Source organism: Mediterraneibacter agrestimuris, assembly GCF_943193195.1.
Classification (GTDB): Bacteria; Bacillota; Clostridia; order Lachnospirales; family Lachnospiraceae; genus Schaedlerella; species Schaedlerella agrestimuris.
Genome location: NZ_CALPDG010000004.1, coordinates 1 through 199,748, shown reverse-complemented (window position 1 = coordinate 199,748; position 199,748 = coordinate 1). Strand labels below are relative to the sequence as shown.

At 42.6% G+C, this 199,748-nt stretch carries 186 protein-coding genes, 10 tRNA genes, 5 pseudogenes, 1 riboswitch and 2 other annotated features; of the genes and pseudogenes, 162 read left to right on the top strand and 39 right to left on the bottom strand.

Going from position 1 to position 199,748, the window contains the following annotated elements:
• A partial coding sequence (locus NFS18_RS19915; protein WP_251388245.1) for a flagellin occupies positions 1 to 72 on the top strand: 72 nt, incomplete at its 5' end.
• A gap of 178 nt (positions 73 to 250) precedes the next feature.
• A complete protein-coding gene (locus NFS18_RS04145; protein ID WP_251388231.1) occupies positions 251 to 436 on the top strand; it encodes a YjfB family protein in 186 nt (61 codons plus the stop codon).
• Between the two features lie 235 nt (positions 437 to 671).
• Here NFS18_RS04145 and NFS18_RS04140 read toward each other — a convergent pair whose 3' ends face one another.
• The 11 genes from NFS18_RS04140 to NFS18_RS04090 form a co-directional block, all read right to left on the bottom strand.
• Complete coding sequence (locus NFS18_RS04140; RefSeq protein ID WP_251388230.1) at positions 672 to 893, bottom strand: carbon storage regulator; 222 nt, start codon at positions 891 to 893, stop codon at positions 672 to 674.
• A 6-nt stretch (positions 894 to 899) separates the two neighbouring features.
• Positions 900 to 1,340, bottom strand: coding sequence for a flagellar assembly protein FliW (gene fliW / locus NFS18_RS04135; protein ID WP_251388229.1), 441 nt, complete (start codon positions 1,338 to 1,340; stop codon positions 900 to 902).
• A gap of 36 nt (positions 1,341 to 1,376) precedes the next feature.
• Positions 1,377 to 1,982 carry a DUF6470 family protein gene (locus NFS18_RS04130; protein ID WP_251388228.1) on the bottom strand — a complete coding sequence of 202 codons (606 nt, stop codon included), beginning with the start codon at positions 1,980 to 1,982 and terminating at the stop codon, positions 1,377 to 1,379.
• A 42-nt stretch (positions 1,983 to 2,024) separates the two neighbouring features.
• The gene (locus tag NFS18_RS04125) at positions 2,025 to 3,038 is read right to left on the bottom strand and encodes a flagellin N-terminal helical domain-containing protein (protein WP_251388227.1); all 1,014 of its coding nucleotides are present in this window, start codon (positions 3,036 to 3,038) and stop codon (positions 2,025 to 2,027) included.
• A gap of 21 nt (positions 3,039 to 3,059) precedes the next feature.
• A complete protein-coding gene (flgK, locus tag NFS18_RS04120) occupies positions 3,060 to 4,649 on the bottom strand; it encodes a flagellar hook-associated protein FlgK (RefSeq protein ID WP_251388226.1) in 1,590 nt (529 codons plus the stop codon).
• Positions 4,650 to 4,670: 21 nt separating this feature from the next.
• On the bottom strand, positions 4,671 to 5,138 hold the full coding sequence (locus NFS18_RS04115; RefSeq protein ID WP_251388225.1) for a flagellar protein FlgN: 468 nt from the start codon (positions 5,136 to 5,138) through the stop codon (positions 4,671 to 4,673).
• Positions 5,138 to 5,452 (bottom strand): flagellar biosynthesis anti-sigma factor FlgM, encoded by a 315-nt coding sequence (locus tag NFS18_RS04110; RefSeq protein ID WP_251388223.1) that lies wholly within the window; start codon positions 5,450 to 5,452, stop codon positions 5,138 to 5,140. Before NFS18_RS04110 ends, NFS18_RS04115 begins: the two co-directional genes overlap by 1 nt.
• Positions 5,453 to 5,545: 93 nt before the next feature.
• Positions 5,546 to 6,625 (bottom strand): protein-glutamate methylesterase/protein-glutamine glutaminase, encoded by a 1,080-nt coding sequence (locus NFS18_RS04105; protein ID WP_331477490.1) that lies wholly within the window; start codon positions 6,623 to 6,625, stop codon positions 5,546 to 5,548.
• Between the two features lie 96 nt (positions 6,626 to 6,721).
• Positions 6,722 to 7,534 carry a CheR family methyltransferase gene (locus NFS18_RS04100; RefSeq protein ID WP_251388221.1) on the bottom strand — a complete coding sequence of 271 codons (813 nt, stop codon included), beginning with the start codon at positions 7,532 to 7,534 and terminating at the stop codon, positions 6,722 to 6,724.
• Between the two features lie 39 nt (positions 7,535 to 7,573).
• A complete protein-coding gene (locus NFS18_RS04095; protein WP_251388219.1) occupies positions 7,574 to 8,041 on the bottom strand; it encodes a chemotaxis protein CheW in 468 nt (155 codons plus the stop codon).
• A 25-nt stretch (positions 8,042 to 8,066) separates the two neighbouring features.
• Positions 8,067 to 10,148, bottom strand: a complete 2,082-nt coding sequence (locus NFS18_RS04090) for a chemotaxis protein CheA (protein ID WP_251388217.1) — start codon at positions 10,146 to 10,148, stop codon at positions 8,067 to 8,069.
• Positions 10,149 to 10,241: 93 nt separating this feature from the next.
• Between NFS18_RS04090 and NFS18_RS04085 the strand changes: the two genes are divergently transcribed.
• Positions 10,242 to 11,657 carry a hypothetical protein gene (locus NFS18_RS04085; RefSeq protein WP_251388215.1) on the top strand — a complete coding sequence of 472 codons (1,416 nt, stop codon included), beginning with the start codon at positions 10,242 to 10,244 and terminating at the stop codon, positions 11,655 to 11,657.
• Positions 11,644 to 11,967, top strand: coding sequence for an EscU/YscU/HrcU family type III secretion system export apparatus switch protein (locus tag NFS18_RS04080; protein WP_251388212.1), 324 nt, complete (start codon positions 11,644 to 11,646; stop codon positions 11,965 to 11,967). The genes NFS18_RS04085 and NFS18_RS04080 overlap by 14 nt, the downstream gene beginning before the upstream one ends.
• A gap of 146 nt (positions 11,968 to 12,113) precedes the next feature.
• Here NFS18_RS04080 and NFS18_RS04075 read toward each other — a convergent pair whose 3' ends face one another.
• Positions 12,114 to 12,734, bottom strand: a complete 621-nt coding sequence (locus tag NFS18_RS04075; RefSeq protein WP_251388210.1) for a PilZ domain-containing protein — start codon at positions 12,732 to 12,734, stop codon at positions 12,114 to 12,116.
• Between the two features lie 391 nt (positions 12,735 to 13,125).
• Between NFS18_RS04075 and NFS18_RS04070 the strand changes: the two genes are divergently transcribed.
• The 32 genes from NFS18_RS04070 to NFS18_RS03915 all read left to right on the top strand — a co-directional run bounded on the left by NFS18_RS04070 (position 13,126) and on the right by NFS18_RS03915 (position 39,481).
• Positions 13,126 to 13,818 (top strand): lytic transglycosylase domain-containing protein, encoded by a 693-nt coding sequence (locus tag NFS18_RS04070; protein ID WP_251388209.1) that lies wholly within the window; start codon positions 13,126 to 13,128, stop codon positions 13,816 to 13,818.
• 30 nt (positions 13,819 to 13,848) lie between these two features.
• Positions 13,849 to 14,223, top strand: a complete 375-nt coding sequence (flgB, locus tag NFS18_RS04065) for a flagellar basal body rod protein FlgB (RefSeq protein WP_251388207.1) — start codon at positions 13,849 to 13,851, stop codon at positions 14,221 to 14,223.
• A gap of 12 nt (positions 14,224 to 14,235) precedes the next feature.
• A complete protein-coding gene (locus NFS18_RS04060; protein WP_251388205.1) occupies positions 14,236 to 14,556 on the top strand; it encodes a flagellar hook-basal body complex protein FliE in 321 nt (106 codons plus the stop codon).
• An 80-nt stretch (positions 14,557 to 14,636) separates the two neighbouring features.
• Entirely contained in the window at positions 14,637 to 16,247 is a 1,611-nt protein-coding gene (gene fliF, locus NFS18_RS04055) for a flagellar basal-body MS-ring/collar protein FliF (protein ID WP_251388203.1), read from the top strand.
• On the top strand, positions 16,234 to 17,241 hold the full coding sequence (gene fliG, locus NFS18_RS04050) for a flagellar motor switch protein FliG (protein WP_251388201.1): 1,008 nt from the start codon (positions 16,234 to 16,236) through the stop codon (positions 17,239 to 17,241). The genes fliF and fliG overlap by 14 nt, the downstream gene beginning before the upstream one ends.
• Positions 17,234 to 17,989: a FliH/SctL family protein gene (locus NFS18_RS04045; RefSeq protein ID WP_251388199.1), complete on the top strand. Its 756-nt coding sequence runs from the start codon at positions 17,234 to 17,236 to the stop codon at positions 17,987 to 17,989. The genes fliG and NFS18_RS04045 overlap by 8 nt, the downstream gene beginning before the upstream one ends.
• Before the next feature lie 10 nt (positions 17,990 to 17,999).
• Positions 18,000 to 19,301: a flagellar protein export ATPase FliI gene (gene fliI / locus NFS18_RS04040; RefSeq protein WP_251388197.1), complete on the top strand. Its 1,302-nt coding sequence runs from the start codon at positions 18,000 to 18,002 to the stop codon at positions 19,299 to 19,301.
• A 15-nt stretch (positions 19,302 to 19,316) separates the two neighbouring features.
• Positions 19,317 to 19,769: a flagellar export protein FliJ gene (locus tag NFS18_RS04035; RefSeq protein ID WP_251388195.1), complete on the top strand. Its 453-nt coding sequence runs from the start codon at positions 19,317 to 19,319 to the stop codon at positions 19,767 to 19,769.
• A gap of 63 nt (positions 19,770 to 19,832) precedes the next feature.
• Positions 19,833 to 20,993, top strand: a complete 1,161-nt coding sequence (locus NFS18_RS04030) for a flagellar hook-length control protein FliK (protein WP_251388193.1) — start codon at positions 19,833 to 19,835, stop codon at positions 20,991 to 20,993.
• A 15-nt stretch (positions 20,994 to 21,008) separates the two neighbouring features.
• A complete protein-coding gene (locus NFS18_RS04025) occupies positions 21,009 to 21,536 on the top strand; it encodes a flagellar hook capping FlgD N-terminal domain-containing protein (RefSeq protein WP_251388191.1) in 528 nt (175 codons plus the stop codon).
• A gap of 43 nt (positions 21,537 to 21,579) precedes the next feature.
• A complete protein-coding gene (locus NFS18_RS04020; RefSeq protein WP_251388189.1) occupies positions 21,580 to 21,957 on the top strand; it encodes a TIGR02530 family flagellar biosynthesis protein in 378 nt (125 codons plus the stop codon).
• A gap of 80 nt (positions 21,958 to 22,037) precedes the next feature.
• A complete protein-coding gene (locus NFS18_RS04015) occupies positions 22,038 to 23,330 on the top strand; it encodes a flagellar hook-basal body complex protein (protein ID WP_251388187.1) in 1,293 nt (430 codons plus the stop codon).
• A gap of 167 nt (positions 23,331 to 23,497) precedes the next feature.
• On the top strand, positions 23,498 to 23,692 hold the full coding sequence (locus NFS18_RS04010; protein ID WP_251388185.1) for a flagellar FlbD family protein: 195 nt from the start codon (positions 23,498 to 23,500) through the stop codon (positions 23,690 to 23,692).
• 46 nt (positions 23,693 to 23,738) lie between these two features.
• On the top strand, positions 23,739 to 24,569 hold the full coding sequence (locus tag NFS18_RS04005; RefSeq protein ID WP_251388183.1) for a motility protein A: 831 nt from the start codon (positions 23,739 to 23,741) through the stop codon (positions 24,567 to 24,569).
• A gap of 14 nt (positions 24,570 to 24,583) precedes the next feature.
• On the top strand, positions 24,584 to 25,336 hold the full coding sequence (locus tag NFS18_RS04000) for an OmpA/MotB family protein (protein ID WP_251388182.1): 753 nt from the start codon (positions 24,584 to 24,586) through the stop codon (positions 25,334 to 25,336).
• 30 nt (positions 25,337 to 25,366) lie between these two features.
• A complete protein-coding gene (locus NFS18_RS03995; protein WP_251388180.1) occupies positions 25,367 to 26,389 on the top strand; it encodes a flagellar motor switch protein FliM in 1,023 nt (340 codons plus the stop codon).
• Positions 26,390 to 26,454: 65 nt separating this feature from the next.
• Positions 26,455 to 26,814, top strand: a complete 360-nt coding sequence (locus tag NFS18_RS03990) for a response regulator (RefSeq protein ID WP_251388177.1) — start codon at positions 26,455 to 26,457, stop codon at positions 26,812 to 26,814.
• A 21-nt stretch (positions 26,815 to 26,835) separates the two neighbouring features.
• Entirely contained in the window at positions 26,836 to 27,279 is a 444-nt protein-coding gene (gene flgC, locus NFS18_RS03985; RefSeq protein WP_251388175.1) for a flagellar basal body rod protein FlgC, read from the top strand.
• 34 nt (positions 27,280 to 27,313) lie between these two features.
• Positions 27,314 to 28,609 carry a flagellar motor switch protein FliN gene (fliN, locus tag NFS18_RS03980; protein ID WP_251388174.1) on the top strand — a complete coding sequence of 432 codons (1,296 nt, stop codon included), beginning with the start codon at positions 27,314 to 27,316 and terminating at the stop codon, positions 28,607 to 28,609.
• A 12-nt stretch (positions 28,610 to 28,621) separates the two neighbouring features.
• Complete coding sequence (gene fliO / locus NFS18_RS03975) at positions 28,622 to 28,978, top strand: flagellar biosynthetic protein FliO (protein ID WP_251388172.1); 357 nt, start codon at positions 28,622 to 28,624, stop codon at positions 28,976 to 28,978.
• A complete protein-coding gene (fliP, locus tag NFS18_RS03970; protein ID WP_251388241.1) occupies positions 28,971 to 29,633 on the top strand; it encodes a flagellar type III secretion system pore protein FliP in 663 nt (220 codons plus the stop codon). Before fliO ends, fliP begins: the two co-directional genes overlap by 8 nt.
• A gap of 17 nt (positions 29,634 to 29,650) precedes the next feature.
• Positions 29,651 to 29,914, top strand: coding sequence for a flagellar biosynthetic protein FliQ (locus tag NFS18_RS03965; protein WP_251388170.1), 264 nt, complete (start codon positions 29,651 to 29,653; stop codon positions 29,912 to 29,914).
• A gap of 18 nt (positions 29,915 to 29,932) precedes the next feature.
• Positions 29,933 to 30,700: a flagellar biosynthetic protein FliR gene (gene fliR / locus NFS18_RS03960; RefSeq protein ID WP_251388168.1), complete on the top strand. Its 768-nt coding sequence runs from the start codon at positions 29,933 to 29,935 to the stop codon at positions 30,698 to 30,700.
• 49 nt (positions 30,701 to 30,749) lie between these two features.
• Positions 30,750 to 31,814 (top strand): flagellar biosynthesis protein FlhB, encoded by a 1,065-nt coding sequence (gene flhB / locus NFS18_RS03955; RefSeq protein WP_251388166.1) that lies wholly within the window; start codon positions 30,750 to 30,752, stop codon positions 31,812 to 31,814.
• A gap of 3 nt (positions 31,815 to 31,817) precedes the next feature.
• Positions 31,818 to 33,887: a flagellar biosynthesis protein FlhA gene (gene flhA / locus NFS18_RS03950; RefSeq protein ID WP_251388164.1), complete on the top strand. Its 2,070-nt coding sequence runs from the start codon at positions 31,818 to 31,820 to the stop codon at positions 33,885 to 33,887.
• 18 nt (positions 33,888 to 33,905) lie between these two features.
• Positions 33,906 to 34,715 (top strand): sigma-70 family RNA polymerase sigma factor, encoded by an 810-nt coding sequence (locus NFS18_RS03945; protein WP_251388162.1) that lies wholly within the window; start codon positions 33,906 to 33,908, stop codon positions 34,713 to 34,715.
• The gene (locus NFS18_RS03940; protein WP_251388160.1) at positions 34,696 to 35,436 is read left to right on the top strand and encodes a flagellar hook-basal body protein; all 741 of its coding nucleotides are present in this window, start codon (positions 34,696 to 34,698) and stop codon (positions 35,434 to 35,436) included. Before NFS18_RS03945 ends, NFS18_RS03940 begins: the two co-directional genes overlap by 20 nt.
• A 50-nt stretch (positions 35,437 to 35,486) precedes the next feature.
• Entirely contained in the window at positions 35,487 to 36,197 is a 711-nt protein-coding gene (locus NFS18_RS03935; protein WP_251388158.1) for a flagellar hook-basal body protein, read from the top strand.
• Between the two features lie 16 nt (positions 36,198 to 36,213).
• A complete protein-coding gene (locus NFS18_RS03930) occupies positions 36,214 to 36,834 on the top strand; it encodes a chemotaxis protein CheC (RefSeq protein ID WP_251388156.1) in 621 nt (206 codons plus the stop codon).
• A 3-nt stretch (positions 36,835 to 36,837) separates the two neighbouring features.
• Positions 36,838 to 37,320 (top strand): chemotaxis protein CheD, encoded by a 483-nt coding sequence (locus NFS18_RS03925; RefSeq protein WP_251388153.1) that lies wholly within the window; start codon positions 36,838 to 36,840, stop codon positions 37,318 to 37,320.
• Positions 37,321 to 37,335: 15 nt separating this feature from the next.
• Positions 37,336 to 38,247 (top strand): chemotaxis protein, encoded by a 912-nt coding sequence (locus NFS18_RS03920; protein ID WP_251388151.1) that lies wholly within the window; start codon positions 37,336 to 37,338, stop codon positions 38,245 to 38,247.
• Between the two features lies 1 nt (position 38,248).
• Positions 38,249 to 39,481 (top strand): EAL and HDOD domain-containing protein, encoded by a 1,233-nt coding sequence (locus NFS18_RS03915; protein ID WP_251388149.1) that lies wholly within the window; start codon positions 38,249 to 38,251, stop codon positions 39,479 to 39,481.
• Positions 39,482 to 39,539: 58 nt separating this feature from the next.
• On the opposite strand, the gene NFS18_RS03910 is transcribed toward NFS18_RS03915, so the two are convergent.
• Both NFS18_RS03910 and NFS18_RS03905 read right to left on the bottom strand, forming a co-directional pair.
• Entirely contained in the window at positions 39,540 to 40,271 is a 732-nt protein-coding gene (locus NFS18_RS03910; protein ID WP_251388146.1) for a late competence development ComFB family protein, read from the bottom strand.
• Positions 40,271 to 41,059, bottom strand: coding sequence for a ParA family protein (locus tag NFS18_RS03905; protein ID WP_251388144.1), 789 nt, complete (start codon positions 41,057 to 41,059; stop codon positions 40,271 to 40,273). Before NFS18_RS03905 ends, NFS18_RS03910 begins: the two co-directional genes overlap by 1 nt.
• Before the next feature lie 308 nt (positions 41,060 to 41,367).
• Here NFS18_RS03905 and fliD point away from each other — a divergent pair, with 308 nt between their 5' ends.
• The 19 genes from fliD to NFS18_RS03810 all read left to right on the top strand — a co-directional run bounded on the left by fliD (position 41,368) and on the right by NFS18_RS03810 (position 70,106).
• Positions 41,368 to 43,782, top strand: coding sequence for a flagellar filament capping protein FliD (gene fliD / locus NFS18_RS03900; RefSeq protein ID WP_251388142.1), 2,415 nt, complete (start codon positions 41,368 to 41,370; stop codon positions 43,780 to 43,782).
• Positions 43,783 to 43,803: 21 nt separating this feature from the next.
• A complete protein-coding gene (gene fliS, locus NFS18_RS03895; protein ID WP_251388140.1) occupies positions 43,804 to 44,178 on the top strand; it encodes a flagellar export chaperone FliS in 375 nt (124 codons plus the stop codon).
• A 10-nt stretch (positions 44,179 to 44,188) separates the two neighbouring features.
• Positions 44,189 to 44,599, top strand: coding sequence for a hypothetical protein (locus tag NFS18_RS03890; protein ID WP_251388138.1), 411 nt, complete (start codon positions 44,189 to 44,191; stop codon positions 44,597 to 44,599).
• Positions 44,600 to 44,968: 369 nt separating this feature from the next.
• Positions 44,969 to 45,715, top strand: coding sequence for a cell division ATP-binding protein FtsE (locus tag NFS18_RS03885; RefSeq protein WP_251388136.1), 747 nt, complete (start codon positions 44,969 to 44,971; stop codon positions 45,713 to 45,715).
• Positions 45,716 to 45,763: 48 nt separating this feature from the next.
• On the top strand, positions 45,764 to 47,002 hold the full coding sequence (locus NFS18_RS03880) for a nucleotidyltransferase family protein (protein ID WP_251388135.1): 1,239 nt from the start codon (positions 45,764 to 45,766) through the stop codon (positions 47,000 to 47,002).
• Positions 46,989 to 48,749 carry a methyl-accepting chemotaxis protein gene (locus tag NFS18_RS03875; protein ID WP_251388133.1) on the top strand — a complete coding sequence of 587 codons (1,761 nt, stop codon included), beginning with the start codon at positions 46,989 to 46,991 and terminating at the stop codon, positions 48,747 to 48,749. The genes NFS18_RS03880 and NFS18_RS03875 overlap by 14 nt, the downstream gene beginning before the upstream one ends.
• A 19-nt stretch (positions 48,750 to 48,768) precedes the next feature.
• Positions 48,769 to 50,559, top strand: a complete 1,791-nt coding sequence (locus NFS18_RS03870) for a methyl-accepting chemotaxis protein (RefSeq protein ID WP_251388131.1) — start codon at positions 48,769 to 48,771, stop codon at positions 50,557 to 50,559.
• A gap of 371 nt (positions 50,560 to 50,930) precedes the next feature.
• Entirely contained in the window at positions 50,931 to 51,545 is a 615-nt protein-coding gene (locus tag NFS18_RS03865; RefSeq protein ID WP_251388129.1) for a cache domain-containing protein, read from the top strand.
• A 17-nt stretch (positions 51,546 to 51,562) separates the two neighbouring features.
• On the top strand, positions 51,563 to 52,912 hold the full coding sequence (locus NFS18_RS03860; protein WP_251388127.1) for a methyl-accepting chemotaxis protein: 1,350 nt from the start codon (positions 51,563 to 51,565) through the stop codon (positions 52,910 to 52,912).
• Between the two features lie 172 nt (positions 52,913 to 53,084).
• Positions 53,085 to 56,318, top strand: coding sequence for an ABC transporter ATP-binding protein/permease (locus NFS18_RS03855; protein WP_251388125.1), 3,234 nt, complete (start codon positions 53,085 to 53,087; stop codon positions 56,316 to 56,318).
• 145 nt (positions 56,319 to 56,463) lie between these two features.
• Positions 56,464 to 58,791 (top strand): ferrous iron transport protein B, encoded by a 2,328-nt coding sequence (feoB, locus tag NFS18_RS03850; RefSeq protein ID WP_251388123.1) that lies wholly within the window; start codon positions 56,464 to 56,466, stop codon positions 58,789 to 58,791.
• Between the two features lie 330 nt (positions 58,792 to 59,121).
• Positions 59,122 to 62,280, top strand: a complete 3,159-nt coding sequence (locus tag NFS18_RS03845; RefSeq protein WP_251388120.1) for a type 1 glutamine amidotransferase family protein — start codon at positions 59,122 to 59,124, stop codon at positions 62,278 to 62,280.
• A 39-nt stretch (positions 62,281 to 62,319) separates the two neighbouring features.
• Positions 62,320 to 63,279, top strand: coding sequence for a tripartite tricarboxylate transporter substrate binding protein (locus NFS18_RS03840; protein WP_251388118.1), 960 nt, complete (start codon positions 62,320 to 62,322; stop codon positions 63,277 to 63,279).
• Between the two features lie 128 nt (positions 63,280 to 63,407).
• Positions 63,408 to 63,938: a tripartite tricarboxylate transporter TctB family protein gene (locus NFS18_RS03835; protein ID WP_251388116.1), complete on the top strand. Its 531-nt coding sequence runs from the start codon at positions 63,408 to 63,410 to the stop codon at positions 63,936 to 63,938.
• A gap of 34 nt (positions 63,939 to 63,972) precedes the next feature.
• A complete protein-coding gene (locus NFS18_RS03830) occupies positions 63,973 to 65,457 on the top strand; it encodes a tripartite tricarboxylate transporter permease (protein WP_251388114.1) in 1,485 nt (494 codons plus the stop codon).
• A gap of 31 nt (positions 65,458 to 65,488) precedes the next feature.
• Positions 65,489 to 66,742, top strand: coding sequence for an enolase C-terminal domain-like protein (locus tag NFS18_RS03825; protein ID WP_251388112.1), 1,254 nt, complete (start codon positions 65,489 to 65,491; stop codon positions 66,740 to 66,742).
• A gap of 16 nt (positions 66,743 to 66,758) precedes the next feature.
• Positions 66,759 to 67,649, top strand: a complete 891-nt coding sequence (gene garR / locus NFS18_RS03820) for a 2-hydroxy-3-oxopropionate reductase (protein ID WP_251388110.1) — start codon at positions 66,759 to 66,761, stop codon at positions 67,647 to 67,649.
• Between the two features lie 25 nt (positions 67,650 to 67,674).
• Positions 67,675 to 68,574: a dihydrodipicolinate synthase family protein gene (locus NFS18_RS03815; RefSeq protein WP_251388108.1), complete on the top strand. Its 900-nt coding sequence runs from the start codon at positions 67,675 to 67,677 to the stop codon at positions 68,572 to 68,574.
• Positions 68,575 to 68,588: 14 nt separating this feature from the next.
• Positions 68,589 to 70,106 (top strand): UxaA family hydrolase, encoded by a 1,518-nt coding sequence (locus NFS18_RS03810; RefSeq protein WP_251388106.1) that lies wholly within the window; start codon positions 68,589 to 68,591, stop codon positions 70,104 to 70,106.
• A 64-nt stretch (positions 70,107 to 70,170) separates the two neighbouring features.
• Here NFS18_RS03810 and NFS18_RS03805 read toward each other — a convergent pair whose 3' ends face one another.
• Positions 70,171 to 72,033, bottom strand: coding sequence for a sigma-54-dependent Fis family transcriptional regulator (locus tag NFS18_RS03805; protein ID WP_251388104.1), 1,863 nt, complete (start codon positions 72,031 to 72,033; stop codon positions 70,171 to 70,173).
• Positions 72,034 to 72,350: 317 nt separating this feature from the next.
• Between NFS18_RS03805 and uraA the strand changes: the two genes are divergently transcribed.
• A complete protein-coding gene (gene uraA, locus NFS18_RS03800) occupies positions 72,351 to 73,604 on the top strand; it encodes a uracil permease (protein WP_251388102.1) in 1,254 nt (417 codons plus the stop codon).
• Positions 73,605 to 73,681: 77 nt separating this feature from the next.
• Here uraA and glgD (NFS18_RS03795) read toward each other — a convergent pair whose 3' ends face one another.
• The 3 genes from glgD (NFS18_RS03795) to NFS18_RS03785 form a co-directional block, all read right to left on the bottom strand.
• Entirely contained in the window at positions 73,682 to 74,794 is a 1,113-nt protein-coding gene (gene glgD, locus NFS18_RS03795) for a glucose-1-phosphate adenylyltransferase subunit GlgD (RefSeq protein WP_251388100.1), read from the bottom strand.
• Position 74,795: 1 nt separating this feature from the next.
• Entirely contained in the window at positions 74,796 to 75,935 is a 1,140-nt protein-coding gene (locus NFS18_RS03790; RefSeq protein ID WP_251388098.1) for a glucose-1-phosphate adenylyltransferase, read from the bottom strand.
• A gap of 169 nt (positions 75,936 to 76,104) precedes the next feature.
• Entirely contained in the window at positions 76,105 to 76,851 is a 747-nt protein-coding gene (locus NFS18_RS03785; protein WP_251388096.1) for a Crp/Fnr family transcriptional regulator, read from the bottom strand.
• Between the two features lie 229 nt (positions 76,852 to 77,080).
• Between NFS18_RS03785 and NFS18_RS03780 the strand changes: the two genes are divergently transcribed.
• The 15 genes from NFS18_RS03780 (at position 77,081) to NFS18_RS03710 (ending at position 95,831) form a co-directional block, all read left to right on the top strand.
• Positions 77,081 to 77,941, top strand: coding sequence for a DUF3100 domain-containing protein (locus tag NFS18_RS03780; protein ID WP_251388093.1), 861 nt, complete (start codon positions 77,081 to 77,083; stop codon positions 77,939 to 77,941).
• A 5-nt stretch (positions 77,942 to 77,946) separates the two neighbouring features.
• Positions 77,947 to 78,393: a hypothetical protein gene (locus tag NFS18_RS03775; protein ID WP_251388091.1), complete on the top strand. Its 447-nt coding sequence runs from the start codon at positions 77,947 to 77,949 to the stop codon at positions 78,391 to 78,393.
• Positions 78,394 to 78,428: 35 nt separating this feature from the next.
• A complete protein-coding gene (locus NFS18_RS03770; RefSeq protein WP_251388089.1) occupies positions 78,429 to 79,742 on the top strand; it encodes an amidohydrolase family protein in 1,314 nt (437 codons plus the stop codon).
• On the top strand, positions 79,742 to 80,500 hold the full coding sequence (locus NFS18_RS03765; RefSeq protein WP_251388087.1) for a sulfite exporter TauE/SafE family protein: 759 nt from the start codon (positions 79,742 to 79,744) through the stop codon (positions 80,498 to 80,500). Before NFS18_RS03770 ends, NFS18_RS03765 begins: the two co-directional genes overlap by 1 nt.
• 74 nt (positions 80,501 to 80,574) lie before the next feature.
• On the top strand, positions 80,575 to 81,726 hold the full coding sequence (locus tag NFS18_RS03760) for an AI-2E family transporter (RefSeq protein WP_251388085.1): 1,152 nt from the start codon (positions 80,575 to 80,577) through the stop codon (positions 81,724 to 81,726).
• A gap of 145 nt (positions 81,727 to 81,871) precedes the next feature.
• Positions 81,872 to 82,021 (top strand): 50S ribosomal protein L33, encoded by a 150-nt coding sequence (gene rpmG / locus NFS18_RS03755; protein WP_251388083.1) that lies wholly within the window; start codon positions 81,872 to 81,874, stop codon positions 82,019 to 82,021.
• Between the two features lie 21 nt (positions 82,022 to 82,042).
• Positions 82,043 to 82,243 carry a preprotein translocase subunit SecE gene (gene secE / locus NFS18_RS03750; protein ID WP_251388081.1) on the top strand — a complete coding sequence of 67 codons (201 nt, stop codon included), beginning with the start codon at positions 82,043 to 82,045 and terminating at the stop codon, positions 82,241 to 82,243.
• Between the two features lie 25 nt (positions 82,244 to 82,268).
• Positions 82,269 to 82,787, top strand: coding sequence for a transcription termination/antitermination protein NusG (nusG, locus tag NFS18_RS03745; protein WP_251388079.1), 519 nt, complete (start codon positions 82,269 to 82,271; stop codon positions 82,785 to 82,787).
• Positions 82,788 to 82,837: 50 nt separating this feature from the next.
• On the top strand, positions 82,838 to 83,266 hold the full coding sequence (gene rplK, locus NFS18_RS03740) for a 50S ribosomal protein L11 (protein ID WP_251388077.1): 429 nt from the start codon (positions 82,838 to 82,840) through the stop codon (positions 83,264 to 83,266).
• 217 nt (positions 83,267 to 83,483) lie between these two features.
• Positions 83,484 to 84,176, top strand: a complete 693-nt coding sequence (rplA, locus tag NFS18_RS03735; protein WP_251388075.1) for a 50S ribosomal protein L1 — start codon at positions 83,484 to 83,486, stop codon at positions 84,174 to 84,176.
• Positions 84,177 to 84,228: 52 nt separating this feature from the next.
• Positions 84,229 to 84,370, top strand: a sequence feature (ribosomal protein L10 leader region).
• Positions 84,371 to 84,430: 60 nt separating this feature from the next.
• Positions 84,431 to 84,964, top strand: a complete 534-nt coding sequence (gene rplJ / locus NFS18_RS03730) for a 50S ribosomal protein L10 (RefSeq protein WP_251388073.1) — start codon at positions 84,431 to 84,433, stop codon at positions 84,962 to 84,964.
• Between the two features lie 93 nt (positions 84,965 to 85,057).
• Positions 85,058 to 85,432, top strand: coding sequence for a 50S ribosomal protein L7/L12 (rplL, locus tag NFS18_RS03725; RefSeq protein ID WP_251388071.1), 375 nt, complete (start codon positions 85,058 to 85,060; stop codon positions 85,430 to 85,432).
• Between the two features lie 358 nt (positions 85,433 to 85,790).
• On the top strand, positions 85,791 to 89,648 hold the full coding sequence (gene rpoB, locus NFS18_RS03720) for a DNA-directed RNA polymerase subunit beta (RefSeq protein WP_251388069.1): 3,858 nt from the start codon (positions 85,791 to 85,793) through the stop codon (positions 89,646 to 89,648).
• A 14-nt stretch (positions 89,649 to 89,662) separates the two neighbouring features.
• Positions 89,663 to 93,370: a DNA-directed RNA polymerase subunit beta' gene (rpoC, locus tag NFS18_RS03715; RefSeq protein ID WP_251388068.1), complete on the top strand. Its 3,708-nt coding sequence runs from the start codon at positions 89,663 to 89,665 to the stop codon at positions 93,368 to 93,370.
• 478 nt (positions 93,371 to 93,848) lie between these two features.
• A complete protein-coding gene (locus tag NFS18_RS03710) occupies positions 93,849 to 95,831 on the top strand; it encodes a sodium-translocating pyrophosphatase (protein ID WP_251388066.1) in 1,983 nt (660 codons plus the stop codon).
• Between the two features lie 85 nt (positions 95,832 to 95,916).
• Here the strand turns inward: NFS18_RS03710 and NFS18_RS03705 are convergent, their stop codons facing one another.
• The 4 genes from NFS18_RS03705 to murC all read right to left on the bottom strand — a co-directional run bounded on the left by NFS18_RS03705 (position 95,917) and on the right by murC (position 100,778).
• Positions 95,917 to 97,101, bottom strand: a complete 1,185-nt coding sequence (locus NFS18_RS03705) for a ribose-phosphate pyrophosphokinase (protein ID WP_251388064.1) — start codon at positions 97,099 to 97,101, stop codon at positions 95,917 to 95,919.
• A complete protein-coding gene (locus tag NFS18_RS03700; RefSeq protein WP_251388062.1) occupies positions 97,101 to 98,102 on the bottom strand; it encodes an ATP-binding protein in 1,002 nt (333 codons plus the stop codon). The genes NFS18_RS03705 and NFS18_RS03700 overlap by 1 nt, the downstream gene beginning before the upstream one ends.
• A 29-nt stretch (positions 98,103 to 98,131) precedes the next feature.
• On the bottom strand, positions 98,132 to 99,244 hold the full coding sequence (locus tag NFS18_RS03695) for a DnaD domain protein (protein ID WP_251388060.1): 1,113 nt from the start codon (positions 99,242 to 99,244) through the stop codon (positions 98,132 to 98,134).
• Between the two features lie 157 nt (positions 99,245 to 99,401).
• Complete coding sequence (gene murC, locus NFS18_RS03690) at positions 99,402 to 100,778, bottom strand: UDP-N-acetylmuramate--L-alanine ligase (protein WP_251388058.1); 1,377 nt, start codon at positions 100,776 to 100,778, stop codon at positions 99,402 to 99,404.
• Between the two features lie 233 nt (positions 100,779 to 101,011).
• On the opposite strand from murC, the gene NFS18_RS03685 reads away from it, so the two are divergent.
• The 3 genes from NFS18_RS03685 to spoVG are packed head-to-tail and all read left to right on the top strand — an operon-like array spanning position 101,012 to position 103,722.
• A complete protein-coding gene (locus NFS18_RS03685) occupies positions 101,012 to 102,286 on the top strand; it encodes a glucose-1-phosphate adenylyltransferase (RefSeq protein WP_251388056.1) in 1,275 nt (424 codons plus the stop codon).
• The gene (gene glgD, locus NFS18_RS03680; protein ID WP_251388054.1) at positions 102,283 to 103,401 is read left to right on the top strand and encodes a glucose-1-phosphate adenylyltransferase subunit GlgD; all 1,119 of its coding nucleotides are present in this window, start codon (positions 102,283 to 102,285) and stop codon (positions 103,399 to 103,401) included. The genes NFS18_RS03685 and glgD (NFS18_RS03680) overlap by 4 nt, the downstream gene beginning before the upstream one ends.
• A gap of 42 nt (positions 103,402 to 103,443) precedes the next feature.
• A complete protein-coding gene (gene spoVG / locus NFS18_RS03675) occupies positions 103,444 to 103,722 on the top strand; it encodes a septation regulator SpoVG (protein ID WP_251388052.1) in 279 nt (92 codons plus the stop codon).
• Positions 103,723 to 103,856: 134 nt separating this feature from the next.
• Here spoVG and NFS18_RS03670 read toward each other — a convergent pair whose 3' ends face one another.
• Entirely contained in the window at positions 103,857 to 104,498 is a 642-nt protein-coding gene (locus NFS18_RS03670; RefSeq protein ID WP_251388051.1) for an RluA family pseudouridine synthase, read from the bottom strand.
• Between the two features lie 101 nt (positions 104,499 to 104,599).
• Between NFS18_RS03670 and NFS18_RS03665 the strand changes: the two genes are divergently transcribed.
• Complete coding sequence (locus tag NFS18_RS03665) at positions 104,600 to 105,943, top strand: 5-bromo-4-chloroindolyl phosphate hydrolysis family protein (RefSeq protein ID WP_251388048.1); 1,344 nt, start codon at positions 104,600 to 104,602, stop codon at positions 105,941 to 105,943.
• Between the two features lie 28 nt (positions 105,944 to 105,971).
• The gene (locus tag NFS18_RS03660; protein ID WP_251388046.1) at positions 105,972 to 107,102 is read left to right on the top strand and encodes a toxic anion resistance protein; all 1,131 of its coding nucleotides are present in this window, start codon (positions 105,972 to 105,974) and stop codon (positions 107,100 to 107,102) included.
• 69 nt (positions 107,103 to 107,171) lie between these two features.
• On the opposite strand, the gene NFS18_RS03655 is transcribed toward NFS18_RS03660, so the two are convergent.
• From NFS18_RS03655 to NFS18_RS03640, 4 genes are all read right to left on the bottom strand, one after another.
• Positions 107,172 to 107,432: a DUF4321 domain-containing protein gene (locus tag NFS18_RS03655; protein ID WP_251388045.1), complete on the bottom strand. Its 261-nt coding sequence runs from the start codon at positions 107,430 to 107,432 to the stop codon at positions 107,172 to 107,174.
• Positions 107,433 to 107,464: 32 nt separating this feature from the next.
• A complete protein-coding gene (locus NFS18_RS03650) occupies positions 107,465 to 108,307 on the bottom strand; it encodes a YitT family protein (protein WP_251388043.1) in 843 nt (280 codons plus the stop codon).
• A 274-nt stretch (positions 108,308 to 108,581) separates the two neighbouring features.
• Positions 108,582 to 110,159, bottom strand: a complete 1,578-nt coding sequence (locus tag NFS18_RS03645; RefSeq protein ID WP_251388041.1) for a response regulator transcription factor — start codon at positions 110,157 to 110,159, stop codon at positions 108,582 to 108,584.
• A gap of 34 nt (positions 110,160 to 110,193) precedes the next feature.
• Positions 110,194 to 111,984: a cache domain-containing sensor histidine kinase gene (locus tag NFS18_RS03640; RefSeq protein WP_251388039.1), complete on the bottom strand. Its 1,791-nt coding sequence runs from the start codon at positions 111,982 to 111,984 to the stop codon at positions 110,194 to 110,196.
• Between the two features lie 117 nt (positions 111,985 to 112,101).
• On the opposite strand from NFS18_RS03640, the gene NFS18_RS03635 reads away from it, so the two are divergent.
• From NFS18_RS03635 to NFS18_RS03620, 4 genes are all read left to right on the top strand, one after another.
• Positions 112,102 to 113,508, top strand: coding sequence for an ABC transporter substrate-binding protein (locus NFS18_RS03635; protein WP_251388038.1), 1,407 nt, complete (start codon positions 112,102 to 112,104; stop codon positions 113,506 to 113,508).
• Between the two features lie 93 nt (positions 113,509 to 113,601).
• Positions 113,602 to 114,519 carry a carbohydrate ABC transporter permease gene (locus tag NFS18_RS03630; protein WP_251388036.1) on the top strand — a complete coding sequence of 306 codons (918 nt, stop codon included), beginning with the start codon at positions 113,602 to 113,604 and terminating at the stop codon, positions 114,517 to 114,519.
• A gap of 5 nt (positions 114,520 to 114,524) precedes the next feature.
• Positions 114,525 to 115,370 carry a carbohydrate ABC transporter permease gene (locus NFS18_RS03625; RefSeq protein ID WP_251388034.1) on the top strand — a complete coding sequence of 282 codons (846 nt, stop codon included), beginning with the start codon at positions 114,525 to 114,527 and terminating at the stop codon, positions 115,368 to 115,370.
• 10 nt (positions 115,371 to 115,380) lie between these two features.
• On the top strand, positions 115,381 to 117,555 hold the full coding sequence (locus NFS18_RS03620) for a glycosyl hydrolase family 95 catalytic domain-containing protein (protein WP_251388032.1): 2,175 nt from the start codon (positions 115,381 to 115,383) through the stop codon (positions 117,553 to 117,555).
• A 15-nt stretch (positions 117,556 to 117,570) separates the two neighbouring features.
• On the opposite strand, the gene NFS18_RS03615 is transcribed toward NFS18_RS03620, so the two are convergent.
• Positions 117,571 to 117,939, bottom strand: coding sequence for a VOC family protein (locus tag NFS18_RS03615; RefSeq protein ID WP_251388030.1), 369 nt, complete (start codon positions 117,937 to 117,939; stop codon positions 117,571 to 117,573).
• A 249-nt stretch (positions 117,940 to 118,188) separates the two neighbouring features.
• Positions 118,189 to 118,392 (top strand) — a binding site (T-box leader).
• Between the two features lie 114 nt (positions 118,393 to 118,506).
• Between NFS18_RS03615 and proS the strand changes: the two genes are divergently transcribed.
• The 31 genes and pseudogenes from proS (at position 118,507) to NFS18_RS03460 (ending at position 151,042) form a co-directional block, all read left to right on the top strand.
• Positions 118,507 to 119,949, top strand: a complete 1,443-nt coding sequence (gene proS / locus NFS18_RS03610) for a proline--tRNA ligase (protein ID WP_251388239.1) — start codon at positions 118,507 to 118,509, stop codon at positions 119,947 to 119,949.
• A 210-nt stretch (positions 119,950 to 120,159) separates the two neighbouring features.
• The gene (rpsL, locus tag NFS18_RS03605; RefSeq protein WP_004847546.1) at positions 120,160 to 120,579 is read left to right on the top strand and encodes a 30S ribosomal protein S12; all 420 of its coding nucleotides are present in this window, start codon (positions 120,160 to 120,162) and stop codon (positions 120,577 to 120,579) included.
• Between the two features lie 327 nt (positions 120,580 to 120,906).
• Positions 120,907 to 121,377 (top strand): 30S ribosomal protein S7, encoded by a 471-nt coding sequence (rpsG, locus tag NFS18_RS03600; protein WP_251388028.1) that lies wholly within the window; start codon positions 120,907 to 120,909, stop codon positions 121,375 to 121,377.
• A 12-nt stretch (positions 121,378 to 121,389) separates the two neighbouring features.
• Positions 121,390 to 123,507, top strand: coding sequence for an elongation factor G (fusA, locus tag NFS18_RS03595; protein ID WP_251388026.1), 2,118 nt, complete (start codon positions 121,390 to 121,392; stop codon positions 123,505 to 123,507).
• Between the two features lie 209 nt (positions 123,508 to 123,716).
• Positions 123,717 to 124,904: an elongation factor Tu gene (gene tuf / locus NFS18_RS03590; RefSeq protein ID WP_251388024.1), complete on the top strand. Its 1,188-nt coding sequence runs from the start codon at positions 123,717 to 123,719 to the stop codon at positions 124,902 to 124,904.
• Positions 124,905 to 125,053: 149 nt separating this feature from the next.
• The gene (locus NFS18_RS03585; RefSeq protein ID WP_251388022.1) at positions 125,054 to 125,905 is read left to right on the top strand and encodes an RNA polymerase sigma factor; all 852 of its coding nucleotides are present in this window, start codon (positions 125,054 to 125,056) and stop codon (positions 125,903 to 125,905) included.
• Between the two features lie 15 nt (positions 125,906 to 125,920).
• Positions 125,921 to 126,604 (top strand): DUF2461 domain-containing protein, encoded by a 684-nt coding sequence (locus NFS18_RS03580; RefSeq protein WP_251388020.1) that lies wholly within the window; start codon positions 125,921 to 125,923, stop codon positions 126,602 to 126,604.
• A 164-nt stretch (positions 126,605 to 126,768) separates the two neighbouring features.
• The gene (locus tag NFS18_RS03575) at positions 126,769 to 127,707 is read left to right on the top strand and encodes a hypothetical protein (protein WP_251388019.1); all 939 of its coding nucleotides are present in this window, start codon (positions 126,769 to 126,771) and stop codon (positions 127,705 to 127,707) included.
• A gap of 54 nt (positions 127,708 to 127,761) precedes the next feature.
• Positions 127,762 to 129,006: an iron-containing alcohol dehydrogenase gene (locus NFS18_RS03570; RefSeq protein ID WP_251388017.1), complete on the top strand. Its 1,245-nt coding sequence runs from the start codon at positions 127,762 to 127,764 to the stop codon at positions 129,004 to 129,006.
• A gap of 71 nt (positions 129,007 to 129,077) precedes the next feature.
• Positions 129,078 to 130,004 carry a DUF7916 family protein gene (locus tag NFS18_RS03565; RefSeq protein ID WP_251388016.1) on the top strand — a complete coding sequence of 309 codons (927 nt, stop codon included), beginning with the start codon at positions 129,078 to 129,080 and terminating at the stop codon, positions 130,002 to 130,004.
• A gap of 334 nt (positions 130,005 to 130,338) precedes the next feature.
• Positions 130,339 to 133,770, top strand: coding sequence for a VaFE repeat-containing surface-anchored protein (locus NFS18_RS03560; RefSeq protein WP_251388013.1), 3,432 nt, complete (start codon positions 130,339 to 130,341; stop codon positions 133,768 to 133,770).
• A gap of 246 nt (positions 133,771 to 134,016) precedes the next feature.
• Entirely contained in the window at positions 134,017 to 134,331 is a 315-nt protein-coding gene (locus NFS18_RS03555; protein ID WP_251388012.1) for a YdcP family protein, read from the top strand.
• Between the two features lie 15 nt (positions 134,332 to 134,346).
• Positions 134,347 to 134,733, top strand: coding sequence for a YdcP family protein (locus tag NFS18_RS03550; RefSeq protein WP_251388010.1), 387 nt, complete (start codon positions 134,347 to 134,349; stop codon positions 134,731 to 134,733).
• 16 nt (positions 134,734 to 134,749) lie between these two features.
• Positions 134,750 to 136,153, top strand: coding sequence for a helicase HerA domain-containing protein (locus NFS18_RS03545; RefSeq protein ID WP_251388008.1), 1,404 nt, complete (start codon positions 134,750 to 134,752; stop codon positions 136,151 to 136,153).
• Between the two features lie 136 nt (positions 136,154 to 136,289).
• Positions 136,290 to 137,540 carry a MobT family relaxase gene (gene mobT / locus NFS18_RS03540; RefSeq protein ID WP_251388006.1) on the top strand — a complete coding sequence of 417 codons (1,251 nt, stop codon included), beginning with the start codon at positions 136,290 to 136,292 and terminating at the stop codon, positions 137,538 to 137,540.
• Between the two features lie 4 nt (positions 137,541 to 137,544).
• A complete protein-coding gene (locus NFS18_RS03535; protein ID WP_251388004.1) occupies positions 137,545 to 137,676 on the top strand; it encodes a DUF3789 domain-containing protein in 132 nt (43 codons plus the stop codon).
• Positions 137,676 to 137,897, top strand: a complete 222-nt coding sequence (locus tag NFS18_RS03530; protein WP_251388002.1) for a hypothetical protein — start codon at positions 137,676 to 137,678, stop codon at positions 137,895 to 137,897. The genes NFS18_RS03535 and NFS18_RS03530 overlap by 1 nt, the downstream gene beginning before the upstream one ends.
• A gap of 150 nt (positions 137,898 to 138,047) precedes the next feature.
• Positions 138,048 to 138,293, top strand: a complete 246-nt coding sequence (locus NFS18_RS03525) for a hypothetical protein (protein WP_251388000.1) — start codon at positions 138,048 to 138,050, stop codon at positions 138,291 to 138,293.
• Positions 138,275 to 138,769: an antirestriction protein ArdA gene (locus NFS18_RS03520; protein WP_251388237.1), complete on the top strand. Its 495-nt coding sequence runs from the start codon at positions 138,275 to 138,277 to the stop codon at positions 138,767 to 138,769. Before NFS18_RS03525 ends, NFS18_RS03520 begins: the two co-directional genes overlap by 19 nt.
• A 23-nt stretch (positions 138,770 to 138,792) precedes the next feature.
• The gene (locus NFS18_RS03515; protein ID WP_408631545.1) at positions 138,793 to 139,281 is read left to right on the top strand and encodes an antirestriction protein ArdA; all 489 of its coding nucleotides are present in this window, start codon (positions 138,793 to 138,795) and stop codon (positions 139,279 to 139,281) included.
• 110 nt (positions 139,282 to 139,391) lie between these two features.
• Entirely contained in the window at positions 139,392 to 139,781 is a 390-nt protein-coding gene (locus NFS18_RS03510) for a conjugal transfer protein (protein ID WP_251387998.1), read from the top strand.
• Positions 139,768 to 142,218 carry a conjugal transfer ATPase TcpF gene (gene tcpF, locus NFS18_RS03505; RefSeq protein WP_251387996.1) on the top strand — a complete coding sequence of 817 codons (2,451 nt, stop codon included), beginning with the start codon at positions 139,768 to 139,770 and terminating at the stop codon, positions 142,216 to 142,218. Before NFS18_RS03510 ends, tcpF begins: the two co-directional genes overlap by 14 nt.
• A gap of 5 nt (positions 142,219 to 142,223) precedes the next feature.
• A complete protein-coding gene (locus NFS18_RS03500) occupies positions 142,224 to 144,323 on the top strand; it encodes a CD3337/EF1877 family mobilome membrane protein (RefSeq protein WP_251387994.1) in 2,100 nt (699 codons plus the stop codon).
• Positions 144,320 to 145,207 (top strand): annotated as a pseudogene (locus NFS18_RS03495) (bifunctional lytic transglycosylase/C40 family peptidase); the annotation flags it as partial. The gene NFS18_RS03500 and the pseudogene NFS18_RS03495, both read left to right, overlap by 4 nt.
• 656 nt (positions 145,208 to 145,863) lie before the next feature.
• Entirely contained in the window at positions 145,864 to 147,660 is a 1,797-nt protein-coding gene (locus NFS18_RS03490) for a reverse transcriptase domain-containing protein (RefSeq protein ID WP_251387992.1), read from the top strand.
• A gap of 117 nt (positions 147,661 to 147,777) precedes the next feature.
• Positions 147,778 to 147,891 (top strand): annotated as a pseudogene (locus NFS18_RS03485) (peptidase P60); the annotation flags it as partial.
• Positions 147,892 to 147,908: 17 nt separating this feature from the next.
• On the top strand, positions 147,909 to 148,811 hold the full coding sequence (locus NFS18_RS03480) for a conjugal transfer protein (RefSeq protein WP_331477496.1): 903 nt from the start codon (positions 147,909 to 147,911) through the stop codon (positions 148,809 to 148,811).
• Between the two features lie 155 nt (positions 148,812 to 148,966).
• On the top strand, positions 148,967 to 149,242 hold the full coding sequence (locus tag NFS18_RS03475; protein WP_331477481.1) for a CD3324 family protein: 276 nt from the start codon (positions 148,967 to 148,969) through the stop codon (positions 149,240 to 149,242).
• A gap of 124 nt (positions 149,243 to 149,366) precedes the next feature.
• Complete coding sequence (locus NFS18_RS03470) at positions 149,367 to 150,125, top strand: alpha/beta fold hydrolase (protein WP_251387989.1); 759 nt, start codon at positions 149,367 to 149,369, stop codon at positions 150,123 to 150,125.
• Between the two features lie 278 nt (positions 150,126 to 150,403).
• Positions 150,404 to 150,838: an AraC family transcriptional regulator gene (locus tag NFS18_RS03465; protein WP_251387986.1), complete on the top strand. Its 435-nt coding sequence runs from the start codon at positions 150,404 to 150,406 to the stop codon at positions 150,836 to 150,838.
• 18 nt (positions 150,839 to 150,856) lie between these two features.
• Complete coding sequence (locus NFS18_RS03460) at positions 150,857 to 151,042, top strand: cysteine-rich KTR domain-containing protein (RefSeq protein WP_251387985.1); 186 nt, start codon at positions 150,857 to 150,859, stop codon at positions 151,040 to 151,042.
• A 67-nt stretch (positions 151,043 to 151,109) separates the two neighbouring features.
• Here NFS18_RS03460 and NFS18_RS03455 read toward each other — a convergent pair whose 3' ends face one another.
• Positions 151,110 to 151,301, bottom strand: coding sequence for a hypothetical protein (locus tag NFS18_RS03455; protein WP_331477480.1), 192 nt, complete (start codon positions 151,299 to 151,301; stop codon positions 151,110 to 151,112).
• On the opposite strand from NFS18_RS03455, the pseudogene NFS18_RS03450 reads away from it, so the two are divergent.
• From NFS18_RS03450 to NFS18_RS03425, 5 genes and pseudogenes are all read left to right on the top strand, one after another.
• Positions 151,301 to 151,477 (top strand): annotated as a pseudogene (locus NFS18_RS03450) (conjugal transfer protein); the annotation flags it as partial. The gene NFS18_RS03455 and the pseudogene NFS18_RS03450 overlap by 1 nt on opposite strands.
• A 225-nt stretch (positions 151,478 to 151,702) precedes the next feature.
• Positions 151,703 to 152,347, top strand: coding sequence for a TetR/AcrR family transcriptional regulator (locus NFS18_RS03445; protein WP_251387981.1), 645 nt, complete (start codon positions 151,703 to 151,705; stop codon positions 152,345 to 152,347).
• Entirely contained in the window at positions 152,347 to 152,535 is a 189-nt protein-coding gene (locus NFS18_RS03440) for a cysteine-rich KTR domain-containing protein (protein WP_251387979.1), read from the top strand. The genes NFS18_RS03445 and NFS18_RS03440 overlap by 1 nt, the downstream gene beginning before the upstream one ends.
• A 44-nt stretch (positions 152,536 to 152,579) precedes the next feature.
• Positions 152,580 to 153,053, top strand: a complete 474-nt coding sequence (locus NFS18_RS03435; protein ID WP_251387977.1) for a DUF6323 family protein — start codon at positions 152,580 to 152,582, stop codon at positions 153,051 to 153,053.
• Position 153,054: 1 nt separating this feature from the next.
• Positions 153,055 to 154,406: pseudogene (locus NFS18_RS03425) on the top strand (DUF6179 domain-containing protein).
• A 126-nt stretch (positions 154,407 to 154,532) separates the two neighbouring features.
• Here NFS18_RS03425 and NFS18_RS03420 read toward each other — a convergent pair.
• Entirely contained in the window at positions 154,533 to 154,889 is a 357-nt protein-coding gene (locus NFS18_RS03420) for a helix-turn-helix domain-containing protein (protein ID WP_251387971.1), read from the bottom strand.
• A 568-nt stretch (positions 154,890 to 155,457) separates the two neighbouring features.
• Here NFS18_RS03420 and NFS18_RS03415 point away from each other — a divergent pair.
• The 5 genes and pseudogenes from NFS18_RS03415 to NFS18_RS19690 form a co-directional block, all read left to right on the top strand.
• Complete coding sequence (locus NFS18_RS03415; RefSeq protein ID WP_251387969.1) at positions 155,458 to 155,874, top strand: RNA polymerase sigma factor; 417 nt, start codon at positions 155,458 to 155,460, stop codon at positions 155,872 to 155,874.
• A gap of 4 nt (positions 155,875 to 155,878) precedes the next feature.
• Positions 155,879 to 156,118, top strand: a complete 240-nt coding sequence (locus tag NFS18_RS03410; protein WP_251387967.1) for a helix-turn-helix domain-containing protein — start codon at positions 155,879 to 155,881, stop codon at positions 156,116 to 156,118.
• Positions 156,119 to 156,569: 451 nt separating this feature from the next.
• Positions 156,570 to 156,692, top strand: a complete 123-nt coding sequence (locus tag NFS18_RS19345) for a hypothetical protein (protein ID WP_277613526.1) — start codon at positions 156,570 to 156,572, stop codon at positions 156,690 to 156,692.
• Positions 156,693 to 156,774: 82 nt separating this feature from the next.
• Positions 156,775 to 158,403 carry a recombinase family protein gene (locus tag NFS18_RS03405; RefSeq protein ID WP_251387964.1) on the top strand — a complete coding sequence of 543 codons (1,629 nt, stop codon included), beginning with the start codon at positions 156,775 to 156,777 and terminating at the stop codon, positions 158,401 to 158,403.
• A 74-nt stretch (positions 158,404 to 158,477) separates the two neighbouring features.
• Positions 158,478 to 159,215, top strand: a pseudogene (locus NFS18_RS19690) (N-acetylmuramoyl-L-alanine amidase); the annotation flags it as partial.
• A 60-nt stretch (positions 159,216 to 159,275) separates the two neighbouring features.
• Here NFS18_RS19690 and NFS18_RS03395 read toward each other — a convergent pair.
• The gene (locus NFS18_RS03395; protein WP_251387962.1) at positions 159,276 to 159,731 is read right to left on the bottom strand and encodes a sporulation initiation factor Spo0A C-terminal domain-containing protein; all 456 of its coding nucleotides are present in this window, start codon (positions 159,729 to 159,731) and stop codon (positions 159,276 to 159,278) included.
• Between the two features lie 254 nt (positions 159,732 to 159,985).
• On the opposite strand from NFS18_RS03395, the gene NFS18_RS03390 reads away from it, so the two are divergent.
• The 18 genes from NFS18_RS03390 (at position 159,986) to NFS18_RS03305 (ending at position 178,875) form a co-directional block, all read left to right on the top strand.
• Positions 159,986 to 160,723 (top strand): helix-turn-helix domain-containing protein, encoded by a 738-nt coding sequence (locus NFS18_RS03390; protein ID WP_251387961.1) that lies wholly within the window; start codon positions 159,986 to 159,988, stop codon positions 160,721 to 160,723.
• A gap of 102 nt (positions 160,724 to 160,825) precedes the next feature.
• On the top strand, positions 160,826 to 161,692 hold the full coding sequence (fba, locus tag NFS18_RS03385; protein WP_251387959.1) for a class II fructose-1,6-bisphosphate aldolase: 867 nt from the start codon (positions 160,826 to 160,828) through the stop codon (positions 161,690 to 161,692).
• Between the two features lie 195 nt (positions 161,693 to 161,887).
• Positions 161,888 to 164,002, top strand: coding sequence for a glutamine synthetase III family protein (locus tag NFS18_RS03380; protein WP_251387957.1), 2,115 nt, complete (start codon positions 161,888 to 161,890; stop codon positions 164,000 to 164,002).
• Positions 164,003 to 164,191: 189 nt separating this feature from the next.
• A complete protein-coding gene (locus NFS18_RS03375; RefSeq protein ID WP_251387955.1) occupies positions 164,192 to 164,491 on the top strand; it encodes a nucleotidyltransferase family protein in 300 nt (99 codons plus the stop codon).
• Complete coding sequence (locus tag NFS18_RS03370) at positions 164,478 to 164,870, top strand: HI0074 family nucleotidyltransferase substrate-binding subunit (protein WP_251387953.1); 393 nt, start codon at positions 164,478 to 164,480, stop codon at positions 164,868 to 164,870. Before NFS18_RS03375 ends, NFS18_RS03370 begins: the two co-directional genes overlap by 14 nt.
• 34 nt (positions 164,871 to 164,904) lie before the next feature.
• A complete protein-coding gene (locus NFS18_RS03365) occupies positions 164,905 to 165,822 on the top strand; it encodes an ABC transporter ATP-binding protein (RefSeq protein WP_251387951.1) in 918 nt (305 codons plus the stop codon).
• The gene (locus tag NFS18_RS03360) at positions 165,797 to 167,803 is read left to right on the top strand and encodes a DUF6449 domain-containing protein (RefSeq protein ID WP_251387949.1); all 2,007 of its coding nucleotides are present in this window, start codon (positions 165,797 to 165,799) and stop codon (positions 167,801 to 167,803) included. The genes NFS18_RS03365 and NFS18_RS03360 overlap by 26 nt, the downstream gene beginning before the upstream one ends.
• A gap of 14 nt (positions 167,804 to 167,817) precedes the next feature.
• A complete protein-coding gene (locus tag NFS18_RS03355; protein ID WP_251387947.1) occupies positions 167,818 to 169,521 on the top strand; it encodes an ABC-ATPase domain-containing protein in 1,704 nt (567 codons plus the stop codon).
• A gap of 59 nt (positions 169,522 to 169,580) precedes the next feature.
• Positions 169,581 to 170,951, top strand: a complete 1,371-nt coding sequence (locus NFS18_RS03350) for a DUF2130 domain-containing protein (protein ID WP_251387945.1) — start codon at positions 169,581 to 169,583, stop codon at positions 170,949 to 170,951.
• Positions 170,952 to 171,273: 322 nt separating this feature from the next.
• On the top strand, positions 171,274 to 172,233 hold the full coding sequence (locus NFS18_RS03345; protein WP_251387943.1) for an ABC transporter ATP-binding protein: 960 nt from the start codon (positions 171,274 to 171,276) through the stop codon (positions 172,231 to 172,233).
• The gene (locus tag NFS18_RS03340) at positions 172,217 to 173,083 is read left to right on the top strand and encodes an ABC-2 transporter permease (protein WP_251387941.1); all 867 of its coding nucleotides are present in this window, start codon (positions 172,217 to 172,219) and stop codon (positions 173,081 to 173,083) included. The genes NFS18_RS03345 and NFS18_RS03340 overlap by 17 nt, the downstream gene beginning before the upstream one ends.
• Positions 173,084 to 173,106: 23 nt before the next feature.
• Complete coding sequence (locus tag NFS18_RS03335; RefSeq protein ID WP_251387939.1) at positions 173,107 to 174,591, top strand: Gldg family protein; 1,485 nt, start codon at positions 173,107 to 173,109, stop codon at positions 174,589 to 174,591.
• A gap of 5 nt (positions 174,592 to 174,596) precedes the next feature.
• Positions 174,597 to 175,505 (top strand): DUF4340 domain-containing protein, encoded by a 909-nt coding sequence (locus NFS18_RS03330; protein ID WP_251387937.1) that lies wholly within the window; start codon positions 174,597 to 174,599, stop codon positions 175,503 to 175,505.
• A gap of 229 nt (positions 175,506 to 175,734) precedes the next feature.
• Positions 175,735 to 176,169 carry a Panacea domain-containing protein gene (locus tag NFS18_RS03325; protein ID WP_251387936.1) on the top strand — a complete coding sequence of 145 codons (435 nt, stop codon included), beginning with the start codon at positions 175,735 to 175,737 and terminating at the stop codon, positions 176,167 to 176,169.
• Positions 176,169 to 177,155: a hypothetical protein gene (locus NFS18_RS03320; RefSeq protein WP_251387934.1), complete on the top strand. Its 987-nt coding sequence runs from the start codon at positions 176,169 to 176,171 to the stop codon at positions 177,153 to 177,155. Before NFS18_RS03325 ends, NFS18_RS03320 begins: the two co-directional genes overlap by 1 nt.
• 331 nt (positions 177,156 to 177,486) lie before the next feature.
• Positions 177,487 to 177,894 (top strand): zinc-ribbon domain-containing protein, encoded by a 408-nt coding sequence (locus NFS18_RS03315; RefSeq protein ID WP_251387932.1) that lies wholly within the window; start codon positions 177,487 to 177,489, stop codon positions 177,892 to 177,894.
• Positions 177,895 to 177,924: 30 nt separating this feature from the next.
• A complete protein-coding gene (udp, locus tag NFS18_RS03310) occupies positions 177,925 to 178,710 on the top strand; it encodes a uridine phosphorylase (RefSeq protein ID WP_251387930.1) in 786 nt (261 codons plus the stop codon).
• Between the two features lie 81 nt (positions 178,711 to 178,791).
• A tRNA-Leu gene (locus tag NFS18_RS03305) sits at positions 178,792 to 178,875 on the top strand.
• 223 nt (positions 178,876 to 179,098) lie between these two features.
• Here NFS18_RS03305 and NFS18_RS03300 read toward each other — a convergent pair.
• Positions 179,099 to 179,172, bottom strand: a tRNA-Arg gene (locus NFS18_RS03300).
• 217 nt (positions 179,173 to 179,389) lie between these two features.
• Complete coding sequence (locus tag NFS18_RS03295) at positions 179,390 to 180,622, bottom strand: 6-phosphofructokinase (RefSeq protein ID WP_251387928.1); 1,233 nt, start codon at positions 180,620 to 180,622, stop codon at positions 179,390 to 179,392.
• A 441-nt stretch (positions 180,623 to 181,063) separates the two neighbouring features.
• Between NFS18_RS03295 and NFS18_RS03290 the strand changes: the two genes are divergently transcribed.
• The 12 genes from NFS18_RS03290 to NFS18_RS03235 all read left to right on the top strand — a co-directional run bounded on the left by NFS18_RS03290 (position 181,064) and on the right by NFS18_RS03235 (position 186,961).
• On the top strand, positions 181,064 to 182,302 hold the full coding sequence (locus NFS18_RS03290; protein ID WP_251387926.1) for a hypothetical protein: 1,239 nt from the start codon (positions 181,064 to 181,066) through the stop codon (positions 182,300 to 182,302).
• Between the two features lie 538 nt (positions 182,303 to 182,840).
• Complete coding sequence (locus NFS18_RS03285) at positions 182,841 to 183,332, top strand: DUF1700 domain-containing protein (RefSeq protein WP_251387924.1); 492 nt, start codon at positions 182,841 to 182,843, stop codon at positions 183,330 to 183,332.
• A gap of 323 nt (positions 183,333 to 183,655) precedes the next feature.
• Complete coding sequence (locus NFS18_RS03280) at positions 183,656 to 183,835, top strand: hypothetical protein (RefSeq protein ID WP_251387922.1); 180 nt, start codon at positions 183,656 to 183,658, stop codon at positions 183,833 to 183,835.
• Between the two features lie 120 nt (positions 183,836 to 183,955).
• A complete protein-coding gene (locus NFS18_RS03275; protein WP_251387920.1) occupies positions 183,956 to 185,101 on the top strand; it encodes a THUMP domain-containing class I SAM-dependent RNA methyltransferase in 1,146 nt (381 codons plus the stop codon).
• Between the two features lie 34 nt (positions 185,102 to 185,135).
• Positions 185,136 to 185,765: an XTP/dITP diphosphatase gene (locus NFS18_RS03270; RefSeq protein WP_251387917.1), complete on the top strand. Its 630-nt coding sequence runs from the start codon at positions 185,136 to 185,138 to the stop codon at positions 185,763 to 185,765.
• Positions 185,762 to 186,241, top strand: coding sequence for a metallophosphoesterase family protein (locus tag NFS18_RS03265; protein WP_251387916.1), 480 nt, complete (start codon positions 185,762 to 185,764; stop codon positions 186,239 to 186,241). Before NFS18_RS03270 ends, NFS18_RS03265 begins: the two co-directional genes overlap by 4 nt.
• Positions 186,242 to 186,328: 87 nt before the next feature.
• Positions 186,329 to 186,403 (top strand) — tRNA-Pro (locus NFS18_RS03260).
• A 9-nt stretch (positions 186,404 to 186,412) separates the two neighbouring features.
• Positions 186,413 to 186,483, top strand: a tRNA-Gly gene (locus NFS18_RS03255).
• Between the two features lie 63 nt (positions 186,484 to 186,546).
• Positions 186,547 to 186,620: transfer RNA gene (locus NFS18_RS03250), tRNA-Arg, on the top strand.
• Positions 186,621 to 186,625: 5 nt separating this feature from the next.
• Positions 186,626 to 186,699 (top strand) — tRNA-His (locus NFS18_RS03245).
• Positions 186,700 to 186,781: 82 nt separating this feature from the next.
• A tRNA-Gln gene (locus NFS18_RS03240) sits at positions 186,782 to 186,853 on the top strand.
• A 35-nt stretch (positions 186,854 to 186,888) separates the two neighbouring features.
• Positions 186,889 to 186,961 (top strand) — tRNA-Lys (locus tag NFS18_RS03235).
• Positions 186,962 to 187,082: 121 nt separating this feature from the next.
• On the opposite strand, the gene NFS18_RS19340 is transcribed toward NFS18_RS03235, so the two are convergent.
• The 3 genes from NFS18_RS19340 to NFS18_RS03230 all read right to left on the bottom strand — a co-directional run bounded on the left by NFS18_RS19340 (position 187,083) and on the right by NFS18_RS03230 (position 188,845).
• Positions 187,083 to 187,217: a hypothetical protein gene (locus NFS18_RS19340; protein WP_277613525.1), complete on the bottom strand. Its 135-nt coding sequence runs from the start codon at positions 187,215 to 187,217 to the stop codon at positions 187,083 to 187,085.
• 793 nt (positions 187,218 to 188,010) lie between these two features.
• Positions 188,011 to 188,094 carry a putative holin-like toxin gene (locus tag NFS18_RS19910; protein WP_408631546.1) on the bottom strand — a complete coding sequence of 28 codons (84 nt, stop codon included), beginning with the start codon at positions 188,092 to 188,094 and terminating at the stop codon, positions 188,011 to 188,013.
• Between the two features lie 680 nt (positions 188,095 to 188,774).
• Positions 188,775 to 188,845, bottom strand: a tRNA-Gly gene (locus tag NFS18_RS03230).
• 149 nt (positions 188,846 to 188,994) lie between these two features.
• On the opposite strand from NFS18_RS03230, the gene NFS18_RS03225 reads away from it, so the two are divergent.
• The 8 genes from NFS18_RS03225 to NFS18_RS19905 all read left to right on the top strand — a co-directional run bounded on the left by NFS18_RS03225 (position 188,995) and on the right by NFS18_RS19905 (position 193,473).
• A complete protein-coding gene (locus NFS18_RS03225) occupies positions 188,995 to 189,165 on the top strand; it encodes a hypothetical protein (RefSeq protein ID WP_251387915.1) in 171 nt (56 codons plus the stop codon).
• A gap of 154 nt (positions 189,166 to 189,319) precedes the next feature.
• A complete protein-coding gene (locus tag NFS18_RS03220; protein WP_251387913.1) occupies positions 189,320 to 189,523 on the top strand; it encodes a hypothetical protein in 204 nt (67 codons plus the stop codon).
• Positions 189,524 to 189,646: 123 nt separating this feature from the next.
• Positions 189,647 to 189,775 carry a hypothetical protein gene (locus NFS18_RS19335; RefSeq protein WP_277613524.1) on the top strand — a complete coding sequence of 43 codons (129 nt, stop codon included), beginning with the start codon at positions 189,647 to 189,649 and terminating at the stop codon, positions 189,773 to 189,775.
• A 188-nt stretch (positions 189,776 to 189,963) separates the two neighbouring features.
• The gene (locus tag NFS18_RS03215; RefSeq protein WP_251387911.1) at positions 189,964 to 190,629 is read left to right on the top strand and encodes a response regulator transcription factor; all 666 of its coding nucleotides are present in this window, start codon (positions 189,964 to 189,966) and stop codon (positions 190,627 to 190,629) included.
• Between the two features lie 91 nt (positions 190,630 to 190,720).
• Positions 190,721 to 191,635, top strand: a complete 915-nt coding sequence (locus NFS18_RS03210; RefSeq protein WP_251387910.1) for an ATP-binding cassette domain-containing protein — start codon at positions 190,721 to 190,723, stop codon at positions 191,633 to 191,635.
• Entirely contained in the window at positions 191,628 to 192,458 is an 831-nt protein-coding gene (locus tag NFS18_RS03205; RefSeq protein ID WP_251387908.1) for an ABC transporter permease subunit, read from the top strand. The genes NFS18_RS03210 and NFS18_RS03205 overlap by 8 nt, the downstream gene beginning before the upstream one ends.
• Positions 192,459 to 192,465: 7 nt before the next feature.
• The gene (locus NFS18_RS03200) at positions 192,466 to 193,374 is read left to right on the top strand and encodes a sensor histidine kinase (RefSeq protein WP_251387906.1); all 909 of its coding nucleotides are present in this window, start codon (positions 192,466 to 192,468) and stop codon (positions 193,372 to 193,374) included.
• A 3-nt stretch (positions 193,375 to 193,377) separates the two neighbouring features.
• Positions 193,378 to 193,473 carry a cysteine-rich KTR domain-containing protein gene (locus NFS18_RS19905; protein WP_277613527.1) on the top strand — a complete coding sequence of 32 codons (96 nt, stop codon included), beginning with the start codon at positions 193,378 to 193,380 and terminating at the stop codon, positions 193,471 to 193,473.
• Between the two features lie 158 nt (positions 193,474 to 193,631).
• On the opposite strand, the gene NFS18_RS03190 is transcribed toward NFS18_RS19905, so the two are convergent.
• Positions 193,632 to 195,011: a uracil-xanthine permease family protein gene (locus tag NFS18_RS03190; protein WP_251387904.1), complete on the bottom strand. Its 1,380-nt coding sequence runs from the start codon at positions 195,009 to 195,011 to the stop codon at positions 193,632 to 193,634.
• An 86-nt stretch (positions 195,012 to 195,097) separates the two neighbouring features.
• Complete coding sequence (locus tag NFS18_RS03185) at positions 195,098 to 196,453, bottom strand: 8-oxoguanine deaminase (RefSeq protein ID WP_251387902.1); 1,356 nt, start codon at positions 196,451 to 196,453, stop codon at positions 195,098 to 195,100.
• Positions 196,454 to 196,649: 196 nt separating this feature from the next.
• A riboswitch (purine riboswitch) is annotated at positions 196,650 to 196,745 on the bottom strand.
• A 232-nt stretch (positions 196,746 to 196,977) separates the two neighbouring features.
• On the opposite strand from NFS18_RS03185, the gene NFS18_RS03180 reads away from it, so the two are divergent.
• A tRNA-Leu gene (locus tag NFS18_RS03180) sits at positions 196,978 to 197,057 on the top strand.
• A gap of 132 nt (positions 197,058 to 197,189) precedes the next feature.
• On the opposite strand, the gene NFS18_RS03175 is transcribed toward NFS18_RS03180, so the two are convergent.
• Positions 197,190 to 197,507, bottom strand: coding sequence for a helix-turn-helix domain-containing protein (locus NFS18_RS03175; RefSeq protein WP_251387900.1), 318 nt, complete (start codon positions 197,505 to 197,507; stop codon positions 197,190 to 197,192).
• 267 nt (positions 197,508 to 197,774) lie between these two features.
• Here NFS18_RS03175 and NFS18_RS03170 point away from each other — a divergent pair, with 267 nt between their 5' ends.
• Together NFS18_RS03170 and NFS18_RS03165 are read left to right on the top strand one after the other, a co-directional pair.
• Positions 197,775 to 198,377, top strand: a complete 603-nt coding sequence (locus tag NFS18_RS03170; RefSeq protein ID WP_251388233.1) for a TetR/AcrR family transcriptional regulator — start codon at positions 197,775 to 197,777, stop codon at positions 198,375 to 198,377.
• A gap of 287 nt (positions 198,378 to 198,664) precedes the next feature.
• Positions 198,665 to 199,582, top strand: a complete 918-nt coding sequence (locus NFS18_RS03165) for a diacylglycerol/lipid kinase family protein (protein WP_251388232.1) — start codon at positions 198,665 to 198,667, stop codon at positions 199,580 to 199,582.
• Positions 199,583 to 199,748 lie beyond the last annotated feature (166 nt).

Sequence of the window (199,748 nt, the reverse complement as noted above, 5' to 3'; positions counted from 1 at the left end):
GTTCAGGCTTCTCAGGCTATGCTTGCTCAGGCAAATCAGGTTCCGCAGGGTGTTCTTCAGTTGTTACAGTAATTATAATGCTTAAAGCAGATAGTTACCAAATATTATATAATAAAAAACAAGGACCGGGCTTTAAGCCCGGTTCTTGTTTTTGCTCACACCATAGGTGTAAACCAATAACGAAATGGTTGCATTTCTCATTATCTCATTTTATAATATAATAAAAGATGGTTGTCTGGAAGGAGGGATTATGATGGATATAGCAGCAGCAAGTATGAGTCTGGCAAGTTTGAAACTGGGAATGGAGGCCAGCACTTCTATAACAAAAAAAGCGATGGAGACGGCTGAAACGAACGCAGCGGCGCTTGTAGAAATGTTAGAAGCAGTAGACCAGATGACTGTTCCGAGTGACAATCTTATTGATGTTCGGGCTTAGAATAGAGATTTCATTTTAGGAAAAAAAATGAGTCTGAAGGTGCTGCAAGAGCCTGTGACACAGATATGAAGAAAAAACAGACAGGGGCAATCGGGAACGGAAGATTCTCGATTGCCCCTGTATTTGCCTGATAATAAGCATATTACAAGGATTAAACTGCCGTTTCAAAGTTACTATGCACAGCAGCAAGCTGTGCACAGTAATGCTTTAAAAATAATGTGACTTGATTTTACTGTTATTTTTCATTGAAAAGTTGGTTTAATAGCTGTAGTGAAGCTGTTTGTGCAGCAGCCTTATTTTCTTCAGCAGCTTCGACCAGTTCGGAGCGGAGAACTAATACGTCTTTGGGGGCGTCGATCGCCAGTCTTACCCAGTCCGGTCCGATTTCAGAAATTGTTAATGTTATATCATCACCAATGGTAAGGGACTGCCCTTTCTTTCGCTGTAATATTAGCATAGTATTTTATTCATCTCCTTTTCCGTCATTTCGCAGAGTATGTTTAAACTTGTATAATGGAGAGTCTAAAATAATCTGCTTTCCGATCCTGCTTTTTATATTTACCGCCAAAGGAGCTTTTAAATTGACGGTAGAGCTCTCCAATGATTCATTCAATACACAGATTACATAATAAGACAGATCGTCTTCAGAATGGATATCCAGGTCTTTTTTGTCTTTTTCAGATAAGGAAGGCTGATAATCCGGAAAGGATACAAACGGATTCATAAGGATGAAGGAAAGCGTCTCATCATCAATGTTTTGCAAAGAGAGAAAGGAATCATCTTCATGCAGGGATATTGGCAGGAAATTTTTATAATCTTCAAACCCAAAGAGTCCTTCGGGTAAATGAATCAATTCCTCTTTTTCATAGGATACAGATCCGAAATATTTTGCGTTTATATTCAATGAAATAACCTCCTTAGTAAAGAAAAGTAAGGGCGTTTACGCCCTTACATCTAATGGTTCATAGTTTGGAGAAGCACTTGGCGGAACATACATAGGTTCCCCAATATATTCGATTTGTACATCTGGATGCTGTGTGATCGACATTTCGATATCTCCAGGTACAAACTGATAATTGCCTTGTGCAACCTTCAAATCAAATTTAAGTTTATCCATCTCATAGTTGAGTGTCAGATCCGGCTCCTGATACGTAATACTTACGGGAGCAGACGGAATAAATCCGAGTTGAAATTCTCCTGTAGGCATTTGTGCCCGTTGTCTAAAAATTTGTCCGAGTAGTTCTCCTCCATCTCCAGGTTTCAGCAATTGTTGGCCCTCCTGCGCATATTGTGCAGATGTCTGCTGTGCTGTCTGCAGCCCCTTTGCAGCAATCTGTGAGATGCTGCGTCTCGTGGTTGGGACAACAGAATTTCTAGCTTCAAATGTATCCAAATTCAATTTGGCGGGACGGCTCTTCATAGAAAATCCGCCAGGAGTTCTGTGCATTTCTAATGATGCATCAGAGTTGGAGTATTCTAAACGGGCCTTCTGGATTTTTAACTGATATTCCAGAGGAATAGTCGTAATTTTTAGTAATTGTTCCATAAAGAACCTCCTTGATCTAAATGATAAGTGTTCGTGTAAAAATTATTTCATAAAATCAATAAAGGATGGTGATAAAATACTGGTTCCGACCTTCAAGGCTGCGTTATAAGCATATTGTGCCCAAGAATACTGGGTAATGGCATCTGCCATATCAATATTTACTACGCTGTCCAGCTGGGACGCAAGGTTTAATTCATCAGTTTCCAGACGATCCTTTGTTGTGGTCAGGAACTGAGATTTACTTCCAAGTGTTGTAACTTGTTCCAGAACATTGTTTCTGCCGTCATCAAAAACATCTAAGAGTTTTTTAAATTCATCCCGGTCAAATGGTTCCTTTTCGAGAGTATCAGCAATCTGACCGGCAAGCAGAACCATGTTTTTCGAGATTCCGTTAGCAGTCTGTCCAAAGCCTGCTACATTGATACCCGGAAGGCTGGTATTAAAAGCGCTGGATGGATCAATCTCCCCATTTTTGATAGAAAGACCGAAGCCCATATCCAGAAATACACTTTCCTTGGAAAGCTGATCCAGAATATCCGCATTGGCTGGATCGTTCACATCTACTCCACGGTAAGTCAGAGTCTGTGAGCCGTCAGCATTTTTCGTCAATGAAAACGGCGGGGTAGCGGCATCGGCGCCGCCGAATACATAACGTCCCTCATAGGAAGCGTTCAGGCTGAGAAGCATGCTTTCTTGTGCGCCTCTCCATGCATCCGCATAAGTCTGTCTTATTTCAAGAGAACCGTAGTTTGTTCCGTTCAGGGATTCTATTCCATACCTCTTGCTGAGCGTAAGAGCAATATCGCTGATCTGCATGGCAGCGCTTTCCTGAGAATCCAAGAAGCTCTGTGTATTTTCTACTGTTGACAGGTAATCCTGATTTTTTACGTATTTTCGTTCCAGCGTAGCGGCGCGGAGGGCGTTTCCAGGGTTCTCAGCAGAGGAAACAAACTGCCGTCCGGTCATAACCTTTTTTCTGACAGTATCCAGATTCGCAATAGATGTTCCAAGGTTAGAACGATAATCACGCAAGATTGCATTCGTTGTAATTCGCATAATTTTTCTTTATACCTCCTTTTATCTTCCGACAACGCCGGTTCTGTTGATCAAAGTGTCCATTGCCTCATCCAGAGTAGTCATAAATCTGGCAGCAGCGGTATAGGACTGGTTATAATGCATCAGATCCATACCTTCTTCGTCCAACTGTACACCGGATACTGCGTCTCGTGCATTAGCAGTCTGATTCAGGACAGAAATCTGATTCTCTAGAGTGGTGTTGGCGGATTTTAAATCAATGGCAAGTGTATTTTCTATTCCGGCAAAACAATCATAAAAACTTCCTGTGAAGAATGTCACGCCATTTGCGCCATTACCTTTAAATTGCTGCGGATCCTTTAATAAATTAATCATGTTCAGGATGTTGCTGGTGTCGGTAGAACCAATCTTACCATCAATAACTTTCGTAGAAATAGTAATTCCATATTTGCTGTTCATCCAGTCATCTGCAATCTTAATGTTGGAAGCAGAGAAGTCTGCATTTGGATCAATCTTTTCAAATAAGGGACGGTCTATCATAACCGGATCGCCGTTAGGATCAGTTACAACGTTTCCATCAGCATCAGTCTGTACTGCTTTATTTATATCGTTAAACAATGTTGCAAACGTATTGACAAGTGAATCCAGAGCCTGCTCATAATAACCAATGCCGTTTACACTGGCTGTGCCCCGGTCAAAAGCGCCCGACTGGTTCAATATATCCAAGGTACCCTTTAGTGTACCGGAAGGAATGGTATCGGTAATATCGGTCGGCGCCCCGCCTTCTACACCGATGACGCTGAGTGTGACTGGCTGCCCGGTAATGTCTGCCCGGAAAGAACCGCAGTCTGTATCAGAAACAAGTGTGAAAGTCATTCCGTCATTTCCGGTATAGTAGACATTCGGTACTTCAATTGTCTGTCCCGGAGCAATCTCCCGAACCTCATATTTTACACTGATCGGAAGGTAACTGGCGAGCTGATCCAGAAGGTCATTTCTCTGATCCTTAAGCTCCAGCGCCGGATTGCCGAGTATCTGACTGTTCTTGATGTTCTTATTTAATTCGGCAAGGTTTTCCAGCATCTGATTGACATCAGCGATATCATTGCTCTCAAACCCGGCTGTCATATCATTCCGTATATCCTGTAGTCTGCTCGCATTGTCATGAAAGAGATTCAGAAGAATCTGCATACTGGAACGAACCGTTGTGTCAATCTCTTTGGCATTCGGTTCCTCAGAATACTTCTGAAGAGCAGAAGAGATATCACGAAGAGCTGCCCTGACTCCATCAAGACTGGCTTCATCGAAAATATTGGTAAGCTGTTCGTATCCGCCGGCTAATGAATCTGTTGTTCCAAGCTTACTCATCTGATTGCGGTACTGGATATCCAGAAACGGATCACGTAACTGTGAAAGTCCTGTAACTTCAACTCCGTACCCCACTTTAGCGCCGTTGCGCGAGTTGTAAATGCTGCCGCCGGTATTGTTGATACTGTTGACATCCAGCCGTTGTCTGGTATAGCCGCGTGTATTGATATTAGCAATATTCTGACCGGTCACATCAAGCGCCCGCTGGCTGGCGGACATCGCTAACTGTGCAGTTGTGAAACCGGCAAAAGTAGAACGCATCATAAGAATTAATTCCTCCTTATATTATACAAAACGATTGGTAAAATGTGTTTCTTCTGATGTTGAGCCTGTGCCGGATGCGGAATAAACCTTACTTCCGGCAGCGGAAGGGTTCAGCATTGACTGAATATGGTGCAATTTCACATTAACCGCATCTTTGGCATTATCATTAATGGACTGAAATGTGCGAACCTTTTGAGACAACTCCTCAAACATCGGTGTAAGCGCTTCTGAGACATCCTCCGGAGCCTGCTCCAGAATCTCCCGGAATGTCAGGTCTTTCATATCCATCGAGACCTGTGTGGACTCTCTCTGGTGTTCCAGTCCCCTCAGGCGGAGTATAACTGCCTGTTCTTTTTTGATACTTTCTTCTACATTAGCGATGTCATTGGCAATGACTGCATCCAGTTTCTTTTGTTCTACATCAATGAGAGTATCAAAAAGTTCAATAAAATCTTTGATAAGAGCATTAAACTCTGAATACTTTTCCATTATTGAGCGACCTCCCCGATGAGAAGCATCCGGGATGCAATAAGAGAAGGGTCAATCTGGTAAGCAGATGAAGAAACCGTATCTTTTAAGTTCTGTAATCTGTTTTCAGAAACAGGAATGCGGATTTCATCGCTGATCTGTTTGGAAATAGTCGCTGCAAAGGTTTTTTCTGCAATTTCTCGTGGGTTTGACTGAATTGATATTGCATCAAAATTAAAATCTTTCTTCTTAGGATTGAATCCTGAGAGCCCTTTTGCACGAATATTCAGACTGGAATAGTCAGCCTGTAAACTAGTGGCATTTGCAATTTTCATATAGGACTCCTTTCTTTATAATTTCATTAAAAAAAATAGCTGATAATTATCTATATAAAAATTATCGGTTAAAAAAGAAAATTCGTAATGAAATCAGACTAATTTTTTTAAATGATTTAATAATACGGCAGATATTTTATCACAGGATGCCTGAATGGAGACTGCACCGATATTAAAGGCGACCATCGGCATACCATAAACAACGCAGGAAGCTTTGTCCTGTCCGATGGTAAAGGCGCCTTTCTTGTGCATCTCCAGCAGTCCCTCGGCTCCGTCCTTTCCCATGCCGGTCATAATGATTCCTATTTTGTTGCCGGTTACATTTTTTGCAACGGAGCGGAACAGTACATCAACAGAAGGTCTGTGCCCGCTGACCTTTTCACCCGGGAAACATCTGACGGCATAACCGCCGCTGGAAGGGATGACTTCCATTTGCAGGGCACCCGGCGCAATCAGTGCAAGTCCCGGACGGATCTGGTCCCCGTTTTTGGCTTCCCGGACTTCCATCTGGCACAATCTGTTTAAACGTTGTGCATACATGTCAGTAAAACCTTCCGGCATATGCTGTGTAATGACCATTCCCGGTATATTCGCGGGAAGCTGCCGCAGAACCTCCAGGGTAGCCTCTGTACCGCCGGTCGAAGCGCCGAGCGCAATTACCGTAGAGCGGTAAGAGAGCGGCAGTCCGGCCGGCATAGGAGCCGGAGTCTTCTGGACAGGAGTAACCGCCGCAGCCGGAGGCGCCGAAGGACGGCCAGCCGTTAGGGAACTCTGTCTGACGTGAGCCATAGAGGCAATATGGATTTTGGTATACAGCGCAGCAAAAAATATATCCTTTGAGTGTGCTGTCATGTCAGGTTTCCTTACAAAATCAACAGCGCCTGCGGAGAGTGCGTCAAAAACACTTAGGTTAAGAGAGGACACTAAAATAACAGGAATGGGGTGAACAGGGAGCAGTTCCTTTAAAAATTCAATCCCATTCATTCCCGGCATCTCCACGTCCAGAGTGATTACGTCTGGCTTTAAAAGCGGAATTTTATGCCGGGCATCATAAGCATTAACAGCATAGCCGACAACCTCGATGTCCGGGCAGGTAGAAAGATAATCAATGATCATTTTACGGAACAGTGGTGAATCGTCAACTGATAATACGGATATCTTTTTTTTCAACATGTGATAACTCCTTTTTAATATTGTGATTTTTAATAAGGAAGAGACTGCCACACAATAAATCTATGGCAGAAATATTGTGTGGCAGCCGATATATGATTATTCCCTGCGGTAAGTTGCAGGCTTAATGTAATGGTAAGGCGTGCTGTTTCTGTTAAGACTTTCTGAGTGACCGATTAACAGATAACCACCCGGATTCGTAGCATTGTAGAATCGGTTAACAAGAGCATCCTTTGTTTCCTGGTCAAAATATATCATTACATTCCTGCAAAAAATAACATCAAATTTTAGACGGAATTTAATAGGATTCATAAGATTAAAGGTTCGGAAAATCACATTCGATTTAATTGCCGGGGATACTGTATAAACCCCGGGAGTTCCGGCAGGACGGAAATATTTTTCTTTCCATCCCGGCGGCAGGTTTCTCAGTGAATCCTTATCATAAACTGCGTTATTGGCAGCTTTCAGTGCATTCTGTGAGATATCCGTTGCAAGAACACGAGTATCCCACATTGATGCCTGAGAACCAAGATATTCCTTCAAAATCATGGAGATCGTATAAGGTTCTTCACCCGAAGAACAGCCGGCGCTCCAAATGCTTAAGCTCCGGTTCTTCTTTGTCTCGATCAGGTAAGGAAGAATTACTTCGGTAAAAAATTCAAAGTGTGATTCTTCACGCATAAAATAAGTATAATTGGTTGTCAGCTTGTTCAGCATCAATTCCAAATCTTCGGGTGTATGATTCTTCAGAAGATGATCTACATATTCCTCGAATGATGAAAATCCCATAGATAAAATGCTGTTGGACAGCCGTCCGACAATAAGCTGCTTCTTTTTGGAAAGATCAATGCCATAGTTTTGCTTGACAAAGCGTACAAGACGCTGAAAATCAGTTTCCGTAATTGTTAACATAAAATAAACTCCTTTTTCTAACGATATCTTATTGTAAAATTAGAAAATAGTTTTGGCAAGTTGTTCGTGATCAAGAAAAAGGAGAACAGAATGCTCGCTCAAAGAAATCATTCCATTAATTAGTTCTTGATGGCTTTCCGTCGGTACAGCGGAAATCTGCGCTTTGTCTATATCGACAACCTGTTGTACGGAATCTACGATGATGCCAAGATTGGTATCATTAATATTCAGTACGATAATACAGGTTACATCAGTATAATCAATAGAAGCCTTTCCCATACGAAGACGGATGTCAATAATAGGAATAATCTGCCCTCTAAGATTGATGATTCCTTTTACATACCCAGGAACCAGCGGAATCATAGTAATCGCATGATTTGTGATAATCTCTGTAACATAATTCGTACTTATTCCAATCGTAAGACCATCAGACATAAATGTCAGAAATCTTTCTGTTGAAACAGGGAAATCTACAGTTGAATCAATCTCTGTGTTTGCAGTTGACATAGTTACTCCTCCGATTTCAGTAAGTTTAGTATTGATTTTGGGACACAAGGTAGAGATTCAGGATATCCAGAATAATACTGATATTACCGTCACCCAGAATCGTACAGCCGCTGATTCCCGAGTCTTTGATGTTGAAGTTGCTCAAATATGCCGGCAAAGGCTTTACAACAACCTGCTGTTCACCAAGAAGCTCATCTACAAACAGGCAGTAGGACTTGTCGCTTGATTCTACCCAGATTAAAATACCATCTTCAATATTTGTTATTTCAGTTTCAATGTTATATAAATTATGTATGCGGACAATTGGATAAAATTCATCCATACACTTAATGATCTCATTGCCGCTGGCATCCAGAATGATGGATTCCTTACTTGCCTTAAATGACTGACGGATATTGGCGATCGGAATTGTAAAAATAGAATCTCCAACGGAAATTTCCATACCGTCTACAATAGCAAGCGTCAGCGGAATCTTCAGCGTTGTGCAGCTTCCCTTACCTAGTTCGCTTGTAATGGAAATGACGCCGCCGACAGATTCGACATTTTTCTTGACAACATCCATACCAACACCGCGGCCGGAAAACTCAGTTACCTCTTCGTTTGTAGAGAATCCCGGAAGCATCAGAAGTGAAAGAATCTCCTTCTGTGAATATTCGGTTGATGGTTTTGTAAGAAGTCCGTTCCGTTCTGCCTTCTGAAGAATCTTGCTGGTATCCATACCACGTCCATCATCCTTTACGGAAATGATGACCTCGCTTCCGGTATGGGTAGCGGACAGGATAATCTCTGCCTGTGCAGGCTTTCCGGCTGCAATACGTTCTTCTGTTGTCGGCTCAATACCATGATCCATAGAATTACGGACAATATGCATGATCGGATCGCTGATGCTGTCTACAATACTCTTGTCCACTTCAGTATTCTCGCCTTCAATTGTCAGACGGACATCTTTGTTCAGTTTCTTTTTCATGTCGCGGACAATACGGTTCATCTTCTGGAACGTACCTGAAACAGGAACCATACGAAGTGACATGGCAATGTCCTGAAGGTCGTCTGTCAGCTTGCGGAGCTGGCGTGTGGACTTCAGGAAGCTGTCCAGCTTCAGATTCTGAATTTCCGGGGAAGACGTTACCATAGATTCTGTAATTACAATTTCTCCGACAATCGCCATCAGGCTGTCCAGCTTTGAAAGGCTGACGCTGATCAGACTTTGCTTAGCGGGAGCACTTGAAGCTGAAGCAGCAGGCGCAGGACTTCCCGCAGCAGGTGATGCCGATGCCTGTTTATGTACAGTCTCGGCTGATGCAGTCTGGGTGGCAGGAGCCTGTTCAGGAGCCTTTTGATGCTCAAAAACTTCAACAGTTTCTACATTGTTATTTTCCTTGATAATGGCAACAGCGGCATCAACAGCTTCGGCTGTTGCCGGACAGATATAAAATCCGTGCTCCTGTATAAAATCAATCGTATCAGAACTTGACTCCACATCTGCAGGATAGCAGACAAATGGGACGTCCATGTCATGGAGAGCCGTAACCAGCATAAAAGCACGGAGATTCTCCATACCGCAGCCATCTTCAAACATGACTTTGATATATTGCGGGTAGTCACCCTGCGGAAGAAAGTCAGGTCCGGAAGTACTGCCGGAGACAGTGTCAGAAGCTGTATCAGCAGAAGGCGCAGAAGCAGAACTGCCTGCGGCAGAAGCCCCTTTTCCGCTGATTTTTTCCAAAAAACTATTAATATCTGTAATGACACTGTCGATATTATTACTAAGAGGTTCGTTGTTTTCCAGTTTTTCAACTTCTTTACGGAGCATGTCGGTGGACTGGAACATCAGATTGAACAGATCACTTTTATGAGATTTGTCCATGGCATCCAGACCATTTTCACGAATATAGAAGAACAAGTCCTCTATATGATGCGCAATTTCCATTAAAGTTGAGAATTCCATCATAGCAGAAGAACCTTTGATGGTATGCATAATGCGAAAGATTTCATTAACATCATTTGTAGTAAAATCTTCATTCTTTTCTGCTTCTATCAAAAGTTCATCTAACTGCTCCAATAAAGTGTTCGTTTCATAAAGATACATCTCAAGCATGTTATCCATAATATAAGCACCGCCTTATGTTTAATACATTACATTTTTAATATCGTCAGGAAAATAAAAAAAGATAAGAAAAAATTTAGAGTAGGTGAAAAAATGTCAAATATACTAAAAATTTCCACTCCCGTATCGACAGGCGAGAACGCAATAAGAAAACAGGACCCGCAGCTGCAGGAAAAGCTGATTAAGAATCCGGTCAATCCGGATAAGGTAGTGCGGGCAGACAGCCGCGCAGAGTACGGGAATGAAAGAGGAGTCCGCCAGGAGATTTCATATGAGTCTAATTTCGGCAATTTCGTACAGACTTTGGGAAGTATGTCCAAAGTAGGAGATATTATGTCGAAAATGCTGTTTTCTGGTATGGCGAATCTGATAGAAGCCGGAATCAGCCAGGGAACGGCAGAAGAGATACAGACGCTGCTTCAATTACTGGAGGTAAATCCGGACCAGCTGAAAGTATTCCTGAAAAATCAGATGAATGGAGCGAATAAGCTGAAAGGGTCTTTGTTTGAGCTTCTGAGAGGTGTGATGAAGGAAGCCGGAAGTGTGGAACTAAAGTCCGGGATTCTGGAGTTTCTAAAAAAATATAACGATATGTCTTCTGGAAAGCATATTATGGAGAATATAAAGGGAGAGCTTCGGGAAATTGAAGAATACATGTTTCGGAATGACAGAGAACAGCTCCGTCAGCTTTCAATGAAGCTGCTTCCTCATAAGACAGGGAATACAGAAAGGAATACACAGATACTCAAACGGGAAATTATTCCGTTTCTTGGGAAATTTATTGCCGATACAAAGAATACAGGTAAAGTCAGAGATTTGGTTACTTTGATGGCTTTTAATACATCGCGTTATGAAAATGGAGAGCTGGACGGTGTGGTGCAGGCGTTTAAAAGGCTTTCGGATTTTCCTGCATTCCGGAAATATTTTACGGATATGAGCCGGGAAGAGATAAGAGACTTGTTTCGGAGTGTTGATTTTGACAGAGCAGCAGGGCGGGAAGAATGGTCTGACAAGTTCCTTGAGATGCTGCGTTTGGGAGCAGAGGGCAAGGCGGGGATTGAAAACAGAGAGGACTTTATGACGTTGATTCATGGAATGCTAATTAATGAAAGTGTTTATATGCCGGTGCTGCATGCAATGATTCCGTTTATTTTAGACGGGACGCCTGTTTTTTCGGAAGTCTGGCTGAATCCTGAGGACTCGTCAGGAGAAGACGGTGAATCAGGAAAGTCGGGTGTGAAGCTGCTTCTGAAATTTGATATGAAAGATGTAGGTTTTTTTGATATTTTCTGTTATTATGAAGAAGGAAAAGTGGATCTGCTTCTGCACTATCCGGAAAATCTGACAAAGCAGGAAAAGGAGATCAGGGAAGGTATCGCAGGGATTTTAAAGAAAAATGGGATGGAAGTCCGGTATCTGACGGTAGAGCAGGGAAAAGAATCAATTCCGGTATCCGCAGCTTTTCCGCAGATATATGAAAGGAGAAATTCAGTAAATGTCACAATTTGAGAAGACATTAGAGCAAAAGGCAGTTGCATTAAAATATGATGAAACACAGAACTCGGCACCGATAATCGTAGCCTCAGGAATGGGGTATGTTGCTGAGAAAATTGTGGAAATCGCGAATGAAAATGGTGTTCCGGTGTATGAAGATAATTCACTGGCGACCGTGCTGACGCAGATGAAGCTGGGGAAAGAGATCCCGCCGGAGCTGTATCAGACAATCGTTGATATATATGCTTATTTTCTAAGATATGTGCCAAAAAGCGCGAGAGAAGAAAATAAGGAAGAGACCAAAGAAGAAACTGAACAAAATTAAAGAAGAAAACCAAAAAGGAGAAGAAAGAGGGCCACATCCTCTTTCTTCTCCTTTTTGTAAAACCATATTTCGGTTGAACGGTAAATTTATGGTAACAGTTCAGCCGAAAGGCTGCACTGTTACAATCTATGTAAGGTGATTTCAAGTTATTTGTGCGTCCTTATCTGGAGCAGGTTTTCTTTAAAGACAAATCCCCGCAAAGCGGACTCTACCTGTGGATGAACATCCAAAAAACGGCATCCATAACAATATAGACCACTTTTTCTTGTAGGCCGTTTCTGCAGGATGAGCGCTGTGAGATAGATCGGTGCGTTCCCTTTGGAAAAAATAAAAGAAAATGTTTTTCCTGTTTCAAATTCCGTATCGGAAATGAATTTTAAGCCGCCCACACTGAAATCAACGACCGTGATGTTTTTCTCCAGATTGCTTCCTTCTGGCTTAATATTGAGAGAAAAAGAAACATCGACCCGGAACTCTGTCCGGTTTGACATTAAATCGCAGGCTTTTGTTTCTGTTAAATACCATGTGTGGTCTGTCTGCGGCACATGATACTGTGAGAAAAGATTCGTGGTCTCACAATAAAAAGAGGTATAATCATTCGGGTCTTCTCCGGGCATCAGATAGACCACATCTGGAAGATCATCCTTTGGCATAGAGTAAAAAATAAAAGTAAAAGAAGTGGGATTTTGGATGTACTTTATTTTTGCCAGAAATTCGGAATCTGCCGTATAGAGCATGCCAGTCTCTGCATTTACTAATGGATTCATATGCGTGCCTCCCTGAACTAAAATTTATATGGTCTATTATATCGAATATATATATAGAGGTCAATTGCTTTTCAGCGGAATTGTTCTTTGGGAGTAATAGTGGTTACTGTTCACACGGCGCCTTGCACTGCGCTGGATACTGTTACTGGAGCACCCATAGGGTGTGAACAGTAACTAACAGTGCAGCCGAAAGGCTGAAATGTTACCTTTAGGAAAAGTGTCCTCTGACAGAAAAATGGAAAATTTAGGGGAAATTTGTAAATTATTCACAAATAAAAGGATGGCGTGGGGTTGACAATATAATAGCAGAGGGGTAAAATAAATGCTAAAAAGGTAGAAATATGTCGAATAAGCAGCATGGGTACTGTATAGGGATGGGAGGAACGTCAGCATGGGGTGTACAATAAACCACAATCAGTACAAATGTGCGGAAGCAATATTACAACAGGTTAACCGGGAAATTCAGAAGGGCAGCATGACCTATGGTTCTATATCTGGCTTGGGTTTTAGTGAATTTATGAGACGGGCTCAAGTGACAGAAAGTGAAATCAATGCAGAAGGTCTGGATAACGCTTTTGAAGAATCTGCCCGGTTTTATAATGTTCCTGTGAATTTGCTGAAAGCGATCGGGAAAGCGGAATCTAATTTTGATCCATATGCACAGTCTGCAGCAGGGGCGCAAGGAGTCATGCAGCTAATGCCGGAGACTGCCCGAAGCCTTGGGGTGACAGACGTGTTTGACGCCCGCAGCAATATTATGGGAGGAGCTAAGTATATATCTGATTTGCTGAAGCAGTATAATGGAGATATAGATCTCGCTCTGGCAGCATATAATGCGGGGAGCGGCAATGTGGAAAAGTATGGCGGTGTGCCGCCGTTTCCAGAGACTGTGAACTACATCCGTAAGGTTAAGGAATATATGGGGACAACACTTCAGGCGGATGAGAACATACAGTCAGAGGGAAAGATACAGTGCAGTCTGGAAAATCAGGCGGGAGCGGCAGATATGGCTCTCTGGCTTTCTGAATTGTTCAGGCTTCAGATACAGAGCCGGATTCTTACACTGACACCTTTTGATGAATAACAGGAATGAATATGGAGAGGAGAGAATATTATGTTTGGGAACAGTATTGCGATGATGGACAAATCTATGGATTGTCTGTGGAAGAGACAGGAAATTATTGCAGATAATATAGCCAATATTGACACTCCGGGATATAAGAAAAAGAGGATTGAATTTGAGGAGACTTTCCGCAGTAAGCTGAAAGCGGCGGCAGAAGTCGGAAAAAGAGATGATGTAAAGCAGGCAATTCAATCGACCAGATACCACATGGTAGAGGAACCGCACATAACAAGAGCGGATGGAAATGGTGTGAATGCAGATGTGGAATATACAGATCTGACCAGAACTGCACTGCATTACCAGTACCTGACAAAAGCTGTGGGTGATGACATTACAAGATATCGTTCTGCGATTAAAGGACAGTAAGGAGGATAAGAGATGAAAGAATTATTTATAGAGCCAATGCGTCCGATGCTGACAGGGCTGGGGACAGAAAGAATTTCAGGTAATCAGCAGCAGATTGACGGTCAGATCGGCGGAGGGATGTTTCAGAGCGTTTTCAAAGAGGTGGTCGGCAATGTAACACAGACAGAAAATGATCTGGCCGATAAACAATATCTTCTGGCAACGGGTCAGATTGAAGACCCACATTCTGTAATGGTTGCGTCTTCCCAGGCACAGCTTGCAGTTGATATGCTTGTGTCACTGCGGAATAAAGCGCTGGAGTCTTATAATGAATTAATGCGTATCAGTCTGTAAATGTATGGCAGTCCGGCTGCCGGGGCATAAATTGACAATCAATTAAAATAAAAAGTGTATAAGGAACAGTTTTTAACATTATGAAAGAGAAAATTGAACAGTTAAAGGAATTTGCGGGTAAACTGGGCAGTAAAACAAAAAAGCTGATTATAGCTGGTGCAGTTTTGCTGGTTGCAGCCGCGGTGATTATTGCGCTTGTTTTGAATAACCGGCCCTATGAGGTTCTGTTTTCTGGACTGGGAAAAGAAGAAGCCCAGCAGATTGTGAGCAGGCTCCAGGAAGACGGAGTGGGATTTAAGCTTCAGGATGAATCTACAATTCTGGTAAGGAAAGATGTTGTAGATGTTACGAAGGCAAAGCTGGTGCAGGAGGGATATCCAAAAAGCGGATTTACATATGATACATTTATCGATAATGCAGGTCTGATGACAACAGATTCAGATAAGCGGACTTATAAACTGTATGAACTGCAGAACCGGATTGGTTCTACGATTCGTCTGTTTGAGAACGTAAAGGATGCAAAAGTAACTATTGCACTGGGAGAAGAGAGCAAATATGTGCTTGATGACAGTTCTCAGCAAGAGTCAAGCGCTACAGCGGTAGTAACGATGAATGACGGCGGGACACCGACAGAAGAACAGGCGGCGGCGATTCAGCGTCTGGTGGCAAAGAGTATTCCGGGAATGGAACTGACGCAGGTAGCTGTGTTTGACGGGAACGGAACTGACGTATCGGTCGCTGACGGAGAAACAATGCCGAATGGTTCCGATGCAGAAGAAATTGCGAGTGTGATAGAAGATCAGATAGAGAACAAAGTACATGACGTTCTGGGTCCTATATACGGCAATCCGAATGTCAGAGTTTCAGCCAGGGCAATCGTGGATATGCAGAACCTGATACGGGAGACGACAACATATAATACCCCGGAGAAGATTGATGAAAAGGATAAAACCGGAATCATCAGTCATGAAGAAGGTATAAATGAAAATTCAAGTAACGGAACCGGCGTTGCCGGCGGAGAAGTCGGAACAGAGAGTAATGCAGATACAACAGAATATGCGTCGGGGAATAACGCAGGCAGCAGTTCCCGAAGTGAAAGCGAGAGTTTTTCCAAGGATTATCTGGTTGACCAGATTAAGGAACAGGGGCAGGTAGCTCCTGGCGCACTGACAGACCTGACGGTTTCGGTTGCCATTAACGGCAGGAATTATGGGAATCTGACGGAAAAGCAGATCCGTGACCTTGTAGGAAATGCAGCAGGAATCGCAGCAGGTGACAGAGCTGATAAGATTTCTCTGGTAAGCGCTCCGTTCTATGAGCAGCCTGAGGAAGAGCAGAAGACAGCGGCTCCTGCGGAAGCCATCAGTAAAAATACATTGATTATCCTTATAGCCGCAGCGGCAGCTTTGCTTCTTGTACTGATCATCTTAATACTGATTATCAGAAGGAGAAATAAAAAGAAGGAAGAGGAAGAACTGCTGGCAGCGGAAGAAGAGATGATGTCATCTGAAGCATTGCTGAATGAAGAGATGGAGAAGGAAAGACTCAACAGAGAAATACAGGCAGTTCAGAATGACAGGGGTATGCAACTGAAGAAAAATATCCGGGATTTTGCAGAACAGAATCCAGAGATATCTGCACAGTTGTTGAAATCATGGCTTAACGGAGGAGAGAATAATGGAGAACAATAAGTTGACTCCTGAGCAGAAAGCCGCTGCAGTTATCGTATCTCTGGGAGCGGAGAAGGCCTCCAAGATATACAAGCATCTGAGTGAGAGTGAAATTGAAAAACTGACAATAGAAGTTGCAAAACTGGGACATGTGTCTCCGGAACAGACAGAGGATGTCCTGGATGAGTTTTATAAAACATGTCTAACACAGAAGGTTGTTACTGACGGCGGCATGGAGTATGCCAGAGCTGTACTGGAAAAAGCATTTGGAGAAAGTACAGCGCAGACTTTGCTGGAAAAACTGGCAAAGTCAATGAAAACGAGACCGTTTGAGTTTATCAGAAAGAGCAGTGCCAAGAATCTTCTGTCATTCTTACAGCATGAACGTCCGCAGATGATTGCACTGGTATTGTCTTATGCAGAAGCGGAGCAGGCGGCAACGGTTATCAGTGAACTGCCGAAAGAAAAGAGGATCAAGGTAGTCGAGAGTGTGGCTAAGATGGAAAGCGCATCTCCGGATGCAATAAAAATTGTAGAAACTACACTGAAAAAACGTTTTGAGAATATACTTACAACAGATTACACTACCATTGGCGGTATCGATTACATAGCAGATGTTATGAATCATATGGACAGAGGAAACGAGAAGTATATCTTCGACGAACTCGGAAAAGACAATATGGAACTGGCAGATACGATCCGCAAGAAGATGTTCGTATTCGAGGATATTGTTTCTATGGACAATCGTTCTATTCAGAGATTTATTCGTGAATGTGACATTAAGGATATCGTATACGCATTGAAAGGATCAGAGGAAAATATCAAAGAACTTATCTTTGCGAATGTATCCACCCGTATGGCTGAGAGCATTAGATCTGACCTTGAAATTACCGTTAATGTACGGCTTCGTGATGTAGAAGAAGCTCAGCAGAGAATTGTGGCTGTAATAAGAAGGCTGGAGGAAGCTGGAGAACTGATTATTGTCAAGGGCGGAAAGGATGAGATAATTGTCTAAGATCATGAAAGAACCGGAGAAAAGTCAGGTTCAGTCTTATGACTTTTTTGCAGGCTTTCTGTTAAAAGAAGAAGAAAAGAATCCTGCCGAGGGAACGGCATGGGAGGATGCGGAGCAAGAAGCAGAGGAATCTGAGACGGATGTCCGCTGCGCCCGCATACTGGAGGACGCAAAAAGGCAGGCACGGCAAATTGTGCTGGAAGCCAGGGAGCAGGCAGAGCTTCTTAGAAAGGAAGCATTTGAAGAAGGAAGAAGCAAGGGAGAGCAGGAGGGATTTAAAGCTGCTTATGAGCAGCACAGGTCGGATCTGGATAAGGAGATCCGCACCCTTCAGAGGAACTTTGCAGATGTTCTCCGCGATGTCAGTATCCAGAAGGACAGGATTCTGGAAAAGAACGTTGATGATTTAAAGAGAATCTCGATCGCGGTGGCAGAAAAGGTGATCCAGACCAGCATCCATTCAAGTGAAGAAATTATAAAGCGTATGATCACGGCGGCGACAGAGAAGCTCAAAAAGAGACAGTGGGCGAAAATCTATATCACCAAATGTGGTACAGAGGTGAATATGGAAGTGGATACAGAGTTTTTAGAGTCCCTGTCTCATCTGTCAGATAATTTAAAGATCATTACCATGAATAATGGTGAAGAGGGTACCTGTATTATCGAACTGCCGGATGAAGTAATTGATGCAAGTGTCGGAACGCAGTTAGAGAATATTAAAGATATATTGAATAATGTAAGGGTATAACGGGGCAGATATGTTTAGTAAATTTCCGGGATTAATTGAAAAGGCGGAGACGATCAGCTACATAGGAAAGATTGAAAATATCGTAGGGATGTGCATGGAATCATCTGGAAGCCGGGCAAGTATCGGTGACATTGCTATGATTTACAATGAAGAGACACACAAGCAGATTCCGGTTGAGGTAGTAGGCTTCAAAAATGATAAGATACAATTGATGGCATACGATAACATCAGCGGTGTTTCAGTAGGCAGCTTTGTGAGAAATACAAGACACCGTCTGAAAATTCCGGTAGGAGAGTTTCTAAGAGGACGGATCATAGACGCGACCGGAAAGCCGATGGATGGGCTGGGTGAATTTGAGACGTCCAGACATTATTATGTTGAGAACTCTTATATCAATCCGATGGAAAGACCGCCGATCACAGATACCTTGGAATTCGGTGTCAAGGCAATAGATGGGCTGAATACGGTAGGCAAGGGCCAGCGTATCGGAATCTTTGCCGGAAGCGGCGTCGGAAAGAGTACTTTGCTGGGAATGATCGCCAGGAATGTAAAGGCAGATATTAACGTCATTGCTCTGGTAGGAGAGCGTGGGCGAGAAGTCAGAGAGTTTGTGGAGAAAGATTTGGGACCGGAAGGATTAAAGCGAAGCGTACTGGTTGTGGCAACCTCTGACCAGCCGGCGATGCTCCGAATGAAGTGCCCTCTGGTGGCTACTACAATTGCAGAGTACTTCAAAAATCAGGGGAAAGATGTTCTTCTTATGATGGATTCACTGACCCGTTTCGCAATGGCACAAAGAGAGATTGGGCTGGCAATCGGAGAGCCGCCGGTTGCCAGAGGATATACACCATCTATTTACGCGGAGTTTCCAAAGCTTCTGGAGAGAAGCGGGAATTTTGAACAAGGATCCATTACAGGGGTTTATACCGTTCTTGTAGAAGGAGACGATACTAATGAGCCGGTGGCAGATACGGTGAGAGGTATTCTGGACGGACATATCGTGCTGAGCAGAAAGCTGGCGAACGAGAATCATTTTCCGGCAATTGATGTAAATGCCAGCATATCCCGTCTGATGTCTAATATTGTGGATGAAGAGCATAAGGCGACAGCATCTGCCCTGCGGAATATCTTGAGTATTTATTCAAAGAATGAAGACCTCATATCTATTGGAGCATATAAAGCAGGAACTAATCCAAAACTGGATTTTGCAATATCTAAGATCGATCAGGTAAATGAATTTCTGATGCAGGAGGTAGGCGAACAGTTTTCAGACGAGGAAATTTTCCAAATGATGAAAAAGATTCTGGCGTAAGGAGAGATATAAGAAATGAAAAAGTTTTTTTTCTCGCTAAATACGGTCTTAAGTTATAAGGAACAAGTTCTGGAAAGTCTCCGTCAGGAGCATGTACAGAGTCTTCTGAAGGTCAGGGCATGTGAAGATGAGATTGAGAAGCTGGAACAGCAGCACAGAGCATGCGTAGAGGAATTTGAAGCTAAGAAACGTGCCGGAATTCCGATCGTTAAAATGAAGGTTTATGAAAATCATCTGGAAGGACTGGGAGTCCGCATTTTGGAAAAGCAGATGCAGCTTGAGAAGCTTAAGGAAGAAGAACTGCGGAAGCGGAATAAGATGATAGAAGCGAAAAAAGAATCTACAACTATTCAGAAGCTCAAGGAAAAAAAGCAGCAGGAATATCAGAAACAGGAGCAGAAGGCTCAGGAGATACTGGTTGAGGAATTTGTTTCTGCCAAGAATGCAATGACAAAGTTAAACGGGTAATCCTGCAAATGCAGATTACTATAGAGTTAGTTTATAAATGAAAGAAAGGAGGCGAAAAGGAACATGGAGTCAGTTCAGTTTTTTAGTTTTGGAAAAGTAGAAGGAAACAGCCGTGACAATGGACAGAAGAGCCAGACAGGAGAGGATACATTCTCTGATATCATGGAGCAGTCTCTGGGACAGGTAAATAAAGAGAAAGAACCGGAGAAAGAGCAGGAGAAGGATGACAAACAGGAAGGAATCATTGTTCCGGCACAGATGTTGGTATTTCCGAATCAGATTCCAACAGAAGAAGAATTTGTAATGCCGAGTATAGAACCGATACAGGTTCTGACAGAAACAGAGGTGCAGACAAATCTGGAACAGCAAGTGGATATGGCAGGTCTGGAGCAGCCATTGGAATTGACAGGTCAGGAACAGTCAGTGAGTCCGGCAGAGTTGGAAAATCCGATGGATCTGGCAGCGCCGCAAACTGACGGAGAGCACATTCAGATGGCAGATGCAGCAGGACTGATAAAGACAGAGCCGTTTCAGTTGAAAAGCCCTGAGGCTTCACCGAGTGAACCGGAAACACAAAAAGCTTCGGAAGGTGTGGAAGCAGAGACAAAGGCTGAAATCAGGTCAGAAGAGCATGAACCGAAGGAAACGGTAAAAGAGGGCATAACCGTTCAAAGGAACCAGAAGGAAGAGAAGGATCAGACTTCCGGGACCGTAGAGGTAATGAACAGAGAAGGCATACAGAGTCCGGTAAGTACGCTGCATGATAAAAATGAGACTGTTTCCCATGAAACAGTACATGTACATGTATCCCAGCCGGAAGAACTTCCGCAGGAGCTGGCAAAAGAGCTGATTGTAAAGAATGCTGCGGGACAGAATGAATTTGAAATTCAGATCACACCGAAGCATTTAGGCGAGATTACCGTCAGAGTCATGCAGGAAGACGGAGTAAGCGTTGTTTCAATTGTCTGCTCTGAAAAGAAGACAATGGAACTGCTTGCACAGGGCGCCCGGGAAATCGGGACCGTGATGGAGCAGAATCTTGGAAAGCCTACGGAAATCTATGTAGAGAAACAGGAAAACGAGAATCCGTGGCAGGAACAGCGGGAAAATGACCATGCGGGCAGACAATCCGAACAGCACCGGCAGAAGGAACAGAATGAGAAGATGAAGGCAGCAAAAAATGCTCGTTTTTTGCAGGAATTAAGATTAGGACTTATGAAATAGGGAAAGGAGAAAAGAATGGCAGTTAACAATGTAAATGGACGCAGCCAGGCATTTAATGACTTGTATGCAACACAGGGAATGGCAGAATCCAATAACAACGAAATGTCACTGGATGATTTCTGGCAGCTCATGGCTGCACAGCTGCAGTATCAGGATATGACGAATCCTATGAGCAACAGTGAGATGATGAACCAGATGACGCAGATGGCTACCATGAATGCAATGACACAGGTATCAAATGCGATCGCCAATTTTGGTGTCGTTACAAACAACCTGTCACAGGTAACACTGACTTCTTATTCTATCGGAATGATCGGCAGAGAGGTAACAGTGGCTACTATGGATGAGAATGGCAAAGTCAATGGTGAGAAAAAGGGAATTGTGACCGGAGTCGACCTGACAGGAGGACAGTCTGTCTATATTGATGGTGAAAAGTATAGTCTGTCACAGATTATGAGTGCAGGAGAAGTTCCGAAGACAGAAAAGCCCGACACAGAACAACCCGATACAGAGAAACCTGACACAGGAGACGGTGAGAGCTGAAACCGGAGCGCATGAAACACAGCGCAGAGACGGGGGATGAAAGATGAGTAATCAGGTTAACAAGCTTACGAATGTCAATGCGTTGAAGCTTACCCACGCGGCAGTGCAGACCAGAAAAGCAGATGATCGTTTTTCTGTTATGCTGCAGGAAGAGTTAAACCGGGCGGAAGGGCTGCGGTTTTCTAAGCATGCGGCGCAGAGGGTACAGGAGAGAGGAATTGAGGTTTCCGACAGTCTGATGTCGGATTTGAATCAGGCGGTTGAGAAGGCGAAGGCGAAAGGCGCCAGAGATGTTGTTATTATCGGCAAAGACGGAGCCTTTATTGTAAATGTTCCTCATAATCTGGTAGTTACCACAATGAATGGTACAGAAATGAAAGATAATATATTTACAAATATTGACAGTGCTGTACTTTTATAGGCCGGACCATATTGGAAGCCTGATGTCTGTCCGAATGACAGACATAGGAACAGCACGGCAAAAAGAAGGAGAATGATACAATGGTCAGATCAATGATTGCAGGAGTTGCAGGACTCAAGACACATCAATCAAAAATGGACGTTATCGGTAACAATATTGCAAATGTAAATACATGGGGATTCAAATCCGCAAGCTTTAACTTTGCAGATTCTATGTATTCTACCTCTATGAACGGGGCAGCAGGTAATGACCTTGCCGGAGGAGCCGGCGGACGAAATGCTTCCCAGGTAGGTTACGGAGTTACAACCGGTTCGATTGCAACATCGTTCCAGCCGGGCGCTCCGGCGCCGTCCGCAAGCTCGCTGGACTGTATGATTGACGGAACCGGGTTTTTCCTTGTGGGAAATATGGTAAACGGAAGCTTTACGAATGTAGAGGATTCCGGTCTGAACCTTTCCAGAATTGGTTCTTTCACCGTAGACGGCAACGGATATCTGGTAGATTCTATGGGAAGCTATGTGTATGGATATGCATTGGAAGACGGAACCGGTATCCCGGAGAAACCGGCTACATCAGATAAGTGGACAATCAAGAATGCAACTGTAGATGTAACAGGGCCAAATGCTGGTAAGTATACAATTAGCATCGGCGGTTATGATGTTGAGACAGGAAAAACGGATTTTAAGAGTCAGGTTCAGGACTGGATCGCACAGGTGACAAAAAAAGGCGGGGATCTTGAGGGTTTCACCATTGGAATGGATAATTTCAATGCGGATGCACAGCCAATTCCAACGGTAAATCTGACAATTACATCAAATAATAAAGGCGCCTACAATGATCCTACTGGTACTCTGCCGGGGGATCCGGCTAAGATTGGTGATGAAAATCAGTGGGGATGCCAACAAGATGAGTTTAAAAGGGAAGACGGCGCAAACCGTGTACCGGGAATTGATCCGGAGTTTTCAGAAGAGCTGTCCACAATCCAGATTCCGACTGATCCGGATACCGGATTGGCATATGACATCCAGAGCTATACGATCAACGAAGATGGCTCCGTAGTCGGTGTGGATATACAGGGACGTACAATTGCGATGGGACAGCTGGCACTGATCACAGTAGAGAATCCGAACGGTCTGGAGAAGACAAGCGGATACTACTATACGATCGGACAAAATGCAGGAACAGTGAACCATATCAAAGCAAACGGCGGTTCAAGCGGAAAAATCAGAGGAAACTTTTTGGAAATGGCAAACGTAGACCTTGCAAACGAGTTCTCACAGATGATCACGACACAGAGAGGATATCAGGCTAACTCAAAGATCATTACAGTGACAGACCAGATGCTGGAAGAACTTGTTAATATGAAACGATAATAATTAACATAAAATCCGGAGGATGGGAGGGGTTCTCATCCTCCGGGAAATGAAAATGACCCGGGAGAAAAGCGGAGAATGTCTCTGAAACGGAAGTTTAGGGGATGGAAAAGAAATAAAATAAGCAGAAGTTTTCAAGAAATGTTGAAAAGTGGGAGAATTGTGGTATGATAATGCTGACAAAACTTAATGATGAAAAGATTATATTGAACAGTGCACAGATTGAAGCAATCGAATTTATACCGGAAGCAAAGATTATTATGATGAACGGAAAATTCTATATCGTAAGGGAAAAGGCAGAGGAGATTATAGAGAAAACAATTGAGTATAACGGAAGAGTCCGGAATTACGTTAATTCATAGAATACATTAGAAGAAAAATGAAAAAGGAGACATAGGAGGCAGTGAAATGGATTTAACCAGTATTATAGGTCTAGTAGTCGGAATGGTTCTGATTGTCTTTGTCGGAATCGGTCCGAAGGATTTGAATGCTTTTTGGGATCCTCAAAGTGTGGCAATCGTATTAGGAGGTACGCTGGCGGCTGTTATTGCCAGTTATCCGTTTGGCATGCTGAAGGAGACTGTTAAGCATACGAAAATATTGTTTCAGGGGAAACGGTACAATGTCCAGGCGCTGATAGAGACGTTGGAAGAGATGGCGCAGATTGCAAGAAAGAATGGTCTGCTCGCATTGGAAGAAAAGGCGAATGAAGTTGATGAACCATTTTTTAAGCAGGGAATTATGCTGATCGTAGATGCGACAGAGCCGGAAGAAGTGCGCAGTATGATGGAGAATGAACTTGATATTATGAGCCAGCGGCATGAGGAATCCTTAGGAATCTACGAAAAAGCAGCGGGGTATGCACCGGCGTTTGGTATGATCGGTACATTGGTCGGTCTGGTAATCATGCTTAACAACATGGATCCGGAGCAAGGCTCGTCAGATATTGGTCCTGCAATGGCAACAGCGTTGATTACAACATTCTATGGCTGTGTCCTTGCACATTTATTATTTTCACCAATTGCAAAGAAACTGCGTATCCGAAATGATGAAGAATTGTTGTATAAGCAGATTATGATAGAAGGAATCCTGGCAATCCAGGCGGGAGACAATCCGAAGTTCTTAAAAGAGAAGCTTCTTACATATATGAGCCAGAAAGAGCGGAGCAAGATGCAGGAAGGCGGAGAAGGCGGAGGAGAACAGAAGCCGGATAAAAAGGAGAAAAAAAAGAAGAAATAAGGTGAAATAGCATTATGAAGAAAAGGCGCAAAAAAAGCGAAGAGGGCGGTTCAAACTGGATGGACACCTACGGGGATATGGTGACGCTGTTATTATGCTTTTTTGTACTTCTGTATTCCATTTCTTCCGTGGACCAGTCTAAGTGGATTAAGCTGGTAGAGAGTTTTAACCCGGAAGCGAAAAAAGTAAGCCAGATTGTTACAGATACCGAAGTAGAAGCTGATGATGAAGTGCCCGGAGGAGTCAATGCAGACGAGCAGGCGGCTTTTGACGAACTCCATGACAGACTGAAACAGGCTGTACAGGATGCGGGTATCGAATCCGAGGTGGAACTTACCAAAGGCGACGGATATTCTTTTGTACGGTTTCGGGATACGATGTTCTTTGACGGGGACAGCTCTATCATCAGACCAGAGGGAAAGCAGATTCTTGATATCTTTGCGGCGGCGATCGCTCCGGCAGGGGACATCATTCAGGAAATACAGATACTCGGACATACGACACAGGCGCTTCCGGATGTACAGAATGATGTGGTAAGCGACAGAGTACTTTCCGCAGAGAGAGCGGCGAATGTAACAGGTTATATACAAAATAAGAATATACTTTCGCCGGATAAGCTGGTGTCGGTTGGATACGGACAGTTCCGCCCGGTCGCGCCATTTGATACAGAGGCAAACAGATCGAAAAACAGAAGAGTGGAGCTCATTATTACGAAGAATAATTCTGTACAAAGAAGTCTGGACGAATATTATGCAGCAATGGAATAAGAAAATAAACAGAGGGAGGTGTGCAGAACAATGGCAGACGTGCTTTCACAGAGTCAGATAGATGCATTGCTTAATTCAATGCAGAATACAGAAACAGAAGAAAGCAGTATTCAGAAACCCGAGCCACAGAAAAAGTATAGAAAGTATGATTTTTACAGCCCCAAAAAGTATACAAAAGATAAACTGAAAATGCTCCAAAGCATTTATGACAACTATTCCCGGATTGCGACATCCTTGATCAATGGATTGTTCCATGTCGCCAGCGAAGTAGAGGTTATAGGTGTAGAGGAACAGCGATTTTATGAATTTGGGAATGCATTGAATGAAACAGATATTATCGCGCTTGCGAAGGTAGGATTGCAAGATCATTCAAAAAACCCGCCGATGGTGTTTCATATTGCTCCGCTTCTTATGAGTTCTATGATAGACAGACTTTTAGGAGGTATGGGTATAGATACGCAGGTAGACGGTTCTTATACTTATACGGATATTGAAATTGCTTTATATGAGAACATAATCACTCATCTCATTAATATTACAAAGGATGTCTGGTCCAGTTATATTCATATGCAGGTAGGATTTGACAGGGTGGAAGAAAACCCGAGTATGTTTCAGGGGATCAGTGTAGATGAGACAGTTGTCATAGTTATGCTGAAGATTTCTCTTGGAGATCATATGGATGGAGCTATGAATATCTGTCTTCCGGGAACACTTTTGTTCAATATTTTTGATATTATTGAAAAAACGAAGCATTTGGCAGACAAAGACAGTGAGAATGCACACAGAGATAACAGAGAAGAAATTCTTGAGAGTATCAAGGAGTCAGAGATGGAGGTTATGGCACAATTGGGTGTTGCCAGACTTAATCTGGATGATGTCTTCAACCTTCACGTGGGCGATGTCATCGACTTGAATAAACCGCAGGATTCTCCGGTTTCTCTGCATATTGCCGGACAGCAGTGGTTTGAAGGAAAACTGGGTGTGCATAACAAGAACATAGCTGTAAAGATTGAAGAACGCACGGATATCAGGAAAAGTGATATAGCAGTGTAAACACCAGAGCAGAATGGAAACTGACTCTGTAGTGATAAATAATATTTTAAAGTGAGGTAAATAAAATGGCGAAAATCTTATTAGTAGACGATGCAGCATTTATGAGAATGATGTTAAAGACAACTTTGGAGCAGGCGGGGTATACCGAGATCGTGGAAGCGTCGGACGGAGCGCAGGCAGTTGAAATGTACAAAGCTGAAAAACCAGATCTGGTATTTATGGATATTACAATGCCGAACAAAGACGGACTGGAGGCACTTAAGGAAATCAAAGGAACAGACCCGGGCGCAACAATTGTAATGTGTTCCGCAATGGGGCAGGAGGCGATGGTAATGGATTCTATCAAGTCAGGCGCAAAGGACTTCATTGTAAAACCATTTAAGCCGGAACGTATTTTGTCAACAATCAAAAAAATCCTTGGTTAACCAGAATGAGAGGAAGAAAAGATGTCTTTTTTAAATTCGTTTGATATTAGTGTATCTGGTTTGACAGCACAGAGACAGAGGCTGGATGTGGTTGCAGAAAATATGGCAAATGCATATACGACCAGAACAGAAGACGGCGGTCCGTACCGCCGCAAGATTATATCGATGGAAGAGAAGCCAGCCAATACATTTCAGTCAGAATTTAACAGCCGGCTGAGACGGCTGCAGTCTCAAAAAGGCGGTGTGCGTGTCTCAGCGATCACAGAGGATCAGAGAGATCTGACACCGGTGTACAATCCAGAGCATCCAGATGCAAATGATGAAGGGTATGTAATGATGCCAAATGTAGATTTGGTAAAAGAAACAGTGGATGGAATGGCAGCCACAAGATCTTATGAAGCAAATATCACTGCTTTTAACGCAATAAAGCTTATGGCGCAGAAAGCATTGGAAATCGGAAAATAAGTAAAAGATTACGACTATAGGAGGGAAAGGCAGAATGGGGTCTAATCAGTTTAGTGCGTTGGAAATAGACGCTGTGGGCGAAATACTGAATATCAGTTTGGGAGCTTCCGCCACGGCTGTTTCTACAATGCTCAATACAAGAGTAGATATTACCACTCCTGTTGTAAAGGTTGTCCGTAAGGACGAGTTTGAGATGGATAGGGTGGAGCCGGCTGTAGGAGTTGAAATTACTTATATATCCGGTCTGGAAGGAAGTAACGTGATGCTGCTGAAGCGGCATGATGTGAAGGTGATCGTAGAGATGCTCATGGGTATTTCTGTGACAGATGAAGAGTTTGAACTGAATGAGCTGAATATCAGTGCAGTATGTGAAGTGATGAACCAGATGATGGGAGCATCATCCACTGCACTTTCAGAATTTTTGGGAAAAATGGTAAATATTTCAACTCCGGTTTCTTTTGAGGTTGCGAATGAACAGGAGTTTATTGATAAATATTTTGATAATGAAGAATATAAAGTAGTGGTAGGATTTTCATTGAAGATCGGCGATCAGATGGAGAGTGAATTCTTTAATGTAATGCCGATTTGTCTGGCAAAGAGCCTTGTGAAAGGTTTTCTTCCGGATGATGTAATTATTGGTGAAGGTGAAGAGCAGGAGAGTGGGGCTTCGCAGGCAGAACCGCCGAAAACAGTTCCGGATGCAGTGGTTTCTGAACCACAGCCGTCTGCAGCACAGACACCGGATATGTCCATGATGCAGCCACAGCCGGGAGCAGTACAGCCGCAGATGCCGGATATGTCCATGATGCAGCCGCAGCCGGGAGCAGTACAGCCGCAGATGCCGGATATGTCTATGATGCAGCCGCAGCCGGGAGCAGTACAGCCGCAAATGCCGGATATGTCCATGATGTCGATGCAGATGCAGATGATGCAGCAGATGATGCAGCAAATGCAGCAGATGCAGCAGCAGATGGGCGAGAAGCAGAAGCCGGCGGAACCGAAGCTTATTAATGTACAGCCGGTAGCACGCCAGAATCTGAAACAGGATGGCGGCGTGGTTCTTCAGGAGGAGCAGGAAGAAAATATGGAACTGATCATGGGAGTTCCGCTCGAGATTTCTGTAGAAATCGGAAGAACAAGGAAGCTTGTCAGAGATATTTTAGATTTTACAAAAGGATCCCTTGTTATTTTGGACAAACTGGCGGGAGAACAGGTTGATTTGTTCGTAAACGGGCAGTGTATTGCAAAAGGAGAGGTTGTAGTCGTAGAAGATAATTTCGGTATCCGGATTACAGAAATTACAAGGTTAAATCTGGCAGCATTGGAATAGGAAAGGATAATTATGTGGAGTGCAATTCTGACTTTTATAGCGGCTGTTTTTATCATTTATCTGAGCTATCTTGTCAGTAAATATGTGGGAAAAGGAATGAACAGGAATGGCAGATCACACTATATGAGAGTGCTAGATCAGCTTATGGTCGGTCAGGACAGATATGTTGCGGTGGTACAGGCGGGAGACAGATATCTGCTGCTTGGAGTTACCTCGCAGCAGATAAATCTTCTGCAGGAGCTGGAAGTAGAAGATCTGATTCAACTGAATGCCGACACCGGAAGGGAGACTGTGAAAGTACCAGAGTTTAAAGAGCTGTTATCAGGATTTGGAGGACGTACCAAAGGAAAGGGGAATGACGATGTATGATTCATTGATTAACGTCAACGGAGAACAAGTCCCCACACTGGAGATTCTTTTGCTGCTGACGATTGTGTCGCTGCTGCCTTCGCTGATGATTATGATGTCGTCGTTTACAAGGACGATTATTATTCTGTCGTTTCTGAGAAATGCCATGGGAGTCCAGCAGTCGCCGCCTAATATGGTTTTAGTCGGAATTTCGTTGTTTTTGACATTGTTTATTATGAATCCGGTGCTGCAGGATATTAATACAGAGGCATATCAGCCTTATAAGAATCAGGAAATTACACAAGAGGTTGCCCTGGAGCGTGCACAGGTTCCGCTGAAGAAGTTTATGCTGGAACATACGGAGAAGAATTCGCTGAACATGTATATGGATATGGCAGATGTGGAGCTTGCAGCAGATGAAACGGCGGAAGATCTTTCTATGACGGTGATTGTTCCTGCCTTTATGACAAGTGAACTGAAACAGGCGTTCATGGCAGGATTTTTATTGTTTATTCCGTTTTTGCTGATTGATATTATTGTATCCAGTACATTGATGTCTATGGGTATGATTATGCTTCCCCCGGCGATGATCTCGCTTCCGTTTAAACTGCTGTTGTTCATTACAGTAGATGGATGGAATCTTCTGTTTTCTACAATTGTAAAGAGCTTTCAATGAAAGGGAGATGTAGTTAAATGACAAACGGGGAAGTTTTGGACTTAATGTATGAGGTTTTTGTATTGGCAGTCCGACTCGGAGGTCCGGTGCTGCTTATCAGTATGCTGGTGGGTGTTCTGATCGCAGTTATTCAGGCAGCGACGCAGATTCATGAACAGACGATCACGTTTGTGCCGAAGCTGATCATAATCGGACTGATCCTTGTATTTACAGGAGGAAGTATGCTGAAGACTCTTCAGGACTTTACAATACGGATTTTTCAGATGATACAGGGATTATAAGGTGTTAAGGAGAGATACATGCTGTTCGATACTACTGCACAGATTACCCTGTTTTCACTGATTTTAATGAGGATGTCAGGGTTTATATTATTGAACCCGATTTTAGGAAGAAAAAATATACCTGTTCAGGTAAAGACAGGAATTATTTTTGTTTTAACACTTACTGTGTATTCCTTCTCTTCAGGGGAGGCATTTGATATTTCCAGTCCTCTGGAATATGGATTTTTATTATTGAAGGAGTTTGCGGCGGGATATGTTGTCGGCTTCGTAACAGAGTTATTTTTCTTTGTGATCACGTTTGCCGGATTTATTATGGATTTCCAGATGGGCTTGTCCATGTCTACAGTATATGATCCACAGAGCAATGCACAGCTTCCTGTATCAGGAAGCCTGCTGCAGACATTTTATTTGATGTTGTTCTTTGCAGTAGACGGGCATCTGGCTTTGCTGAAGATTCTGCTTAGTTCTGCAGAGATTATCCCCTATGGGGGCATTCTGCTGACACAAGATCTGGCGGCAAAGATGATAGACTTGTTTTCAGAATGTGTACTTATGGGAGTTAAATTCGCATTCCCAATTCTGGCTGCGGAGTTTCTGATGGAGATGGGAGTGGGAATCCTCAATAAGATTGTTCCGCAGATTAATGTTTTTGTAATCAATATTCAGTTAAAAATAACTGTGGGATTGACGCTTTTGGTATTTTTGATATCTCCGATCGGCGAATTTCTTTCCAATCTTGTTACAGTTATGATAAAATCAATACAGGAAATTCTTACATTTTTGTAAATTATGTAATTTTAATAGAACTTTAGTTAGGGAAGTGAAGTGAAAACAGATGGCAGACGATTCCAAAACTGAAAAAGCCACGCCTAAGAAGCGGCGCGATGAGCGGAAAGAGGGTCATGTCTTTTCGAGTAAAGATGTTATAGTAGTCGTGTCGCTTCTTGGTACATTTTATGGTTTAAAGCTGTTGTTCCCTATAATATATCAGGAAGTCCGTGAAACTATGGTATATTATCTGAGTAATTCATTGTCTGTTGAAGAACTGTCCATTGCACAGTTAAGGGCGGTAGCAATGGATGTTGTAAAGGTTCTGGCGATCGGGATTCTTCCGTTGGGGTTTATTTCCATTATATTGGCAGTTGTGGCGACAGGAGTCCAGACGAAGTTTCTTTTTGCGGCAAAATCAGCCGCATTTAAGCTGAGTAATCTGAGTATTATTAAGGGAGTCAAGAATCTGTTTTCATTAAAGAATCTGATTGAGCTTTTAAAAGGTATTTTGAAAATTACGATTCTCTGCGTTGTTTTATATCAGCTTTTAAAAGAGGATATGCGCAATATCATGAGAATGATGGATATGAATATACTGGCATCCGCTTCATATACACTGGAGATGGTGATGTCGATGGTCCTGAAGATCGGGCTGATCTTCACTGCAATTGCCGGATTTGATTATTTATACCAGAGATGGGATTATGAGAAAAAGATCCGAATGTCAAAGCAGGAAGTGAAAGAAGAGTTTAAACAAACAGAAGGAAATCCTGAGATCAAAGGAAAAATCAGAAGTCTTCAGAGAAGCCGTGCAAGAAACAGAATGATGCAGGCTGTTCCGGACGCGGATGTGATCATCCGTAACCCGACCCATTTTGCGGTTGCCCTGAAGTATGATATTCACAAACACAATGCCCCGATTCTGGTGGCGAAAGGGCAGGATTTTGTTGCCCTGAAAATAGTGGAAATAGGAGAGGCAAACGGTGTCACCATCATAGAAAATAAACCTCTGGCGAGAGGAATCTATGCTTCGACACCGCTGGACGGAGAGATTCCGGCAGAATATTATGGTGTCGTAGCAGAAATTCTGGTACAGGTTTTCCGAAAGAATAAGAAGAGTCTGGAGTAAAAGATGAAGAAGTTAGTGAATAATGCAGTAGCTATAATCGTTGTGATGATCGTACTGCTTTTAATCATTCCGTTAGATCCATTTTTACTGGATGTAATGATAATTTTAAATATATCCATATCGCTGATTATTCTGCTGATTAGTATGAATATTAAAGAACCGCTGGAATTTTCTATTTTTCCATCAATGCTTTTGATCACAACGTTGTTCCGTATCGGAATTAACATTTCGTCTACAAGAAATATCCTGGGCAATCAGGGAACCGCCGGTGCAGTTATCAAAGCGATGGGAGATTTCGTACTGCAGGGGAATGTAGTTGTAGGTTTTATTATCTTTATGATTATTGTACTGGTGCAGTTTATCGTTATTACGAAGGGTGCAGAACGAGTTGCAGAGGTTGCGGCACGTTTTACACTGGATGCGATGCCCGGTAAACAGATGGCGATCGACGCAGACTTAAGCACCGGTCTGATCGATGAGCAGGAGGCGAAGGAAAGACGCTACAAGATTCAGAAGGAAGCGGACTTTTACGGCGCCATGGACGGTGCTACCAAGATTGTAAAGGGTGACGCGATCATGTCTCTGATCATTACCGCAGTTAATTTTCTGGGCGGTATGATCATCGGTATGGTACAGGGCGGCATGGAAATTTCAGAGGTCCTTTCAGTGTATTCCATCGCTACGGTCGGAGATGGTCTGGTATCACAGATTCCGGCGCTTCTGATCTCTACTGCGACTGGTATGGTCGTAACGAGATCTGTTTCAGAAGGAAGTCTGAATGAGGATGCATCCAAACAATTTCTGGCACAGCCGAGAGCAATCATGATCACGGGTATCACGCTGGCAGTCATGCTCGTGATTCCGGGGATGCCGAAAGTACAGTTTGGTGTTGTATCACTTGTCCTGGTCCTGGCAGGGATCACTCTTTCAAGACGTATGGAGGAGGCGGCTTCTGTATCTGCGAAGGCAGCGGAGATGGAAGAGGCAATGCAGCAGCAGCACCAGAATGCTTCGGATGAAGAAGCATTTAAGGATATCAGCAACGTATATGAGCTGATTCAGGTAGAACCCATTGAGATGGAGTTTGGATATAGTCTGATTCCTATGGTGGATGAAAACAGCGGCGGAAAGATGATCAACAGAATTGTAATCTTCCGGAGACAGTATGCACAAGAGATGGGACTTGTGATTCCATCCATCCGGTTAAGAGACAGCTCCAGTCTGAATACAAATCAGTATGTGATTAAGATCCGGGGCGAGGAAGTGGCAAAGGGTGAGATTCTGGTTGATTATTATCTCGCACTGGAGCCGCCGAATCCAGAGAAGGAAATTGACGGAATTGATACAATAGAACCTGCTTATGGTATTCCAAGTAAATGGATTACTGTGGATAAGAAAGAGATGGCTGAGATATATGGTTACACGGTAATTGATCCGTTATCTGTTATGCTGACGCATTTATCTGAGACCATCAAGCTGCATTCCTATGAGCTTCTGAACCGTCAGGAAGTGGTGAAGCTTGTTGAAAATATGAAGAGTAAATCACCGGAGCTTGTAGAAGAGCTGATTCCGGGAACTATTTCTTATGGAAACTTCCAGAAGATTCTTACGAACCTGCTGAAGGAAGGAATTCCGGTGAAGGATATGGAAACAATTATGGAGACTATCATAGACGCGTCTATGATGGTGAAGGATCTTGATTCTGTAACAGAACATATCAGAGCGGCGCTGAAGCGTACTATCACAAGAAAATTCTGCGAGGGAGGCAGCATGAAGGTGATTACTCTGGACGCAGATTTGGAAAAGAATATCATTACAAGTCTGACTGCCGGAGAACAGGGCATGTATCTGGCGCTTAGTCCTGATATTATGCAGGCAATTATTACACAACTAGGAGAGGAGATAAAGAAATTCAGCAGCTTTTCACAGCCGCCTGTCATACTGACAAGTCAGGTTGTGAGGGTGCATGTTTATCATCTGGTCGAACAGTTCTATCCGAATGTTTATGTTCTTTCCTTTAATGAGATTAACAATAATATTCAAATTCAGGCAGTGGGAAATATTTCTGCCTGACAGGTGTGAGGCACGAGTATGAAGACACAGGCAGATTATACAGAAAAGTCAAATGAAGAACTTCTGCAGATGTACAGCCGTACCCATAGTCTGGAAATCAAACAGGAACTGGTGATGCGCTATGTTTATATTGTAAAGAGTGTTGCTCTGCAAATGCGGGATGTATACAGTAGTTTTTCGCAGATCGAGGATATTGTCAATGAGGGCGTCATTGTAATTATGAATGCCATTGAAAAGTTTGACATGGATAAAAATGTAAAATTTGAGACTTATATTTCCAAAAGAATTAAAGGAATGATCATCGATCTGGCAAGAAAACAGGACTGGGTGCCAAGAAGTGCAAGAAAAAACGCGAGAGATATTGATGAAGCGGTTACTGCATTATATAATAAGAATGGAATGTATCCGACGCCGGAGGAGGTGGCTGCTTATCTGGAGATTTCGATGGATAAGTATCAGGATATCCTTCGTAAAACATCTCTGTTTCACATTTTGTCGCTGGATATGGTTCTGGCGGAGGCACAGGAGAACAGTACAAGGGCACAGCTCCCGGACGTGGGAGAGGAAAAGCAGCCTGAGGCTTGTCTGCTGAAACGGGAACTGTCAGAGGTTCTTGCTGAGGGAATTAAGACACTCAAGGAAAAGGAGCAGATGGTAATTTCACTTTATTATGTGGAAGAACTGAATATGAGACAGATTGCGGAGGTGCTTCAGGTGAGCGAGCCGAGGGTGTCTCAGATTCACAGCAACGGTATAAAGAAATTAAAAAGACATATGCAGAAGTTTAATCAGGAAGGAGATAAAAAGAATGTTTCAGGGGTTTTATAATTTAGCATCAAATTTGATTGTTCAGAATAGAAATATGAATGTAATCAGTAATAATATGACTAATATATCTACACCTGGATTCAAAAACGACCAACTGTTGCAGGGGACGTTTCAGGAAGAAATTCTTTACCGGTTTGAAAGAGGAAGCAGAAGTCCGGTTGGTACTACAACCAGAATCAATATGGCAGACGAGGTTGTAACAGATTATACACCGGGCGGACTGAGGGAAACAGAAAGATCCCTTGATTTTGCGCTGAGCGGGAACGGATTTTTTTCCATACAGAGCGGAAATGGAACAGTTTATACAAGAAATGGTTCTTTTAATATTGACGATGAAGGATATCTTGTGCTTCAGGGTATGGGAAGAGTACTGGGAGAGAACGGTCCGATCAGAGTTAATACAGAAGAGATTTATGTGAACGGACAGGGATTCGTTCTCAGCGAGGATGGATATGAGGTCTACGGCAGGATCAGCGTGGTGGATTTTGAAAATTATGAGCAGCTTAGTAAGGCGCCGAATGGCGCGTTTCGTTCTAATGCACAGCCGCAGGCGGCGAATGGAACATCTGTAAAGCAGAAGTTTTTGGAAGATTCTAATGTTACTATGGCAGAAGAGATGACAAGTATGATGGCGGGACAGAGAGCGCTGCAGAGTTCTGCACAGCTTTTGAAGATGTACGACCAGCTGAGCGGAAAAGCAATTCAGCTTGGTTCCCAGTAAGACAGGATGAATCTACATAAATATTTTAAGCATAAATAAAGGAGGCACACATGTACGCATCATTTTATACAGCGGCCAGCGGGATGATCGCTCAGCAGCGTAAGCTGGACGTTACGGCAAATAATCTGGCTAATATCAACAACTATGGGTATAAAAGCAAAAATGCCTGTTTTGCAGATTTAATACAGTTTAATCTGAATAATAAGTACGGACAGGACACAGATATGAAAGCAGGAGTCGGCGTTAAGGTAGAGCACACGAACACGGACTTTACACCGAACGCATATGTGGAAACAGACGGCGCATATGATTATGCGATTGCGGGAAAGGGATTTTTCAGACTGGTGAATCCTACAAATGGAGAAGTTACATATACACGCAACGGACGTTTCAGCATGTCACAGAAAGGTACTCAGTTTTATCTGATCAATGATGCGGGCAACAGGGTGACTGACCGAAACGGTAATCCGATTACAGTGGTAAACGGTGAACTCAGCGGAGAAATCGGGGTATATAATTTTAATATTACAGACGGAATGGTAAGTGTCGGGGATAATGAATTTACTCCGATAGAAAAGAACGGCAATCCATTTCTGGTTGCTGACGCAAAGGTTGTGTCTCATGCGCTGGAGATGTCCGGTACAAATATGGCGGAAGAGATAACAAAGGTGATTGAAAGTCAGCGGGCATATTCATATGCTATGCGGATGGTCCAGACATCAGACGAGATAGTAAATACAGTGAATTCATTGAGACAGTAGAGGGGTGTTATAGAAGATGGCGATTCATAAATATGATGAGCTTGGTGAACAGCAGATGGATGTATTCAGAGAAATCGGAAGTATTGGCAATGGAAATGCAGTTACGGCATTGTCTGGGCTTCTCTCTGAAAAGATCAGTATGGAGATGCCAGAGGTGGATATTCTGGAGTTTAACCAGGCACAGAAAAAGATCGGAGATCCGGAAAAAATTGTTGGAGCAGTTCTGGTAGAACTTTCCGGTGAGCTTTCCGGAATTATGATGTTGATTCTAAAAGAAAGATTTATTAAACAGATTGTCGGCAAGGTATTGTCCGGTAAGATAGAAGATTTACTGGCAATGGGAGAGATGGAACAGTCGCTGCTTGTGGAAATCGGCAACATTATGCTTTCCGCATATGTAAATGCACTTTCCTCACTGACGAATATTCAGATTAATCTGTCTGTTCCTCAGATGGCAGTGAATATGCTCGGCGGAATTTTGAGTCTCCCGATGGCAATGATGGGAATTGAATCAGATAAACTTATGATGATTTCAGGAAGATTTTTTATGAACGGAGAAGAGATGGATAATGATATCTTGCTTTTGCCGGATATAAAATCTCTCAATACTCTATTAAAGAAATTAGGGGTGGAGTAAGACATGCAAAAAAAGATCTCTGTAGGAATTGCAGATATGAATCTTACAAGACAGGAAGGTGTCCTGATTACTTATGCACTCGGTTCATGCATTGGTATTTCTTTTTATGATCCTATGATAAAACTCGGAGCATTGCTTCACATCATGCTCCCTGAAAAAACGAATGCAATGGATTCTAATATTTTGAAATATGCGGATTCCGGCATCAAGGAGACGCTTCGGAAGGTTCTTGCTTACGGCGGCTCAAAGAACCGGATGGTCTGTAAAATAGCAGGCGGCGCGAAGATGTTTGAAATGGGAGGTGCAAGTGGACTGGGTAATATCGGAGAACGGAATATTATAAAGGTAAAACAGGTTCTAAAGGCAGAGGGACTTCGGATTACAGGTGAAGATACGGGTTCTAATTATGCCAGAACAATGCAGTTGGATGTATCGACGGGACAGGTGACGATCAGGACAGCTGGCCGACAGGAAAGAATTTTATAAAGGAGGAGCAGAAGTATGGCGGATACAGAAATTTTATTGGAATCCGGAACAAATGAAATCGAGATTATGCAGTTTACAATTAATGAAGAACTGTATGGGATTAATGTTGCAAAGGTACGGGAAATTATGATGGCGGACAAAGTAAAGCCGGTACCTCATTCTCATGAGGCAGTGGAGGGGATTTTTAAGCCGAGAGATATTCTGCTTACAGTTGTAGATCTGCCGAAGTATCTTACCAAGCAGGAATGCGAAAGACATGACAGAGATTTGTTTATTATTACAAACTTTAATAAGATGCATATTGCATTTCGGGTACATCGGGTAGTCGGGATCAGCAGAATCTCATGGGCGGATATTCAGAAACCAGATAAGACAATTACTCATGGGGAAGAAGGCGTTGCAACGGGAATCGCACAGTGCGGAGAAAATCTGATAACTATTCTTGATTTTGAAAAAATTGTGACAGAGATCGCGCCTGAGACAGGAATCCAGATGGATGAAATCGCGAAGATGGGAGAACGGAAAGAACGTTCTGAAAAGATTGTTCTGGCTGAGGATTCGATTCTTTTGACAAGAATGATCCAGGAGTCTCTTGCCAAGGCGGGCTATACCAATGTGGTGAATTTTAATAATGGAAAAGAAGCATGGGAATATCTGTTAACAGCAAAAAAAGATGGAAGTTTATGGATGAAAGCAGACTTGATCATTACAGATATTGAGATGCCGGAAATGGATGGACACCGTCTGACGAAGCTGGTGAAGTCAGATGAAGAGATGAAAAATCTTCCGCTTATTATCTTTTCCTCATTGATCAACAGAGAAATGTGGATAAAAGGAAAACAACTGGGGGCGGATGAGCAGCTTTCCAAGCCGGAAATCAGTCGTTTAGTACATGTTATGGACGAGCTGCTGGAAAGGAGACAGTAAAATGGATAAAATGATAGCCAGACAGCTGATTAAAAAAACAGATACTACTGAGATTATGGGATATGAATTGCTGATACAGAGCGATAAAGAGAGTCTCTATAATTCCAGTGAGGACAGTGTGGCAGCAAATGCGATGACGGCGTTTCTGACAGAAAATTCAAATAAAATATTCAGAGACCGCAAGACATTTATGACATTTACACCATCTCTTCTGTTCCGTAACACACCGAAGCTTTTTGATAAGGATATGGTTGTCATTCAGATTGAGGATAATGTTGTGATTCATCCTCTGGCAACGATTCTGATCGGCAAGTACCGTGAGGAAGGATATCATTTTGCGATCAATGATTTTCAGTTTACACCGAAGTATTTCAGTATGCTGGAATATGTAGATTATATTAAGGTAAATATTTCCGGAGAAGAGGATGAGAAGCAGCGAAGAGCTATTGAAAATGTTGTAGAGATGGCTCATGGATTCGGAAAAGAATTTATTGCGACAGGTGTGAATACAAAAGAAGCATTTGAACTGTCGAAAGATTTGCATGTAGACTATGTGGAAGGTGCATATATTTCTGACACAGCGGTGGAAAAGACCGGAAAAATGGAGTACCTGCAAGGTAACTTGTATCAGTTGATCCTGGAAGTGACAAAGGATGAGCCGGATATGGAGTTGATGGAGCAGATTATTTCCAGAGATGCGGCGCTGACCTACGCCCTTTTGAAAATGGCAAATTCGGCATACTTTTCAGCGACGCACAGAACCGCGTCTATACGCCAGGCAATTATGCGTATTGGTATTAATCAGTTAAAACAGTGGGTTTATCTTCTCAGTTTCAAAGAAGAAGAGACAGGAACGGAAGAGATTATGAAGACTTCCTTCATGCGTGCTAATTTTGCGTCAGCCTTGGTGAAGAAAGTGAATACGCTTAAATTATCTGCATCGGACGCTTATCTTATGGGAATTTTCTCAACACTGGACCGTATGATCGACGCACCGATGGAAGAGATTCTAAATGACATTCCGGTTGCAGATGAAGTAAAACAGGCGCTGACGACAGGCGAAGGTGAAGCAGGAAAGCTTTATCAGCTTGTGCTTTGTTATGAAAGAGCAGACTGGACAGAGATTAAAAAATTATCTGAGGAGCTTGAACTGCAGACCAATCTTATGGCACAGATTTATATGGAATGTGTACAGGAAGTAAATGAAATCTGGGAAAATGTAGTATCAAAGTAGTAAAAAATAGAAAAAGTACATAAATAAAAAATGGATTGCGCAAAGCGCAGTCCATTTTTTATTTATGCCGTGGATTTTCCTTTATGATCATACATGCCTTTGTGGCTTCTACTGTAACATCAGGAATAAACCGGTTTGTGTAGAGGCTGATCAAAGGATCTTTGGCAGCAGGATCTGTTACGATATACTTCGGCATAAGTCCGTTCAAAGTCAATGCGATTGCATCCGCAATGCACCTGTCACAGGTGCAGCAATCAAACTGCCGCATAAAGTAAATGATCTTGTCCCTTACGATTTCCTCCATGATATTGACATGTACAAATTCCGGTTCCGGTGCAGCTACTGTCTGCTGTGTTGCTTCCGGCTGCGGAACCTGCTGTACTTCTGGTATAGCAGCTGTCTGCTGTGTTGTTTCCGGTGCGGCTGCTGCCTGCTGTGTTGCTTCCGGCTGCGGAGCCTGCTGTACTTCTGGTGCGGCAGCTGTCTGCTGTGTTGCTTCCGGCTGCGGAGCCTGCTGTACTTCTGGTGTAGCTTCTGCCTGTTGTACTTCCGGTGTGGCTTCTATTTCTGATTCCGGTTTTGTCTCCGGTACTACTTCTGTTTCCTTTTCAAGTTCATGCAGCAGATTTTCTTGTATTTGTTCGGCTACTGGATCTTTCTCTGTTGTATCTATGATGGAAACAGCAGGAGTCTCGGCTGACTGCGGCTGTACAATTTCAGGTTCCTTCTTTGTGTCGTGTCCGGATAGGAGATTTAACACGTGTGTAGTTTTACTGCTTTTTTTTGCCATTATTGTATCCTCCCTGCAATAGAATGTCCGGTTTTATCTATAACTTCTTCTACGAAATCCTTATAATCAAGTGATGGGTTGGAGCGAGGAGCGTGGTCGTATACGCTGAGTCCGTGTGCCGGAGCCTCAGCAACAGATACGCTGGTGCGTATTTGGGTATCGAATACACAGGAACCAATCTGTGACGCAATGTTTTCTGCCATCTCCTTGACTTCACGTGCCAGAAGAGTACGTTTATTATACTTTGTCAAAATCAGTCCAAGTACATTCAGAGACGGATTTAACTTCTCACGAACAGAATCAATCGTTTCCTTGAGCTGTGTAAGTCCCAAAAGACTGAGAATCTCAGGAGCCATCGGAATAATCAGATGGTTGGCTACAGCATAGGCGTTTATCGTCAATATATTCAAAGCAGGCGGAGTATCTATAACAATAAAATCATAATTGTCTAAAACAGGAGTTAAAGCCCTTTTCAGACAAAACTCCCGCTCAGCAGAGGTGAATTCAAGTTCGGCACTGCTTAACAGGATATTGGAAGTGATGATATCACAGTAATCGGTTGTCTGAATTGCATCCTGAATAGAAACAGTTCCTTTCAGGACATCATATATTGTACTGGAATTTTCAATATCAAGCCCAAGGCTGAAACCAAGACTTCCCTGCGGATCTAGATCAATGGCAAGTACTTTCTGATCATAGAAAGTGGATAAACCGGCTGCCAGAGCACTGGAAGTAGTGGTCTTTCCGACTCCTCCCTTTTGATTGGTAAGAGCAATGATAGTAGTCAAAATAATTCCTCCATTCAAAATTAAATAATGAAATAACTATTATTTAAAGTATACTATATGTCGATAAATAAGTACAGACTAAATTTGTAGAATTAAGGCAGCACAGATAACAGGTTACTTTTCACACCCGGGGCGTGCACTACGCTGCACGGCCACGGACCAGTACAGTATCGGGGCTGGAATCCGGTCTCTTGCCGTAAGGCAACTTTAAATAGACCGGATTCGTTGCTTTGAGCACCGCAGGTGTGAAAAGTAACGGCAGTCTGTTATCAGTGTATGTTGATAAAAAGTAAAGGAGAGGATAAGCGATGGCAGAAATAGGCGGATTAAGCGGAACAACGAGCAGCAGTCTTTATGGATTAAGAGGATACGGCGGTCTTGCCAGCGGACTTGACAGAGACACTCTGATTGAAGGCATGACACAGGGAACAAACAATAAGATATATAAACAGCAGCAGAAAAAGACACTTTTAGAATGGGAGCAGACTGCGATCCGGGGAATTTCTGACAAGATGATTGATTTTGCGCAGAAGTATCTGAATACATTTTCTTCTACTACGAATCTGTTCAGTGACGCGCTCTGGGGAAGAAATGTGATCTCAGTGCTGGGAGCGAACAGTAAGTTTGTAAGTGTGGCAGGCACTGCTTCTACGGCAGATACACTTTCTATTCTGGGTGTAAAGCAGCTTGCGAAGAAGGCACAGATGACATCCAGTGCAGCAGCGTCAGACCGCACACTGAAGACAGGAGATATCGATCTGACTGAGATACAGAAATCAGAGAATCTTGCAGGCAAGACGATTACTATCGAATATGGAAACAGAACGTATGATGTTACACTGCCGACCGGTAAGGATGGGGATGGAAAAGAATACAAGTATGACACTGTAGAGAATATTGCAGATGCACTGAACCGCGCATTTGCAAATGAAGATGTACAAAACGGCAAAAAGCTTAGTGAAGTGATCAAAGTCGAGACAGACGGCAGCAAGATTACTTTCAAGAGTCTGGAAGATTATGGAAACACCCTTAATCTCGCCGGCGGCACTGCGCTTTCCTATCTTGGCTTTACAGATGCGCCGGACAGTGAATTTGAAAAGATTGATATTTCAACAGAAGGCATTTCATCTTCCAGAGATATTACAGATAAGGATATTTTCACTGAGAAAACATTTGAAGAGCGGATTGCGGGCAAAGAACTGACTTTCACATATAATGGAGTGTCCAAGTCTATCAAAATGCCGTCCAAGGAGGAACTGGAAAAAGGAGCGGCAAATGGTAAGGAAACTATGGAAGTGATACAAGAGTCCATGCAGAAACAGCTGGATGACGCGTTTGGCGCCGGAAGAGTGAAGGCAGAATTTAATAAAAATACAGTGGATGGCAAAGATTATTATAATCTGTCCTTTAAAATGACAGTTCCCGGCGGAAGTGAAGATAAGACTTCTACTCTTACTGTAACTTCAGGAGATTCGGAACTGTTAGGAGATAACGGTGCTTTGAAAATGAATTATGGTGAGTCAAACCGCGTGAATCTGGGCGCCAAGATTTCTGAATCAGGACTGAATGTAGCAGGGAATTTGACATTCCCGGCAAAGATTACAATTAACGGTACGGAAATCGAAGTAAAAGAGGATGACACAGTCATAGATTTGATGGAGAGGATCAATGAGTCAGATGCCGGTGTGGAGGTTAAGTATCAGAGTTCTTCTGATTCATTTGTCTTTACGGCAAAAGCGAACGGCGCCAGCGGTAAGATTGATGTAGATGCAGAGTTTGAAAAGATTTTCGGCACATTTAATAAGACTGACGGACAGGATGCAATTGTTGCAGTAAAATATGCGGGCTTTGACGAGCCTGTAGAGCTGATCCGGGATTCTAACAGCTTTAATATTGATGGAATGACGATTTCCGTAAACGGCGAGTTCGGATATACGAAGGACGCAGATGGAAAACCGATTGAACTTGATAAGACATCGGAGGCAGTTACATTTGACGCAAAGGCAGACGAGGACAAAATCGTTGAGACTGTCAAGAAGATGGTGGAAGAGTATAATGAAATCATTGAACTGGTTAATAAGGAGACAGGAACAAAGCCAAATCGTGACTATCAGCCATTGACAGCCGCACAGAAAAAGGAACTGAGCGAGGATGAGATCAAGGCATGGGAGGAAAAGGCGAAAGAAGGTCTTTTGTTTAATGACAATGATCTGAAGGGATTAAGTAATGGTCTGCGTTTTGTTCTTTCCCCGGCTAATCAGGCAGCTCTGCAGAAGATTGGTCTTTCAACGTCTACCTCAGCTTTAGATAATGGTAAGATTTCCTTTGATGAAAGTAAATTCCGTGCGGCTCTGAAAGCAGATCCGGAGGGTGTAAGGGAGATGTTCGCCAAGGATGCCGAAAAGGACGAGAACGGTAATCCAACCGGAATGGCGGGCATTGCAACAAATATGAAGGAGGTTTTTGACCAGTATGTAAGGACGATGGGAGAAACGAAGGGAATCCTGATCGAGAGAGCTGGATCTGTCAAAGCGCCGGCAAGCGTTTTAAAGAATTCTATTTACGAGCAGCTTCAGGAAATGGATAAACGGATTGCAAAGCTGCAAAGTACATTGAAGATGGAACAGGACCGGTATATCAAGCAATTTACATCACTGGAGTCTGTTATCGCACAGATGAACAGTCAGAGCAGCTGGCTGGCACAGATCGGCGGCGGGTATTAATTGTTAAGAAGGGATTAGGTTATGTATCAAGACGGATATCAGCAATATAAGATGCAGTCGGTCAACACGATGACCAGAGGTGAGATGTTATTACTGCTTTATGATGAACTTATTAAGCGTCTTACCAGGGCGGAACTTGCGTTGGAAAAGGAAGATTATGAACTGTTCGATGCTTCCGTCAGGCGCTCAGGAGAGATCGTACAGTACTTGCGGGATACGCTGAATACAGAATTTAGTATCAGCAGGGACTTGCAGAAAATGTATGGATTCTTCTTATATGAGTTAGGCAGACTGCAGGCGAGTCGAAAGAAGGCGGTAATTGAGGAATTGAGACCGTTAGTTATAGATCTGCGAGATGCATTTCGCGAAGCGGATAAAACCAGCGGGATATTATAAGGTGAGAATTATGGAAAATGTTCAAGAAATCTTGTCAGAGGTGATGAAACAGGTCTATAAAGAATATACGGGAATGGTGGAGATTGAAAAGCTTACCCGTGAACTGGAGGATGCATTAAACCGCAGTGACAGGAAAGCCGCAGAGCTTATTCTGGAGATGCGTCAGAAGGAAATGGACAGTATTTCACAGGTGAAACAGGCGATCGGGGAGTTTTTGAGAAGTATGGATGCAGATTTGCAGGAAGATGTGAAGTGTATGCTGCAAGGGGAACTCCCCAGAAGACAAACCGGACCTGAGGCTGAGAAAATCAGCAGTATCAGCAGACAGCGCAATAATATGCTGAAAAATATCTGTGCGAGAGACCGTATACTAAGCCGCAGAGTAGCAGGAGAAGATTCTTACTATAATTATAATGAGTAAAGGTACTGCCGCACTGCATATATTGTCGGGGAATTTTCATTTTCCGGCAGTATATGCAGTGCGGCAGTAACAGTTCAGCATAGGCTTTTGCATTTACTGGAAAATCCGTAAGGTAACTGTTCACACCCTACGGGTGCTCCAGTAACAGTATCCAGCCCATTTTAAGTTACCTTCGGCGAGGGGCTTTATATATCGCTGTCAGCACTTCATTGACCGGACACCTTGCAGCACAGTGCAATTCGCCGTGTGAACAGTAACACGGCGAATTCAGTAACAACTGTTTTACAAGGGCTTTATATTGACGGAAACCAGTAAAGACGGTATAGTGTAAGGGAGAGAGATTATATAGAATCAAGTGAGAGTGATAGAATGGCGGAAATTGTTTTTGAGCATGTCACAAAAGAGTTTAATGGACAGATAGTCCTGGATGACGTTTCCTTTCGGATAGAAAAAGGTGAATTTGTATTTATTATTGGAAAAAGCGGCGCAGGGAAAAGTACGCTGCTGAATATGATCACCAGGCAATTGACGCCGACGGAAGGGGAGGTTTTTGTGTTTGGCGCACCGCTGAATACAATGAAGGAGAAAGAGCTTCCTTATTACAGAAGACGGATCGGAGTTATGTCGCAGGACATGGGAATGCTGGAAGGTATGACAGTATATGAGAATATCGCACTGGCGCTTCAGGCAGTAGAGCGAGCCGGAAGAGGGATGAAACGACGCATTATGGAGACGATGGGGCTTGTAGGTATTGTGGAAAAGGCACATGCATATCCCAGAGAGCTTTCCGGCGGAGAGCAGGCGAGGATGCTTCTGGCGAGGGCGATGGCAGTGGACCCGGATATTCTGATAGCAGACGAGCCAACGGCAAATCTGGACCCGGATACTGCCTGGGATATGATGCTTCTGCTTAGTGAGATACACAGAAGCGGAAAAACGCTGATCATTTCTAGTCATGCGAGAGAACTGGTTACAGTTATGCGAAAACGAGTTATTACACTTGTGGCAGGCGCGTTGGTTGATGATGAGAAAAATGCCGTGTATAATCATAAAGCAGTAGATATTTTTGAAGAGCGGAGAGTTCTTGAGGAAAGGAATAAGAAATTACTTAAATAATATTAATTTTTATTAGAATTATCCGATAAATATACTGAGTCATGCTTTGTGGGAAACGGGGTGAGGGTCATTAGTTACGAGAACAGGTATTTGGTCATGCTGCTGTCTTCTGTAATCAATGAGAAAAAAGCAGTTGTTCCGCGCAGAAAGCTCAATTGGAGGGAGATCTTAAAGCTTGCAGAGTTTCATCGTATTGTGAGTCCTGTATATTATGGATCGCTGGGAATGGAAAAGGGACTCTCCAATGCTGAAACGGAGCAGTTTTATGACAAATACCATAGAGAAATCCTGTTGGGAGAAGAGTATAAGAACGCTTTGGAAGTCATTTTGTGGCAGATGCAAAGATATGGGATTCCGGGGGTACTGCTGCGGGGGATAGAGTTGCAATCTATGTATCCACAGTGGGAGCTTGGATATACATCTGCTTTGGAGATTCTTGTATCTGAAAGGAATCTGGAGGAAGTCCATGAAATTATGCTCAGTATGGATTATGAGCATGAAGCGAACAGAGTAGACGAGGGAAGAGTGTATTTCCGGACACCCGGAATCAGAGTTATATTTTATAATGATATCCGGGTTGGAAATGAGGTTTTGCACAAGTATCTCATGAATACTGCAAAGAAGTATTATTATATGCCCAAAAAGACAGGGGTTCTGCCATGGGATGTCTCGTTACGGTTCCTGTACCAGATCGGCCGGTATCTGGATGCATATATGACAGGCAATCTGCGGATACGGGATATTATGGATTATCACTATCTCACGCAGAGTCCCGGGTTGGAAACAGGACAGAAACAGTACGAAGAAATTTTGGGAAAGGCGGGATTGACTGAATTTGTAAGACAATTAAATGGTCTCACTTTTCTGTGGTTTGGAAAGGGGCAGGATGCAGAGCCTGCGGAGACATTCCAGCTGGAAGAGTATATTTTTTCTAAGGGAATGGAAAGTCAGAGATTAGACTCCAGAATTATACCATATGAAAAAATCAGAGTTGATTTTTATCAAAGAGACAGAGAAGAAGAGTGGGAGAAGAAACAGCAGGAGTGGATGTTTCCGCCGAGGGAGTATATGATACAGTTTTTTCCGATTCTGAGAAGGGTTCCATGTCTGTTGTGTGTTTGCTGGGGGATTCGGGTAATCCGCATCTTCAAGAAGTCTGTCGCTGCATTTATCCGAGAGAAGAGAGGGATGATAAAGGAGTGGATGGCAGAGCTAAAAGTTAAGATTATAAATAAATTAAAGAAAAAGGAAGGGATACCGGAAGATGAAGAACATGAAGATAGGTAAAAAATTGATTTTGGGTTTTGGGGTTACGATAGTGGCATCCATTATTCTGATGTCATTAGCGATTTTATCTGTACGAAAAGTAGGAAACCTTACACACGATATGTTTGAAGGACCATTTGTAGGAGCGACAGAAGCCATGGAATATTCCAGGAAGGTGTATGAGGTTGAGGCGCTTTTATACAACGGTATGCTAAATAAAAATCTGGATACGCAGAAAATTGCGTCTACGACAAAGGAAGCAGAGGATATTCTGGCAAAACTGGAGAGCCTTGAGGGAAGCCAGCCAGAGTCACTGGAAAGGATTAAACAGCTCCTTAGTGAAGTGGCTGCAATTTATGCAAAGATATCGTCTTCAGCAGAGAATGGAAACTGGAGTGAGGCAGAGCGTGTTTTGTTGAATGAACTTGCTCCGGTGATTACAGAGTGTGCGGCTGAATCACAAAATCTGTATCAGGAATTCAATACGAATGCAGTAGATTTCAATACATCTGCAGCCAAAATTGTCAATAGTAATATTTGGCTGATCATCGGTGTTTTTGTAGCCTTATTTGTAGTTGCGGTTTGGATCATATTCTATTTGATCCGTGGTATCACAAAGCCTATTTCAGAGCTGGAATTTGCATATGGAAAGATGTCAGAGGGAGAGCTGAATCAGAATATCGCATATGAATCTGGGGATGAGTTGGGGGTTCTTGCACAGAGTTTCCGGAATACCAGCCAGACACTTTATAAAGTTGTTTCAGACCTTACATATCTGATGGATGAGATGGCGAATGGAAACTTCAACATCAGGACAAAAGCAGAGGATGGGTATGTGGGAGATTTTAAACCAATCCTGAAATCTATCAGAAGAATGAATGCAAATCTGAGCAACACACTTTCCCAGATTAATGATGCGGCAGATCAGGTGGCAAGCGGTTCTGACCAGGTGTCTTCAGGAGCACAGGGACTGTCTCAGGGAGCAACAGAGCAGGCAAGCTCTGTGGAAGAACTGGCAGCTACTATCAATGAGATTTCTGAGCAGATAAGAATGACTGCTGATAATGCAAAGGAAGCAAAGAGTCAGGTAGAGGAAGCTGGGGAAGAACTTTCACGTTCTAATAAGAGCATGGAAGAGATGATGCAGGCAATGCAAGAGATCAGCACTAAATCCAGCGAGATTGGAAAAATTATTAAAACAATCGAGGATATTGCATTCCAGACAAATATTCTGGCGCTGAATGCAGCAGTTGAGGCTGCAAGAGCAGGAGAAGCAGGTAAAGGATTTGCGGTTGTTGCTGATGAAGTCCGTAATCTGGCATCCAAGAGTGCGGAAGCAGCAAAGAATACAACATTGTTGATCGAAGGTTCTATAGCAGCGGTTGAAGATGGAACCAGAATTGCAGAGCAGACAGCATCTGCTATTTATGCAACTGTAGAGAGTACCAAGAAGGCTGTGGGAACAGTTGAGAAGATTTCTGATGCGGCAGAGCAGCAGGCAGAGGCTGTTGCCGAAGTGACACAGGGAGTTGACCAGATTTCAAGTGTTGTTCAGACAAACTCTGCGACAGCAGAAGAAAGTGCGGCGGCAAGCGAAGAACTGTCAGGACAGTCACAGATACTGAAAGGTCTGGTAGGACGTTTCACACTCAGAGATGCGGGTATGGGAAAAACAGGAGCACATGCAGATACTACTGTAGAAACGACCTATTCTCAGGAGGATATATATAGAACAGATTCACCATACGATAATAATAGCAAATACTAAAGGAAGAAGGGGTATTATAATGTTTGAGAATTTAAATGTAAGGAAAAAGTTATTGCTTGGATTTGGGATCATACTGATTCTTACAGTTTTGATTGCTTCTTTTTCAATGCTTGAATTGAAGAAAGCGAACCGTAACTTAGAGAATTTTATGACTGGTTCTATAAAAGCGGATGATCTGATCAAAGAAAATCGGCTTGCAGCGAATATCACAGCCCGCTATCTCCGTGATATGTATATTGAAGAGGATAAGAGCGAGTATGCGGAAGTAGCACAGAAAATACAGGAAAATATTAATACAATTAATCAGAATTTTGAAGAGCTTCATAAGTTAAATGTATTAGATGGAAATGCATTGAATGAGTATCAGAAAGCCGTAGAAGAATGGCTGGGAATCGGAGAGAATATTCTCGCAATGCTGGAGAACGGTAATATGACGGGTGCTCAGAAGGCTATTGTGGAAGAATGTATACCGGCTTTGTCCAAGGTAGTAGAACTCGTGAAGCCGTTGAATGAAGAGACTAACACAATTCGTACAGCAACGGTAGAAGAAAGTATGCGGACAACAACCACAGCGATGATTGTTCTGCTTGCGATAAGTATTATTGCTATTGTACTGGGAATGGTGATCTGTGCGAAAGTGACGAGAGCGATTGTAAAACCGGTTACAGAAGTGGTAGATGCGATGAAAGGGCTTGCTGAGGGGCATATGTCGCACGAATTTACTCATGAGTCTAAGGATGAACTTGGAGCCTTGGTGCGTAATGTAAAACAGACATGTAGAACTTTGGAAGAGGTTATTGGAAACCTGAGTTACCTGATGAATGAGATGGCAAAGGGTAACTTCGACCTGAATGCAGATGCTGCTATTTACAAAGGTGATTTGGTACCGATTCTGGAGTCTATCATACAGATGAACCATAATCTGAGCCATACTTTATCACAGGTTCATCAGATTTCTGATCAGGTGGCAGAAGGTTCAGACCAGGTATCTGCCGGTGCACAGAATCTTTCAGAGGCATCTGCAGAACAGGCTAGTTCTGTGGAAGAACTGGCAGCTACAATTACAGAGATTTCTGAGAACATACAGAGAACTGCAGAAAATGCAAAAGAAGCCAGCAATAAGGTATACGGAGCGCAAGAGGCTCTTGGTCTGTCTAATGAACAGATGAGCAGCATGATTGAGGCAATGGCAGAAATCAGCCAGAAGTCAGAAAATATCGGAAAGATTATTAAAACAATTGAGGATATTGCATTCCAGACGAATATTCTGGCGCTGAATGCAGCGGTTGAGGCTGCAAGAGCGGGAGAAGCAGGAAGGGGATTTGCAGTTGTTGCAGACGAGGTGCGTAATCTGGCATCTAAGAGTGCAGAGGCAGCAAAAAATACGACAGATCTTATTGAGGGAACAATTGAAGCTGTTAACAACGGTACAGATATTGCGAATAAGACTGCTGAGGCTCTGATGGCAACTGTTGACAGTGCCAAGTTAGTAACAACTTATGTGAATGATATTTCTTCATCAGCAGCAGAACAGGCAGAAGCGATTTCACAGGTTCGTATGGGAGTAGACCAGATTGCAGGAGTTGTTCAGACCAACTCAGCAACGGCAGAAGAAAGTGCAGCCGCAAGTGAAGAGCTGTCGGCACAGTCACAGACATTAAAGAGTCTGGTAGATGTATTTAAGCTGAGAAAAGAAAATGGAGTTGGCGCAGCTCCGACATTTACAAAGAAGACATATAGTGCACCGGCTGAGTCTGATTATAGTTATGATTATCCGACATCCGGCGGCGATAAGTATGATGAACTGTAGGAATTTAAGATTAATACGAAAAGATATGTATGAAATTGCGTAAGTATTACGCTGGCAGAAGGGACCGGGAGACAATAAATCTCCAGGTCTCTTTTTACGAAAATAAAAACAAATTCATTCGTTTACGGATTCTATTCCAATCAATATAACGACCATGACGGTACAGCGGAAGTGATTGAGAGGTTTTTTGAGAATTATTGATATATATAGATTATACTTGAGAAACCGCCATATTATATGGTATAACCTGGAAGTATAAAGGGCTGGTTTTTATATTATGGAAACATGACAATACTGACTTCAGGCAGCATTTCATGTTGTGGAATTAGCCAGCACGTTATGATGAATCTACATGAGTGGAGGAGAAACAAATGAAAACAATCAAAGGGAAAATTCTGCTATCCATGATTTTGACAATCGTAGTTTCTTTATCCTTAGTTGGAGGAATTGCGTGCGCTCTGGGGTATATAGGCACCCGGTCTACGTTAGAGACTACTATGAAAAAGATGGCGGTTGTTACGGGAGAAAGAGTGTCTTATCAGCTCGGGGAATACATGGCAATTGCTGGTGAATCAGGCAGTGTTCCGAGTTTGTCTGATCCTGAGGTCAGCCTGGATGAGAAAATGAAGCTGCTGCAGCAGAAGGTCGATGCTTATGGATTCCAGCGCTTTAACCTGCTGGATACACATGGCATCAGTCTTATAGATGGATCGGATTACAGCAGCCGGGCGTATTTCCAGGAGGCAGTACAAGGAAATACTTTCGTTTCTGAGCCGCTGATTTCCAGTGTAACAGGCGAGGTCACGATTATTGTCTCTGCACCTGTCTGGAAAGATGGTGAAGCCGGCGGAGAGATTTATGGTGTGCTTTACTTTGTTCCCAAGGAAACATTTTTGAATGATATTGTAACTTCGCTTCAAGTTAGCAAGCATGGCTTTGCTTATATGCTGGATGCCGGGGGAACATTATTGCTCATGAGGATTTAGAAACTGTCCGTAATCAGGTGAATATAATTCAGCAGGCAGAGACAGACTCATCTTTGAAGGATCTGGCTGCAATTGAAACAGATATGATTGCAGGGGAGTCTGGATTTAGCCAGTATTCTTATGACCGTAAAAGTATGTTTAGTGCATATGCTCCTGTTCCCGAAACTAATGGATGGAGTATTGCCATCAGCGCGCCTGTTTCGGACTTTACCGGAGCGGCAACGTTTGGCATGATTATCACAATTGTATTGCTGGCTGCAGCCGTAGTCATTGCTTCTTTGGTTGCTTTACGGCTTGCTCTTGGAATCGGAACGCCTATTAAGGCCTGCGCAGAGCGTCTGCAGCTGCTTTCAAAAGGGGATCTGGATGCACCTGTGCCGGACTTTGAACGAAGTGATGAGGTTGGCGATCTGGTTTCATCAACAAAAATTATTGTAAATGCATTAAGTATGATATTGAAAGATATAGATTATATACTTAGTGAAATGGGAAATGGAAATTTTGTTGTAGATTCCAAAGCAGAAGAATTTTATATTGGAAATTTTGCCCACTTGCTTGTATCTATGCGTCAGATCAAAGACAAGCTAAGTGATGTACTTGCAGGTATTCATACAAGCGCCGACCAGATTGCGGCCGGTGCGTCCCAGGTATCTGACGGGGCGCAGGCATTGGCCCAGGGTACAACAGAACAGGCAAGCTCTGTACAGGAACTGGTAGCAACGGTTTATAATATTTCTAATAATGTGAAAGAAACGGCAGATGTTTCCATAGAATCACAGGAACGTGCAAAACAGGCAGGAGAACAGGTCGTTCGTAGTAATGGAATGATGGAACAAATGACAGTGGCAATGGAAGCAATTAATGGATCTTCCCATAAAATCAGCCGTATTATTGCGACAATTGAAGATATTGCTTTCCAAACGAACATATTGGCGCTCAATGCTGCCGTAGAGGCCGCACGGGCAGGAACAGCAGGTAAAGGTTTTGCTGTGGTGGCAGATGAGGTTCGTAATCTGGCTTCTAAGTCCGATCAGGCAGCCAAGGCTACAAAGGAGCTAATAGAAAGTTCTGTTAAATCAGTAGAAAGCGGTAATATCATTGTGCGTGATGTTACAGAGGCACTGCAGAGTACAACAAAACTTGCAGAGCTTGCTGTTGGGGATATGATAAAAGTTGCAGAAATGATCACATCTGTAGCAGATGCTGTTTCTCAGGTAACGGTGGGCTTAGACCAAATCTCAGCAGTTGTTCAGACGAACTCTGCCACGAGTGAGGAGTCTGCAGCAGCCAGTGAAGAGCTTTCCTCTCAGGCGCGGCTGTTAGATGACATGGTTGGTCAGTTTAAGCTTCCAGGCAGCGATTATTGATAACATGAGTAATTATAACGTGTCCACACAGGATATGAGTGATAAACGAATCACTTGTGTCTTGTGTGGACTTGTTTTTTAAGAATAATTAATGAAATAAATAGTACACTCCACGTCTGAAACGTGTTAAAATTTTTTGTGAAAACAGATATAAATATGAAAGGATTATAGAATGTTACAGATTAAAAATATATGCAAAGAGTACAGGACGGGCAGTCTGGTGCAGAAGGCGCTGGATGATGTGAGTTTAAACTTACGTGACAATGAATTTGTTGCAATTCTCGGACCAAGCGGTTCCGGTAAGACGACACTTCTTAATATTATAGGGGGATTAGACCGCTATGACAACGGTGATTTGATTATCAATGAGATTTCCACAAAGGATTATAAAGACAGGGACTGGGATTCCTACCGCAATCATACGATTGGCTTTGTGTTTCAAAGTTATAACCTGATTCCCCACCAGACGATTCTGGCAAATGTAGAACTGGCTTTGACTATCTCCGGTATTTCCAAGAGTGAACGGCGTGAGAAAGCAGCTCATGCGTTAGAAGAGGTGGGATTGGGCGAGCAGCTCCATAAGAAGCCGAATCAGTTGTCGGGAGGACAGATGCAGCGTGTAGCCATTGCAAGAGCGCTGGTCAACAATCCAGATATTCTGCTTGCAGATGAACCTACGGGTGCACTGGACAGCGATACCAGCGTACAGGTTATGGATTTGCTGAAGAATGTGGCAAAGGACAGACTGGTTGTTATGGTGACTCATAACCCGGAGCTGGCAGAGGAATATGCAACTCGTATCGTCAATCTGCGGGATGGGAAGATTCGTTCTGACAGCAATCCATATGAAGTGGATGAAGAGACTGCACAGACAGCGGAACATAAGAATATGGGTAAGACATCTATGTCTTTTTTGACGTCATTGTCTTTGAGTTTTAATAACTTAAAGACGAAAAAAGGACGGACGATCTTGACTGCATTTGCAGGTTCCATTGGTATCATCGGAATTGCATTGATCCTGTCTTTATCCAATGGTGTGAACAATTATATTCAGGATATTGAAGAAGAAACATTGTCTGAATATCCTATACAGATACAAAGCTCCGGTCTGGATATGACAGCGATGTTTGCGGAACCGTCAGAAAGAAAAGCGGAACCAGAAAAAGGTGATATGAAGGTCGGCAATATGCTGACAGGGATGTTTTCCACTGTGGGTTCTAACGATCTGGAATCTCTGAAGGCTTATCTGGATACGGGAGATTCTGGTGTGGAAGCTTATACAAATGCAGTGGAATATACATACAATGTATCGCCGCAGATTTACAGTGCGGATGCAGAAAATGTACGGCAGGTACACCCGGATCAGTCTTTTAAATCCATGGGGCTTGGTTCTGGTGAGAGTACCAACAGTATAATGTCTATGATGATGAGTACAGATGTATTCAGAAAAATGCCGGAGGATAAGACCCTTTATGAGGAACAGTATAACATCCGGGCAGGACACTGGCCGGAAAACAGGAATGAGTGTGTGCTTGTTCTGACCGCAGGCGGTAACATTGGAGATTTTATGCTGTACACGCTGAACCTTCGTGATCCGGAAGAATTGGATAAGATGGTTAGTCAGTTTACGAAAGAGGAAGAAGTTACAATTCCCGAAATCAACAATTCTTACAACTACGAAGATGTTCTGGGAATCAAGTTTAAGCTGGTGTCCGCTGCAGATTATTATTCCTATGATTCGGAGTATGATCTGTGGAAAGATAAACGGGATGACAGAGAATATATGAAAAATCTTGTTAAAAACGGCGAAGATTTGGAAATTGTGGGAATCGTCCAGCCCAAGGAAGATGCCAGTGCGGCGATGCTGTCTTTTGGGATTTATTACACTTCGGAATTGGTGGATCATGTTATTGAAAATGCTTCAAACAGTGAGATTGTGAAAGCCCAGCTTGCGGACCGGAATAAGAACATTTTTACGGGAAAGGGCTTTGATGAAAAGGAAAATTCGGAAAATGAGTTTGATATGGAATCCCTCTTTACAATAGACGAACAGAAAATTCAGTCTGCATTTCAGGTAGATGGAAGCAAATTGAATCTGGATCTGAGCGGTATTAACAATGCGATGAGCAGTTTGGAGCTGCCGCCTCTTGAGGTTGGAGATATCGTAGGTCAGCTGGAGCTTCAGGTGTCGGCAGAGCAGGTGCAGACGCTGGTGTCTGATCTGATGACCGGGTATCAGGATTATGCCGCCCAGAATCCTGAAACAGATATTGCACAGTTTCCTGTATATTTTCAACAGTATATGGATAACGGCGGTTCCGAAGCACTTGGAACGGCAATTCAGAATGCCATGATTGAAAACGGCGGACAGCAGCTGAGTGAAGAACAGATACAGATAATCCTGACCGGAGCGCTGGAAGGATATAATGTTTATGCACAGGAAAACAATCTGCCTGATATTGACAAATTTAATGACTACTTTGTGGGCTATATGGATTCAGAGCAGGCAAAGGCGGCTTTGAGCAAGAGCATGACGGATTTTGTACAGTCAAGCGGGATTGAAGAGAAGCTTCCGGCAATTATGGAAGAGTATATGCAGAGCGTTGCAGGTTCCATCAGCAGTACCTTAGAGCGAGAATTGTCGGTAAGTATGGCACAGCTTGGTATAGCTATGCAAAATGCATTTACATTTGATACAGATGTATTTGCCAGTGCGGTTACGATGAATATGACAGAGCAGGATCTGGCAGAGTTGATGGCGTCTATGATGTCGAAGGAAATTTTCACCTATGATTCCAATCTGGCGAAGCTGGGATATGCAGATAAGTCCAGTCCATCGCAGATTGCTCTTTATCCGAAGGATTTTGAGAGCAAAGAAGAGGTTGCGGCGATTTTGGATTCCTACAATGAGCGGATGGAAAGGGAGGACGAAGATAAGGTTATCAGCTATACAGATGTGGTGGGGAGCCTGATGTCTTCTGTGACAACGATCGTCAATCTTATCAGTTATGTTCTGATTGCATTTGTAGCGATTTCTCTTGTGGTTTCTTCTATTATGATTGGAGTGATCACTTACATCAGTGTACTGGAACGGAAAAAGGAAATCGGTATCTTGAGAGCCATCGGTGCTTCAAGAAAAAATGTGTCACAGGTATTTAACGCAGAAACATTTATCATCGGAGCGCTTGCGGGATTTATTGGGATTGGAATGACATTGTTTTTACTGATTCCAGCAAACCACATAATCCATACCCTTGCAGGAAATAACAATATGAATGCAGTTTTGCCGCCTGTGGGGGGAATCATTCTCATTGCCTTAAGTATTATTCTAACTCTGATAGGCGGGATTATTCCGTCTAAGAAAGCTGCCAAAGAAGATCCGGTAACGGCGCTCAGGACAGAATAAAGTTACTGTTCGCACCCAATGGGTGCGAACAGTAACCATATCTATGGTGTTCTCGGCAATGAATAAACTTTTGGTTGACATATAGGATAACTTGAGTTAGAATAGACTAATAAAAGTCAGAGTGATGAAAGGAGAGGGAATACGAATGAGACTAAGTGAGTTATCAATCGGAGATACAGCGACAATACAGGACATCGGCGGTTCCGGCGCTCTGCGTCAGCATTTTCTGGATATGGGGCTGATTCAGGGAACGGAAGTTACTGTTGTGAAATATGCGCCGATGGGAGATCCGATCGAACTGCGGATACACGGATATGAACTGACCATCCGTTTGGAGGATGCGGACAACATTAAAATCAGTGAACCTCACAGTCCAAGGACGGCAAAGGCGAAAGCGCAGAAGAGGGAGAAATATCATCCGGGATACGGAGAGGATGGTAAATTTCATGACAGAAAAGAAGAGAAGCCGCTGCCGGAGGGAGAAACGCTTACTTTTGCACTGGTGGGTAATCAGAATTGCGGTAAGACCACATTATTTAACCAGCTGACAGGTGCAAAACAGCATGTGGGAAACTTTCCAGGTGTGACGGTGGACAGGAAGGATGGTATGATCCGCGGACATGAGAATACACTGATTACGGATTTGCCCGGTATCTATTCCATGTCGCCTTACAGCAGTGAGGAAATTGTAACGCGTGAGTTTGTCATCCGCGAGAAGCCGAAGGGTATTATTAATATCGTGGATGCTACGAATATTGAGCGAAATCTTTATCTGACCATGCAGTTGTTAGAACTGGGATTTCCGATGGTCGTGGCATTGAATATGATGGATGAGCTGCGGGAGAACAGTGGTTCTGTAATGGTTAATGAGATGGAGGAGGCACTGGGAGTTCCTGTGATTCCAATCGCGGCTGCAAGGGGCGAGGGAATCGGGGAATTAGTCCGTCATGCCCTCCATGTCGCAAAATATCAGGAATGTCCGCAGGAGATGGATTTTTGTAAGAAAGATGAAGGAATCCACAGAGGAATCCATGCGGTAATGCATTTGATTGAAGACCATGCCAGGGAAGCAGAGATTCCGGTGCGTTTTGCGGCAAGCAAGGTGATGGAAGGTGATACAAAGATTCTGGAGCAGTTGAATCTGACAGAAAATGAGAAGAGGATGCTGGAAGATATTGCTTTGCAGACAGAGGAAGAAACAGGAATGGATCGTGCTGCAGCAGTGGCGCAGATGAGATTTAATTACATAGAAGAAGTATGCAGTGAGACGGTGATCAAGCCAAAGGAGAGTAAAGAGCGGGTCAGAAGCCGGAGGATGGATAAGTTTTTGACCGGAAAATACACGGGGATTCCGGCATTTATCGCAATTATGGGACTGGTGTTCTGGCTCACATTTAATGTGATCGGGGCATTCCTACAGGGGATTTTGGAAAGTGGTATTGCGATGCTGACAAATGCGGCGGACAGTGCGATGACTGCGGCAAATGTCAACAATGTTGTGCATTCGCTGGTGATCGATGGTATTTTCAGCGGTGTAGGAGGTGTACTTAGCTTTCTGCCAATTATTGTTACTTTGTTCTTCTTCCTGTCCCTGTTGGAAGACAGCGGATATATGGCGCGTGTTGCTTTTATTATGGATAAATTGCTCCGAAAGCTGGGGCTGTCGGGAAGAAGTATTGTCCCAATGCTGATTGGCTTCGGCTGTACCGTGCCGGGAGTGATGGCGAGCAGGACGCTGCCGTCTGAACGGGACCGTAAGATGACGATTCTTCTGACCCCATTTATGAGCTGCACGGCAAAATTGCCGATTTATGCATTTTTTACAGCAGCGTTTTTCCCGGGAAAGGGTGCGCTGGTAATGATCGGTTTATATCTGTTCGGTATTGTTATGGGAATTTTGATGGCGCTGATCTTAAAAAAGACGGCGTTTAAAGGCGAGGCGGTTCCGTTTGTTATGGAGCTTCCTAACTATCGGATGCCGGGAGCGAAGAATGTGTCACTGCTTTTGTGGGATAAGGCTAAGGACTTTTTGCAGAGAGCATTTACTGTTATTTTCCTTGCAACAATTGTTATCTGGTTCTTACAGAACTTTGATACAAGCTTGAATATGGCGGCAGATTCTCAGGATAGTATTCTGGCAATGGCAGCGGGAGTTCTGGCTCCGGTTTTTGCCCCGGCGGGATTTGGAGACTGGAGAATAGTGACGGCATTGATTTCCGGTTTCCTTGCTAAAGAAAGTGTAGTGTCCTCTCTGACAGTTTTGTTTGGGAGCGCCGCAGTTTTGCAGGAAACGCTGTCTGCCGCTGGTGCAGCATCATTGCTTGTGTTCTGCCTGCTTTATACGCCATGTGCGGCTGCAATCGCTTCTGTGAAGCGTGAACTGGGAGGAAAATGGGCGGCAATTATGGTTGCCGGACAATGTGCAATCGCGTGGATCGCGGCATTTGTGGTATATCAGATTTGGATATTTTAAAGCGGATGTGCCTTAAAAAATATAATATCAGTTAAATTGCGAAAAGGACCTTTGAGTGTAAATGAAAGGTTCTTTTTGTTTTGTTTTTTTGAGGGAATTTTTGGAAGAAGGATATTTTCTAAGTAAAAGAATATAAAATGAAATTCGTTTTGAAATAAAATGAAATAATACATTTCAGATAATGAACGAAAGTAATAATTATATGAAAAAACACGCATTTTTTGGTAAATTTGCGTATAGTATTTTTTTGAGTAGTGTTTTATTATGACAACATAAAATTTGGCTGAAAGATAATAAGAGTATTTTATAATGTGTGAGGAGCCGTATCATATGATGTATTCAAAGAAAAAAGATTTATATCCTATAGAAGAGTTCTATAATCCCGGCAAAGAATATCGCTCGGCGCCCTTTTGGGCATGGAATTGTGAATTGGAAAAGGGGGTTATGGAAGAACAAATTAAATGTTTTCATGAAATGGGGTTTGGAGGCTTTCACTGCCATGTCAGAACAGGGATGGATACGCCGTATCTTACTGACGAATTTATGGAATTTATTAAATTCGCCAGAGATAAGGGAAAAGAAAATGACTTGCTGATGTATTTATATGATGAAGACCGCTGGCCGTCCGGAACTGCAGGCGGCTCAATTACAAAAGAAATTCCCCAATATCGTTTGCAGTATTTGGTTTTTACAACTGAAAAGATGGAGAGGGGAAGGGACAGGGCTGGCGGCGTAGTAGGAACTGTATATTTTCGCCAAAAGGACGAAGCTAAGCTGACGGCAGCATTTGATATCCAGTTAGAAAAGGACGGAAGTTTGAAAAAATACCGAAAGTGGACAGAAGGAGAAACGGTTGAGGGGACACTTTGGTATGTCTATCAGATGGAAGGTGATTCGAGTGAATGGTTTAACAGGGGAACTTATTTGGACACGATGAATCAGGAGGCAGTTCAAGAATTTGTTAATAGAACTCATGAGAGATATAAAGAAGTTCTGGAAAATGATTTTGGAACAAGTATCAAATCTATTTTTACTGATGAGCCGCAAGTTTTAAATAAAGTGACACTTAGTTTTGCAGAAGAAAAGAAAGACTGCTGGCTGCCCTGGACTTGGGATTTTCCTGTAACATTTCAAAATGAAGCCGGCATCAATATTTTAGAATATCTGCCAGAACTGGTATGGGAGCTGCCGGATGGTAAAATTTCAAAGGTGAGGTATGAATATCACAACCATGTGGCAGAACGCTTTGTCCGCTCTTATGTAGATACAATAGGAAAGTGGTGTGAAGAAAATAATCTATTTATGACTGGACATATGCTGAAGGAGCCAACGCTCGAGAGTCAGACTCAGGCGATGGGTGATGTGATGAGGGGATACCGGAGTATGCATTTGCCGGGTATTGATATGCTGCATAATCTCTATGAATATAACACTGCAAAGCAATGTCAGTCTATGGTACGGCAGAAGGGCTGTGAAGGAATGACTTGTGAGATATACGGCGTCACAGGATGGGATTTCGATTTTCGCGGATTTAAATTACAGGGAAACTGGCTTGCCGCTTTGGGAGTCACTTTCCGTGTACCTCATCTGGCCTGGATGTCTATGAAGGGAGAGGCAAAACGTGATTACCCGCCAAGTATCAGCTATCAGTCGCCCTGGTATAAGAAGTTTCGGGTTATAGAAGAGCATTTTGCAAGATTAAATACAGTTCTTACAAGAGGAAAAGCAAAAGCGGATGTTGCGGTGATCCACCCGGTAGAAAGTTATTGGATTCACTACGGTCCCTCCAGCCAGACGAAAGCGGTCAGGGACAGGCTGGAGCGGCATTTCTCAGAATTGACAGAGATTTTGCTGTTCGGTTTAGTGGATTTTGATTTTATCAGCGAGTCCTGTCTTACAGAGCTGTATCAGGGGACTGGAACAGGTCTGAAAGTAGGTGAAATGTCTTATCGTACCGTGATTGTCCCAGATTGTGAAACAATCAGAAAAACAACGCTGGGCATATTAAAGGAGTTCCAGAGAGCTAAAGGAAGAGTGATATTTTTATCCGGATGTCCGAGGTATGTGGATGCAGTGGAATCCGATGAAGCGTATCAGCTTTTTGAAAAAGCTGAAAAGGTTTCCTTCGACAGTGCGTCAGTATTAGAAGCCTTGGAGGATGAGCGCTTTATAGACGTTAGAGATGAAAAGGGCGGAAGGGCAAACTTTTTGCTGTACCAGCTCCGGGAAGAAGAACATATAAAATGGTTGTTTCTTACCGGAGGGAAAGAGCCGGAAAGTAAGGACGTAGATCCGTGTCAAAGACTTACAATTACTATAAATGGAGAATATAAGACGCGGCTGTATGATACAGACACAGGAGAAATCAAAGATCTGCGTCCTGAACGATATGAACATGGAAAAACGGTGTTTGAGCGGACGTGGCATATGCATGATAGTTTGCTGCTGGAGTTAACAGAAGGAAAGGAAGAGGTTTGCACAGAAATAGAAAAAATACAAAAGCCAAAAAGCCGGATTTCCCGTATATTTAACAGAGTTCCGATAACACTTTCTGAGCCAAATGCCTGTCTTCTGGATTATGCGGAATATTCGATGGACGGCAGGGGATATCAGCCAATAGAGGAACTTCTGAAGATTGATAATTTATGCAGAAAAAAACTTGGCATTCCGCTTAGAAGGAAAAATGTTTGTCAACCCTATATGATGAAAAAAACAGAAACGGAAATTCTGAACCGGGTATATCTGCGTTTTAAGATTGAGAGTGAAATCAGGCTTGAACAAATCCATCTGGTCCTGGAATCTCCTGAGCTATTTGAGATTGTCTGGAATGGAGAGCAGATAGAGGCAGAAGCGGATGGATATTATGTGGACCGTAGCATTCAGACAATTCCGCTTCCAGGGCTTAGAAAGGGAGTGAATATCCTTGAAATCTGTGAACCGATTGCCGAATGGACAAACATGGAATGGTGTTATTTACTTGGAGATTTTGGCGTGTGCGTGGAGGGACTTCTGAAAACAATAACAGAGCCGGTTAAGGAAATGGCTTTCTGCGATTATTCAGCCCGGAAGCTTCCGTTCTACACTGGCAATATAACATGGCATACAGAGGTGGATATAAAAGAAAACGAGCGTCTTGCCATACGTGTCCCGGCTTACAGAGGGGCGCTGATCAGCGTTTTTGTTGACGGCAAAGAGACAGGAGATATTATTTATTCGCCGTATTTACTGGAATTGCCGGAGCTTCAAGCAGGAATGCATAAGGTTGATTTCAAATTATATGGAAACCGTGAAAATGGATTTGCACAGCTTCATCATGAAAAAACATTGAAATATAAAAAAGCTCCAAATTCATGGAGAAGCGAGGGGGATTTATGGGCAGACGAATATCAATTAACGCCCATGGGAATCTTAAGGTCACCGGAATTCATTTATATGAGTAAGACGGAGATGGAAGAAGCTCCCACAGATAATGAGATTACAAATTTTTAATTAATACCAAACAACCAATGACAAGAGGAGGATATGAAGATGAAATTGAAAAAGATTATGGCGGGCGCTTTGATAGGTGTGATGGCACTGGCAGCCGTTGGGTGCAGTCCAAAAGAAAAGGAGTGGCCGAGTGAGAATATTACGGTGTATGTACCGGCTTCTCCAGGTGGAACAACAGACAATACATGCCGTGTATTCGCGGAATATCTGGAAGAAGAGCTTGGAACATCTATTTCCGTGGTGAACCAGGAGGGCGCTTCAGGCGGAATTGCGGCTGATGAAATGATGGCGGCAGATCCAGATGGATATACATTGATGTATTATCATAATACAATGATGACCGGATATATTACCGGGGCAGTTGATTATAAGGCGACAGACAAGATGAAGGTGATAGATATTACATGCAGAGACTATCCGGGGGCAATTTGTGTGAAAGCAGATTCCAAGTATGAAACATTGCAGGATCTTGTTGACGATATCAAAGCAAATCCGGAAACGGTTCGTATCGGTGTTGAAACAGGAGGAGGAAGCTTCCTCCAGGCAAAAATGTTTGAAGATTCCATTGGTGGTAAACTAAAATATTTAGATTATGGCGCTGATGCCGAACGTGTGGCGGGTCTTCTTGGTGACAAACTGGATTTGATCTTTTTAAATGTAGGATCAGCAAAAGAGTACGAGGAGAGTGGGGATTTCCGTATGCTGGGTGTTTATGGCACCGAAAGAAATCCATTGGCCCCGGATCTTGAGACATGTCAGGAACAGGGAATCGATTTTGTATGGGGCGGCCAAATGATGGCATGGTTCGGCCAAAAAGATCTCCCAGAAGAAATTGTTGTAAAATTCAATACAGCTATGGAAAAAATACTTGCTGATCCGGAGGTTGGCGATAGATTAGAAACGCTTGGATTTTATCCGACCTATGAAGATTCCGAAACAGCTACTAAGTCAATGAATGATTGGCTGGACGCGCTTCTTCCATACAAAGATTTAATGTAATAAAAACAGTATAGTGGTGTTAATTAAAAAGACAGATTTTTGGATGAGGAGGGTGTTCTTTCTATGAATAAAAGCATAGTTTGAGGACACCCTCAAAATGTCAGATGATCAGTTAGGAGGAATCTAGGATGAGGTTGAGAAAGGCTATTAAGCAGAATGGCGGAGTGAAAGATTTTTTTGTCCCTGTTCTTTTTGGATGTTGGTTATTATACCAGTTTATTTCATCGTATATGTTTCAAAAAAGTGAGTTTGATTCACTGGGATCTGACGGATATGCCAGAATTGTATCAGGTGTCGGTTTATTGTTGATTATATTGTATTTGATCAGGAAGATGATTGACATTGTAAAAACTTACCGGAATTGTACAGATGAAGTAACAGAGGAAGCAAAGATAAAAGTAAAATCTGAGAAAACCAGTTTGATTGGAAAAATGAGAGAACACTATGAGATATCGATGTTATTTCTTTGTATCGTTTATGTGATTTTGATTGGACAGATTGGATTTATGATTTCCAGCGGATTGTACCTGCTGATATCTATGTTACTTTATTCTCAAAAAGAAAAAAGAAATTTGAAAGTGATTATTTTACTGGCTATTCTGTTTTCAGCAGGAATTTATTTTATATTTAGTTACGGTTTTAATATAATTCTTCCATAAATTGACTGGTAAATAGAGGAGGAGAAACAATTTTATGTTAGAGCAGATTATTACAAGTTATGTTGATGTTATTACGCCGCTTAATATCCTGCTGATTCTTATAGGAACAGGCTTTGGCATTATCTGCGGCGCGCTGCCCGGAATTTCAGGGACGATGGCTGTGGTAATTGGATTGACGGCTACATATGGCATGGAAAAATATACAGCGTTCGCTTTTTTGATGGCTTTATATATAGGCGGACAGTCTGGCGGGCTGGTATCGGCAATTTTGCTGGGGATACCGGGAACAGGCGCTTCAATTGCAACAACCTTTGACGGTTATCCGATGACAAAAAAAGGTCTTGGCGGAAAAGCTCTTGGGATGGCGATCGTTGTATCTTTTTTAGGAACAGTACTCAGTATTTTTGCATTGATGTTCATTGCGCCGGCAATTGCAAGTATTGCTGTTAAGTTTGGACCGGTAGAAATGTTCTCGGTGATCTTTTTTGCCCTTACTCTGGTTACGCTGCTTGCGGGAAAGGATTTGCTGAAAGGTCTGATCAGTATGTTTATCGGACTTTCCCTTGCAATGATCGGTACGACACCTGTTGACGGAATGGCAAGGTTTACATTTGGATTTCGTCAGCTGCAGACAGGGCTTGCGATTACCCCGATTGTAGTTGGTGTGTTCGCGCTTGCATCTGTTTTAAAAACAGGAGAAAAAACGGTCAGCTATTCCATACAGGATTTAAATTTAAAAGGGCTGGGTGTGTCTTGCAGGGAAATCATAGCCCAAGTGAAAAATATTGTTGTTGCAGGTCTGACTGGAATCGGAATTGGTATTTTGCCGGGGATCGGAGGCACAACATCGGGATTGATGGCATACGGTGCTGTCAAAGGAATTTCAAAGCATCCTGAAGAATTTGGGCAAGGATGTATCGATGGGGTTGTAGCAACAGAGGCTGCGAATAATGCGACAATCGGCGGGGCGATGGTACCGCTTCTGACATTGGGGATACCGGGGGATGGTGTTACGGCAATTTTGCTGGGGGCAATGATGATTCATGGTTTACAGCCAGGACCGCTTTTGTTTGAAAACAGCGGGGATGTGGTTTACTCCATGTTTGCGTCTATGACATTGTCATCCATTGCCATGCTGGTGATTATGTTTGTATGTCTGAAATATATCATCCGTCTTTTGAACCTGCCGCAATATATTTTGATGCCTATTGTAATGGTATTGTGTGTTGTCGGCGCATTTTCTAATAATTCCCGTGTTTTTGAGATTTATGTTTTCTTAATTGCAGGAATTGTAGGTAAATGTCTGGAATTGGTTGATTATCCGCAGGCGCCGGTACTTTTGGGGTTTTTGTTAGGAGGATACGCAGAAAAATATCTCCGCAGAGGATTGCAGATGACTGGCGGAAGTCTGACAGAATTTTTCTCATATCCAATCGCGGCAGTATTTATTGTATTATCCCTGATTTTCTTTGGGGTTAATATCATAAGATATGCAAGGCTGAAAAAGAAAAATATTTAAATTGAATATACAAAAGAAATTGGAGGTAAAAATGAAGATTACAGATGTTCGAGTGATTCGTTTTAAAAAGGATACCTGGCTGGGCAGTGACAAGGATGGTCATATGCATCCCTGCAAAAAACGTGATTCATCCGTTTCACTTGTGGAAATTGAGACTGATGAGGGGATCGTAGGACAGTATTTGTCAGCAGATATCTGGCAGACGCCGTCAAAGGTATTTGACGAGAGTGCGGTAGAGGATGATACCCTTGTAAATTATGAGCTTGCAGGAACGGGACATTTCCTTTCAGCGGCAATCAATAAATTGAAGCCTATCCTGATAGGAGAAGACCCGATGTGCAGGGAGAAGATTTTTACAAAAATCTTCCGGATGCAGCGGATTGGAGGCGCGATACCTATTGGAGATGAGGTTGTCAGAGTTGTTGATACTGCATTGTGGGATCTGTTTGGAAAGGCGGTGAAGCTTCCGATTTATAAAATATTAGGCGGACATCGTACCAGAATTCCGGCATATGGAAGTATCATGGTCGGCGACGACATTCCGTCAGGACTTGATACCCCGGAGGCTTATGGAAGCTATGCAAAAAAGCTTGTGAAAAGAGGATACAGAGGAATCAAGCTGCATACCTGGATGGATGAAAAATGGGCAGATAATAAAATCTCTGGTCTGCCGGATATTGAACGGGATCTGGACGCATGCAGGGCGGTCCGGGAGGCGGTTGGAGATGATGTGCCTCTTTTCCTTGATCCGTTCCACAATTATACGAGAGAACAAGCGTTATATATCGGAAGAGAGCTGGAGAAGCTGAACTTTGAATGGATGGAAGAGCCTATGGATGAGTATGATATCGAGGCGTACAGGTGGCTGACATCAAAGCTTCCTGGATTGTCAGTCTGCGGACCAGAAACAGCTCATGGAAAAGGGCAGACCCGGGCTGAGTGGATCCGGAGTAAGGCATGTGATATTGTACGGGCAGGTCTGACGGATGTTGGCGGAATCACTCCTTTTATGAAAATTGTTCATCTTTGTGAATTGAACGGAATGCCGCTGGAGGTGCATGCGGGGGGCGCTGATACGATTCAGGTGCTTGCGGCAATGGGAATACCAGGGAAGTATTATGAGCGCGGGCTGCTCCATCCATTTTTAGAATATGATACAATACCGCCATGGCTTCTTGAAGCGGCTGATTATATGGATGATGAAGGCTATATCCATGTGCCGGAACGACCAGGATGTGGTTATATGTTGAACTGGGATTACATCAATCAGAATATTATTAAGTAGAAAGAGGGTATGTGATATGAAAATAGGATTTATTGGTTTGGGGATTATGGGACGTCCGATGGCAAAGAACTTGTTGAAGGCGGGGTATGAGCTGGTTGTTTTTGATTTTAACAAGCAGGTTGTGGATGAACTGGTTTCCTGCGGGGCGGCAGCTGCCGGGAGCGGAAAGGAGCTGGCGGCTCAGGTTCCGGCAGTGATTACAATGGTTCCGAATTCACCTCATGTAAGGGCGGCTGTTCTGGGCAAAGATGGTGTAGCCGAAGGTGCGAAGCCAGGAACTGTTTTAATTGATATGAGTTCTATTGACCCAACGGAAAGTAAAGCAATCGGCGCAGAACTGGAGAAGCTTGGCATAGAAATGCTTGACGCGCCGGTCTCAGGCGGGGAGCCAAAGGCTATTGACGGCACATTATCTGTTATGGTGGGTGGAAAAAAGGAATTGTTTGACCAATATTACGATATGCTGATGGTGATGGCGGGTTCTGTTGTATATGTAGGAGAATTGGGAGCGGGAAATGTTGCAAAGCTTGCAAATCAAATTATTGTAGCTGTGAACATTGCGGCAGTATCGGAAGCATTGACTTTTGCAAAGAAGGCGGGAACGGATCCGGCTCTTGTTTATCAGGCGATCCGGGGCGGACTGGCTGGTTCTACAGTTATGGATGCGAAAGCGCCTATGATGCTGGAGCGGAATTTTGAGCCGGGCTTCCGTATTGAATTACATATCAAAGATCTGAATAATGCATTGAATGCCGCACATGTAATTAGTTCACCGGTGCCGCTGGCAAGTCAGCTGATGGAAATTATGCAGGGGCTTAAAGCGGATGGCTTTGAAAAGGAAGATCATTCCAGCATTGTGAAATATTACGAAAAGATAGCCAATACGATAGTGACGCCGGAAAAATAAAGTAACAGGAGAATGGAAGAGTGTTATGAATATAGATTTTATTAAAGGAGTTATTGTTCCGATTCTCACACCAGTTGATAAAGATGAATATATTGACGAGGATAAGCTCAGAAAACATGTGGATTATGTGATTGACGGAGGCGTACTGGGGATTCTGGCGTTTGGGAGCAATGGAGAATTTTATGCTCTTGAAGAAGATGAGATGGAGCGGGGGTTACGCATTATAATAGATCAGGCGGCGGGGAGAGTGCCGGTTTACTTTGGTATTGGTGCAATCAGTACAAAGAAATGCTGCCGTCTGGCGAAAATGGCGCAGGAGAAAGGCGCGTCCGGTATTTCTATCCTTCAGCCAATGTTTTTAAAACCGACTGAGAAGGAATTGCTGCTTCATTTTCGGACGATTGCTGAATTTGTCCAAGGGCTGCCAGTACTGTTATATAATAATCCGGGGCGTGTGGGCTATGGTTTATCTGCAAATATAGTAGAATGTCTTGCGCATGAGGTGAAAAATATTGTCGGCATCAAGGATACAAGCGGTGATATTACGCTGACGTCGGAATATATCCGCCGTACAAGAGATATTAACTTTAAAGTATTTGGCGGGAAGGATACTCTGCTCTATGCATCCATGTGCCACGGGGCTGTAGGAGGAGTGTGTACGTCAGCGAATTTTATGCCGGAATTGATTACTGACGTGTACAATAAATTTGTGACAGGCGATTTAGAAGGGGCGTTGGAGGCACAGTTTAAATTAAATCCGGTCCGTATTTCAATGGATGGAGCCAGCTTTCCTGTGGCAGCGAAGGATATGGCAAATTTGCGGGGGAGAAAAATAGGGCTTCCCTATAAGCCAAATCTGCCGACGCCGGCGGGGAAGGCGCTGGATAACATGGTGGATTCTATGCGGGCAGCAGGATTGTTATAGATGTGAGGAGAAAAATGGAACGTTTATATGTAAAAATTGCAGAGCGGGATAATGTGGCAGTAGCTGTCAGGGATCTTTCGGAGGGGACTTGGATAACGGAGGATATCCAGTGCAGGCAGGACATACCGCAGGCTCACAAAGTAGCTTTGTGTGATATAGCGTCAGGCGGGGAGGTTATTCGTTATGGAGTGGTTATTGGATATGCTGTGCGCGGCATTGCAAAGGGAGAATGGGTAAATGAGCATATGCTTAAGCTGCCCCAAAGTCCTTCTCTTGATGATATGGAATATGGCACAAACATTGTAGAAATGGAGAGTCTGCCGAAACCTGTCAGGACAGTGTGGCGAGGATACCGTAATGCCGCGGGGTCGGCGGGTACAAAAAATATCTTAGGGATTGTGACTACGGTACAGTGTGCGGCTGGAGTAGTGCGGGCGGCTGCTGAGAGGATCAGGCGGGAGCTGCTGCCAAAATACCCGAATGTGGATGATGTGGCAGCTGTGACGCATCCTTATGGCTGCGGCGTGGCAATCAACGCCCCCCTGGCACATATTCCTATCCGCTCTATAAGGAATCTGATCCGCCATCCTAATTTTGGGGGTGAGATTATGGTTATAGGACTGGGGTGTGAAAAGCTCACATATGATAAAATATTGCCGGAAGAAGATATTACACCGGAAAATGTCCTGACACTTCAGGAGTATGCCGGACATGATGCTATGATGCATGCGATTTTGGAGATGGCGGAAAGAAAGCTAAAGCGGCTGAATCAGAGAGAGAGGGAAGAACTGCCGCTGAGCGAGCTTGTCATCGGTATGCAGTGCGGCGGCAGCGACGCTTTTTCGGGAATCTCAGCCAATCCAAGCGTGGGATACGCCGCCGATATGTTGGTAAGAGGCGGCGCAAGCGTACTGTTCAGTGAAGTGACAGAAGTGCGTGACGGTGTGCATATGCTGGCGGCAAGATGCAAAGATAAGGAAGTGCGTGACCGGCTGGCAGAAGAAATGCGCTGGTATGACAATTATTTGGAGGAGGGAGGCGTAGACAGAGACGCAAATCCCACACCGGGGAATAAGCAGGGCGGTTTGGCGAATATTGTGGAGAAGGCAATGGGAAGTATTGCGAAGAGCGGCAGCAGTCCGATTGTCGAGGTTCTTTCTCCGGCGGAACTGCCTTCAAAGAAGGGACTGATTTTTGCGGCAGCTCCGGCAAGTGATATTGTGTGCGGTCCAAGCCAGGCGGCAAGCGGAATAGGGCTTCAAGTATTTATGACAGGAAGGGGAACACCTTATGGACTGGATATCTGTCCCGTTATAAAAATATGCAGCAGAAATGAGATGAAAGACCATTGGTTTGATATGATTGATATTTCTGCCGGGGATGTGGCGACAGGAAAGGCGACGATTGCCGAGGTGGGTACGGAAATTTTTGAAATGATATTGGATGTAGCGAGCGGCGTGCATGTGCCCTATAGTGATTTGTATGGATTTCATAATGACATGTGTATTTTCAACCCGGCCCCGATTACCTGAATCAAAGCAAAAGGAATCGATGTTTCACAGAAAGATAGTTATCTGTAAAACACCGATTCCTTTTTTAACTTTCGGCTATAATGCCGTATTTTTTTAGACGCCGCCATAAGGTCGTTGTGCTGATTCCCAGCTCGTCAGCAATCTTTTTTCTGTTTCCATGATATTTGGTAAGCATTGTTTTTAACTGTTCGGCTTCTGGATGATAATACATCGATACCGGATCAGGGGAGTCTGTCTGAACGGGATATAACTCATCTAACAGATATCTTACATATGCCTCGCCAATTGATTTGTGCGGGGCTGTTAAAAATAACCGCTCCAAGAAAGCTGTCAGCTGGATTTCATTTCCGGGCCAGTCATAATTTATTAAGACTTCAATTGAACTTTCCGGAAATGTTAAAAATCTTGAGTATTGTTCGGCAAATGCATTTTTTGCGTCCAAAATAATTTTTTTGATATCTTGTTTTCGCTGCCGCAGAGGAGGAATCTGCATTACCAGTCCGTTAATAAGATAATATAAATCTTTTCTGAAAGAACCTGCATTTACATAATCCGTAAGTTTTACAGAGGTTGTAACGATAAGACGGTTGTTAATGGGCTGAAAGTTTTCTGCATCGTTTTGTATCAAAATTTTATAGCGCAGGGCCCGATAAAGCCGGGACTGGGTAATCGGGGCTAAGGCTTCAATCTCTGAAATGAGCAGAGTGCCTGTATCGCTTGCGGCTAAAGCTCCTTTCTTTTGAATCTGGTCAGCTGCATCGGGATTTCCGAAAAGATATTTCATTTGCGTATCATCTGACATGGAGCTTAAGTTGAGTGTTATAAACGGGCCTTTTTTGTATGTGCTGTTGTTGTGGATGCATTGTGCAAAAAGCTCCTTGTTCGTCCCGCATTCACCGCAAATTAGGACAGGCTGTGAAGATAAAGCATATATTTTGCCTAATTCAACACATTTCTTCATTGCTTCATTTTCTGTATCCAGATCAGAAAAATGGTGGATTGCGTTGTAGCCTTTCAGATACATAATACGAGACTTATCGGTTGCATGCTTTGTAGATTTTGTCAAAAGATAACATGAGAGAATAGCGCCGCTGATGTCGTCTTGGGTACAGATAGGCGCAATTGTCAGCATGGTTGGATTATCGCGAAAACGTACAGAAAGGTTGATGGAGTCGCGGCGGCCATTTAGTATGGAGTCAATCATTTGTTCACCGATTTCAGGAACAATGTCCAGTATGTTTTTTCCAAGTAACTGTTCCGCCTTTTTCCCTATTAATGTTTCAAAAGGGGGATTTACGATAGTTACTCTTTTTTTGGTATCTATTTTGATGATTGCGTTAAAAGAGGCATCTAATACAGCGGCAAATTGTGCGATATGCCTTTTTTCAGTTTCAGCTGTATAGCTCATTTGACGTGCGATTTTTAAGGCGTTTCGTATAGAATCTTCTGTTGATTCTACAAAGAGGGCCGGAATTCCCTTTTGGCGTGCAAGGCGGTTGACAACATCGCCGCCGATAAGAAGATCGGTACCCGCAGTAACGGCATGGTCTATTGCAGATTCTATCTGATCGATATTGTTAATAAAGACAGACTGCAGTTTAATATCAAATATTTCCTCAAAATATGACATGTCACTGTACATGTTCTTATAACCGATAATTGCTATGGAGGGGATTTCCTTGTTGATCATATGCTTTGCTTTTTTTATCAGCAGACCTAATTCTTGTCCGGTCATTTTAATTTCTACTAAGGGGATTTCAGTATATGATTTGATATAAGAAGCCTGGGCGCCTCTTGCTACAATAATCTCGGCGCCGTTTTCTACAGCCTTTCTGGCTTCGGCTATGGTATCTACAGTTTCAATGACTTTTAATGTGTGGATATCTATATGCTCTTCCTTAATGACCTTTTTTGCCTGCTTTAGCATACTTTCCCGGGGAAGAAGTACTGCGATTTTTGACATAATCAATGCTCTCCTTTTTAAAATGATTGTATTCAGAACTGCTTTTGCTGTCTGCGCGGAATCTGATACTTCACTTATGAATTATACCATGATTTTCATGGGTCAGGGCAATGAAAAAGTGGATTATGATTTGCAAAGGCGGTTTTCAGTGGAAAAATTGTTATTCTGTGATATAATGGTTTCGTGATTGCATGATGTGTAATCTAAGCCGGTATGTCGGGCTGCCGCCGCAAAGCGGCAGAGGATATCAGCTGGTTAAGAATAAGCTAAAGGAGAAAAGCATGGAGAGTAAAAAAATTATTCAGGTAGAGGAGAAGGTTCCTGTCCGGATGCTGGTGCCTCTTAGTATCCAGCATATGTTTGCAATGTTCGGCGCTTCAGTTCTGGTACCGTTTATCTTTGGCATCAATCCGGCGATCGTGTTGTTTATGAACGGTGTGGGGACCCTCATTTTTATTGCAGTGACAAAAGGCAAAGCACCTGCATATCTGGGTTCCAGCTTTGCATTTCTGGCACCTGCGGGGATTGTCATCAGCGAGATGGGTTATGAATACGCATTGGGTGGATTCGTGGCAGTTGGTTTCTGCGGATGTATTCTGTCCTTCATCATTTATAAATGCGGGACAAAATGGATTGATGTTGTTCTGCCGCCGGCAGCTATGGGGCCTGTAGTTGCACTGATTGGTCTGGAGCTGTCAGGATCTGCGGCAAGCAATGCGGGGCTGCTGGATGAGCAGATTGATATGAAAAATGTGATCGTATTTGCTGTTACACTGGGAGTTGCAGTCTTCGGAAGTGTATTGTTCCGCGGATTTTTATCAGTTATCTCAATTCTGATTGCAGTGATCGCAGGGTATGCGGCAGCGTTCTGCTGTGGGATTTTGGACTTTTCACAAGTTGCTGCGGCATCTTGGTTTTCTATTCCGAACTTTCAGATGGCAAAGTTTGATGTGAGTGCGGTCGTGATGCTTCTGCCTGTACTTTTGGTAATTGCGTCCGAGCATATCGGACATCAAGTTGTTACAGGTAAGATTATTGGAAGAAATCTGATTGAAGACCCCGGGCTTCACCGTTCTTTGTTTGGAGATAACTTCTCTACGATGCTTTCAGGTTTGATCGGTTCTGTGCCGACGACCACATATGGTGAGAATATCGGTGTGATGGCGATGACAAGAGTGTATAGCGTACAGGTGATTGCCGGAGCAGCTATTCTTTCTATTATCTGTTCTTTTGTAGGCAAACTTTCGATGTTGATACAGACCATCCCGGGACCGGTGATCGGAGGAATTTCCTTCCTTTTGTATGGCATGATCGGCGCATCGGGAATCCGGATTCTGGTAGATGCAAGAGTAGATTATGGCCGTTCCAGAAATCTGACATTGACCTCTGTTGTATTCGTGGCGGGATTGTCAGGAATCGCAGTGAAGTTCGGAGATATTCAGTTGACAGGAATGGTACTGGCAAGTGTGACTGCAATGGTACTAAGCCTGATTTTCTTTCTTCTGGATAAGGCAGAACTGACAAATGACAGATAAAAGAGTGCCGCTCCATAACTGATGAATCAATTATGGAGCGGCACTCCCTTTATACACTTTAATATAGAGAAGAAAGATTAAACAATGTCATTTCTCTTGATGTATCCCGGCTGTTGTGGATTACCGATTAATTCTTTTACATGAAGTACTCTTGCATGTTTATCCACAACCTGATTCTCAATATGGACATCTTTGCCGATGACAGTATCTGGAAGTATTACACAATTTTTCACGATTGCGCCGTCTTTGATAGTACATCCGCGTCCGATTACGGAATTCTCAACAATACCGCCGATGAGACAGCCATTGGAAACGACAGACTTCTTGACATCAGAACCGTTGAAATATTGAGTTGGGCATGAATCATTGGTTCTTGTATAAATCGGCCAGTCTTCTTTGAACAATGTCTGTGCATCCTTGTAGTCAATCAAGGAAAGGTTGGCATCATAATAGCTCTTTAAATCCGTAACTGTAGCGAAATATCCACGATGGGAAATTCCACGGATATCTAACTCCTCACAGAGTGCATTGACAATCTGGGGAAGAGTGAACATAGAGGAAAGCTTTCTCGCTTTCTTCACGAGGTCAATGAATAACTCTCTTTTCATTACATATGTATCCATGAAAACATTTCTGTTCTTGGCAGTTCCGCGGTTCTTTTCAATAGACTGTACACCCTTCTGCTTGTTCAGATTCAAAAGGTCGCAATTTAGGAATGATTCCCGTGCATTGTCAACCGAATGATACAACAGGGAGATGTCAGCACCGGATTCGGCATGTGTTTTTAATACCTCTCTGAAATCTTGTGTGTAAATCATATAACTTGGGGCAATGACAACGTACGGAGCGCTTTCTGCTTCGATACACTCCATATTCTCCATATAAGCGGAGATATCCGTGTCGTACAGAGAATTCTCTGTTCCGTTTTCGGAGAAGAGCAGATGTAGTCTTCCGCGTTTGGAGTTAATGTTATAATGCCGTCCAGTTCCCAGATGCTCAGCCAGTGAACGCGGCTTTTTATTAATATATACCTGAATTCTTTCGATACCGCTGTTGCTCAAGTTGGAAATCGGAAAATCAATTGCGCGGTATCTTCCCAGGAAGGAAAATGCGCCGATCGGACGATAATCTTCTAAACCGTTTACATAAATATGATGTCCGGAAAAGTTTACAATACCTAATGCTTTCATCTTACTCGTCCCCCTTTACACGCTTTGCAACAAGCTCAATGTGTTCGCTGTCTGCACTTCCTACAACGGCATTCTTACCAATCTTTACATTATTTGCAATCAAAGCCCGGATAACAACTGCGCCCTCTTCAACCTCTGCGCCCGGCATCAGCACGCTGTCGATGACCTTTGCGCCTTCGGCAACCTTAACGCTTGTAAAAAGAACAGAATTTTTGATTTCACCGTTGATCACGCATCCTTGTGTGATAAATGCGTTCTTGATATCTGCATGTTCTCCGATATAATGCGGCAGTGTTGTCACATCTTCGGTGTAGATTTTCCAGGAAGGGTCATTCAGATCCAGCTCATTATTCTTGTTCAGCAGATCCATATTGGCTTCCCAGAGAGAATCAATAGTTCCTACATCCTTCCAGTAGCCCTTGAACTTAAATGCGCAGAGTCTCTTTCCATCATTCAAAAGTGCAGGGATGATATCCTTGCCGAAGTCATGGCTGGAGTCTGCATTCTTCATATCTGCCAGGAGCATCTTGCGAAGTATCTTCCAACTGAAGATATAGATACCCATAGAAGCAAGATTACTCTTTGGGTTGGCAGGCTTCTCTTCAAACTCTACGATCATGCCGTTCTCATCTGTGTTCATGATACCGAAACGACTTGCTTCTTTCATCGGCACTTCAATAACGGCGATGGTAGCGTCTGCATTATTTGCCTTGTGATGCTCAAGCATCTTATCATAATTCATTTTGTAAATGTGGTCGCCGGAAAGAATGAGCAAATATTCCGGCTCGTATGTATCAATAAAATCAATATTTTGTGAAATGGCATCTGCTGTACCGCGGTAAACATCTAAATCACTGTCCGCTTTTTCACGCGGCGGCAAAACAAATACCCCGCTGTCCTTTGCGTCAAGTCCCCATCGCTGTCCGGCGGCAACGTAGCTGTTCAGTAACACAGATTCATATTGAGTCAGAACTCCTACAACATCTATACCACTGTTTGCACAATTGCTCAGCGGGAAATCAACAATGCGGTATTTTCCGCCATATGAAACAGCCGGTTTTGCTACTTTGTTCGTTAAGTCGTGAAGTCTGGAACCACGGCCGCCGGCTAAAATCATGGCTAACATATTGTTGTGTTTCATCAGTGAACCCTCTCTTTCATTTTTATAATGTATATTATACAATTTTTTTGCAGATTTCTCCATATTTTTGTAAAAAAAACCGAAGAAAATTTATGTAAAATTTATGTAATAAAATGGTAATAATTTATGTAATAAAATTGGGAAAAGGAAGGGGGAGAACGCAAGATACTCACCCTTTTGCTGTGCTGATATACTCTTTTAAAGCCTGATACTCATTTTGCCCAAATGTAATCTTTCCTTTTACCAGAGAAAAGAATCCGTCTTTCTGCATGGAACGGACAGCCCGGTCCAGTGTTTTTATGTTCATACCCAGTTCCTCGCCAAGACGTTCCCGTGTTTTTTGGAGGGTAAACGTAAAGGAACCGTCTGCTTCTCCGGCGGAAAAGATATGAGGTCCCTCTTCCGGTAAGCCTGCAGCCGGGAATTCCTGTTCATATAGTCTTACCAGATGGTCCGCAATGAGAAATGCCGGGGGGTAATATAATTTCAACCCGTTATTATAGGAAGACCGATATAACTTAAATGCTGTTCTCTGAGCCATTTTCCGTAAAATATGTGTATCTGAGTCGACCCATTCCTCAGCATCCTTTCGTGGTATGTATACTATTGTATTGGCAGTGAGCGCCTCGATGGTAACAGAAGTCTTTGGCAAGTTTGCAAGAAGTGTAACTTCTCCGATGAAGTCTATTGCCTTATTAGTTTCAATCATGTATATTTTGCCGTTTTCAAATTCATTAATCACCCGGTTTTCACCTTTAGCTACAATACCGAGATACTGGAGTTCACAGTCTTTTTGATGGATCAGCCCTCCCGGAGGATGGACTTTTATGCGGGCCTTTTGGCGGATATCCGGCGGCATTGTTTTTGTGTATTCATATAATTCGGGGACTTCTTTTTCCAATTCTTCCAATGTCATATCAACCGTCTCCTTTCTTCTGATATTATATTACTATAAGTATAGCAAAATGCACAAAGGATGCAAATGGATTTTGGGAAAATTATATAAATTTGGTAAGAAAGATCAGTTTTGTATTAAAACACCTCAAATGTCCTTTTTGTAAAATCTAAAATTCGATAAAATAGGGGCAACTTAAAAAGATGGCGTCGGCTAAAGAGAAAGACGCAGGGTATGGGAGGTAAAAACGATGGCAAAAAAGAAAGAGGCATTTGCCTACGAGTCACTTGGGCAGAGAATCAAGGTGGAGTGGAAAATTTATCTGCTGGCATTCATTTTCATCCTGATCGCAGACAGTATCGGAAAGATTGAGATTCCGATCGGAAAGGGAATGTTCATTCTGTTCCCGATCTTCTATGCGATCATTCTAGGTGTGTGCTGTGGACCGCAGGTGGCAAAGATTGTAAACAATGAGCAGGTAAAGGCAGCATCTAAGCTGGTAGTTGTAGGAATTGCGCCATTTATTGCAAAGCTTGGAATTACAGCAGGCGCAAATGTGGAGACGATTCTGGAAGCGGGACCGGCAGTACTGCTGCATGGCTTCGGAAACTTGTTTGGAATCGTTCTGGCACTTCCGGTAGCAATTTTGCTGGGAATGAAGAGAGAGGCTGTAGGCGCCTGCTTTTCCATCAACCGGGAGTATCATATGGCGCTGATCAACAATATTTATGGCGCAGATTCAGCAGAGGCAAGAGGAAGTCTCTCTATATACATAGTAGGCGGTATGATCGGTACGATTTATTTTGGAATTATGGCTTCAGCAGTAGCAATGACAGGATGGTTCCAGCCTGAGGCTCTTGGATTGGCGTCAGGAGTAGGCGCAGGTATTATGATGGCAAGCTCAAGCGCATCTCTTTGCGCAATTTATCCGGAGGCAACAGAGACGATCCAGACGCTGGCAAGTGTCGGTGAAACAATTGCCGGAGTGACAGGTATCTACATTAACATGTTCCTGGCAATTCCACTGTGCGATAAGTTATACTGCATACTGGAACCAAAGATCGGACGTTTCGGAAAAGCAAAACTTGCAGAAAATAAAACGGAGGAATAAAGATTATGAGATATATAGAATGGTTATTCTTACTTGTGGTAGGAGCCTGTGGAACAGGACTGGCGAATTTTATCGGTTATGACGTAGGATTTTTGGATTCTCTTCCGGGATTGATCGTTCTGGTCGGGATCTCCATGCTGGCGGTTCTTTGTGTGAAGACAATTCCGTTGAAGCTGCCAATCGTAGCATACTGTGCGATCATCGGCTTGATCCTGGCATGCCCGCTCTCTCCGATCCGTGGTTTTGTCATTGATTCGGCAGCAAAGATCAACTTTACAGCGCCATTTACCATGGTAGGAGCATACGCTGGTCTGGCAATCGGCGATCAGTTGAAGACATTTGTGAAACAGGGACCGAAAATTCTGATCGTAGGTCTGCTTGTTATGACAGGTACGTTCTTGGGTTCCTGTATCTGGGATTCGTTAATGCTGATGCTGTTTAAAGCAATCTAATAAAACTGTAAAATCAGTTAAGGAGGAATAAATAGATGGAGACATGTAATTTACTGATTAAAAACGCAATTGTTATGACAGATTATGAAACGATACAGAATGGAATGGATATTGCAGTAGCCGACGGAAAGGTTCTGGAGGTTGTGAAAACCGGGAGCAGGGAATATCAGGCAGATAAAGTGATCTCAGGAGAAGGGAAACTGTTTATGCCGGGGCTGATCGATAGTCACATGCATACCGGGCAGCAGTTGTTGAAGGGGCTTGTGCTGGATGCAAAACCGATTATCTGGACCAGGGTTATGCTGCCTTTTGAAAGCACACTGACGACGGAGAAAATGAAACTATCGGCACGGGTAGCCGCCTTGGAGATGATAAAGTCTGGAACAACGGCATTTATCGATGCAGGCAGCTACCATATGGACGCGGCGGCAGAGGTATATGCGAAAACGGGCTTGCGGGGCAGACTTTCTTATTCTACCATGGATGAGGAGGGACTTCCGGAGAGCATCGCCATGGATGCAAAACAGGCGGTACAGGAAACAGACAGTCTGTATGAGAATTGGAATGGAAAAGGAAACTTAAAGGTGTACTATTCACTTCGTGCTTTGAATTCCTGCTCTGATGAGCTGACAGAACTGGCGGCTGCTCATGCAAAAGAACGCAATGCTATGCTGCAGGCGCACATGAATGAATATCAGGGTGAAGTAGATGGAATTATCAAGCGGGAAGGTATGCGCCCATATGAATATCTGGAGAAAATGGATGTATTGTCTTCCAGGTTCTTAGGCGCACACAGTCTGATTCTTTCAGAAGAAGAGAAAGTGCTGATTAAAGAACATGGCGTGAAAATCTGCCACTGCCCGTTCAGCAACTGTGGGAAAGCAGTGCCGGATACCCCGGATTATGTGGAAAGAGGAATCATTCCGGGATTTGGTACGGATGGAGCGGCTCACGGCGGCTTGAGCCTGTGGAATGAGATGCGGATATTCCGTTCTCTGATGAATATTTACCACGGCGTGCCGAACCGCAATCCGAAGGTGATGCCGGCAGAGCTTTTATTCCGTATGGTATTTGAGGGCGGAGCGGCAGCGATTGACGAAGTAGGAGCGTGCGGACGGATCGAAGCAGGTTATAAGGCAGACATGATCAGTGTGAATCTGGATGCGGGAAGACTGATCCCGAGCGGAAATCTGCTGCATACTATGTTCGAGTGTGCAGAATCCGGTGATGTACGCGACATGATCGTGGGCGGAGAGGTGCTGATGGAGGATCGGGTAGTCAAGACTCTGGATGAAGAGCGGATTCGCTTTGAGGCATTAGAATATATGAAGAAAGAAGGAGTATTGTAATGGGAATCTGGCTGATGATCGGGGCTGCCAATCTGGTGGTCGGAGCATTGGTAGGACTTTGTGGGGTAGCAGGTTTTCTGCTCCCCATGTTTTATACTGCCAGTCTGGGGTTGAGTATATCGGAAGGGCTGGCGCTTAGTTTTTCTGCATTTATCGTGTCGGGAGTCCTGGGGGCACTGAATTATCAGAAGGCAGGTAATCTGGATGTAAAGTTTGGATTGAAGTTAAGTATCGGCAGTTTGATCGGAGCCGTTGCAGGAGTGAAACTGAATCTGCTTATTCCTGAGGACAAGGTGCAAATGCTGCTTTATCTTGTAGTGCTGTTGTCGGGGATTTCTATTCTTCTGCGAAAAGATAAGGAGAGGACGTCAGACAGCAACAGATTTTCGATAGAGGAGAAGCTGCCGCTGACGTTGGCACTTGGATTTGTGACCGGAGTAATTTGTTCTATGTCAGGAGCAGGAGGACCAGTACTTGTTATGCCGCTTTTGGTTGTGTTTGGGATTCCAATCCGAACAGCGGTGGGAGTGGCGTTGTTTAATTCCATTTTTATCGGGATTCCGGCAGTAATTGGTTATTTAGGTCAGTGCGACATGGGGAAAATCCTGCCGATTCTTATAGCGGCGCTTGTGACACATGGAATTGGTGTGTTTTACGGAAGCAAGAATGCATCCCGGATCAACCAGGAGATACTGAAAAAAGGAATTGCGGTTTTTTCAATTGCAATTGCAGTATGGAAACTGGGAGGGATATTTTAAGATAAAATTAATGGAACATTTCGCAGAGGTATGGTAGACTAAAAAACAGATTTATATATTTGCGAGGTGTGTGCATGAATTTTAATAAAGAAAATATACGTCATATTCGTGAGCTGATCGTTTTTACCATAGTTCTGCTGATTGCTCTGTGGAATTATACAATTGTTTTGGATATGATTGGCTTTGTGGGGAATATCCTCTTTCCGTTTGCAGTGGGCGGAGCAATTGCCTTTGTGCTGAATGTGCCGATGAGTTTTGCCGAACGGAATATTTTTAAAAATAAAAGTACGCTGAAAAATAAAAAGTTACAGCGAATGGCGCGCCCCTTAAGTCTTACGCTGACGATTGCGTTTGTGCTGGGGATTGTGGGAATTGTGATGTTTGTAGTGGTTCCACAGTTGGGCCATACATTTGCCAGCCTTGGAAGAAATATCAGCCGTTTTATTCCGAAGGCGATTGCATGGCTGGAAATGCAGTTTGAAGATAACAAGGAAATTCTGGCTTTGATCGGTGATATGAATATGAGCTGGGACAAAATGCTTGACGGCATAATCGGCTTTTTTAAGAATGGTGTCGGCAATGTATTTGATTCCACAATTTCTGTAGCGACAAGTATTGTGGGCAGTGTGACAACGTCTTTTATTGCTTTTGTATTTGCCTGTTATATTTTATTGCAAAAGGAAAAACTGCATGTACAGATTAAGAAAGTTTTATTTGCATATCTGCCGGAAAAGCGGGTGGTGTCCATTTTGGATATCTGTTCTCTGACGTATAAGACTTTTTCCAATTTCCTGACGGGGCAGTGTGTGGAGGCACTGATTCTTGGATCTATGTTCTTTGTAGTGATGGGAATCATCCGGCTTCCGTATGCTCTATTGGTCGGCGTACTGATTGCCTTTACGGCATTGATTCCAATTTTTGGAGCGTTTATCGGATGTGCGGTGGGTGCATTTTTGATTCTCATGGTAGATCCGTGGAAGGCTGTGGTTTTTGTAATTTTGTTCCTTGTACTGCAGCAGATTGAAGGTAACCTGATCTACCCGAAGGTGGTCGGTAATTCTGTGGGACTACCATCTATCTGGGTGCTGGCGGCAGTCAGTATCGGCGGAAGCTTGATGGGTGTGGTCGGAATGCTGATATTTATACCTCTGGTGTCGGTGGTCTATACGATTTTCCGTGGGGATGTGTATAGGCGGCTTGAAAAAAAGCAGATTAGTGTGGAGTGACTAAGAAAAGACTTGACTTCCATTGTCAGATTGTGATACAATTTTCTGGCGAATGGAAGTAGGTCTTTTTTTTATGCCTAAAAATCAGATGGCTCGCAACCATCAGTAACAAGTAAATAAGCATATAAGAAGCGAGGTGGAAGTTGTGCGCACAAGAATTACATTGGAATGTACAGAATGCAAGAACCGCAATTACAACATGACCAAGGATAAGAAAACACATCCGGAACGCATGGAAACAAAGAAGTACTGCAAGTTCTGTAAATCACACACACTGCACAAAGAGACAAAATAGTCGTTGAAGGGAAGTGGAAAGATGAGTGATAAGAAAGAAAAAGCTCAGAAGAAAAGCTGGTTCAAAGGACTGAAGGCGGAGTTCAAGAAAGTCGTTTGGCCGGATAAGAACACACTTGCGAAACAGACAACGGCAGTTGTTTCAGTATCTGTATTACTGGGAGCGTTGATCGCAATAATTGACGCAGCCATGAAGTATGGAATTGACTTGTTGGTGAAGTAATCGGCAAGAGCAGAAAGGTGATTTTATGTCAAAGGCAAGATGGTATGTAGTTCATACCTATTCCGGGTATGAAAACAAGGTAAAAGCGAACATTGATAAGACAATCGAAAACCGTCATCTGGAAGAACAGATTCTGGAGGTAAGAGTGCCGATGGAAGAGGTCGTTGAGATGAAGAACGGCGTTCAGAAGGTGAGCCTTAAGAAGCTGTTTCCGGGATATGTCATGATTCACATGATTATGAACGATGACACATGGTATGTTGTTCGTAATACCCGTGGCGTGACAGGATTCGTTGGACCGGGGTCCAAGCCGGTGCCGCTGGAGGAAGAGGAGATGAGCCGTTTCGGAATTCAGAGAGAGAATATCCACTATGATTTCGAGATTGGCGATACCGTAACTGTATTGAGCGGCGCGTGGGAAGGAACTGTCGGTGTGGTTCAGACGATGAACCCGCAGAAGCAGAGCTTGTCTATCAACGTAGAATTGTTTGGCCGTGAAACACCGGTTGAACTTGGTTTTTCAGAAGTAAAAAAGATGGATTAAAACCGTGGGAGGGATTTTGTCCCGCCAATACCACAAGGAGGTAATGAAAAATGGCAAAAAAAGTAGAAGGTTATATTAAGTTACAGATTCCGGCAGGTAAGGCAACTCCGGCACCGCCGGTCGGACCTGCGCTTGGACAGCACGGAGTGAACATTGTAGAGTTCACAAAGCAGTTCAACGCAAGAACAGCAGACCAGGGAGACTTGATCATCCCGGTTGTTATTACTGTTTATAATGACAGAAGTTTCAGTTTTGTTACAAAGACACCGCCGGCAGCAGTTCTGATCAAGAAAGCATGTAACATTAAATCTGGTTCAGGTGTTCCGAACAAGAATAAGGTTGCAACGATCACAAAGGCTCAGGTAGAAGAAATTGCTAAGACAAAGATGCCGGACTTGAATGCAGCATCTGTAGAAGCGGCTATGAGCATGATTGAAGGAACATGCCGTTCTATGGGAGTAACTGTAGTAGAGGCGTAGAGCACTTAGTGAGGTGTTTCCGAACTTAGTGCGAACCCGTTCTTTGAGATTAACGAGGTTATTTCGAGTTTAGCGAAAAGAACTACATTGAAAGTGCCGCATATATCAGTGATTCATTCTCTGTGTCATGGAGATGAAAAATTGCTATAGAGATGTAACAAAGTGAAATTAGTGGGAGGGCTTCGTTCCCGCAAATACCACAAGGAGGTTTATTAGAATGAAACGAGGAAAGAAATATATTGAAGCTGCGAAACAGATTGAAAGAGGAAACCTTTACGACAAGGAAGAGGCTATTACTCTTGTAAAGAAAGCAGCAGTTGCAAAATTTGATGAAACAATCGAGGCTCACATCAGAACAGGGTGTGACGGACGTCATGCTGACCAGCAGATCCGCGGTGCAGTTGTATTGCCGCACGGAACAGGTAAAACAGTTCGTATCCTTGTATTTGCTAAGGATGCAAAGGCTGAGGAAGCGAAAGCGGCAGGAGCAGATTTTGTAGGCGGAGATGAGTTGATTCCGAAGATTCAGAACGAAGGATGGCTTGACTTCGATGTTGTTGTTGCTACACCGGATATGATGGGTGTTGTGGGACGTCTCGGACGTGTACTTGGACCAAAGGGTCTTATGCCGAACCCGAAGGCAGGAACTGTTACGATGGACGTAACAAAAGCTGTTAACGATATCAAAGCTGGTAAGATTGAGTACAGATTGGACAAAACAAATATTATCCATGTGCCGATCGGTAAAGCATCCTTTACTGAGGAGCAGTTAGCGGACAACTTCCAGACGCTTATCGATGCAATTATTAAAGTAAGACCGGCAGCTGTGAAAGGTCAGTATCTTAAGAGTGTAGTTCTTACATCTACAATGGGACCTGGCGTTAAGCTGAATCCGATGAAGCTTCAGTAATTGTAGCTAAATATAAAAAAACACTTGACATTTTCTCGCGGCAGTGCTAATCTAGTATGGAAATTGACTGCCGAAGACAGCAGGTGCCGTAAGGCATAAGGATGAAAACGCCTGCCGAGGAAGATAAGTATCTTAGTAATTAAGAACATTACGAACCTCTGTGTCTTTGGATACAGAGGTTTTTATTTTAGGAGTTTCCTATCGAGGGTCTCTGGACGCAGTCATTTAGAATCTATAAGGAGGTGCACCAGAACGTGGCAAAAGTTGAATTAAAACAACCAATCGTAGCAGCTATCGCAGAAGACATCAAAGATGCTCAGTCTGTAGTACTTGTTGACTACCGTGGACTTACAGTGGCACAGGATACAGAGCTTCGTAAACAGCTTAGAGAAGCCGGTGTTATTTACAAGGTTTGTAAGAACACAATGATGAAGAGGGCATTTGAGGGAACAGAGTTTGCAGGTCTGGATGAGTATTTGGAAGGACCAAGCGCACTGTGCGTATCCAAGGAAGATGCGACAGCTCCGGCGAGAATTCTTGCTGAGTTTGCTAAGACAGCAGACAAGCTGGAAATGAAAGCAGGTGTAGTTGAGGGAACTGTATATGACGTAAACGGTCTGAATGAACTGGCTAAGATTCCGGCAAGAGAAGTACTTCTTTCCAGATTGCTTGGAAGTATGCAGTCACCGATTACAAACTTCGCCCGTGTTATTAAGCAGATTGCTGAAAAAGACGGGGAGGCTGCAGTTGAGGCTCCGGCAGCAGAAGAAACAGCTGCAGAGGAGTAAGATGTGCGCCGCAGAAGCGGCAGTATAGAAAGTGAAACAGAACGAAGCCGGCGATACGGCGATAATAAAATTTTAAAATGGAGGATATTTAAAATGGCTAAATTGACAACAGCTGAAATGATCGAAGCTATCAAAGAGTTATCAGTATTAGAGTTAAATGAATTAGTAAAAGCATGCGAAGAAGAGTTTGGTGTATCTGCAGCAGCAGGCGTTGTAGTTGCAGCAGCAGCTGACGGCGGCGCAGCAGCAGAAGAGAAAGATGAGTTCGATGTAGAGCTTGTTTCTGCAGGAGCTTCCAAGGTTAAAGTTATCAAGGTTGTCCGTGAAGTAACAGGTCTTGGACTGAAAGAAGCAAAGGATCTTGTTGACAGCGCTCCGAAGGTAATCAAAGAGGGCATTTCTAAGGCGGAGGCAGAGGAACTGAAGGCTAAGCTTGAGGGCGAAGGCGCAGAAGTTAACCTGAAATAATTCAACCGAAGAGTGAAAGTTATAAGAACAATGTAACAGATTGGCTGGAATGCTGAACTGTTGCGAACGACCGCAGATGAGTAATTGTCTGCGGTCTTCTTTGCAATTACCACAAAAAAGATAATATGTCAAGAGTCTTTTACATGAATTGGAAAATAACTGTTGACAGTAAAAAGAGTTTTGTGCTATAGTAAAAAATGCGCTATTATGGAAAGGTATACCATGCGGTTCGTGTTTTTTACCGCAGGACAAAACTCTTTTCATTATATATAGAAGGTTTTACGGAACAAAACGCAAGACCAGGACAGGGAGTATAAACTTGTAACCCGCGAAAAAATAAATGAGGAGTGAAACGTCAATGGAGAAAAACAGAATTCGTCCCATCACAAACGGAAAAAGTTCACGCATGAGCTATTCCAGACAAAAAGAAGTATTACAGATGCCGAATCTTATCGAAGTGCAGAAGAACTCTTATGAGTGGTTTCTGGGCGAAGGATTGCGAGAGGTATTCGACGATATTTCCCCGATCGCTGATTATAGTGGTCACTTAAGTCTGGAATTTGTCGATTTCAGACTCTGCGAGGATGAAGTGAAGTATACGATCGATGAGTGTAAAGAACGTGACGCGACATATGCAGCGCCTCTTAAAGTAAAGGTAAGACTTTACAATAAAGAGAAAGATGAGATTAATGAGCATGAGATTTTCATGGGGGATCTCCCTCTGATGACGAAGACTGGAACTTTCGTAATCAACGGTGCAGAGCGTGTAATCGTCAGCCAGTTGGTTCGTTCTCCGGGAATTTACTATGGAATTGCCCATGATAAGCTTGGAAAAGAGCTGTATTCTTCTACGGTAATTCCGAACAGAGGAGCATGGCTGGAGTATGAAACAGATTCCAATGACGTTTTTTATGTACGTGTTGACCGGACAAGAAAGGTGCCGATCACGGTACTGATCCGCGCTCTCGGAATCGGCACAAATGCTGAAATCATTGAACTTTTCGGGGAAGAGCCGAAGATTTTGGCAAGTTTTGGTAAGGACACTGCTGAGAATTATCAGGAGGGTCTGTTAGAGTTATATAAAAAGATTCGTCCGGGAGAACCGCTTGCAGTGGACAGTGCAGAGAGTCTGATTACAAGTATGTTTTTTGATGCAAGACGTTATGATCTTGCTAAAGTAGGACGTTACAAATTTAATAAAAAATTAATGCTCAAAAACCGTGTCAACGGACAGGTACTGGCAGAGGATGTTGCGAGCCGTGTGACAGGTGAAGTGATTGCTGAAAAGGGAACAAAGATCACAAGAGAGCTTGCTGATACAATTCAGAATGCAGCAGTACCATTTATCTGGGTTGAGGGCGAGGATGAGTCCCGCAACATTAAGATTCTTTCTAATATGATGGTTGATCTGCAGGCTGTTGTAGACGTTGACCCGAAGGAAGTCGGCGTAACAGAGCAGGTATACTATCCGGTTTTGGAAGGAATTCTGGAAGAGTCTGCGGGAGATGTGGATGAGTTAAAACGCATGATCAAGCGTGATATCCATGATCTGATCCCGAAGCATATTACAAAGGAAGATATCCTTGCTTCTATTAACTATAATATTCATCTGGAGTACGGTATGGGAAATGACGATGATATCGACCATTTGGGTAACCGCCGTATCCGTGCAGTCGGAGAACTGCTTCAAAATCAGTATAGAATTGGTCTGTCCAGACTGGAACGTGTGGTTCGGGAACGTATGACCACTCAGGACCAGGATGGTATTTCTCCGCAGACATTGATCAATATTAAGCCGGTAACGGCAGCGGTGAAAGAGTTCTTCGGATCTTCCCAGCTGTCACAGTTCATGGATCAGAACAACCCGCTGGGTGAGCTGACTCACAAGAGACGTCTGTCCGCACTGGGACCAGGCGGTCTGTCACGTGACCGTGCCGGATTTGAGGTTCGAGATGTACATTATTCTCACTACGGAAGAATGTGTCCGATCGAGACCCCTGAAGGACCGAACATTGGTCTGATCAACTCACTGGCATGTTATGCAAGAATCAATCAGTATGGTTTTGTTGAGGCTCCGTACAGAAAGATTGACAAAACTGATTCGACAAATCCGATTGTTACGGAAGAGGTTGTCTACATGACAGCGGATGAGGAAGATAATTACCATGTGGCACAGGCGAATGAACCGCTAGATGCAGAAGGACATTTCATTCATAAGAATGTATCCGGACGTTACCGCGAAGAAACACAGGAATATGAGAGAAATAAGTTCGATTATATGGATGTTTCTCCAAAGATGGTATTCTCTGTGGCTACCGCATTAATTCCTTTCCTGGAAAATGACGATGCTAACCGTGCGCTGATGGGATCCAACATGCAGCGTCAGGCAGTTCCGCTTCTGACTACAGAGGCTCCGGTCGTGGGAACGGGTATGGAAGTGAAAGCTGCCGTTGACTCCGGAGTGTGTATCGTTGCAGAAGCAGCGGGCATTGTGGAGCGTTCTACATCCAAGGAGATTACGATTAAACAGGATGACGGTTCTAAGAAGACTTATAAGCTGACTAAGTTCCAGAGAAGTAACCAGAGCAACTGTTATAACCAGAGACCGATCGTAGATAAGGGAGAGAGAGTTGAGGAAGGACAAGTAATCGCTGATGGTCCGTCCACATCCAAGGGCGAGATGGCGCTTGGTAAAAATCCGCTGATCGGATTTATGACATGGGAAGGTTATAATTACGAAGATGCTGTTCTGTTGAGTGAAAGACTTGTACAAGATGATGTATATACATCGATCCACATCGAGGAATATGAAGCAGAAGCCCGTGATACCAAGCTGGGACCAGAAGAAATTACAAGAGATATTCCAGGAGTTGGTGATGATGCACTGAAGGATCTGGATGAGAGAGGCATTATCCGTATCGGTGCGGAGGTCCGCGCCGGAGACATTCTGGTTGGAAAGGTAACTCCGAAGGGAGAGACTGAGCTGACAGCAGAAGAGAGGCTGCTGCGTGCGATTTTCGGTGAGAAAGCACGTGAAGTCAGAGATACATCTCTGAAAGTACCGCATGGTGAATATGGTATTATTGTAGATGCAAAGGTATTTACAAGAGAGAACGGAGACGAAATGTCACCGGGAGTTAATCAGTCAGTCCGCATTTATATTGCGCAGAAGAGAAAGATTTCTGTAGGAGATAAGATGGCTGGCCGTCACGGTAACAAGGGTGTTGTTTCTCGTGTGCTTCCGGTGGAAGATATGCCGTTTCTTCCGAATGGACGACCGCTGGATATCGTGTTGAACCCGCTGGGTGTACCGTCACGTATGAATATCGGTCAGGTATTGGAGATTCACTTGAGTCTTGCTGCAAGGGCGCTTGGGTTCAACATTTCCACACCGGTTTTTGACGGAGCGAATGAGATTGATATTATGGACACTCTGGATCTGGCAAATGATTATGTTAATCTGGAGTGGGAAGAATTTGAAAAGAAGCATGGAGAAGAACTGCTTCCGGAAGTGCTTGAGTATCTGTCAGATAACAGAGAGCACAGAAATCTGTGGAAGGGTGTGCCGCTGTCAAGGGACGGTAAAGTCCGCTTAAGAGACGGACGTACCGGAGAATATTTCGACAGCCCGGTTACAATCGGACACATGCATTATCTGAAGCTGCATCATCTGGTAGATGATAAGATTCATGCACGTTCTACCGGTCCTTACTCACTTGTTACACAGCAGCCGCTGGGCGGTAAGGCGCAGTTCGGCGGACAGCGCTTCGGAGAGATGGAGGTCTGGGCTTTGGAGGCATATGGCGCATCCTATACGCTTCAAGAGATTCTGACTGTGAAGTCAGACGACGTTGTCGGACGTGTTAAGACCTATGAGGCGATCATCAAGGGCGAAAATATTCCGGAGCCTGGTATTCCAGAGTCTTTCAAGGTACTGTTAAAAGAGCTGCAGTCTCTTGCGCTGGATGTGCGTGTACTTCGCGATGACAATACAGAGGTAGAGATTATGGAAACCGTAGATTACGGAGAGACAGATCTGCGCTCTATCATCGAGGGAGACAGAAGATACCGTGACGAGAAAGAATCTTACGGCGACCACGGATACACCGAACAGGAATTTGTGGACGGTGAGCTGGAAAATGTTGAGTCGGAGGAGGATGATTTTGACGACAGTGAAGCAATCGAATTCGATGAATATTATGACGAAGAAGAATAGGAGGAGCCAATTCTATGTCAAATAACAATGAACAACAAAATCAGCAGTTAACATTTGATGCGATCAAAATCGGTCTGGCTTCACCGGAGAAGATTATGGAATGGTCAAGAGGCGAGGTTACCAAGCCGGAGACCATCAACTATAGAACGCTGAAACCGGAAAAAGACGGTCTTTTCTGTGAAAAAATCTTCGGACCGAGCAAAGACTGGGAGTGTCATTGTGGAAAATATAAGAAAATCCGTTACAAAGGCGTAGTCTGCGACCGCTGCGGCGTTGAAGTTACAAAGGCAAGCGTACGCCGTGAGCGTATGGGACATATCGCTTTGGCTGCTCCGGTTTCCCATATCTGGTATTTTAAGGGGATTCCGAGCCGTATGGGACTGATTCTGGACATTTCTCCGAGAACGCTGGAGAGAGTACTGTACTTTGCTTCCTATATCGTACTGGATGCAGGCGAGACAGGACTACAGTACAAACAAGTGCTTTCTGAGGCGGAGTATCAGGAGGAAAGAGAAAAATGGGGCAAGGGCTTCCGTGTGGGAATGGGAGCTGAGGCCATTCAGGAGCTTCTGCAGGCAATTGATCTGGAGAAGGACTATAATGAACTTCAGGGGGCTTTGGAGAATTCTACCGGACAGAAGCGTGCAAGAATCGTAAAACGTCTGGAAGTTGTAGAGGCATTTCGAGAGTCTGGCAACAAACCAGAGTGGATGATCCTGAATGCGATTCCTGTCATTCCGCCGGATCTTCGTCCGATGGTACAGTTGGACGGAGGACGTTTTGCAACATCCGACTTAAATGATCTGTATAGAAGAATCATCAACCGTAACAACCGTCTGAAGAGACTTCTTGAACTGGGCGCACCGGATATTATTGTACGTAATGAGAAACGAATGCTTCAGGAAGCTGTTGACGCGCTGATCGATAATGGCCGCCGCGGCCGTCCGGTAACGGGACCTGGAAACAGGGCACTGAAATCTCTGTCAGATATGCTCAAAGGTAAGTCCGGACGTTTCCGCCAGAACTTGCTTGGAAAGCGTGTTGACTATTCAGGGCGTTCTGTTATCGTAGTTGGACCGGAGCTGAGGATTTATCAGTGCGGACTTCCCAAGGAGATGGCGATCGAGCTGTTTAAGCCATTTGTTATGAAGGAGCTTGTGGCAAATGGTACGGCGCACAACATTAAGAATGCAAAGAAGATGGTAGAAAGACTCCAGCCGGAGGTATGGGATGTGCTCGAAGAAGTGATTAAAGAGCATCCGGTTATGCTGAACCGTGCCCCCACGCTGCACAGACTTGGTATTCAGGCATTTGAGCCGATTTTGGTAGAGGGTAAAGCAATCAAGCTGCATCCGCTTGTATGTGCTGCATACAATGCCGATTTCGATGGTGACCAGATGGCGGTTCACGTACCGTTGTCTGTAGAAGCGCAGGCAGAGTGCCGTTTCTTGCTTCTTTCACCGAACAACTTGCTGAAACCATCTGACGGCGGTCCGGTGGCTGTTCCTTCACAGGATATGGTTCTAGGTATCTACTATCTGACACAGGAGAGACCGGGAGTTAAGGGCGAGGGTATGTTTTTCAAGAACCCGAATGAAGCGATTTTGGCTTATGAAAACGGATATATCACGCTCCATTCTAAGATTAAGGTCCGTGTCAGCAAGATGCTGGCAGACGGAACAGAGAAGTCAGGTGTGATTGACGCCACACTGGGACGACTTTTGTTTAATGAGATTATTCCGCAAGATCTTGGCTTTGTAGACCGTGAGGAAGAGGGAAATGAGCTGAAACTGGAAGTGGATTTCCATGTGGGAAAGAAGCAGTTAAAGCAGATTCTTGAGAAAGTTATCAATACACACGGTGCAACACAGACCGCAGAGGTGCTGGATGATGTTAAGGCAATCGGATATAGGTATTCTACAAGGGCTGCAATGACCGTATCGATTTCTGATATGACAGTACCGCCTCAGAAACCACAGATGATTCAAGAGGCGCAGGACACAGTAGATAAGATTGCAAAGAACTACAAGCGTGGTCTGATTACTGAGGAAGAGCGTTACAAAGAGGTTGTTGAAACCTGGAAGAACACTGACGATAAATTGACGGAAGCGCTGCTTTCCGGTCTGGATAAGTACAACAATATCTTCATGATGGCAGATTCTGGAGCCCGTGGTTCTGACAAGCAGATCAAACAGCTTGCCGGAATGCGTGGATTGATGGCAGATACGACCGGTCGTACTATTGAGTTGCCGATCAAGTCTAATTTCCGTGAGGGACTGGACGTACTGGAGTATTTCATGTCTGCCCACGGAGCTCGTAAGGGACTTTCTGATACGGCGCTTCGTACAGCCGATTCCGGTTACCTGACAAGACGTCTGGTAGATGTTTCACAGGAACTGATCATTCATGACAGTGACTGCGTGGAGGGAACAGGTAAAGAGATTCCGGGAATGTATGTAAAAGCATTTATGGACGGAAATGAAGAGATTGAGAGTCTTCAAGAGCGTATTACAGGACGTTTCTCTTGTGAGGACATCAAGGATAAGAACGGTAATGTAATTGTAAAAGCAAACCATATGATTACCCCGAGACGTGCCGAGAAGGTTATGAAAAAGGGTGTGGATCATAATGGTAACCCGCTGGAGACAGTAAAGATTCGTACTATTCTTACATGTACCTGCAAGAATGGTGTGTGTGCGAAATGTTACGGTGCGAACATGGCAACCGGAGAAGCTGTACAGGTTGGAGAAGCAGTTGGAATTATCGCTGCACAGTCTATCGGTGAGCCGGGTACACAGCTGACCATGCGTACCTTCCATACAGGAGGAGTTGCCGGAGACGATATCACACAGGGTCTTCCCCGTGTCGAAGAGTTGTTTGAGGCAAGAAAGCCGAAGGGGCTTGCAATTATTACAGAATTTGCAGGAATTGCAACGCTCAGTGATACGAAGAAAAAGCGCGAGGTTATTGTGACAAATGATCAGACCGGAGAATCTAAGGCATACCTGATTCCGTACGGTTCCCGTATTAAGGTACAGGACGGACAGGTGCTTGAAGCCGGAGATGAGCTGACAGAGGGTAGTGTAAATCCGCATGATATCCTGAAAATTAAGGGACTGCGTGCTGCACAGGATTACCTGCTCCGCGAGGTTCAGCGAGTATACCGTCTGCAAGGTGTAGAAATCAATGACAAACATATTGAAGTGATCGTGCATCAGATGTTGAAGAAGATTCGTATCGAGGAAAACGGAGATACAGAATTTCTTCCGGGCAGTATGGTGGATGTACTGGAATTCAATGAAGTTAACGAACAGTTGATTGCAGAGGAGAAAGAACCGGCAACAGGCGAGCAGATCATGCTTGGTATTACCAAAGCTTCTCTGGCAACAGAATCCTTCTTGTCAGCAGCTTCCTTCCAGGAGACTACAAAGGTACTGACAGAGGCTGCGATCAAGGGTAAGGTTGACCATTTGATCGGTCTGAAGGAAAATGTTATTATCGGTAAACATATTCCGGCAGGTACAGGTATGAAGAAATACCGTGACGTTAGCCTTAATACTGATTTCCGGGCAATGGAAGAGGAACTGGAAGAGCTGGATGAGATATCAGCAGAGGCGGATGAGACATCTGTCGAGACTGCGGAAAATATAACTGAAGGCACAGAGGATGTTATGACCGCAGAGACAGAAGTGCAGGAAGAGGCAGTTTTGGCGGAAGAATAATGTAGAACTGAAACAGAATTGCTGCTCTGAATAGCAGAATTATTATTTAAAGTGAAAAACAGAACTGTATCGTTTTCTCGAGATGAAAACGAGGAGTTCTGTTTTTTATTGTAAGGAGAACAGTGTAACCGTTGTGATAGTTTGGCATAGGAGTAACATATGCCGTAAATTCTGTAAAAGTATCTTAGAAAATGAATTTGAAAATATACTGAAAAATCATCAGAATATCTAAAAAAGATTTAGAAAATAAGTTTGCATCAATAAAAATAAGGGTTTATATTATGGTACAAAAAAAGATCATGTAAAAAATGAAGGTTTAGTATTTTATACTTGCAAAATATTCCAGTGGAGGGTATAATGAGTAACAGTTGAGAGAGCTTCGTGTTATTGACGTAGGTTTTCTTTCACGTCCAAAAGCACAAGAGAATGTGCGACAGAGACGGCAAAGGGATTATTTATTTTCAGGAGGATGAAACACATGGAAAAGTGGATGGTATTTGTTCCGGCAGCGGCATTGTTGGCGCTTGCATTCGCGGCGTATCTTGCGCTTAAAGTCAATAGGCAGGATGCGGGAACAGACAAGATGAAGGAGATTGCAGGAGCTATCGCAGAGGGGGCAAGAGCATTTCTGACAGCAGAATATAAGATTCTTGTAATTTTCGTGGCGGTGTTATTTGTATTGATCGGTATTGGCATTGGAAGCTGGATAACAGCAATCTGTTTTGTGATCGGGGCGTTGTTTTCTACGATTGCGGGATACTGTGGTATGACAGTTGCAACGAAGGCAAATGTAAGAACTGCTAATGCAGCGAAAGAAAGCGGTATGAACAAGGCACTTTCAATTGCATTTTCCGGAGGAGCTGTTATGGGAATGTGTGTTGCCGGTCTGGGAGCTCTCGGTGTGAGCGTTGTATACATATTGACAAAGAATGTTGAAGTATTGTCGGGATTCAGCCTTGGTGCTTCTTCTATCGCATTGTTTGCACGTGTGGGCGGCGGTATTTATACAAAAGCAGCAGACGTAGGAGCTGATCTTGTTGGTAAGGTAGAGGCAGGTATCCCGGAGGATGATCCGCGTAATCCAGCAGTAATTGCTGATAATGTAGGAGACAACGTCGGTGACGTAGCCGGTATGGGAGCTGATTTGTTTGAATCTTATGTTGGCTCTCTCGTATCTGCACTCACACTTGGAGCAGTTGCAGCGGCAGCGGCAGGTGTACTCTACCCGCTGGCAATTGCGGCATGTGGTCTGGCTGCTTCTATCATTGCTACTTTCTTCGTAAAAGGAGATGAGAGTTCAAATCCGCAGAAGGCGCTAACAAGAGGAAGCTATGTATCTGCTGCACTGGTTATTCTTTCTTCACTTGGGCTCAGTCAGGTGATTTTTGGAGATATGAAGGCTGCGATCGCAGTAATTGCAGGACTGGTTGTAGGTGTGATCATCGGTAATGTTACGGAGTATTATACATCTGCTGATTTTAAACCGGTAAAAAAGATTGGAGAACAGTCCGAGACAGGTCCGGCAACTACAATTATCAGTGGTGTAGCAGTCGGTATGGAATCAACAGCTATTCCGCTGCTCCTCATTTGTCTTGGAATCTTCATTGCGTTCCAGGCAAATGGTCTGTACGGTATCGCATTAGCAGCCGTTGGTATGCTTTCTACAACAGGTATTACAGTAGCTGTTGACGCTTATGGTCCGATTGCGGATAACGCAGGCGGTATTGCAGAAATGTCCGGTTTGGATGAATCTGTCCGTGAGATTACAGATAAGCTTGATTCTGTAGGAAATACAACAGCGGCTATGGGAAAAGGATTTGCAATCGGCTCAGCAGCTCTGACAGCGTTGGCATTGTTTGTATCTTATGCAGAGGCTGTAAAATTAGATGCGATCAATTTGCTTGATCATAAAGTGATTATCGGTATCTTTATCGGCGGTATGCTGACATTCCTCTTCTCTGCATTTACAATGGATTCTGTATCCAAAGCGGCTTATAAGATGATTGAGGAAGTAAGACGTCAGTTCCGTGAAAAACCGGGTATCATGAAGGGCGAAGATAAGCCGGATTATACATCTTGTGTAGCCATTTCTACAACAGCGGCTCTTCACGAGATGCTTATGCCGGGGCTGATGGCAGTCGTTGTTCCTGTGCTTGTTGGTGTGGTGCTTGGTGTAGATGCTCTGGGCGGATTGTTGGCAGGTGCACTTGTAACAGGTGTACTGATGGCGATTTTCATGTCCAATGCCGGAGGAGCATGGGACAATGCAAAGAAATATATTGAGACAGGACATCACGGCGGAAAGGGCAGTGAAGCTCACAAGGCGGCTGTTGTCGGCGATACGGTCGGCGATCCGTTCAAAGATACATCAGGACCGTCTATCAACATTCTGGTCAAACTGATGACCATCGTGTCACTCGTATTCGCACCGCTGTTCTTATCAATCGGCGGTTTACTGTAAGAGTAAGAATAAGCTGTACAGAATTCCCAGAAAGGAATGACTGTACAGCTTATTTTTTTATGTGATCAAACAATGATATCTGTTTTTATACCGCTTCTCCACTTTTATATTTCTCCACAATATGCTGTATTCTCTCATTCGGATTCAAAATCGTACTGATAGAGCCGTCATGGTTCAGTGTATCGATCAACAATGCGATATATTTGCTCATATCACAGTTGATATAATAAGGCTTGGACAGAAGGTTCGGGGTCTGGTAAATCAGATTGGTTGTCAGAATACCGTCTAACAGTCCTTCCTCATAAGCCTGGTCGAACTTGTCCATACCATTTGTAAACAATCCGAAAGTAGCGGCGGCATAGATTCTTTTTGCGTTACGCTGCTTTAATTGTTTTGCAACATCTAAAATACTGTCTCCGGAAGAAATCATATCATCGATGATAATTACATCCTTATCCTCTACAGAACTTCCAAGGAACTCATGAGCTACAATAGGATTCCGTCCGTCTACGATACGCGTGTAGTCACGGCGTTTGTAAAACATACCCATGTCCAGCCCAAGTACGTTGGCAAGGTAGATTGCACGTGCAGTAGCGCCTTCATCCGGGCTGATTACCATCATATGACCGCTGTCGATCTGAAGATCCTTTACAGTATGAAGCAAGCCTTTTACAAACTGATAAGCAGGTGTGACTGTTTCAAATCCGCTCAGAGGAATTGCATTTTGTACACGGGGATCGTGGGCATCAAATGTGATGATGTTATCGGCGCCCATGCGTACCAGCTCCTGAAGGGCAAGTGCGCAGTCCAGAGATTCACGGCTGCTGCGCTTGTGCTGGCGGCTCTCATAGAGAAATGGCATGATAATATTGATTCTTCTTGCTTTGCCTCCTACAGCCGCAATAATGCGCTTCAGATTCTGGAAGTGATCGTCCGGAGACATATGATTGATGTTTCCGGATAATGAATATGTAATGTTATAATTCAGAACGTCAACCATCAGGTAGACATCTTTTCCACGGACGGATTCTCCGATAATTCCTTTTGCTTCCCCAGAACCGAAACGCGGAACTTTGGCATCAATAATAAAATTGTCCTGTACATATCCTGTGAACACAATATCATCTTTATATTGATGTGCACTTTCCTGTCTCCATTTTACAAGATAATCATTGACCTTGGCGCCAAGCTCCTCACATCCTGTGATCGGGATAAGCCCCAATGCACCTACCGGAATGTTCTCTAAAATACGTTCGCTTCTTCGCAACATTACTGCTGTTCCTCCTTTTTCTGCAATTTCTTTTTAATTCTGATATCATCACCGATTAGTTTCAGCAAGATATAGTTACTGGTAATTCTGGAAAATGCCCGTTCGGTATATAAATCCGCAAGGGAATCCAGAGAAAGGTTTGTTGAGATGACGGTAGAACGTCTGCTCAAAAGCCGTTCGTTGATACAGGAAAAAAACTGTGAGGATACGAAAGTGTTCGTATACTCTGTTCCCAGATCATCGATAATCAATAAATCACAGTCATAAATAAACTCGTACATATGCCGTGCGTCTATATTATTCTTATCAAATGTATGTTGAGCCAGTATGTTGAATAATGCCGGAGCAGAAAAGTACAGGACAGAAAAGCCTGCTTCCATCAAATCTCTGGCAATACAGTTGGAAAGAAATGTTTTGCCTACACCTACATCTCCGTAAAAAAAGAGATTCTTATGTTCCTTGCCAAATGTGCGGACAAAATCTTTGCATGTGAGAAATGCGTCTTCAATGATATCTCTGGCGCTTCGTCCAGATTTAGGGTCGATAAAATTAGGGGAATAATAATCTGACGAAAAGGTGTCAAAATTCTCCAATGACAATATTCCGCACAGATTGGACTGACTATACAAAAGCCTGCTGACTGCTTTTTTAAAACAATGACATTTCCGGCCGTTTATATAACCGGTATCTTTACAGTCAGGACACTCATAGACGGGCTCCAGATAATCAGCAGGAAAACCAGCAGATTTAAGGAGGGCTTTCTTGCTGCTCCTTAAAATTGCCAGCTCTTCTTTGAGAGAAGCCACTGCATTGTTATCTCCGTTCAAAAGTTTTTTGCCATATTGAACAGAGAGGATTCCGATAGAGTCATCTAATGACTGGAATTCCGGCAATTTTGCATATACTTCTTTATAATGTCTGGTCAGGATATCATGGCTTCTGAACTGCTTTTGCTCATAACTTCTCATAATTTCCTGATATTGTGAATTTTTTAATCCCACGAGGAATACTCCTTCTGCTGATGCTTGTTCTAATTACTGTTTAAGAGACGTTCTTCCAGTGAATCCATATCATAACTGCGGCGCTCAAAATTATTTAGATTTTTAGCGGTTGTTTTAGTACGGGAAGAAACCATTTTTTTGGATAGTTTATCTTTTTGGAAAGCAATATCTAATGCAGTAATATCATCCAATGTATGTACGCCGGCATGCAGCCATCTTTGTAAAATTGTGTCTGTGTATTCAAAGCTCGGCTGATGTGTTGCCGATATTGTTCTGCTGCATGCTTCCTGAACAATATCCAGGGTAAAACCGAATTCATCAGTCCATTTTCGGATAAAATCTACCTCTGCATCTGCAGGCCCGCGGTTCTTAATTCCGAACGCATTCAGCACGGTATAACAGTTTTTGTTATAAGATTGAGATCGGCTCTTTGCCGCGTCAATAGTTCGTATTCCTGCGTCATACCAGGAGAGCGCTACTTTTTGGATATAATGAATATTCCGATGTCCATTTTCAACACAGGACTCAATCAGGTATTCAATTAAATCAGCAGGCATATCTAATCCGTCATAAAAGTATGTGATGGCATCTACGTCTGTCTTAGTCAATGTTTTACCAAGATATTGTTCTGCAATGAAGAGCAGAGATTTCAATTCCTTTTGCGCCTTAAATGAATCTAAAGGGATCGTAGGGGAAGCCGGAACGATATCAGTCTTTGGGGCAGATGCCAGAGGAGGTTGTCCCAAAGGCGCTAAATGTCCTGAAGATGGCGCTGTCCTTTTGACGGCAGAGGCTGTTCCTGCCAGGGAACTGCTGCTCTCCGGCCTGGAACAGGAAGTATCTGTACACACATGCTCAAGAGCCAGTCCGGTAATTCTGCCGTCAGTGTCTTTTTCCAGACTTAAGAGCCCTTCGGATTCCCAGTACCGGAATGCACGCAAGATATCTCGTTCTGTATGATCCAGACAGTCTGCTATGGATGCAATGGTGAGAGTTGAGCCGGAATTATCCAGATGCCGGAGCAAAAACAGATAAACCTTAACAAACTCGCCGTTTGCCTTGCTCATATAATGATCGATAAATTCGTTGGAAACCAGAGTTGTATTCATCTGGTATTTATTTTTTAGTTCTAATGTTTTCATAATCTCATTCCGCCCTTGGTGCATTTCTTTCAGTGTGTTACAGTTCTGCCAGAACTGTAACGGTATTATAGCATTTAAATATATTTTGACAAAGCACTTTTTTGGGGAAAGAGTTCATTTTTTTTAGAGAACTTGCTGTGGAAAATGTGTATAACTTTTATTTTAGCAGATCTTCACCAATGTTTACAACATCTCCCGCTCCCATAGTTATCAACAAATCTCCGGGAGAGCAATTTTCTTTTAAAAAGTTCTCAATTTCCTCAAAGGTTTCAAAATAATGTGCGTCTGTTCCCAGTTTTTCTACTTCTGCGGCGAGATCCTTAGAGGAAACTCCGAGTGTATCTGTTTCCCGCGCTGCATAAATATCTGCAAGAACCAGATGATCTGTATGAGAAAGCGCCTCTGCAAATTCACGGAAAAATGCTTTCGTTCTTGTATAAGTATGAGGCTGGAAAACACACCACAACTCATTGTGAGGATAATTTTTTGCAGCCTTTAACGTAGCAGCAATCTCTGTAGGATGGTGCGCATAGTCATCGATGATCGTAGTATCGTTCATCATACCCTTGTATTCAAAGCGCCGGTCTGTTCCGGTGAATGCGAGCAATCCTTTTTTTATGATATCCATTGAAATACCAACAAGTTCTGCTGCCGCAATGGATGTCAGAGCATTGGATACATTGTGGTCGCCAGGTACAGACAGAATGATGCGGTCTACATATTCCCCGGACTTGATCAAATCAAAGGATGCCAGCCCCTTTTCATTAAAGCGTACATTTGCAAAGCTGTAATCAGAGTCCCTGGAGGAACCGCAGGTAACAATATTACAGTTCAGTCCATTACAGATATCTTCATAATCTTTGATGTCGCTGTTGATGATCAGCGTGCCGTCAGCCGGGAGCAGTTCAGCGAACTGGTGGAAAGAATGTCGGATATCCTCCAAATCCTTGAAGAAATCCAGATGGTCTTCTTCTATATTTAGTATAATGCTGATTTTCGGAAAGAAATTTAAAAAACTATTTGTGTATTCACATGCTTCTGTAATAAATGTTTCGGAATGTCCGACACGGATGTTTCCGCCGATGGCCTGTAAAATACCGCCTACAGAAATCGTCGGATCCATATCACCCGCCAGCAGGACGTGAGACAGCATGGAAGTAGTCGTAGTCTTGCCGTGGGTACCGGATACAGCGATCGGAGCAGCATAGTTTTTCATCAATTGTCCAAGAAGTTCAGCGCGGGTCAGCATTGGTATTTTTTTTGCGACTGCTTCAATCAGTTCAGCATTTTCCCTGTTGATGGCTGCTGTATATACAACGCAGTCAATGCCGTCAATGATGTTGGACGCCTTTTGTCCGTAAAAAACAGCGGCGCCGAGCTTCTCCAGCTTCTTGGTAAGCGGGGATTCCTTAGCATCGGAACCGGACACGGTAAACCCTTCTTCTAATAAAATCTCTGCAAGACCGCTCATACTGATGCCGCCGATACCGATAAAGTGAATATGAATTGGCTTTTGAAAATCAATCTTATACATAAATAGATGTCCCTTCTTTTTGATAGACGCTGCAGTGTATACAAAAATAATCTAGTCATATAAATATCAGCGCTTGAATATATTATACTATATATGAGAAAAATTGAAAGAGGTTCTTTTTTGTTTAAATCCCACAAAAAGTGTCGAAATTCGACTGAAAAATTGTGAAATATATTCACATATCAAAAAAGTATGCTATAATGAATTAAATGAACTAGAAATGAGGTGACAACATGGTTAAGAAAGAAATGATTGCCATGCTGCTTGCGGGTGGACAAGGCAGCCGGCTGGGGGTGCTGACTTCAAAGGTGGCTAAGCCGGCAGTGGCTTTCGGCGGTAAATACCGGATTATTGACTTTCCACTTAGTAACTGTATCAATTCAGGGGTGGATACAGTTGGTGTTTTGACACAGTATCAGCCTTTACGCTTGAATACACATATCGGTATCGGAATTCCATGGGATTTGGATCGTAATGTAGGCGGTGTTTCCATTCTTCCGCCCTATGAGAAAAGTTCCAACAGTGAGTGGTACACAGGAACAGCCAATGCAATTTACCAGAATCTTGACTATATAGAAGGATTTAATCCTGATTATGTACTGATTCTTTCGGGAGACCACATCTATAAGATGGATTATGAAGTGATGCTGGACTTCCATAAAGCGAATAAGGCTGATGTAACTATTGCGGCAATGCCGGTACCGATTGAGGAAGCAAGCCGTTTTGGAATTGTAGTGACAGATTCAGAGAGTCAGATCAGGGAGTTTGAGGAGAAACCGGAACAGCCCAGCAGTAATCTTGCCTCCATGGGAATTTATATTTTTAGCTGGCCGGTACTAAGAGAAGCACTTCTTACGCTTTCCAACCAGCCGAATTGTGATTTCGGGAAGCATGTTATTCCGTACTGCCATGCAAATGGCAAGAGATTGTTTGCTTACGAATATAATGGCTACTGGAAGGATGTAGGAACCTTAAGTTCTTATTGGGAAGCGAATATGGAACTGATCGATATTATTCCGGAATTTAATCTGTATGAAGAGTTCTGGAAAATATATACCAACAGTATGAACCTTCCACCGCAGTATATTGCAGAGCAGGCAGTGGCTGACCGCTGTATTATCAGTAACGGAACAGAGATTTACGGTGAGGTGCGCAGTTCTGTATTAGGAGCCGGTATCACAATCGGCAAGGGTAGTGTTGTGAAGGATTCTATCATTATGAGAGACGTTGTGATCGGTGAGAATTGTGTTATTGAGAAAGCGATCATCGCAGAGAATACCACTATTGGCGATAATGTCGTTATCGGAATCGGCGCGGAAGTGCAAAACAAGCTCAAACCGCATATCTACAGCGGCGGACTGGCAACGATCGGAGAAAACTCCATCATACCTTCAGACGTGCAGATTGGAAAGAATACTGCCATCAGCGGAAGGACAACTATTGAAGATTACAAAGAGGGAATGCTGGCAGGCGGAGAGACATTGATAAAGGCAGGTGATTGGAGATGAGAGCAGTTGGTATTATCCTTGCAGGCGGCAATAACAGAAAGATGACGGAATTGACGACAAAGCGGGCGGTAGCGGCAATGCCGGTTGCATCCAGTTACAGGGCGATTGACTTTGCATTGAGTAACATGACCAATTCCCATATTCAGAAGGTAGCAGTGCTGACCCAGTATAATGCACGCTCCCTGAATGAACATCTGAATTCCTCCAAGTGGTGGGATTTCGGAAGAAAGCAAGGGGGATTATATGTATTTACACCGGTGATCACAACAAATAACGGATATTGGTACCGTGGAACGGCAGACGCTATTTATCAGAATCTGGATTTTCTGAAGAAGTGTCATGAGCCGTATGTGATCATTGCTTCTGGGGACGCGGTGTACAAGCTGGACTATAATAAGGTATTGGAGTATCACATTGCTAAGCGTTCGGACATTACTGTTGTGGTGAAAGAACTTCAGGACAGCGAAGACGCGACCAGGTTTGGAACTGTCCGTATGAATGAGTCGGCACGGATCGAAGATTTTGAAGAAAAACCGATGGTTGCGCATTCACAAACGATATCCACAGGTATATACGTGATGAGAAGAAGACTTCTGATCGATCTGATCGAGCACAGTCAGCAAGAAGACCGTTATGACTTTGTCAGTGATATTTTGATCCGTTATAAAAATCTCAAAAAGATATATGGATATAAGCTGAAAAGTTACTGGAGTAATATAGCAACCGTAGATTCTTATTATAAAACTAATATGGCATTTTTGAAGCCGGAAGTTAGAAAGTATTTTTTTAAGGAACTTCCATTAATATATTCAAAGGTGAGCGATCAGCCTCCGGCGAAGTATAATCCGGGAGCCTCCGTGAAGAACAGTCTGATAGGAAGCGGAAGCATCATCAATGGAACCGTTGAAAATTCAGTCATCTTTAAGAAAGTGTTTGTAGGAAATAATTGTGTGATTAAGAATTCTATTGTTTTAAATGATGTGTATCTTGGTGACAACACATATATAGAAAACTGTATTGTGGAAAGCCGCGGCACAATTCGGGCAAATACAAGGCATATTGGTGAAAATGGTGTGAAAATTGTAATTGAAAAGAACGATAGATATGCAATGTAGAGCCTGCCGGACAGAGCAGGACGATGAAAGGAGACTGAACAAATGAGAATTACAGATGTGCGCGTTCGTAAAGTCGCAAAAGAGGGGAAGTTAAAAGCTGTAGTATCTATTACAATCGATGATGAATTTGTAGTACATGATATTAAGGTGATTGAAGGAGAAAAGGGGCTGTTTATCGCAATGCCGAGCAAGAAGGCATTAGATGGTGAATATCGTGATATAGCACATCCGATTAATTCTGGTACGAGAGAGAAAATTCAGGACACCATATTGGAGAGATATAATACTGTATTAGAAGAAGAACCGGATACGGAAGAATAGTAAATCAGCAGGCGCTCGGAGATTTCCGGGTGCCTGCTGATTTATAAAGATTCGCCGTGCAGTAATCTTATTGCTGTATGGTTTGTATTTTGAAAATTAGTATTCTCTTTTAATTCCGGGCTGCCAAGTGTGAATCAGAGAATGTCGGAAATATTTAGATTGAATTCCAACAGTTGCCCCCCGGTCGGGTGGTGGAAGGTCAGCCGGCAGGCATACAGATGAAGCTGATCCGCAGCAGGCGCGCCGTATTTGGTGTCTCCGAGGATGGGGCAGCCTAGGGCAGACATTTGTACACGGATCTGATGATGGCGTCCGGTGTCCAGAGTGATGTCTGCAACGGCGGAAGCTTTTGTTTTTTTGATTAATTTATAATGAAGCCGTGCTTCTTTTGCATTGGGAGTATCTTTTCTACAGATACGGGATGTATTGGTGCGTCCGTCCTTTACCATATAATCAGTCAGATCTGCTTCTTCAATTGCAGGTATACTGCTTAGAACAGCAAGATAATGCTTGCCGAATCCAGAGCCCGTGAGCTGGCGTGTGAGCTTGGCAGCGGCTTTTTTATTTTTTCCGAATACAAGGAGACCGGTTACCGGCTGGTCCAGACGGTGGATGACAGCGAGGTAAGGAGACCTGCTGGGGGAGGATGCATGTAAATGATTTTTGAGAAGACTGACCATGTCAGGGGCGCCGATATGACTGCTCTGTACAGCGATTCCGGCAGGTTTGACACAGACAATGATATCGTTATCCTCATATAAAATATTCAGTTCCATAAAATGTTTCTCCATTCTTGACTTTTGCTCTAAATCTGTCTAAACTGATTATAAAATAAAATGTTTTTCTAGGTCAAGAAAAAGAAGGCGGGAGGTCACAGATGGAGAACCGTGATTGGGAAAGATTTGGTGAGGAAATCCGCAGAAATGTACAGGATGCGATTGATTCACGGGATTATAGTATGCTGAACCGGACAATTTCAGATACTGTCAACGGGGCAGTGGATTATTTTTCACACACTATGCGCAATGTGGGGAATGTGGTCAATGAAAATATCCGGAGTCAGCAGGAACAGGCGGCGCAGAGACGAAGACAGGAAGAAGAGAAGAGACGGCGGGCGGATGCACAGAGGCAAAGGCAGCAGGGGAATGCTTACAGCGGGGGTGGATACCGGTATCAGGGAGAGGACTTTAACAGTGCTTCGGGAAGTCTTGCGTACGGAAGTACAACTCCGGCAGTGTATAGTGCAGCAACTCCGGCGAGAATCGGCGGAATGGGGCTTTCTGTTGTGGGATATGGAATCGGCGGAATTTCAGCAATTGGTCTGTTGCTGACACTTGTGGCAGGATTGGCTTCAGGAGATATGAGTATTGGTTTCTGGGGAGCGTTGGTGTTGACCGGAATTCCAACTGTTATTTTTGGAAGCGCAGGGGCTGTGGGGACTAAAATACTCGGCAGAGTGCGCAGGTTTCGCAATTATATTCGTACAATTGGAGGCAGAGAGTATTGTGACATCAAAGAATTACAGGCGCAGACTGGTAAGAATAAGAAGTATATCGTACAGGATTTGGAAAAGATGATTCAGAAAGGGTGGTTTAAGGAAGGACATCTAGATTCAAAGAATACCTGTCTGATGGTAACGCATAAGGCATATCAGCAGTTTACAGAGTTAATGAACCGTGTAGAAATGGAAGAGCGGGAGAAGAAGCAGAAGGTAAAAGAGGAACAGCAGAAACAGGCACAGGAGACAGCAGCACAAGGCAATCGCAGCCTGTCACCGGAGGTGAAGGAAGTGATACAGGCGGGGGAAATGTATATCCGCAAAATCCGGGCTTGTAATGATGCTATTCCGGGAGAAGAGATTTCAGCGAAGATTTCCAGAATTGAACTGCTTGTAGATAAAATATTTGACAGAGTAGAGCAGAATCCTGATATCGTTTCCGATCTGCACCGGATGATGGAGTATTATCTGCCGACGACGGTAAAACTGCTGGAAGCATACGAAGATTTGGATAGTCAGCCAATACAGGGAGAGAATATCATTTCTTCCAAGAGAGAAATTGAAAAGACACTGGACACATTGAATGTTGCGTTTGAGAAGCTTTTGGACAGTCTGTTCCAGGATACAGCGTGGGATGTGTCATCGGATATTTCCGTGCTGCATACAATGCTGGCGCAGGAAGGTCTGACAGAGGATGGATTAAGAGGAGCACAAAATAAATAAATGTCCAATAACAAGGAGGACTTGAAGCATGAATAACGAATTTGCAGATATCGCAACACCAACATTGACTCTGGATCCTTTTAAGGAGACGAGACAGGAGGTTGTGGAAATAAAGAAAGAACAATCAATTGCAGAAGAAGATGTACTGTCAGCGGAAGAAAAGCAGGCAGTAGCAAAGTTTGCAGAGCAGATTGATCTGACCAATTCACAGATGATATTGCAGTATGGGGCGGGAACACAGAAGAAGATGGCGGATTTTTCTGAAACTGCTCTGGAAAATGTAAAAACTAAAGATATGGGGGAAATTGGTAATCTGCTTTCTGGTGTTGTGAAAGAATTGAAAGATTTCGACGAAGAAGAGGAAAAAGGATTTCTTGGATTTTTCAAAAAAGGATCCAATAAGATCAGCGCAATGAAGGCGAAATATGCGAAAGCAGAAACGAACATCAATGAAATCTGTAAGGTTCTGGAGAATCATCAGGTACAGTTATTGAAGGATGTTGCGATTTTGGACAAAATGTATGAGCTGAATCTGACATATTTTAAAGAATTGACAATGTACATTATGGCGGGGAAGAAAAAGCTGGAAGAAGTGCGTGCCGCGAAACTGGCGGAACTGACTATGAGAGCACAACAGAGCGGACTGGCGGAGGACGCACAGGCAGCACGGGACTTGGATTCTATGTGCGGCAGATTCGAGAAAAAAATTCATGACCTTGAACTGACACGCCAGATTTCTATACAGACTGCACCGCAGATTCGTCTTGTGCAGAACAACGATACGATGATGGTAGAGAAAATTCAGTCCACTATAGTGAATACAATTCCGCTCTGGAAGAGTCAGATGGTGCTTGCTCTGGGCGTGGAGCATTCTGCACAGGCGGCTGCGGCACAGCGTGAAGTGACAGATATGACCAATGAATTGCTGAAGAAGAATGCGGAGAAGCTTAAGATGGCAACACTGGATACTGCGAGGGAATCTGAGCGGGGTATAGTAGATATGGAGACATTGAAGGCGACAAATGAATCGCTGATCTCAACACTGGATGAAGTGATGCATATTCAGCAGGAAGGCAGAGAAAAGCGCCGTGCGGCAGAGGCTGAGATGGTAAAATTGGAAAATGATCTGAAGCAGAAGTTATTACAGATTCATGGGTAATAAAAGTCAAAAAGGGGCGATCGGGAAATAATCATTTCCGACTGCCCCTTTTCCAGTTGGCGTCATATTTTATAAAAGACGATAAATCAGAATCGCAATGAGGATGCCGACGATACTTGCAATGGAAATTTTAATCGAAAGTCCGAATGTTATTAAGAGCACTCCCAGATTTAAGACGATCGGGGCGTCTAGTCCGAACGACTGACCGTAAGAAAGCCAGCTAAGCCAGGAAATGCCTTCTGCCAGCATGCCTATAAATCCGCCTAAAACGATTCCTGATAAAATGAGTAAGAATAATGCCCAGGCATTTTTTCTTCCTGTTCCCTTCATATGTAAACCTCCTTGTAATTACTTTTTGTATTTTAAATACTGTGAAATCCTTTTCCGATAATCTCGCTTGTGTTGGAAATTAAAATAAATGCTTCCGGTTCATTTGCTTTGATAAAGTTACGAAGCTTTACCGCCTGCGGCCGGTTCAGGGCTGTAAAGATAATATACTTGTCTTTTCCGGAAAATGCGCCCTGTGCCTGACAGACTGTGGCGCTTCTCCCAAGTTCATGAGTGATAAAATCACAAATTGGGTCAGGATGGTCGCACACTACGTTGAAATATTTGGAGAGATTAAAACTCTCGATGAAGTTATCAATCATAAAGGAACGGATCGCAAGACCGAGGAAAGAGTACAGTCCGGTTTCGATATCAAATACAAAACAGCCTGCAACTGTAATTACAATGTCAGTGATCAGAAGGGCTTTCCCAATATCGAAACTAGAATATTTCTTCAGGATCATGGCCATGATATCCGTGCCACCGCTGGAGGAACCGATATTAAACAGAATTGCGCTTCCGAGCGCCGGCAGTGCGATCGCAAAACAAAGCTCCAGCATCGGCTGGTCGGTCAGTGGACTGCTCATCGGACAGAGACGCTCCAATGCGGAAAGGGCAACAGACAGCAGAATACTGCAATAAGCTGTCTTTGCGGCAAACTTTGTACCGAGGATAATGAATCCCAGAACCAGAAGCAGCATGTTTGTAACAAAAGTAAAGTCGCCGGCGGACATGAATCCGGTTTTTGCGATCAGTACAGCGAGACCTGTAATGCCTCCAAAGGTGAAGTTGTTGGTAAATTTGAAAAAATAAATGCCGGCAGCCATAACCAAAGTACTGAAAGTAAGCGCCGAAAAGTGTTTTAATTTCTCTTTCATTCGCAGAGCCTCCGTGAAAATTCTCCTCAAAAAGGCATTTTAGTAATTTCGTAAAGATTATAACAGGTTTTATTTGAAATAGCTAGTACAGCAAATCATAAATAGTTACTGTTCACACCCTGTGGGTGCTCCAGTAACAGTATCCAGCCCATTTTAAGTCGCCTTCGGCGAGGGGCTGGATATATCGCGTCATCACTTCACTGGTCGGACACCTTGCAGCGCAGTGCAAGATGCCGTGTGAACAGTAACCATAAATAACCGTCCGTGTAATGACTTAGTTTGGATTCTTCCGAAATTCACTGGGTTTTTTACCTGTTTTTTTCTCGAACAATTTACTGAAATATTTGGGATCTTTATAGTGTAACTGTTCTGCAATTTCATATACCAGCAAATCTGTAGTCAGAAGCATTTTCTTGGCTGCATTGATCTTTACTTGTGTGATATAGTCTAGATATAGCTGCCCTGTTTGCTTTTTAAATGTCTGGCTTAGATAAATCGGTGAGATGTAAAATACCCGGGCAATATTCATTAATGATAAATCTTCCAGATAATTTTCATTGATATAATTTTCTACTCTTTGGATTAATTCCGTCGGTTTCGCAATTTCGACATCACGATTGTTATTAATCAGGCTGTAAACCATATTTTCTGTATATTTTTCCAGTTCTTCTGCTGTCTGGATCGTGGAAATCTGTGTCATAAAATTAGAATCATCGTAAGAGACGCCCGGAAATGTCTGCAATTCTGACAAATATTGGATGCACGTCATAATCAGGTTCAGCGTATTAATATGGATTCCTAAAACAGGCATTTTTGATACTGTTGTCATATATCGGAAAATCTTCTGTATTGCACCGGAAATACTTGCAAAGTTTGACTGCAGCAGACTTTGCCGGTAGGTATTCCAAAGTTCTTCCGGAATTGTCTGGATAAAATGTGCATTTTGCAGAGTGCTGTCAAATGGATTGACAGAATTTGCGCCGCGGATAATCTTAAAGGAAAGTGCGTGTAATGCCTGCTGGCAGGAAAGCGGAAGCATTCGTACCTGTGTGTCAAGTTTTCCGATCCCGATACATAAATCGGCTTTCCAGCAGGCTGTAATCTGTGTGTGGAGCTGCTGGATATCTTTATGTGTTTCGGCAGCAGTACAATTTTCGGAAAATGTAAACAGACACATATAGGTATTGTTACCATAGTAAAACAGTAAATAATTGCAGCCGAAGGCATCCAATTGTTCTGTCAGCACATCACGCAGCAGTGAAATGTTATCAGATGATGAGGTTTGAAAAGAGACTGCGAGATAATGTTCCCCTTTCGGAAATTGCAGTGCATAATCTGACAGCGAATGATAAAAGTCTTCGTCTGTTTCAAAATAAGAGTTGGAGATATCCCGTAAAAATTCATCTGCTGCCAGTATATGGAGCTGCTGATTCAGATCATCAAGCTGTGTCATCGCAGCATCCGAAGCAGCTTCGGAATCAATGCAAAGTTTTACTTTTTCCAAAGCCTGGATTAATTCCTCTTCTATAACTGGTTTCAGAAGATATTCCTGTACCCCGTAAGAGATACACTGCTGGGCATAAGAAAAATCGGAATATCCGCTTAATACAATATATTTACAGCGATATATATCATGAGCCTGACTGATCATTTCAACACCGCTCATGTTCGGCATTTGTATATCTGATATAACAAGATCAGGCGATAATGTCTGAATCAGATGCAGGCCTTCAGCGCCATCAGAAGCGCAGCCGACAATCTCAAAACCATAGGAAGCCCAGTTGATCAGAATCTGCAGTCCCTGCAGGATGATCGGTTCATCATCTACGAGTATTACGCGGTAGGTTTTCATAACATTTTCCCTTTCTTATGTATTCGACAACATTTTATTCCGGATCAGGTACTTTTTCAAGTGTATAATTTTGGGGAATGCAAAATTCCACGATAGTACCCCGGGGAATATTTTCATATAACTGAAGCGTATATTTTTCACCGTATTCCAGACGGATACGGTCAGAAATATTTACGATACCGATGCTGTTGTGTCCAATGGCGCGGTCTGGCATATCAAGGTGATTTAAGTTTTTGTGTATTCGTTCCAGATTCTCAGGTTCAATGCCCACACCGTTATCAATTACTTGAATGATTAAGTCAGAACCGTCTTCCAGAGCACGGATTTGAATTTCCTCATCTCCGAATGTACGCGAAAATCCATGTTTGACCGCATTTTCTACAAGCGGCTGCAAGGTCAGTTTGATAATGGAGCATTCCAGAAACTTTTCAGGCACAAGGCTTGTGAATTTATAACGATTGTTAAAGCGTGTGTTTTGAATTGTTAAATAAGTTTCAACGTGTTCAAGTTCGTCTCTGATCTTTACGATATTACTAGTGCGGTCTAATGTGATGCGGAACAGTTTGGCAAGTGTCTGTACCATAAGAGCGACTTCTTTATCATTATTAATCAGTGCTTTCATACGGATGATCTCAAGTGTGTTATGTAAAAAATGCGGGCTGATCTGGTTTTGCAATGCTTCCAATTGTGCCTGTTTTGTAGCAAGCTGGTGCTGGTATACACGATCTAACAGATATTCGGTTTGTTTAGCCATGAAGTTAAAGCTTGCACAAAGATCGCCGATTTCATCACTTGAGGTAACAGGTATCCGAATTGAGTAATTACCGGATGCAAATTCATTCGCGGCATCTCTCAACACTTTAAGGGGCTGAACCAGTCTGCGTGTAAAGTAAGCAGACAGAAGGATGATAATACCGATCAGCAAAAGCATCAGCACAGCGACAGTCCGCTTGAAATCCAAAGTGCTTTTGAAAAGCTGGTTTTTATTGATGACAACGGTGGAAGTTAAAAGACCGGAGCCATTAGAAAAACATAGATTTTTATCGGATTCTTCTTTTGTAATTAAAAATTCAGTATATGAAGGATTATTTAGATTTTCAACAACAAAATTTTCAGAAGTATCTGCCACAATTTGATTTTCTTTGTTGGTAATTACGATTCGTGCACCGCTTTCTAAAAGTGACGGGTTAATATTGATTGCTTTTAAAAGGTCCTGGCATGTCATGGTAAGAACAATGCAGCCGATTTTTTGGCGGTCATTAGTATATAGAAAACGGGTAAGGGTGAATACAGGTTCCTTGTTCTGCTGAAAATTAACCAACAAATAAAAGGGAATATGTGCAGCAGAAAGATGCAGGTTAGGATTTGACTGATCAGAGAAATCCGAACGAGTCATTTCAAAAAAAGCCTCTTTATCTTGAATTCTATTAGATGGACCGCTGTACACCATTCCATTTATTCCGGCGAAGGTGACATTCCGAATGCTTGGCTGCTGGGTCATTAGTTTTAAAATTTCTGTTTCCAAGTATTGTGTATTATGATAGTTGCTTATTTTATCATGATCTTCGGGCTGCGTTAACATATCACATAGTTGAGGATCGAGAGTTAATACTTTTGTCATTCGGTCCATTTCACCGATATAGCGGTCAATGTTTGAAGAAAGCTGTTCAACAAACAGATTGATATAGGACAGGGTATTTGTTTCTATATTAGATGAGGAAGTGGAACTTAATACAAGTGTGGAAATCAGGAAGGGCAATATAACCAGCATTAGATAACTGAAGAATAATTTTGTTGCGAGGCTGTTTTTTTTTATTATCCACATAAAATATTTCCCCCTTTGCACATAATTTTTTCACATTTTCAAAAAAAATTATAGCATTTATAATAAGACCATGCAATAAAGAGAACAAATATAAAGAGCAGACGAGGAGGAAATGATATGAAAAAAAGAATTGCATTGTTACTGGCCCTTTCTATGTCATTAGGGCTGACAGCCTGCGGCGGAGAGGAAAAAAGTGAACCAGAAAGTAAAAAGAATGGCGAATCCGCTGACAAAATTGAGCTGACTATGTGGGCAAGAGCCAGTTCCGCAGAAAACAATCAGACAATTACAATGGATGAGTTTAACGAATCTCAGGATAAAATTCATGTAACAGTAGAGTGCTATGGGGATAATTACGAGGAAGTTTTGAAGCTGGCAAGTCAGAGCAAAGAATTACCGGATATTTTTGAAATCAGCGGTCTGGGGAATCCGCTTTCTTATATGGAGGCAGGTCTGGCGGCACCGATGAACGATTATATTACAGAAGATCTGGAAGCAGAGTTCAATCCGTCTGCATTTACGAAATATAATATTGACGGACAGGTATATGCGATTCCGCATATGACAAGATATATCCGTGCGTATTATAACAGAGACCTGTTTGAGAAGGCAGGGCTGAACCCGGATGAGTTCCCGGCAACTCTGGAAGAAATGTATGATGCTGCGAAGGCGATCACAGAAGCAGGCGACGGAGAATTTTATGGTTTCGGACTTCCGATAAAAACAGGATCTACATGGGAAAGAAATGTTGATGATATTGCAATTCTTTCCGGCTTGACAGGACCGTATGGTTTTGATTTTACAACAGGACAGTTTGACTTTGCAAAGCAGAAACCGATTATTGAATATTTTGCAAAGATGTATAAAGAGGGACTGGTAATGCCGGGAGCAGAATCCTTGGATATTGAAGTGATCCGCGCAAACTTTATTGCAAATAAGATTGGTATTTACTTTGACGGAAGTTGGATGGTAAATGGATATAACAATGAGATTGAAGGCGGTGATGTAACGAATTGGGATGTGGCAGCAGTTCCGGTGTTCGAAGGGACTGAGAGAGCCAAGGATTATCTGATGCTTGAAAGCGGACATTGCATTGCATCTACAAGCGAGCATCCGGCAGAAGCATTTGAAGCAATTAATTATTTGCTTCACAATGTATATTCAGCGCCGGCAAGAAAGGATGCGTCCATGGTAGCACCTTCTTTGTCACTGCTTGACAGCGTAAATGAAGAAATTAACGCAAAAGAAGAAGTAAAGGCACTTAAGGGAAGTGTCGGACTGACTACAGGTACAGAAGAATTGTCATCCTTTGTTGTAACTCCGCATACTATGCTGACACTGGAAGGAGACGACAGAGATACAGTTTACCCACTTTTGATCATCAACAGTGAAGAAGTGGATATTGACGCTGAGTTATCTAAACTTTCAGAAACGTACAATAGTGCATTATCAAATGCATTGGATGAAGGACTCTTAGAAGAGGCAGATCTGAAACCGGAAGGGTTTGATTATTATACAAGATAGACCATAGAATGTATCAGGGAGAGGGAGGTGTCCTCTCCCTGATACATGGAAGCTGAAAAGAGTAAAATAAATGAGAGAGCAGGAGGGATAGTGATGAATAAAGCGGTAACAAGCAGAAACCGGAAGCGGGCACAGCATATTCAAATGTTTTTGATGCTTTTGCCGATGCTGGTTTTATTTTTTTTATTTTGTGCATATCCGTTAATTGAGTCTGTATACTTAAGTTTTATGAAATATAACGGATTTACAGATCCGGTATATATCGGTCTGGACAATTATTTTCGTATGTTTCGTGACGGAAGCTGGTGGAATGCAGTTCTGAATACATTTCAGCTTACGGTTATGGCATATGTGATACAGATTCCTCTTTCTTTGCTTCTGGCGGTACTTGTAAACAGCAAGATTAAAGGACAGAATTTCTTTCGTACGATCATTTTTTTACCTAATGTAACGAGTACGGCGATCATCGGTATTATTTTTTTCTTTATGTTTTCTTCTTATAACGGAATTGTAAATGGGATATTGATCAATACAGGATTAATTAACCGTCCGGTTGAGTGGCTGGGTAATGTATTTAGTGCAAAAGTCATCATTATTCTGTTGAATACATGGAGTCAAGTCGGATATTTGATGATTTTGTTTCTGGCTGCGATCCAGAAGATACCGGCGGAATTATATGAAAGTGCTACACTTGACGGCGCTTCAAAATGGCAGCAGTTTAAAAATATTACGTTCCCGATGCTGGGGCAGATGTTCCAGGTAATTTCGATGATGTGTATTTTGAATGGCTTCCAGTTGTTTGATTCAGTAAAGGTTTTAACAGGAGGCGGTCCCGGAAACCGGACGTCTGTTATGGCATTGTACATATATGATTACTTCTTTAACAGTACGGGGGCACAACAGGGATATGCATCGGCAGTCAGTGTATGTGCAACATTTATTACAGCAGCGGTTGGCGCAATTTATTTCTTGCTTACAAGTAAGAAATTCGGAAGCGATGAAGGGAGATGAGTGTCATGCGGAAAAATAAAGTTACAGCCGGAAGGCTGGGTAGCTATGTTGTATTAATTTTAGTGGCTGTGTTTTGTGCATTTCCTTTGATTTATGCATTCTTTGGATCCTTTAAGAGCAGTGTGGAGTTCTTAAATGGAGGATCTAATATTCTTCCGGAAGTATGGGACTTTTCCAGTTATACAAAGGCATGGGAAGAAGCGAATTTTGCACAGTATACGATCAATAGTCTGGTGATTTCCGGGGTGACAGTTGTTTTGACGCTGGTGGTTGGCTCTATGGCGGCATATGTGCTGGCAAGGACAACGTTCCGTGCAAAACCGGCGCTTGTGGCAGTATTGGGACTGGTTATGTTCATTCCGAATGTGGTGTTGATCTTTCCTATTTTTAATATGTGCCAGCGGCTGCATCTGATGGGAAATATCTGGAGTATTATCATTACACAGACAGCATCCGGGCTTCCGTTTCTCGTCATGCTGATGCAATCCTATATGGTGAGTATCAGTAAAGAGATTGATGAAGCGGCAGAGATGGATGGATGTAGCTTTTTTAGGAAATTTTATCTGATAATTTTACCTTTGAGCAAACCGATTCTGGCGACAGTCGCATTGTTTGCATTCAAAAATGCATGGAACAGTTATTTGCTTCCGTTGGCATTGTCCTTGTCAAAACCGGAAATCCAGCCGCTGACAGTTGGGGTTATTGCTTTGAAAGATATGGGAGAAGGCATTTCAGCCTGGAATATTATGATCGCAGGAAGTGTTTTGTCTATTTTCCCGATGGTAATCGTATATTTGTTTATGAACCGTTATTTTGTTGAGGGATTGACGGCAGGCTCTGTGAAAGGATGAGATGAGTTACATGAATCGGGCAGAAAGTGTAAAAAAAGGGGATTTTTATTGGAACAATGTACGTGATTTGCCTCAGGACTGGACCAGAGGGGCATTTCACGGAAATGGTGTCCTGGGAAGTATGATTTATTTTGTAAACAGGGATGGAGTATGGTATCTGCATATGGAACTGGGATGCAATAAAGTATATGACAGAAGACCATCCCGAGATTTCTGGATGGCAAAGCAGTTTGATAATCCACGGCTTCCGATCGGATATATGGAGTACCCCGTTCCAATGTTAGGGGGAGAGGATATTGGTTGTGTGGAATTTGAAATGCATACAGATATTTATCTTGGGCGGACTGATCTTCTTCTGAGGAAACGGCAAAAGGGTGGTGTTATTTCGGAAATTTCATGCCGGTTTTATATATGTGCCGAACAGCCGGTTATTGTGATAGAACAGAAATCGGGAGAGGTACAAAACTGGCGCTTTACTCCGCGTGAAGCGGTCAGTCCGCGTCAAAGCTTTGGAATAGAAAAGAAGGAAGAATTTCGGGTGGACCAGAATTACCAGAAGAATGAATTGCCAAAAGTAACCATACAAGATGTGGACGGAGTTGTTTCGGAAGTGATAAGTGAACAACAACTGGCAAATGACTATCGTACGGTTACTGTCTGCCAGTATGATATAAATGAAAATAAGCTTTTTGTGACCATTGACCAGAAACAAAATCTACATCCAGAAGAAGTCAGAGATGTATTACGGAGAGAAAAAAATACAGAATATAAAAATGCACATCAAGAATGGTGGAAGCGTTATTATGAGCTGAGTGGTTTAGAGATTCCTGACAAAAGGTTACAGGCTTTTTATTGGAGACAGATGTACAAATTGGGCAGTACGCTTCATCGTGACAGTCCGGTGCTGGATAATCAGGGAGTATGGCTTAGTACAACTCCGTGGCCGGGAACATGGTGGAACTTAAATGTACAGCTTAGTTACTGGCCGCTTTATACATCCGGGCGATTGGAACAGGCTGATTCCCTGAATCGTCATCTGGCAAAATATCAGGATGACCTGATTGAAAATGTAGCGCCGGAATACCGTTATGATTCCAGCGCAATGGGGACAAATACAACTTATAATCTGAAATCAAAAGCAGCAGATCCGCGTATTGATAATGGGGCGCAGTTTGTAGAGCTGGGTAATCTGACATGGACGCTGCATGATTGCTGGTTGTATTACCGGATGACATTGGATAAGGAGATGCTGCAGCAGCTTTTATATCCGCTGCTGCGAAGAAGTATTAATTATTATCTGCATTTTATATGGAAAGGCAGAGATGGGAAATGGCATTTGCCTCCAACGGATTCACCAGAATATGGCGAAAGGTGTGAAGACTGCAATTATGACTTAAGCCTATTACGCTGGGGATGTAAAACTCTGCTGGAGATTGTGAAGATTCTGGATGTGTCAGATGAAAAAGAGGATATCTGGCAAGATGTATGCAGGGAACTTGCAGCATATCCGGAAGACGAAACAGGATATATGATCGGAAAAGGGGTGCCTTACGCAAAAACACACCGGCATTTTTCTCATTTGATGATGCACGTTCCATTGTATCTGGTAAATAGAGAAAATAGTGATTCGTGGGACTTGCTCGAAAAGTCAATTCGTCATTGGTTTTCTTATAAGGGAGATATTCTTGGGTTCTCTTATGTGGGGGCGTCATTGATGTATAGTGCATATCAAAGAGGAACAGAAGCATTGGAATATATCCAGCGTCTGCTGGATGGTCATATCACAGAGAACTCCATGTATCAGGAGGCAGGACCGGTAATTGAAACTCCGCTTGCAGCGGCAGAATGCATCCAGCAGCTTTTGTTACAGAGCTGGGGCGGTAAGATCCGTGTATTCCCGGCGATGCCAAAAGAATGGAAAGAAGCATCGTTCGACAGGTTCTCTGCACAGGGCGGATTCCGGGTTTCTGCGGTGTATGAGAACGGCAGAACGAGCCGGATTGAGATTGAAAGTCTGGCAGGTGAGCCGTGTGTGGTAGAAACAGACATGAGGAGGGTGCGGATCCGGTATCAGGGCACAAGGACTGAGGAGAGAACTATTGACCGGTATTGTGAGATCACGCTTGCCCGTGGGGAGTCGGTCATATTGGAGAATACGGAACATGAAAAAGATTCAGGAAAATAAATGCATGCAGTTACGTTATCTTTTCGGTACAATCTCCAGCCAGTATCCGTCCGGATCTTCAATAAAATAAATACCCATAGCCGGATTTTCAAAACATACACAGTTCATTTCCTTGTGCTTTGCAAGGGCACCGTCATAATCATCAACTGTAAATGCCAGATGGATTTCATTGTCACCTAACTCATAAGGACGATCCATGTCTCGCAGCCATGTAAGCTCTAACAGATGCGGCGTTACACCATCACCGAGATAAACAAGCCTGAAACTGCCGTCAGATGCGTCTTTTGTACGTGTGACGGTCAGTCCGAGAGCTTCTTTATAAAAAGCCAGAGACTTATCCAGATCATATACATTTAGATTGTTATGTGCAAAGGTAAAGTTCATAATTTAGTTCTCCTTCTTGAAAATCATAATGTGAATAATTTGGTAAAGATTATATCAGATTCTTTTTCAAATGACCAGTAGTATGACAGGAATATTTACAGCACGATATTTACATTGTTACTGTTCACAGCCTGCTGCTGTGAACAGTAACTTTACATTCAGTGCAGTAAATGTGCAGACCCGTGTGAACGTAACCTTGACAATTTGGTTTTTATCGGGTAAAATCTCAAGGAATCAAAAGAATATAACAAAGAGGCGTTGAACAAGATTAGTACATGCAGAAACCGGCACAGAGAGGGATCGATTGGTGGGAATATCCTGCGGGGAACAGATGGAACCGGCTTGGGAGCTTTTGTATGAAAATACAGCGTAGAACCGGCGTTAACGGTGTAAGAGAGAATCACAGCAATGTGGTTAATTAGGGTGGTACCGCCGGATTTTTCGGTCCCTTTTTGAGGGAGCGGATTCCGGCGGTTTTCTAATTCTTGTGAAATATAATTGTTCCGCTTAGGGAGGCTCCTGAATTTGATACAGAAATACTTATATATGAAAGAAAGGAAAAGAACGATGGCAAAAGAAAAGAAATTAGTAGAATCCATTACCGCACGCGATGTGGATTTCGCACAGTGGTATACAGATGTTGTGCGCGAGGCGAAGCTCTGTGATTATTCAGGAGTAAAGGGATGTCTGAACTATCTGCCTAACGGGTATGCGATCTGGGAAAATATCCAGAAAAACCTGGATGCACGTTTTAAAGAAACGGGTGTGGAAAATGTCTACCTTCCGGTGTTGATCCCGGAAGCGCTGCTTCAGAAAGAAAAAGATCATATTGAAGGATTTGCGCCGGAGGTTGCATGGGTAACACAGGGAGGGACAGAGCCGCTGCAGGAGAGATTCTGTATCCGTCCGACATCAGAGACATTGTTCTGTGATGTATGGAGCAAGACCGTACAGTCTTATCGTGATCTGCCGAAGGTATGGAATCAGTGGTGTTCTGTACTGCGCTGGGAGAAGACGACAAGACCGTTCCTTCGTTCCAGAGAGTTCTTGTGGCAGGAGGGACATACCATTCATGCAACTTATGAAGAAGCAGAAGAAAGAACACTGCTGATGCGTGATGTGTATAAAGATTTTGTAGAGCAGGAGCTTGCGATTCCGCTTGTGACAGGCAAAAAGACACCGAGTGAAAAATTTGCGGGAGCACAGGATACTTATACGATTGAAGCATTGATGCACGACGGCAAGGCGCTGCAGTCCGGCACAAGTCATTTCTTCGGAAATGGATTTGCAGATGCATATGGTATCAGTTATTCAGATAAGGAAAATAAGCTTCACAGCGTATATGAGACTTCATGGGGACTGTCTACCCGTATCATAGGGGCAATCATTATGGTACATGGCGATGACAGCGGTCTGGTGCTTCCGCCTCATATAGCACCTGTACAGGTTCGTGTGATTCCGGTCGCACAGCACAAAGAAGGCGTGCTGGATAAGGCACAGGAACTGCTGGCGGCATTGAAGGCAGCAGGCTACCGTGCGGCAATTGATGATTCTGAGAAGAGCCCGGGATGGAAGTTCAGTGAGCAGGAAATGCTCGGAATTCCGGCACGTATTGAAATCGGTCCGAAGGATATCGAGAACGGACAGGTTGTTGTAGTACGCCGTGACACAAGAGAAAAGATTGTCGTTCCGATCGACGAAGTGACAACAAAACTCTCTGAAATTCTGGAGACTGTACAGACTTCTCTGTTCGACAAAGCAAAGGCATTTTTGGATTCTCATATCCACACAGCAGACAATATGGATAAGATGAAAGAAACTGCTGAAAATGAGACAGGATTTATTAAAGCGATGTGGTGCGGAGATGAAGCTTGTGAAGAAGCGATTAAAGAACAGACTGGCGGCGTGACCTCCAGATGTATTCCAAAAGAGCAGGAGCAGATTTCTGATGTATGTGTATGCTGCGGAAAACCGGCAAAACACATGGTATACTGGGGCAAGGCATATTAAAAAAAATATAAATAAAATCCCTTGACTTTCCAATAAAAACGTAATAAACTAATTTAGCGTGCATAGGAATACGTTATATTTTTGTGCGCGGATATAACAAGCTCTTATTGAATAGATTTTCATTCAGTAAGACAAAGATAATAACTATATTATCTGCAACCCCTCAGGCCATACCGGCAGAGGTAACGAATATCATAGGAGGTGAAAAGAATGCCAACATTTAACCAGTTAGTTAGAAAAGGACGTCAGACTTCTGAAAAGAAATCTACAGCACCGGCTCTTCAGAAGGGTTATAACTCTTTGAAGAAACGTGCGACTGATGTATCTGCACCGCAGAAGAGAGGTGTTTGTACAGCAGTTAAGACAGCTACACCGAAGAAGCCTAACTCAGCTCTGAGAAAGATCGCCAGAGTTCGTCTGTCTAACGGAATCGAAGTAACAAGCTACATCCCGGGTGAGGGACACAACCTTCAGGAGCATAGCGTTGTTATGATCCGTGGAGGAAGAGTTAAGGACCTGCCAGGTACAAGATACCACATCATTCGTGGTACACTGGATACAGCAGGTGTTGCTAAGAGAAGACAGGCTCGTTCTAAGTACGGCGCTAAGAGACCGAAAGACGCTAAATAAATCCAGAGCACTTAGTGAATGCAAGCTGTTAAGCGCAGCATGAAGTTAGTGCGAGGATTGTTCTTCGGAGCTTAGCGAGGTGGTTTCGAGCTTAGTAAGAAGAACTGCCTTAGTAAGAATTAGCAAAAACAAGTAACTAATATGTTAAATCGTATCACAAACAGAACTATGAATCGTATCTGACAATGCATTTTGCATGTCAGGTAAAGGTTGCGGATTTTAATCATAAGTCCCGCGGCCGCGACACATTCCATAGAGGACACATGTGAGTACCGATGAATTAATCCCGGAGAAAATCCGGAAAATATGATTAAGGAGGGAAGGACCGTGCCACGTAAAGGACATACTCAGAAAAGAGATGTATTAGCGGATCCAATATACAACAATAAAGTTGTTACCAAACTTATCAACAATATCATGCTTGATGGTAAGAAGGGTGTAGCACAGAAGATTGTATACGGAGCATTTGAAAGAGTTGAGGCAAAGGCTGACAAGCCGGCCATCGAAGTGTTCGAGGAAGCAATGAACAACATCATGCCTGTACTGGAAGTTAAGGCAAGACGTATCGGTGGAGCAACTTACCAGGTACCGATCGAGGTTAGAGCTGAAAGAAGACAGGCTCTGGCGCTTCGCTGGATGACCATGTTTTCCCGTAAAAGAGGCGAGAAGACAATGGAAGAAAGACTGGCAAATGAAATCCTGGATGCAGCTAACAACACAGGAGCATCTGTGAAGAGAAAAGAAGATATGCATAAGATGGCAGAGGCTAATAAGGCATTTGCTCATTATAGATTCTAACAGGAGGCAATAATGGCTGGAAGAGATTATCCATTAGAGAGAACCAGAAATATTGGTATTATGGCTCATATCGATGCAGGTAAGACTACGACAACAGAGCGTATTCTGTACTATACCGGTATCAACCATAAGATCGGTGATACTCATGAAGGTACTGCTACTATGGACTGGATGGCTCAGGAGCAGGAAAGAGGTATCACAATTACTTCAGCAGCTACAACATGTCACTGGACATTGCAGGAAAATTGCAAGCCGAAGGCCGGTGCGCTTGAGCACCGTATCAATATTATTGATACCCCGGGACACGTTGACTTTACAGTTGAGGTAGAGCGTTCACTTCGTGTACTGGACGGAGCGGTAGGTGTGTTCTGTGCCAAGGGTGGAGTAGAGCCTCAGTCAGAAAATGTATGGCGTCAAGCTGACACATACAATGTACCGAGAATGGCATTTATCAACAAGATGGACATTCTGGGCGCTAACTTCTACGGAGCAGTAGAACAGATTAAATCAAGATTAGGAAAGAATGCGATCTGTATTCAGCTTCCGATCGGAAAAGAAGAAGATTTCAAAGGGGTTATCGACCTGTTTGAAATGAAATCCTACATCTATAATGATGATAAGGGTGATGACATTTCTATTACCGATATTTCGGAAGAGATGCAGGATGAAGCAGAATTATATCGTACAGAGCTGGTAGAGAAGATCTGCGAGCTGGATGACGATCTGATGATGGCTTATCTGGAAGGCGAGGAGCCGTCCACTGATGAACTGAAAGCAGCTTTGAGAAAAGCAACTTGTGAGTGTACAGCAGTTCCGGTTTGCTGCGGAACAGCATACAAGAACAAGGGCGTTCAGAAATTGTTGGATGCCGTTATCGAGTTTATGCCGTCACCGGTTGACGTACCGGCTATCCAGGGCGTTGACATGGATGGCAACGAAGTAGAGAGACACTCTTCTGATGAAGAGCCGTTCTCCGCACTGGCATTTAAGATCATGACAGACCCATTCGTAGGTAAGCTTGCTTACTTCCGTGTATATTCAGGAACAATGAACTCCGGTTCTTATGTACTGAATGCAACAAAGGGCAAGAAGGAGCGTGTTGGACGTATTCTTCAGATGCATGCAAATAAGAGACAGGAACTTGACAAGGTATACTCAGGAGATATCGCGGCAGCGATCGGATTTAAGTTCACAACAACAGGTGATACGATCTGTGATGAACAGCATCCGGTAATCCTTGAGTCTATGGAGTTCCCGGAGCCGGTTATCGAGCTTGCTATCGAGCCAAAGACAAAGGCTTCCCAGGGAAAACTTGGAGAATCTCTTGCGAAACTTGCAGAAGAGGATCCGACATTCCGCGCTCATACAGATCAGGAGACTGGTCAGACAATTATCGCAGGTATGGGAGAGCTTCATCTTGAGATTATCGTAGACAGACTTCTTCGTGAGTTCAAGGTAGAGGCAAATGTAGGCGCGCCGCAGGTTGCTTACAAAGAATCCTTTACAAAAGCAGTTGATGTTGACAGCAAGTATGCTAAACAGTCCGGCGGACGCGGACAGTATGGACACTGTAAAGTGAAGTTTGAGCCTACAGACGTCAATGGCGAGCAGACATTCTTCTTCGAGTCTACAGTAGTAGGAGGCGCGATTCCGAAGGAATACATCCCGAAAGTCGGAGAAGGTATTGAAGAGGCTATGAAGTCCGGTATCCTTGGAGGATTCCCGGTTGTAGGTATCAAAGCAAATGTATATGATGGTTCCTACCATGAAGTCGATTCTTCAGAAATGGCATTCCACATTGCAGGTTCCATGGCGTTTAAAGATGCTATGAAACAGGCAGCTCCGGCACTGCTTGAGCCTATTATGAAGGTTGAAGTAACAATGCCGGAAGAGTATATGGGAGATGTTATCGGCGATATCAACTCTCGCCGCGGCCGTATCGAAGGTATGGACGACCTTGGCGGCGGTAAGATCGTACGCGCATACGTTCCGTTGTCCGAGATGTTCGGATATTCTACAGACCTTCGTTCCAGAACACAGGGACGTGGTAACTACTCAATGTTCTTCGAGAAGTATGAGCCAGTACCGAAGTCTGTACAGGAAAAGGTATTATCTGCGAAAAACGACTAATTGACCGAGCTGAAAGCGAGGGATACTTCTTGTCCGCAGGGCAAGAAGGGGATGAAAGAAAAGAATAACACAAAATTCAAAATTTAAAGAATTGTAATAAAAGTGCTTGAAAATCGGCTGATTTTGAAATATAATCAAAGTTAGCCGAGCTAAAGCGAAACTAAATAAAACCTGGAGAACAGGTGCTAGTATTAAGGAGGATATTCAAAATGGCTAAAGCTAAATTTGAAAGAAGCAAACCACATTGTAATATTGGTACAATCGGACACGTTGACCATGGTAAAACAACTCTGACAGCAGCTATTACAAAGGTTCTGTCTGAGAGAGTTGCAGGTAATGATGCAGTAGATTTCGAGAACATTGATAAAGCTCCGGAAGAGAGAGAGCGTGGTATCACAATCTCTACAGCTCACGTTGAGTATGAGACAGACAACCGTCACTACGCACACGTTGACTGCCCGGGACATGCTGACTACGTTAAGAACATGATCACTGGTGCTGCACAGATGGATGGAGCTATCCTTGTTGTAGCTGCAACTGATGGTGTTATGGCTCAGACAAAGGAGCATATCCTTCTGTCTCGTCAGGTTAACGTTCCGTATATCGTTGTATTCTTGAACAAATGTGATATGGTTGACGATGAAGAGCTTATCGAGCTTGTAGAAATGGAAGTAACAGAAGTTCTGGAAGAGTATGATTTCACAGACTGCCCGATCATCAAGGGATCTGCTCTGAAAGCTCTGGAAGATCCTCAGGGTGAGTGGGGAGATAAGATCATGGAACTTATGTCTACAGTTGATGAGTACATTCCAGATCCGGAACGTGACACAGATAAGCCGTTCCTGATGCCTGTAGAGGACGTATTCTCTATCACAGGTCGTGGTACAGTTGCTACTGGTAGAGTAGAGCGTGGTACACTTCATGTATCTGACGAAGTAGAGATCATTGGTATCCATGAGGATATTAAGAAGACAGTTGTAACTGGTATCGAGATGTTCCGTAAGCTTCTTGATGAGGCTCAGGCTGGAGATAATATCGGAGCTCTGCTTCGTGGTGTTCAGAGAACTGAGATCGAAAGAGGACAGGTTCTGATCAAACCAGGTACAGTACAGTGCCACAAAAAGTTTACATGTCAGGTTTACGTTCTGACAAAAGACGAGGGTGGACGTCATACACCGTTCTTCAACAACTACCGTCCGCAGTTCTACTTCAGAACAACAGACGTAACAGGTGTTTGTGATCTGCCGGAAGGTATCGAGATGTGCATGCCTGGAGATAACGTAGAGATGACAGTTGAACTGATTCATCCGGTAGCTATGGAAGAAGGACTTCGTTTCGCTATTCGTGAAGGTGGACGTACAGTAGGTTCAGGTACAGTAGCTAAGATTGTTGAGTAATCTGTAATCACGTATTATACTAAATAAATATTAAGCCTTGGAGACTTCGGTTTCCAGGGCTTTTTATGATTTTCAAAAGTTTATAAAAATATATTTTTCTGTCACACAGGCAAGAGAGCGTTGTCTAATTAAGTAGGAGGTAAAAATCTATGAATAAAAAAACGAATGAAGAATTACAGGCTTTAGTCAACAAAGCCACAGCAGGGGATAAAAAAGCCCTTGAAACCCTTGTTATAGGTGTGCGGGAAATTGTATTCAATTTATCCCTGCGGATGCTCGGTACATTTTCGGATGCAGAGGATGCCACACAGGACATTTTGCTGAAAATGATTACACATTTGTCATCTTTTAGAGGTGACAGCTCATTTACAACATGGTTATTTAGCATTGCAACTAATCATTTGAGAAATTACAAGAAGCATATGTTTGCTCATTATCCGTTGAGTTTTGAGTATTATGGGGATGATATAGAAAACGGAAAAATACATGATGTGCCAGATTTAACGCAGAATGTGGAAAAGGATATTCTGGCGGAGGAACTGAAAATGTCCTGCACTAATGTGATGCTGCAATGTCTTGATATGGAAAGCAGATGCATTTTTATATTGGGTACAATGTTTAAGGTTGACAGCCGTATTGCAGGAGATATTTTGGGAATGACCCCAGAAGCTTACCGCCAGCGGCTTTCCCGCATACGCAAAAAAATGGCTGAATTTCTTGGAAAGTATTGCGGAGAGTATGGAAGCGGCAGATGCAAGTGCAAAGACAGAGTGAATTATGCAATACAAAGTCACAGAATAAATCCGTTACAACTAGATTACACAGCAGCCGCAGAAATTTCTGTCCAAACTTTGCTTAATGTAAAAAGAGCTATGGAAGATATTGACGACTTATCACAGAATTTCTCTTTTTATAAGTATTACCAGTCTCCTGAACGCACGAAGCATCTGATACAGGAATTGTTAGATTCCACGCAGTTTTCCATTATTCAGAATTCGTAAAGGAGAAAATAGATTATGAATACACAGAAAATCTTAGATTACTTATCGGCATTGGGCATGAATAATAACCGTGATTGGTATCATGCTAAGAAAGAAGATTATAAAAAAGCAAATGCTGAGTTTGAAGAACTATTACAGATGTTAATTTTGGAAATCGGAAAGTTTGATAGCAGCATTTTACATAACAATCCAAAAGACCTTACTTTTAAAGTTGTAAGGGATACACGTTTCAGCCATGATAAATCACCCTATAATCCTGCATTCCGTGCCCATATTTCCTCCAAGGGTAAGCTGCCTGTCCCTGTTGGATATTATCTTATGATAAAGCCCGATAATCAATCCTTTTTGGGCGGCGGATTATTTGCAGATATGTTTAAAGATGCAACAACAATGATACGGGCTTATATTGCCCAGAATGGCGAAGAATGGGAAAAGATTACCCATAAGCCAGAGTTTCAAAAATATTTCACTGTACAGGGAAGGGCATTAAAGAATGTTCCTGCGGGATATGAGAAAGAACATCCGCAAGCGGAATATTTAAAATTTAAGAGTTGGTATCTGGAATACCGGATAAAGGATGAAGAATTTATCGATGCAGAGACATTTCTTGCAAAGGCAGCAGAGATTTTCAGAATCATGAAACCTTTTAATGACTATCTGAACAAGGCACTAGCAGGTTTTCAGATGCCGACAAGGTAACAAAATATTCAAATTAAGGTTAATAGCAAATTTATATAAAAAAAGATAATGGTTATTAATCGACTTAATGGAAGCCGCAAAGAACTGCGGCTTCTTGATATTCTTTATAAAATGGAGTATAGTAAAAATGATGATTTTCAATGTTAAAAAGAGGAGGAAACGAAATGAAAAAGATGATACGAGTAAAAAGGATTATGGCAGTTTTGACTGGCGCAGTTCTGTTTGCAGCAGCATTTACAGGGTGCAGCAAGAAAGCAGAGATTGACCCGGTAAAGGTTATGCAGGCAGTTATGGATGCAGAACTGAAAGGTGATGTTGACGAGTATGTAAAGTTATCTGGTGAAGAGAAAGAAGATGTTCTGGAGGAATATGATGAACTTCTGGATGATTTTGCGGAGGGGCTGGCCCAGGAATTTGAAGCAGTAGGAGCAATAATAGCTGATCAGAATGAGCTAAAAGATCTGGCAAAGAAAATGCTTGCTTCGGCAAAATATGAAGTGCGTGATGCAGAAAAAGATGAGGATGATAATTATACAGTAAATATTGCTATTTATCCGTCCGATTTAATAGGTGCAACGATGCAGACAGCAGTAAAGATGATTTTGGAGAATCCGGAGGGCGGTGCAGATTTCGGTACTGAACTTGGCAATCTGATAATAGATGCATTTAACGAAGGAATTGAAAAGCAGACATACGGGGAGGAAGTGGTATATCCCGTCCGGCTGATACATGACGAGGACTATCAATATGAACCAGACAGAGGTGATTTAGAGGCGATCGGTTCTGGCTTATATACAATTCCGGAGGAATTGGTTGTTGCATCCGGCAAGGATTACGGTAACACATATTTGAACTGGCTGAAGGAAGACTGGCAGACGGCATCAGATGATGAGAAGATGAACTGTTGTCTGGCGATGATGCAGAAAATGTTTGGATTCAGTGATGAACAGATGGCAATGATTGATAAAGCAGACCCAGCTTTACAGGAAGGGACTCAAATGATGATGGTCGGAATCGAAGAAATGTATGATGGCGGTCTTAATTTGAGTGTTGGTGATTTTACAGAATATATGATGTCTCTGGGAATGGACTTTACAGAGTAAAATCAGGGCATGCAAGAAGGATAGTGCATAAGAGTACTTGAAAGGAGAGCGGATATGGCAGGATTTTCTTATTATACACCTACAAATGTTGTATTCGGAAAAGATACAGAATTGCAGACAGGGGCGCTTGTAAAAGCACAGGGGGCAAAGAAAGTATTGCTCCATTATGGCGGCGGAAGTGTTGTACGGAGCGGCTTGCTGGACAGAGTCAAAGGAGCGCTTGATGCAGAAGGGATTTCATTTACGGAGCTTGGAGGAGTCGTGCCTAATCCCAGACTATCGCTTGTATACGAAGGAATTGAACTGGCAAAGCGGGAACATGTAGATTTTATTCTTGCCGTGGGCGGCGGAAGTGCATTGGATTCTGCTAAAGCAATTGGATATGGTGTGGCAAATGGAGGCGATGTATGGGACTTTTATGCTGGAAAGAGAATAGCCGGCGGATGTCTTCCGGTGGGAGTTGTTCTTACCATTGCTGCAACAGGAAGTGAAATGAGTGATTCTTCTGTCATTACGAAAGAGGACGGATGGATAAAAAGAGGATACAGCAGTAATTATGGACGTCCGGTATTTGCGGTGATGAATCCGGAACTGACAATGACATTGCCGGATTATCAGACTTTTTGCGGATGTGCGGATATTTTGATGCATACAATGGAACGCTATTTTACAAACGGCGATCAGATGGAAATTACGGATAGTATAGCAGAAGCATTGATGAGAACTGTAATGAAGAAAGCGTTGATCCTTGTAAATGAACCGGATAACTACGATGCCAGGGCAGAGATTATGTGGGCGGGCAGTTTATCCCATAATGGATTGACAGGCTGTGGAAGCAGTGAGCGGGATTTTGCAACACATGGGCTTGAGCATGAGGTCGGCGGAATGTTTGATGTTGCACATGGAGCGGGATTGACAGCACTTTGGGGAAGCTGGGCAAGATATGTATATAAAAACTGTCTGCATCGTTTCTATCGATTTGCGGTAAATGTTATGGGAATTAAAGCGCTGGAGAGACTGCCGGAGGGATTTGCCGGAGGAAAGATAACACCGGAGAATTTAGCTGACCATGACAGAGAAAGAGCAGAAGCTGTCTGTTTAAATGGAATCGAAGCAATGGAACAGTTTTTCCATGCAATCCACATGCCGGTGACAATGAAGGAACTGGGGATTGAACCGCTGGAAGAACAGATTGCAGAAATGGCAAGAAAATGCAGCGCTGCCAGCGGTGGAAAGAAAGGATCTGCAAGAGTGCTTTTGGAAGCAGATATGAAAAAAATTTACGAAATGGCACGATAACGGTTTTGTACTTGGTTTAAGGTGTAAAAGGAAGCCTGTTAAAGAGATAATTGTAGAAGGAGAGCGGATAAATGAAACGTTTTTTAGACTGCGCGGCATCAGATTTTGAAAATATGAGTAAAGAAGAGCTGTTGAAAGCAATTGCGTCAAGTGAAGGAAGAGTGCTTGTATGCGAGACGATCGGAGCTCTTCAGCCTATGCTGGGAGATGTGACCAATGCAGAGTTTGCAGCAGCAATGGGGGCAGATATCATTTTGTTGAATATGTTTGATGTAGACGATCCTGTGATTCACGGTCTGCCGCAGACAGAAGCTTCAGATGTCATCCGCAAGATCAAGAAATTAACAGGAAGACCAGTAGGTATTAATTTGGAACCGTTGGAACAAGGTAAAGACAGCAGTGTTGAGACAAATGAAATGTGGCGGCTTACAAAGGGACGCGCCGCCACTCTTGATAATGCAAAAAAGGCAGTAGAGATGGGGATCGATTTTATTGTTCTTACAGGAAATCCGGGAATCGGAGTGACCAATGCGGCTATCACAGATACATTGAAGCTATATAAGGAACACTTGGGAGAACAGGCGGCGCTGATTGCGGGCAAAATGCATGCGTCCGGGATTTTATCCGAATCTGGAGAAAAGATTCTGACAGAAGCAGATGTACGGGCATTTTCAGAAGCAGGAGCAGACATTATTCTTATGCCGGCGCCGGGAACTGTACCCGGAATTAAGATGGAATATGTCCGCAGTCTGGTGGTCTGTGCACATGAGCTAGGGAAGATGACTATGACTGCAATAGGCACTTCACAGGAAGGGGCTGATACAGATACTATCAAAGAGATTGCATTGATGTGTAAGATGACAGGTATGGATCTGCATCATCTTGGGGATGCAGGATACGGCGGCATGGCGCTGCCGGAAAATATCCTTGAATATGGAAAAGTGATCCGGGGAATCCGCCACACCTATCACCGAATGGCAGTTTCCATCCGAAGATAGGGGAATTGCGTTCCCTGCCGCAAAACTAAAAAATGTTTCACACAGTATTTTCTTCCGCATATATTGATATAGGAGTAACAGTGCAGCAGAAGGCTGAACGGTTACATATAGGAGTGAATGAAGGGAGAAAGTTATGCCATATTCAATTATGCTCGACGCGGGGCATGGAGGAACACAGTTGCGCAAGTAAGGCTGATAACGATATTACTTTAAAGAAAGGCAACTGTTGTACCTATCAAAATTAAATATGTGTGAGAGGACAAGCCTTTCAAGTTTTAGACGTTCAGAAATGAGCGTCTATTTTTTTACCCATATGAAAGGAGAATCAAACATTATGAAAAAGTTAATGACACGATTGCTTACAGGTGTCCTCACCCTTGCAACCGTATTTACTGCATTACCTGTTACACAGGTACAGGCGGCTGATTCCGTTTACACCCATTCTGACGGAAAAACGGGTACTGTCGTCAAGGTGACAGATGGCGGCGAAGAAGCGTCCACCTTTGAAGAAGGCTGGATGAAAGCTGACGGTGAAACTGCCTATTGCATTCAGTTAGGCGAAACATTCCAATCTGGCTATAAAACCCGTAAGGACGCAACGGAACGATTGAGCGAAGCACAGATTACAGACGTTGCCTTGAATCTGGAATACGTCAAGGAATATACCAAAAAGGGATTTACTGACGAACAGGCGTACTTGCTTCAACAGTGTACCGTATGGCGTAGATTAAGCGTTCATTTAGGCTGGGGATATAAAAACACCCATGTTGCCTATGATGAAATATCCAAAAGCGAACAGGATAAAATCTACGAGAACGCAAAGGCTTTCGCTAAAGAAAACAAAGACCGCTACGATTGCGGCGGCTATATCTATACTGGCGAGGGGCAGGATTTAGGACAGTTCTGGGCGAAGCTGGCTGTTGGAAACGGAAAGATTCAGAAGTCTTCCAGTAATACCACAATTACCAGCGACAATGATTGTTATTCCCTCTCTGGTGCGGCTTACGGTGTCTATTCTGATAAAGGCTGCACGAAGTCTGTTGCCACGCTTACGACCAATCGTGCTGGCAATACAGATACCGTGGAATTAAGAGCTGGAACATACTATGTAAAAGAAACAAAAGCTCCGAAAGGTTTCCAGTTGGATAAGGAGGTCTATACCCTTACCGTAAAGGCTGGTGAAACTGCCACTTTAAAGGTCAGCGATACCCCAAAGGTCACAGACACCTTAATCGAACTTTTCAAGATTGATATGGAAACTTCCAACAGTACGCCACAGGGTAACGCTGCTTTAGAGGGTGCAGAGTTTGTCTGGAAGTATTATGACGGGTATTACACAAAAGAGAATCTTCCATCACAGCCGACACGCACATGGACGACAAAGACCAAAGCGGAAAAAGGCAGCGACAACGCTATCCACTATATCACAAGATTAGCAGATTCCTATAAGGTATCTGGTGACAGCTTCTATACACAAAACGGTACTATCTGCCTGCCACTTGGAACGATTACCGTTGAGGAAAAAACTGCTCCAAAGGGTTATCTTTTAGACGGTGCATATATGCAGGCAAACGGAAACACCGAAAAAATCAACGGTGTCTATGTGGCACAGATTACAGAGGACGAAGAGCTTGCGAAATTAAGCGGATATAACCAGTATTCCGTATCAGACAAGGTTATCCGTGGCGGTGTAAAAATCCAAAAACGTGACCTTGAAACGAAAGACACAAAACCACAAGGCGGTGCGGCTTTGAAATATACTGCTTTTGAAATCACTTCCTTAAATGATAACGCTGTCTTGGTAGATGGTAAGCTATACAAGAAAAATGAGGTAGTCAAGACAATCCATACAGGTGTTGACGGTATCGCCACTACTGCCGCAGACACACTCCCATACGGACATTACAGAATTGATGAAGTAACGCCGCCAGAGGGATATTTAAAGGACGGTGCGGTTTCCCGTGAGTTTGACATTGTGAATGACAGTGAAATCGTTGATTTAACATCAGAGGAACATTCCATCTACAATCAGATTAAGCGTGGTGATATTGAGGGTGTGAAAATCGGTTCTGGCACTCACAAGCGATTGGCAAACGTGCCATTCAAAATCACCAGCAAGACCACAGGTGAGAGCCACATCATTGTGACGGATAAAAACGGTCAGTTCTCTACCGCTGCCGATTGGGTATCTCATAAGCAGAACACAAACGCTGGTAAGACCAGTGAGGACGGTATCTGGTTCGGTACGTCAGAGCCAGACGACAGCAAAGGTGCTTTGCTTTATGATACATACGAAATTGAAGAATTACGCTGTGATTCCAACAAGGGATTGAAGCTGATTCCTGCTTTTGATGTGGTAGTATCAAGAAACAAAGTTGTCATTGATTTAGGCACACTGACAGACGAATACGAGCCAGAAATCTCTATCCATACTACCGCTGCCGATAAGGCAACAGGTGAAAAAATGATTATTGCTGGTAAAGACGTAACTATCGTTGATACGGTCACTTTAGATGGTCTTGAAAAAGGCACAAAGTACCAGCTTAAAGGTTGGGAAATGGTAAAGTCTGAAAACGCAGAGCTTATCGTAGACGGTGAGCGTGTGGGAAATGATTATACGTTCACCGCAAAGGATTCCAAAATGGAAGTTGAGATTGCCTTTACTTTCAATGCCAGTGCTTTAGGCGGTAAAGACCTTGTAACCTTTGAAGAATTGTACGACCTTACCAATCCAGACGAGCCTGTCAAAGTGGCAGAACACAAGGACATTGAGGACGAGGGGCAGACCGTGACTATCGAAGAACGTGTGATTGAAATTCATACCAACGCTGCCGACAAAGCCACAGGTGAAAAGATGATTGTTGCTGGTAAAGAGGTAACTGTCATTGATACGGTCACTTTAGATGGCTTGGAAAAAGGTACAACATATCAGCTCAAAGGCTGGCAGATGGTGAAGTCTGAAAATGCACTGCTTTTGATTGACGGTCAACCTGTGGAGAGTGACTATACCTTTACTGCGGAAGATTCCAGTATGGAAGTCGAGATTGCTTTTACATTCAATGCTTCTGCTCTTGCAGGCAAAGACCTTGTAACATTCGAGGAATTGTATGATTTATCCAATCCAGACGAGCCTACAAAGGTAGCAGAACATAAGGACATCAAAGACGACGGGCAGACAGTGACTATCACAGAACGTATCATCACTATGCACACAACCGCTACGGATAAAGTAACAAGTGAAAAAACAATCGAAGCTGGTAAAAATATAACTATCGTTGATACGGTCACTTTAGACGGTCTGGAAAAAGGTACAAAATACACCCTTAAAGGTTGGGAAATGGTGAAGTCTGAAAATGCAGAGCTTATCATAAATGGTAAGCGTGTGGAAAATGACCTTACTTTCACCGCTACTGACACTAAGATGGAGGTTCAGATTGAATTTACATTTAATGCCAGCGAGCTTGGCGGTAAGGAACTTGTGACGTTTGAAGAATTGTATGATACAACCAATCCAGACAATCCTATCAAAGTAGCGGAACATAAGGACATCAAGGACGAGGGGCAGACAGTAACAATCAAGGAAGCTCCTACACCAGAGAAACCAACCACACCAGAAGAACCCAGCACGCCACACAAAACAGGTACTTCACCAAAAACAGGTGACAACACGCCATTTGCAGCACTATTCGCTATGATGGGAATTTCCGCTGCTGGTCTTATCTTTGCAGGTTATAAGAGATTCCGCAGAGTAAAAAAGTCTAAATAATACGGGAGGTATCAGCTTATGAAAACAACTTCCCGTTCACCGCCCATCATAAAGAAGTCAGTCTGTGGCTGACAGCTCAACTAAATTCTGCTTGACTACGATTTATCTTTCTGAATGTGGATTGTCAAGGGTGCGAAGCACAACGCTTGCCCTTGATAATTCACAGGCAGACAGATACTATCCCAACAGCAGAATGACACTATATAACATCAAACAAAATCAGAAAGAAAAGAGGTAAATATATTTATGGAATTAAAACACGTTATCCCGAACATGGAAAAGACATTCGGGAATTTAGAATTTGCAGGTGAAAATAAGGTTGAACAGCGCAGGATCAACGGACGCATGGCGGTAGTTTCCCGTAGCTTCAACCTTTATTCAGACGTACAGAGAGCCGACGACATTATCGTGGTTCTCCCTGCTTCTGCTGGTGAGAAGAATTTTGAATCAGAGGAAAAGGTAAAGCTTATCAACCCGAAAATCACCGCAGAGGGTTATAAAATCGGCACTAGAGGATTTACAAACTATATCTTGTCTGCTGACGATATGGTGAAAGCGTAAGGAGGTAAAGAGATTATGAGATTAGCAAACGGAATCATTATTGACAAGGAAAAAACATTCGGGGTATTGAAGTTCTCGGCGTTGCGTCGTGAGGTACATATCCAGAATGAGGACGGTACGGTTTCTGAAGAAATCAAGGAGCGTACCTACGATTTGAAATGCAAGGAACAAGGACGCATGATACAGGTAAGTATTCCTGCCACTGTTCCATTAAAGGAATTTGATTACAACGCAGAGGTGGAGCTTATCAATCCTGTGGCTGATACGGTGGCAACCGCTACGTTTCAAGGGGCAGACGTTGATTGGTATATCAAGGCAGACGATATTGTCTTGAAGAATAAAAACGGTCAATCCGCAGGAAATCCGCAGAACCATAACCAGCAGCCGCAGAATAAGAAATAAAGAAAGGAATTAGCCTATGCCACAATTCCATAAACGTGGGAATCGTATCAGAGCCAGTGATAAGTCACTGGTTTTTCGTTTCTCTGCTGGCTCGCTGCTTCTGCTATTCCTTGCTGTGGTTATGCTGCTGAATCTAAAGACAATCCTAACTACTGATTGGAAAGCAATTACGCTTTTTCAAGATGGCAGCGTCCATTTTACCATAACACCTTACATGATATTTACTATCATTATAGCCGCTCTGGTATGTGCTACCGCTGCCCTTTTATATCAACGATTCCAGTATGACAGAGTAAAGCAGCTCTTTCACCGTCAAAAGCTGGCACGTATGATTTTAGAGAATGGCTGGTATGAATCGGAAACAACGCAGGACAGCGGCTTTTTTAAGGATTTACCAGCGTCCAGCAAGAAAGAGAAAATCACCTATTTCCCTAAACTGTATTACCGTATGGAACATGGACTATTGTATATTCGTACAGAAATCACGCTGGGGAAATATCAAGACCAGCTCTTACATTTGGAAAAGAAGCTGGAAACAGGCTTGTATTGTGAGCTGGTATCAAAAGAATTAAAGGACAGCTACGTTGAATATGTGCTGCTCTATGACACTATCGCAAACAGAATTACCATTGACGAAGTACAGGCTGAACATGGCAGCCTGCGTCTGATGAAAAATGTCTGGTGGGAATATGACAAGCTCCCCCATATGCTGATTGCTGGCGGCACTGGTGGCGGTAAAACTTATTTTATCCTCACTATCATTGAAGCTCTGCTCCGCTGTAATGCGGTCATGTGTGTGTTAGACCCAAAGAACGCCGACCTTGCGGATTTATCCGTTGTCATGCCAGAGGTCTATTATAAAAAGGACGATATAACCGCCTGTATTGACAGGTTCTATGATGGCATGATGGAACGCTCGGAAAGCATGAAACAGTTAGACGATTACAAGACAGGTGAAAACTATGCTTATCTCGGTCTTGCTCCGCATTTTCTCATATTTGATGAATATGTGGCATTTATGGAAATGCTGACGACTAAGGAAAACGCTGCTGTTTTAAATAAGCTCAAACAGATAGTCATGCTCGGACGACAGGCAGGATATTTTCTGATTCTCGCCTGTCAGCGTCCAGACGCAAAGTATCTCGGTGACGGAATCCGTGACCAGTTCAATTTCCGTGTCGCTCTTGGTCGTATGTCAGAGCTTGGCTATTCCATGATGTTTGGTGAGGTGGATAAGGACTTTTTTCTAAAACAGATAAAAGGTCGTGGCTATGTCGATACGGGAACAAGTGTCATATCAGAGTTTTACACTCCCCTTGTACCCAAAGGACACGATTTTCTGAAAGAAATAGGGAAACTGGCACAAAACAGGCAGGACGGACAGGCGGCGTGCGAAGCGAAAGCCGCAGATACGGACTAGCCTGTGTTGGTGCGGCTTGCCGCACCAACCATTCGCCCCCCATTATCTAACAGGGGGGCACAAATCAACTGGAAACAGTTAATCAAATATCGGAAAGACCGCTTGAACAGTGGACTTTTTAAACATTCAAGGGAGTGTGACAAAATCGGTAACTGTCACATTCCTTTTTCGATTGGAGGGATTTTCACTGAATGATACCGATTGGATAAACGATTTTAAAGAAACACGGACGCAGTACGGCGTTTCCCAGAATCAGCTTGCGGTCATGGCTGGCGTTAGTCGTGAATACATCAGCAGGCTTGAATCTGGAAAAGTAGCCTTGACGGAAGAAATCAAGGTGAAATTCACGGACGCTCTGGAGCGATTGAATCCAGACAATCCGCTGGAAATGGTCTTTGATTACGTCAGAATCCGATTCCCCACACAGGACGTAAAACACGTGGTTGAGGATATTCTCAAATTAAGGCTTGATGTGATGATACATGAAGATTTCGGGTTCTACTCTTATGCGGAACATTATGTGCTTGGTGATGTGTTCGTGCTGGCTTCACCCGATAAGGAAAAAGGCACATTGTTAGAACTGAAAGGCAAAGGCTGCCGGCAGATGGAAAGTTACCTGCTGGCACAGCATAGGAGCTGGTATGACTTTCTCATGGACGCTCTGATAGAGGGAGGTGTGATGAAGCGTCTTGACCTTGCCATCAACGATATGGCAGGAATCTTAGATATTCCAGAGCTGACAGAGAAATGCAACCATGAAGAATGTATTTCCGTATTCCGCAGCTTCAAGAGCTACCGCAGCGGTGAGCTGGTAAGAAGCAACGAACAGGATAAATACGGAATGGGAAATACGCTTTATATCGGTTCGCTCAAATCGGAGGTTTATTTCTGTATCTATGAAAAGGACTATGAACAATACGCAAAGTATGACATAGCCATTGAAGATACGAAAATCAAGAACCGTTTTGAAATCAGGCTAAAAAATGAGCGAGCCTATTATGCGGTGCGTGACCTGCTGACCTACCATGACGCAGAGCGTACCGCTTTTGACATCATCAACCGTTATATGCGGTTCGCTGACAGGGAGGTGGATAAACGACGCAGCGAATGGAAAACCAATGAGAAATGGGCGTACTTTATCGGTTCTGATCGTGGGCGTTTGAAATTAACGACCAAACCAGAACCGTATACACTCACTCGGACGCTCAACTGGATAAGCAGACAGGTAGCTCCTACATGGAAAGTCTTACAGCAGATAGACAGTACCAACGGTACGACCTATCTTAAAGACATTTTAGACCATGCAAAGCTCACCGAGCGTCACAAAAAACTGATTGAACAGCAGACCACTTCCACAGAGGAACTCATTACAGAACAGGAGGAATGACAACATGAAGCATGTATTATTTGATTTATTTCTGGTATCGCTTGGTGCTGGTATCGGAGTAGTCACTATGTGTCTGATACAGGCTGGTAAAGCCGCAGACAGAGATTTTGAAATGATGGAAAGGAGAAAGAACTAATGAATTTCGGACAGAACTTATACAACTGGTTTTTATCTAACGCACAATCCCTTGTGCTTATGGCAATCACTGTTATCGGGGTATATCTTGGTTTCAAGCGTGAGTTTTCCAAACTTATCGGCTTTCTGGTGATTGCCTTAATCGCTGTCGGTTTGGTGTTCAATGCCGCTGGAGTGAAAGACGTACTGTTACAGTTATTCAACAAGATTATCGGTGCGTAGGAATCATCCGTTTGCGGACACGCAAACTTACCTTTCCCCTATGGGAGTTCGGGCATAGGGGGAATGAAAAGGGGGTGACGGAATGGTACACAAATAAATACCCGAACGCTGTCAATTATAAAAATGAAAACAAGAAAAATGGAGGTTACATTGAAAACAGATATTTTTGAGGATATGAAAGAGCTGGTCGGCTGTGACAATGTTTCTGATTTACCCTACCGTAAACGTGCGGTATGGGAAGAAATCAAACGACAAGTACCGCTAACATACCCGAAAGAACAATTAGAAAAATTCTCTCATTATGTATTCGGCGTAGATTATGCTGTTATAATGGGAATACTGGAAATGAAGAAAGGAAGTGATAAGCCTTGCAGGAAATGCGAATCTACCTTTTAAACAATACCAGACCTTACCGTGACGGTGACGAGGAATACGCTGGTGATTGGTTTGGCTGCCCTGTGGATTTTGAGGAAGTCAGAGAAAAACTCGGTGTGGAACATGAAGAACAGATTGAGATTGCAGACTATGAGCTGCCCTTTGACGTACACAGCGATATGCCCCTTTGGGAAATCAACGCCAACTGCCGCATAGTTCTTGAAATGGAGGGTACGCCTGTCGGTAATGAAATGAAAGCCATTCAACAGAAATGGTTCACCAGCTTTGATGAATTTATCGACCACAAGGACGAGATACGTTACTATGATGTGGGTGACGGTGCAGCTCTGGCGGAACACCTTATCTGTGAGGAAAATATTTTCGGTGAGATTCCCCACGAGCTTCAAAAACATATCGACTACCATTCCTACGGAAACGAGCTGGAAATGGACGACAGATACCTTTTCACGACAAGCGGCGTATTCCGCTATCAGTAAAGGGGTGATGTGGTATCGAAGAAATGAGGATTTATGTTGCCAATCTCGGAAAATATAATGAGGGTGAGCTTGTGGGTGCGTGGTTCACACCGCCTGTTGATTATGACGAGATGGCAGAACGTATCGGCTTGAATGACAGGTACGAAGAATACGCTATCCATGATTATGAGCTGCCTTTTGAGATTGACGAATACACGCCCATTGAGGAAATCAACCGCCTTTGTGAAATGGTGGAGGACTTACCAGAGGATATACAGGACGAATTATCAGAACTTCTCTGCTGTTTCAGCAGCATAGAGGAATTATGCGAACACGCAGACGATATTATCCATTATCCCGATTGTGACGATATGACAGACGTTGCCTATTACTTCATAGATGAATGTCAAAGTCTGGGTGAGATACCAGACAGGATAAGAAACTACATAGACTATGAAGCCTACGGGCGTGACCTTGATTTAGAGGGGCGTTTTGTCGTCACCAATCATGGCGTGTTTGAATGTCCGTATTAACAACTGAATATTTACCATATGCCAGTGAAATGACACTGGTTATTTTTATGCAGCAGCTTGTGAAAACAGGCTGCTGTTTCCATTTAAGAAAAAGAAAGGAGCTGTAAAAATTGAAGAAAATCAAAAGCTATACAAGCATATGGAGCGTGGAAAAAGTCATTTATGCAATCAACGACTTTCAGCTCCCGTTCCCTGTCACGTTCAGCCAGATGGCTTGGTTTGTCCTGTCGCTGCTTATCGTGATTCTCTTTGGGGAGCTGCCGCCCTTTTCCATGATTGACGGGGCGTTCCTCAAATACTTTGGAATCCCTGTCGCTTTTACATGGTTCGTATCGCAAAAGACCTTTGACGGGAAGAAGCCATTTGGATTCTTGAAATCCTGTATTTCGTTTTGCTTACGACCAAAAGTGACCTATGCAGGAAAAGCCATCAGGCTGAAACATGAAAAATTCAATCCCGTTATTACGACAGTTAGGAGTGTGATGTATGTTCCCGATTAAATATATTGAAAACAATCTGGTGTTCAACCATGACGGTGAGTGCTTCGCCTACTATGAGCTGACGCCTTACAATTATTCGTTCCTGTCGCCAGAGGAAAAGTACATGGTGCATGACAGTTTCCGACAGCTTATCGCCCAGAACCGTGACGGGAAAATCCATGCCCTACAGATTGCCACAGAGGACAGCCTGCGTGCGGTGCAGGAACGCTCCAAAAAAGGAATCACAGGCAGATTGAAAGAAATAGCCTGTAAAAAAGTAGACGAACAGACAGAAGCGTTAGTTGAAATGATTGGCGAAAATCAGATTGACTACCGCTTTTTTCTTGGCTTCAAGCTGCTGGTAAATGAGGAAGAAATCAATCTGAAAGCCATGCGAAAATCAGCGGCTATGACCTTTGCCGATTTTATCTATGAAGTCAATCACAGGCTCATGGGTGACTTTGTTTCCATGAGTAATGATGAAATCAACCGTTTTATGAAGATGGAAAAGCTCTTGGAGAGCAAAATCTCACGCCGCTTTCAGTTCCGCAGGCTGGATAAGAACGACTTTGGGTATCTCTTGGAACATATCTACGGGAATACAGGCGTTGCGTACAGTGATTATTCGTATGAGCTGCCTGTCAAGAAGCTAAAGCGTGAAACGCTGGTAAAACGATATGACCTTATCCGCCCGACACGCTGCCAGATAACCGAAAACCAGCGATACCTAAAGATTGAGCGTGAAGATCAGACGACGTATGTCGCCTACTTCACGATTAACAATATCGTAGGTGAGCTGGATTTTCCGTCAAGTGAGATATTTTATTACCAGCAGCAACAATTCACGTTCCCTGTTTCCACTTCTATGAATGTAGAGATTGTGACGAATAAGAAAGCATTAACCACTGTCCGTAACAAGAAAAAAGAATTGAAAGACTTGGATAACCACGCTTGGGAATCCAATAACGAAACGGGAAGTAATGTCATGGACGCTTTGGATTCGGTCAATGAGCTGGAAACCAGCTTAGACCAATCAAAGGAATCCATGTATAAATTATCTTACGTTATCCGTGTGGCGGCTGATACTCTGGAAGAACTGAAAAGACGTTGTGATGAAGTCAAGGACTTTTACGACGATTTGAATGTAAAGCTGGTTCGCCCGTTCGGTGATATGTTAGGGCTTCACGGTGAATTTATCCCGTCAAGCAGGCGTTACATCAATGATTATATCCAGTATGTTACCAGTGATTTTCTCGCTGGACTTGGATTCGGTGCGACACAGCAGCTTGGGGAAACAGACGGTATCTATATCGGCTATAACCTCGACACAGGGAAAAACGTATATCTGAAACCCAGCCTTGCAGCACAGGGCGTTAAGGGTTCAGTGACGAATGCTCTTGCGGCAGCGTTTCTCGGTTCGCTTGGTGGCGGAAAGTCATTCTGCAACAATCTGATTATTTATTATGCGGTACTGTTTGGAGGAAAGGCGGTCATTGTAGACCCGAAATCAGAGCGTGGCAACTGGCAGGAAACCTTACCCGATATTGCACATGAAATAAAAATCGTCAACCTTACCAGTGAGGACAGGAACAAAGGACTACTTGACCCGTATGTGATTATGAAGCGTACAAAAGACGCTGAAAGCCTTGCGATTGATATACTTACATTCCTTACGGGTATTTCTTCCCGTGACGGTGAAAAGTTCCCTGTCCTTAGACGTGCAATCCGTTCTGTCACACAGAGTAAACAGCGTGGGTTGCTGCGTGTCATTGATGAACTCCGCAAAGACGGTTCACCTGTGGCAGAGAATATCGCAGACCATATCGAAAGCATGACGGACTATGACTTTGCACACCTCTTATTCTCGGACGGTGACGTAAAGCAGTCCATCAGCTTAGACCGACAATTAAATATCATACAGGTGGCAGACCTTGTACTGCCAGATAAGGACACGACTTTCACGGAATACACCACTATGGAGCTGCTTTCAGTGGCTATGTTGATTGTCATTAGTACCTTTGCCTTAGACTTTATCCATTCGGACAGAAGCATTTTCAAGATGGTGGATTTAGACGAAGCGTGGACGTTCTTACAGGTGGCACAGGGAAAAGCTCTCTCCAACAAGCTGCTTCGTGCTGGTCGTTCCATGAACGCCGCAGTTTACTTTGTGACACAAAACTCTGGTGATGTGGACGACGAAAAGATGAAGAACAATATCGGCTTGAAGTTTGCCTTTAGAAGCACAGATATAAAGGAAATCAAAAATACCCTTGAATTTTTCGGTGTGGATAAAGAGGACGAGGGCAACCAAAAGCGGCTTAGGGATTTGGAAAACGGACAATGCCTGTTTCAAGATTTATATGGGCGTGTAGGAGTTATCCAGATTCACCCTGTATTCGCTGACCTGTTCCATGCCTTTGACACCAGACCGCCAGTACAGACGGAAGAATCGAGGTGAAGCCTATGGATAAGAAAAAGATAGTCCGCTATCTGCTTATCACGTTTGCGGTGATTCTCGGTGTGCTGGTGTTTCTGGCAATCACGGGTACGGTAGCTCATGCGGCTGGTCTGGTAGACAATACGGTGAGCGACGCTAACGCCTATTCAAAATATCCGCTGGAAAACTACCAGTTGGATTTCTATGTGGATTCGGGTTGGGATTGGCTGCCGTGGAACTGGCTTGATGGTATCGGAAAAAGTATTCAGTACGGACTATATGCTATCACGAACTTTGTCTGGACGGTGAGCCTTTATATCTCCAATGCAACGGGATATGTGGTACAGGAAGCCTATAAGCTGGATTTTATCTCTGACACCGCAAATGCAATCGGAAAGAATATTCAGACGCTTGCAGGTGTCACTTCCAGCGGTTTTTCCAGTGAGGGGTTCTATGTGGGATTCCTGCTTATCCTCATTCTGGTAATGGGTATCTATGTGGCGTACACAGGACTTATCAAGAGGGAAACCACAAAAGCGGTTCATGCGGTAGTCAATTTCCTTGTGGTATTTGTCCTGTCAGCGTCCTTTATTGCCTACGCTCCAAACTATATCAGCAAAATCAATGACTTTTCCGCTGATATAAGCAGCTCGGCGTTATCACTTGGCACAAAGATTGTGCTGCCCGATTCCAACAGCAAAGGAAAAGACAGTGTAGACTTGATAAGGGATAGCTTATTTTCCATACAGGTGAAACAACCGTGGCTGCTGTTACAATATGGGGAATCGGATATAGAAACGCTTGGTGCTGACCGTGTGGAAAGCCTGTTGTCGGCAAGTCCAGACACGGACGACAGGGAGGATGTTGTTGTTGAGGAAATCGAGGACAGGGATAATGCGAATTTAAGCGTCACAAAGACCATGAGCCGACTAGGGACGGTGGTATTCCTGTTTATCTTCAATATCGGAATCTCCATCTTTGTATTCCTGCTTACGGGCATGATGATTTTCTCACAGGTACTATTTATCATTTACGCTATGTTCCTGCCGATTAGCTTTATTTTATCCATGATACCGACCTATGAGGGAATGGCGAAAAAGGCACTTACAAAACTGTTTAACACTATCATGCTTCGTGCTGGTATTACGCTGATTATCACGACAGCTTTCAGCATATCCACTATGTTTTATTCGATTTCCTCTGGCTATCCGTTCTTCATGGTTGCCTTTTTGCAGATAGTCACCTTTGCAGGTATTTACATGAAGCTGGGTGATTTGATGTCCATGTTCAGCTTACAGGCAAACGATACACAGCAGGTCGGCAGACGTATCATGCGTAGACCGTATATGTTCCTAAGCCGCAGAGCCAGACGCTTGGAGCGTAAAATCGGAAGAACGGTGGCGGCTGGTGCTGCTGGCGGTGCTGTTGGTGCTGCGGCTGCTTCTGCTTCTACGAAAAAGACAGATAAGACAAAATCAGCAGGCAGCGGTCATTCCAGACCAAACCATGACAATCCATCTTCCCATAGCGGAGGTAAGGGAAAGCCGCCAGCTCTGCCTGATAACATGAATCAAAAAGATTCTTCTCAATCGACAGTACATAGCAGCTCTACAAGCCAGACGCAGGAGGTGTCGGATTCTAAGCGCGGTATCGTGGATAAAAAGGCGGTATCAAAACAACCACAATCGGAGAAACAGGATAAGCAAAGACCGATAGTTGATAAGAAGCGTGTGGAACAGGATAAGGAGCGACAGGTCGCTGGATCAGTGACAAAAGGAACTGCCCCAGTGCATGAGCGACCAGTGACAACGCCTGTACCTACAAAGGCAGCTCCACAAGCAGCAGCTTCTAAACAGGAATCTGCTACGAAAGAACGTCCTGCAACTGTGACAAAGAAACAATCACAATCTGCCAGAGCAAAAGAACCTGTTGCCAGACAGCAGGAAAATGTAAGGACACAGGTTGCCAGAAAGGCTTCACCAGATACAACGAAACAGGCTGTACCTGCTGAAAATATGACCCGTCAGACCGTGCAACGCCAGAAGCAGACAAAGACCGTACAAAAAAAGAATGTCATAAAATCCACCGTGAACAAGACCGCCCAAAGGAAAGGAAGTAAGAAATGAAGCTAAGGCATTTAGCGGTATTCGGTGGGATATTCACGGTGGTTATCAGTTTGCTTCTGTTCCTGTTTATCGTGACCGCAGATGATGAAGAAAGCAGCACGTCCCATTTTGATTTTTCTGGATTGAATCTGTCGGAGGAAGTGCTGAAACATCAGCCGACGGTGGAAAAATACGCAAAGGAATACGGGATTGAGGACTATGTGAATTACCTGCTTGCCATCATGCAGGTAGAATCTGGCGGCACGGTAGCGGACGTTATGCAATCGTCAGAATCCCTCGGTTTGCCGCCCAACTCCCTTTCCACGGAGGAATCCATCAAACAGGGGTGTAAATACTTCTCGGAGCTGTTGAAATCCGCAGAAGCAAAAGGCTGTGATATTGACACGGTGGTACAAGCCTATAACTATGGCGGAGGCTTCATTGATTATGTGGCGAAGCATGGCAAGAAGTACACCTCTCCGCTGGCTGTCAATTTCGCAAGGGATAAGTCAGGCGGTGTGAAAGTCACTTATAAAAATGAGATTGCCATTAAGGAAAATGGCGGCTGGCGTTATAAGTATGGAAATATGTTTTATGTGCGGCTGGTGAACCAGTATTTAGCGGTTCCCAGTTTCAGTGACGCTACCGCACAGGCAATCTTCAACGAAGCGTTGAAGTATCAAGGATGGAAATATGTCTTTGGCGGCAGCAATCCAAACACCAGCTTTGATTGTTCTGGTCTGGTTCAGTGGTGTTATGGAAAGGCTGGTATCAGCCTGCCCCGTACCGCACAGGCACAGTATGACGCTACGCAGCACATACCGCTGTCACAGGCGAAAGCTGGTGACTTGGTATTCTTCCACTCCACCTATAACGCTGGAACATATGTAACACACGTTGGTATCGTGCGTCCAGAGGGACGAAAGTTAGAAGTAGATTAAAGAAAGGGGGACAGAAAAAAAAGGCACTACCCCGTAAGATAACACGGGAAACCACCTGCCTAACCGAAAGGTGAAAACTGTACGGGAAAATAGCACGGCAGGAAAGCAGAAAGTTGTTCAAAGACAATAGAGCACGACTGAACTGCAAGGTTAAGTGAATATGAGGATAAAACTAGATTTGTTGAATGTGAGTTCCAAACCTCTGTTACGTGTGGACACAGGAAACTTGTCTGAAACCTGTGGTATGAGTAACGCTGAAAATAAATGCCTTTCAGTGGGTTATCAATTAACTCATACGGTACGCTGGAGAACCAGTAGTAACGGAACGAAAGCATATCCGACAATTCACACCAGCCTACTACTTTCGTCAACTGGAGATTACCTAAACCAGAATGCCTACAATGGCTATGTGTAATGCTCTTGTAGTGATAAATCACAAGGCTATGCTAAGTGAGATGACGCTGAAAATCTGGCAAGGTAACGGAGCTTTCATAGTAGTCTGAGAACCCTGAAAAGACAGGGAAAGCCGTAAAATCGGATACGGGAAAACCGTTCACATGGCGAAGGAAAGCAGTCTTAGCGAATTAAAATTAGAAATTGATTAGGGAGGAAAACCTCAAATGAAACCAACAATGGAGATTTTAACCAAATTACAGGAAAATTCAAAAAAGAACCATGATGAAGTATTTACAAGGCTCTATCGATATTTACTCCGTCCAGATATATACTATGTTACATATCAACACCTCTACTCCAACAAAGGAGCAGGAACAAAGGGTGTAACAGACGACACAGCGGACGGTTTTAGCGAAATATATATTGAAAATATCATTGAAGCCTTAAAAAATGAAATGTATCAACCAAAACCAGTAAGACGTACATACATCAAAAAATCAAATGGCAAAATGCGTCCCTTAGGACTGCCTGTCTTTACTGATAAGCTGATACAGGAAGCAATACGCATGATATTAGAAGCAATCTATGAGCCTATTTTTTCAGACTACTCTCACGGTTTCCGACCAGCAAGAAGTTGTCATACTGCTCTTGCTCAAATAAAAAAAGAATTTACAGGAGCACGCTGGTTTATAGAGGGCGACATAAAAGGGTGTTTTGATAACATCAATCATGCGGTACTTGTGGAAATTATCGATCAGAAAATTAAAGACGCACGTTTTCTGAAACTCATTCGTTCATTCTTAAAGGCAGGTTATATGGAAGATTGGAAATACCACGAAACATATAGCGGTTGCCCTCAAGGTGGTATCATTTCGCCTATTCTTGCGAATATCTACCTTAATGAATTAGACCGTCACGTAATGAAAATAAAGAAAGAGTTTGATGTGGCAACAAAGGCACGTTATACACCAGAATATACAAAACTGGTAGGACTACGCCAAAGATTACACAACAAAATTAAAAATAGCAACGGTATAGAAAGAGAAAAGCTGATTGAAGAATATAAATCTGCAACGGCTCAAATGCTCAAACTACCAGCGAAACAATGTGACGACAAGAAAATAAAATATGTGCGTTACGCTGATGATTTCCTAATAGCTGTGAATGGCAATCGACAGGATTGTGAGAAGATTAAGCAAGAACTTACAGAATTTATAAGTACCACATTAAAAATGGAACTTAGTCAAGAAAAAACTCTGATTACACACAGTAATACTCCTGCTCGTTTTCTCGGATATGATGTCAGAGTACGCCGTGACCAGCAGATTAAACCAAAAGGAAAATTCAAAACCCGTTCTATGAATAACAAGGTGGAATTGAGTATTCCATTCAAAGACAAGATAGAGAAATTTTTATTTTCAAATGGAATTGTAAAGCAGAGGTCAGACAATGGGAAATTAGAACCTATACACCGACCTCAACTGCTTAATAGGACAGATTTGGAAATAGTGACTATTTATAATGCAGAATTAAGAGGTATCTGTAATTATTATGGGTTGGCAAGCAATTTTAACAAGCTAATCTATTTCAATTATCTTATGGAATATAGTTGTTTGAAAACACTTGCAGGAAAGCACCGTTCCAAAGTTTCTAAAATTAGAGCTATGTATAAAGACGGTACAGGCAAATGGGCTATTCCTTATGAAACTAAAACAGGAATAAAGAAAATGTATTTTGCGAATTATGCTGATTGCAAAGGAAAGAAGTTTACTGATATTGTTCCACAAACAGCTAAAAATTATTCCCATGACGTAACAACATTAGAAAGCCGATTAAAGGCGAAGATATGTGAAGTATGTGGGTGTACGGAAAGTGACAGATACGAAATTCATCATGTAAACAAGGTTAAAAACCTTAAAGGAAAATCAGAATGGGAAAAGATAATGATAGCCAAAAGACGGAAAACAATCGTGGTATGCCACAAGTGTCACATGGCTATACATCATGGCGAAAAGAAATAACCTGTAACGGAGCAAAGATGGAGAGCCGTGTGCATTGAGAAATGCAAGCACGGTTCGGGGAGAGGACTGCACAAACCTACCTTAGAAATAGGGAAAGGCGGTGCTTTCCTACTCTACTATGCAGGAAACAACAGAATGTATCATGCTGGAAATCCTATCGGATATGCAGATTTAACAGGCTCGTACTGGCAGCAACACTTGATTGGTGCTGGACGGGTAAAAACAAAATAGAAAGGAATGGTACTATGATATTCAAGAAAAAGAATAAAGAATCGAAACCGAAAAAAGAAAGACACGTGCCTGTGATGAAAGTCGGCACGCACAAGAAAACCGTGATTGCCTTATGGCTGGTGCTGATTGCAAGCGTCAGCTTCGGAGTATATAAAAACTTCACCGCCATTGATATGCACACGGTACATGAAAAGGAAGTCATTGAACAAAGAATCGTTGACACTAACAAGATAGAGAACTTTGTCAGAGCGTTTGCGAAGTCCTACTATTCTTGGAGCAACACGCAGGAATCCATTGACAAAAGAACCACAGCCATCAACAACTATCTGACTAAGAGCTTGCAGGATTTGAACGTCGATACGGTAAGGCAGGATATACCCACAAGTGTGGCGGTTACAGACGTAAAGATTTGGGATATAGAACAGGCTCAAGCAGACGACTTTACCGTTGTCTACTCGGTAGATCAGACGGTAACGGAGGGTGAAACATCAATCGGTTACACTTCCGCTTACATGGTAGTGGTTCATGTAGATGGTGACGGAAACATGGTTATCACGCAGAATCCGACCATCAGCAGCACACCGACAAAATCCAGCTATGAGCCAAAAGCAAAGGAATCGGACGGAACGGTGGACGCTACCACGACGGAGGAAGTAACAGAGTTCTTGGAAACATTCTTCAAGCTATACCCTACCGCTACGGAAAAGGAACTTGCCTATTATGTATCTGGAAATGTGCTTGAACCTGTAAACTGCGATTATCTGTTTTCGGAGCTGGTAAATCCTGTCTTCATCAAAGATGGTGAACAGGTCAAAGTATCAGTATCAGTGAAATATCTCGACCAGAGAACGAAAGCAACACAGATTTCACAGTTTGATTTGACGCTGCAAAAAGATAGTAACTGGAAGATTGTAAAATAATGAGTTGAATATTTCATCAAATTCCGCTATTCTAATATCAGATAAAGAAAGGAGCAGATACAATGGCTGTAAATAAAATGAGTGCATAGCAAAGGCTATTGCACATAAACAAATAATAGCCTTTGCAATCCCTAAGTAGTATAATTAGGAGGTGCATGATGAGCTATTATAAGGTGACAGAAGTTTTACCAAAACATATTATCAGAGAAATCCAAAAATACGTTGATGGACATTCTATTTATATTCCTAAAAAGCCAGATAATAAAAAGAACTGGGGCGAAAATACGGAAACCTTATCGGTTCTCGAAAAGAGAAATGAGCAGATATATTCTGAATATTTGGAGGGATATTCTATTGCTCAACTTTCAGAAAAATATTATCTGGTAGAAAAAAGTATACAACGTATTATTCGACAAAGAAAACAAAAATAATTTTATGTGCCATAGATTAAGTCTTTTGATAAGCTCTATGGCACATTTTCATTTCTTAAATGTTCTTGTAGTTTAGAATTCAACTTTATCTTGTTATAATTTCTTCAAAAATTGGAGGGATAATATGTCATATTTTATATATCAAAATAAAAAAATTTTCTTTGAAGAATATGGAGATGGTATACCTCTATTGCTTCTTCATGGAAATTCATTATCTTCAAGAATGTTTCTTCCTATCATTGATGACTTACAGAAATATACAAAAGTTATTTTGATTGATTTTTTAGGAAATGGATATTCTGACAGAACCTCACATATATCTGACGATTTATGGTATGATGAAGCATTACAAACCATTTCGTTGATTGAATATATGGAATATTCACAAATAAACCTATTAGGTACTAGTGGAGGGGCATTAGTTGCTTTAAATGTAGCGTTAGAAAGACCAGATTTGGTAGGCAAAATTATAGCAGATAGTTTTGAGGGCGAAATTCCGTTAGATTCCTTTGTAACAAACATACATCAAGATAGAGAATTCTCTAAGAAAAATCCTTGGTTAAGGAATTTATATAAGCAAAACCATGGGGAGGATTGGGAACAAGTTGTTGATAATGATACACACGCCATATACCTGCACTATCAAACTCATAAAAATTTCTTTCACAAAAAGTTACGCGAATTAAAAGTTCCTGTTTTATTAACTGGAAGTAAAGAGGATGAATTTATGTCTGGTGATTTTTTTGAAAAAATTTACAATGATATTCCGATTCCAAATAAAACGATACATATTTTTGAACATGGTATACATCCTGCCATTATTTCAAACAAAAGTAGTGTGGTTCCTATGGTAATAAATTTTTTAGAAGATACGAAAAAATAATATCTCTGCAATATTTGAAAATTCTGTCGTGATAATAAATTTTTATGCTATATTGCCTAATCAAAAGAGAGTAAAATTTAGTAACCATAAAACAGAGAATTACAGCGATTATCAAAGAGCCAAAAGCTAAGAAGTAGAATTGACAATCCATAGAAAAAGTTTTTGGATTATCGACTTATTTTATTTGATTTTAAAAAAGTTGTTGAAAATCATTTTAATTGCCCTTACTATTTACGTGTTGAGGTCGACATCAATAATTTTGAACTGGAGGTCATAATTTGAAAATAGAAGAATTTAAAGATATTACAATCGCCTATATGCGTAATATTGGTGAATATGGGAACAAAAATGAAAAGTTAATGGTAGATTTTAAGAATTTTTTGAAAGAAAATAATTTGTTTACAGATACAGCAATTATTTTAGGTATAGCATTAGACAACCCTAATCTTATACCTGCTGACAAATTGAGATATGATGTAGGTCTTATTCTAAATGAAAATAAAAAAGTAAATTTACCGACTCGAAAAATTGATGATGGAAAATATGCAATATTTGAAGTCATTCATACGAAGCAAGATGTATTGTCTTTTTGGGGAAATATACATAAACTAACTGCTGATTTATTGGTAGATGATAGACGACCAATTATTGAACGCTATGCCAGCAACAAAATCGCTAATCATTTATGTGAATTTTGTGTTCCAATATTATAGGGTAGGTGAATTTATAGTATGGATAATCAAACATGGGTAATGTGTCCTATTTGTGGAAATAAAACACGAACAAAAATTAGAAAAGACACAGAATTGATAAACTTTCCCCTGTTCTGTCCGAAGTGTAAACAGGAAAGCATAATCAATGTTAAACAACAACAAATCACTATTATAGAGCCAGACGCTAAGACGCAGAGCCGATAATACCGAGAATTGAGTGCGAATTTCTTGGATTATCGGCTTATTTTATTTAAGAGCCAAAAGTGGAGGATTACTCGTCCTCCACTTCCTTAGATTTGATGATTCCGTCAGCAACACTTTCCATGATAACTAAGTCCTTATCGGACAAGTTATCAAGTTGTTTTTCCAACTGTCGTCTTCTGGTGCTTTTCGCCAGATCAGACGCAGGCAGGAAAATTTCATCAACGGAAATATTAAGTAATGATACAAGGTCATAGAACACCTGTCAACTGTGACTATATGTTCTCGGAGCTGGTAAATCCAATCTTCACACAAGATGGTGAACAAATGAAAGTATCAGTATCGGTGAAATATCTCGACCAGAGGACGAAGGCAACACAGATTTCACAGTTTGATTTGATATTGGAAAAAGATAGTAACTGGAAAATTGTGAAATAATATGATGAAAGGCTTGCATTTCACGTATGAATTTGATTTGCAAGTCTTTTCTGATTTCAACAAAATATCAGCGGTTATTATTAGCGTCTATTTTCTAACAGATAAGATAAAGTGTGCTATCAGTATCTATTGTGTACAAAATCCAAAACTCTCTGCATAACAATATTGAAAAAATTATTAAAATATGGTATATTTATAGTATACTAAATAGAATTGGAGTTTATTATGGGCAGAGAAAATAAAAAAGAAGCAGTTGCAACTTTACACAGAGAGCAAATTATGAAAGCAGCAGAACAACTTTTTTCAAAAAAGGGATTTGCACAAACAACAATAGATGATATTTCAAAGGCATCTGAATATAGTCGTCGAACAATTTATTCTTACTATGAAAGCAAAGAAGATATTCTACATCATATTATTGAAAAAGGATTGGTGATATTAAAACAGGACATACAAAATGCTATAAATCTCAATGATAGTTTTATAGACGGATATAAACTAATATGTATGGCAATGAGGAAATATCAAGTAGAATATCCTCATTCCGTAAATAATGTAAACACTGCGAAATTTTCTGACTTTGATATAGAAAATCTTTCAGAAACCATAAAACATATTTTGATTTTAGGAACAGAAATCAATACTATTCTTGCTGAGTTCATTGAAAAAGGGAAAGAAAAAGGTATTGTACGACAAGATATAGTCCCCATGTTGACCGTCTACATTTTGTGGTCAAGCATTACTTCTTTTCTTTCACTTGCACAAACAAAGGGACAATTTATCTCTAAGCAGTTTTCTATTTCTGAAAATGAATTTTTAGATTATGGATTTAAGCAAATTATCAACTCTATTTTGGAGGTGAGGATTTGATGAAAAAGAACAACTGGTTAATATGCCCCGTTTGCGGAGGAAAAACTCGTAATCAAATTCGAGAAGATACAGTTTTGATAAACTACCCTCTTTTCTGTCCGAAGTGCAAACAGGTAACTCTAATTGATGTAAAAAAATGTACTATAAATCTCATAAAAGAGCCAGACGCCAAGACGCAGAGCCAATAATCTTTAATGGATAATTGGCTCTTTATGCTATTTAAAGGGGAGACATGATGAATAACAATAATTCAAATTTTGCACTTATTATGATGAATAATGCTATTATGGAACAACAGGTAACAGATAAAATTCTTTCTTGTAATAGAGAAAGTCAAAAATATGGTTTGGTTTTGAATAAGCAACAGGCATTAGCATTAGCTAAAACACGCACTAATTCATTAAAGGAAAATAAACGTGTTGAGTTTAATAGCGGAATTGTTGACAAACTGGTTCTTGCTTTTTGTGATTCACCATATATAGTGAAAGAAACCTATGAAGATACCTTGCATGAAATTATTAACTTATTCTATGATTTGAAAAATAACACATGGGATACCATTTCAGATGATGATATTATTAAGTTTATGAAAAACGCTTTTAACAATCGCTGCTATGGTTCGTTAGATTTACTATCTGGTGAAGCACTCCGATTGTCTGAACATATTCATTGTGGTGGTACATTAAAAACATTTAAGGAGGATTGAAATGGAGACACCTGATATATTACATCCTATCAAAAAGGAATTATTAAGTCCTAAATATTACTTTCAATCACTCATAGAACAAGCTCGTTTTTGCGGTCTGTTATCGGATAGAGATTTATCTGTAATACAAACAGACTTACTTTTGATACTTGCAGAACAAACAGATAAATGGAATCGGGGTGAAAGCAGTTCTATTCCCATAGAGAAAGCACAGGATATAATGACTTCTATACTGTTTGTAATTGGAATACAGTTAAAATCATATCAAACGCCAGAACAGGCAGTAGATATGTTAAAATCAGAATCTTTAAAAAACTTTTTGAAAGTGGATTGAAATTTGTACAACGAAAAATGGCAGTTTCCCGTCAGTTTCAAAAAAAGATTTTGAGCCATCTACTTAATACACCAAATGTTTACTACCGTTCTACCATAGCAGACGGTATCAATGGATTTTTTAAATTATATCGTCCTCAGTTTGCTGCACATGAAATACATATAACGGCTGATTATCCGATTCTTGCAGGTAGACCAGAAGTAGATGGAATTGAATTTATAGAACATTATTTACGTTGTATTGAAGCGGAAAATGCGTTTTGTATATGTTTCAAACCACAAGATATACACCATTTATTGAGTGGACTTACACGTGATTATTACAGTGTACCATTAAATATTTTTGAGCCTGTACTTTTATCTGCTCTTGGGTTAGTCATGCGATGCCGCAGCCCAAAAAATCTTAATTTGAATGAAGATGATATTTCTGCTTTGTATCGACAATTTATTTTTCAATCGGAAAAAGAAATACAGGATTGTTTAAAAAAAGCCTTTTTATCCTTAAATAGAGAAATGGATATTTCACGGAGTTCAAGACGATATACTCTATTGTGTTTCTCAAAACTTGCAGCCACAATCAAAAATGCAGTATTGATGAAAACACTAGATAAAGTATTTCTTATACCTGCCTATCCAGAAAGAGAACCCCAAATTACCTTTTCTTATGGGGATAGAATGAACGATAGGAAATATCAAAAATTAGTTGAAAGAATTTCACAGATAGATAATAGCAAGGAAAAAATCACCCTTATTCTTAATGAGGTAAGTTCACTTGCTGATTTACTGGATATATTATCTGATACAGAACTTTATGCTGAAGATTTTAAACTTCTTATCAATATGCTGCCACTACCAGTATTTGCAATGTTGTTATCACAATATCCTAATGATGATTTTTTGGATAGAGAAAATGAGCAATTATTATTTATGGCGTTGCAGGAAAGAAAACAACAGCTTTCTATAAAAGAAAGGCAACAGATTGAACAAGCATTAAATGCTTTTCAACATGAGGAAATGTAAAAAATTATAGGTCAAACACTATATATAAAAGAGCCAGACGCAAAGACGCAGAGCCGATAATACCGAGAATGAGTGAAAATTTCTTGGGTTATCGGCTTATTTTATTTAAGAGCCAAAAGAGGAGGATTACTCATCCTCCACTTCCTTAGACTTAATGATTCCGTCAGCAACGCTTCCCATGATAACTAAATCCTTATCGGACAAGTTATCAAGTTGTTTTTCCAACTGTCGTCTTCTGGTACTTTTATCCAAATCAGACGCAGGCAGGAAAAATTCATCTACGGAAATATTAAGTAATGATACAAGGTCATAGAACACCTGTAAACTTGGGTGCTGCCCTTTGTTTTCAATATTCGTCAGATAACGTGGGTCAATCTCAATCATAGCTCCCACCTGCTCACGGGTAAGACCTTGTTTCTTACGAGCTTCTTTGATTGCAAGACCAAAGGCTCTAAAATCGTACTTATCTTCTTTTTTACGCATATGTAATCACCTCACTACATTTTACTGTTCCTGTTGATTTTCTAACAGGTATAGAAAAACGTATAGCATGGTTTATCAGTTCCTATTATGCGTAAAGAAAGTAAAAATAGTGCTGCATAGCGGTAAATAAAAAAAACCGTTATCGACAGTACCGTTTTTGCGTGTCAAAAATTATCTATACTTAGATGGCGGTTTGAAAAGCCGCCTTTTTCTTTTTTCATCAGCGAAAAACAGCATATTGGTTTTGGTTTAGCGGCTCTGGGAGGTAGCCGCATTGAAAGACCTGTGTAACCGACAATTTTTAACATATCTGTTATTGTTAAAAAAATCTTAGCTTTTGCAGCGGCACAATATACCCTTGAATGTGGTTTTTTACATTACATAGCAGGAACAATTATCAAAGCACAAGAACAGCATTTCTTTTATGCTCTTGTGCTTTTTTGTTGTTTAAAAGATTTTTTGAAATTCTTTTCTGAAAAATGCAATAAAACACACCTCGCTGTTGAGTGTTGGTGCGGAAAGAGGGAAATACCTATTTTCGCTACGTGCAGAGGGGAGGTGTGATGATATGAAGCCATCTTCTTTTGAAAATGCCATTCGCTTGCAATTTGATACTCTGGTTAAAAAGGTTATCGACAGAACGGTAAAGAATTATGAAAAGGAACTTTCAAGACGTTCAAAACGTGAAATTCCATTTTCAGAACTTCCAGACATTATGGTGGAATCCTTTGCAGTATTGGACGAGTACGAACTTGATTGTATCGCATTTGATGTTTGCGGTATGGAAGTCCGAGTGTCAGATGATGGACTTTGCGAAGCATTACAGAAGCTGCCTGAGAAGAAACGCAACATTCTTTTAATGTTTTATTTCTTGGAAATGAGTGATACAGAAATCAGTGAACTTTTACAAATTGACCGTTCCACTTCATACCGCAACAGGACAGCTTCTTTGAAAGAAATGAAAAAAATATTACAGGAGGAATGAAGCGTTGAAAAAATCGGTCAAGAAATGCCCTCCGTATCGTTGGATTGCGGCTGCGGCAGATGGTGATGAACAAGCCTTAGACAAGCTCCTTTTGTTTTATGACGCATACATATCAAAAGCTAGCCTTAAACCTCTGTACGATAGTTACGGAAATATCTATATTGCTGTGGATATGGAATTAAAAGGAAGAATCCGTGAAGCACTTATGAAAATGATACAGGGATTTGAATTAGAGATTGTCTAAACAGATTTACAGGGCATGATTTATTGATTCCCTCTTTCCTGCCCTGTTTACCAATCTATGAAAGTCCATTATCCCGATAATGGATTTTCACAGGCTGGTAAAAACAGTCAGGAGTTCTTTGACAACTGAATACAATAATCAGATACGTTTGATATACAGCGAGCCGACGGATTGGAACGCCATGACCCGTGAAAGGTGTGAGAAAAAAGGTGAGCGCATATGCCAGTGTACCGTAGGCGGCTGTTGGAAAAGCCGCTGCCATGACCTGTATATCTGAATAATGATACACCCGTATGGCACGGTTCACCCATCAGAATGGGAATGGTGAAATTCCAGTGGAGCTTTCCAAAGCCATCTGATTATTGAGAAAAGTAGATGTGAGTACGCATATTGGATAAGCCTATTTGCGTATGTTGAGAATAGATAGATGAAACAAGGAGGACGATAAAGTTTGGAAAAGAAAGAACCAATCCAATATACTGTGGAAAGAGAATTTTTATCGAAGTTTTCAGTAGAAGAATTGCTTATCCGTATCATCAAAGCTCACCTTAACGAAAAGGTTCAAAACGGGTAGTCTGGTATGAGAAAACAATGGGAAAATACCGTGTTTTATGGTATAATATTATTGATAGGGCAACAGTTGAATAGGTGAACGTATGAAACTTCAAAAAGTATTGAGCTTATTTAATGTTGCAATCTATATCAGATTATCAAGAGAAGATGGTGATAAGGAAGAAAGCGATAGTGTAGGAAATCAGAGAAAACTCTTAACAGAGTACGTTGCTAAAAAAGAAGATTTTATTGTGTATGACACATACATTGACGACGGTTATTCGGGAACGAATTTCAATCGACCTAGTTTCCAGAGAATGATTGCGGATATTGAAGATGGAAAAGTAAATTGTGTTGTTGTAAAAGATTTGTCAAGATTCGGGCGTGATTACATTGATACTGGAAGATACTTAGAACGATACTTCCCAGAGTTGGGAGTGCGTTTCATATCAGTAACAGATAGTATTGATAGTATGAAACAGGCGTATGATATGCTACTCCCAATCAAAAACATTTTCAATGAACAGTATGCAAGAGATATTTCCAAAAAGATACAGGCAACCGTGAAATCAAAACAAAAAGCTGGTGAGTTTATCGGGGCATTTACAAGTTATGGCTATAAGAAATCCCCTGTAAATAAGAATAAGCTGGTGATTGATGATTACGCTGCTGATGTTGTCCGCAGAATCTTTTCCTTATATATACAGGGATATGGGAAACAAAAAATCGCAAAGTTGCTGAACGCAGAAGGTATCCTTTGTCCGGCAGAATATAAAAAGGTAAACGGTGAGAATTACAAGAATTGTAACCGTCTGGAAAGTACAACGTATTGGTCTTATTCCACAATCAATAGTATTCTTCACAGAGAAATGTATGTGGGAAACATGGTACAAGGAACAAAGCACCAGCGCATGAGAAGTAAGCAGAAGAAAATGCCGAAAGAAGATTGGATAATCGTTGAAAATACCCATGAGCCGATTATAGATAAGGAAACTTGGGATAAAGCGCAATCCCTTTTGTCAAAAAGGACAAGGGAGCTGGATTTGGAAACGAATAAAAATATCTTTGCTGGTTTTGTGAAATGTGGTGATTGCGGTAGGGCAATGGCAAAAAATATGTGGCGACGTGCAGATGGGAGTAAAACATATAGTCTTTATTGTGGAACATATAAGAGAAACGGGAAACAGTATTGTACGCCCCACACACTTCCTATGGCTGTTTTGGAAAATATTGTGCTAGGTGATTTAAAAGCAATCGTTGACAGCGTAGACAATTTGAAAGAGTTGGTACAGTCACAGAGTTTCACAGCTTCAAAGGTCAAAAAGATTACGGACACGGAGCTTAGCAAAATCAAAGCAGAATTGGAACGTGTGAAAAGACTTAAAAAATCCATATATGAAGATTACAGAGAAGAATTGATTTCCAAAGAAGAATTTCTTTCTTACCGAGAGGATTATCTAAAAAAAGAAGAACTTTACTCCAAACAGATTGAAGCACTGGAAGAAAAGAAGAAAGACAATGTGACAGAAGATGTTTTTGAAACACCGTGGTTGAAAAGGCTGCTTGAATTAAAAGACATTAAGGCACTGGATAGAGATATTGTGGTGGAAATGATAAGTGAAATAAGGGTCTATGAAAACCGCAAAATCAAAATCACTTATAATTTCGGAAATGAACTGGAACATTTATTTTCCAGCGTTTACAGTGTGGAATCGGAGGAAAAGGTTATCTAATCTCACACATTTCTAAATCCCCTATCCAGTCTGGGGGAAATTACATATAACATTTGCGCAATTAGCAACCTGCACACGGGGGACGTGATCCGGGAGCTGTTTATCAGGGGCGCCGGGAGAAGGATGATACACTTCGTCTGGTGCTTGCTGTAGGAGAGATACTTCAGAATAACGGAATCGATGTGGAATACACGCGTACCACAGATGTTTATGAATCCCCTTATGAAAAGGCGATGGAAGCAAATAACGCAGGAGTGGATTTTTTTGTCTCGATACATCGGAATTCCTATCCGACAGATAATGTGGTTTCAGGTGTGGAATCTCTGGTGTACGATTTGAGTGGTATTAAGCTCCAGATGGCGGAGAATATCAATGAACAACTGGAGACCGTTGGATTTGTAAACAGAGGAGTCAAAGCACGCCCAAATCTGGTGGTGCTCAGGAGGACAAAGATGCCCGCAGTTCTTGTTGAGGCAGGCTTTATCAATTCCAACGTAGACAACCAGCTTTTTGATGACAATTTTGAAGATATTGCGCAGGCAATTGCAACAGGAATCCTGGATACCCTTGAAATGAATGAAGTGGGAGCTTCATCTTCCACATACAGAGTTCAGGTCGGTTCGTTCCGCAATCCGGTCTATGCCAACCGAATGTTAAATGAACTGCATATGCAGGATTATCCGGCAGTGATTGAAGAAGGAGATGGATTTTTCCGTGTCCGGGTGGGAGATTTCCAATATCTTGATGACGCGTCAGATATGGAACGCAGGTTGAAACGCGGGGGGTATCCCACATTGATCGTAAGTGTTTGAAAAAGAAAACGGGGATTGAAACAAATTTGTTTCAGTCTCCGTTTTTCCTTTCTGGGAAAGCTATGTTACTTTTAACTGTGTGGCAACTGCCTGTGCCAGCTTGTTGCAGAAAATATCCAGCGTTTCCTGACTTGCCTGCCTGCTCCATATACATTGCGTGGAATTGCAGATATGAGCAGGTTCACTGCGCTCTTTGATTTCCTGTTTGATATGAAAATAAAGAGTGCGCAGAAGGTTGGAATTCTGGGTATTTGTTATATCCAGATATTGTTCCAGAATTATTAAATCTCCCTTTGCAAGAGTAGTTTCAAACGCATGGCGGATAGCCCGTTCTACGCTGTTGGCAGTAGTGTTGTGTCTGGCGGCAATTGCCGAATAGAGGGAACATATCTTTCCATTCGGATAGTATGGGTCTGTGTCGAAGAGTTCTATCGCATCGCAGATATAAGTAGTACCCTTGATATATGCCGGCATTCTCATTTTTAATAGTACATCCATCGTCACATTTCTTATCAAAACACCTCTTCCTTTCTTGTTTCAAGTTGCAATTTTTATCTGCCTGATGATTGGACAGGCAAAAATATTATTATGGTAGTCAGTTTACGATATGAATAATAGAATGTCAACTGATTTTTACAAAATTCTTGTAAAAAATATTGATTTTACAAGAAAATTGTAGTATTGTTTAAGTAACTCAACGAAACTGTATAGCTAGGAGGAACTATAATGGTGGGATAGTTTTATTTACAGTAGATTAAGGAGATATCGGCATGGGTATTGGACAAAAATTACGTTATCGAAGAAAGGCTTTGGGGCTTTCCAGAAGTGAGCTGGCGAAAATGATTCATGTAACCCCCTCGTCAATTGCCAACTATGAGAATGGATTCAGCTACCCCAAACCAGACATTTTAATTTCGCTGATCAGAGCACTGGAAGTAGACGCAAATTACCTGTATCAGGATTATCTGCCGGATAACAGAGCCGGGGCGCTTTGCGGCAGAGGATTAACGGAGGAAGAAGCGGAAGATGTGCTGCGGTATAAGGATCTGACGGAGAGAGGAAAGCGCCTCGTACGTTTTATTATTCAAGAGGAGTACGAGCGGCAGCAGGCGGAGAAATGGGTGGAATATCCGTGTATCCTTCAGGGAGAACCTGAGGCAGAATATGGATTTTTGCTGCAGCCGGAGAGGAGACGGGTGCGCTTCAGAAAAGAAAATCTGCCGGAGGATGCAGAGTTCTGTTTTCAGATTCGGGAAACATGGTACGAACCAGTATACAAGAAGAACACGATACTAGTGCTGAAGAATGCCTGCGCCGCACATAACGAGATCGGTATTTTTAAACTGGACGGTATTTGTTATCTGAGGATGATCTGTCAACTGGAAGGAGAGTGTATTCTTCGTGCACTTAGTGTGAATGAACCAGACATCAAGGTGAAGGACTATAATAAGCTGGAATGCGTCGGGACTGTTCTCGGGCAGATTGGCGGAACATGTGAAATTCTGTGATTTCCGATTGTGTTTTTTGTTTCAATGGGCTATAATGTAGAAGAGTTATAAAATGTATTTTTCCGCAGATAAAAGCGGGTTAAAGAATTGGAGGAAAGTAATATGTTAGTATCAGCGAAAGAGATGCTTCAGAAAGCAAAAGCAGGACACTACGCAGTAGGACAGTTCAACATCAACAACCTTGAGTGGACGAAGGCGATCCTCGAGACAGCAGAAGAGTGCAAGTCTCCGGTTATTCTTGGCGTATCTGAAGGTGCGGGCAAGTACATGACAGGCTACAAGACAGTTGTAGGTATGGTAAATGGTATGATGGAAGAACTTGGAACTACAGTTCCGGTTGCTCTTCATCTGGATCACGGCAGCTATGAAGGCTGTATGAAGTGTGTTGAGGCAGGATTCTCTTCTATCATGTTTGACGGTTCTCATTATCCAATCGAAGAAAATGTTGCCAAGACAAAAGAACTTGTTCAGATTGTTGCGGACCATGGTATGTCTCTGGAGGCAGAGGTTGGTTCTATCGGCGGCGAGGAAGACGGAGTTGTAGGAAAAGGCGAGTGTGCTGATCCTCAGGAGTGTAAGATGATTGCTGATCTGGGAATTGATTTCCTGGCGGCAGGTATCGGTAACATTCATGGCAAATATCCGGCTAACTGGGAAGGACTTAGCTTTGAGACTCTGGATGCGATCCAGCAGCTTACAGGCGATATGCCGCTTGTACTTCATGGCGGTACAGGTATCCCGGAGGATATGATCAAGAAGGCGATCGACCTTGGCGTAGCGAAGATCAATGTAAATACAGAATGCCAGCTTTCTTTTGCAGATGCAACACGTAAATATATTGAAGCAGGTAAGGATCAGGAAGGCAAGGGATATGACCCGCGTAAACTTCTGAAACCGGGTTATGAAGCTATCAAAGAGACTGTAAAAGAGAAGATGGAACTGTTCGGTTCTGTTGGAAAAGCAGAGTAATTGAAGCTTTTGATGGTGTTCACGGGGAGAAAAGTGGAAGCAGGATATCCCGGGACGATACACTGAAAATGCAAAGTAAGTCTTGTCAGAAGGCAATTCTGGCAGGACTTATTTTCTTCTTGTTTTTTTTTGCTGGTTAGAGTATACTCTTTACATAAATTTAGGGATGAGAGTGCCGGGAAATGAGGAATTTATATGAGTCTTGAAAAAATCAATGTAGCAGAAATATTTGGTGAAAATGTATTTAATGACAAAGTCATGCAGGAACGACTGCCGAACAAAGTATATAAAAATCTAAAAAAAACGATTGAAGAGGGAAAAGAGCTGGATATTGAAACAGCGGATGTTATTGCCCATGAGATGAAGGAATGGGCGATTGAAAAGGGAGCAACCCACTATACCCACTGGTTTTTACCGTTGACAGGTGTGACTGCTGAGAAACATGATTCCTTTATTTCAGCTCCAATGGCAAATGGAAAGGTTCTGATGACATTTTCAGGAAAGGAATTGATCAAGGGAGAACCGGATGCGTCGTCATTTCCGTCGGGAGGACTGCGCGCAACGTTTGAGGCACGCGGATACACTGCGTGGGACTGCACGTCGCCGGCATTTGTAAGACAGGACGCAGGCGGGGCAACGCTCTGTATTCCGACTGCATTCTGTTCCTATACGGGGGAAGCGCTGGATCAGAAGACACCGCTTCTGCGTTCTATGGAAGCAATTGATAAGCAGTCCGTGCGTCTGCTTCGTTTATTTGGGAATACAACTTCTAAGAAGGTAACTCCGTCTGTCGGAGCCGAGCAGGAATATTTTCTTGTAAATGCACAGAAGTTCTTGCAGAGAAAGGATCTGATCTATACCGGCCGTACCTTGTTCGGAGCCATGCCGCCAAAGGGACAGGAGTTGGACGATCATTATTTTGGAACAATCCGTCAGAGAATAGTTTCTTTCATGCGTGATGTGAATATCGAGCTTTGGAAGGTAGGGGTGTCCTCTAAGACACAGCACAATGAAGTGGCTCCGGCACAGCATGAGCTGGCGCCTATTTATACCAAGGCAAATATTGCCGTAGACCACAACCAGATCGTCATGCAGACATTGAAACGTGTAGCGGGACAGCATGGGATGAAGTGTCTGCTGCATGAGAAACCGTTTGCGGGGGTCAATGGGTCAGGTAAGCACAATAACTGGTCCCTGATCACGGATGATGGGATCAATATGTTGGATCCGGGAAAGACACCGCATGAAAATACACAGTTTTTGCTGGTACTGACCTGTATTTTAAAAGCAGTTAATAAATATGCCGATCTGCTGCGTGAGTCTGCCGCAGATCCGGGAAATGACCACCGTCTCGGAGCAAATGAGGCTCCGCCGGCAATTATTTCTGTATTTTTAGGGGAGCAGCTCGAGGATGTGTTAGAACAGCTTGTAAGCACAGGAGAAGCGACGCATAGTATCAAGGGCGGCACGTTGCGTACAGGAGTGACGACACTTCCGGATTTGTATAAAGATGCTACAGACCGCAACCGTACGTCTCCATTTGCATTTACGGGAAACAAATTTGAATTCCGTATGGTTGGTTCCAGGGATTCTATTGCCAATTCTAATATTGTACTCAACACCATCGTTGCAGAAGCGTTTGCAGATACATGCGATATTTTGGAAAAAGCAGATGACTTTGACAAGGCGGTACATGATTTGATAAAAGTATATGCCATTGAAAATCAGGAGATTGTTTTCAACGGCAACGGATATTCAGAGGAATGGGTCAAAGAAGCAGAGCGCCGCGGTCTGCCGAATATCAGGTCTATGGTAGATGCGATACCGGCGATCGTAACGGAGAAGGCAGTCAAATTATTTGAACGTTTCAATGTATTTACAAGGGCAGAGCTGGAGTCCCGTGCAGAGATTCAGTATGAGGCATATGCAAAAGCCATTAACATTGAGGCTCGTACCATGATCGACATGGCAAGCAAGCAATTCCTTCCGGCATTTATCGGATATACAAAGACTTTGGCAGACACTGTGATCGCAGTGAAGGAGGCGGGGGCAGACGCAGATGTACAAAGTGAGATTTTGAAAGAAGTTTCTGCCCTTCTGAAAGAGACGAGAGATGCGCTGCGTACTTTAGAGAAGGTTACAGAAGAGGCATCTGCAATGGCAGAGGGACCAGATCAGGCACGGTTCTATTATGAATCTGTGATTCCGGTAATGGATGCGCTTCGTACTCCGGTAGATAAGATGGAGATGATCGTGGATAAGGACGTATGGCCGATGCCGTCTTATGGAGACCTGATGTTTGAAGTGTAATTAAGAAATATATATATCAATATCAGAGCATATAAAAGTCCAATCAAGAGAGAAAAGTGGCGAAAAGTAACTGGGTTCTTTCTCCTATAACAATCCCTTGAGGGGACTTTTTTGATTTTTTCCCGTACTTTTGGTAAAATAGGGAAAGATATTATAAATCTGTAAAAAGCTTTCCGAGGAGATTGTTTTATGGAGCATATGAACACGGGAATTAGAGTAGAAGTTATAGAAGAGATAAAGAAACTAGCAATGAAATATGGAGTTGAAAAAGTTGTTTTGTTTGGTTCCAGGGCAAGAGGGGATTATAAGCGGACCAGTGATATTGATTTGGCTGTGAAAGGCGGAGATATTCCGGGGTTTGCGCTGGATGTGGATGAAGAAACTTCTACATTATTGGAATATGATATTGTAGATTTAGAAGGAAGTGTGCAAAAAGAGCTTTTGGAGTCAATTATGGAGGAGGGGAGTGTATTATATGAAAAAATATGAAAATTTTTGTTCTGCATTATCTAATATGAAAGACATTTATCATTATGAAGAACCATATGATAATGTTGTTCTTACAGGATTGGTCGGATTATATGAAATCTGTTTTGAACAGTCCTGGAAAATGGTAAAAGAGGTTCTGAGAAGGCATGGATATGAAGAAAGTGCGACAGGCTCTCCCAAGATGATATTGAAGACGGCATATAAAGCAGGGATGTTGAAAGATGAGGCTTTATGGATGGAAGCGCTTCAGGCAAGAAATAATGTTGCACATGCGTACAATCGAGAAGTGGCACAAGATATTGTTCAACAGACAAAAGATAATTTTTATCAGATGTTCCTGGAATTGAAAGATGAGATAGATAACAGATGGTCGGATTGAAAAGGAACAGCAACAATTCGGGAGGAAACAGAGGATGATTCAGATAAAAAACATGACAAAGAATTTTGATACAGTCTGTGCAGTGAACCATGTATCTATTTCAATCGAGGACGGTATTATGTATGGACTGCTGGGAACCAACGGGGCGGGGAAGAGTACGCTGTTACGGTTGATCGCGGGGATTTTACAGGCGGATGAAGGCGGGATTTATGTGGATGGAGAATCCTGTTATGACAATCCTGAATGTAAAAGCCTCTTTTTTTATCTGCCGGATACGCCTTATTATTTTCCAAATGCGAATATGGAAGATATGGCGGTATTCTATGCAAAGCAGTATCAGCAGATGGACGTGGACGGGGTACGCGTCATGGCAGAAATGCTGAATCTGGATGTGAGTCAGCCGCTTCGTACATTTTCCAAGGGAATGAAACGTCAGGCTTTCTTGATACTGGCGCTCTGTGCCAACACAAAATATCTGCTCTGTGACGAGGTATTTGACGGACTGGATCCTATCGTGACCGAAGTGATGAAGAATTTAATCAGGGAGGCAATGCGGGAACGGCAGTTTACAGTTGTGGTCGTATCTCACAAGCTGCGGGACTTGGAGGATATCTGTGAACAGATTGGAATCCTGCATAAGGGCGGACTGCTTTCCTCTGGCGTGATGGAAGAACGGACTAGCCATATTCACAAATTCCAGTGTGTATTTGTGGATAGTGAGAAATGGGGCGAGCGGGAAGCGTTGCTTCAAAAGGAGCTAGATATTGTGAAATGTCAAAGAGAAGGCTGTTTTGTGACGCTGATCGTAAGAAACGAAAAGGCAGAGAAACTGAGCGGTAAAATGAAAGAATATTTCCCAATTTTCTGTAAGGAGATGTCTATGACGCTGGAAGAGATATTTATCATTGAAATGGAGGAAAGTGGCTATGACATCAGGAAGGTCTTACATTAACTGGATGAAAGAAGCCGGGCGGGGGCATCTGGCGGCAGTCTTGTCGTGGGGCGGTTATGGGCTGCTGCTTGGAGGGAAATTACTCCAATTACAGTTTGACCTGCTGGATACTTTTTTCGGAATGGGAAATAATATGTCTCTTTTTTTGTTTTGTGTTGGTCTGGGAATCGGCATTGGATTTGTGGAATTTGCGTATTTGCTGCAAGGAAGAAAACAGGATTTTTATTTTAGCCTTCCGGTGAAGAAGAGTACAATATTCTACAGCCGTTATCTGCATGGCGTGTTTCATGGTCTGGTTCCTATGTTCTGTTATATGTTTGTCTGCGGAATCTGCCAGAGCAGCATCGACTCATTGTTTATGGGGTATTCCGCGGGATATACATTCCGCAGTATGCTGGTGTACGGTATGGTATTTTTGCTGTTTTATCATATTGCTATTTTTGTGATGTGTGTCTGTGGGCAGTTTGTGGCTGCGTTTTGTATGCTGGGACTGATCCTGTACGGTTTTCAGTTTTTTCTGGAACAGGTATGGCTGGTATTTATGGAACGGCTTTATGAGACATTTTACAAAAGTCCTGTAGTGGAAATGCTGGAAAAAGCGCTGGTTCCATGGAAATTGGGATATAATCTGACGGGGCAGAACATCTATGAAAAGTTTCTGCTTTTAGAGTCAAGGCCAGAACCGATGCTGCTTGCGGCGGGAGTGTTATGGATCGTGATTTTCGGCGCATTGGCGCAAGTTGTCCATAAGCGCCGGAAAGCGGAAAGCGTGGGACATATTTTTACAGTATCAATGGCGGCGCGTGCGGCGGAGTTTGTACTGGCTGTATTAACCGGAACGGGAATCTGCGGACTGTTGTTGTCTGTGGAGGGAATCGGGGAAATGTCTCCGCTGTTGACAGTTATGGTTTTAGCGGCAGCAGGAATGCTGGCAGCCTTGTTTCTGCATTTTATTTATAGACGGCTGGTGTATCATACACATCATATGCGTCATACCGTTCAAACATTTGCAAAAGGAAAACTGCTGCCCGTAGGGGAGTGTGCAGCAGCAGCGGCGATCGTATGTATTCTGGCTGGGAGTGCGGGGCGGTATGATGGGTATCTGCCAGAAAGTAATGAGGTGGAGCGCGTAGGAATTGCCATGGCGGGACTGGATATGGACACGGAAACATTCAGAGATATGCAAAACGGTCTGGCGGGGGATGAGACTGGTTATAGGATGGAGCGGTTTGAACTGTCGGAAGACGGGAAAGAAGCCGCAATGCAATGGATACGGTTTCTGCGCAAGGAGCAGGAAAATAGCTATACAAAGGTAACGGTTTGTTTTCAGAAAACCAACGGGAGCGAAGTTTATCGTACCTATCCAGTATCGGAAGCGATGTTCCTTGAATTTGCAGACGTCTATGAAACGAAAGAATACAGGCGGGCGGCATATCCAATGATCACGCAGGATGTGGAAGTGGCAGGAGGCGCCAGATTTGTATGGAATGACGGGATAAGCGAGCGGATATTGAAGCTGACAGAAGAGGAAAAGAAAGAATTCTTTGAATTATATAAGCGTGATATAGAGACGCTGGAAATGACTGATCTACAGACTGCACTTCCGGTGGGGAGTCTGGCAGTTGAGTCAGAAGTGTATGACAGACATATTACAGCGTTGATTTATCCGTTTTTTGAACATTGCGCTGCATTTTTAGAGGAACATGGAGTGAATGTCCAAAAGAAGGTGACAGATTATCCGATGCAGTCCGTTATAGTATGGGAGTCACGACCTGTATTGCCCGGACAAGCCGGTGGAAGAACAATGCAGCGTTATGAAACGGAAGAAGAGATTGCCATATGGAAGGACAGATTGATTCCACAGGAGTTTTGTATCCAGCCTTTATTGTGTCCGGCGGATACAGCGGCAGAAATAGAGGCAGAAGTAACCGATCCGGAATCGGGAGCAGTGGTCTTAGTAGAATGTTATGAGAAAGAATAGGGAGAAGCAAAATTATGCATACATCAACAGAATTAAGAAATTTATTAAACCGAATTGATCATAAGGGTTATCCCGCATATAAAGACACAAAAGGTATGTACCAGTTTCCGGGATATGCACTGTCTATCGACCATGTACAGGGAGATCCTTTTGCGTCCCCGTCTAAGGTCAGTGTCCATATAAAGGGAAGTGTTGCGGGATTTCCGAAGGAATTATTCTGTGGGAAACAACAGAGAGTTGCGCTGCAGGACTATCTGACCCGGCAATTTGGTCGGGCGGTGGAAAGGTTTGCATTCAAAGCGAAAGGATCGGGAAAAAGCGGATTGATCTCAGTCAGCCGCTGCGGGCAGGAGGTTCTGGAACGTACGGCATGTCAGATGGATGCGGCAGGCGGGGATATTGTTCTACGGATGGAAATTGGATTTCCGGCAAACGGAAGAACAATCAATGCACGGGAACTGGAGAAGATACTATTTGATTTCCTTCCTGAGTGTGTGGAACAGTCGTTGTTTTATAAAAATGCGGATCAAAAGCGGGTACGAAGGGTGGTCGATCTGGCGGAAGATCAGGAATATATCCGGCAGCAGTTGAAGGAAAAGGGGCTGGTGGCATTTGTAGCAAACGGCGCGGTTCTTCCGAGAGAATCCGGGGTATCAGCGCGTCCTATGCGCGGTGCCGTTCCTTTTATTTCCCCAAAGGAAATGGAAGTGACACTTAATCTGCCTCATAATGGAGCCTTGAAGGGAATGGGAATCCGAAAAGGAATTACCCTTATCGTGGGCGGCGGTTATCATGGAAAGTCTACCCTTTTGAAGGCGCTGGAGCTGGGTGTGTACAATCATATTGCCGGAGACGGAAGAGAATATGTGATCACAGATTCTACTGCTATGAAGATTCGCGCGGAGGACGGCAGAAGTATCAAGAAAACAGACATTTCCATGTTTATCAATGATCTGCCCAATGGAAAAGAGACGCGCGGATTTTATACTGCGGACGCCAGCGGAAGTACATCACAGGCGGCAAATGTGGTTGAAGCAATGGAGGCGGGCGCAGGCGCCCTTCTCATAGATGAAGATACCAGCGCAACAAATTTTATGATCCGTGATGAATTGATGCAGCGTGTGATTCACCGGGATATGGAGCCGATCACGCCGTTTATTGACCGGATCCGGGAACTATATGAGAGATATGACATTTCTACGGTGATCGTTGCCGGAAGCTCCGGGGCTTATTTCCATATTGCGGATACGATTGTGCAGATGGACAGATATGAGCCGAAAGAAATTACGGTATCTGCGAAAAAAGAGGCAGAGAATTTCCCGGCGCTTTCCGGACTGGAAGAGCCTGCGGACGCCCCTGTATTTGAACGATACCCGGGACAGGCAAAAGGATTCCGGGGACAGGACAGAATCAAGATGAAGACGCTTGGAAAAGAAGCGGTTCAGATCAACCGGGAGAATATCGATCTGCGTTATGTGGAACAGTTGACTGACAGTGAGCAGGTAAGCGCTCTTGGATATTGTGTGAGGTATGCGGAACAGCATTTGTTCAGTGGACGGACAACCGTGCGGGATGTAGTGAAGAGACTGATGGAAAAGATAGAGAAAGACGGTCTGGCGGGATTGTGTGAGAGCCGTTCTAGCGTGGCAAATATGGCAATGCCGCGGGAGCAGGAGATATTTGCGTGTCTGAACAGGTACCGCAGTATGGAATTATAATGGGAATGATTTATGCAATAGGGGCAGCTATACTGTAAAAGAAAAGGGAGGATGTTTATATGCGGGAAATCAAATGTCCGAATTGCGGCAAGGTCTTTCAGGTGGATGAATCAGAGTATGCGCAGATCGTCCGTCAGGTCCGGGACAGCGAATTTAAGGAAGAGATCCTCAACCGGGAGAAAGAGCTGGCTGAAAGAAAAGAAAACGATCTGAAGATCGCCCATATGGAGCAGGAGAAGGAATTTAAAGAAGCGCTTTCTGATAAAGAGAAAGAACTTGTGGAAAAAAATGCAGTGATCGAGCAGCTTCGTGCACAGATCTCAGGAAGTGAAATAGAGAAAAAACTTGCAGTCAATGAAGCTGTCAGTGAAAAAGAAAAGGAACGAGATACCGCGCTTGGAAAAAAGGCGGAAGAACTTGCAGAAAAAGAGCGGCTGATCGAACAGCTAAGAGCACAGATTGAGAACGGGAAAACAGAGAAAGAACTGGCTGTTTCCAAGGCAGTTCAGGAAAAGGAAAGAGAGCTGTCCGAGAAAACGACGGAGATTACAAAGTTAAGAGGTCAGATCTCCAGCAAGGAGGCAGAAGGAAAGTTAAAAGAACAATCCCTTAAGGTACAGTATGAAGACAAGCTGAAATTAAAGGACGAGCAGATTGAATATTACAAGGATTTCAAGGCAAGACAGTCCACTAAGATGGTGGGAGAGAGTCTGGAGCAGCATTGTATGAATCAGTTCAATCAGATTCGGATGACAGCCTTTCCGATGGCATATTTTGAAAAGGATAACGATGCCAGAAGCGGAAGTAAAGGGGACTTTATTTTCAGGGAGTCATCTGAGGATGGAACTGAGTTCATTTCCATCATGTTTGAAATGAAAAACGAGATGGATGAAACAGCTACCAAGCATAAGAATGAAGATTTCTTCAAAGAGCTGGACAAGGACAGAAGGGAAAAGGGCTGCGAATATGCGGTTCTGGTTTCTTTGCTTGAGATTGACAATGAGTTGTATAACAACGGAATCGTAGATGTATCTTATAAGTATGAGAAAATGTATGTGATACGGCCGCAGTTCTTTATTCCGATGATCACACTTCTGCGCAACGCGGCGTTGAATTCTTTGAAGTATCGGCAGGAACTTCGGATCGTACAGAACCAGCAGATTGATATTTTACATTTTGAAGAAAATATGAACAGCTTTAAAGAAGGATTTGCGAGAAATTATCGGATAGCCAGCGACAAGTTCAAGACGGCGATCGATGAGATAGACAAGACGATCCAACATTTACAGAAGACGAGGGCGGCGCTTCTTTCTTCCGAAAATAATCTGCGTCTTGCCAATAACAAAGCGGAGGACTTGAGTATCAAGAAACTGACGAAAAATGCGCCCACGATGAAAGAAATGTTTGATCAGTTAGAAGATCCGTCGTAAGAAATTTATAAGAAATATTGTAAAATACCATCAGCCGGTAAACGGCAGGTGGTATTTTTCTTCTATGCCAATTCATTTTTCAGCCACATTTTTTTCAGAATTTCCACATATTGTTATCACATTTCACTCACAGAAACGTCACAAAATCTATTTACCATAAAAATGTTCTTTTTTTGAGTGGTCAGTTCGTATGTATGATATGGACCAAAGTACAGAATGAAATGACAGGATAAAAGAGTTACTGTTCACAGCCTGCTGCTGTGCACAGTAACTAAAAGAACAGAATCGAAAAGACAGATTGAAAGAACAGGGAGGTAAGAATTTGATTGAAGTAAAACATCTGGTAAAGAAATACGGCAGTCATCTGGCAGTGGACGGACTGGATTTTAAATTAGAACCGGGCAGGATCTACGGTTTTTTGGGACCTAACGGCGCGGGAAAGTCCACTACTATGAACATTATGACAGGATATCTTGGGGCGACAGAAGGAGAAGTGCTGATTGATGGCCATGATATTTTAAAAGAACCTGAAAAGGCAAAAAAACATATCGGTTATCTGCCGGAGATTCCGCCTCTCTATACAGATATGACAGTCATGGAGTATCTGGAATTTGCCGCAGAGTTAAAGGCGTTGCCAAAAGAGAACAGACAATCCGATATCGAAGAGGTGATGAGCCTGACGAAATTGATGGAAGTACAGCATCGTCTGATCCGAAATCTTTCCAAAGGGTATTGCCAAAGAGTTGGTCTGGCGCAGGCAATTTTAGGATTTCCGGACATTATTATTCTGGATGAGCCGACTGTAGGACTGGATCCGAAACAGATTATTGAGATTCGAGAGTTGATCCGGAATCTGTCTGAAAAACATACCGTGATCTTGAGTTCACACATTCTTGCCGAAGTGCGGGAAGTATGTGATTACATACTGATTATTTCCAAAGGGAAATTAGTGGCAAGCGATACGCCGGACAATCTGGAACGGCTGAGGAATGGTATGGAAAGTCTTGAAATTGAGACAAGGGCAGATTTTGATGTTGTACAGGGGGTTCTCGAGCCGATTGCTGGGATTGAATCCGTTCAGATCGAACAGAGTGAAGCAGGAACGACCTGTGTCAGAATTGAGACGGAGGCAGGATCGGATATCCGGGAAGCCGTATTTTTAGCTTTTTCAGAGAAGAAAATCCCGCTATTGATGATGAAGACGGCGGAGGTCAGTCTGGAAGAGGTATTTATAGAACTGACACAGGGAAAGGGGGACGTGACAAATGAGGGTGATTTATAAGCGAGAGGTAAAATCTTATTTTCAATCTATGACGGGATGTGTGTTTGTAGCATTTCTTGTAGCATTCACAGGAATTTATTTTACAGCGTACAACTTAACCGCCGGATATCCGTATTTTTCCTACACCTTGTCCGGCTCCCTGATTGTATTTATTGTAGGAATTCCACTGATTACAATGAAGAGCTTAGCAGAAGAACGGAGGAATAAGACGGACCAGCTTCTTTTGACGGCTCCGGTCAGCCTGACCAAGATTGTCATGGGAAAATATTTTGCGATGGCGACAGTTGTAGCAATCCCAAATATTATCTTTTGCTTGTTCCCTTTGATGATTAAGTTGAACGGAACAGCCTATTTAAAAATAGATTATATATCTATCTTTGTATTTTTTCTTCTGGGCTGTGTGTATATCGCCATCGGTATGTTCATATCTGCTCTGACAGAAAGCCAGATTATTGCGTTTATCAGTACCTTCGGCGTATTGCTGGCTCTGTATTTATGGGATGGACTGATGGGATTTCTGCCGTCTTCTGCATTGAGCTGTATGCTGGGGCTGATTGTGATTTTAAGTCTGTTCGTACTTTATCTCTGGCAAATGACCTCCAACTGGGTGCTTTGCGGAGCAAGTGAAGCGGTGATCGTGATTGGGTGTTCAGCAGCATATTTTGTAAAATCCAGCCTGTTTGAAAATCTTCTGTCTAAGCTGTTGGGAAATCTTGCCCTTGCAAATGTATTTACGGGGATTACGGAGAATAACATCGTAGATGTCAGTGGAATTGTACTGTATCTGTCAGCAATCGCAATATTTATTTTCCTTACAGTGCAGGCAATTCAGAAGAGACGTTGGAGTTGAGAGGAAAGTTGGAGGATGGGAACGTGGAAAAAATAAGAACTTTATTTAAAACGTCAGGAACCAGACACGGCGCATACAGCGTGGGAATGGCGGCAGTTGTTGTGGCGATTGTTGTTGTACTGAATCTGATCATAGGGCAGTTTCCGGAAAAATATCGGAATATTGATGTGAGCAGTACAAAGATATATGAGATTACAGATACAAGTAAAGATCTGCTGGGAAAATTGGACAAAGAAGTGAAGATGACAGTTCTGGCGGTGAAAGAAGATACTGATGAAAGAATCTGTACCTTTATCAGTAAATATAGCAGCTTGTCTGAACATATTTCTGTGGAATGGATTGATCCAGTACTTCATCCGTCTGTACTGACAGAATATGAGACATCAGAAAATACAATTATAATCTCCTGTGAGGATACCGGAAAATCTACAGCAGTGGCATTTGCCGATATTATCGTGACGGATATGTACTCGTATTATTATACGGGCAGTTATTCTGAATCTGAGTTTGACGGGGAAGGTCAGTTGACCAGTGCTGTTAATTATGTGGTAAATGATACTCAGAAGCAGATATACCGAACGACCGGTCATGGAGAGACAACACTGTCTTTGACAGTTAATGATTTGATGGATAAAAATAATTACAGCGTGACCGAATTGAATCTCTTGATATCAGGAGAAATTCCAGATGATTGTGAATTGCTTTTGATAAATGCCCCGACGAAAGATCTGACCTGGGATGAGAAAACTGCCGTAGAAAATTACCTGGCACAGGGCGGCAGCGTGATGCTTCTTCTGGGAGATACAAATAGTACAGGACTGACCAATTTATCAGCATTGATGAAGGACTATGGAATGGAATCTGTAGACGGATATATTGCGGATCCGGAGAGATGCTATCAGGGAAATTACTATTATCTTTTCCCGGAAATGTTGCTGTCCGGAGGAATGGATGACGGAATCAGTTCAGAGATGGTGCTTGTGACCAATGCACATGGAATTACATTGACAGATCCTGTGCGTGATACAATCCGTACATCCGCATTTATGAGCAGCTCTGCCAATGCATATGCGGTTACGGAAGAAGATCAGACAGCAGGAACCTATGTATTTGGAGCAGCAGCGACAGAACAGGTGAAGAGCCAGGATGTAGAGGATGATGCGGATAAAGAGCAGACAGAAGATTCCGGGACAGCAGAGAATGATACAGATTCTAAGACTGCGGCAGAGGCAAAAGAAAGCAGATTTACTGTGATTTCCGCAGGCAGCTTAATAGATTCCCAGATTACAGATACATTTACCACACTGGAAAATACAACGGTATTCATGAACGCGGTGACAGAGAATTTCGATGGTGTAGAAAATATTTTTATTGAGCCGAAGAGCCTGGATGTAGAATACAATACAGTGCAGCACATTGGGCTGTTCAGTTTGTTTGTTATCTTTGGAATTCCCCTTTTAATCTTGATCAGCGGATTTGTTGTATGGTTCAGGAGAAGGAGGGCATAGGGTAAATGAATAAAAGAACAAAGAAACTTTTGGCGCTCACTGGTGTGCTTTTCCTTCTTTTAGTTTTTCTGTTTGGAGTGAAATATTGTAATCAAAAGCAGAAGGAGAAGCAGGAAGAAGAAACCCAGGAGGCAAAAATATATGTGACAGATTTGGCGGAAGTTGTTGAAGTCAGCTACGATATAGGAAATGGTGATCATACGTTTGTGAAGAAGGACGGTGCCTGGGTGTATACAGAGGACGAGGAATTTCCATTGAAACAGAGCATACCGGAACAGATTGTGGATACCTTCGGCAGACTAGAGGCGGAGCGGGAACTAAAAGATGGGGATGACCCGGAAGCTTATGGTTTAGATGATCCGGCATATACAGTGACACTGAAAACTGACGGTGATAAGAATACGGTTCTTTATTTTGGGAATGCAGTGGGCGACAGCTATTATATGACAGCAGAGGGGTGTGATGAAGTCTATACAGTTGCCGCAGGGATACTGGAAAAGCTGCAGTATACAAAAGATGAGCTGGCACAGTTTGATTCATATCCTAATATTGGCAGCGGGAATCTGGTAAAAGAGACAATTATAGCAAAAGACAAGGTAACAACCTATGATTCAGCAAATGATGACGATACGGAAAATATAGCGGCCGTGGCGGGCGGACTTGGAGCTGTGACATTAGAGGCTGCGGCAGATTATTCCGCGGCAGATGAAGATCTGCCGGAGTATGGTCTGGATGAGGAGGAGCGAATCACTGTAAAGGCGGTATATACGGAAGAAGAAACAGAAAAAGAACTGACGTTATATATCGGAGATGATAATGGAAGTGATAAGCGCTATATGATGGTCAATGATTCCAGAATCGTGTATCTGGTCCCGACTGCCGTGTGCGATAATATCTTAAATGTCTCAAATTAACCATTTCCAAATGAGGAAATTTTCTTGTGCAATTTGTCAATAGACAAAATAGAACTAATGTTCTATAATGGCGTTATATAAAAAGGAATGAGTAGTAAAAAATATATGGTTTTGTGCCAAATATTGATTTTTTTGCTGTTATAGAATATAATATAACAAATGAAGAAGATTTGAGGCTGGCACGTTGAATTGAATTTACGTGCCATTTTCTATATAGGAGGAAATGATTATGTATAGTGCATTGGATGTTGCGAAATACATTATATGGTATTGCAAAGAAGAAGAGTACTCTATAAGTAACTTAAAGCTGCAAAAACTATTATATTTTGTTCAGGCACAATTTCTAGTTGTGATGGGACATCCGATATTTAAGGAGAAGATTGAAGCATGGGATTTTGGACCAGTTGTGCCGGAAGTGTACCAACATTTTAAATTATGGGGAAGCTCGGAAATACCCAGAGTCGTGGCTAAGCAGGCAAATAATAAAATTTTTGAAAAAGATCAAGAGGTTATAGATGAAATACTAGAAGTATGCGCTCCATATTCGGCGAATACGTTGGTAGACATTACACATAATCAAGCTCCGTGGCGTGATGCGTATGAAAAATATTGTAATAAAGTTATTACAAAAAAAAGTATAAAGGAGTATTTTGAAAATAATTAATGTTTGAGTGGAATAAAGGCAGGGAACCAGAAACTATTTCTAAAGTAGATTATATACAGGGAATGGAAAAAGAAATGGATAACATTTGTGATATGTTATCCGTTGCGACCATTGAATTTAACGCGAAGCAATTTTTTGAAAAAATATATGGATATATTATTCAAAATGACAGACTCATCTATACACATATAACAAATTATATCTTCGTATTAAATGAAGAGGATTTTGTAACTCTGCAGACCAATATGGATAATGTAGTTAATTATATGTATGGGGAAAAATGCCAAGTAGATTTTTCACGACAGCTAGACGACAGACATCAAAGGCGAAATTTTGAGAGAGCGCAGCGAACTGTTTTGAAAATGTGGGATCATGTGAACCTGGCTAGAAAACAATATGTTATGTTTCATCATAAGGACGAAGATTATACTAAAATTGTAGATGAAAAGATGAAAAATGCAGAGACAAAGATTTTTAAAGAAATGAATGTACAACTGATCTCATTAGTTGCGATATTTACAGCTCTTTCATTTTTGGTATTCGGTGGGATAAGTTCTCTTGACAATATTTTCATTGGGGCAAAAGATATACCCGTAACAAAGTTAATGATAGTAGGGACCATTTGGTGCTTTTGTATTATGAATCTTATCTTTGTGTTTCTATTTTTTGTGGCAAAAGTAACAAAATTGGATATTAAGTCAACGGATGATATAAATGCAAATTTAGTTCAAAAATATCCATTAGTCTGGTGGAGCAATTTATTTTTAATCTCATTGTTGATGTTATCTTGTTGGTCATATTATGTAAAAGAAGAAAACATTAGTGTCACAATATATGAAATTCTCGTGGAGAATTCGGAGATATTTGTAATTGGCGGAACAATATTTATCATAGGAATTATTGTGGTTTTAGCGACTATACTGGTATATTTGTCAAAGAAAAGTGGTAGTAAGAAGACAAAAATTCATGTTACTGGCGGAAAATAATCTTTGACTTTGACTCACAGAAGTATATTGGAAAACCAGCAGAATATGCATTATGCAATACCCCATGGACACTGTTATATGAGGGGATGGGATATTTAGAGAGATATCAGGAGAATCCACATTTATGGAAATTGTAATGGGAATGAGAAGTGATCGTGATGATACGTATGATTACAGATTCTTGAGAATTGTGGAAGGCGTGCTGACTGCATACATGTAAACTTCATCAAGATTTAATAGGGAATTTATTGACTTTGGAGGAAAAGAAGCGCACAATAATCTACATCGCATATAGTATGGCGGCAGAAAAAAGGTGAGGATGATATTTATTATGAAGGAAAAAATTGCAAGGGTGATGCAGGGACGCTATGGAGTGGATTCTTTATCTAAGTTTTTATTGGTGTGCGGTCTCGTTGTAGTATTCGGAGCAGCTTTATTTGACAATGTGCTGATCAGTAGTTTAGGTAATTTGCTTGGATGGCTGTTTGTCATATATTGCTACTTCCGTCTGTTTTCAAGGAATGTGGCAAAACGATACGCAGAGAATCAGGCATTTCTTGCGAAAACATATAAAATCCGATGCTTCTTCTACCGCCAGAAAGATATACTGAAACAGAGGAGAGTATATCATATATATCAATGTCCGGGGTGTAAGCAGAAGATACGGATACCACGGGGGAAAGGGAAGATTGAAGTACGCTGCCCCAAGTGCAGTACGACATTTATTAAGAAAAGCTGAGAATTTGAACAGAAAGAATGAGGTGAACAGATGCAGAATTATTCAGGCGAAGTAGGTCTTCAGTATCATTTGCAGATTAGAAAGGGAGACGTGGGACGGTATGTGATCCTGCCGGGCGACCCCAAACGGTGCGCGAAGATTGCCCAAAATTTTGATGATCCGAAATTGGTTGCAGACAGCAGAGAATATGTGACTTATACCGGTTATCTGGATGGGGAAAAGGTCAGTGTTACTTCAACGGGAATCGGCGGACCATCTGCGTCTATTGCAATGGAAGAACTGGTACAATGCGGGGCTGATACATTTATCAGGGTGGGAACCTGTGGAGGAATTGACCTGGATGTCAAAGGCGGAGACATTGTAATTGCTACGGGAGCTGTGCGGATGGAAGGCACCAGTAAGGAATATGCGCCTATAGAATTTCCGGCAGTTGCTAATCTAGATGTGACGAATGCACTTGTAAGCGCCGGAAGAGAGATGGGATATACCTGTCATGCGGGTATTGTACAGTGTAAGGATGCATTTTACGGACAGCATGACCCGGAGAAAATGCCGGTGAGCTATGAACTTTTGAATAAGTGGGAGGCATGGAAGCGTCTTGGGTGTAAGGCTTCTGAGATGGAATCAGCGGCACTATTCGTTGCGGCGAGTCATCTGGGTGTGCGCTGTGGTTCAGATTTTCTCGTAATTGGTAATCAGGAGCGGGAGGCTGCCGGTATGGAGAATATTATTGCGCATGAGACTGAAGCGGCGATTCAGATAGCGGTAGAAGCGCTGAGGAAACTGATAAAGGAAGACAGAAAACTCTCAGAATAACCTCCGGAATAAATTTTTTAAAAAATTTTAAAAAAGTTCTTTACATTTCCCTATGATTTGTGGTATTATATCACTTGTCGAGCGGAAGTGGCGGAATGGCAGACGCGCTAGATTCAGGTTCTAGTGGGAGTTAATCCTGTGAGAGTTCAAGTCTCTTCTTCCGCATCAGAAGACGCGAAGCTGAACATAAGTGGTTTGGGTTTCGCGTTTTTTTGTGCTTTATTATCTGGATTATAAACGAATCAGTAATTCAACCTTTTACTGCTGACACAAGATATGTACAGTAACAGTTCAATCTTCCGGCTGTAATGATATATGCACATGTATTGACTAATCTCTTGGACATACATAAAAAACCTACAGGAATCATCCTGTAGGTTTTTTATAACGTGCGCGAGAAGATTCGAACTCCCGACCTTCTGGTCCGTAGCCAGACGCTCTATCCAGCTGAGCTACGCGCACATGCTAGAACATATCGTTCACAGCGAATATTAGTATATAATATATGTATGAGGTTTGTCAAGTGTTTTAAGTTAATTTCTAGAAAAAACTAGAAACTAGAAAACTAGAAAAATTGGTAACTATTATTTTATGTATGAACAATGATTATAATATATAAGATATATAAGGCCGATGGAAAAGATATGCATCAGCCTTATATATTTCACTCATGTACTTTTTATTTCTTTCTATACAGATGACGCGGGATTCCATCTACGACAATCGGGGATACGTCACCTTGGATCAATGGACGAACATAGCTGATGAAGTCGTCGGTGATATAATCACCCTCCTGATTGATCCAGTCACGAGGAACAACTTTCTCGTCATTGGCAATTTTGTGGACATCTTTTACTTCTGTACCAGCCTGATATGGATCGTCGGAAAGTCTCTGCAGTACGACCATCTTACCGGAATCGCCTTCATCTGCTGCTTTGACAGCAGCTCCGCCTACCTGATATGCCTCTAGAATATCAACACGGGATGAACAATGGGAAGCGGCACGCTGTAATGTACTTAATTCAATTGCGCGTGTCTTGCAGCCGATTTCTCCGGCAATGTAGCTTGCCAGATAGTTGGCAGTACCGGAAAGCTGTTTGTGACCAAATGCATCTACAAAGTCAACACTTTGCCCCAGCTCACAGACATAGCGTCCGTCAGTAAGGCGGATTCCTTCGGAAACAGCAACGACAACAGAGGAACGTTTCTCCAGCAGTTCTCTTACTTTTTCACCGAACTTCTCAATATCAAATGGAAGCTCCGGCAGATAGATCAAATCAGGACCGTTACAGTCTTCACCCTGGGCAAGAGCAGCGGCGCCTGTCAGCCAGCCGGCATTTCTTCCCATAATTTCGATAATCGAAACAAGACCTTTGCCGTATTCCAGACAGAAGCTGTCACGGATGATTTCCTTGACAGAAGTTCCGATGTACTTTGCAGCGCTTCCATATCCTGGTGTATGGTCGGTCAGCGCCAGATCATTATCAATGGTCTTCGGACAGCCGACAAATCGTGTCGGGAATCCGGTCAGAATCGCATAATCAGACAACTTCTTAATTGTGTCCATGGAATCATTGCCGCCAATATAAATAAATGCTTCGATGTCTAATTTATTCAGGATTTCAAAAATCTTATCATAGACTGCCCGGTCCTCATGAATCTCCGGCAGTTTGTAACGGCAGGAGCCTAAGAATGCAGCAGGGGTTCTCTTTAATAACTCTGCATCCAGATCAGACTTAATATATTCGGACAAGTCAATGTATCTCTCCTGCAGTAACCCCTGGATGCCGTGAAGCATACCGTATACCTTGCCGGCACCACGGTCCCTGGCAGTACGGTATACACCTGCGAGGCTTGAGTTAATTGCGGCGGTAGGTCCGCCTGATTGTCCGACGATTACATTACCTTTCATATATGTTCCCTCCAAATCAATTGTTATATTTCACTAATCTGTGAAATATCATAAAACTAGTTTAGTGCATTTTGAACAATTTGTAAATGATAAAATGTGAAATCAGTTCAGCAAAGACTTTACATTTGCTGCAAAGTCTGTAAGAAGAGTAAAATTCGGTTATAAAATGCTTGCATTTTGAAATGAAATCGAGTATCATACAAGTACTCTGATTTATAAATTCTGAAAACTCTGTTTTTCTTGATCAGTTCTGATTGAGATTTTCAACCACTTATTGAAACAAAAGAAGGGAGTGAATGTAACGTTATTTATGCAAATTATGAAGTAATACGATTTATTGAACATGGAAACCGCTGCCGTCCGGCAATGGATTGTGTGTCGGGTGAGCTGCTGATTCACAGAGTCAGGCGTTATCCGGAGATTGAAAAAGAGATTCTTTTTTTGTGGATAAAACAATTGCTCATCCAGATTGAACAGTACCACAGGTGCAGAAATTATCAATGCTACAAGTATATCAATCCATACACTGTGCTTGTCACAAAGAATGATGATATTCTGTTGTTGGATATGGATGCACAGAGTAATGAGTTTGTACTAAAAAATATGCAGAAACGGGCAATGCGTGAGCATTTTGTTAAGCCGGTTGTACACATTAAGGAAAGTACAAAAATTACACTGGATTTATACGGCTACGCAAAAACGATACAGTTTATTCTGGCGAGTATGAAGGCTTCACCTGATTTAACAAGGTGGGAGGAGTACCGTCTGTCAAGGATTATTGAAAAATGTTTAAGCGAGGATTCAAAAAAGCGGTATAAAGATTTGAAACAAATGGAAAAAGAGCTGCCTGACATAAGAAGGAAGGCTGACAGCAGGATCCGCAGAATAGGTATTGCAGTAATAGCAAGCTTTTTACTGGGAACGGGAATGTATACCTGTCTTTACGGGCGGCAAATCAGAAAAGAACAGGAGAAACAAGTACAGACAGAGAATATTAAACATATAGAAACAGATATGGGAAATATAGTACAGGAAGATGCAAATGCGGCGGCAGGTCCGGCAGACGGGCTGGATATAGCGGAGGAGAAAGTGAATGTGATGGAACAGTATCTTCTGCGGAATACAGTCAAAGACAATCAAGAAGTGATTCGTCAGGGAGAAGAACTACATAGAGAAATTCTCCGTTATCTGGCGGCAGCATACGACAGGGAGCAATCGAAAGAACGGGCGTTACAGATATACCGGGAGCTTTGCGCCTTTGAAGATCAAATGGAATATCTGGAGGATGTGTATACACAAAGAATTGTACTGGAAAGAGAATTGCATCCAATGGAGGATATGGCGGTTGAAACCGGAAAAGAGGCGGTGGAAAGATTTCCGGCTTCGGAGCAGCTGGCAAAGGATTATGCAGAGAGTGTTGCCATGTATACCGGGCTGGATCAGGAAGAGAAGAAGGCAATCTTACAGCCATTAGTAGAACATTTTCCGAAAATCAGAGAATTAGAGAGTTACATTGAGTGGGAATCAGAACAGAGGACAGACGTATCAGAAGAAAATAGAGAGCAGAAGGAAACAGTATCAGAAGAAAATAGAGAGCAGAAGGAAACAGTATCAGAAGAAAATGCAAAACAGGGTGAAGCAGAAGAAAGTGATATTTGGCTTGTTTCTGCAGAACCGTGAAAGACTTGCCTGAAAATGGCACACAAAAGGGAGGATGCCGGGTAACCGCTTCTGCGGTTCCCGGCATATATTATGAAAAAGTTTATTCAAAAAATATCTTGTATGCTGAAAATGAATATCAAATGATTTATTTGATATCCTAAGTATACTCAGCATAAATGAAGAAAACGTGTTAATAAAATGAAAGAATTTTAAAGGATAAGTGAACAAAATATGAACAAAAGAGGGAAAGTTAATGTTCACTCTGTAATGTAATCATCGCATCTCTTGGATATTCCGCTATGGCTGTACGGAGGAATGACCTACAAATATGCACAACCGTACGGAAATTTTATATTCAGGTCTGTATACATGAAAACCGCTCAGCCCAATTGTGTATTTCAGTTTGCAGGAGGAGAGGTCATATGTAACCAGAAAACCTAATTGACATTGTATGTGAACAGCAACAAGGAAAATTCGTTTTTGAAAATTTAAGAAAAGATATATTGGAAAGAAATTGGGAATGTGGTATTCTAGATGAAAAGATACATGGAGGAAGATGATGACGAGAGAAGAGTTTTTATCACAGCTTCGGTTGGCATTGCAAGGAAAGGTAAGCAGTGGCAAAGTACAGGAAAATGTTAATTATTACAATGATTATATAATAGAAGAAATGCGAAAAGGGAAGAGCGAAACAGAAGTGCTGGAGATGCTTGGAGATCCGGCTCTTCTTGCGAAGACAATCATTGCAGCAGATGATGCGGGCAGGCATCCCAGAGACACCATCTATGATTCTGATAATAGCACGGCCTATTCATCAAAAAGCGGACGTGATTCGGACGGAACATCTTTTGGGTATTCGGGCGGCGGAAGAATGCATATGCTGCATATGAATAATTGGTGGCAGAAGTTATTGCTTATTCTAGCTGTTGTGATGATAATTCTTCTGATTGTTACGGTTGTGACAGGATTGGTTCGTATTTTTGCCCCGCTCGTGATACCGATTCTTGTAATTATGCTTGTGGTACGTGTGATTGGAAGGCGAAGGTGATATCATAGTAAAGTAAAAGACCGATGGGGGAGCCATCGGTCTTTTGAGGGGAGTATAAATAATTAATAAGGGGTTGTAGAAAGTCACCTTTCTACAAGCATTAGTATAATATATGAAACTGGAAAAAGCAAGCAGAAATGTGAAAATATTTTGAAATATTTTGAAAATCATGGAAATTAGTCCCCAAATACGAAAAGTCAGGCGAAAATATAATAATAGAAGTTCTTGAGAATCCCTAAAAGTATCATAAGAATGCGATGTATAATCGACTGCAAAATCGGTATAATAAGAACGTACCAAATAAATTCAGGAGGGATAAACTCATGGCAAAGAATGCAAATAACAAAAACTCTTATTCATCTTATGCAGATGAACAGAACAAAAACACAACTAAGAGCAGCAAGAACAGTACAAACAAAAACAGCAGCAACTGTTTTGACAAGAATGTGTCTGACAAAAATGCGTCTAACAGAAACGCATCCAACGAGTCAAACAATTACTAAGCAGTACACGTAACAGTGCAGCCGGAAGGCTGAACTGTAATCAGTACACAGCAGGCAGAGTAAATTCAACTTTACTCTGCCTCTGTTTTATAGTAATATATCTCTAAAGGGGTAGAGACTATGAAATATATGGAATTAATTGCGCCCTGCCATTTTGGTTTGGAATCAGTATTAAAAAAAGAGATTCTGGATTTAGGATATGATATTTCTAAGGTGGAAGATGGCAGAGTTTCATTTTTAGGAGATGCCGAAGCGATATGTCGGGCAAATATTTTTTTGCGTACAGCAGAGCGTATTCTGCTGAAGGTAGGAGAGTTCAAAGCAGTTACGTTCGATGAATTGTTTGAAAAGACAAAAGTTTTGCCATGGGAAGATTATATCCCGGCAGACGGGAAGTTCTGGGTAACGAAGGCGGCGTCAGTGAAAAGCAAATTGTTTAGTCCATCTGATATCCAGTCGATTATGAAGAAAGCGATGGTTGAACGGCTGAAATCTCAATATCATAAAGAATGGTTCAGGGAAGAAGGAGCATCTTATCCGGTCAGAGTCTTTTTAATGAAAGATATAGTTACGATTGGCATTGATACATCCGGTGTTTCTTTACATAAGCGCGGGTACCGTCAGATGACAGCGAAAGCGCCGATTACAGAGACGCTGGCGGCAGCATTGATTTTGCTAACGCCGTGGAGAAAGGATCGGATTTTAGTTGATCCTTTCTGCGGCAGCGGTACATTCCCAATTGAAGCGGCAATGATAGCAGCCAATATTGCACCTGGGATGAATCGTTCTTTTACAGCAGAGGAGTGGACAAACCTAATTCCGCGGAAACTCTGGTATGAGACTGTGGAAGAAGCACAGGAGCTGATTGAGGATGATATTAAAGTAGATATTCAGGGATATGATATTGATGCTGATGTCATTAAAGCGGCAAGGCAGAATGCCGAAGACGCAGGAATAGCGCATTTGATACATTTTCAACAACGTCAGGTCAGTGAACTGAGACATCCGAAGAAGTATGGCTTCATTATTACGAATCCTCCCTATGGGGAACGATTGGAAGAAAAGAAAGATTTACCGAAGCTGTATACTGAATTCGGAGAGAGTTACCGGAAGTTGGACAGCTGGTCGGCATACATGATTACCAGTTATGAAGATGCAGAACGGTATTTTGGCAAGAAAGCGGATAAGAACCGAAAGATTTATAATGGTATGATCAAAACCTATTTCTATCAGTTTATGGGACCGAAACCGCCCAGGCGGAAATAACATAATTACGATAAAATAACAGAGGATGAAAGCAATGGAAAAGAGAATTGTATTTGCCACGGGAAATCAGGATAAAATGGCTGAGATCAGGATGATTCTGGAAGATCTGGGAATGCAGGTGTATTCCATGAAAGATCTTGGAATCGATACGGATATTGTTGAGGATGGTATTTCTTTTGAAGAAAATGCGGAAATAAAAGCGCGGGCGATTGCAAGATTTTTGCCACATGATATTGTACTGGCAGATGATTCCGGGCTGGAGATTGATTATCTGGACGGTGCGCCCGGGATCTATTCTGCCCGGTTTGCGGGAGAAGATACTTCTTATGATATTAAGAACCGGATTTTTCTGGATAAACTGGAAGGTGTGCCGGATGAAGAGCGTGCAGCAAGATTTGTGTGTGCCATTGCGGCAGTATTTCCGAACGGGGAAGTGCAGACAGTACGCGGAACGATAGAAGGACAGATTGCGCATGAAATAGCGGGAGAGAATGGCTTTGGATATGATCCGATTTTCTATGTGCCGGAATATGGCTGTACAACAGCGGAAATGGATCCGGAGGAAAAGAATAAACTGAGTCACAGAGGCAATGCACTTCGTGCAATGCGTGCAATTATCGAAGAAAAATATAAAGAAGACGAGGATGAGAATAAAACGGTATGAGAGTATTGATCGTAAGTGATACGCATGGAAGACATTTGAATCTGGATCGCGTATTAGAGGATACCGGGGCAGTGGATGTATTTATTCATCTGGGTGATGTGGAAGGCGGCGAGACGTATATCAATGCAGTCATAGAATGTGAGAAGCATATCGTAAAAGGGAATAATGACTTCTTTTCAGAGCTGCCGAGGGAAGAGGAGTTTATGCTTGGATCGAAGAGAGTGTTTATTTCCCATGGACATAATTATTATGTATCCCTTGACCCAGAGAGAATCAAAGAAGAGGGGAGGGCGCGTAAGGCAGATATTGTAATGTTTGGGCACACGCACAGACCTTATTTGGATGTGAGTGAAGATATTACAGTGCTGAATCCGGGCAGTCTTTCTTATCCGAGACAGGAGGGGAGAAAGGGAAGTTACATGATTCTGGAGATGAGTGAAACAGGAGAATGTATGTATCACCAATATTTTCTTTAAAAATTAAAAATAATGGTTGACATAGGGATGTCTTTAAGATATAATAACTACTGCGTCACGAGTTGAGAAGCACGTGTGAGCAGTTACCGGGGTGTGGCTCAGCTTGGCTAGAGCGCCTGGTTTGGGACCAGGAGGTCGCAGGTTCGAATCCTGTCACCCCGATGCCTACCTGCGGGTGTAGTTCAATGGTAGAACACCAGCCTTCCAAGCTGGATACGTGGGTTCGATTCCCATCACCCGCTTTGTAGATTTTTAATCTACAGGCAATTATTTTTAAACCTGTGAGAATGGGGAAGTTTTCATATGAGTCTGTAGCTCAGCTGGATAGAGCAACGGCCTTCTAAGCCGTAGGTCGAGGGTTCGAATCCCCCCAGGCTCGGTATGGTGGGTATGGTGCAGTTGGTTAGCGCGCCAGATTGTGGTTCTGGATATCGTGGGTTCGAGTCCCACTACCCACCCTTTTCTTTTATCTCGATATATTTAATATAGAGTGATAAAAGAGTATGCACCAGCAAATCGCAGTGTTGATAAAGTCTTTGATGGGCTATCGCCAAGCGGTAAGGCACAGGACTTTGACTCCTGCATTCGTTGGTTCGAATCCAACTAGCCCAGTTTCCAAGAGGAAAAGTTGGAAAATAATTAAATAAGGGCGTGTAGCTCAGGTGGTAGAGCACTTGACTTTTAATCAAGTTGTCCGGGGTTCGAATCCCCGCACGCTCAGGAATGAAAAGTGGCGGAAACTCAGGCATAGCAAGGGTTTCTGCTGTTTTTACGTGATTGTCAAAGTAACCAATTTGGGTGATTCTAATGGTTTCGAGATGTCTCATTTTCGTCTCATTTTTTATATGTTCATTGTTGCATTTACTGCACCAACCGCATCTTCTTTTTCCAACAAAATATGATTGTACACTTCCATGACCATTTTTTCTGTATCCCCGAGCAAAGCAGAAATCCTCTTCAGGGTTCTTATCCACATCTTGTGATAGCTGCTCTTGGTACAGGGATTTCCATTACGCATCACAAATAGATGGGTCTTACCTGCAGCTCTGCGTTGCTGCACATAGCCCGAGTGTTGTCTTTGCGCTGACTTTTATAGACGTTTTTCCGCATTCTTGCATAGTCTAAAAAGAGTGTGTCTGTTTTCCGCACCTTGTTTCTTTTCATTCCGGTATGTTCCATCCCAGACTTTTGTTGCAAAGTATCCGTCTTTCCCTTTTGTGTCTTTTGCTTTTGCTAAGTGATCATCTCCTTTTCTTAAAAATGGGTATAAAAATAACAGCCAGTCGGAACGAATGTTCCGCTTGCGTGGGCTGCCCGAAGATGATACAATATTTTGAAAATTGGGGTATCATTCTTCGGAGACACTCCATAACCGTTCTATCCGTTTCCGGCAAACCTATCAGTAACTAGAAATAGCACCTCAAAACTTAGCCAGAGCAAGGGTGCTATTTTCTATGCGTAAAATTCAGAATTGCTATGAGTAAGTTGCATACTGTCAAAATTATCATGAATTCCTCATATGTACTCATATCAACCACTCCTTCCAACAAGACTCGGAAACGGTGGTATGCACCCTATCGGCTGTCTGGGCAAATACATTATTTAGTTGTTATATGCCCGTCAAAGGGCAGTTCTTGACTTTTACAGTACATTTGCTATAATGTACTTAACAAGACAGCCGACGAGTAGGTGCACGCTACCCGTTCCGGCGAATCAATTTAATAAGCTACATAGAATAGCCGTTCAATCTTTGCCAGAGACAGGGACGGCTATTTCTTATTTCTCAAATTCAGAATAGCTACAATCAGTAGACCAATGGTGAGTAACACCATAAATTCCTCATATGTAGTCATAAGATATCATCCTTTCCGCAAGACTCGGAACGGATAACGAGCCGCCTGTCGACTGTCTGGGTAAATACATTATTTAGTTGTTCCCCCATCCCGCAACAGGCAGGAGGAAATAACAGAATATTAACAATTTGTTTATTGAAGTTGCCTTCTTATCCTTTTTAACTGTACCGAGGAAACACCACTTTATATATAATCCCCGTAGCTGTTATGTCAAATAAAGTCTTTCAGCCGAAGTTCTATCAGATTCTTACTATATCCAAACAGCCGGGATAGTTGAAATGTTGTGGAATCAAGATTTTCTGATATATCGCTGTCTGGTATAAGCAGATTAATAGCATTCTTAGAAAGCTGAAATTAGAACATTGGCAAGCGATTAAACTTGCGAATAGCAGATGTGGTTATTGGAGAATAGCTGAAATACTTAGCACCGTAATCACGAATAAAATAATAGCCAAGCTAGGATATACATCCATGCTGGACTATTATCTAGTAGTCTATGAAAACTAGGGAACCGCCTTGGTACGGAACCGTATGCCAGGTGGTGTGGAAGGACGGATAATCAATTAATGATTATCCACCTATCCAATTATGATTTTTAATGTAACTCATTCTGGCTATTCTAATAATTTCCAAATGTTTCGTCTTTATAATAAATATGCACTTAAAATGGAATTGAAAAAAGCAGATAACGGGAGTCGAACCCGCCTTTCCAGCTTGGGAAGCTGGCGTTCTACCGATGAACCATATCTGCATGTAAGATATTATATCACTTTGAGTGAATAATGCAAGTGTATAAAATGCTTGAGTTTCCACAGATTTATCCACAGTACCCTAATTCCTTCAACCTTATTATTAACAATTTTCAAAAAACATCTAAAATATAAGGAATCCCATTCCTTTTTGATTGAAGCCGACCAGCAGTATTATGGTACTATACATATTGCCAGACAGGTCGGATTGTATTACCAAAGCTCTGGCAAGCCTGCCGATAAAGCAGTAAATGAAATCATCCGCAGATTAGACATTTCAGAAGATTTGTATACAGAGACATGGGAATCTAAAGGAAAATAGCAGGGAACGGTTAGAAAATATGCACCGCAAGTCATCAGCATGATAAGACAGTGGTATGTGGACAATGGTTATCCCAGAGATATTGAATACGTTCAGTGTGACGGACAGAAAAAATGCTATCATGTAATCTGTCGAGATACGGAGGTGGCATAGGATGAGTTTAATTACACCAACATACGAAGAATGCCAAGAGACTGATAAGACGAGGATGGAAATCATCAACTCTATAATGCAGATTCAAAACGTAAAGCATCTGCATATACTTGCAGTTATGGCTAGAAAATACTATGCGGATAACATTTATGATTTGCCGCTTCCACTTAATGAACTTGTATTTAAGATTCACATTAAAAAATAAGTACCAAAAGATGTATAAGAGATGGTATAATAAATAAAACACAAAGGCATCAAATGTTTTCTAAAGAAATCAACCGTATTTTTGCAAAGCGGTTTGGAGTTGAATTTGGAAAGGAGTATTTTAATGCAGGAAATTACATTTAGTGAACTTTCGGATGATGTGAATATTGAAGATTTGCCACCAGATACGGTTTTGGTTTTAGACGATGATGAACCAGAATTACATGATGGCTTTTGGGATGATAATGATTAAATACCACCCATTCTTTGGAGTGAGTGGTTTTTTTATATGATTTTTTAGAAGGTGATATATGTATGAAACCAGATAGGAAGTAAACTCAAAATTGTGTTTAAGACAGCAGACACAACAAGGTGGAGTGAATATCTTATTGCTGATGGCAGATATCAAGCAAATAAAAAACAAGACGGAGTTGATTGACTATGAAAAGAATTTTAATTATTGATGACGACATATATATCGGAAATGTTCTTGAAGAAACGCTTTCCAAAGAAGGATATGAAATTTCCCGTGCTTATTCTGGAACGGAAGCATTATTAGTGCTGTCTAGGTCAAAACCAGACCTTGTATTATTAGATTTAATGCTGCCGGGATTGAATGGAGAAGATGTACTTCCGAACATAAAGGGAATACCTGTTATTGTGGTGAGCGCTAAAGTTGATATTGATAATAAAGTTGATGTGCTGCTTGGCGGCGCGGTTGATTATGTGACGAAGCCTTTTAACATGAAAGAACTTTTAGCCAGAATTTCCGTACATCTCAGAAATGCGGAAAGCATGCTTATTTCGTCAGAATTAACATTTTCAGATATTGTCCTTAACACAAATACTCATACTGTAAAAATCAACAGTATAGAAATAAAATTAACGAGGACGGAATATGCCATCTTGAAATTGCTTATGCAAAATCCGACACAGGTTGTTACGAAATCGCTGTTGTTAGACCGTATCAGCGAAGATACGCCTGATTGCACGGAAAGCTCATTGAAAATGCACATCAGTAATTTAAGAAAGAAGCTGCGGGAGGTAAATAGCCAAGATTATATTGAAGCGGTCTGGGGGATTGGCTTTAAAATGAGGGCGGAATAAATCTTTACTGTTTCTTTACTGTTCTCTTTACCGTTTTCTTTACTATTTGCAGCTATAATGCCAGTACACTAAATAGGGAGGTTATACTTTTATGGATTATGTTCTCAGAACAAATGCTTTATGCAAAAAATACAAAGATTTTAAAGTATTAAACGGACTGTCTATGAATGTTCCCAAAGGGGCAATCTATGGCTTTGTAGGGAAAAATGGCGCTGGCAAAACAACGCTTATCCGTTTGATTTGTGGGCTGCAGGAGCCTGCATCTGGCGATTATACGCTTTACGGAAGGAAAAATACGGATAAGGATATTACGCAGTCCAGAAGAAGGATGGGGGCTGTTGTGGAAACTCCATCTATTTATCTTGATATGACCGCAGAGAATAACCTGAAACAGCAGTACCGTATTTTAGGGCTTCCGTCTTTTGACGGGCTGACGGAGATTTTGAAATTAGTAGGGCTTGATAATACGAGGAAAAAGAAAGCAAAAAACTTTTCTTTAGGTATGCGGCAAAGATTGGGCATCGCAATAGCCCTTGTAGGCAACCCTGATTTTCTGGTATTAGACGAACCTGCTAACGGTCTTGACCCACAGGGAATCATTGAAATCAGGGAATTGATATTAAAACTCAATCGTGAACAACAGATTACAGTATTGATTTCCAGCCATATCCTCGATGAACTTTCCAAGCTGGCAACACATTATGGTTTTATTGATAGCGGATGCCTTGTAAAAGAAATGAGTGCGAAAGAGTTAGAAGCTGTTTGCAGAAAATGTGTCCGCATGGAAGTCAGCGATACGAGAGCTCTTGCCCGTGTCCTTGACGGAATGAAGATTGATTATACAATCATAACAGACCAAACTGCTGATGTATATGCAAAGGTTAATATATCTCACTTAACTGCAGCATTGGCAAAAGAAAATTGCGAAGTTATTTCAATGCAGGAACGTGATGAAAGTCTTGAAAGTTACTATGTCAGCCTTATAGGAGGTGGAAAAAATGCGTAAGTTGTTATCTGCTAATTTTTCTCGTCTTTGGAGAGATAAAATCTTTTGGATTTGTATGGGAACGATGTTGATTTATTCGGTTGTATATATGCTGAATGGCTGCAGACAGGCGGTCGTAGATATGTCAGAATACAATTACGGTCTTGAAGAATATTATTTCCACTTTGCGTTATCAATCGGTATGTTTTGTGCATTGTTTAGCAGTATGTTCTTCGGCACGGAGTATAGTGATGGAACAATCCGAAATAAAATTATAGTTGGCCATACAAAAACTGATATTTATATTGCCAGTCTGATTACTACGGTTACAGCAACTTTATTAATGATGCTGGCATGGTTGATAGGCGCATTAGTCGCTATTCCTACTCTCGGTGTATGGAAAATGACTGTTTTGGAACTGTTTTTATATTTATTGATTGCGGTTATGTTCGTAATGGCTTTTTCTGGGATTTGTACATTTGTTTGTATGACAGTTACAAATAAGGCTTATATCGTTATGATTTCTATGCTGTTGATTTTGGGGCTTCTTATTTTTACAAGCATGTTATATAACGGTCTTAGCCAGCCAGAAACAATAAGCGGTGTTCAGATAACTTTAAATGGAATGGAAATGTCTAAGCCATCCGCTAATCCGAATTATGTCAGTGGCGCAATGCGTAAAGTTTATGACTTTATTCTTGATTTTTTACCCACAGGACAAGGATTGAGAATGTGGCAGTTGGAAATCGTTCATCCAGTCCGTATGATAATATCATCTGTTATTATTATGCTTTTGACAACATTTTATGGAATATTTATTTTTAAGAAAAAGAATTTGAGGTAAATTTAGTATGGAAGAATGGTTATGGGCTTTGGTCGGTATTATGGCGATGATAATTATTGCCTTGTTTATGAAAATTTATATTATACAAAAAGCCGCAAAGGAAATAGCGAATGCCTTTGCCGACAGACTCATGACCGATACGAATACTCTTATTGACATTTCTTGTAACGACAGATATATGCGTAAGTTAGCAAATGCCATAAATACAGAGCTTCGTAAACTTTACATAGAACGGCACAGGTTTCAGCAAGGCGACATGGAATTAAAAAATGCAGTTACAAATATTTCCCATGATTTACGAACTCCGCTTACGGCTATCTGCGGTTACTTAGAATTGTTGGAACGGGAAGAAAAGTCGGACGCTGTTAATCGGTATATCGGAATTATTAAAGACCGTGTGGATATTTTAACACAGCTTTCAGAGGAGCTTTTCCGATACTCCGTTATCATTTCAACAAAAGACAATATAACCGAGGAGCAGGTTGTCATCAATACTGTATTGGAAGAAAGTATTGCGGCATTTTATACTGTTTTAACAGAACGAAACATTGTGCCTGAAATACACGTATCTGAAACAAAAGTAATACGAATGCTTGACCGTTCCGCCTTATCCCGTGTGTTCTCTAATCTCATCAGTAATGTTTTAAAATACAGTGATGGAGATTTGAAAATCACGTTGTCAGGGAAGGGAGAAATCATTTTTTCCAATATGGCTTCTGGGTTAGATGAAATACAGGTAGGCAGGCTGTTTGACCGTTTCTATACCGTAGAAGCCGCCAGAAAATCGACAGGCTTAGGATTAGCAATTTCTAAAACGCTTATTGAGCAAATGGATGGAACTATATCAGCAAAATACGAAAACAGCAGATTAAGCATCTATATCTATTTTCCAGATATTAAAGAACGAAAGGATTGATTTATTCAAAATACGGAATGGATATGTTGTCCTGTATGCGGCAGTAAAACCCGTGGCAAAATCAGAGAAGATACGATAGAGAAAATTGGTTACATTTAATTTGTACTTTTTCTTGGCATAGGACTACGTGGAATGTAGTAACGATTTCTACAGATGGCAGTATTTTGGATAGATAAGGAATTTCTGGAAAGGGAAAACAAAGGAACTGATAACGAGAGTATAATCCCGGTAACAGTTCCTTTAAACAAATCAGATAATCATCCCCTCATTGCTTCCTTCGCTTTTTCGATATCAGCAGTGTCCCTCATTGGGAATAGTAGATTTGCGATGATTGCTACGATACATGTACCTGTTACTGCATCGCTGAATACAAAGCGTAGTGCAGACGGAAGCTGTGCAACAGCATCCGGGTGGCTTGCCATTCCCATACCAAAGGCAAATGTCAGTCCCATAACAAGAATATTTCTCTCGCTGAATCCGGCTTTACCGATCATTTTGATACCGTTGATCAAAATCATACCAAATACAGTGATGATAGCCCCACCCAGAACAGCGTTCGGGATTGCTGAGAAAATAGCGCCAAGCTTCGGGAAGAAACCAGAAATCATCAGGATGAATGCGCCAGTGGCAATACACCATTTGTTTACAACTTTTGTCATAGCTACGATTCCAGCATTTTGTCCAAAAGCAGTATTCGGCAGTGAATTGAAGAGGGCAGCTGTTGTAGAACCAAGAGCATCGGCAAGGATTGCGCCGGAAGTCTCTTTTTCGGTTGCCTCTCTGTCAAATCCGGCAATTGTGATACCGGAAGTGTTTCCGATTGTTTCCAGCCCCGAAGTGACGAATAATGCCGCAAAGCTTAAAATGGCCGGAAGCTGAAACTCCAGTTTGAACTGCATTGGAAGCGGGATTCCGAACCATGCTGCATCTTTAATCGCACTTGTGTCTACCATACCGAGGAACAGTGCAAGAATGTATCCGGCGATCAGACCGATGAGGATAGCAGAGTTTTTTGCCAGTCCTTTTCCGAAACGCTGAAGCAGTACAACAATTGCCAATACAAAAAATGCAACGCTTAAGTTCTTAATAGAACCATAGTCTACAGAGCCTGCACCGCCTGCAAAATAATCTACCCCTACATCCAGAAGATTGACACCGATTGTTACCAAAGTACAGCCGACTACCAGCGGAGGGAAGAAACGCTTAATATATTTATAGAAGAATCCCATGATGACTTCTATGAAGCTTCCGGCAAGGCAGCCGCCGAGCACAACACCAATACCTCCGGCAGCGCCTATTGCAGATGCAGTCGGAACGAAGGCAAAGGAAGTACCCATAACGATGGGCAGATTTGCTCCAACCTGACGGTTTTTTCCGAATTTGATCGGATACAGCTGGATAAATGTTGTCAGACCGGAAACGAACATGGCACACTGAACCATAATAACAGTATCAGCCCCGGATAAACCGCAAACACCGGCTATAATTAATATTGGCGCAAGGTTGGATGTGAACATTGCCAGTACATGCTGCAGACCTAGCGGAACTGCGGTTGATAATCCTGGACGTCCGTCCAGCTGATAGACCATTGCACGGTCTTTTTGTTTCTTTGTCTTTTTATCTTGAACATTACTCATAATGAATGTCCTCCTATAGATATATTATAATGTTGGGTCAAAAGGGATTTTGATCCATGATTTTATTTTGTGTATTCAGTTTTTATCTAGCGGTTCAGATAGTCTGTAACTAAATGTTTACCGTCACGGACAGCTTTTTCTTCATCAATACCTACGAGATGTCCGTCTTTCACAACGATTCTGCCGTTTACAACTGTGTAATCGACAGCGCCTTTGAAACCGACTGTACCGAGCATAGATTTGACATCAAAATCTGCGCCTACGAGATCCAGACGGTCTCTGCGGATAAGGAATAAGTCTCCGGCTTTTCCTACAGCCAGTGAGCCAATATCATCGCGTCCCAGTATTCTGGCGCTTCCATTTGTGGCGATTTTCAGTATATCATAACCGCTTGGAGCAAGTTTACTGGAGTTGAGACGGTGCAGTAAGAATGCCACACGCAGTTCCTCCAGCAGATTCGATCCATCGTTGCTGGCACTTCCGTCTACTGCGAGCCCCACCGGAACATTAAGTTTCAGCATATCAGGAATCCGGCAGATACCCGAGGAAAGCTTCATGTTGGAAATCGGGCAGTGTGCCACACCGGTTCCTGTCTGTGCAAGAAACTTCATTTCTTTATCGTTAAAATGAATCCCGTGTGCGTACCAGACATCATTTCCAACCCAGTCCATATTTTCCATATAGGCAAGAGGACGTTTTCCGTATTTTTCAAGAGTATAATTCTCTTCATCAATCGTTTCGCATAAATGTGTATGGAGACGTACGCCTAAATCTCTTGCCAGAATTGCGGACTGACGATACAGCTCTTCGCTTGCGCTAAATGGAGAACATGGAGCCAGCGCGACCATTTCCATGGAATATGGAGCCGGATTGTGGTATTTTTCTACTGCATTTCTGGAGTCCTTCAGGATTTCATCTACATTCTGAACCACACTGTCAGGCGGAAGCCCTCCATCCTTCTTGCTCAAATCCATACTTCCTCTGGAAGCGTACATACGAATACCAAGATCTCTTGCCGCAGAGAATTGTGCATCTAAAAGCGCGTCAGAGCTCCCTCCCGGGAATACATAGTGATGGTCGAAGCAGGTTGTACATCCTGCTTTTAATAGTTCTCCTATTCCGGTTACAGAACTGTGATAAATAATATCTTTGTCAAGATTTTTCCAGATTTCATACAAAGTTGTGAGCCAATCAAAAAGCTCCATGTTCTGAACCTGTGGAAGATTCCGGCTGAAAGTCTGGTAAAGGTGGTGGTGCGTATTAATCAGACCGGGATACACAAGACATCCTGCTGCATCAATTGTTTCATCTGCACCCTTTGGCTCGGTTCCGATATATGTAATCACACCATCCTGCATCAGCAGACTGGCATTTTCAAGGACTGTGTCCTTCTCATCGCAAGTGACAATAGCAGAAGCATTTTTAATTAATAAACTGCTCATGAAAAATTCCTCCTATAATGTAAGGTTTGATGTGACTATATGAGTTCAGATAAACGGAGTGTTGCCGTATTCCCACCGCCGGCGAAAGAATTGTGGGTAATTCTTTTATGCTATGTGAATCAGCACTTGTGCATTTTAATACAACAAGATATTTCCTGTAGCATAAAAAAACTGCCGTAACAGATAACTATAAGCTTTTGGTTTCCCAAAAACTTGTAGTCAACTGTTACGGCAGTTGGTAGATACGCTCATCCGATCACGAACTTATACAAGTCATTTTCTGAATACGAATATACAGGAGATTTTATTAAGCGTCAAGAGTGATTGTTAAAATTCGTCATATAAGCCAAAAATAGCATATAAAATTTGGCTAAAATAAACAAAATTTGAATAGTTATAATCAGCGGCTTAATGGGAAGAAAATTATAAATAAAGAAGAATTGTCCGCGAACCATTGACAACACCAGCAGATTTCGATATAATTGCTTTGTTTTCTGTTAGAATTTTCTTAAGAAAACAAATATGCGGGCATGGCGGAATTGGCAGACGCGCTAGACTTAGGATCTAGTGGGAGACCGTGCAGGTTCAAGTCCTGTTGCCCGCATTGAATGTGAAGCGCTGAAGAGTCCGATTCTTTGTAAAAGAACCGGATTTTTTTATACAAGAAAACAATTCGTGGACATAAACCGATAGTTTATGTCCAAATGGATATGTGAACTGCCGTTTTGAGTTATATTTATTTCAGACGAGAAGAGAGGAATTCCAGAGTTTCTAAAAGTAATTCCTGATTCCGCTGAGGAAACTGCTCAACAATAATTTTGATTTTCTCAGAGGTTGTGACAGAATCAGACGGAATAAATATGTCACGCAGAATATCCTGTGGTGTTACACCCAGAGCATCAGCAATTGTACATACATATGCTATGGACAAGTTTGAAGAACTGTTTTCAATACGGCTGATATAGCTGGGAGATACATGAATCATATCTGCCAAAGTATTTTGTGTCATTCCTTTTGATTCTCGAATGGATTTGATTCGTTCTCCGATGGTCATAATATACTAGCACCTCCATTTCTCTTATTTTACCAGTGGAGATAGAAAAAGAATATTTACTTATATACATGAAATTTACAAATAGTAATTTTGTTATGATTTTAATATATCATAACAAATACAGAAAACAGAATGCACTCTGTTTTCTTGCGCTGTAAAACATAATATGCTATACTTAATTATTATCAGGCAAAAAAGATAGAGGGAATATAAATAATTTATAAGTATAGTTTCCCAAAATATAAGGCGCAAGGAGTTTAATGAATGATGAGCGAGAAAACAGAATTGTCCAGGCAGCAGCAGAAATCTAAGGCAACGAAGGAAAAGATTTTTCAGGCGGCGAAGGTTATTTTGAAGAAAAAGGGATATGAAGAGCTGTCGATTAAGAATATCTGTGAGGAGGCGGGCGTGTCCAACGGAAGCTTTTACCACCACTTCAAGACAAAGGATGATCTGCTGTCTTATTATATTGAGGAGCAGCCGAATATTAACCCGGATATTCTGGAGCTTCCGGTGAATGCCGCTGAAGCGAAAGATGCAATCATCCGCGTGTATCTGAATTATGTTGCCTACTGTAAGGAACTGGGCGTTGAATTTATGGCCGGATATTACGATACGAAGAACCAGGCGCTGAATGTGGCAATCCGAACGGAACGGCCTTATCCAATCGTGACAGTCCAGCACTATGTGGAAAAAGCGATGGAAGCAGGAACGTTACGGCTGACTGAGGGAATCGAAGAGTTTACCACAGACATTCGTATGATTGTGATAGGAAATGTATTTGAGTGGTGTCTGCGTAACGGAGAAGTGGATTTTGAGGGGAATATGACTCGTTCTCTCGGACGTTATCTGGAAAGTGTGCTTTTATAGTTACTGTTCACTTAGGTCTGTGCATTTACTGCGCTGACCGTAAAAAAACATATAGCTGTAGGCAAAAATCCATCGCCAAAGGCGATTTTTCATGGATTTTTACACGTTGCTGTGAACGGAGTGAACAGTAATCTTTTATAGGCTGATCACTTATTTGTGGAAATTATATTTTATAGAGGAAATCTTTCTCGAAGAATTGTAGCTTTTGAGGACGTAAATCGCTATATTCTGTTATTTAAGAGGAATTAAAGGGGAACTTTTAAGGCGGAGGTCATAAGGTGCAAAAGATGAAATATACATTTATTATCAATCCAAAAGCTCGCTCAGGAAAGGGAGGCATAATCTGGAATATGCTAAAGCCTGAGTTAAAGAAGCGCCGGATTAATTGTGACATTTTCTTTACGGAATATGAAGGGCATGCCATGAAGATTGCCGCTGATGTGACTTTGGACGGCGAGGAACATACACTTATTGTCTTGGGCGGTGATGGTTCTGTCGGCGAGGTGTTAAGTGGGATCAGAGATTGCAGCAAGGTGACACTTGGGTTTATTCCAACAGGTTCCGGTAATGATTTTTCACGAGAACTAAAGCTGCCGGTCAAACCGGCGGAAGCCCTGGAAAATATTTTGGAGCCGGGGCGGATTGTGCCTATGGATGTGGGAATTGTCAAGTCCGGCGGAACATACCGGTTTGCGGTCAGCACGGGAATAGGATTTGATGCGTCTGTCTGTCATTACGCGGAGAAGTCCCGTATGAAAATGTTCCTAAACAGGATTCATCTGGGCAGTCTGGTCTATCTGGGAACTGCATTGAAACGCCTGTTTGCAGATCCTCTTTATGAAGCAGATGTTTGGCTGGATGATAATGAGCCGTTACATTTTCAAAAAGTGTATTTTGCAGCGGCGATGAATCAGCCCTATGAGGGCGGGGGATTTCGTTTTTGTCCGGATGCGAAGCCGGATGACGGGCTGCTGGACGTCATTGTGGTATCAGGCTTGCCGCGGCTGAAAGTATTGTGTCTGCTTCCGACAGCATTTTTGGGGAAACATGTGCGCTTTCAGGGAATCGACATTTACAAATGTAAAAAAGTCCGCATCGAAACGAACGAAAAGGCAGCGATACATACAGACGGACAGCCGATAGCTGTGGAAAATGTACTGGAGGCAGAAATCTCAAGGAAGCAGATCCGGGTAATTGTTTCGTAGAAAAATGTGATGAGAGAAGAAGCCAGACACCTTGCAGCACAGTGCAAGATACCGTTTGAACTGTAACGAAGTTTATAATTATTTGTAATAGTTCAGCCCAGGACTTTGCACTGGCTGCAAAGTCCGTGAAATAACGTATAGGTAGGGATGCATCAAGCCACCACGA

Excerpts from the sequence above, each read along its gene's own strand:
- NFS18_RS04145 (WP_251388231.1), top strand. The coding sequence starts at position 251 with ATGATGGATATAGCAGCAGCAAGTATGAGTCTGGCAAGTTTGAAACTG.
- NFS18_RS04140 (WP_251388230.1), bottom strand. The coding sequence starts at position 893 with ATGCTAATATTACAGCGAAAGAAAGGGCAGTCCCTTACCATTGGTGAT.
- NFS18_RS04130 (WP_251388228.1), bottom strand. The coding sequence starts at position 1,982 with ATGGAACAATTACTAAAAATTACGACTATTCCTCTGGAATATCAGTTA.
- NFS18_RS04125 (WP_251388227.1), bottom strand. The coding sequence starts at position 3,038 with ATGCGAATTACAACGAATGCAATCTTGCGTGATTATCGTTCTAACCTT.
- flgK (WP_251388226.1), bottom strand. The coding sequence starts at position 4,649 with ATGATGCGTTCTACTTTTGCCGGTTTCACAACTGCACAGTTAGCGATG.
- NFS18_RS04115 (WP_251388225.1), bottom strand. The coding sequence starts at position 5,138 with ATGGAAAAGTATTCAGAGTTTAATGCTCTTATCAAAGATTTTATTGAA.
- NFS18_RS04110 (WP_251388223.1), bottom strand. The coding sequence starts at position 5,452 with ATGAAAATTGCAAATGCCACTAGTTTACAGGCTGACTATTCCAGTCTG.
- NFS18_RS04105 (WP_331477490.1), bottom strand. The coding sequence starts at position 6,625 with ATGTTGAAAAAAAAGATATCCGTATTATCAGTTGACGATTCACCACTG.
- NFS18_RS04100 (WP_251388221.1), bottom strand. The coding sequence starts at position 7,534 with ATGTTAACAATTACGGAAACTGATTTTCAGCGTCTTGTACGCTTTGTC.
- NFS18_RS04095 (WP_251388219.1), bottom strand. The coding sequence starts at position 8,041 with ATGTCAACTGCAAACACAGAGATTGATTCAACTGTAGATTTCCCTGTT.
- NFS18_RS04090 (WP_251388217.1), bottom strand. The coding sequence starts at position 10,148 with ATGGATAACATGCTTGAGATGTATCTTTATGAAACGAACACTTTATTG.
- NFS18_RS04085 (WP_251388215.1), top strand. The coding sequence starts at position 10,242 with ATGTCAAATATACTAAAAATTTCCACTCCCGTATCGACAGGCGAGAAC.
- NFS18_RS04080 (WP_251388212.1), top strand. The coding sequence starts at position 11,644 with ATGTCACAATTTGAGAAGACATTAGAGCAAAAGGCAGTTGCATTAAAA.
- NFS18_RS04075 (WP_251388210.1), bottom strand. The coding sequence starts at position 12,734 with ATGAATCCATTAGTAAATGCAGAGACTGGCATGCTCTATACGGCAGAT.
- NFS18_RS04070 (WP_251388209.1), top strand. The coding sequence starts at position 13,126 with ATGGGGTGTACAATAAACCACAATCAGTACAAATGTGCGGAAGCAATA.
- flgB (WP_251388207.1), top strand. The coding sequence starts at position 13,849 with ATGTTTGGGAACAGTATTGCGATGATGGACAAATCTATGGATTGTCTG.
- NFS18_RS04060 (WP_251388205.1), top strand. The coding sequence starts at position 14,236 with ATGAAAGAATTATTTATAGAGCCAATGCGTCCGATGCTGACAGGGCTG.
- fliF (WP_251388203.1), top strand. The coding sequence starts at position 14,637 with ATGAAAGAGAAAATTGAACAGTTAAAGGAATTTGCGGGTAAACTGGGC.
- fliG (WP_251388201.1), top strand. The coding sequence starts at position 16,234 with ATGGAGAACAATAAGTTGACTCCTGAGCAGAAAGCCGCTGCAGTTATC.
- fliI (WP_251388197.1), top strand. The coding sequence starts at position 18,000 with ATGTTTAGTAAATTTCCGGGATTAATTGAAAAGGCGGAGACGATCAGC.
- NFS18_RS04035 (WP_251388195.1), top strand. The coding sequence starts at position 19,317 with ATGAAAAAGTTTTTTTTCTCGCTAAATACGGTCTTAAGTTATAAGGAA.
- NFS18_RS04030 (WP_251388193.1), top strand. The coding sequence starts at position 19,833 with ATGGAGTCAGTTCAGTTTTTTAGTTTTGGAAAAGTAGAAGGAAACAGC.
- NFS18_RS04025 (WP_251388191.1), top strand. The coding sequence starts at position 21,009 with ATGGCAGTTAACAATGTAAATGGACGCAGCCAGGCATTTAATGACTTG.
- NFS18_RS04020 (WP_251388189.1), top strand. The coding sequence starts at position 21,580 with ATGAGTAATCAGGTTAACAAGCTTACGAATGTCAATGCGTTGAAGCTT.
- NFS18_RS04015 (WP_251388187.1), top strand. The coding sequence starts at position 22,038 with ATGGTCAGATCAATGATTGCAGGAGTTGCAGGACTCAAGACACATCAA.
- NFS18_RS04010 (WP_251388185.1), top strand. The coding sequence starts at position 23,498 with ATGATAATGCTGACAAAACTTAATGATGAAAAGATTATATTGAACAGT.
- NFS18_RS04005 (WP_251388183.1), top strand. The coding sequence starts at position 23,739 with ATGGATTTAACCAGTATTATAGGTCTAGTAGTCGGAATGGTTCTGATT.
- NFS18_RS04000 (WP_251388182.1), top strand. The coding sequence starts at position 24,584 with ATGAAGAAAAGGCGCAAAAAAAGCGAAGAGGGCGGTTCAAACTGGATG.
- NFS18_RS03995 (WP_251388180.1), top strand. The coding sequence starts at position 25,367 with ATGGCAGACGTGCTTTCACAGAGTCAGATAGATGCATTGCTTAATTCA.
- NFS18_RS03990 (WP_251388177.1), top strand. The coding sequence starts at position 26,455 with ATGGCGAAAATCTTATTAGTAGACGATGCAGCATTTATGAGAATGATG.
- flgC (WP_251388175.1), top strand. The coding sequence starts at position 26,836 with ATGTCTTTTTTAAATTCGTTTGATATTAGTGTATCTGGTTTGACAGCA.
- fliN (WP_251388174.1), top strand. The coding sequence starts at position 27,314 with ATGGGGTCTAATCAGTTTAGTGCGTTGGAAATAGACGCTGTGGGCGAA.
- fliO (WP_251388172.1), top strand. The coding sequence starts at position 28,622 with ATGTGGAGTGCAATTCTGACTTTTATAGCGGCTGTTTTTATCATTTAT.
- fliP (WP_251388241.1), top strand. The coding sequence starts at position 28,971 with ATGTATGATTCATTGATTAACGTCAACGGAGAACAAGTCCCCACACTG.
- NFS18_RS03965 (WP_251388170.1), top strand. The coding sequence starts at position 29,651 with ATGACAAACGGGGAAGTTTTGGACTTAATGTATGAGGTTTTTGTATTG.
- fliR (WP_251388168.1), top strand. The coding sequence starts at position 29,933 with ATGCTGTTCGATACTACTGCACAGATTACCCTGTTTTCACTGATTTTA.
- flhB (WP_251388166.1), top strand. The coding sequence starts at position 30,750 with ATGGCAGACGATTCCAAAACTGAAAAAGCCACGCCTAAGAAGCGGCGC.
- flhA (WP_251388164.1), top strand. The coding sequence starts at position 31,818 with ATGAAGAAGTTAGTGAATAATGCAGTAGCTATAATCGTTGTGATGATC.
- NFS18_RS03945 (WP_251388162.1), top strand. The coding sequence starts at position 33,906 with ATGAAGACACAGGCAGATTATACAGAAAAGTCAAATGAAGAACTTCTG.
- NFS18_RS03940 (WP_251388160.1), top strand. The coding sequence starts at position 34,696 with ATGTTTCAGGGGTTTTATAATTTAGCATCAAATTTGATTGTTCAGAAT.
- NFS18_RS03935 (WP_251388158.1), top strand. The coding sequence starts at position 35,487 with ATGTACGCATCATTTTATACAGCGGCCAGCGGGATGATCGCTCAGCAG.
- NFS18_RS03930 (WP_251388156.1), top strand. The coding sequence starts at position 36,214 with ATGGCGATTCATAAATATGATGAGCTTGGTGAACAGCAGATGGATGTA.
- NFS18_RS03925 (WP_251388153.1), top strand. The coding sequence starts at position 36,838 with ATGCAAAAAAAGATCTCTGTAGGAATTGCAGATATGAATCTTACAAGA.
- NFS18_RS03920 (WP_251388151.1), top strand. The coding sequence starts at position 37,336 with ATGGCGGATACAGAAATTTTATTGGAATCCGGAACAAATGAAATCGAG.
- NFS18_RS03915 (WP_251388149.1), top strand. The coding sequence starts at position 38,249 with ATGGATAAAATGATAGCCAGACAGCTGATTAAAAAAACAGATACTACT.
- NFS18_RS03910 (WP_251388146.1), bottom strand. The coding sequence starts at position 40,271 with ATGGCAAAAAAAAGCAGTAAAACTACACACGTGTTAAATCTCCTATCC.
- fliD (WP_251388142.1), top strand. The coding sequence starts at position 41,368 with ATGGCAGAAATAGGCGGATTAAGCGGAACAACGAGCAGCAGTCTTTAT.
- fliS (WP_251388140.1), top strand. The coding sequence starts at position 43,804 with ATGTATCAAGACGGATATCAGCAATATAAGATGCAGTCGGTCAACACG.
- NFS18_RS03890 (WP_251388138.1), top strand. The coding sequence starts at position 44,189 with ATGGAAAATGTTCAAGAAATCTTGTCAGAGGTGATGAAACAGGTCTAT.
- NFS18_RS03885 (WP_251388136.1), top strand. The coding sequence starts at position 44,969 with ATGGCGGAAATTGTTTTTGAGCATGTCACAAAAGAGTTTAATGGACAG.
- NFS18_RS03875 (WP_251388133.1), top strand. The coding sequence starts at position 46,989 with ATGAAGATAGGTAAAAAATTGATTTTGGGTTTTGGGGTTACGATAGTG.
- NFS18_RS03870 (WP_251388131.1), top strand. The coding sequence starts at position 48,769 with ATGTTTGAGAATTTAAATGTAAGGAAAAAGTTATTGCTTGGATTTGGG.
- NFS18_RS03865 (WP_251388129.1), top strand. The coding sequence starts at position 50,931 with ATGAAAACAATCAAAGGGAAAATTCTGCTATCCATGATTTTGACAATC.
- NFS18_RS03855 (WP_251388125.1), top strand. The coding sequence starts at position 53,085 with ATGTTACAGATTAAAAATATATGCAAAGAGTACAGGACGGGCAGTCTG.
- feoB (WP_251388123.1), top strand. The coding sequence starts at position 56,464 with ATGAGACTAAGTGAGTTATCAATCGGAGATACAGCGACAATACAGGAC.
- NFS18_RS03845 (WP_251388120.1), top strand. The coding sequence starts at position 59,122 with ATGATGTATTCAAAGAAAAAAGATTTATATCCTATAGAAGAGTTCTAT.
- NFS18_RS03840 (WP_251388118.1), top strand. The coding sequence starts at position 62,320 with ATGAAATTGAAAAAGATTATGGCGGGCGCTTTGATAGGTGTGATGGCA.
- NFS18_RS03835 (WP_251388116.1), top strand. The coding sequence starts at position 63,408 with ATGAGGTTGAGAAAGGCTATTAAGCAGAATGGCGGAGTGAAAGATTTT.
- NFS18_RS03830 (WP_251388114.1), top strand. The coding sequence starts at position 63,973 with ATGTTAGAGCAGATTATTACAAGTTATGTTGATGTTATTACGCCGCTT.
- NFS18_RS03825 (WP_251388112.1), top strand. The coding sequence starts at position 65,489 with ATGAAGATTACAGATGTTCGAGTGATTCGTTTTAAAAAGGATACCTGG.
- garR (WP_251388110.1), top strand. The coding sequence starts at position 66,759 with ATGAAAATAGGATTTATTGGTTTGGGGATTATGGGACGTCCGATGGCA.
- NFS18_RS03815 (WP_251388108.1), top strand. The coding sequence starts at position 67,675 with ATGAATATAGATTTTATTAAAGGAGTTATTGTTCCGATTCTCACACCA.
- NFS18_RS03810 (WP_251388106.1), top strand. The coding sequence starts at position 68,589 with ATGGAACGTTTATATGTAAAAATTGCAGAGCGGGATAATGTGGCAGTA.
- NFS18_RS03805 (WP_251388104.1), bottom strand. The coding sequence starts at position 72,033 with ATGCTAAAGCAGGCAAAAAAGGTCATTAAGGAAGAGCATATAGATATC.
- uraA (WP_251388102.1), top strand. The coding sequence starts at position 72,351 with ATGGAGAGTAAAAAAATTATTCAGGTAGAGGAGAAGGTTCCTGTCCGG.
- glgD (WP_251388100.1), bottom strand. The coding sequence starts at position 74,794 with ATGAAAGCATTAGGTATTGTAAACTTTTCCGGACATCATATTTATGTA.
- NFS18_RS03790 (WP_251388098.1), bottom strand. The coding sequence starts at position 75,935 with ATGAAACACAACAATATGTTAGCCATGATTTTAGCCGGCGGCCGTGGT.
- NFS18_RS03785 (WP_251388096.1), bottom strand. The coding sequence starts at position 76,851 with ATGACATTGGAAGAATTGGAAAAAGAAGTCCCCGAATTATATGAATAC.
- NFS18_RS03780 (WP_251388093.1), top strand. The coding sequence starts at position 77,081 with ATGGCAAAAAAGAAAGAGGCATTTGCCTACGAGTCACTTGGGCAGAGA.
- NFS18_RS03775 (WP_251388091.1), top strand. The coding sequence starts at position 77,947 with ATGAGATATATAGAATGGTTATTCTTACTTGTGGTAGGAGCCTGTGGA.
- NFS18_RS03770 (WP_251388089.1), top strand. The coding sequence starts at position 78,429 with ATGGAGACATGTAATTTACTGATTAAAAACGCAATTGTTATGACAGAT.
- NFS18_RS03765 (WP_251388087.1), top strand. The coding sequence starts at position 79,742 with ATGGGAATCTGGCTGATGATCGGGGCTGCCAATCTGGTGGTCGGAGCA.
- NFS18_RS03760 (WP_251388085.1), top strand. The coding sequence starts at position 80,575 with ATGAATTTTAATAAAGAAAATATACGTCATATTCGTGAGCTGATCGTT.
- secE (WP_251388081.1), top strand. The coding sequence starts at position 82,043 with ATGAGTGATAAGAAAGAAAAAGCTCAGAAGAAAAGCTGGTTCAAAGGA.
- nusG (WP_251388079.1), top strand. The coding sequence starts at position 82,269 with ATGTCAAAGGCAAGATGGTATGTAGTTCATACCTATTCCGGGTATGAA.
- rplK (WP_251388077.1), top strand. The coding sequence starts at position 82,838 with ATGGCAAAAAAAGTAGAAGGTTATATTAAGTTACAGATTCCGGCAGGT.
- rplA (WP_251388075.1), top strand. The coding sequence starts at position 83,484 with ATGAAACGAGGAAAGAAATATATTGAAGCTGCGAAACAGATTGAAAGA.
- rplL (WP_251388071.1), top strand. The coding sequence starts at position 85,058 with ATGGCTAAATTGACAACAGCTGAAATGATCGAAGCTATCAAAGAGTTA.
- rpoB (WP_251388069.1), top strand. The coding sequence starts at position 85,791 with ATGGAGAAAAACAGAATTCGTCCCATCACAAACGGAAAAAGTTCACGC.
- rpoC (WP_251388068.1), top strand. The coding sequence starts at position 89,663 with ATGTCAAATAACAATGAACAACAAAATCAGCAGTTAACATTTGATGCG.
- NFS18_RS03710 (WP_251388066.1), top strand. The coding sequence starts at position 93,849 with ATGGAAAAGTGGATGGTATTTGTTCCGGCAGCGGCATTGTTGGCGCTT.
- NFS18_RS03705 (WP_251388064.1), bottom strand. The coding sequence starts at position 97,101 with ATGTTGCGAAGAAGCGAACGTATTTTAGAGAACATTCCGGTAGGTGCA.
- NFS18_RS03695 (WP_251388060.1), bottom strand. The coding sequence starts at position 99,244 with ATGAAAACATTAGAACTAAAAAATAAATACCAGATGAATACAACTCTG.
- murC (WP_251388058.1), bottom strand. The coding sequence starts at position 100,778 with ATGTATAAGATTGATTTTCAAAAGCCAATTCATATTCACTTTATCGGT.
- NFS18_RS03685 (WP_251388056.1), top strand. The coding sequence starts at position 101,012 with ATGGTTAAGAAAGAAATGATTGCCATGCTGCTTGCGGGTGGACAAGGC.
- glgD (WP_251388054.1), top strand. The coding sequence starts at position 102,283 with ATGAGAGCAGTTGGTATTATCCTTGCAGGCGGCAATAACAGAAAGATG.
- spoVG (WP_251388052.1), top strand. The coding sequence starts at position 103,444 with ATGAGAATTACAGATGTGCGCGTTCGTAAAGTCGCAAAAGAGGGGAAG.
- NFS18_RS03670 (WP_251388051.1), bottom strand. The coding sequence starts at position 104,498 with ATGGAACTGAATATTTTATATGAGGATAACGATATCATTGTCTGTGTC.
- NFS18_RS03665 (WP_251388048.1), top strand. The coding sequence starts at position 104,600 with ATGGAGAACCGTGATTGGGAAAGATTTGGTGAGGAAATCCGCAGAAAT.
- NFS18_RS03660 (WP_251388046.1), top strand. The coding sequence starts at position 105,972 with ATGAATAACGAATTTGCAGATATCGCAACACCAACATTGACTCTGGAT.
- NFS18_RS03655 (WP_251388045.1), bottom strand. The coding sequence starts at position 107,432 with ATGAAGGGAACAGGAAGAAAAAATGCCTGGGCATTATTCTTACTCATT.
- NFS18_RS03650 (WP_251388043.1), bottom strand. The coding sequence starts at position 108,307 with ATGAAAGAGAAATTAAAACACTTTTCGGCGCTTACTTTCAGTACTTTG.
- NFS18_RS03645 (WP_251388041.1), bottom strand. The coding sequence starts at position 110,159 with ATGAAAACCTACCGCGTAATACTCGTAGATGATGAACCGATCATCCTG.
- NFS18_RS03640 (WP_251388039.1), bottom strand. The coding sequence starts at position 111,984 with ATGTGGATAATAAAAAAAAACAGCCTCGCAACAAAATTATTCTTCAGT.
- NFS18_RS03635 (WP_251388038.1), top strand. The coding sequence starts at position 112,102 with ATGAAAAAAAGAATTGCATTGTTACTGGCCCTTTCTATGTCATTAGGG.
- NFS18_RS03630 (WP_251388036.1), top strand. The coding sequence starts at position 113,602 with ATGAATAAAGCGGTAACAAGCAGAAACCGGAAGCGGGCACAGCATATT.
- NFS18_RS03625 (WP_251388034.1), top strand. The coding sequence starts at position 114,525 with ATGCGGAAAAATAAAGTTACAGCCGGAAGGCTGGGTAGCTATGTTGTA.
- NFS18_RS03620 (WP_251388032.1), top strand. The coding sequence starts at position 115,381 with ATGAATCGGGCAGAAAGTGTAAAAAAAGGGGATTTTTATTGGAACAAT.
- NFS18_RS03615 (WP_251388030.1), bottom strand. The coding sequence starts at position 117,939 with ATGAACTTTACCTTTGCACATAACAATCTAAATGTATATGATCTGGAT.
- proS (WP_251388239.1), top strand. The coding sequence starts at position 118,507 with ATGGCAAAAGAAAAGAAATTAGTAGAATCCATTACCGCACGCGATGTG.
- rpsL (WP_004847546.1), top strand. The coding sequence starts at position 120,160 with ATGCCAACATTTAACCAGTTAGTTAGAAAAGGACGTCAGACTTCTGAA.
- fusA (WP_251388026.1), top strand. The coding sequence starts at position 121,390 with ATGGCTGGAAGAGATTATCCATTAGAGAGAACCAGAAATATTGGTATT.
- tuf (WP_251388024.1), top strand. The coding sequence starts at position 123,717 with ATGGCTAAAGCTAAATTTGAAAGAAGCAAACCACATTGTAATATTGGT.
- NFS18_RS03585 (WP_251388022.1), top strand. The coding sequence starts at position 125,054 with ATGAATAAAAAAACGAATGAAGAATTACAGGCTTTAGTCAACAAAGCC.
- NFS18_RS03580 (WP_251388020.1), top strand. The coding sequence starts at position 125,921 with ATGAATACACAGAAAATCTTAGATTACTTATCGGCATTGGGCATGAAT.
- NFS18_RS03575 (WP_251388019.1), top strand. The coding sequence starts at position 126,769 with ATGAAAAAGATGATACGAGTAAAAAGGATTATGGCAGTTTTGACTGGC.
- NFS18_RS03570 (WP_251388017.1), top strand. The coding sequence starts at position 127,762 with ATGGCAGGATTTTCTTATTATACACCTACAAATGTTGTATTCGGAAAA.
- NFS18_RS03565 (WP_251388016.1), top strand. The coding sequence starts at position 129,078 with ATGAAACGTTTTTTAGACTGCGCGGCATCAGATTTTGAAAATATGAGT.
- NFS18_RS03560 (WP_251388013.1), top strand. The coding sequence starts at position 130,339 with ATGAAAAAGTTAATGACACGATTGCTTACAGGTGTCCTCACCCTTGCA.
- NFS18_RS03555 (WP_251388012.1), top strand. The coding sequence starts at position 134,017 with ATGGAATTAAAACACGTTATCCCGAACATGGAAAAGACATTCGGGAAT.
- NFS18_RS03550 (WP_251388010.1), top strand. The coding sequence starts at position 134,347 with ATGAGATTAGCAAACGGAATCATTATTGACAAGGAAAAAACATTCGGG.
- NFS18_RS03545 (WP_251388008.1), top strand. The coding sequence starts at position 134,750 with ATGCCACAATTCCATAAACGTGGGAATCGTATCAGAGCCAGTGATAAG.
- NFS18_RS03535 (WP_251388004.1), top strand. The coding sequence starts at position 137,545 with ATGAAGCATGTATTATTTGATTTATTTCTGGTATCGCTTGGTGCTGGT.
- NFS18_RS03530 (WP_251388002.1), top strand. The coding sequence starts at position 137,676 with ATGAATTTCGGACAGAACTTATACAACTGGTTTTTATCTAACGCACAA.
- NFS18_RS03520 (WP_251388237.1), top strand. The coding sequence starts at position 138,275 with ATGCGAATCTACCTTTTAAACAATACCAGACCTTACCGTGACGGTGAC.
- NFS18_RS03515 (WP_408631545.1), top strand. The coding sequence starts at position 138,793 with ATGAGGATTTATGTTGCCAATCTCGGAAAATATAATGAGGGTGAGCTT.
- tcpF (WP_251387996.1), top strand. The coding sequence starts at position 139,768 with ATGTTCCCGATTAAATATATTGAAAACAATCTGGTGTTCAACCATGAC.
- NFS18_RS03500 (WP_251387994.1), top strand. The coding sequence starts at position 142,224 with ATGGATAAGAAAAAGATAGTCCGCTATCTGCTTATCACGTTTGCGGTG.
- NFS18_RS03490 (WP_251387992.1), top strand. The coding sequence starts at position 145,864 with ATGAAACCAACAATGGAGATTTTAACCAAATTACAGGAAAATTCAAAA.
- NFS18_RS03475 (WP_331477481.1), top strand. The coding sequence starts at position 148,967 with ATGATGAGCTATTATAAGGTGACAGAAGTTTTACCAAAACATATTATC.
- NFS18_RS03470 (WP_251387989.1), top strand. The coding sequence starts at position 149,367 with ATGTCATATTTTATATATCAAAATAAAAAAATTTTCTTTGAAGAATAT.
- NFS18_RS03460 (WP_251387985.1), top strand. The coding sequence starts at position 150,857 with ATGGATAATCAAACATGGGTAATGTGTCCTATTTGTGGAAATAAAACA.
- NFS18_RS03445 (WP_251387981.1), top strand. The coding sequence starts at position 151,703 with ATGGGCAGAGAAAATAAAAAAGAAGCAGTTGCAACTTTACACAGAGAG.
- NFS18_RS03440 (WP_251387979.1), top strand. The coding sequence starts at position 152,347 with ATGAAAAAGAACAACTGGTTAATATGCCCCGTTTGCGGAGGAAAAACT.
- NFS18_RS03435 (WP_251387977.1), top strand. The coding sequence starts at position 152,580 with ATGATGAATAACAATAATTCAAATTTTGCACTTATTATGATGAATAAT.
- NFS18_RS03420 (WP_251387971.1), bottom strand. The coding sequence starts at position 154,889 with ATGCGTAAAAAAGAAGATAAGTACGATTTTAGAGCCTTTGGTCTTGCA.
- NFS18_RS03415 (WP_251387969.1), top strand. The coding sequence starts at position 155,458 with ATGAAGCCATCTTCTTTTGAAAATGCCATTCGCTTGCAATTTGATACT.
- NFS18_RS03405 (WP_251387964.1), top strand. The coding sequence starts at position 156,775 with ATGAAACTTCAAAAAGTATTGAGCTTATTTAATGTTGCAATCTATATC.
- NFS18_RS03390 (WP_251387961.1), top strand. The coding sequence starts at position 159,986 with ATGGGTATTGGACAAAAATTACGTTATCGAAGAAAGGCTTTGGGGCTT.
- fba (WP_251387959.1), top strand. The coding sequence starts at position 160,826 with ATGTTAGTATCAGCGAAAGAGATGCTTCAGAAAGCAAAAGCAGGACAC.
- NFS18_RS03380 (WP_251387957.1), top strand. The coding sequence starts at position 161,888 with ATGAGTCTTGAAAAAATCAATGTAGCAGAAATATTTGGTGAAAATGTA.
- NFS18_RS03375 (WP_251387955.1), top strand. The coding sequence starts at position 164,192 with ATGGAGCATATGAACACGGGAATTAGAGTAGAAGTTATAGAAGAGATA.
- NFS18_RS03370 (WP_251387953.1), top strand. The coding sequence starts at position 164,478 with ATGAAAAAATATGAAAATTTTTGTTCTGCATTATCTAATATGAAAGAC.
- NFS18_RS03365 (WP_251387951.1), top strand. The coding sequence starts at position 164,905 with ATGATTCAGATAAAAAACATGACAAAGAATTTTGATACAGTCTGTGCA.
- NFS18_RS03360 (WP_251387949.1), top strand. The coding sequence starts at position 165,797 with ATGACATCAGGAAGGTCTTACATTAACTGGATGAAAGAAGCCGGGCGG.
- NFS18_RS03355 (WP_251387947.1), top strand. The coding sequence starts at position 167,818 with ATGCATACATCAACAGAATTAAGAAATTTATTAAACCGAATTGATCAT.
- NFS18_RS03350 (WP_251387945.1), top strand. The coding sequence starts at position 169,581 with ATGCGGGAAATCAAATGTCCGAATTGCGGCAAGGTCTTTCAGGTGGAT.
- NFS18_RS03340 (WP_251387941.1), top strand. The coding sequence starts at position 172,217 with ATGAGGGTGATTTATAAGCGAGAGGTAAAATCTTATTTTCAATCTATG.
- NFS18_RS03330 (WP_251387937.1), top strand. The coding sequence starts at position 174,597 with ATGAATAAAAGAACAAAGAAACTTTTGGCGCTCACTGGTGTGCTTTTC.
- NFS18_RS03325 (WP_251387936.1), top strand. The coding sequence starts at position 175,735 with ATGTATAGTGCATTGGATGTTGCGAAATACATTATATGGTATTGCAAA.
- NFS18_RS03320 (WP_251387934.1), top strand. The coding sequence starts at position 176,169 with ATGTTTGAGTGGAATAAAGGCAGGGAACCAGAAACTATTTCTAAAGTA.
- NFS18_RS03315 (WP_251387932.1), top strand. The coding sequence starts at position 177,487 with ATGAAGGAAAAAATTGCAAGGGTGATGCAGGGACGCTATGGAGTGGAT.
- udp (WP_251387930.1), top strand. The coding sequence starts at position 177,925 with ATGCAGAATTATTCAGGCGAAGTAGGTCTTCAGTATCATTTGCAGATT.
- NFS18_RS03295 (WP_251387928.1), bottom strand. The coding sequence starts at position 180,622 with ATGAAAGGTAATGTAATCGTCGGACAATCAGGCGGACCTACCGCCGCA.
- NFS18_RS03285 (WP_251387924.1), top strand. The coding sequence starts at position 182,841 with ATGATGACGAGAGAAGAGTTTTTATCACAGCTTCGGTTGGCATTGCAA.
- NFS18_RS03280 (WP_251387922.1), top strand. The coding sequence starts at position 183,656 with ATGGCAAAGAATGCAAATAACAAAAACTCTTATTCATCTTATGCAGAT.
- NFS18_RS03275 (WP_251387920.1), top strand. The coding sequence starts at position 183,956 with ATGAAATATATGGAATTAATTGCGCCCTGCCATTTTGGTTTGGAATCA.
- NFS18_RS03270 (WP_251387917.1), top strand. The coding sequence starts at position 185,136 with ATGGAAAAGAGAATTGTATTTGCCACGGGAAATCAGGATAAAATGGCT.
- NFS18_RS03265 (WP_251387916.1), top strand. The coding sequence starts at position 185,762 with ATGAGAGTATTGATCGTAAGTGATACGCATGGAAGACATTTGAATCTG.
- NFS18_RS19340 (WP_277613525.1), bottom strand. The coding sequence starts at position 187,217 with ATGTGGATAAGAACCCTGAAGAGGATTTCTGCTTTGCTCGGGGATACA.
- NFS18_RS19910 (WP_408631546.1), bottom strand. The coding sequence starts at position 188,094 with ATGACTACATATGAGGAATTTATGGTGTTACTCACCATTGGTCTACTG.
- NFS18_RS03220 (WP_251387913.1), top strand. The coding sequence starts at position 189,320 with ATGAGTTTAATTACACCAACATACGAAGAATGCCAAGAGACTGATAAG.
- NFS18_RS19335 (WP_277613524.1), top strand. The coding sequence starts at position 189,647 with ATGCAGGAAATTACATTTAGTGAACTTTCGGATGATGTGAATATTGAA.
- NFS18_RS03215 (WP_251387911.1), top strand. The coding sequence starts at position 189,964 with ATGAAAAGAATTTTAATTATTGATGACGACATATATATCGGAAATGTT.
- NFS18_RS03210 (WP_251387910.1), top strand. The coding sequence starts at position 190,721 with ATGGATTATGTTCTCAGAACAAATGCTTTATGCAAAAAATACAAAGAT.
- NFS18_RS03205 (WP_251387908.1), top strand. The coding sequence starts at position 191,628 with ATGCGTAAGTTGTTATCTGCTAATTTTTCTCGTCTTTGGAGAGATAAA.
- NFS18_RS03200 (WP_251387906.1), top strand. The coding sequence starts at position 192,466 with ATGGAAGAATGGTTATGGGCTTTGGTCGGTATTATGGCGATGATAATT.
- NFS18_RS03190 (WP_251387904.1), bottom strand. The coding sequence starts at position 195,011 with ATGAGTAATGTTCAAGATAAAAAGACAAAGAAACAAAAAGACCGTGCA.
- NFS18_RS03185 (WP_251387902.1), bottom strand. The coding sequence starts at position 196,453 with ATGAGCAGTTTATTAATTAAAAATGCTTCTGCTATTGTCACTTGCGAT.
- NFS18_RS03175 (WP_251387900.1), bottom strand. The coding sequence starts at position 197,507 with ATGACCATCGGAGAACGAATCAAATCCATTCGAGAATCAAAAGGAATG.
- NFS18_RS03170 (WP_251388233.1), top strand. The coding sequence starts at position 197,775 with ATGAGCGAGAAAACAGAATTGTCCAGGCAGCAGCAGAAATCTAAGGCA.
- NFS18_RS03165 (WP_251388232.1), top strand. The coding sequence starts at position 198,665 with ATGAAATATACATTTATTATCAATCCAAAAGCTCGCTCAGGAAAGGGA.